Annotated in this window: 210 protein-coding genes, 1 tRNA gene, 27 pseudogenes and 1 riboswitch (2 of these 239 running past the window's edge); of the genes and pseudogenes, 136 read left to right on the forward strand and 102 right to left on the reverse strand. The window is 70.0% G+C overall.

The genetic code is table 11. The features are described 5' to 3' along the window. The 3 genes from EES41_RS35060 to EES41_RS35070 form a co-directional block, all read left to right on the forward strand. Positions 1-434, forward strand: the 3' portion of a protein-coding gene (locus EES41_RS35060; protein ID WP_123081904.1) for a hypothetical protein. It extends 97 nt beyond the left edge of the window; only the last 434 of its 531 coding nucleotides appear in the window; its start codon lies beyond the left edge, outside the window; it ends in the stop codon at positions 432-434. A 107-nt stretch (positions 435-541) separates the two neighbouring features. Beyond that, positions 542-1,648 carry a sensor histidine kinase gene (locus EES41_RS35065; RefSeq protein WP_254211824.1) on the forward strand — a complete coding sequence of 369 codons (1,107 nt, stop codon included), beginning with the start codon at positions 542-544 and terminating at the stop codon, positions 1,646-1,648. Then, entirely contained in the window at positions 1,645-2,310 is a 666-nt protein-coding gene (locus EES41_RS35070) for a response regulator (RefSeq protein WP_123081906.1), read from the forward strand. Before EES41_RS35065 ends, EES41_RS35070 begins: the two co-directional genes overlap by 4 nt. 467 nt (positions 2,311-2,777) lie before the next feature. On the opposite strand, the gene EES41_RS35080 is transcribed toward EES41_RS35070, so the two are convergent. Then, positions 2,778-3,101 (reverse strand): monooxygenase, encoded by a 324-nt coding sequence (locus tag EES41_RS35080; RefSeq protein ID WP_123081907.1) that lies wholly within the window; start codon positions 3,099-3,101, stop codon positions 2,778-2,780. Between the two features lie 400 nt (positions 3,102-3,501). Beyond that, positions 3,502-3,912 (reverse strand): hypothetical protein, encoded by a 411-nt coding sequence (locus tag EES41_RS35085; protein ID WP_123081908.1) that lies wholly within the window; start codon positions 3,910-3,912, stop codon positions 3,502-3,504. A 424-nt stretch (positions 3,913-4,336) separates the two neighbouring features. Between EES41_RS35085 and EES41_RS35090 the strand changes: the two genes are divergently transcribed. Next, positions 4,337-4,687, forward strand: coding sequence for a hypothetical protein (locus EES41_RS35090; protein WP_164496032.1), 351 nt, complete (start codon positions 4,337-4,339; stop codon positions 4,685-4,687). A 406-nt stretch (positions 4,688-5,093) separates the two neighbouring features. Here the strand turns inward: EES41_RS35090 and EES41_RS35095 are convergent, their stop codons facing one another. Beyond that, the gene (locus EES41_RS35095; RefSeq protein WP_123081910.1) at positions 5,094-5,777 is read right to left on the reverse strand and encodes a TetR/AcrR family transcriptional regulator; all 684 of its coding nucleotides are present in this window, start codon (positions 5,775-5,777) and stop codon (positions 5,094-5,096) included. Positions 5,778-5,834: 57 nt separating this feature from the next. Between EES41_RS35095 and EES41_RS35100 the strand changes: the two genes are divergently transcribed. From EES41_RS35100 to EES41_RS35115, 4 genes are all read left to right on the forward strand, one after another. Further along, entirely contained in the window at positions 5,835-7,304 is a 1,470-nt protein-coding gene (locus tag EES41_RS35100) for an MFS transporter (RefSeq protein ID WP_123081911.1), read from the forward strand. Then, the gene (locus tag EES41_RS35105; RefSeq protein WP_123081912.1) at positions 7,301-7,696 is read left to right on the forward strand and encodes a cupin; all 396 of its coding nucleotides are present in this window, start codon (positions 7,301-7,303) and stop codon (positions 7,694-7,696) included. The genes EES41_RS35100 and EES41_RS35105 overlap by 4 nt, the downstream gene beginning before the upstream one ends. Positions 7,697-8,007: 311 nt before the next feature. Then, positions 8,008-8,823 carry an MEDS domain-containing protein gene (locus EES41_RS35110; protein ID WP_123081913.1) on the forward strand — a complete coding sequence of 272 codons (816 nt, stop codon included), beginning with the start codon at positions 8,008-8,010 and terminating at the stop codon, positions 8,821-8,823. After that, the gene (locus EES41_RS35115) at positions 8,820-9,782 is read left to right on the forward strand and encodes a sensor histidine kinase (protein WP_123081914.1); all 963 of its coding nucleotides are present in this window, start codon (positions 8,820-8,822) and stop codon (positions 9,780-9,782) included. Before EES41_RS35110 ends, EES41_RS35115 begins: the two co-directional genes overlap by 4 nt. A 124-nt stretch (positions 9,783-9,906) precedes the next feature. Here the strand turns inward: EES41_RS35115 and EES41_RS35120 are convergent, their stop codons facing one another. Next, on the reverse strand, positions 9,907-10,743 hold the full coding sequence (locus EES41_RS35120) for a class II glutamine amidotransferase (RefSeq protein WP_123081915.1): 837 nt from the start codon (positions 10,741-10,743) through the stop codon (positions 9,907-9,909). A 630-nt stretch (positions 10,744-11,373) separates the two neighbouring features. On the opposite strand from EES41_RS35120, the gene EES41_RS35125 reads away from it, so the two are divergent. Together EES41_RS35125 and EES41_RS35135 are read left to right on the forward strand one after the other, a co-directional pair. Then, on the forward strand, positions 11,374-11,742 hold the full coding sequence (locus EES41_RS35125) for a hypothetical protein (RefSeq protein ID WP_123081916.1): 369 nt from the start codon (positions 11,374-11,376) through the stop codon (positions 11,740-11,742). Between the two features lie 509 nt (positions 11,743-12,251). Next, on the forward strand, positions 12,252-12,464 hold the full coding sequence (locus tag EES41_RS35135; protein WP_123081918.1) for a DUF4287 domain-containing protein: 213 nt from the start codon (positions 12,252-12,254) through the stop codon (positions 12,462-12,464). Positions 12,465-12,470: 6 nt separating this feature from the next. On the opposite strand, the gene EES41_RS35140 is transcribed toward EES41_RS35135, so the two are convergent. Further along, positions 12,471-13,454, reverse strand: coding sequence for a sigma-70 family RNA polymerase sigma factor (locus tag EES41_RS35140; protein ID WP_123081919.1), 984 nt, complete (start codon positions 13,452-13,454; stop codon positions 12,471-12,473). 155 nt (positions 13,455-13,609) lie between these two features. Between EES41_RS35140 and EES41_RS35145 the strand changes: the two genes are divergently transcribed. Beyond that, entirely contained in the window at positions 13,610-14,458 is an 849-nt protein-coding gene (locus EES41_RS35145; protein ID WP_123081920.1) for an alpha/beta fold hydrolase, read from the forward strand. Between the two features lie 252 nt (positions 14,459-14,710). Here the strand turns inward: EES41_RS35145 and EES41_RS35150 are convergent, their stop codons facing one another. Further along, entirely contained in the window at positions 14,711-15,973 is a 1,263-nt protein-coding gene (locus tag EES41_RS35150; protein WP_123081921.1) for a beta-ketoacyl synthase, read from the reverse strand. A 66-nt stretch (positions 15,974-16,039) separates the two neighbouring features. Between EES41_RS35150 and EES41_RS35155 the strand changes: the two genes are divergently transcribed. Together EES41_RS35155 and EES41_RS35160 are read left to right on the forward strand one after the other, a co-directional pair. Continuing rightward, a complete protein-coding gene (locus EES41_RS35155) occupies positions 16,040-16,666 on the forward strand; it encodes a TetR/AcrR family transcriptional regulator C-terminal domain-containing protein (protein WP_123081922.1) in 627 nt (208 codons plus the stop codon). Between the two features lie 296 nt (positions 16,667-16,962). Next, a complete protein-coding gene (locus EES41_RS35160) occupies positions 16,963-17,331 on the forward strand; it encodes a hypothetical protein (RefSeq protein WP_123081923.1) in 369 nt (122 codons plus the stop codon). 389 nt (positions 17,332-17,720) lie between these two features. On the opposite strand, the gene EES41_RS35165 is transcribed toward EES41_RS35160, so the two are convergent. Further along, complete coding sequence (locus EES41_RS35165) at positions 17,721-18,038, reverse strand: immunity 53 family protein (protein ID WP_123081924.1); 318 nt, start codon at positions 18,036-18,038, stop codon at positions 17,721-17,723. Between the two features lie 72 nt (positions 18,039-18,110). On the opposite strand from EES41_RS35165, the gene EES41_RS35170 reads away from it, so the two are divergent. After that, positions 18,111-19,238 (forward strand): IS630 family transposase, encoded by a 1,128-nt coding sequence (locus tag EES41_RS35170; RefSeq protein WP_123081925.1) that lies wholly within the window; start codon positions 18,111-18,113, stop codon positions 19,236-19,238. 155 nt (positions 19,239-19,393) lie between these two features. Here the strand turns inward: EES41_RS35170 and EES41_RS35175 are convergent, their stop codons facing one another. From EES41_RS35175 to EES41_RS43355, 3 genes are all read right to left on the reverse strand, one after another. Next, complete coding sequence (locus tag EES41_RS35175; protein WP_254211690.1) at positions 19,394-19,852, reverse strand: DUF6228 family protein; 459 nt, start codon at positions 19,850-19,852, stop codon at positions 19,394-19,396. Positions 19,853-19,903: 51 nt separating this feature from the next. Continuing rightward, on the reverse strand, positions 19,904-20,257 hold the full coding sequence (locus EES41_RS43350; RefSeq protein ID WP_254211691.1) for a transposase: 354 nt from the start codon (positions 20,255-20,257) through the stop codon (positions 19,904-19,906). Positions 20,258-20,332: 75 nt separating this feature from the next. After that, positions 20,333-20,734, reverse strand: a complete 402-nt coding sequence (locus EES41_RS43355; RefSeq protein ID WP_254211825.1) for a transposase — start codon at positions 20,732-20,734, stop codon at positions 20,333-20,335. A 109-nt stretch (positions 20,735-20,843) separates the two neighbouring features. Between EES41_RS43355 and EES41_RS35185 the strand changes: the two genes are divergently transcribed. Beyond that, positions 20,844-21,284: a hypothetical protein gene (locus EES41_RS35185; RefSeq protein WP_100580635.1), complete on the forward strand. Its 441-nt coding sequence runs from the start codon at positions 20,844-20,846 to the stop codon at positions 21,282-21,284. Positions 21,285-21,619: 335 nt separating this feature from the next. Here EES41_RS35185 and EES41_RS35190 read toward each other — a convergent pair whose 3' ends face one another. Then, positions 21,620-21,922: a hypothetical protein gene (locus tag EES41_RS35190; RefSeq protein ID WP_123081927.1), complete on the reverse strand. Its 303-nt coding sequence runs from the start codon at positions 21,920-21,922 to the stop codon at positions 21,620-21,622. Positions 21,923-22,863: 941 nt separating this feature from the next. Continuing rightward, on the reverse strand, positions 22,864-23,625 hold the full coding sequence (locus tag EES41_RS35195; protein ID WP_216827283.1) for an ABC transporter permease: 762 nt from the start codon (positions 23,623-23,625) through the stop codon (positions 22,864-22,866). Between the two features lie 348 nt (positions 23,626-23,973). Here EES41_RS35195 and EES41_RS41735 point away from each other — a divergent pair. Both EES41_RS41735 and EES41_RS35205 read left to right on the forward strand, forming a co-directional pair. Then, positions 23,974-24,092: transfer RNA gene (locus EES41_RS41735), tRNA-OTHER, on the forward strand. A gap of 724 nt (positions 24,093-24,816) precedes the next feature. Beyond that, positions 24,817-26,067 carry an MFS transporter gene (locus tag EES41_RS35205; RefSeq protein ID WP_123081928.1) on the forward strand — a complete coding sequence of 417 codons (1,251 nt, stop codon included), beginning with the start codon at positions 24,817-24,819 and terminating at the stop codon, positions 26,065-26,067. Between the two features lie 268 nt (positions 26,068-26,335). Here the strand turns inward: EES41_RS35205 and EES41_RS35210 are convergent, their stop codons facing one another. The 4 genes from EES41_RS35210 to EES41_RS35240 form a co-directional block, all read right to left on the reverse strand. Further along, complete coding sequence (locus tag EES41_RS35210; RefSeq protein WP_123081929.1) at positions 26,336-27,169, reverse strand: PIG-L family deacetylase; 834 nt, start codon at positions 27,167-27,169, stop codon at positions 26,336-26,338. 436 nt (positions 27,170-27,605) lie between these two features. After that, positions 27,606-29,201: an MFS transporter gene (locus tag EES41_RS35220; RefSeq protein WP_254211692.1), complete on the reverse strand. Its 1,596-nt coding sequence runs from the start codon at positions 29,199-29,201 to the stop codon at positions 27,606-27,608. Positions 29,202-30,883: 1,682 nt separating this feature from the next. After that, entirely contained in the window at positions 30,884-31,285 is a 402-nt protein-coding gene (locus EES41_RS42445; protein WP_216827284.1) for a hypothetical protein, read from the reverse strand. Between the two features lie 53 nt (positions 31,286-31,338). Further along, on the reverse strand, positions 31,339-31,956 hold the full coding sequence (locus EES41_RS35240; RefSeq protein ID WP_123081933.1) for a TetR-like C-terminal domain-containing protein: 618 nt from the start codon (positions 31,954-31,956) through the stop codon (positions 31,339-31,341). A 68-nt stretch (positions 31,957-32,024) separates the two neighbouring features. Here EES41_RS35240 and EES41_RS35245 point away from each other — a divergent pair, with 68 nt between their 5' ends. Further along, entirely contained in the window at positions 32,025-33,359 is a 1,335-nt protein-coding gene (locus EES41_RS35245; RefSeq protein ID WP_123081934.1) for an alpha/beta hydrolase, read from the forward strand. 65 nt (positions 33,360-33,424) lie between these two features. Here the strand turns inward: EES41_RS35245 and EES41_RS35250 are convergent. Next, positions 33,425-34,464: pseudogene (locus EES41_RS35250) on the reverse strand (mobilization protein); the annotation flags it as partial. Positions 34,465-34,681: 217 nt separating this feature from the next. Here EES41_RS35250 and EES41_RS35255 point away from each other — a divergent pair. Then, complete coding sequence (locus tag EES41_RS35255; protein WP_164496033.1) at positions 34,682-35,506, forward strand: hypothetical protein; 825 nt, start codon at positions 34,682-34,684, stop codon at positions 35,504-35,506. Between the two features lie 153 nt (positions 35,507-35,659). On the opposite strand, the gene EES41_RS35260 is transcribed toward EES41_RS35255, so the two are convergent. Then, complete coding sequence (locus EES41_RS35260; protein WP_123081936.1) at positions 35,660-38,035, reverse strand: phosphoketolase; 2,376 nt, start codon at positions 38,033-38,035, stop codon at positions 35,660-35,662. Between the two features lie 247 nt (positions 38,036-38,282). Between EES41_RS35260 and EES41_RS35265 the strand changes: the two genes are divergently transcribed. Continuing rightward, a complete protein-coding gene (locus EES41_RS35265) occupies positions 38,283-39,158 on the forward strand; it encodes a universal stress protein (RefSeq protein ID WP_123081937.1) in 876 nt (291 codons plus the stop codon). A gap of 82 nt (positions 39,159-39,240) precedes the next feature. Here EES41_RS35265 and EES41_RS35270 read toward each other — a convergent pair whose 3' ends face one another. Beyond that, complete coding sequence (locus tag EES41_RS35270) at positions 39,241-39,960, reverse strand: response regulator transcription factor (RefSeq protein WP_123081938.1); 720 nt, start codon at positions 39,958-39,960, stop codon at positions 39,241-39,243. A gap of 262 nt (positions 39,961-40,222) precedes the next feature. On the opposite strand from EES41_RS35270, the gene EES41_RS35275 reads away from it, so the two are divergent. Together EES41_RS35275 and EES41_RS35280 are read left to right on the forward strand one after the other, a co-directional pair. After that, positions 40,223-40,549 carry an STAS domain-containing protein gene (locus EES41_RS35275; RefSeq protein WP_123081939.1) on the forward strand — a complete coding sequence of 109 codons (327 nt, stop codon included), beginning with the start codon at positions 40,223-40,225 and terminating at the stop codon, positions 40,547-40,549. Positions 40,550-40,604: 55 nt separating this feature from the next. Next, positions 40,605-41,054 carry a pyridoxamine 5'-phosphate oxidase family protein gene (locus tag EES41_RS35280; RefSeq protein ID WP_164496149.1) on the forward strand — a complete coding sequence of 150 codons (450 nt, stop codon included), beginning with the start codon at positions 40,605-40,607 and terminating at the stop codon, positions 41,052-41,054. Between the two features lie 32 nt (positions 41,055-41,086). Here EES41_RS35280 and EES41_RS35285 read toward each other — a convergent pair whose 3' ends face one another. Next, complete coding sequence (locus EES41_RS35285) at positions 41,087-42,778, reverse strand: GAF domain-containing sensor histidine kinase (RefSeq protein ID WP_164496150.1); 1,692 nt, start codon at positions 42,776-42,778, stop codon at positions 41,087-41,089. Positions 42,779-42,958: 180 nt separating this feature from the next. Here EES41_RS35285 and ppk2 point away from each other — a divergent pair, with 180 nt between their 5' ends. Then, positions 42,959-43,753 carry a polyphosphate kinase 2 gene (gene ppk2, locus EES41_RS35290; RefSeq protein ID WP_123081941.1) on the forward strand — a complete coding sequence of 265 codons (795 nt, stop codon included), beginning with the start codon at positions 42,959-42,961 and terminating at the stop codon, positions 43,751-43,753. Positions 43,754-43,807: 54 nt separating this feature from the next. After that, complete coding sequence (locus tag EES41_RS35295; RefSeq protein WP_250568585.1) at positions 43,808-45,508, forward strand: SulP family inorganic anion transporter; 1,701 nt, start codon at positions 43,808-43,810, stop codon at positions 45,506-45,508. A 100-nt stretch (positions 45,509-45,608) separates the two neighbouring features. On the opposite strand, the gene EES41_RS35300 is transcribed toward EES41_RS35295, so the two are convergent. Beyond that, positions 45,609-46,016: an arsenate reductase ArsC gene (locus EES41_RS35300; protein ID WP_123081942.1), complete on the reverse strand. Its 408-nt coding sequence runs from the start codon at positions 46,014-46,016 to the stop codon at positions 45,609-45,611. 94 nt (positions 46,017-46,110) lie between these two features. Between EES41_RS35300 and EES41_RS35305 the strand changes: the two genes are divergently transcribed. The 3 genes and pseudogenes from EES41_RS35305 to EES41_RS42450 form a co-directional block, all read left to right on the forward strand. Then, positions 46,111-46,425 (forward strand): helix-turn-helix transcriptional regulator, encoded by a 315-nt coding sequence (locus EES41_RS35305; RefSeq protein ID WP_123081943.1) that lies wholly within the window; start codon positions 46,111-46,113, stop codon positions 46,423-46,425. A 73-nt stretch (positions 46,426-46,498) separates the two neighbouring features. Beyond that, entirely contained in the window at positions 46,499-47,248 is a 750-nt protein-coding gene (locus EES41_RS35310; RefSeq protein ID WP_254211826.1) for an MIP/aquaporin family protein, read from the forward strand. Between the two features lie 19 nt (positions 47,249-47,267). Continuing rightward, positions 47,268-47,393: pseudogene (locus EES41_RS42450) on the forward strand (NAD(P)-binding protein); the annotation flags it as partial. A 62-nt stretch (positions 47,394-47,455) separates the two neighbouring features. On the opposite strand, the gene EES41_RS35320 reads toward EES41_RS42450, so the two are convergent. Continuing rightward, positions 47,456-47,950 (reverse strand): GNAT family N-acetyltransferase, encoded by a 495-nt coding sequence (locus EES41_RS35320; protein WP_123081946.1) that lies wholly within the window; start codon positions 47,948-47,950, stop codon positions 47,456-47,458. Continuing rightward, entirely contained in the window at positions 47,947-48,309 is a 363-nt protein-coding gene (locus EES41_RS35325; protein ID WP_123081947.1) for a helix-turn-helix transcriptional regulator, read from the reverse strand. The genes EES41_RS35320 and EES41_RS35325 overlap by 4 nt, the downstream gene beginning before the upstream one ends. 112 nt (positions 48,310-48,421) lie before the next feature. Here EES41_RS35325 and EES41_RS35330 point away from each other — a divergent pair, with 112 nt between their 5' ends. Further along, a complete protein-coding gene (locus EES41_RS35330; protein WP_123081948.1) occupies positions 48,422-49,783 on the forward strand; it encodes an NAD(P)-binding domain-containing protein in 1,362 nt (453 codons plus the stop codon). Between the two features lie 113 nt (positions 49,784-49,896). Here EES41_RS35330 and EES41_RS43360 read toward each other — a convergent pair. Both EES41_RS43360 and EES41_RS35340 read right to left on the reverse strand, forming a co-directional pair. Further along, positions 49,897-50,305: pseudogene (locus EES41_RS43360) on the reverse strand (transposase); the annotation flags it as partial. A gap of 592 nt (positions 50,306-50,897) precedes the next feature. Continuing rightward, positions 50,898-51,706 (reverse strand): IS5 family transposase gene (locus EES41_RS35340; protein ID WP_254211827.1). Its coding sequence is split into 2 segments (ribosomal slippage): positions 50,898-51,359 and positions 51,362-51,706, totalling 807 coding nucleotides; the frame shifts between segments, so codons are not numbered across the junction. A gap of 526 nt (positions 51,707-52,232) precedes the next feature. Here EES41_RS35340 and EES41_RS35345 point away from each other — a divergent pair. Beyond that, a pseudogene (locus EES41_RS35345) lies at positions 52,233-52,331 on the forward strand (HNH endonuclease); the annotation flags it as partial. Between the two features lie 124 nt (positions 52,332-52,455). Here the strand turns inward: EES41_RS35345 and EES41_RS35350 are convergent. Beyond that, on the reverse strand, positions 52,456-54,405 hold the full coding sequence (locus EES41_RS35350) for a hypothetical protein (protein ID WP_123081949.1): 1,950 nt from the start codon (positions 54,403-54,405) through the stop codon (positions 52,456-52,458). 769 nt (positions 54,406-55,174) lie between these two features. Here EES41_RS35350 and EES41_RS35360 point away from each other — a divergent pair. Further along, the gene (locus EES41_RS35360; RefSeq protein ID WP_123081950.1) at positions 55,175-55,438 is read left to right on the forward strand and encodes a hypothetical protein; all 264 of its coding nucleotides are present in this window, start codon (positions 55,175-55,177) and stop codon (positions 55,436-55,438) included. A gap of 283 nt (positions 55,439-55,721) precedes the next feature. Here EES41_RS35360 and EES41_RS35365 read toward each other — a convergent pair whose 3' ends face one another. Both EES41_RS35365 and EES41_RS35375 read right to left on the reverse strand, forming a co-directional pair. After that, a complete protein-coding gene (locus EES41_RS35365; protein ID WP_123081951.1) occupies positions 55,722-56,117 on the reverse strand; it encodes a hypothetical protein in 396 nt (131 codons plus the stop codon). Positions 56,118-56,569: 452 nt separating this feature from the next. Beyond that, on the reverse strand, positions 56,570-57,127 hold the full coding sequence (locus EES41_RS35375) for a YceI family protein (protein ID WP_123081952.1): 558 nt from the start codon (positions 57,125-57,127) through the stop codon (positions 56,570-56,572). Positions 57,128-57,277: 150 nt separating this feature from the next. Here EES41_RS35375 and EES41_RS43365 point away from each other — a divergent pair, with 150 nt between their 5' ends. Next, complete coding sequence (locus tag EES41_RS43365) at positions 57,278-57,421, forward strand: hypothetical protein (RefSeq protein ID WP_254211693.1); 144 nt, start codon at positions 57,278-57,280, stop codon at positions 57,419-57,421. A gap of 504 nt (positions 57,422-57,925) precedes the next feature. Continuing rightward, positions 57,926-58,093, forward strand: a complete 168-nt coding sequence (locus EES41_RS41740; protein WP_164496035.1) for a hypothetical protein — start codon at positions 57,926-57,928, stop codon at positions 58,091-58,093. 178 nt (positions 58,094-58,271) lie between these two features. On the opposite strand, the gene EES41_RS35385 is transcribed toward EES41_RS41740, so the two are convergent. After that, complete coding sequence (locus EES41_RS35385) at positions 58,272-58,655, reverse strand: hypothetical protein (protein WP_123081953.1); 384 nt, start codon at positions 58,653-58,655, stop codon at positions 58,272-58,274. A gap of 98 nt (positions 58,656-58,753) precedes the next feature. On the opposite strand from EES41_RS35385, the gene EES41_RS35390 reads away from it, so the two are divergent. Together EES41_RS35390 and EES41_RS35395 are read left to right on the forward strand one after the other, a co-directional pair. Then, positions 58,754-58,915 (forward strand): hypothetical protein, encoded by a 162-nt coding sequence (locus tag EES41_RS35390; RefSeq protein ID WP_037789996.1) that lies wholly within the window; start codon positions 58,754-58,756, stop codon positions 58,913-58,915. A 384-nt stretch (positions 58,916-59,299) separates the two neighbouring features. After that, positions 59,300-59,668, forward strand: coding sequence for a PRC-barrel domain-containing protein (locus EES41_RS35395; protein WP_123081954.1), 369 nt, complete (start codon positions 59,300-59,302; stop codon positions 59,666-59,668). A 66-nt stretch (positions 59,669-59,734) separates the two neighbouring features. On the opposite strand, the gene EES41_RS35400 is transcribed toward EES41_RS35395, so the two are convergent. Next, positions 59,735-61,015, reverse strand: a complete 1,281-nt coding sequence (locus EES41_RS35400; protein WP_123081955.1) for a peptide ligase PGM1-related protein — start codon at positions 61,013-61,015, stop codon at positions 59,735-59,737. A 785-nt stretch (positions 61,016-61,800) separates the two neighbouring features. On the opposite strand from EES41_RS35400, the pseudogene EES41_RS41745 reads away from it, so the two are divergent. Next, positions 61,801-62,063: pseudogene (locus EES41_RS41745) on the forward strand (SUMF1/EgtB/PvdO family nonheme iron enzyme); the annotation flags it as partial. A gap of 88 nt (positions 62,064-62,151) precedes the next feature. Then, positions 62,152-62,320 (forward strand): annotated as a pseudogene (locus tag EES41_RS43370) (aminoglycoside phosphotransferase); the annotation flags it as partial. A 221-nt stretch (positions 62,321-62,541) separates the two neighbouring features. Here EES41_RS43370 and EES41_RS35420 read toward each other — a convergent pair. Further along, positions 62,542-62,715, reverse strand: coding sequence for a CsbD family protein (locus EES41_RS35420; protein ID WP_123081957.1), 174 nt, complete (start codon positions 62,713-62,715; stop codon positions 62,542-62,544). A gap of 249 nt (positions 62,716-62,964) precedes the next feature. Here EES41_RS35420 and EES41_RS35425 point away from each other — a divergent pair, with 249 nt between their 5' ends. Next, the gene (locus tag EES41_RS35425; protein WP_069924257.1) at positions 62,965-63,126 is read left to right on the forward strand and encodes a hydrophobic protein; all 162 of its coding nucleotides are present in this window, start codon (positions 62,965-62,967) and stop codon (positions 63,124-63,126) included. A 113-nt stretch (positions 63,127-63,239) separates the two neighbouring features. On the opposite strand, the gene EES41_RS35430 is transcribed toward EES41_RS35425, so the two are convergent. Further along, positions 63,240-63,419 carry a hypothetical protein gene (locus tag EES41_RS35430; RefSeq protein ID WP_123081958.1) on the reverse strand — a complete coding sequence of 60 codons (180 nt, stop codon included), beginning with the start codon at positions 63,417-63,419 and terminating at the stop codon, positions 63,240-63,242. A 491-nt stretch (positions 63,420-63,910) separates the two neighbouring features. Between EES41_RS35430 and EES41_RS35435 the strand changes: the two genes are divergently transcribed. The 6 genes from EES41_RS35435 (at position 63,911) to EES41_RS35465 (ending at position 70,664) form a co-directional block, all read left to right on the forward strand. Next, a complete protein-coding gene (locus EES41_RS35435) occupies positions 63,911-64,672 on the forward strand; it encodes an isocitrate lyase/phosphoenolpyruvate mutase family protein (protein WP_123081959.1) in 762 nt (253 codons plus the stop codon). 654 nt (positions 64,673-65,326) lie between these two features. Further along, complete coding sequence (locus EES41_RS35440; RefSeq protein ID WP_123081960.1) at positions 65,327-66,064, forward strand: alpha/beta fold hydrolase; 738 nt, start codon at positions 65,327-65,329, stop codon at positions 66,062-66,064. A 982-nt stretch (positions 66,065-67,046) separates the two neighbouring features. Further along, a complete protein-coding gene (locus tag EES41_RS35450; protein WP_123081962.1) occupies positions 67,047-67,883 on the forward strand; it encodes an SAM hydroxide adenosyltransferase in 837 nt (278 codons plus the stop codon). Positions 67,884-68,093: 210 nt separating this feature from the next. Continuing rightward, on the forward strand, positions 68,094-68,969 hold the full coding sequence (locus tag EES41_RS35455; protein ID WP_123081963.1) for an ABC transporter substrate-binding protein: 876 nt from the start codon (positions 68,094-68,096) through the stop codon (positions 68,967-68,969). 10 nt (positions 68,970-68,979) lie between these two features. Further along, complete coding sequence (locus EES41_RS35460) at positions 68,980-69,924, forward strand: amino acid ABC transporter permease (RefSeq protein WP_174261780.1); 945 nt, start codon at positions 68,980-68,982, stop codon at positions 69,922-69,924. Further along, positions 69,921-70,664, forward strand: a complete 744-nt coding sequence (locus EES41_RS35465; protein WP_123081964.1) for an amino acid ABC transporter ATP-binding protein — start codon at positions 69,921-69,923, stop codon at positions 70,662-70,664. The genes EES41_RS35460 and EES41_RS35465 overlap by 4 nt, the downstream gene beginning before the upstream one ends. A gap of 69 nt (positions 70,665-70,733) precedes the next feature. On the opposite strand, the gene EES41_RS43375 is transcribed toward EES41_RS35465, so the two are convergent. Continuing rightward, a complete protein-coding gene (locus EES41_RS43375; protein WP_174261781.1) occupies positions 70,734-71,276 on the reverse strand; it encodes a TetR-like C-terminal domain-containing protein in 543 nt (180 codons plus the stop codon). Here EES41_RS43375 and EES41_RS43380 point away from each other — a divergent pair. From EES41_RS43380 to EES41_RS35485, 3 genes and pseudogenes are all read left to right on the forward strand, one after another. Further along, a pseudogene (locus EES41_RS43380) lies at positions 71,158-71,412 on the forward strand (SDR family oxidoreductase); the annotation flags it as partial. The gene EES41_RS43375 and the pseudogene EES41_RS43380 overlap by 119 nt on opposite strands. A 454-nt stretch (positions 71,413-71,866) precedes the next feature. Next, the gene (locus EES41_RS35480) at positions 71,867-72,439 is read left to right on the forward strand and encodes a winged helix-turn-helix domain-containing protein (RefSeq protein ID WP_302186193.1); all 573 of its coding nucleotides are present in this window, start codon (positions 71,867-71,869) and stop codon (positions 72,437-72,439) included. After that, positions 72,415-72,921, forward strand: a pseudogene (locus EES41_RS35485) (transposase); the annotation flags it as partial. The gene EES41_RS35480 and the pseudogene EES41_RS35485, both read left to right, overlap by 25 nt. On the opposite strand, the gene EES41_RS35490 reads toward EES41_RS35485, so the two are convergent. Further along, complete coding sequence (locus EES41_RS35490) at positions 72,913-73,056, reverse strand: CsbD family protein (protein WP_123081966.1); 144 nt, start codon at positions 73,054-73,056, stop codon at positions 72,913-72,915. The pseudogene EES41_RS35485 and the gene EES41_RS35490 overlap by 9 nt on opposite strands. A 125-nt stretch (positions 73,057-73,181) precedes the next feature. Beyond that, positions 73,182-73,574: an ATP-binding protein gene (locus EES41_RS35495; protein ID WP_123081967.1), complete on the reverse strand. Its 393-nt coding sequence runs from the start codon at positions 73,572-73,574 to the stop codon at positions 73,182-73,184. An 870-nt stretch (positions 73,575-74,444) separates the two neighbouring features. Here EES41_RS35495 and EES41_RS35500 point away from each other — a divergent pair. Both EES41_RS35500 and EES41_RS42205 read left to right on the forward strand, forming a co-directional pair. Then, entirely contained in the window at positions 74,445-74,780 is a 336-nt protein-coding gene (locus tag EES41_RS35500; protein ID WP_123081968.1) for a MerR family transcriptional regulator, read from the forward strand. Continuing rightward, a pseudogene (locus EES41_RS42205) lies at positions 74,777-74,896 on the forward strand (IS5/IS1182 family transposase); the annotation flags it as partial. The gene EES41_RS35500 and the pseudogene EES41_RS42205, both read left to right, overlap by 4 nt. A gap of 93 nt (positions 74,897-74,989) precedes the next feature. On the opposite strand, the pseudogene EES41_RS35510 reads toward EES41_RS42205, so the two are convergent. Beyond that, a pseudogene (locus tag EES41_RS35510) lies at positions 74,990-75,231 on the reverse strand (transposase family protein); the annotation flags it as partial. Between the two features lie 160 nt (positions 75,232-75,391). Here EES41_RS35510 and EES41_RS35515 point away from each other — a divergent pair. The 18 genes and pseudogenes from EES41_RS35515 to EES41_RS35600 form a co-directional block, all read left to right on the forward strand. Continuing rightward, a pseudogene (locus tag EES41_RS35515) lies at positions 75,392-75,544 on the forward strand (hydrolase); the annotation flags it as partial. Between the two features lie 309 nt (positions 75,545-75,853). Continuing rightward, positions 75,854-76,657 (forward strand): hypothetical protein, encoded by an 804-nt coding sequence (locus EES41_RS35520; RefSeq protein WP_123081969.1) that lies wholly within the window; start codon positions 75,854-75,856, stop codon positions 76,655-76,657. Positions 76,658-76,740: 83 nt separating this feature from the next. Further along, entirely contained in the window at positions 76,741-77,874 is a 1,134-nt protein-coding gene (locus EES41_RS35525; RefSeq protein ID WP_216827285.1) for a hypothetical protein, read from the forward strand. A gap of 12 nt (positions 77,875-77,886) precedes the next feature. Continuing rightward, positions 77,887-78,279 carry a hypothetical protein gene (locus tag EES41_RS35530; RefSeq protein WP_123081970.1) on the forward strand — a complete coding sequence of 131 codons (393 nt, stop codon included), beginning with the start codon at positions 77,887-77,889 and terminating at the stop codon, positions 78,277-78,279. A gap of 2 nt (positions 78,280-78,281) precedes the next feature. Beyond that, complete coding sequence (locus tag EES41_RS35535; protein ID WP_055645541.1) at positions 78,282-78,551, forward strand: hypothetical protein; 270 nt, start codon at positions 78,282-78,284, stop codon at positions 78,549-78,551. 3 nt (positions 78,552-78,554) lie between these two features. After that, positions 78,555-79,055, forward strand: a complete 501-nt coding sequence (locus tag EES41_RS35540) for a hypothetical protein (protein ID WP_123081971.1) — start codon at positions 78,555-78,557, stop codon at positions 79,053-79,055. Between the two features lie 124 nt (positions 79,056-79,179). Further along, a complete protein-coding gene (locus EES41_RS35545; protein WP_123081972.1) occupies positions 79,180-79,545 on the forward strand; it encodes a hypothetical protein in 366 nt (121 codons plus the stop codon). Then, positions 79,542-81,239, forward strand: a complete 1,698-nt coding sequence (locus EES41_RS35550) for a hypothetical protein (RefSeq protein WP_123081973.1) — start codon at positions 79,542-79,544, stop codon at positions 81,237-81,239. Before EES41_RS35545 ends, EES41_RS35550 begins: the two co-directional genes overlap by 4 nt. Further along, complete coding sequence (locus tag EES41_RS35555; protein ID WP_123081974.1) at positions 81,239-81,583, forward strand: hypothetical protein; 345 nt, start codon at positions 81,239-81,241, stop codon at positions 81,581-81,583. Before EES41_RS35550 ends, EES41_RS35555 begins: the two co-directional genes overlap by 1 nt. A gap of 14 nt (positions 81,584-81,597) precedes the next feature. Continuing rightward, positions 81,598-81,996: a hypothetical protein gene (locus EES41_RS35560; protein WP_123081975.1), complete on the forward strand. Its 399-nt coding sequence runs from the start codon at positions 81,598-81,600 to the stop codon at positions 81,994-81,996. Positions 81,997-81,999: 3 nt separating this feature from the next. Further along, positions 82,000-83,310 (forward strand): baseplate J/gp47 family protein, encoded by a 1,311-nt coding sequence (locus tag EES41_RS35565; protein ID WP_123081976.1) that lies wholly within the window; start codon positions 82,000-82,002, stop codon positions 83,308-83,310. Continuing rightward, positions 83,307-85,505, forward strand: a complete 2,199-nt coding sequence (locus EES41_RS35570; protein WP_123081977.1) for a hypothetical protein — start codon at positions 83,307-83,309, stop codon at positions 85,503-85,505. The genes EES41_RS35565 and EES41_RS35570 overlap by 4 nt, the downstream gene beginning before the upstream one ends. Beyond that, positions 85,502-86,119: a hypothetical protein gene (locus EES41_RS35575; RefSeq protein ID WP_123081978.1), complete on the forward strand. Its 618-nt coding sequence runs from the start codon at positions 85,502-85,504 to the stop codon at positions 86,117-86,119. Before EES41_RS35570 ends, EES41_RS35575 begins: the two co-directional genes overlap by 4 nt. Positions 86,120-86,130: 11 nt before the next feature. Continuing rightward, positions 86,131-87,096, forward strand: a complete 966-nt coding sequence (locus EES41_RS35580; RefSeq protein WP_123081979.1) for a hypothetical protein — start codon at positions 86,131-86,133, stop codon at positions 87,094-87,096. A 40-nt stretch (positions 87,097-87,136) separates the two neighbouring features. Then, a complete protein-coding gene (locus tag EES41_RS35585; RefSeq protein WP_164496037.1) occupies positions 87,137-90,664 on the forward strand; it encodes a hypothetical protein in 3,528 nt (1,175 codons plus the stop codon). Then, positions 90,661-93,027, forward strand: coding sequence for a hypothetical protein (locus EES41_RS35590; RefSeq protein WP_123081981.1), 2,367 nt, complete (start codon positions 90,661-90,663; stop codon positions 93,025-93,027). Before EES41_RS35585 ends, EES41_RS35590 begins: the two co-directional genes overlap by 4 nt. A 213-nt stretch (positions 93,028-93,240) precedes the next feature. Beyond that, positions 93,241-94,140, forward strand: a complete 900-nt coding sequence (locus tag EES41_RS35595; RefSeq protein ID WP_123081982.1) for a hypothetical protein — start codon at positions 93,241-93,243, stop codon at positions 94,138-94,140. A gap of 252 nt (positions 94,141-94,392) precedes the next feature. After that, positions 94,393-94,779 carry a hypothetical protein gene (locus EES41_RS35600; RefSeq protein WP_123081983.1) on the forward strand — a complete coding sequence of 129 codons (387 nt, stop codon included), beginning with the start codon at positions 94,393-94,395 and terminating at the stop codon, positions 94,777-94,779. Here the strand turns inward: EES41_RS35600 and EES41_RS35605 are convergent. Beyond that, a complete protein-coding gene (locus tag EES41_RS35605) occupies positions 94,776-94,985 on the reverse strand; it encodes a nitroreductase/quinone reductase family protein (RefSeq protein ID WP_164496038.1) in 210 nt (69 codons plus the stop codon). The two genes, EES41_RS35600 and EES41_RS35605, sit on opposite strands and share 4 nt — an antisense overlap. Here EES41_RS35605 and EES41_RS35610 point away from each other — a divergent pair. From EES41_RS35610 to EES41_RS35630, 5 genes are all read left to right on the forward strand, one after another. After that, on the forward strand, positions 94,957-95,388 hold the full coding sequence (locus EES41_RS35610; protein ID WP_164496039.1) for a hypothetical protein: 432 nt from the start codon (positions 94,957-94,959) through the stop codon (positions 95,386-95,388). The genes EES41_RS35605 and EES41_RS35610 overlap by 29 nt on opposite strands. A 181-nt stretch (positions 95,389-95,569) precedes the next feature. Beyond that, positions 95,570-96,301 (forward strand): alpha/beta hydrolase, encoded by a 732-nt coding sequence (locus EES41_RS35615; protein WP_216827286.1) that lies wholly within the window; start codon positions 95,570-95,572, stop codon positions 96,299-96,301. Next, positions 96,298-96,435 carry a heme-binding protein gene (locus EES41_RS35620; RefSeq protein WP_216827287.1) on the forward strand — a complete coding sequence of 46 codons (138 nt, stop codon included), beginning with the start codon at positions 96,298-96,300 and terminating at the stop codon, positions 96,433-96,435. Before EES41_RS35615 ends, EES41_RS35620 begins: the two co-directional genes overlap by 4 nt. Then, positions 96,432-96,680 (forward strand): alpha/beta fold hydrolase, encoded by a 249-nt coding sequence (locus tag EES41_RS35625; protein ID WP_123081987.1) that lies wholly within the window; start codon positions 96,432-96,434, stop codon positions 96,678-96,680. The genes EES41_RS35620 and EES41_RS35625 overlap by 4 nt, the downstream gene beginning before the upstream one ends. After that, positions 96,677-97,282, forward strand: coding sequence for an alpha/beta fold hydrolase (locus EES41_RS35630; RefSeq protein ID WP_123081988.1), 606 nt, complete (start codon positions 96,677-96,679; stop codon positions 97,280-97,282). The genes EES41_RS35625 and EES41_RS35630 overlap by 4 nt, the downstream gene beginning before the upstream one ends. A gap of 87 nt (positions 97,283-97,369) precedes the next feature. Here EES41_RS35630 and EES41_RS35635 read toward each other — a convergent pair whose 3' ends face one another. Beyond that, positions 97,370-98,308 (reverse strand): NADP-dependent oxidoreductase, encoded by a 939-nt coding sequence (locus EES41_RS35635; RefSeq protein WP_123081989.1) that lies wholly within the window; start codon positions 98,306-98,308, stop codon positions 97,370-97,372. Positions 98,309-98,576: 268 nt separating this feature from the next. Beyond that, positions 98,577-99,137: a TetR/AcrR family transcriptional regulator gene (locus tag EES41_RS35640; RefSeq protein ID WP_123081990.1), complete on the reverse strand. Its 561-nt coding sequence runs from the start codon at positions 99,135-99,137 to the stop codon at positions 98,577-98,579. 125 nt (positions 99,138-99,262) lie between these two features. On the opposite strand from EES41_RS35640, the gene EES41_RS35645 reads away from it, so the two are divergent. The 4 genes and pseudogenes from EES41_RS35645 (at position 99,263) to EES41_RS35660 (ending at position 104,487) form a co-directional block, all read left to right on the forward strand. Continuing rightward, positions 99,263-99,949 (forward strand): SDR family oxidoreductase, encoded by a 687-nt coding sequence (locus EES41_RS35645; RefSeq protein ID WP_123081991.1) that lies wholly within the window; start codon positions 99,263-99,265, stop codon positions 99,947-99,949. 978 nt (positions 99,950-100,927) lie between these two features. After that, on the forward strand, positions 100,928-102,556 hold the full coding sequence (locus tag EES41_RS35650; RefSeq protein ID WP_123081992.1) for an endonuclease/exonuclease/phosphatase family protein: 1,629 nt from the start codon (positions 100,928-100,930) through the stop codon (positions 102,554-102,556). A gap of 172 nt (positions 102,557-102,728) precedes the next feature. Further along, positions 102,729-103,275, forward strand: a pseudogene (locus EES41_RS43950) (response regulator); the annotation flags it as partial. A 219-nt stretch (positions 103,276-103,494) separates the two neighbouring features. Then, complete coding sequence (locus EES41_RS35660) at positions 103,495-104,487, forward strand: DUF4344 domain-containing metallopeptidase (protein ID WP_123081993.1); 993 nt, start codon at positions 103,495-103,497, stop codon at positions 104,485-104,487. Positions 104,488-104,663: 176 nt separating this feature from the next. On the opposite strand, the gene EES41_RS35665 is transcribed toward EES41_RS35660, so the two are convergent. Next, positions 104,664-105,254: a TetR/AcrR family transcriptional regulator C-terminal domain-containing protein gene (locus EES41_RS35665; protein ID WP_164496040.1), complete on the reverse strand. Its 591-nt coding sequence runs from the start codon at positions 105,252-105,254 to the stop codon at positions 104,664-104,666. Between the two features lie 65 nt (positions 105,255-105,319). Here EES41_RS35665 and EES41_RS35670 point away from each other — a divergent pair, with 65 nt between their 5' ends. Then, positions 105,320-105,715, forward strand: a complete 396-nt coding sequence (locus EES41_RS35670; protein WP_123081995.1) for a DUF4440 domain-containing protein — start codon at positions 105,320-105,322, stop codon at positions 105,713-105,715. A gap of 555 nt (positions 105,716-106,270) precedes the next feature. On the opposite strand, the gene EES41_RS35675 is transcribed toward EES41_RS35670, so the two are convergent. Beyond that, on the reverse strand, positions 106,271-107,140 hold the full coding sequence (locus tag EES41_RS35675) for a PhzF family phenazine biosynthesis protein (RefSeq protein ID WP_123081996.1): 870 nt from the start codon (positions 107,138-107,140) through the stop codon (positions 106,271-106,273). Between the two features lie 109 nt (positions 107,141-107,249). Next, positions 107,250-107,561, reverse strand: a complete 312-nt coding sequence (locus tag EES41_RS35680) for an EthD family reductase (RefSeq protein WP_123081997.1) — start codon at positions 107,559-107,561, stop codon at positions 107,250-107,252. Positions 107,562-107,932: 371 nt separating this feature from the next. On the opposite strand from EES41_RS35680, the gene EES41_RS35685 reads away from it, so the two are divergent. Continuing rightward, positions 107,933-108,835 carry a LysR family transcriptional regulator gene (locus tag EES41_RS35685; RefSeq protein WP_123081998.1) on the forward strand — a complete coding sequence of 301 codons (903 nt, stop codon included), beginning with the start codon at positions 107,933-107,935 and terminating at the stop codon, positions 108,833-108,835. A 455-nt stretch (positions 108,836-109,290) separates the two neighbouring features. On the opposite strand, the gene EES41_RS35690 is transcribed toward EES41_RS35685, so the two are convergent. Beyond that, positions 109,291-109,968 carry a hypothetical protein gene (locus EES41_RS35690; protein ID WP_123081999.1) on the reverse strand — a complete coding sequence of 226 codons (678 nt, stop codon included), beginning with the start codon at positions 109,966-109,968 and terminating at the stop codon, positions 109,291-109,293. 60 nt (positions 109,969-110,028) lie between these two features. Between EES41_RS35690 and EES41_RS35695 the strand changes: the two are divergent. Together EES41_RS35695 and EES41_RS35700 are read left to right on the forward strand one after the other, a co-directional pair. Next, positions 110,029-110,388, forward strand: a pseudogene (locus tag EES41_RS35695) (PHP domain-containing protein); the annotation flags it as partial. A 95-nt stretch (positions 110,389-110,483) separates the two neighbouring features. After that, positions 110,484-112,109: an ISL3 family transposase gene (locus EES41_RS35700; protein ID WP_164496041.1), complete on the forward strand. Its 1,626-nt coding sequence runs from the start codon at positions 110,484-110,486 to the stop codon at positions 112,107-112,109. A gap of 4 nt (positions 112,110-112,113) precedes the next feature. On the opposite strand, the gene EES41_RS43395 is transcribed toward EES41_RS35700, so the two are convergent. Further along, positions 112,114-112,902, reverse strand: coding sequence for an SMI1/KNR4 family protein (locus EES41_RS43395; protein WP_254211695.1), 789 nt, complete (start codon positions 112,900-112,902; stop codon positions 112,114-112,116). 156 nt (positions 112,903-113,058) lie between these two features. Here EES41_RS43395 and EES41_RS35710 point away from each other — a divergent pair, with 156 nt between their 5' ends. From EES41_RS35710 to EES41_RS44265, 3 genes are all read left to right on the forward strand, one after another. Further along, a complete protein-coding gene (locus EES41_RS35710) occupies positions 113,059-114,009 on the forward strand; it encodes an ISL3 family transposase (RefSeq protein WP_123082001.1) in 951 nt (316 codons plus the stop codon). A 34-nt stretch (positions 114,010-114,043) separates the two neighbouring features. Then, on the forward strand, positions 114,044-114,571 hold the full coding sequence (locus EES41_RS35715; protein ID WP_123082002.1) for a hypothetical protein: 528 nt from the start codon (positions 114,044-114,046) through the stop codon (positions 114,569-114,571). 427 nt (positions 114,572-114,998) lie between these two features. Further along, entirely contained in the window at positions 114,999-115,754 is a 756-nt protein-coding gene (locus EES41_RS44265) for an ASCH domain-containing protein (RefSeq protein WP_216827288.1), read from the forward strand. 27 nt (positions 115,755-115,781) lie between these two features. On the opposite strand, the gene EES41_RS35725 is transcribed toward EES41_RS44265, so the two are convergent. Further along, positions 115,782-117,353, reverse strand: coding sequence for an alpha/beta hydrolase (locus EES41_RS35725; protein ID WP_123082003.1), 1,572 nt, complete (start codon positions 117,351-117,353; stop codon positions 115,782-115,784). A 270-nt stretch (positions 117,354-117,623) separates the two neighbouring features. Here EES41_RS35725 and EES41_RS35730 point away from each other — a divergent pair, with 270 nt between their 5' ends. Continuing rightward, positions 117,624-118,079: a DUF3592 domain-containing protein gene (locus EES41_RS35730; protein WP_164496042.1), complete on the forward strand. Its 456-nt coding sequence runs from the start codon at positions 117,624-117,626 to the stop codon at positions 118,077-118,079. Between the two features lie 52 nt (positions 118,080-118,131). Here EES41_RS35730 and EES41_RS35735 read toward each other — a convergent pair whose 3' ends face one another. Beyond that, positions 118,132-118,371, reverse strand: a complete 240-nt coding sequence (locus EES41_RS35735; RefSeq protein ID WP_216827289.1) for a hypothetical protein — start codon at positions 118,369-118,371, stop codon at positions 118,132-118,134. Positions 118,372-118,611: 240 nt separating this feature from the next. Then, positions 118,612-119,535, reverse strand: a complete 924-nt coding sequence (locus EES41_RS35740) for a LysR family transcriptional regulator (protein ID WP_123082005.1) — start codon at positions 119,533-119,535, stop codon at positions 118,612-118,614. A gap of 79 nt (positions 119,536-119,614) precedes the next feature. Here EES41_RS35740 and EES41_RS35745 point away from each other — a divergent pair, with 79 nt between their 5' ends. Then, positions 119,615-120,343: a hypothetical protein gene (locus EES41_RS35745; protein WP_164496043.1), complete on the forward strand. Its 729-nt coding sequence runs from the start codon at positions 119,615-119,617 to the stop codon at positions 120,341-120,343. Between the two features lie 96 nt (positions 120,344-120,439). Here EES41_RS35745 and EES41_RS35750 read toward each other — a convergent pair whose 3' ends face one another. From EES41_RS35750 to EES41_RS35785, 8 genes are all read right to left on the reverse strand, one after another. Continuing rightward, entirely contained in the window at positions 120,440-121,963 is a 1,524-nt protein-coding gene (locus EES41_RS35750; protein ID WP_123082007.1) for an FAD-dependent oxidoreductase, read from the reverse strand. 55 nt (positions 121,964-122,018) lie between these two features. Then, positions 122,019-122,711 carry a TetR/AcrR family transcriptional regulator gene (locus EES41_RS35755; RefSeq protein WP_164496044.1) on the reverse strand — a complete coding sequence of 231 codons (693 nt, stop codon included), beginning with the start codon at positions 122,709-122,711 and terminating at the stop codon, positions 122,019-122,021. Positions 122,712-122,925: 214 nt separating this feature from the next. Next, complete coding sequence (locus EES41_RS35760) at positions 122,926-123,915, reverse strand: aldo/keto reductase (protein ID WP_123082904.1); 990 nt, start codon at positions 123,913-123,915, stop codon at positions 122,926-122,928. Positions 123,916-124,301: 386 nt separating this feature from the next. Continuing rightward, positions 124,302-125,516: a cytochrome P450 gene (locus EES41_RS35765; protein ID WP_123082009.1), complete on the reverse strand. Its 1,215-nt coding sequence runs from the start codon at positions 125,514-125,516 to the stop codon at positions 124,302-124,304. Positions 125,517-125,549: 33 nt separating this feature from the next. Continuing rightward, positions 125,550-126,284, reverse strand: coding sequence for a class I SAM-dependent methyltransferase (locus EES41_RS35770; RefSeq protein WP_123082010.1), 735 nt, complete (start codon positions 126,282-126,284; stop codon positions 125,550-125,552). A 7-nt stretch (positions 126,285-126,291) separates the two neighbouring features. Beyond that, positions 126,292-127,437 (reverse strand): YcaO-like family protein, encoded by a 1,146-nt coding sequence (locus EES41_RS35775; RefSeq protein ID WP_123082011.1) that lies wholly within the window; start codon positions 127,435-127,437, stop codon positions 126,292-126,294. Then, positions 127,434-128,384, reverse strand: coding sequence for an HEXXH motif-containing putative peptide modification protein (locus EES41_RS35780; RefSeq protein ID WP_123082012.1), 951 nt, complete (start codon positions 128,382-128,384; stop codon positions 127,434-127,436). The genes EES41_RS35775 and EES41_RS35780 overlap by 4 nt, the downstream gene beginning before the upstream one ends. A 488-nt stretch (positions 128,385-128,872) precedes the next feature. Then, positions 128,873-129,925, reverse strand: a complete 1,053-nt coding sequence (locus tag EES41_RS35785) for an NAD(P)-dependent oxidoreductase (protein ID WP_164496045.1) — start codon at positions 129,923-129,925, stop codon at positions 128,873-128,875. Between the two features lie 154 nt (positions 129,926-130,079). Between EES41_RS35785 and EES41_RS43410 the strand changes: the two genes are divergently transcribed. Beyond that, positions 130,080-130,370 (forward strand): hypothetical protein, encoded by a 291-nt coding sequence (locus EES41_RS43410; RefSeq protein ID WP_254211696.1) that lies wholly within the window; start codon positions 130,080-130,082, stop codon positions 130,368-130,370. Positions 130,371-130,399: 29 nt separating this feature from the next. Here EES41_RS43410 and EES41_RS41750 read toward each other — a convergent pair whose 3' ends face one another. After that, on the reverse strand, positions 130,400-130,642 hold the full coding sequence (locus EES41_RS41750) for a hypothetical protein (RefSeq protein WP_164495646.1): 243 nt from the start codon (positions 130,640-130,642) through the stop codon (positions 130,400-130,402). On the opposite strand from EES41_RS41750, the gene EES41_RS43415 reads away from it, so the two are divergent. After that, entirely contained in the window at positions 130,586-130,948 is a 363-nt protein-coding gene (locus tag EES41_RS43415; protein WP_254211829.1) for a DUF6193 family natural product biosynthesis protein, read from the forward strand. The two genes, EES41_RS41750 and EES41_RS43415, sit on opposite strands and share 57 nt — an antisense overlap. 225 nt (positions 130,949-131,173) lie before the next feature. Then, on the forward strand, positions 131,174-131,332 hold the full coding sequence (locus tag EES41_RS41760; protein WP_216827290.1) for a hypothetical protein: 159 nt from the start codon (positions 131,174-131,176) through the stop codon (positions 131,330-131,332). Between the two features lie 180 nt (positions 131,333-131,512). Here EES41_RS41760 and EES41_RS35800 read toward each other — a convergent pair whose 3' ends face one another. Then, positions 131,513-132,208 (reverse strand): TetR/AcrR family transcriptional regulator, encoded by a 696-nt coding sequence (locus tag EES41_RS35800; protein WP_123082014.1) that lies wholly within the window; start codon positions 132,206-132,208, stop codon positions 131,513-131,515. Between the two features lie 172 nt (positions 132,209-132,380). On the opposite strand from EES41_RS35800, the gene EES41_RS35805 reads away from it, so the two are divergent. Next, positions 132,381-133,220, forward strand: coding sequence for an MBL fold metallo-hydrolase (locus EES41_RS35805; RefSeq protein WP_254211697.1), 840 nt, complete (start codon positions 132,381-132,383; stop codon positions 133,218-133,220). Between the two features lie 526 nt (positions 133,221-133,746). Next, positions 133,747-134,232: a hypothetical protein gene (locus EES41_RS35815; RefSeq protein WP_254211698.1), complete on the forward strand. Its 486-nt coding sequence runs from the start codon at positions 133,747-133,749 to the stop codon at positions 134,230-134,232. 337 nt (positions 134,233-134,569) lie between these two features. Here EES41_RS35815 and EES41_RS35820 read toward each other — a convergent pair whose 3' ends face one another. Beyond that, positions 134,570-135,001, reverse strand: a complete 432-nt coding sequence (locus EES41_RS35820) for a helix-turn-helix domain-containing protein (RefSeq protein ID WP_123082017.1) — start codon at positions 134,999-135,001, stop codon at positions 134,570-134,572. Positions 135,002-135,096: 95 nt separating this feature from the next. Between EES41_RS35820 and EES41_RS35825 the strand changes: the two genes are divergently transcribed. From EES41_RS35825 to EES41_RS35840, 5 genes and pseudogenes are all read left to right on the forward strand, one after another. Next, positions 135,097-135,447, forward strand: a complete 351-nt coding sequence (locus EES41_RS35825) for a DoxX family protein (RefSeq protein WP_123082018.1) — start codon at positions 135,097-135,099, stop codon at positions 135,445-135,447. 169 nt (positions 135,448-135,616) lie between these two features. After that, positions 135,617-135,919 (forward strand): annotated as a pseudogene (locus EES41_RS35830) (transposase); the annotation flags it as partial. Positions 135,920-136,362: 443 nt separating this feature from the next. Next, positions 136,363-136,959, forward strand: coding sequence for a hypothetical protein (locus EES41_RS41765; RefSeq protein WP_164496047.1), 597 nt, complete (start codon positions 136,363-136,365; stop codon positions 136,957-136,959). Between the two features lie 378 nt (positions 136,960-137,337). Continuing rightward, a complete protein-coding gene (locus EES41_RS35835) occupies positions 137,338-138,063 on the forward strand; it encodes a peptidylprolyl isomerase (protein WP_123082019.1) in 726 nt (241 codons plus the stop codon). 526 nt (positions 138,064-138,589) lie between these two features. After that, positions 138,590-138,838 (forward strand): hypothetical protein, encoded by a 249-nt coding sequence (locus EES41_RS35840; RefSeq protein WP_123082020.1) that lies wholly within the window; start codon positions 138,590-138,592, stop codon positions 138,836-138,838. 13 nt (positions 138,839-138,851) lie between these two features. On the opposite strand, the gene EES41_RS35845 is transcribed toward EES41_RS35840, so the two are convergent. The 3 genes from EES41_RS35845 to EES41_RS35855 all read right to left on the reverse strand — a co-directional run bounded on the left by EES41_RS35845 (position 138,852) and on the right by EES41_RS35855 (position 143,668). Beyond that, positions 138,852-139,376: a VOC family protein gene (locus tag EES41_RS35845; protein ID WP_123082021.1), complete on the reverse strand. Its 525-nt coding sequence runs from the start codon at positions 139,374-139,376 to the stop codon at positions 138,852-138,854. Positions 139,377-139,691: 315 nt separating this feature from the next. Continuing rightward, positions 139,692-142,448, reverse strand: a complete 2,757-nt coding sequence (locus EES41_RS35850; protein WP_216827291.1) for an AAA family ATPase — start codon at positions 142,446-142,448, stop codon at positions 139,692-139,694. Positions 142,449-142,654: 206 nt separating this feature from the next. Further along, positions 142,655-143,668: a helix-turn-helix domain-containing protein gene (locus EES41_RS35855; protein WP_164496049.1), complete on the reverse strand. Its 1,014-nt coding sequence runs from the start codon at positions 143,666-143,668 to the stop codon at positions 142,655-142,657. 316 nt (positions 143,669-143,984) lie between these two features. Between EES41_RS35855 and EES41_RS35860 the strand changes: the two genes are divergently transcribed. After that, positions 143,985-144,806 carry an alpha/beta fold hydrolase gene (locus EES41_RS35860; protein ID WP_123082024.1) on the forward strand — a complete coding sequence of 274 codons (822 nt, stop codon included), beginning with the start codon at positions 143,985-143,987 and terminating at the stop codon, positions 144,804-144,806. Between the two features lie 111 nt (positions 144,807-144,917). Here EES41_RS35860 and EES41_RS35865 read toward each other — a convergent pair. Then, a pseudogene (locus tag EES41_RS35865) lies at positions 144,918-145,895 on the reverse strand (IS110 family transposase); the annotation flags it as partial. Positions 145,896-145,982: 87 nt separating this feature from the next. On the opposite strand from EES41_RS35865, the gene EES41_RS35870 reads away from it, so the two are divergent. The 4 genes from EES41_RS35870 (at position 145,983) to EES41_RS35885 (ending at position 149,126) form a co-directional block, all read left to right on the forward strand. Further along, positions 145,983-146,840, forward strand: a complete 858-nt coding sequence (locus EES41_RS35870) for an alpha/beta hydrolase (RefSeq protein ID WP_123082025.1) — start codon at positions 145,983-145,985, stop codon at positions 146,838-146,840. A gap of 41 nt (positions 146,841-146,881) precedes the next feature. Then, positions 146,882-147,721: an alpha/beta fold hydrolase gene (locus EES41_RS35875; RefSeq protein WP_123082026.1), complete on the forward strand. Its 840-nt coding sequence runs from the start codon at positions 146,882-146,884 to the stop codon at positions 147,719-147,721. 86 nt (positions 147,722-147,807) lie between these two features. Then, positions 147,808-148,284 (forward strand): Dps family protein, encoded by a 477-nt coding sequence (locus EES41_RS35880; protein ID WP_123082027.1) that lies wholly within the window; start codon positions 147,808-147,810, stop codon positions 148,282-148,284. Positions 148,285-148,361: 77 nt separating this feature from the next. Next, positions 148,362-149,126 (forward strand): MBL fold metallo-hydrolase, encoded by a 765-nt coding sequence (locus EES41_RS35885; protein ID WP_123082028.1) that lies wholly within the window; start codon positions 148,362-148,364, stop codon positions 149,124-149,126. Between the two features lie 371 nt (positions 149,127-149,497). On the opposite strand, the gene EES41_RS35890 is transcribed toward EES41_RS35885, so the two are convergent. From EES41_RS35890 to EES41_RS35910, 7 genes and pseudogenes are all read right to left on the reverse strand, one after another. Further along, complete coding sequence (locus EES41_RS35890; RefSeq protein ID WP_123082029.1) at positions 149,498-149,800, reverse strand: DUF6087 family protein; 303 nt, start codon at positions 149,798-149,800, stop codon at positions 149,498-149,500. A 33-nt stretch (positions 149,801-149,833) separates the two neighbouring features. After that, complete coding sequence (locus tag EES41_RS41770) at positions 149,834-150,418, reverse strand: hypothetical protein (RefSeq protein ID WP_254211831.1); 585 nt, start codon at positions 150,416-150,418, stop codon at positions 149,834-149,836. Positions 150,419-150,421: 3 nt separating this feature from the next. Beyond that, positions 150,422-150,926 (reverse strand): annotated as a pseudogene (locus EES41_RS41775) (IS5 family transposase); the annotation flags it as partial. Between the two features lie 389 nt (positions 150,927-151,315). After that, the gene (locus tag EES41_RS41780; protein ID WP_164495648.1) at positions 151,316-151,486 is read right to left on the reverse strand and encodes a hypothetical protein; all 171 of its coding nucleotides are present in this window, start codon (positions 151,484-151,486) and stop codon (positions 151,316-151,318) included. Positions 151,487-151,879: 393 nt separating this feature from the next. Further along, complete coding sequence (locus EES41_RS35900; protein WP_164496052.1) at positions 151,880-152,230, reverse strand: hypothetical protein; 351 nt, start codon at positions 152,228-152,230, stop codon at positions 151,880-151,882. A gap of 20 nt (positions 152,231-152,250) precedes the next feature. Continuing rightward, complete coding sequence (locus tag EES41_RS41785; protein WP_164496053.1) at positions 152,251-152,610, reverse strand: hypothetical protein; 360 nt, start codon at positions 152,608-152,610, stop codon at positions 152,251-152,253. A gap of 89 nt (positions 152,611-152,699) precedes the next feature. Further along, a complete protein-coding gene (locus tag EES41_RS35910) occupies positions 152,700-153,719 on the reverse strand; it encodes a helix-turn-helix domain-containing protein (protein ID WP_123082032.1) in 1,020 nt (339 codons plus the stop codon). Between the two features lie 241 nt (positions 153,720-153,960). On the opposite strand from EES41_RS35910, the gene EES41_RS35915 reads away from it, so the two are divergent. The 5 genes from EES41_RS35915 to EES41_RS35935 all read left to right on the forward strand — a co-directional run bounded on the left by EES41_RS35915 (position 153,961) and on the right by EES41_RS35935 (position 158,327). Continuing rightward, a complete protein-coding gene (locus tag EES41_RS35915; protein WP_367995801.1) occupies positions 153,961-154,182 on the forward strand; it encodes a hypothetical protein in 222 nt (73 codons plus the stop codon). 100 nt (positions 154,183-154,282) lie between these two features. Then, positions 154,283-155,152, forward strand: a complete 870-nt coding sequence (locus EES41_RS35920) for an NmrA/HSCARG family protein (RefSeq protein WP_123082033.1) — start codon at positions 154,283-154,285, stop codon at positions 155,150-155,152. A 173-nt stretch (positions 155,153-155,325) separates the two neighbouring features. Further along, positions 155,326-155,865, forward strand: coding sequence for a winged helix-turn-helix domain-containing protein (locus EES41_RS35925; RefSeq protein WP_123082034.1), 540 nt, complete (start codon positions 155,326-155,328; stop codon positions 155,863-155,865). Continuing rightward, on the forward strand, positions 155,862-156,410 hold the full coding sequence (locus EES41_RS35930; protein WP_254211832.1) for a transposase: 549 nt from the start codon (positions 155,862-155,864) through the stop codon (positions 156,408-156,410). The genes EES41_RS35925 and EES41_RS35930 overlap by 4 nt, the downstream gene beginning before the upstream one ends. Before the next feature lie 327 nt (positions 156,411-156,737). Next, positions 156,738-158,327 (forward strand): PQQ-binding-like beta-propeller repeat protein, encoded by a 1,590-nt coding sequence (locus tag EES41_RS35935; protein WP_123082036.1) that lies wholly within the window; start codon positions 156,738-156,740, stop codon positions 158,325-158,327. Between the two features lie 769 nt (positions 158,328-159,096). Here EES41_RS35935 and EES41_RS35945 read toward each other — a convergent pair. Next, a pseudogene (locus EES41_RS35945) lies at positions 159,097-159,657 on the reverse strand (alpha/beta fold hydrolase); the annotation flags it as partial. Positions 159,658-160,878: 1,221 nt separating this feature from the next. Here EES41_RS35945 and EES41_RS35950 point away from each other — a divergent pair. Both EES41_RS35950 and EES41_RS44270 read left to right on the forward strand, forming a co-directional pair. Further along, positions 160,879-161,421 (forward strand): NUDIX domain-containing protein, encoded by a 543-nt coding sequence (locus EES41_RS35950; RefSeq protein ID WP_123082905.1) that lies wholly within the window; start codon positions 160,879-160,881, stop codon positions 161,419-161,421. 1,306 nt (positions 161,422-162,727) lie between these two features. After that, positions 162,728-162,865 (forward strand): annotated as a pseudogene (locus EES41_RS44270) (GntR family transcriptional regulator); the annotation flags it as partial. Positions 162,866-162,955: 90 nt separating this feature from the next. On the opposite strand, the pseudogene EES41_RS35970 reads toward EES41_RS44270, so the two are convergent. Then, positions 162,956-163,354: pseudogene (locus EES41_RS35970) on the reverse strand (helicase); the annotation flags it as partial. A gap of 119 nt (positions 163,355-163,473) precedes the next feature. On the opposite strand from EES41_RS35970, the gene EES41_RS35975 reads away from it, so the two are divergent. The 8 genes and pseudogenes from EES41_RS35975 to EES41_RS36010 all read left to right on the forward strand — a co-directional run bounded on the left by EES41_RS35975 (position 163,474) and on the right by EES41_RS36010 (position 181,423). Then, positions 163,474-164,094 carry a hypothetical protein gene (locus EES41_RS35975; protein ID WP_216827292.1) on the forward strand — a complete coding sequence of 207 codons (621 nt, stop codon included), beginning with the start codon at positions 163,474-163,476 and terminating at the stop codon, positions 164,092-164,094. 204 nt (positions 164,095-164,298) lie between these two features. Next, positions 164,299-164,577: pseudogene (locus EES41_RS35980) on the forward strand (transposase); the annotation flags it as partial. A gap of 17 nt (positions 164,578-164,594) precedes the next feature. Next, positions 164,595-165,467 (forward strand): IS3 family transposase, encoded by an 873-nt coding sequence (locus tag EES41_RS35985; RefSeq protein WP_123082039.1) that lies wholly within the window; start codon positions 164,595-164,597, stop codon positions 165,465-165,467. A 109-nt stretch (positions 165,468-165,576) separates the two neighbouring features. Beyond that, positions 165,577-165,744 (forward strand): annotated as a pseudogene (locus EES41_RS35990) (transposase); the annotation flags it as partial. A 206-nt stretch (positions 165,745-165,950) separates the two neighbouring features. After that, positions 165,951-167,171 carry an IS701 family transposase gene (locus tag EES41_RS35995; RefSeq protein ID WP_123082218.1) on the forward strand — a complete coding sequence of 407 codons (1,221 nt, stop codon included), beginning with the start codon at positions 165,951-165,953 and terminating at the stop codon, positions 167,169-167,171. A gap of 528 nt (positions 167,172-167,699) precedes the next feature. Next, positions 167,700-178,274, forward strand: a complete 10,575-nt coding sequence (locus EES41_RS36000; protein ID WP_123082041.1) for a LamG-like jellyroll fold domain-containing protein — start codon at positions 167,700-167,702, stop codon at positions 178,272-178,274. 17 nt (positions 178,275-178,291) lie between these two features. Further along, complete coding sequence (locus EES41_RS36005; RefSeq protein WP_100584009.1) at positions 178,292-178,903, forward strand: hypothetical protein; 612 nt, start codon at positions 178,292-178,294, stop codon at positions 178,901-178,903. A 1,797-nt stretch (positions 178,904-180,700) separates the two neighbouring features. Next, positions 180,701-181,423 (forward strand): hypothetical protein, encoded by a 723-nt coding sequence (locus EES41_RS36010; RefSeq protein WP_164495649.1) that lies wholly within the window; start codon positions 180,701-180,703, stop codon positions 181,421-181,423. 37 nt (positions 181,424-181,460) lie between these two features. Here the strand turns inward: EES41_RS36010 and EES41_RS36015 are convergent, their stop codons facing one another. From EES41_RS36015 to EES41_RS36055, 9 genes are all read right to left on the reverse strand, one after another. Next, positions 181,461-181,739: an STAS domain-containing protein gene (locus EES41_RS36015; protein WP_254211699.1), complete on the reverse strand. Its 279-nt coding sequence runs from the start codon at positions 181,737-181,739 to the stop codon at positions 181,461-181,463. Next, complete coding sequence (locus EES41_RS36020) at positions 181,736-182,404, reverse strand: hypothetical protein (protein ID WP_164496056.1); 669 nt, start codon at positions 182,402-182,404, stop codon at positions 181,736-181,738. Before EES41_RS36020 ends, EES41_RS36015 begins: the two co-directional genes overlap by 4 nt. Positions 182,405-182,843: 439 nt before the next feature. Further along, a complete protein-coding gene (locus EES41_RS36025) occupies positions 182,844-184,826 on the reverse strand; it encodes an amino acid transporter (protein ID WP_123082906.1) in 1,983 nt (660 codons plus the stop codon). A gap of 183 nt (positions 184,827-185,009) precedes the next feature. After that, positions 185,010-185,738: a DUF1775 domain-containing protein gene (locus EES41_RS36030; protein ID WP_254211700.1), complete on the reverse strand. Its 729-nt coding sequence runs from the start codon at positions 185,736-185,738 to the stop codon at positions 185,010-185,012. 56 nt (positions 185,739-185,794) lie between these two features. Beyond that, positions 185,795-186,457 (reverse strand): hypothetical protein, encoded by a 663-nt coding sequence (locus EES41_RS36035; RefSeq protein WP_164496057.1) that lies wholly within the window; start codon positions 186,455-186,457, stop codon positions 185,795-185,797. An 89-nt stretch (positions 186,458-186,546) separates the two neighbouring features. After that, the gene (locus tag EES41_RS36040) at positions 186,547-187,917 is read right to left on the reverse strand and encodes an MFS transporter (protein ID WP_123082046.1); all 1,371 of its coding nucleotides are present in this window, start codon (positions 187,915-187,917) and stop codon (positions 186,547-186,549) included. A 109-nt stretch (positions 187,918-188,026) separates the two neighbouring features. Further along, positions 188,027-188,377, reverse strand: coding sequence for a helix-turn-helix transcriptional regulator (locus EES41_RS36045; RefSeq protein WP_123082047.1), 351 nt, complete (start codon positions 188,375-188,377; stop codon positions 188,027-188,029). Positions 188,378-188,472: 95 nt separating this feature from the next. Beyond that, positions 188,473-188,877, reverse strand: coding sequence for a (2Fe-2S) ferredoxin domain-containing protein (locus tag EES41_RS36050; RefSeq protein WP_123082048.1), 405 nt, complete (start codon positions 188,875-188,877; stop codon positions 188,473-188,475). After that, positions 188,874-190,868 (reverse strand): heavy metal translocating P-type ATPase, encoded by a 1,995-nt coding sequence (locus tag EES41_RS36055; protein ID WP_123082049.1) that lies wholly within the window; start codon positions 190,866-190,868, stop codon positions 188,874-188,876. The genes EES41_RS36050 and EES41_RS36055 overlap by 4 nt, the downstream gene beginning before the upstream one ends. A 92-nt stretch (positions 190,869-190,960) precedes the next feature. Between EES41_RS36055 and EES41_RS36060 the strand changes: the two genes are divergently transcribed. The 6 genes from EES41_RS36060 (at position 190,961) to EES41_RS36080 (ending at position 194,839) form a co-directional block, all read left to right on the forward strand. After that, a complete protein-coding gene (locus tag EES41_RS36060) occupies positions 190,961-191,335 on the forward strand; it encodes a metalloregulator ArsR/SmtB family transcription factor (protein ID WP_123082050.1) in 375 nt (124 codons plus the stop codon). 63 nt (positions 191,336-191,398) lie between these two features. Beyond that, positions 191,399-191,557 carry a hypothetical protein gene (locus EES41_RS43420; protein ID WP_254211701.1) on the forward strand — a complete coding sequence of 53 codons (159 nt, stop codon included), beginning with the start codon at positions 191,399-191,401 and terminating at the stop codon, positions 191,555-191,557. Between the two features lie 18 nt (positions 191,558-191,575). Beyond that, on the forward strand, positions 191,576-191,773 hold the full coding sequence (locus EES41_RS43425; protein ID WP_254211702.1) for a hypothetical protein: 198 nt from the start codon (positions 191,576-191,578) through the stop codon (positions 191,771-191,773). A 179-nt stretch (positions 191,774-191,952) separates the two neighbouring features. Continuing rightward, a complete protein-coding gene (locus EES41_RS36070) occupies positions 191,953-192,327 on the forward strand; it encodes a hypothetical protein (RefSeq protein ID WP_123082051.1) in 375 nt (124 codons plus the stop codon). Between the two features lie 122 nt (positions 192,328-192,449). Then, positions 192,450-193,547, forward strand: coding sequence for a PLP-dependent cysteine synthase family protein (locus tag EES41_RS36075; protein ID WP_123082052.1), 1,098 nt, complete (start codon positions 192,450-192,452; stop codon positions 193,545-193,547). Further along, positions 193,544-194,839: an MFS transporter gene (locus EES41_RS36080; RefSeq protein ID WP_123082053.1), complete on the forward strand. Its 1,296-nt coding sequence runs from the start codon at positions 193,544-193,546 to the stop codon at positions 194,837-194,839. Before EES41_RS36075 ends, EES41_RS36080 begins: the two co-directional genes overlap by 4 nt. Before the next feature lie 346 nt (positions 194,840-195,185). Here EES41_RS36080 and EES41_RS36085 read toward each other — a convergent pair. The 4 genes and pseudogenes from EES41_RS36085 to EES41_RS36100 form a co-directional block, all read right to left on the reverse strand. Continuing rightward, positions 195,186-195,453 (reverse strand): annotated as a pseudogene (locus tag EES41_RS36085) (GlsB/YeaQ/YmgE family stress response membrane protein). Positions 195,454-195,488: 35 nt separating this feature from the next. Further along, positions 195,489-195,743: a Sec-independent protein translocase subunit TatA gene (gene tatA, locus EES41_RS36090; RefSeq protein WP_123082054.1), complete on the reverse strand. Its 255-nt coding sequence runs from the start codon at positions 195,741-195,743 to the stop codon at positions 195,489-195,491. A gap of 111 nt (positions 195,744-195,854) precedes the next feature. Continuing rightward, on the reverse strand, positions 195,855-196,436 hold the full coding sequence (locus tag EES41_RS36095; protein WP_123082055.1) for a TerD family protein: 582 nt from the start codon (positions 196,434-196,436) through the stop codon (positions 195,855-195,857). A gap of 184 nt (positions 196,437-196,620) precedes the next feature. Next, positions 196,621-197,196, reverse strand: a complete 576-nt coding sequence (locus tag EES41_RS36100) for a TerD family protein (RefSeq protein ID WP_123082056.1) — start codon at positions 197,194-197,196, stop codon at positions 196,621-196,623. Between the two features lie 158 nt (positions 197,197-197,354). Here EES41_RS36100 and EES41_RS36105 point away from each other — a divergent pair, with 158 nt between their 5' ends. Then, positions 197,355-197,591, forward strand: a complete 237-nt coding sequence (locus EES41_RS36105) for a hypothetical protein (RefSeq protein ID WP_123082908.1) — start codon at positions 197,355-197,357, stop codon at positions 197,589-197,591. Positions 197,592-197,628: 37 nt separating this feature from the next. On the opposite strand, the gene EES41_RS36110 is transcribed toward EES41_RS36105, so the two are convergent. Together EES41_RS36110 and EES41_RS36115 are read right to left on the reverse strand one after the other, a co-directional pair. Beyond that, positions 197,629-197,991, reverse strand: coding sequence for a metalloregulator ArsR/SmtB family transcription factor (locus tag EES41_RS36110; protein ID WP_123082057.1), 363 nt, complete (start codon positions 197,989-197,991; stop codon positions 197,629-197,631). A 90-nt stretch (positions 197,992-198,081) separates the two neighbouring features. Beyond that, positions 198,082-199,377 (reverse strand): LCP family protein, encoded by a 1,296-nt coding sequence (locus EES41_RS36115; protein WP_123082058.1) that lies wholly within the window; start codon positions 199,375-199,377, stop codon positions 198,082-198,084. A 371-nt stretch (positions 199,378-199,748) separates the two neighbouring features. Between EES41_RS36115 and EES41_RS36120 the strand changes: the two genes are divergently transcribed. Both EES41_RS36120 and EES41_RS36125 read left to right on the forward strand, forming a co-directional pair. After that, positions 199,749-200,150, forward strand: a complete 402-nt coding sequence (locus EES41_RS36120; protein ID WP_123082059.1) for a BlaI/MecI/CopY family transcriptional regulator — start codon at positions 199,749-199,751, stop codon at positions 200,148-200,150. A gap of 6 nt (positions 200,151-200,156) precedes the next feature. Next, positions 200,157-201,083 (forward strand): M56 family metallopeptidase, encoded by a 927-nt coding sequence (locus tag EES41_RS36125; RefSeq protein ID WP_123082060.1) that lies wholly within the window; start codon positions 200,157-200,159, stop codon positions 201,081-201,083. Between the two features lie 43 nt (positions 201,084-201,126). On the opposite strand, the gene EES41_RS36130 is transcribed toward EES41_RS36125, so the two are convergent. The 3 genes from EES41_RS36130 to EES41_RS36140 form a co-directional block, all read right to left on the reverse strand. Next, the gene (locus EES41_RS36130) at positions 201,127-201,390 is read right to left on the reverse strand and encodes a GlsB/YeaQ/YmgE family stress response membrane protein (RefSeq protein WP_123082061.1); all 264 of its coding nucleotides are present in this window, start codon (positions 201,388-201,390) and stop codon (positions 201,127-201,129) included. Between the two features lie 30 nt (positions 201,391-201,420). Next, the gene (locus tag EES41_RS36135; RefSeq protein ID WP_123075477.1) at positions 201,421-201,876 is read right to left on the reverse strand and encodes a tellurite resistance TerB family protein; all 456 of its coding nucleotides are present in this window, start codon (positions 201,874-201,876) and stop codon (positions 201,421-201,423) included. A gap of 322 nt (positions 201,877-202,198) precedes the next feature. Further along, complete coding sequence (locus tag EES41_RS36140) at positions 202,199-203,209, reverse strand: sporulation protein (protein WP_123082062.1); 1,011 nt, start codon at positions 203,207-203,209, stop codon at positions 202,199-202,201. A gap of 559 nt (positions 203,210-203,768) precedes the next feature. Between EES41_RS36140 and EES41_RS36145 the strand changes: the two genes are divergently transcribed. Both EES41_RS36145 and EES41_RS36150 read left to right on the forward strand, forming a co-directional pair. Then, a complete protein-coding gene (locus tag EES41_RS36145; protein ID WP_123082063.1) occupies positions 203,769-205,100 on the forward strand; it encodes a hemolysin family protein in 1,332 nt (443 codons plus the stop codon). Next, the gene (locus EES41_RS36150) at positions 205,097-206,125 is read left to right on the forward strand and encodes a hemolysin family protein (protein ID WP_123082064.1); all 1,029 of its coding nucleotides are present in this window, start codon (positions 205,097-205,099) and stop codon (positions 206,123-206,125) included. Before EES41_RS36145 ends, EES41_RS36150 begins: the two co-directional genes overlap by 4 nt. A 58-nt stretch (positions 206,126-206,183) precedes the next feature. On the opposite strand, the gene EES41_RS36155 is transcribed toward EES41_RS36150, so the two are convergent. Together EES41_RS36155 and EES41_RS36160 are read right to left on the reverse strand one after the other, a co-directional pair. Then, positions 206,184-207,044, reverse strand: a complete 861-nt coding sequence (locus EES41_RS36155; RefSeq protein WP_164496058.1) for a metallophosphoesterase — start codon at positions 207,042-207,044, stop codon at positions 206,184-206,186. Between the two features lie 242 nt (positions 207,045-207,286). After that, positions 207,287-207,967 (reverse strand): hypothetical protein, encoded by a 681-nt coding sequence (locus EES41_RS36160; RefSeq protein ID WP_123082066.1) that lies wholly within the window; start codon positions 207,965-207,967, stop codon positions 207,287-207,289. A 364-nt stretch (positions 207,968-208,331) separates the two neighbouring features. Between EES41_RS36160 and EES41_RS43430 the strand changes: the two genes are divergently transcribed. The 3 genes from EES41_RS43430 (at position 208,332) to EES41_RS36175 (ending at position 210,153) form a co-directional block, all read left to right on the forward strand. After that, positions 208,332-208,832, forward strand: a complete 501-nt coding sequence (locus EES41_RS43430) for an AAA family ATPase (RefSeq protein WP_367995802.1) — start codon at positions 208,332-208,334, stop codon at positions 208,830-208,832. A gap of 101 nt (positions 208,833-208,933) precedes the next feature. After that, positions 208,934-209,830, forward strand: a complete 897-nt coding sequence (locus tag EES41_RS36170; RefSeq protein ID WP_123082067.1) for a RimK family alpha-L-glutamate ligase — start codon at positions 208,934-208,936, stop codon at positions 209,828-209,830. 119 nt (positions 209,831-209,949) lie between these two features. Beyond that, the gene (locus EES41_RS36175; protein ID WP_123082068.1) at positions 209,950-210,153 is read left to right on the forward strand and encodes a hypothetical protein; all 204 of its coding nucleotides are present in this window, start codon (positions 209,950-209,952) and stop codon (positions 210,151-210,153) included. Positions 210,154-210,185: 32 nt separating this feature from the next. Here EES41_RS36175 and EES41_RS36180 read toward each other — a convergent pair whose 3' ends face one another. The 5 genes from EES41_RS36180 to EES41_RS42470 form a co-directional block, all read right to left on the reverse strand. Further along, the gene (locus EES41_RS36180) at positions 210,186-210,578 is read right to left on the reverse strand and encodes a DUF3592 domain-containing protein (protein ID WP_123082069.1); all 393 of its coding nucleotides are present in this window, start codon (positions 210,576-210,578) and stop codon (positions 210,186-210,188) included. Positions 210,579-210,733: 155 nt separating this feature from the next. Next, the gene (locus EES41_RS36185; RefSeq protein ID WP_123082070.1) at positions 210,734-211,573 is read right to left on the reverse strand and encodes a CbtA family protein; all 840 of its coding nucleotides are present in this window, start codon (positions 211,571-211,573) and stop codon (positions 210,734-210,736) included. Positions 211,574-211,585: 12 nt separating this feature from the next. Continuing rightward, on the reverse strand, positions 211,586-211,813 hold the full coding sequence (locus EES41_RS36190) for a CbtB-domain containing protein (RefSeq protein ID WP_123082071.1): 228 nt from the start codon (positions 211,811-211,813) through the stop codon (positions 211,586-211,588). A 59-nt stretch (positions 211,814-211,872) separates the two neighbouring features. Continuing rightward, positions 211,873-211,956, reverse strand: a riboswitch (cobalamin riboswitch). 130 nt (positions 211,957-212,086) lie between these two features. Next, positions 212,087-212,752 (reverse strand): chromate transporter, encoded by a 666-nt coding sequence (locus EES41_RS42465; protein ID WP_216827293.1) that lies wholly within the window; start codon positions 212,750-212,752, stop codon positions 212,087-212,089. A 109-nt stretch (positions 212,753-212,861) separates the two neighbouring features. After that, positions 212,862-213,518, reverse strand: coding sequence for a chromate transporter (locus tag EES41_RS42470; RefSeq protein WP_216827294.1), 657 nt, complete (start codon positions 213,516-213,518; stop codon positions 212,862-212,864). 300 nt (positions 213,519-213,818) lie between these two features. Between EES41_RS42470 and EES41_RS36200 the strand changes: the two genes are divergently transcribed. From EES41_RS36200 to EES41_RS36210, 3 genes are read left to right on the forward strand one after another with little or no spacing between them, the layout of a single operon-like run. Further along, positions 213,819-214,277: a Chromate resistance protein ChrB gene (locus tag EES41_RS36200; protein ID WP_254211704.1), complete on the forward strand. Its 459-nt coding sequence runs from the start codon at positions 213,819-213,821 to the stop codon at positions 214,275-214,277. After that, entirely contained in the window at positions 214,274-214,705 is a 432-nt protein-coding gene (locus tag EES41_RS36205; RefSeq protein WP_123082073.1) for a chromate resistance protein ChrB domain-containing protein, read from the forward strand. Before EES41_RS36200 ends, EES41_RS36205 begins: the two co-directional genes overlap by 4 nt. Before the next feature lie 59 nt (positions 214,706-214,764). Beyond that, entirely contained in the window at positions 214,765-215,130 is a 366-nt protein-coding gene (locus EES41_RS36210; protein ID WP_123082074.1) for a hypothetical protein, read from the forward strand. 341 nt (positions 215,131-215,471) lie between these two features. Here EES41_RS36210 and EES41_RS36215 read toward each other — a convergent pair. From EES41_RS36215 to EES41_RS41790, 4 genes and pseudogenes are all read right to left on the reverse strand, one after another. After that, a pseudogene (locus tag EES41_RS36215) lies at positions 215,472-215,825 on the reverse strand (transposase); the annotation flags it as partial. A 15-nt stretch (positions 215,826-215,840) separates the two neighbouring features. After that, positions 215,841-217,050 (reverse strand): annotated as a pseudogene (locus EES41_RS36220) (IS110 family transposase). A 379-nt stretch (positions 217,051-217,429) separates the two neighbouring features. Beyond that, positions 217,430-217,969 carry a winged helix-turn-helix domain-containing protein gene (locus tag EES41_RS36230; protein WP_123082075.1) on the reverse strand — a complete coding sequence of 180 codons (540 nt, stop codon included), beginning with the start codon at positions 217,967-217,969 and terminating at the stop codon, positions 217,430-217,432. A 1,150-nt stretch (positions 217,970-219,119) separates the two neighbouring features. Beyond that, complete coding sequence (locus EES41_RS41790; protein ID WP_164496059.1) at positions 219,120-219,272, reverse strand: hypothetical protein; 153 nt, start codon at positions 219,270-219,272, stop codon at positions 219,120-219,122. A gap of 457 nt (positions 219,273-219,729) precedes the next feature. Here EES41_RS41790 and EES41_RS41795 point away from each other — a divergent pair, with 457 nt between their 5' ends. The 3 genes from EES41_RS41795 to EES41_RS36240 all read left to right on the forward strand — a co-directional run bounded on the left by EES41_RS41795 (position 219,730) and on the right by EES41_RS36240 (position 221,592). Continuing rightward, the gene (locus EES41_RS41795) at positions 219,730-219,870 is read left to right on the forward strand and encodes a hypothetical protein (protein ID WP_164496060.1); all 141 of its coding nucleotides are present in this window, start codon (positions 219,730-219,732) and stop codon (positions 219,868-219,870) included. 72 nt (positions 219,871-219,942) lie between these two features. After that, positions 219,943-220,527 (forward strand): TetR/AcrR family transcriptional regulator, encoded by a 585-nt coding sequence (locus EES41_RS36235; protein ID WP_164496061.1) that lies wholly within the window; start codon positions 219,943-219,945, stop codon positions 220,525-220,527. An 84-nt stretch (positions 220,528-220,611) separates the two neighbouring features. Beyond that, positions 220,612-221,592, forward strand: a complete 981-nt coding sequence (locus EES41_RS36240) for a zinc-binding dehydrogenase (protein ID WP_123082077.1) — start codon at positions 220,612-220,614, stop codon at positions 221,590-221,592. A 111-nt stretch (positions 221,593-221,703) separates the two neighbouring features. Here the strand turns inward: EES41_RS36240 and EES41_RS36245 are convergent, their stop codons facing one another. After that, a complete protein-coding gene (locus EES41_RS36245; protein ID WP_123082910.1) occupies positions 221,704-222,363 on the reverse strand; it encodes a bifunctional 2-polyprenyl-6-hydroxyphenol methylase/3-demethylubiquinol 3-O-methyltransferase UbiG in 660 nt (219 codons plus the stop codon). Then, positions 222,360-222,527 (reverse strand): annotated as a pseudogene (locus EES41_RS36250) (glycosyltransferase); the annotation flags it as partial. The pseudogene EES41_RS36250 and the gene EES41_RS36245, both read right to left, overlap by 4 nt. A gap of 538 nt (positions 222,528-223,065) precedes the next feature. Between EES41_RS36250 and EES41_RS44275 the strand changes: the two are divergent. Both EES41_RS44275 and EES41_RS36260 read left to right on the forward strand, forming a co-directional pair. After that, positions 223,066-223,218, forward strand: a pseudogene (locus tag EES41_RS44275) (transposase family protein); the annotation flags it as partial. Between the two features lie 22 nt (positions 223,219-223,240). Beyond that, positions 223,241-224,289 (forward strand): annotated as a pseudogene (locus EES41_RS36260) (ISL3 family transposase) (its annotated part continues 211 nt past the right edge of the window); the annotation flags it as partial.

Genomic DNA, 224,289 nt, shown 5'->3' on the forward strand with positions numbered 1-224,289 from the left:
CGCTGGGGATCGTGGCCTTCGTGGCGTACACGTACCTGGACTCCGTCCCCACCGAGGGCAACGACCTCGTCCTGATCGCGGCCCTGACCGCCGTGGGCGCCGCACTCGGCGTCGCCGGGGGTGTCTACACCCGCATCCGCGCCCTCGACGGCCACCTCCTGATCAAGGCGGGAGCCGTATCGGCGGTCCTGTGGATCGTGGGCATGGGAGCGCGGATGGGCTTCCAGACGTGGGTCGAGCACGGTGGTGGCGCCGAGCCCGTGGCCCGGTTCAGCCTCGCGCACCACATCACCAGCCAGCAGGCATGGGTCACGGCCTTCGTGCTGATGGCCCTCACCGAAGTCGTCACCCGGGTGGCCACGATCTTCATCCGCAGTCGCGGCCACAGGCTCGCCGGGGCCCGCCCTGCCGCCGCCCTCGGCCGTACGGCCTGACCGTGCCGTATCTTCGGCCCGTGCCCGCAGACCAGAGCGCCCCGTCCCCCGGGACGGACACCGGACAGGCGACGGGAGAGCGTCCCGTCCCCGAGCAGGACCCGCGCGTGCAGTGGGCGGCGACGCTCGCGGTCATCGTCGCGGGAGCCCTGACGATCCGGCCCATGGGTCTCAGTGGCCAGGGTCTGGCCGTGGCCGTGCTCTTCGTGGTCAACGCCGCGTCCCTCCTGGCCCGCCGGCTGCCCGAGCACAGGGTCCCGCCGCGCCTCGCCCTCGTCTGGCTCACGCTCGGCGTCGTCGCGGCGGCCGCCCTGATCGGCGTCAGCAACAGCGGAACGAGCTACCTCTTCGCCTTCTTCCTCGCCGGCCACATCGGATACCGCCTGGAGACCAGGCCGGCCCTGGTCCTCGCCGGGGTGTGCAGCCTGCTCTGCGGCGCCGTCCTCTACCTGCGTCTCGGGCCGGAGCAGGACCCGCTGGCGTGGACGCTGGGGCTCGCCACCGGCATCCCGGTCCTGATCGGCATCGTCAACCGGACGCAGCGCCGGGCCGTGCGGGCGGCGATCGAGGCGGCGGAGTCGGCCGAACGCGCCGCCCGAGCCGAGGCCCGCACTGCCGTACTGACCGAGCGCGGCCGGATCGCCCGGGACGTGCACGACGTACTGGCGCACTCGCTCGCCGGGATCAACATGCAGCTGGAACTGGCGGACGCGCTGATCGCCGCCGGTGACATGAACAAGGTGCGAGAGGCGCATGAGAAGGCCCACGACCTGGTCAAGGAGAGCCTGAAGCAGGCGCAGTGGACCGTGCACGCGCTCCGCGAGGACACCCTGCCGCTGCCGGAGAGCCTGGCGGCGATGCTCGCGTCCTCGGGCCACCGGGACGCGCTCACCGTCACCGGGACCGAACGCGACCTGCCGGCGAAGGCGGTCCAGAACCTGCTGCGGATCGCTCAGGAGGCCTTGACCAACGCCGCCCGGCACGCGCCCGGGGGAGCCGTCGACGTGGAGCTGACCTTCGCCGCGGCATCGACCACACTGAGGATCAGGAACCGTCCCGCCACCGGTGAGGTGGGCGCGGGCGCCGGCAGTGGGATGGGGCTGATCGGTATGCGCGAACGCGTCGCCCTGCTGGGCGGAACGCTCACCGCGGGCCCGGTCGCCGAGGGCCCGCACCGGGGGGACTGGCAAGTGGAGGTAGTGATTCCGCAATGACCGAACCAGCAGCAGAGTCAAAGCGGTTGAGGGTGGTCGTCGCAGACGACCAGGCCGCCGTCCGGGAGCCCCTCGCCGCGGTGCTCGCCCTGACCGAGGATCTCGACATCGTCGCGGCCGCCGCCGACGGTACCGAGGTGCTGGCCGCCGTCGCGGCCGGCCCCGTGGACGTGGTGCTGATGGACCTGAGGATGCCGGTGATGGACGGCACCGAGACGACGCGCCGACTGGCCGAGGAGCACCCGGAGGTGGCGGTGGTCGTCCTGACCACCTTCGCCGACGACGACTCCATCCTGGGCGCCCTGGGCGCGGGAGCCCGCGGCTACCTGACCAAGAACGCGGGACGCCAGGACATCGCCCGCGCGATCCGGGCCGCGGCCGCCGGCCAGTCCGTCCTGGACCGCGAGGTCCAAGACCGCCTGCTCGCCACCGTCAGGACCACGGCGCCCGCGCCTGCCCGACCCCTGCCCGAGGACCTCACACCCCGCGAACGCGAGGTCCTCGCACTGATCGGCCAGGGCCTGCCCAACCGGGCCATCGCCCAACGGCTCTTCGTCAGCGAGGCCACGGTCAAGACGCACATCAACAACCTGTTCGCCAAGGCGGGGATCCGCGACCGCGCGGACGCCGTCCGCCGCGCCATCGCCGCGGGCCTCGCCTGACCCCCGCCCTGCCCCCGCCGTCCAGCCCAGGCCGGCCCTACTCTCAGGCGCGTACCCGCCCGCTGTCCGCCGGCCGCGAAGGGCCCGCCTCCCGGGGCCAGCCCGGGGGGCCGGCTCACGCTTGTCGACCAGGCAGCGGATCGCGTCCGGCATCCCGCGGTGTCAGTACGCCTCCGGCTGCCCTCCCCGCCCCCGAAGCCAGCCCGGCACCGGAAGCAGCCGCCGCACCACCGCCCACTCCGCGTCCGACACATCCGTCGGAGCGCGGAGCTCGCGCACCCCGTGGTCAAGAGGGACCAAGGCAACTCCATCCGCGTGATGCCGTAGAACTGCGTCAACAGGGCCTCCTGAAAGCTCGCTGGCGTAGACACCTCTTGAGCTACCAAGAAGCGCCCTACTCTCAGGCGCGTACCGCCTGAGAGGTCATCGGGCCGCAGCCGACCCGGATCCCGCTGCCGCGCCGGCTATCAGGCGGTGGTGGGGGTGAGCGGAGCCCTGTTGATCGCCGAAAGCGGTCCGTTCACGGCAAAGATCCGGCCACGGATATATGTGATGCCCCAGGACTGCAGCCGTTCGGTGTGCTTGGCCAGGTACTTCTCCGCAGTGGCCTCGGAATCGAAGAGATAGATGCCGCCCGCTTCGCCGGCTTCGCTGTTCTCGGTCCAGATCTTCCAGATCATCCCCGGCTCGTGGTTGATGCTCTCGGCCAGTTGCCGGTACTCAGTCGCCATCTGTTCTCCGAAGTGGCCGTTGCTCGGGAAGTCGACCTGGAGGAGGTACGTCGTCGTCATGTCCGTTCCTTCGTGCCGTGTCGTGCTTGTGTTCGTCAGGGCGGAGCGCCGACGCGGTGCGAACAACCGTGGGGTTGCGGACGAAATTCCGACGTCACCCGTGTGCAACGGGCTGATGAGAGCGTCACTTTTGCGGAGATGGTTAAGCTCCTGACTTGCCGAGGTCCACCCCCGTAGTCAGCGCCGAAGGACCGGATCGGCCCTCCTCGGACGGCTGCCGCACGGTTCTCGTAGCAGCCTGCAGCCGAGCAGCGTACGAGCAGCCGGTGCGCGCCGGTGATGGCGACCTGCAGCGCGTCGGAACGACAACAGTCACTCACCCTCGAAACCTCAGCCTCGCCTTGAAACTTCGAAGTCTGCGCGAGATCCACCACGCCATTCCGAGGCGCAGCCGTGCGGTTCAGCGCCAGTGGTTGGTGTCCACGATCTTGCCCGTCTCCAGGTCGATGCGCCCCTGGAAGTCGCCAGCGTTGCGCGTGACCATGATCAGAAGCGGCCGACCGCCCTCCGGGAACGCGTCGTAGAAGCCGTGCACATCGCTCGGCTCCGGCAGCAGGCCGCGCGGCGGGTGCAGCCGGAACTGCTCCGTGCCGTCGGACCGGTAGACCACCGCGTTGTCCGACGGCGTGAAGGGGGTGCCGTTGACCGCTTCCACCACCAGCACCAGCACTTCGTCGTACTCCCGCCACGCCACGACGGACTGCGGCGGCTGCTCGTACTGCTTCTCGACGCCGCCGGCGGGGCTGCTCCACCGGACGGTGGTCTCGCCCCGGGTCCAGGCGATCTGGACGCCGGGAACTTCTTCGGTCACGTGGGAATCTCCGTGGACGGGCCAACTGGAAGCAATCGGGCTCAGCCTGATCGTTTCATGATCTCGGTGACCGCCCTGTCTGCACGGCCGCCGACGCGAGGGACTCAGGTCTGCTGGCGGCCGCGGGACCCCCTGCTGGCCAAAACGGGTGTGCGGGTTCTCCCGGTGGGCGTCTAGAGTCTGCGGGTCAATCAGGGGGGAACCTTCATACAGGTCAGGTATGTCAGACGGGCGGCTGCCGTAGTGGTGTGTGGCGCGCTCGCGGTGGCGGCGGCCGGCTGCGGGCGTGGGCCGGCGGCGTCGTCACAGCACAGTGCCGCGCCGCGCCCGTTCCGTACGCGGGGATCACGGAGCTGCCTGAGGCGCTGGCTTCGGACGGTACGAGATCACGGTGGGGGATCCGCAGGCGAAGACGGTCGTCCGCGTGTACGAGGAACCGCGGTGCCCGGTGGTCGCGGAGTTCGAGGCGACCGGTGCCAAGGCGATCCGCGCTGGCGCCCCCGCCATCACCATCGACGCCAAGATGGTCAGTGAGAAGATCTACGGACCGAGGCTGGGAGCGGGGGCTTTCCGTGTTCCCGTACCCTGCGGCGTCCGGATGCGGGATGCTGCCTTTATGGAGGAGAGGCCTTGCCGGCCGTGCGGTGGTCTTCGGGTCACTGAGCACACGGAGCATGCCGTCGAGACGGACGAAAGCGGCAACCAGCGGTCCGTGATCCGCCAGTGGACGGGGCCGTGTGGCGCGTGCGGCGGGAGCGGTGTCACTTACCAGTAGGAGGAGAGTATGCGGACGGTCTTTGTCTGTCTGGGGTGTGCCGTGCAGTATCTGCCGCCGGAGTCGATGACGTATCCGGAGGCGGCTGTTGAGGCTAGTGAGGTGCACTGCTCACTGCCGGCCTGCCGGAGCAGCGCGCAGGAGTCGGTGCGGGTGATGGGCGTGCCCCAGGAGGTCGCCGCCCAGTGGGCCCGGCGCGCGGCGGGGCTGGACGGTCCGGTGCGGCGTCCTCGGCCCGGCCGCCGGGCGCGGGGAGGCCGGGCGGCATCGGCACCCGCCGCAGCCCGCAACCGACTCGGATAGCCCAGTCATGACCTCATCAACGTGACGGAAGCCTGACCGAGTTGAGGCGTCCGCGCCTGACGCTCGTCGGCCCCTTCGAGGTCCGGCGCCGGGCGGTGGGCCGTCAGTGGGCGGCGAGGAGGCCGGTCACCAGCGCTCGGAGCCCGTCCAGGTAGGTGTCCTCGCCGGTAAGAGGCGTCCAGCGGTCCGCCACCTGCGCCAACCGGGGGACTTCGGCCGGGTCGAGATTGCCGAAGACCTGCTCCCGGTAGGTCGTACGGTCGTCGTCCGCCCGCCGCCGGGCCGCTGTCGCGCGTACGACGATCTCTCCAGCGGTGTAGTACCAGATCGCGCGGTAACCGTGCACGGCCCGCTCGGGGGACAGCCCGCATTCCACCAGGCCGTCGACGATCTGCTCGACGAACCACAGCGCCGACGCTGACATCAGGTCATCGGCGGTCAGCACCTCCACGATCCAGGGACAGGCCGCGAGCGCTTCGTGGATCGCGGCGGCGGCGGCGACGATTCGCTCGCGAGGATGGGCGGCCGGTTCGGGTCGGCGCAGCGCCCGCGCGGCGTAGTCGTCCAGCAGCAGGACGAGCAGTTCTTCCTTGTTGCGGACGTGGTGGTAGAGCGCCATCGGCGTGCTGCCGACCTCCGCGGCCAGCCGCCGCATCGTCAGCCGGTCCACACCTTCCTCGGTCACGATCCGGCGGGCCGTCCCGATGACCTCCTCGCGGGAGATGCGGGGAGGTCGGCCGGGGGACTTGCGCGGTGCGGACGGCTGCGGTGCGGACGGCTGGGGCATGGCCCCCATCATTCCCCAGGTATCGACATCGGTGATCCCTGACGCTAGTTTCTATACATGTATAGAAACTTAGCCGGGCGACCCGGAGCGGTGCTGGCGGCCGCCGCCGTCGCCCAGTTCGTCTTCGCCCTGGACATGTCGGTGGTCAACGTCGCACTGCCCGCGATCCGCACCGCGTTGGGATTCGCACCGCTCGATCTGTCGTGGGTCGTGCACATCTACGCGCTCACCTTCGGCGGACTCCTGCTACTGGGCGGCCGCGCTTGCGACCTGTACGGTCACCGCCGCCTGCTCGTGGGCGGCCTGGCCGTCTTCGGGCTGTGCTCGCTGGCTGGCGGGCTGGCCCAGGCACCCTGGCAACTGATCGCGGCCCGTGCCGGCCAGGGGCTGGGCGCAGCCGCGGCCGCCCCAGCCGCACTCGGGATGCTCACGACCGCCTTCCCCGAGGGCCCTCGGCGTGTCAGGGCGCTCGGGGTGTGGAGCGCGGTGAACGCCGCAGGAGGAGCACTGGGGGTGATGGCAGGCGGCCTGCTGACCGAGTACGTCGATTGGCGCTGGGTGATGCTCGTCAACCTGCCCATCGTGGCGGCGGCCCTCGCGCTGGTTCTGGCAGGCGTGCCGGCCGGAGGGCCGCCCGACCGGCGCGAGAGGCCGGACGTGCTCGGCGCGGTCCTGGCGACCGGGGGAGTCGGGCTGCTGGTGTTCGGCGTCGTCCGCACCGACACCCGGGGATGGGGATCCCCGGCCACGGTGGCGACCCTCGCCGCGGCGGCCGCGCTCCTGGCCGCCTTCACCTACGCCGAATCCAGGGCCTCCGCGCCACTGCTGCGCCTCGGCCTGCTGCGCAGTCGCTGGGTGGCGGGCGCCAACGTGCTGGTGTTCCTGGCCGCGGCCGGGCAGTTCGCGGCGTTCTACTTCGTGTCCCTGTACATGCAGCAGGTCCTGGGCATGGGTGCCGCGGCGACCGGTACCGCCTTCCTGCCGTTCTCCGTGAGCCTGGTCGCGGGCACCGTCATCGCGACCCGCGTCACCGCGACACGGACCCCCCGAGCGGCCCTGGTGCCCGGCGCTCTGCTGGCCGCCGCGGGCCTGGCCTGGTGCGCCTGCATCAGCCCTCATGGCGGCTTCCTCACCGACGTGCTCGGCCCCTGCGCCCTCACCGGCGTCGGCGTCGGGCTGGTGATCGCCCCGGTCGCCGCCGCCGCGACCACCGGCGTCGCTTCCCGCGAGGCCGGCACGGCCTCCGGCCTCTTCAACAGCTCCCGTCAACTCGGCGGCTGCGTCGGCCTGGCCGCCCTGGCCACCGTCGCCGCACTCCGCACCGGCCCGGCCACCGACCCCGCCGCGCTCAACGCCGGCTATGCCCTGAGCCTCGCCGTCGCCGCCGGCCTCTTCGTCATCGCGGCAGTGGTGGCGATCGTCGTACTGCCACGCCATCGTGCCGCCGCCCTGCCTGCCCTGCCTGCCCCGCGACCCGCTGCACCCGCCGCACCCGCAAAGAACCGACTGGAAGGAACACCGTCATGACGACGCCCGTCATCGACCTCTTCGCCTCAGCGCTGCAGTTCCGCCCCGACGGCGATGTCCGAGTCGCCGAACGACGGATGACGAGCAGCGACTCCGGCGCCTGGCAGATCGCGACGTTCCACGTGGAGACCGACACCGAGGTGCACGCGGACCACTGGGAGATGCACCCGGAGGCGGAAGAGGCGGTGTGCTGCCTGACCGGTGGCGTCCGCCTCTACTTCCGTCCCACCACGCCCGGCGGCGCCGAGGACATGGTGCAGCTGAGCGCGGGAACTGCCGTGATCGTCCCGCGCGGCCGCTGGCACCGCCTGGAGCTGAACGCCCCCAGCGACCTGATGTCGATCACCCTTCGCCACGGCACCCGCCTCGAAAGGCGCACCCGCACCCACTGAACGGAGGAGGCCGGAGGCAGCGGCGCTCCGGAGGGGCGGCCCCTGCCCGGGAGGAGATGCCGTCACCGGTCGCCGGGTGCTGCCATCGCCGCCGCACGGGGCACGCCCGGCCCGCTGTCCGGGCCCCCGCCGATCGGGCTCGAACTGATCGGGCCACCGCCGATTGGGCCCCCGTTGATCGGGCAATGGCACCCTGTCCGCAGCCCCGCGGTCCGGTCAGTCGGTCCGCCTCCACGGGTCCCGGGCCCGAGTCCGCGGTGTGCTCGGGCGGGTAAGCTGGTCGAGGGGCCGGAAGGCCGGAAGGGGGCGAGGTGAGAGCCGCACGCGCGTTGGCGACACTGGACGAGGTCGAGCTCGGTGACCACGTCTGCTGGCGGATGGACCCGTCCGGGACCTTCCTCGCGGACGCGCGCGCGTACGTGGCCGACGGGGCCCTCTACGGGGACAAGCTCGTGTTCGTCGCCCCCACCCGCAACGCCTCCGGTCTGCCGCGGGCCGTGCCCGAGGGCCTGCCCCCGGCCTCGGTGGTTCTGGACCTGCCGGATTCCGCGAACACCGAATCGGTCCTGGCCGCCGTGCGCCGGGAAGCCCGTACCGCCGCCCGCCAGGGCTTCCGTTCGGTCCGCGTGCTCACCGAGCGGATCCCCGCGACCGCGCCCGGCGAGGCCGAGGAACTGCTGGCCCAGGAACTGAAACTCGACGAGTTCGCCTCGGAGAGCGGCGCCATCGTGGTGTGCGCCTTCCGGCCGTCGCTGTGGGACGCGCCGACGCTTGAGCGGGCGGCATGTATGCATCCGCAGGAAACGGGCACGAGGGCACCACGTCCGGCCTTTCGGATGTTCAGTACCGGCACTGACAGGTGGAGCGTTGACGGAGTGATCGACTCGGAGTGCGCCTCGGCGTTCAACGCGGCTCTACGGGCCGCCATGGGCCACGCCGCCAAGGTGCGGCTGCGGTTCGACACCCTGGAGATGATCGACGCCGCCGGTATGCACGCGCTCGTCGACGCCGCCCGTCACCTGCCCGATCGTCGGATCCACATCGAGGGAGCCAACGACACCGTCCGCCTGTGCTGGGAACTCGCGGGCTACGCGAACGACGGCGTACCGGTGGTGATGGCCGCATGACCGAGACCGTGCCCTCGAAGGCACCCGGCGGGCCCGAGAGCCCCTTCCGCCACGAGCTGTACCCCTACCGGGGCGACGCGCAGTTCCTGTCCGGGACGCTGGGCTTCATCCAGGAGGCCCTGGAGGGCGGCGAGGCGGTGGTCGTCGCCGTGCCCTCGGACAAGACCTCGCTGCTGCGCGCCGAACTCTCCGACGAGCCCGCGGTCGCCTTCGTCGACTTGACGACGGCGGGCCCGAACCCCGGCCGGCTCGTCGCCGCGTGGTCGGCCTGGATGAAGGAGCGGGGCGAGGGCGACCGCCCTGTACGCGGTATCGGCGAAACCGCCTGGCGCCAGGCGCGCAGCGCCGCCCACCTCTCCGAACTGCGTTACCACGAATGGCTGTTGAACCGGGCCTTCGCCCACAGCCCCACCTGGTCGATGCTGTGCCCCTACGACGCGGCCGATGAGGACCAGGACGCTCTGCGGTCGCTGTCGCGCTGCCACCCCCTGATCCGCCGGGACGGGCAGCACGCGACCAACGAGGAGTACCTCGGCGGGAACGAGTACGCCTTCGACGCCCTGTCCGCCCCCTGTGACCCGTTCCAGGAACTGAGCTTCACGCAAGGCGACCTGGCCGCGATCCGCGCGAAGGTCTCCCAGTGCGCCTCCGACGCGGGCGTCCCCGAGACCAAGTTGCCGAGGCTCGCCGTCGCCGTCACGGAGATCGCGACGAACAGCATCCGGCACGCCGGGGGCCAAGGCACTCTGCGCACCTGGACCCAGGACGCGACGTTCCTGTGTGAGTTCCGCGACTCGGGGTTCATCGCCGACGCGATGGCGGGCCGTAGCCGCCCCGACACCCACCAGATCGGCGGCCGGGGCCTCTGGCTCGCGCACCAGCTCTGCGACCTCGTCGAGATCCGTTCCACCCGCGACCAGGGAACGACGGTCCGCCTGCACATGGACGTACCCCGCTAGCCAAAGCCACACCGGGCGCGTCGTGTTCGTCGTCGTGTTCGGAGTTCGGCTCCCGGCGCCCCGAGACGCCGCGCGCCACCAGCGTCGTCGTCCTCTACAACACCCGCAGCCGTCACGGGCCGCGTCATGCCGCTTCCGGGGTGAAGGGACACAACGCGTCGGCCCCGGCACGCACCACGCCGTAGCTGCTCTCGGGCACCTCGTGCCAGGCACCCGGCAGATCGCCGAGGGGTTCGGACACCACCAGGCGGGTTTCGTCCGACACCTCCTGGAGGAAGAGCACATCGGGGTGCAGCTTGCGCAGCGAGTCCACCCGGCTGCTGTAGAAGAGCGACCGTGAGGTGCCCTGGCTGGAATACCGGAAGGCCCACAGGGTCGTCCCGTCGGTGACGGCGACCGTCATCTGCATCGGGTACTCCACGCCGTGCTCGCGGCCGACGCGCTCCACCAACCCCACCATCCTCGCGACCGCGGCCGGCGGGTCCTCCTCCAGGCCGAAGGTGAGCGCGAGGTAGAACATGACCTCCGAGTCAGTCGTCCCCTCGATCTCGGAGTACAGCGCGGGGTCCACGAGCATCGTGAGGTCCCGCCGCATGGGGTGGAAGCCGGAGATGGCGCCGTTGTGCATCCACATCCAGCGGCCGTGCCGGAACGGATGACAGTTCGTCTGCTGCACCGCCGTACCCGTCGACGCCCGGATGTGGGCGAAGAACAGCGGAGAGGTCACGTGGTCCGCGAGCTCCCTCAGGTTGCGGTTGTTCCAGGCTGGGCCGACGTCCCGCATGAGCGCGGGGGTGCCGTCACTGCCCTCCGGGTACCACCCGACACCGAACCCGTCGCCGTTCGTCGTCTCGACACCCAACTTGGAGTGCAGGCTCTGATCGATCAGCGAGTGGGCCGGTTTGTAGAGGATGGTGTCGAGCAGCAGGGGCGTTCCCGAGTAAGCGAGCCATCGGCACATGAGCGATCACCTGTGTTCCTGCCTGCACCCGCAGGGATCCCGCGGTGCCCCCTCGCCCCGGCTGCAATGAGAGCGCCGAGGGCGGAGGGCAGAGCGCCGCTTCGAGCGCGTGGTGACGACGCGGTGTCCGCTGCTCGGGTGCTCTCATCCGGCCAGTCTCATTTTCGCCGCCCTCGCCGTGCATCGCCATGCGGGCGCCCACCGTCTCGATGGCACCGCTGTGGCGCGGGGCAATGGAGCCGACCGAGCGTTCCGCTCCGTAGCGGCCCGCACCCGGATGGTCACGACGGGTTCGAGCTAGAGGTCGAAGAGGAGTGTTTGCTGGTGGATCCGGCAACATGTCCGTCTCATCCAGCGCCGCGGCGAAGCCGCCACCGAGGCAGCCGCCCCGCACGGGCCCGGGCCGAGCGCGCCCAGCGGTCCGGGGCGGCGGTCTTGTTTCCGCCTGGCTCCTCAGTAGCGACTCGGGAGCGGCCGACCGGCGGCGATCCGGCGTGGACGGCTTCCATGCTGTCCCGCCCGGGCCAGGCAGTCGCCGGTTGTCGGCTCTTACGGCAGGGGGAGGTTCTCTCATGCCGAATACGAGCCCTTCAAGCGGGCCCGGCCCGCGCCCCGTGTAAGGATGGCCCCATGGCTGCATCGACCGTGTTGTCGCTCCTCCGGAACCGCACCGACGGATCGTTCCTCTCGCTCTGGTCGAAGGATTCGGTCCTGTCCATCGGATCGGTCGGCTCCGTGCTGTCCATCGGTTCCGTCGGCTCGGCCCTCTCCATCGGCTCGGTCGGCAGTGTCCTGTCGGCCGCCTCGATCGGGTCGTCCCTCTCGCTCGTCTCGGCCGGCTCCTGGCTGAGCACGGGCTCGGTTCTGTCCGCCCAGTCCCGCTGGTCCGTACTCTCCTGGCGGTCCCGCGGCGGCTTCATGGCCGTCGGGGCCCTGACCGTGACCGCCGGCGCGGCAGCCGTCCTCGTACACGACCGCCTCACCCACACGCGGCCTTAGCCGTCTGCCTGGTCCTCCAGGAGGTGCTCCAGGAGGACCCCCCGCTGGGGCCCGCCGCCCGCCGCCCGCCGCCCGCCGCCCGCCGACCTGGCGGACGGCTCTGAGCGGCCGGCCGCCGGGTCGACCGTGATGCAGCTCACCCTGCCCGGAGCGATGACTTTGCCGGTTGCCGTCGGTCGGATGAGTGATGACATCCACGCGAGGAAGGCCCGGTCATGTCCGACGTACTCAACGCGCCCACTCACGCCGCCTCTGCCGCGCCGGCTTCGTGCCTTGCCGCGCGGTTGGCTCTGGTCTGCGGTATGACGGCGGGCCCGCTGTTCCTCGGGGCCGGCACGGTCCAGGCCGTTACGCGCGACCGCGGGGGGCGGGTCTCGGCTTGCTCTGGCTGACCGCCGTGATGGTCCGCCTGGCCACCACCTCGACGAGCCGCTAATCCGTGGACGTCAGGTGCCCCGAGGGGCGCCATTGGCGACATCAAGATCATCTACATGGAAACAGAGGAACCCATGGCAACTGCAGTGAACGGTCCTGCCAGCTACTTCCCCTCCATCGAGAAGAAGTACGGCCGCCCGATCGCCGAGTGGAAGGAGCTCATCCGCACCTCCTCCCTCACCAAACACATGGAGCTCGTCAGCTGGCTCAAGTCCGAGCACGGCCTGGGCCACGGCCACGCCAACGCCCTCGTCGCCCATACCCTCGCCGAGAAAGCCGACGGGTAGTCAGACTCAAGCGCCGAGTCGGTCGTCCTCGCCCACATGATCCGGCAGGCCGAAGAGCGGGAAGAGGCGCTCGGTGTCACGAAAGGCCGTGATGCCGGTGATCCGGTCGCCGGAGAAATCGATGACTTGAAGAGCCCAGGGCAGATAGCCGGTGCCGTCCGGGTCGGGGCGGTACTGGCCGAAGGCCGCGGTGCCGTTCGCCAGGGTCGGAATCAGTCGGGAGCCGCGGCAGCCGACGGCCGGGCCGGTCAGCCACGCTCGGATGTCGCCGACACCACGCATCCACTTCAAGTACGGCGGCAGGCACAGGGTGGCGTCGACGTGGAGCAGCATGTTCAGCTCCTCCATGTCGTAGCGGGAAAAGGCGGTGGCGTACCGCTCGGCCAGCACTCGGCGGGTCGCTTCGCTCTGCGGGGAGACCCGCTCCGCGCCGTTCTCGCGACGGCCGGCCAACGTGGTCCGGGCTCGCTGCAGGGCGCTGTTGGCGGAGGCGACGGTGGTGCCGTGCAGGTCGGAGACTTCCCTGGCCGTAAAGCCCAGGACGTCGCGGAGGATCAGCGTGGCCCGCTGTTTGGGCGGCAAATGCTGGAGCACGGCGACGAAGGCGAGGCGCACGGACTCGCCGGCCGTCGCACTCCCCTCCGGGTCCCCGCTAGGGCAGGGCTCCACCCACAGGGAGCCGTCCAGCGGAGCCCCCGGCGCCGTGCCACCCTCGCTCGGAGCGGCAAGGTCCATCGGCAGCGCCCGCCGCTTGCCCGCGGCAAGGGCATCCAGGCACACGTTGGTGGCGATGCGGTACAGCCACGTCCGCATCGCAGACCTGCCCTCGAACCGCTCGATGTTCCGCCAGGCCCGCACCAGGGTCTCCTGCACGGCGTCCTCGGCCTCCGCGTACGACCCCAGCATCCGATAGCAGTAGCCGGTCAGCTCCCCCCGATACAGCTCCAACCCCTCCACCACCACGCCGCACTGCCCCTTCCAACGACTCATCTCACGCCTGTGGCCTGCGGCTTCACTCTAGGCGAGGTGCATGCGCGCACCGTCATCGCCGAGACAGCCCCGTCTTGCTCACGCCTACCTCGTACCGATTCCCAAGGGACGTTTCGTACTCGACCCTCGACCCTCGACCCACGAAGGAGCACCATATGACCTGGTCCGAGCGCACAGTGCTGCGCGACGGGGTGAGACTCTCCTGCCGCGACTGGGGCGGGTCGGGGCCGCCCGTCGTACTGCTGCACGGCCTCGCCGGCCACGCGGGCGAATGGGACGCAACAGCCCAGTACCTGAGCGGGCGCTACCGGGTCGTTGCTGTCGATCAGCGCGGCCACGGCGGCAGCGAACGCCGCCCGTACGACCTCTCCCGCGCCGCCTACGTGGCCGACGTCGTCGCCGTACTCGACCATCTCGAACTGCGCCGGCCCGTCCTGGTGGGCCAGTCGATGGGCGGCGCCACGGCCATGCTCACGGCTGCCGCGCACCCCGAACTGATACGTGCCCTCGTGCTCGTCGAGGCCGCTCCCGGCCATCCGAATCCGAACGCCCCCGCGGAGATCGGGGCATGGCTCGATTCCTGGCCCATGTCCTTCCCCTCACGGCAGGCCGCCGTACGATTCTTCGGCGGCGGCCGGGTTGGCGAAGGCTGGGCGGCCGGTCTGGAGAAGCGCGACGGCGCCTTGTGGCCCCGCTTCGACCGTGACGTGATGGTCGGCTCGCTGTCCGAGAACGCCCGCCACGGCTCCTGGGACGAGTGGGCGAGGATCAGTTGCCCGACGCTGTCAGTCCTCGGCCAGTCCAGCATCATCCCTCCACACGAAGCCGACGGCATGCTCCAAAGACGACCCGACACGATGGCCGTGAGCATCCCGGGTACCGGACACGACCTCCACCTGGAACGACCCGACGTCTTGCACCACCTGCTGACCGAGTTTCTCGACGGAATTCAAGGCAGCGCCCCGACAGGCGAACTGGCTTCCGAATCCGTCAACGGTCAGTGAGTGACAGGCAGACACTGAAACCAGCAACCCATCCCTACTGGAGCCGCCGCCTACCAGTCCACCCGCTCGTCCTGGCAGTGAACCGGGGGCACTACTTGGCGAGACGAGGCAAGGGCGGGACGCCCTCTTCGCGGCGCCGGGCTTCGATCAACCCAAGTCTCCGCCCGGCGGGATGCGCGATCGTCGGAGGAGTCTTGCAACGCCCGATCAATCGGCGGCGACCCTCCACGGACCATGGTGCGTTCGTTTGGGTCATGGTGTGGCCGACACCGTACGGGACGCCTGGTGCCGCGCGCCGGTGACGATGAGTGAGACGTTCTGCCCGCCGAAGCCGAAGGAGTTGCTGAGCACGGCTTCCTGGGGGACGTCTCGTCGCTCTGCGACGACGTCGAGGTCGATGTCGGGACCGACGCCGGCCGCGGTGAGGTTGCGGGTCGGCGGGATGGCGCCGTGCTTGACGCTGAGGACGGCGATGAGCGCCTCGATTGCTCCGGCGGCGCCAAAGAGATGGCCGAGCGCCGCCTTGGGGGCTGTCACGGTGGCGCGGCCGAAGACCTCTCCGATCGCGTGTGCCTCGGCGACGTCGCCGGCCCGGGTTCCGGTGGCGTGGGCGTTGATGTGGCTGATCTGCTCGGGAGCCAAGCCGGCTTGTGCGAGGGCCTTGCGCATGGCCGAGATCTGACCGGAGCCGTCGGGAGCGGGCGCCGTGATGTGGTGAGCGTCGGCGGCGATCCCGGCGCCCGCGAGTACCGCGTGGACACGCGCGCCTCGGGCGCTGGCGTGTTCGGCACTTTCGAGCACTACGACAGCCGCGCCTTCACTGAGGACGAATCCGCTGCGGTCCGCGGCGAACGGCCGGGAGGCCGAGGCGGGTTCGGCGGTGTATCGCGACAGTGCTTGCGCCTGGGCGAAGCCGGCGACGGTGATCGGGGTGATCGCGGCCTCCGTTCCACCCGCGATCACCACGTCCGCCTCGCCGGCACGGATGAGCCTGGCTCCCAGGGCGATCGCCTCGGCTCCGGAAGAGCACGCCGAGACGGGCGTGTAGGCCCCGGCCCGCGCACCGTATTCGATGCTGATCAGCGCTGCCGCCGCATTGGGCATGAGCATCGGGACCGTGCGGGGCGAGACGCGCCGTGTCCCGGCCGCCTCCAGCGTGTCGTCTTCCTTCAGGAGCGTCCGTATGCCTCCGATGCCCGTGCCGATCGCCGATGCGAGCCGGTCCGGGTCCACCTGCGGGGCGCCGGCATCGGCCCAGGCTTCGGCCGCCGCCGTCAAGGCTGCCTGCTGTGAGCGGTCGAGCCGCCTGGCCTGTACCGGCAGCAGCGACTCGGCGGGGTCGATCGCCATGGTCCCCGCGACGATGTCGGGAAGGCCGGCGTCCTCGTGGCCGGGCAGGACGCCGCCGCGGATGCCGGACTTGCCGGCGAGCAGGGCGTCCCAGGTGGACTCCACATCTCCACCGAGTGGGGTGATCGCGCCGAGTCCGGTCACGACGACTTCAGTCCGGTGCATGTCCTTGGACCTTTCTTGTATGCGATACAAGTGAACGAGCTTTGTTGTATCACATACAATTCGCGTGTGGAGAAGAAGCGAACCGAAGCTCGATCGACGTCGCCCCGGTCGCGTGACCGCGGTCGCGCGACGAGGCGCCGGCTTATTGAGGAAACCGCCCGGCTCTGCAAGGAGCGGCCCGGCGCTGAGGTGAGCGTCGCGGAGATCGCGAACGCGGCAGGCGTCTTCCCCAATCAGGTCACCTACCACTTCGGCTCCAAGGACTCACTGCTCGTGCACGCCGCCTTTCTCGGCTTGCTGCACGACGCCCGACGGATCGAGCGCATCGGTCGCCAAGCCCCCGATGCGGCGGCATTTCGCCGTAACATCGCCCGCGCCGTACTGGCCATGCCCTCGCTCCCGTCGGTCGCGCGAGCACTCGCCGCCGGGATCTCCAAGCCCGAACTCGCCCCCGTGGTCGATCGGCACCTCCAGTTGCTGTTCCGGCAATCCGAGCGCTTCGTGGGCCGGCTCATCGACAGGCGTGGCTGGAAGACCCGTCGACCGCTCAGCGTGGAGACAAGGACGTTCTGGAGCACCGCGCTCGGCGCAGTGCTGCTCGTCCGCGCCGGGGCGCACGGCACTGTCGCCGACCTCGACCTCGCCGGAGCGTTGACCATCCATGACGACTCCGCCGCAGGCCCGTTCGACTGAGCTGGCCACGCTCGGGTTCGGTTCGGGCGTCGACGGAGCCGCCGTCGCTGATCACTGGAAACGGCCTTCAAGGAGCTGTGCGGAGTGTTGCATCTGATGCGCCAGGTGGGCGGATGCGGCTGTGATGACGGCGGCCCACAGCTGGTGTCCGAGGGCTACGAGGGCGGCCGGGAAGACGCGCTCGTCGTCGGCGGGCCCTCCGATGCCGGTGCACACCGCCGGAGGCGAAGAATTTCTGAGACTGGCAGGGCAGGCGACTCATACGTCTCCACCACCTCGATCGCGGGAGGACCGCAGTGAACGGCGACGAGCCATCAGGCGACAGCCTGATCTTCACCCGTGTGACCACTTTGTGGGCAGCTCACAGGGGCGAGCCTTTCCCCGACGGGCTGCGCTGGATCGACGCACCCAGCGGCGATCCAGTTCCCGCCCTCGACTTCTACGCGGCCGGCTGCGTCAACGCCTACCTCGCCGGACAGGGCGTACTCGATCCGCGGCGCCATCTCATCCTGACCGAGTGCGCTACGGACCTCGAAGCCATCCTTCCCGCACTGACCGGCCGCGACGCCACATACGTCGCCAGGCTGATCCGCATGGCTGAGCTGATCACCCAGCCCCCACCGTGCCCGGGGACGATCTCGCTGAGCGCGGACCCGCTCGCCTGACGCCCTCTCACCGACCCACCCGGATCGTCGGCGGCCATGTGACCGCCGGGTGAAGCGGGGCGGGTTCGCCGATTTCGGGCCGGGAGTTGAAGGGCGCGTTCGAACGGCACCAGGGCGGATACAGCGGGCGGGCGCCCGATGCCGTCCTGGGTGAGATACGTGAGGACCTGGCGCTCCTCGCCGCCGCCCTGCGTCGGCCACACCCAACGCGCGACCGCACCGACCTGGCACGCGCGGATCTCCGGCTGGTGGCGATCGGCCAGCACGAACGGAAGCGCTCAGCCACAGGAGCACGGCCGCGCGCTCGGGCGGGTCGCTAGCGCTCTGACCGCATAGGTTCACCGGCTTGGGGCGGCGTCCGGAGCTGGAGGTATCGGGTTGGGGCCGTCTTACCGTTCGTTGGGGGTGTTCTCCATCGCCCACCTGCGGAAGAGGACGAGTACCTCGGTGAGGTTGCCTGGTCCACAGGCGGCATCGAAGGTCATGTCGGAGGTCCGGGCCATGACCCAGTCATTCTTGCTGCGTTTGAGGTCTTGGCGGGGGAAGTCGTGTCCCTCCAGGTCGGTGTCCTCCAGGTCGATGCGGACGGACCAGCCGGGGTTGTCGAGCGTCTCGATCTTGACACCCCACTCGTGCTCCCAGTCCTCGTTGCACTGTGCGGAGTACCAGGCCTGCAGCCACTCCAAGACGTTCTCGGCTTCGTTCATGGCACGAGATGCTAGGTCAGCCGCGAGTCCAGGGTAGGACCGCGGATGGCACAACTTGCCCTGGGGGTCGCGATGGCCGAGCCAGTACGCGTGCGAAGACTGACCGATCAGGAGGGGCAGCGGCTGCAGCAGATCGTGCGGCGGGACAGCACCAGTTCGGTGCGCTACCGGCGCGTGATGCTGCTGGCCTCCGCCGGCGGCAACCGCGTGCCGGTCATCGCCCAACTCGTGCAGGCGGACGAGGACACGGTGCGCGACGTCATCCACCGCTTCAACGAGATCGGCCTGGCCGCACTGGCCCCTCAGCGGGCGGGAGGCCGTCCCCGCCTACTCAGCCCTGACGACGAGGACTTCGTCATCAAGACGGCCACCACCCGCCCCGCCATGCTCGGCCAGCCCTTCATCCGCTGGTCGCTGCGCAAACTCGCCGCCTACCTGCGGAAAGTCCACGGCCGAGTCGTCCGCATCGGCCGCGAGGCCCTGCGCTGCCTGCTCGCCCGACGCAGCGTCACCTTCCAACGCGCCAGGACGTGGAAGGAGTCCTCCGACCCTCAATGCGAAGCCAAGCTGGACCGGATCGAACACGTGCTGGAGCACTTCCCCGACCGGGTGTTCGCCTTCGATGAATTCGGCCCGCTGGGAATCCGCCCCACCGCAGGCTCCTGCTGGGCTGCCCAGACCAAGCCCGACCGCATCCCGGCGACCTACCACCGCACCCACGGCGTCACCTACTTCCACGGCTGCTACTCCATCGGCGACGACACTCTGTGGGGCGTCAACCGCCGTCACAAAGGCTCTGCCCAGTCCCTGGCCGCGCTGAGATCGATCCGTGCGGCCCGACCCGACGGCGCACCCATCTACGTGATCATGGACAACCTGTCCGCCCACAAGGGGGTGAAGGCCCGCGCCTGGGCCAGGAAGAACCGGGTCGAACTGTGCTTTACCTCGACCAACGCCTCCTGGGCGAACCCGATCGAAGCACACTTCGGACCCCTGCGGCAGTTCACCCTGGCCAACTCGAACCACCCCAACCACACCGTCCAGACCCGTGAACTGCACCGCTTCCTGCGCTGGCGCAACGCCAACGCCCGTCATCGTGATGTCCTCGCCGCCGAACGCAAGGAACGCGCCCGCATCCGCAGCGCGAAAGCCATCCGCTGGGGCGGACGCCCCCTCACCGACGCAGCCCCAAACCGGTGAACCTATGCGGTCAGAGCACTAGGTAGGTAGTTCGAACACGTAATGGAGTGTAGCTATCCGCACATGAGGAGCAGCGCCGTAACTGCCCCCGCCCCCGCCCCGGCCCCCGCATCCAGACCGCAGGTCGCCACTTGGTCCTGGTCATCTCCCCGGAATCAGCTGACCTGGCCTTCGAGGAAGTGACGGATATCGGCGGCAAAGGATGCCATCTGCTCGCCGGCTTCCAGTCGCGTGGTCACCGAAGCACTCCAACCGCCTGCGGCCGTCCGCCAAGGGCGCAGTGTCCAGGTCAAACGGACGTATCCACCGGGCCGGAAGACTGCGGACACGGCGAAGTCGTGGTCGTCGGTCTCCCAGCACTGCTCGCCGTCCCAGCCGGTGAAGTCCCCGGCAAGCTTCTCCAGGAACGGGGCAAGACCGCTGCTGTTCCCGATCCAAGCCACGGCCTCGTCGAGGCGAGCGGTCAGCCCGGGCGCCTGAACCTCGACCGAGTAGTGCACACAGTAATCGTCGGAGCTGTGTCGGTCACGGAAGCTGACTCCTACGGACACGTTGTCCTGGCAGCTGATGGTCACGCACGGCTGCTCATCGAGATCGTCGACTGGGGAGTTCACCAGACAACCCTAGGCCAGCGCAGAAGCCGCCTTGCCACGGGTGCGCGGAAGTTACACCTCCACATGCCGGTACGGGGTCGGGGCTAGGTAGGCCGTTTCCTTCGGATCACTTCGCTGACCAGATGAAGGTGGCGGCGAGGAGGAGTCCGGCGAGGGAACTGGTGCGGTCTTGTCGTAGCGGGTGGCCAGGCCGCGCCACTGCTTGTGCTTGTTGATCCACTGCTCGACGGTGTTCCGTTGGCGGTAGCCCTCGCGGTCGAAGCCCGGCGGACGGCCGCCGAGCCGCCCGAGCCGCTTGTGGTTGGCGGTCTGGTCGGCCGGCTGCGGGATCACCGCCCGCATCCCGCCCCGCCGCAGATGACAGCGGATCGCCCGGGACGAGTGCGCCTTGTCGGCCAGGCCCACGTCCGGTGTGACTCTGGGCGGCCGACCCGCAGGGGCACCCGTGACCGGGCCATGATCTGGGTGAACGCCGGTGTGTCACCGGCGTGGCCGGGCGTGAGCACGAACTCCAGCGGGCGGCAACGGCCGTCCGCGGCGGGGTGGATCGTGGTGGTCGGCCCGCTGCGGGACCGTCCGAGGGTCATGGTCGGCCGGCTCGCCGGCCAGGCTCCCTTTGACGGGCCCCGGCGAAACTCCCTCCCAGGCGCCGTCGGCGGCCCACATCCGCAGCCGGTTGTGGGCGCCCGTCCGACGAACCGAAGTGCTCGGGCAGGTCCATCCACGGCGTCCGGTGCGGTACTTGAACGCGATCGCGTCGAGCACCTGCCGGTGATCACGCCGCCGCCCGCCCCGCCGAGGTGTCCGCTCCGGCAAGAGCGGCTCGATCCTCGCCCACTGGGCATCAGTCAAGGACGCACACCAGACCAACGATCCGATGATCCGAAGGAAACGGCCTGGTCGGCCAGGCGGCGCAGCGCTGTTGGCCGGTGTGGAGACGTTGCCGGGACCCTGGTGCGCGGGTGGTGGCCGGGCAGGCTAGTTTGCTTGGATGAGTCTCCTTGATGATGTGGCCGAGCGTGACGGCTGGCGCTGCTGGGTGTGTGATGAACCGGTCGACCCCGACGAGTCGGTGAACGACCCGCGGGGGCCCAGCGTCGACAGCCGGACCGCCGACCGGAAAGCCAAGGTCGCCGAGCGGCTCGCGCACCGCGGGTGCAACACCCGCAAGGGCGCGGTCAAGGTGGTCATCGCCTGGCCGGAGCACCTGTACGTAGTCGAACCCGCGCCGCTGATCGCCGTTGCCGACAGGCTGGAGCGCAAGGGGGGGCGCGAGATGGTGGGCCGTTGTCCGACGAAGCGGGACGCCCAAGAGGCGGCGGATTGGCTGGTGGACCGGTTCTCCCGACTGGTGCCGGGGCTGCCGGTGACCGCCGACATCCAGGCGGGCGGCGGCCAGTTCCTTGTCCTCCTGGCCGCAGGCCGCCGCTGATCTGGGATCACCCGCGCAGATGCGCTGGACGTGTGACCCCTCAAAGCATCGACTGTTCCCTTTGCCCAGGTCAGCTGCCGCAGGCAAGCCCCTTCCGGAAAATGGAACCTCTTCCCACGCAGTAGCCGTGGGAAGAGGTTCCCCCCGATGAGGGCGGCTGCGGCGTACGTCACGCCGGCCCGCCCTGGAGCCTGATGCGGTAGGGCCCTCTGGCCGAGTTCACGAAGAACGCTCACCTCTGCGGGGAGAGCTGTCGGTGCCAGGTTTTGCGGCGCCGGTGAAGGAGGCCATCCCGAGCGGCTCTGTCTGCTCCCTTCGAGCCCTGGACACAACGATCAGGTCAAAGCTGTGCTCGGTGAGGGTGCGGCGCTCGACGGCCTGCGCCTGAGGCAGACGGTTGTCGGCCAGCCAGCCAGCCAGCGTGCGTCGTCGGGCAGGGCGCCGAGCTCGGCGACAGCGGGGCGGTGCCCGGTGTTGCAGGACTCGGCGACTGCGTAGAACACGTGCAGGGTGACGGCCTGGTGCAGCTCGTCGACGGCGGGCTGCGAGGCGCGGCGTATGGCCTGGACGGCGGCGAGCTGATCGGCCCGGCTGGGCGGGTCCAGGCCTGCGGTGAGCTGCCGGGCCGCGATGTCCAAGAGGCTGTTCTCGGCGGCGGCGGCGTGCAGGTCGCGGGTGCTCGGCGAGGGGCTCGACCACGCCCGGGTGAATTGCCATGTCCCCCGGTTCGAACCGGGTCGGCCGGGGATGCGTCAAGCGGAACGGCAAACTTCCACACGTATTGAGTAAGCGTCCTTGCGAGATGAAGGGCGGGGACGCTACACCGCCGCTCCCCGGCCACAGAAGACCTGAATCCAATATGCCACTCGGTCGGGTGAACGCTCCCTTCAGTTGTCGGGAGCTGTCGGTAGCGTCGATCAGGACAGGTGATGGAGGTAATTCCGGACTACTAGGACAGGCGTTGACATGCATGAAAATTACATAGTACGAGTGCCTAAAATGGGGCGGGCGGGTGCGATCGTGATCAGCCTGGCAGGTCTGGGACCGATCGTGGGTGGCCTCGTTCAGGGAACAGTGCCGATCGTCGCGGTTGTTGCGATCGTCGCCCTCACTCTTGCGTGGGACGGCTTCCGCGCCTACTTCCTCCGCCCGGCCGCTCTCCCGTGCCCGTGTGCTGCGGACGACGACAACACTCCTCGCGGCGGCAGCGAGGCGACCGTCGCCGGTGCTGAACGTCAGCCCACGCCCATCGGAAGCAGGCGACACGCGCACTGACCCACCGCACGGTGGACTCGGCACCTGGGGCCGAGCCTGTCGTGCAGTAGATCAGGCAGCGACGGGATCGATGGGGGTACCGAACTGGGCGCGGTCGCACAGCAGCATGACGTGCAGCGCAGCGTGTCGCAGGTGATGATCTGGCCGCCGCCCGCCTTGTCCGGCAGTCGGAGCGCGCGTCTCGGTCAGGCTGATCCTGACGGCCCCGGCGTATCGGCGACGACAGCACCGCAGAGCCGACCGTCAACTGCTTCCCGGTGCGGTCGGCCCTCCTGCCGCCCGGGCAGTTGGCCGACCGGCCCTCTCACTGGTCGCGGCGTTGCGCGCTGGTGACGGCGAGCACGGCTGTGGTGAGCGCCCACACCGCGTAGACGGTCCAGGCTCCGCCGGTCGTCCACGGAAAGCCGGTCTGGGGTGAGCCGACCTCCACGAGCCGTGACCCGGCCCGGTAGAGCGTGCATGCCCGGCGACCGCCGACCAGTGGCCGCCGTCGGTGAAGACGATGGGCAGCACGAGGATGACCACCACCGAGGCGATCATGCTGGCCGAGGTCTGCCTGATGACGGAGCCGATGGCCGTGCCGGCGACCGTGCACACGTGTCGCAAGGAGGGCGGACGCCACTACGACGCGCAGCGCGCCCGGGTAGCTGATCGATACGCCCGCGTCCCTGCCGTCGAGGATCGCCGTCAGCCCGAACGAGGTCCCCGCGACGATCGCGCCGAAGACTGTGGTGACCGCCGTGACGACCACCGTCTTGGCGGCCATCACCGAACGGCGGGCCGGAACGGCCGCGAACCTCGTACGGATGGTGCCCGTGCTGTACTCGCCGCTGATTGCGACGGCGCCGATGGCACCGAGGGCGAGCATTATGACCATGGCGGCGTTCGCCATGAACGCCTCCTGCAGCGGAATTCCGGCCCGGACGAAGCCGGCCCGGTCCGCCGCGCTCCGCTCCGGCCAGGAGCCGTAGGTGTCGTAGGCGGTGCCCGCGTTAAACGCGATGACGGCCAGTGCGGTGGCCCCGTACGCGATCCAGGTTGAGCGCAGCGACCGAAGCCCCGCCAACGACCTGACGCCGCACGCCTGAGGGGACCTGCAGCATGGTGGTCAATCGGCCAACCCCAAACCTGCTTCGGGAACGGTGTCGCGGAGCGTAAGCGCCTTGCGGTCGATGCCGAGGGCGGAGCAGCCGTCGCGATCGCTCCGAGGCTGGGCTCCGTTTGATCGCCATCGGGGTCAGCTGCAAGCCCGCACGTGGCCCGGGTGCGGTCGCGCTGACGCGTCCACGCTCAACGATTCGATTTCCGTGTGCCCGTGTCAGCGGTTGCCGGTGTCTCGGATAAGGGTTGGTCCGCGGGGAACGAAGTCTCTACCCTGAGTCGGAGCGGGAGGGCGCGCCTTCCCGTAGGTTGTGGTGCCGTGGCAGAGCGGTCCATTGCGATCGTTGTGGGCGAGGTCCTTCCCACGACGACTGACGGGGACGGAGCGGACCTGCTCCCATCTGTCCGCGGGTTCGAATCCCGTCGGCACCGCAGCCGAACTGGAGTTGGTCCAGGGCACGGACACCGCGTCGCGCCAGGTCCGGGTGGGGGAGACCACGGGTGGGACGGTGACGCGGCACATACGCACCTGCCCTGAACATCGACCGGGCCGACGGCGTCGACCTGCTGTGGGTCGTCGACCAGAGGGTCACCCGCCCGGGTCCCACCCCGCCGCCGCGCAAGCTCCACCTGATCTACCGCCTCCACATCACCCGAGGCGCCGCGCCAGCCTCGCCGAGCAGGAGCTGGATGAACTACCCGACGGCAGCCACGAAGTCGGGGTCATCGAGTGGATCGACCACCGGAAGACGGCCGGGCTGCCGAATCGGCGGTTGCGTAGAGCCTTCACGCGCATCCAGTCCGCAGCCTCCTCGGTGAGTCCGAACGACTCCGCGGTGAGACCGGCGATGTCGGGCATCTCGTCGAAAGCGGCGGCATGCGGGTATTGCTTCCAGGTCCGCCAAATCCCGGGAGAGCCTTGAGTGCGGCCCGGATGGTCCTCTGCTCGGGGGCGAGCGCACCATCGCTCGACTGCCGGGCCTTGCGTTCGGAGCGGCGGTGAAGCCGACGGCACCCAGCTCGCCAGGACATGGTGCTCTCAACCACTCACCGGTGACGGCCGAGTCGCTGCGATGAGTCGACGCCCTTGCGGGCGATTCGGTGACAGATGGTGCGGGCTGCGGCGGGTTCTGCGACCGCTGTTAGCCTGCCGTCCATGATCAAGGGCCGTCAGGCAGGCCGAATAGGCAGCATGGTGGGGGACAGCAGGCCGGAGCGCGTGCTGATCGCCGCCAGTTTCGTCAACCGGATCGGCAACGGTCTGTTCAACGCGGCGTCGGCGCTCTATTTCACCTTGGTCGTGGGCCTGCCCGCGGTGCAGATCGGCGCCGCGCTCACCATCGCCGGAGTGATCGGCCTGTGCGCCGGGATCCCCGGCGGGCACCTCGCCGACCGGCGTGGGGCGCGCATGATCATGATGCTGGCCCTCGCGGTCCAGGCGATGGCGATGGCCGCCCTCGTCCTCGTCGAGAGCTGGGCCGCGCTTACGATCATCGCGACGGTCGACCAGATCGCCGCAGCGGCCGGTGGCGCGGCCTGGGGCGCCTTGGTGGTCCGGGTCGGGGGTGATCGCCCGGCCCGCTTCCGGGCGAAGTTGCGCACCTTCGTCAACCTGGGCGTCATTTTCGGAACGGTGGGTGCCGGGCTGGCGCTGGCCGCTAGCACCCGTGGCGCCTATGTCGCGCTGATCCTCGGCAACGCGGCGAGCTTCGCCCTGTGCGCGCTGCTCCTGCTCCTGCTGCCCCGCTATCCGGTGCTGGCAGCACCGCCGCAGCAGAGTCGCTGGCTCGCTTTCGCGGACCGCCCGTTCCTGACGTTCACCGCCCTCTACGGGGCCATGGGACTTCAGTACCCGGTGGTCTCCCTGCTCCTGCCGATCTGGATCTCCGAACACACCGAAGCGCCGCGCTGGACGGTGGCCGCGCTGTTCGCCGTCAACGCCGCCTTCTGCGTACTGCTGCAGACCAGGATCGGGTCCCGTATCGAAACCCCGCACGACGGCGGCAGGGCGTTTCGCACCGCTGGGCTGCTCTTCCTCGTCAGTTGCCCGATGATGGCGCTGGCGGCGTACACCCCGGTCTGGGTGGCGGCGGGACTGGTCCTGGCAGCGATCTTCGTCCATAGCCTGGCAGAGGTCTGGGAGTCCTCGGCGGGCTTCGCCCTGGGCTTCGGTCTTGCCCCCGACCATGCCCAGGGCCAGTACCAAGGTCTGCTCGGCCTCGGCTTCAGCACGGGCCAGGCACTTGCCCCCGCGATCCTCACCACGGTGGTGCTCGGCCTCGGTACGGCGGGCTGGCTGCTACTGGCGGGGTTCTTCGCGGCGCTGGGCGCCGCCGGGCCGTCTCTCGCCCGCTGGGGCATGCGGACCCGGCCGCAGCCGGGCATTGCCGCGGAAGCGACGGGATGAGCAAGGCGGAGGTGTGTCACGCCGCCTGGCCGTAGGCGGGAGGTGGGGCCCGGTGCCGAACGTCCTGGCACCGGGCCCCACCCGCGCACGCCATATCGGCGCAGGGTGCCGCCGACTCAGCACTGGCTGCCGGCCACTACTACTATTTTCCCCACCTGGGGTCGCCCTGTCCGGCTCCGGCTTCCCGCCCATGGCCGCACCTGCGGGCAGCGGGCCGACCACCCCGGCGGGCCGATGAACCTTCCCGGGTACCGGTCGGACAAGCGGATCAGCGCAGTCCGGCGAACAGATCGTTCTCGGGCACGGCCGCGCCGGTGGCGTCCTTGACACGTACGAAGGTCTCCATGCCCATCAACTCGCCGAACCTCTCCTTGCCCATCTTGAGGAAGAAGATGTTCTCGCCCTGACTGGCGTGCGCGGCCAGCGCATCGAACTTCTGGCCGCTGAACGGGGTGGTGTCCACCCACGTGGTGATCTCATCGTCGGGGAGGCCGATCTCGGCCATCGCGGCGGCCTCGGCGGGATCCGGCTCGGGCATGTCCTCATGGAACTCGCGCAGGATCTCCCCGAACCGCCGCATCGCCGAACGGGGCATCGTCGTCCAGTACACCTTCGGTGTCAGCGCGGTCATCTCCAGCGCCGCCATCGTGATCCGGTGGGCCTGGATGTGGTCGGGGTGGCCGTAGAAGCCGTTCTCGTCATAGGTGACGACCACATCGGGTCGGTAGTGCCGCATGAGCTCCGCAAGTCGGGCGGCGCCTTCCTCCACGGAGGTCCGCCAGAAGGATCCAGGCGTGTCGTTGCTCGGCCAGCCCATCATCCCGGAGTCGGCATAGTCCAGCATTTCCAGATCGCTGATCTTGAGGACGTCACAGCTCGCTTCGAGTTCTTGACGGCGCATCAAGGCGACGGCCGCCGGATCGTGCCCGGGATCGCCCGGCTTGACACCCTCCGGTCCGTCACCGCAACGGCCGTCGGTACACGTCACGAGAACCGTGCGGATGCCTTCCGCCGCGTACCGCGCGAGGACCCCTCCGGTTCCGGTGGCCTCGTCGTCGGGGTGGGCGTGTACTGCCATGAGCGTCAAGCGACGGTCAGTCATGAAACAGTCCTCCTGCAGAAATACGTCTTGGTCCAAGTGTGCGGCGGGCGTACCGCGATCCTGGGGACCGATCCCGGGACCGATCCTGGTGGTACGGACGACCTTGTGGTCTCCGTGTTCCCCACCCGTACGGCGCGGGTCCCCCAGTCGATGCAACCGCGCCGGCCCAACCAGCTGTTCCCGGCACGGCCGATTGGCCTTCAGGGATGCGGCGCAGCACTTCGCCGCCCCCGTTGGGGCGTAGGCCGGAGCCTTGACGTTCGCGGAGAGGCCAAGGTGTGCCGGCGCCGGCCGATGGCGTGGTCGTCGGCGTAGACGCGGGAGGACACTCCGGCGCGGCGGAGAAGGGTCTCGCCCGCCGGAGTGGTGTAGTCGACGTCCACCTCGGCCAGTTGGCCACTGATCAGGTGACGAGCACGGCGACCTGCTGCTCAGGTCACGGCGTTCTGAGCTGCTGCCCCGAAGTCCCAGAGGGCGACGGGCCGCCGCTTGCGTCCTGCGCGGCTGCTCTCGGTCCCATCCGGGCGGGCGGCCGCCATTGGGGCCCCGCCTGCGCTCGGGTCCCTTCCAGCGGCGACTTCCCGAACCACTCGGCCCGGGCGCGCGCGGCCCGTTGCTCCTGGCCTCGCGTCGCAGCGAGCCACTCTTCCTGTGCGGCGGCTGACGCGTAAGCCGGGGCCCCGTTCCGCACCGCCTGGTGGCCGGGGCTGCCAACAACGGGCACGTAGGTGTCTCTTTCGTGCGGAGGGAGGTTTGAGCGGTGGTTCCCGTGGTTCCCGTGGTTCGGGTGCTGTCGGGGGCGCCGGTGGCGGCCGCGGGGACTGGTGGTTCCAAGGTCGCGGCGGGCGAGAGCGAGGATGGTCAGCGCGGTGGCGGCGCCGGCGGCGGGGAGCGCGGCGAGCACGTAGAGGCGCGTGGCGAGGGCTGCGGCGAGCGCGGTTCCGGCGGCCTGACCGGTGCCGACGGACAGGATCAGCCAGGCGTACGCCTCGGTGGTACGAGAAGGGGGAGCGAGAACGTCCACGGTGTGGAAGCCGTTGGTAATGATCAGGGTGTAGAACAGCCCCGGGACCGCTGTGAAGACGATGGCCGTACGGGGGCCGGGCTGGGTCAGCAGGGGCATCCAGCCCAGGAGGAACAGGGCGCTGGTGGTGATGAGCTGGGTGGCGGGCGGGCCGGGCCGCGCTCGGCGGGCGTAGATCAGGCTGCCCAGGAAGCTGCCGGTGGAGAACGCGGCGGGGAGTACTCCGGAGAACATGGCCAGCCCGTGGGTGCCGGCCATGCCCGCAGCCCACACGTTCATCGCTCCGAACGCGAACCCCGTTCCCGCCAGCGCGGTGAACAGCTGGATCAGACCGGCGCTCATCAGCCGTCCACGGCCGGCCGCCCCGTCGGCGGCGGGGGGACGCCAGGTCTGCGACGGTGCGGCGGTCAGGACGACCGCCGTGCCCACGAGTCCGAGGGCGGCGGTCGTGGTCAACGCGGTGTCGGGCCCGTGCGCGGTCGCAAGCCACGAGGCGAGCAGGGGGCCGACGATGTAGAGGAGTCCCTGCGAGCCGGTGTCGAGGGCCTGGACGACTCGGCGCCGCCCGAGGTCGGGCAGGACCGTCGGCCAGAGCGCTCGTAGTCCTGCCTCCAGTGGCGGTGTGACCAGACCCGCGAATCCCACCACCGCGGTCACCACCGTCGGCTGGCCGCCCGCCCCGATCAGGGGGAGCGCGGCAAGGCAACCGGCGTTGAGCAGCACCGCCGGCGCCGACACACGGGCCTGGCCATGGCGGTCCATCAGCCTGCCCTTGACCGGCTGGGAGAGCCCGGACGCCAGCCCGTACAGCGCTGCGAGCATTCCGGCGAAGGCGAGCGACCCTCCGCCGCCGGTGATCCACAGGACGAGCCCCACGGGAACCATGCTGTTGGGCAGGCGCCCGGTCAGGGTGCCGGCGAGCAGGCGGGCAACGTGTCGGCTGCCCAGTACGGCGCCGTATGTGGCGGTCGGCGGGGCGGTGGCGGGCGGGTGATCGGCCAGGGTCAACAGGGCGGGGCTTTCCGTCAGTGGGCGTGCGAGGTGGGGTTGGGGCTGGGCCGGCCGCTATCCGCGTTGCGTGAACGCGGCGTTGGCCGGAGATGCCGGGGCCACGGGCAGGGTCCGACGGCAGAGGGGCGAGGCGCGGGCAGGTGGTCAGGGGGTGGGTGTGGTGCGGCGGCGGCGCCGCGAGGGCTTCCTCCAGTTGCCCGTCCATCTGTGCGAGGTCTTGGACCTGGTGGCTGGTGTGTACGGAGAGCACCCGCAGGCGGGCGGCGATCTTGGGCAGACCCGGGTGTCCACCGTGATTGCCTTGAGTGGCGCGGGTGTTGAGGGATCCGGAGCAGGGAGCGTAACCCGGAGCGGCCCGGCCACCGCAGAACTTGTGATCTTCCGACAAGACTGCGGGAACGGCCGCCGCTGCGGACTCGACAGGGTGTCGCGCGGGCGGCGACCCCACTGGGTCTGCCGGTCCCGTCGCAGGCGGAGAGCAGGAGGATCCCGGCGGTCGAGAGGGCGGTGAGCGAAGTGGCAGGAATGGTACGTAACATCAGAACTCCCCCTGACGGTGGTGCGGTTGGCCGCTCCGGCTCGTCCGGGGCGATGGAGTCCAGGGGGGCGCGTACCGAGCCTTACCGGACCGCGACCATAAGCCACCGGGCCGGCGCGGCCGCCTCGGCGACTCGGTGCCGTTCCTGGACTGGCACGGCGACGGACGCGGCTCGCGCTCGGGTGGTTCGCAGGGCCGCGGGCGAAAGACGTCCGCGTGTTCCTCGGCCGGCCATGCGATGGAATGGGGCCCGCAGTGATCGAACAATGCGAACGCCAGCCGAGCCAAGGGGAGCCAAGCATCCACAACACGGCGACACGGCCGGCGCGGCCGAGGACCCGCGGGCAGTCGAGCGCCTGCCACGTCAGTCCCGCGCCGGCGGTCTGCGCAACAGACTCGCGCAGCGAGGCGGCGGTTGCGCTGCTCTCGGCAGTGCGGATCGACCTGGTGCCGCTTGCGGACTGCACGGCGGCTGGCGTGTGGCCCCTGCATGAAGTCTTCTCTTGGCGGAACTGCCGACGGCCAGCTGGAGTATGGGCGACGCCGCGCACAGCACGCGCGCCGGGTTCCTCCGAGGGGGGGATGGTATCGGGCCCGCTCTGGCCGACCCGGCGCCTGTGCGCGCAGGCGGGCGTAAGCGGCAATGGGTGCTGCGGTCCGACAGGCGACGAAGGACTCAACCGAGCCTGCCCCTGCGGCGCTCCGGTCGCGACCCTCGCAGCGGACTGCTTCGGGCCCTACGAACTGCACCTCGACCCCGTCCGGACATACGCGTTCTCCTAGCAGGACCGTGGGACGATCCGGGTCTGCCCGAAGCCGTTGGGCAGCCCATCGCCGCAGATGACAGGCTCCGCCTCGGTGGAGTTATTTGACGTCCTGGCGGGACTCGCCCGGTCGGGATATCTTGGGCCTGTTGAGAACGGCGCGGCCTGGGGCCAGGGCACCGCGGCGCTCGGTGACCCCTGGGAAGTAGCCGTCGGGAAGCGCCGGTCCTGGCCGTGCTAGTTCGCTTACGGCGACCGTGCCGGTTGCGCCTGGCAGACTTACACACCCCTCACCTTCGACAACCAATGCGCTATCCAGGCCACGTCCTCCGGCGTCGTCTTCGTCTTCGAATTCCTGGACGGAGAAGGCCCGATCCTCAACGTCGTGGGACCCCCACCCCATCAGCATGAGTGCTCCGCGACCCACGCGACACCGTGAGGATGAAGCCGACGTCGTGAACGCTACATCGCCGATATTGGCTCGTCGCCCTCATGCACATCTTCAGGGCGAACTCAGCGCCGAGCTGGGTTGCTTCGATAAGTGCATCCGTTGACCGGTCCTCCAGATGGATCCTCGCGAGCGGCCCCGCCTCCTGGAGATCATCCAGAACCTCCGCGAGCGCATCCGCGAGGCCCGCGCCAACGGCTGGCTCGGCGAGGTCGAAGGACTTCAAGTCAGCTCTGACGCTGCGATGGCCAAGCTCAACAGCCTCAAACGGGCTCCGGCCGATGGCCGGCCGCAGCTGGTTGACCTTGGCGTGCCGGCCTTCACCGACCACGCGCCACTGCTTCAGCCAGGGTCGGGAGAGCCCGGAATCCGGCCCTGATCCGGTCACCGGGCGAGTTCGGCTTGGCGAAGACTGCGGAACACCTCCGGGGTCGTCCATCCGCGCAGTGTGGCGTGAATCGTCGAGCGGAATGCAGCCTCGGCCGTGGTGGCGTCGAGGGCGCCGGTGAGTTCGAGAGTCACGAGCCCGTGCAGGGCAGCCCAGATCGACAGAGCGATCGACGTTGCTTCGCCGGCGAGGACGGACGCCGTCAAGGCGCGATCGATCGCCGCGAGGAGCGGACGGATCGGGTCACTGGCACCGGCCTCTCCCGACGGGTCGAAGGACTGCACACCACCGAACAGCACCGTGTAGAGGTGGCTGTGTCCGCGCCCCCAACGACGGTAGGCGGCGGCCAGTGCGTAGAGGTCGGCGAGAGGGTCCGCGGAGGTCTGTACCGCCGAAAGGTCCTGGAACAGGCCGGCGACGGCTCTGTCGCGCACCGCACCGATCAGCCCGTCCTTACCGCCGAACAAGGAGTACACCGCCGTCGTCGACGCCTCGGCGGCAGCGGCCACGGCGCGGACCGTGACGGACTCCCGCGGACGGGTGGCGAGCATCTCGGTCGCGCACTCCACAAGCCGCTCTTTGACGGCCTCGTCGTTTGTTCTGGGCCTACCCACGATCAGCAGCCTACCCTCTCTGATAACGTCGTTTTGAAACAGTGTTCTGAAACTGTCGGAGGTCCGCCGTGCCCACGTCCGCCATACGTCTCGTCCGCTTCACCGGACGCTTACTGCCGGCCCTGGCCGCCGTCGCGGCGCTGGTCGTCGTCTTCCTCGCACTGATCGCCCTCACGGACGGGGCAGGTTCGGGGCTCGCCGCGTGGTTGACGACCCTCGGGACCGGGACTGTCCTCGCGCTGTGGCGGGGCCGGCGCCGCACCTGGCCGGCGCGGCTCGTGCCGTTCCTGCCGGTGATCGTCGCGGCGGCGTTGACGGCGACGGTCTGCATCCCGACCGTGCCGACGGCCCGGCGGCACCCGCCCGCGCTGCCGTTCGTGTCCACTCAGCACTGGAACCTGGCCACGGGCAGCCAGGTCGCGGTGTATCACTACCCGCCCGCGAACCCCGGCCCCCAGCATTCCGTCCCGTTCGTGTACCTCCACGGAGGACCCATCCGCGGCATCTCGGTGCAAGACCACCGGTTCCTGGGACTTCTCGCCCGCCAGGGCTACGACGTCTACGCCTACGAACAGGCCGGCGGCGGACGAAGCGACCTGCTCCCCATGGACCAGTACACGATCTCCAGGTCGGTCCGTGACCTCGCCGCCTTCGTCGACCGCCTGGACAAGGGCAAGGTTGACATCCTCGGATTCTCCGGAGGCGCAGTCGTGCTCACCCGAGCCCTGGCCGACCCTGGCGTCGCCGCACGCCTGCACCGGGCGATCATCGCCGAGCCCGGGCCCTTGGACGGCCCCACCGCGCACATCACCGGGAACAAGGGCCGAGCATCCGCACGAGGCCTCGCGCCCGCCCCGACCGGACCGCGATCGACACACGTCCCCCGGTACGCCGTGGCATTCGGCCTCATGCGACTCGGACTCCTCACCCCCGACACCGGACTGATCGGACAGGCCGAAGGCGACAACGCCTTCACCGCCGCAGACCTCGGCAGCGACACCGCATCCGCCTACTGCGCGCGCGACGCGCACCGCATCCCCACCGAGGACACCGCACAGAACTTCACCTTCAGCCCCGCCGCCAGCCTCCGCGTCCAGCAGACAGTTAAGGACTCGCCCTCCATCGCACCGCTGCTGAGGCAGTCCCGGACCCCCGCGATGCTCATGATCGCCGAGTGCTCCTCCCAGGTCCGTCAATGGGCGACCGCCATCCTTGCCGATGACCCCGCCATCCAGCGCACGCAGTACATGCCCGGAGTCGGACACCACATGTGGAACGGCCTCGACGACAACAACGACCGGGCCGTCGCCGTCATCACTGCGTTCCTTCAGGACAAGCCGGCCCCCCTGCCGAACTACCCGACCCGCGACGAGATCCCTACCTTCATGCGCGACCACAAATGAAGTTGTTGCGGCCCGGCACCGGCAAAGACTGGCGAAACCGCGAAGCCGCCTGGGCCCTGCGCGAACTACAGCCAAGGACGAGTTCTCAGTCCGGAAAGGGGGCCGTCCGCGTGCGAACGCGACGGCTGGGCGGTGGAACTCCTGTGGAGCGGCATTGCAGACGCGTCGGCGGGCAGCCCGGCCAGACGGCGCAGCCGCCACACCAGGACGTCACTGACGGAGGACGCAGTGTCCAACTCCCGTCGCCCGAATGCCTGAACGAGAAGTCCGGCGGGATCTCGGCCGGCCGCTTCGGCGTCGGCGAGGGTGGAGGCGAGCGCAGGCCACCCGGCCTCGGCCAGGACCTGCTCGGCGAGCTCGGGCATCGCTCTGCGCAGGACGGCGGCATGTCGCCGGTGGAGCGCCGGGGGCAGGAGGCGGGCCCCGCTCGCGGAGTACGGCCATGGGATGGCCGGCTGCGGCCTGGTAGGCGGCGCGCAGGTGTTCGGCGGCCTGGAGGGCAGCGGCGGCCTGCTGGGCGTGCTCCTTCCGTTAGTGCCAGGCTGGCGCAGCGGTGACGAGGAAGAACGCCATGTCGATCAGCATCGCGGTGCTTGCCCCGTCCTCCCCACGGCCGAGCGCCGGTCCGCCGTGGACGAGGTCGCGGGCGGCCCGACGCAGGGCGCGGTCGTGTCCGCGAACGGCCCGCACGTGGGAGCGCGAGGCGCGCTCGAACGCGGCTGCTGCCTCACCGAGTTGCTTGCGGGTGTGGGCGGCGGAGGTCTTGGCGAGGGCGTCGAGCACTTCCCCGGCCGCCGCGACGTGCGCGGCGATGATGCCGTCGTCAACGCCGTCGAGCACCAAGACCGCCTGCCAGGCGGCGGTGGTCGCGGCCCGCCGTGCGGAAGCGGGCCCGGGCACAGCCCGCAGCGGAGCGTCATCCGTGGCGGTTTCGGCCACCGGGTCGGACGGGGTCGCGGAGGTCCAGCGTTCTCGGATGCGGGGCAGGGACAGGTCCGGGGCGAGCCGCGCGCCGGGGTAGAAGACCGGCTCGTCGTCCTTGTTGCGGGCAGGGGGCGACCTTGTACCCGAGGAGGTCACCGGATGGGTCTTCGAGTCTCTGGACTGAAGAGCGTCGAGGACGGTCATCGTGACGGCGAGAGCAGAGGTTTGTCGGGTGGCCGTCGTCGCGGCCGTGCTGACCCGGTAGAGGGAACAGCGATGATGAGTGCGGGCGCAGCATCGACGTCTGGTGGTTTCTCGGGGGTGGGGCAGTGATCGAGGTCATGCGGCAGGGCGCGTTCAGCGTGAACGGCGTCGGATCGGAGTGTCGGCCGTTCCCGTTGAGCTTCAGCCTCCGCGAGGTCGAAGGGGCGTGGAAGGTGGCCGCGGGCGCGGCCCGGGCGCGCGAGTTGGCCGACCTGCTCGTGGCCGTGGCGAACGATGCGGTCGCGGTGGTGTCGCTGGAGACCAACTCCTACCTGGACGAGGAGTGGCGGACGCTGCAGCCGTCGCTGATCGCTGCCGAGCTCGGCGTGCCGTGCAGGGTTCACCCCCTCGGATCCTGGGCGTCCGGAACCTACGCCCTCGGGGAGGAACTCGTGGTGATGGACCGCGACCAGCTGCACCGTCTCCTCGACGACACCTGGTCACCGTACGAGCTGACGCTCATCGACGTGCCCTCCGACGTGACCCCGGAGCAGCTCGACGAACTCGCTCTCGTACTTGGCACGACTGGTTTCGACGATCCGATCCTGAACCGCCTGGAAGGCTCCGAGGTCTGGTTCTCGGGTCACGACGACTGCTACGTGCTGCTGGAGACCCGAGACCCCGCACTGCCTGCCGCAGTCCTGGCGCGGCTGCTGGCCCTGCTGGCAGGCTCCGCCCTCGGCGAACTCACCGAGGCACCCCCCTCCCGCGTTCCCGAGCCCGGGTCGTGGCTGCCCGAGCGGCTGATCGCCACAGCACCTCACTGGATCGGCGTCCTGGGCGGGGCCGGCGAGGAGTTGGTGACCATCGAGCTGGCGGCCTTGCCAGAGCCGTGGCAGCTGGGCGTCCCCTTCCCGAAGCAGGCCGACCTGACGGCGACTCTCGCCGTACGCCATGGCACCTGGCGAATCGCTCCCGCGGGGCGAAGGCGGAACCCCGATGCGCAGGAGCAGCCGTGAGGCGGTGATGGCCGCTGTCGTGGCTCGCGTCGTACCGGCGGCGCACGCTACCGGCCGCCCTGGTCGTCGCGGCTGTCGCCGTGGACGTGTGTGTCGGCAGGGTCCCCGCGGGCGGTCAACGCGGGGACCGGCCGGGCCCGGCCCGGCGCGTGCTCAGTACGGCCAGGACCAGTCCGCCACTTCCGGCAGGTCGGTGCCGTGCTCGCGGATCCAGTCGTGGTGGCGGATGCGCTGGTCGGCCATGGCCTGGCGCAAGCCCTCGGCGCGGCTCGCGAGGCCGGGAACGCGGTCGATGACGTCCATGACGAGCCGGTAGCGGTCCATGTCGTTGCGCACGACCATGTCGAACGGGGTGGTCGTGGTGCCGGACTCCTTGTAGCCGCGGACGTGCAGCTGGGAGTGGCCGGTCCGGCGGTAGGCGAGGCGGTGGATGAGCCACGGGTAGCCGTGGTAAGCGAAGATGACCGGCGTGTCGGTGGTGAAGAGCGCGTCGTACTCGGCCTTCGTCATGCCGTGCGGGTGTTCGTCGTGGGGCATCAGCCGGGCGATGTCGACGACGTTGACGACGCGGACGGCCAGCGAGGGGAGGTGCTCGCGGAGCAGGGCCGCGGCGGCCAGCACCTCCATGGTGGGTACGTCGCCGGCGCAGGCGAGCACGACGTCCGGTTCGCGGGAGCCGTAGCCGTGGTCGGTGCCCGCCCACTCCCAGATGCCGGCGCCGCGCGTCACGTGGGTGCGGGCCTCGTCGATCGGCAGCCAGTCGAAGCAGGGCTGTTTGCCGGCGACGATCACATTGACCTGGTCGCGGCTGCGCAGGGCGTGATCGGCCACGGCGAGCAGGGTGTTGGCGTCCGGCGGCAGGTAGACCCGTACGACCTCGGGGCTCTTGTTGAGGACGTGGTCGACGAATCCGGGGTCCTGGTGGGAGAAGCCGTTGTTGTCCTGGCGCCAGACGTGTGAGGTGAGCAGGTAGTTGAGGGAGGCGATCGGCGCCCGCCAGGACAGCTCGCGCGAGGTCTTCAGCCACTTGATGTGCTGGCCCACCATGGAGTCCACGATGTGCGCGAAGGCCTCGTAGGTGGAGAAGAGGCCGTGGCGGCCGGTGAGGAGATATCCCTCCAGCCAGCCCTGGCAGATGTGTTCGGACAGGATCTCCATGACCCGGCCGTCGCGCGCCAGGTTGCGGTCCGTGGCTTCCGTGATGCCCTGCCAGGCCTTGCCGGTGGCCTGGTACAGGTCGTCCAGCCGGTTGGAAGCGGTCTCGTCCGGTCCGACGACCCTGAAGTCCCGCCGGCCGGCCGTCTCCCGCATGATCTGGGTGAGGAAGTGCCCCAGGACACGGGTCGGTTCGTGGAGGGTGCGGCCGGGCTTGTCGACGGGGACGGCATGCGCGTCGAGCGCGGGCAGTGGCAGAGGCCTCAGCAGTCGCCCTCCGTTCGCGTACGGCACCGCGCCCAGGCGGCGCTCGCCTTCCGGGACGCAGGCCAGGACCCGCGCCGTCGGGCGGCCGTCGGCATCGAAGAGCTCCTCCGGCCGGTACGAGCGCAGCCAGTCCTCCAACTGCCTCAGGTGCGCGGGATTCTCGCGCACCCCCGCGAGCGGGACCTGGTGGGCGCGCCACGTGCCCTCGACCGGCTCGCCGTCGACGGTCGCCGGGCCGGTCCAGCCCTTGGGCGTGCGCAGGACGATCATCGGCCAGCGTGCGCATTCCCGGCCCGGGTCAGTGCCCGCCTTCCGTGCCTCCTGCTGGATCAGGGAGATCCGGTCCAGCGCGTGGTCCAGCGCGCGGGCCATGGCGTGATGGACCTGGGCGGGGTCGCTGCCGGTCACGTACAGCGGGTCGTGCCCGTAGCCGCGCAGCAGCGCGTCGAGCTCGGCCTCGGGGATCCGGGACAGCACCGTCGGGTTGGCGATCTTGTAGCCGTTCAGGTGCAGGATCGGCAGGACCGCGCCGTCGTGGACCGGGTCGAGGAACTTGTTCGAATGCCAGGAAGCGGCCAGCGGTCCGGTCTCCGCCTCGCCGTCGCCGATGACGCAGGCGACCAGCAGGCCGGGATGGTCGAAGGCGGCTCCGTAGGCGTGGGCGAGGGCGTATCCCAGCTCCCCGCCTTCGTGGACGGAACCGGGGGTCTCCGGCGCCACGTGGCTCGGCACTCCGCCGGGGAAGGAGAACTGCCGGAACAGTTCGGCCATGCCGTCGGCGTCGCGGCTCACGTCCGGGTAGGTCTCGCTGTACGTGCCCTCCAGCCAGGAGTTGGCGAGGACGGCGGGGCCGCCGTGGCCCGGGCCCCAGATGCACAGGGCCTCCAGCGAGCGTTCCCTGATCACGCGGTTGAGGTGCGTGTACACCAGGTTCAGGCCGGGCGAGGTGCCCCAGTGGCCGAGCAGCCGCGGCTTGATGTGCTCCGGCCGAAGCGGCTCGGCGAGCAGGGGATTGCCCATGAGGTAGATCTGGCCGGCCGCCAGGTAGTTGGCGGCGCGCCAGTGGGCGTCCAGCTCCGAGATCGAATACGCGGTCAACGCGGTCATGTCCGCTCCTGCGTGCGTGCGAGGGTCCGGGACGTTCGTCGACTGAGCCGATGCCGACATCCTGCGCTCTGCCAGGGCGTGGCCGACAGGGGAGGACCGGCCCTCGGGGAGGGACGGTCGGCCCTGTTCCGCACCTGCCCGGCCCGGGGAAGGTGAATCCCGGTGGCGCCCGGCCCTCCCTCGGCCGGCGCCGCCCATCCCCGCCGGCGACCCCGATGCCTCGCGCATCATTACGGAGGACAGACCTGTGAAGCGCACCCTCGTCGTCGGAGTGGACGGTTCCCCCGAGAGCCGGGCCGCTGCCGACTGGGCCGCGCGGGAAGCCGTGCGCCGCGACATGCACGTGCACGTGGTCCATGCCTGGCCGTGGCAGCCGCTCGCCGGCGCGGTCGTCCAGGACCGAGGCACCGAGGACCGCCGGGCCCGGGAGATCCTGGAGGAGACGGAGGCCGAGCTCGGCCACCGCCACCCTCAGCTCTCGCTGTCCGTGGAAGTGGTGGCGGACGTCCCCGTGCCGGCCCTGCTGCGCGCCGCCAAGGACGCGGAGATGCTGGTGCTCGGCACCCGCGGGCACGGCGCGCTGGCAGGCTTCCTGCTGGGCTCGTACGGGCAGCGGCTGATCGCCTCCGCCGAGTGCCCCGTCGTCTCCGTCCGGGCCAGGGGCGGCAAGCCGGTGCTCGGGGGCGCCGAGGGCGAGGTCGTCGTCGGGCAGCAGGGCGGTGTGGAGGAGTCCGCCGGGGTACTGGGCTTCGCCTTCGAGGCGGCCGCCGCGCGCGGGGTCCCGCTCCGGGCGGTCCGCGCCTGGAGCCTGCCCCCGGTCTACGGCTACAGCCCCGGCTCGATGTGGATCGCCGAGCAGTTCGGCGGGCTGGAGCCGTTCGAGAAGGCGGCGCTGGATCAGGCGCTGGAGCCGTGGCGGCCGAGGTTCCCCGAGGTGGAGGTCGTCGCGCACGTGGAGCGGGGCAGCGCCGGCCACGTACTGCTGTCGGAAGCATCGGACGCCCAGTTGGTCGTCGTCGGACGCCGGGTCAGTGACTCGCCGGTGGGCACGCGGATCGGGTCGGTGGCCCATGCCGTGCTCCACCACTCGGCCTGCCCCGTCGCCGTCGTCCCGCACCAGTGACCACCGAGGCGACGACGGGCGAACGATGAAGCCGGGCACGCGGTCGTACGGAGTGCTGCCCGGCCCTTCCCGCGCGCGACTCCTATTCCGCCGCTGCGGTCGGGGCCGTGGCCGGGTGTCGGCCGGGCGGGGTCAGCGCGTGGCTGGCGATCACCGCGGCCTGGACGCGCCGCTCCACGCCGAGCTTGACGAAGAGCCGCGAGATGATGTTCTTGACGGTCTTCTCCGCGAGGTGCAGCCGCTTGCCGATCTCCCGGTTGGTGAGACCCTCGCTGACCATGAGGAGGATCTCCTTCTCCCGGTCCGTGAAGCCGGGAAGCCCCGGAACCTGTTCCTCCTTGGGTACGTCGCCGCGCATGCGGGCCATCAGCCGCGTGGTGGCGCCGGGGTCGAGCATCGACTGGCCGGCGGCCACCGTCCGGACGGCGGTCACCAGGTCGGTGCCGGTGATCTGCTTCAGGACGTAGCCGGAGGCCCCGGCCATCACGGCGTCCAGCAGCGCCTCCTCGTCGTCGAACGACGTGAGCATCAGGCAGGCCAGCCCGGGCATCCGCGCGCGCAGCTCCCGGCACACGCTCACCCCGTCGCCGTCCTGGAGCCGTACGTCCAGGATCGCGACCCGGGGGCGCAGTGCGGGGATGCGGATCAGCGCCTGTTCCGCCGTGCCCGCTTCACCGACCACGGTCAGGTCGGGCTCGGCGTCCAGCAGGTCGTGCACCCCGCGGCGCACGACTTCGTGGTCGTCGAGCAGGAAGACGCTGATGGGCTCCGCCACGGGGGAGGGGGCACTGCTGCCGGTCATGACGCGACTCCTTCGCCTGGGGTCGTTCGGGGCGCACGGACACCGGCATCCTGCCTTCTTCACGGGCCGAACGGACAGGGCCGGTCGGCCCTCATCGGTGGGCCCCCCGCGCGGCGGGCACCGGCCGGGCCCCGGGAAAGGGACCTTCGGCCCTGTCCGGAGGGCCTGCCGGGCCTTTCCGAGTGCACTCGGAACCGGATGAACTGATGGCGCACGGGGAACGGCGCGACTCGACGGAGCCGCACGCAGCGCGGAGGACGTCATGAAGACCGCCTTGATCGACCTGAAGACCGTGGCCCGGGACGCTCGTGGCCTGAGAGTCTCCTTGGCCGGGGAGCTCGACCTCTACACGGCGGAGCAAGTGGGGCCGCGCCTGCGCGAACTCGCCGGATTCGGCCACCGGAACATCGTCCTGGACCTGTGCGGTCTCTCCTTCTGCGACAGCGCGGGCATCGATCTCTTCATCCGTCTGCACCGCCGTTGTCGTGCGGAGGGAACCCGGCTCCTGCTCTGCGATGTGCCGCCCCTGGTGGCCAAGTCCATGCGGGTGCTCGCCGCAGACCGCGACCTGCAGTTCGTCGTTTCGTGAGGTGAACACCATGGATCAGGAAGCCGCACGGCGACCCGCCGGCCGGTCCGGTGGGATGACGACCGCCCGGCACATGCGGGATCTGGACCGGTCCGAGGCCCTGCGGCTGCTCTCGACGGTGTCCCTGGGGCGCATCGTCTTCACACGGCACGCCCTGCCCGCCGTCCGCCCGGTGAACCATCTCGTCGTGGGCGAGGACGTCATCGTCCGGATCCATGAGGACGGGGCACTGGGCTCTCTGGTGGCGCCCTGCGACGTCCCCGGCGTGGTGGTGGCCTACGAAGCGGACGTCATCGATCCCGTCACGCACCTCGGCTGGAGCGTTGTCGTCACCGGTTACGCCAGGGTGGTGGCCGACACCGACGAGGTGGACCGGTACGCGTCCTTCCTGCGCCCCTGGGTGGCACGCCCGATGACCGGCGCGTTGCGGATCCGCCCTGATCTCGTCACCGGGTTCCGGCTGGAGGCGGACCCGCCCCGGCCCCTGCCGGCGGTCCGGAGCTGACGGGTCCGGAACTGACGCCCTTGCCCCGGTCCTCAGCTCCCGGTAGGGAGGGGCGCCCGCCAGACGAGCCTGGTGCCGCCCTCGTCGGGCCTCTCGTGGGTGAAGGACCCGCCCAGGCCCTGCGCCCGCTCGGCGAGGTTGCGCAGACCGCTTCTGCGCCCCTGTGCCCCCTGTGCCGCAATGCCCTTCCCGTCGTCCGAGACGGTCAGTACGACCTCGCCACGGCCGGCCTTGAGGGACACGCCGACCCGGGTCGCCTGCGCGTGGCGGGCGGCGTTGCTGAGGAGTTCGCCCAGTACCGCCATCACGTGGTCGGCGATCTGCGGCGGTACGTCGGTGTCGAGCAGGCCCTCCATGCTCAGGCGCGGCGGGTGGCCGAGGGTGGTGGCCGCGTCGCCGACGGCACGGGAGGCGCGTGCCCGCAGACCAGGTCCGCTCTCGCGGTCCTTGGTGCGCAGCCCGAAGATCGTCGACCGGATGATCTTGATCGTTTCGTCCAGGTCGTCGACCGCCCGCCCGACCCTTTCGGCGGCCCCTTCGTGCTCGACGAGCCGAGCGGCACTCTGCAAGGTCATGCCGGTGGCGAAGAGCCGCTGAATGGCCAGGTCGTGCAGGTCACGGGCGATCCGGTCGCGCTCCTCCAGCAGTGCTATCTGCTCGGCGTCCCGGCGCCGCTCCGCCAGCTCCAGGGCGAGTGTGGCCTGACCGGCGAAGGCAACGAGGGGCTCCAACTCTCCCTCGCCGAACGCTGGTTCTCCCGCCGCGCGCGCGAGCAGCAGGACGCCCCTGCTCTCCCCGCCCGAGGTGCCCAACGGGACGGCCACGGCGGGCCCCAGCCCGTCCTGCACCTGGGCCTCGGCCGGGTAGCGTTCGCCGGCCGAGCCCGGCACGGCCGTCACGGGCTTGCCGGCCCGGTGCGCGGCTCCGGAGAGCGTGCCGGAGAAGGGGACGACGAGGCCTTGCCGCGCGCGTGCGTCCGGACCGACCGAGAACTCCACGACCAGGCCGTCGACACCGGCCACGGGCATGGCGATGTCCGCGAGGCGGGCCGTGGTGATCTCTCGTGCGCGGCGGGCGATGAGCTCCAGCACCGCCGGGCGCGACGCGCCGGACAGCAGGCTTTCGGTGATCTCCGCATTGGCCTTGAGCCATCGCTGCTGGCGCTGAGAGCCCTCGTAGAGCCGCGCGTTGTCGATCGCCACACCCGCCGCCACGGAGAGGGTGGAGATCACCGTCTCGTCCTCGGTGTCGAAGTCGATTCCGCCGCGCTTGTCGGTGAGGTAGAGGTTGCCGAACACCTCCTCGCGGACCCGGATCGGCACGCCGAGGAAGGTGCGCATGGGCGGGTGATGGGCCGGAAAACCGTGGGAGGAGGAGTGCGCGCCGAGGTCGGTCAGGCGCAGGGGTTCCGGGTGGCGGATGACCTCCCCGAGCAGGCCGTGGCCGGCCGGCAGGGGACCGATCTCGGTGATCTCCTCATCCGTGAGTCCCACGGTCAGGAACTGCGAGAGCGTGCGGCCGTCGGGGCCGATCACTCCCAGCGCGCCGTATTCCGCGTCGACGAGCAGGGCGCCCGCCTCCACGATCCGCCGGAGCACCTGGGCGAGATCCAGCTCCCGCCCCACCGACACCACGGCCTCCAGGAGGCTGTGCACCCGGTCGCGAGTGCCGCGCACTTCGTCGATGCGCACCTGGAGCTCGTCCAGCAACTCGTCCAGCCGCATCCGCGGTACCCGGGTCAACGGATCCCCCACACCCACGCGCTTCCCCTCCGACGGCCCGCTCGGTTGCCCGACCCACGGTCAGCGTATCGACACGCCCGGGCCCGATGTGCGTCGTTGCGCGCGGATGCCCGCCGTGACTGACTTGATCGAAGCGCCGGACGACGACGGGGAGGATGGGCCATGGCTCTGAAGAAGGCGGTCTACGAGGACGAGCTGCTGCGGCTCCAGACGGAGCTGATCAAACTCCAGGAGTGGGTGCGCACGGAGGGCGCCCGGCTCGTGATCGTCTTCGAGGGCCGCGACGCCGCGGGCAAGGGCGGCACGATCAAGCGTGTCACGGAGCACCTCAACCCCCGTGTCGCACGCATCGCCGCCCTGCCCACGCCGACGGAACGGGAGCGCACCCAGTGGTACTTCCAGCGCTACGTCGAGCACCTGCCCGCCGCCGGCGAGATCGTCCTGTTCGACCGCAGCTGGTACAACCGCGCCGGGGTCGAGCACGTCATGGGCTTCTGCACACCGGCGGAACACCGGCTCTTCCTGCGCCAGTGCCCCGTCTTCGAGCGCATGCTCGTCGAAGACGGGATCCTGCTGCGCAAATACTGGTTCTCCGTCAGCGACGCGGTGCAGGAGGAGCGGTTCCGCGCCCGAGCGCAGGACCCGCTGCGGCGCTGGAAGCTCTCCCCGATGGACCTGGAGTCGCTCACGCGCTGGGAGGCGTACTCCCGGGCCAAGGACGAAATGCTCGTCCACACCGACACCGAGGACACCCCTTGGTACGTGGTCGAGAGCGACGACAAGCGCAGCGCGAGACTCAACATGATCGCCCACCTGCTGTCCTCGCTTCCCTACGCGGACGTCGCCCTGCCTTCGCTCACCCTGCCGCCCCGTCCTCCTTCGACGGGATACCAGCGACCTCCCAAGGACCTCCAGAACGCCGTCCCCGACCATGCGTCCACGCTCGGGAACCACTGAAGCGGGGCGGATGCCGGCGCGGAGTTGCCGAGTGCACCGTCAGCGAGGAGCGCGATGTCCGCACGTGGAAGGTCGTCCCTGCTGCCTCTCGGCCTCCGGAGGTACCGCCGGTCGTGGCTCGGTCGTGACGCCTTGGCCGGAATCACCGTCGCCGCGTATCTGGTGCCGCAGGTCATGGCCTATGCGGGGGTGGCTGGGCTGCCCCCGGTCGTGGGGCTCTGGGCCGTGCTGCCGGCCATGGTGCTCTACGCCTTGACCGGTTCCTCACGGCTGCTGTCGGTGGGACCCGAGTCGACCACCGCGCTGATGACGGCTGTCGCCGTGGGGCCGCTCGCAGGAGGGGACCCGGGCCGGTACGCGGTGCTCGCGGCGGCCCTCGCCGTCGTCGTCGGCCTCGCGTCGCTGGCGGCCTGGGCCGTGCGCCTCGGGTTCCTCGCCGACCTGCTCTCACGGCCCGTGCTCGTCGGCTACCTCGCGGGTGTTGCCCTGATCATGATCGTCGACCAGCTGCCCCGGCTCACCGGAGTACGGGCCACCGGCTCCGGCTTCTTCTCACAGCTGTACACCTTCGCCCTCAACGTCTCGCACGTCCACTGGCCGACCGCCGTCCTGGCCGCCGCGGTGCTCGTCCTGCTCCTGGTGGCACCGAGCTACTGGCGTCTGGTTCCGCGTCCGCTGCTCGCCCTCGTCGTCGCCACAGCCGCGGTGGCGGCATTCGGGTTGGACGAGCGGTACGGGATCGCCGTGATCGGATCCGTACCCTCCGGGCTGCCGGTGCCCGCGCTGCCGTCCCCCGGTGACCTTCCGCAGCTGGTGATCCCCGCGCTGGGCGTGCTTCTCGTCGGCTACTCGGACGTGATCCTCACCGCCCGGGCCTTCGCCGACCGCGGTGATCCGCTCCCGCTGGACCCCAATCGCGAGCTGCTCGCCCTGGGGACGGCGAACCTGGGGGCGGGCTTCATGCACGGGTTCCCCGTCAGCAGCAGCGCCAGCCGCACCGCGTTGGCCCAGTCCGCGAAAGCGCGGAGCCAGGCCTACTCCCTGGTCGCCGCCCTCGCGGTGCTGATGGTCCTCCTCTTCCTGGGGCCACTCCTGGCCCACACCCCGAGCGCCGTCCTCGGCGCCATCGTCGTCTACGCAGCCGTCCGCCTCGTCGAAGTCGGCGAGTTCCGGCGCCTCGCGGCCTTCCGCCGACGCGAACTGCTTCTGGCGCTCGGATGCCTCCTGGGCGTTCTGGTCCTCGGCATCCTGCACGGCGTCCTCGTCGCCGTGGCCCTGTCCGTGGTCGAGTTGCTGGCCCGTGTGGCCCGCCCGCACGACGCCGTGGAAGGCATGGTGCCCGGGCTCGCCGGCATGCACGACGTGGACGACTACCCGACGGCGCGGACGGTTCCGGGGCTGGTGATCTACCGCTACGACTCGCCGCTGTTCTTCGCCAACGCGGAGAACTTCCGCCGTCGTGCCCTGGCGGCGGTCGACGAGCAGAGCTCTCCGACGCAGTGGTTCGTCCTCAACACCGAGGCGAACGTGGAGGTGGACATCACGGCGCTGGACGCCGTGGAGGCACTGCGCCAGGAACTCGCGGACCGTGGCATCGTCCTCGCACTGGCCAGGGTCAAGCAGGAACTCCGCGAGGACCTGGACGCTTACGGCCTGACCGCCTCGGTGGGAGCCAACCGCGTCTACCCGACCCTGCCCACAGCCCTGGAGGCCTACCGGGCATGGAGCCGCGAGGCAGGGTTCGAGGCGGAATGAGCAGGACCCGCACGCGACTTCGCCCCCGGGCGGCAACCAGGTTCCGATCATCGCGACTCGGGAGTCAGCCGGGGGAGGGAAGGAGCCAGCCGGGAAGGAGTCAGCCGGGGAGGAGTTCGTTGACGAGGCCGCGGACGCGGGTCTCGATCTCATCGCGGATCGGGCGTACGGCGTCGATGCCCTGGCCTGCGGGGTCCTCCAGCTGCCAGTCGAGGTAGCGCTTACCGGGGAAGACGGGGCAGGTGTCACCGCAGCCCATGGTGATGCACACGTCCGACGCCTGGACCGCCTCGACGGTCAGGACCTTCGGGGTCTGGGCGGACATGTCGATGCCGACCTCGAGCATCGCTTCGACCGCGGCCGGGTTGATGCCGCCCGCAGGTGCGGAGCCCGCGGAGCGGACCTCCACGCGGTCGCCTGCGAGGTGGGTGAGCCAGGCTGCGGCCATTTGGGAGCGGCCGGCGTTGTGGACGCAGACGAACAGCACGGACGGCTTGGCGTCAGACATGGGGTCTCTTCTCGGGCGGGCAGGAATGCAACGGCGCGGCGCCGACGTCAGCGGAAGCTGGTGTCAGTGGCTGCTGATGTGAAAGTATCAGCCCATGATGACGTCAGTCGACACTGATCTGATCCGGGTTCTGGCCGACCCGCTCAGGCTCCGGATCGTGAGCCTCCTCGCCAGTGAGACGCTCTGCACCACCCACCTCGTGGAGGAGACCGGTGCCAAGCAGACCAACCTCTCCAACCACATGAAGGTGCTCAGGGAGGCCGGGATCGTGGAGACGGAGCCCTGCGGCCGCTACATCTACTACCGGCTGCGCCCGGAAGTCATCGAAGCCCTCGCCGGTCAGTTCACCGACCTCGCCCAGAGAGCGCGTGCCACTGCCGAAGCGAACCTCAAGCGGTCCTGCCCGTAGCCTTCCGAGCCCTGCCTCACCTGCCCGAGGAGAACCTGCCTTGACCACCGCAGAGCCCACCGTGAGCGAGGTCATGGCCGTCGCCACGGCGTCGCAGCCCGCGCCCGGCGCGACCCCGCCCCGCGCCCCGCTGATCGCCCGCACGGCAGCCGAGCTGGTCGGCACCGCCGCCCTGGTCGCGGTCGTGGTCGGCTCCGGCATCCAGGCCACCGCGCTCACCGACGACGTCGCCCTGCAACTGCTGGCCAACTCCACCGCCACCGTCTTCGGCCTCGGCGTCCTGATCACGCTCCTCGGACCGGTCTCCGGCGCCCACTTCAACCCGGCCGTGACCCTGGCCGAGTGGTGGACCGCCCGCCGCGGCGGGCCCGGCGTCACCGCCCGCGAGCTCGCCGTCTACGTGCCCTCGCAGATCGCCGGCGCCATGGGCGGCGCGATCCTGGCGGACGCGATGTTCGGCCGGCCGCTGGTGAAGTGGTCGCAGCACGACCGCTCCGCCGGCAATCTCCTGCTCGGCGAGGCCGTCGCCACCGCGGGCCTGATCCTGCTGATCTTCGGCCTGGCCCGCATCGACCGCCTCCGCTTCGCACCCGTCGCGGTCGCCTCCTACATCGGCGCCGCGTACTGGTTCACCTCCTCCACCTCCTTCGCCAACCCCGCGGTCACCATCGGCCGCGCGTTCACGGACACCTTCGCGGGCATCGCCCCGGCCTCTGTGCCCGGCTTCATCGCCGCGCAGCTCGTCGGCGCCGTGGTGGGCCTGGCGCTGGTGGCCGTCATCTTCACGCGCGGCAAGACGGACTCCGGGACACCCTCGGCATGACGCGGCGCACGGGCGTGTGGTGATCGACGGTGGCCAAACAGGGCTCGTCGCCGGCTACCACCTGCGCCGCCCGGGCGTCGAGCACGTCATCCTCGACGCCCGGACGGCACCCGGTCTCCGAGGCCGGTCGCGACGGCGCCTTCCTGCGGGCGCAGACGGGTTGCCGCGGCTGGGCCGGCCCGGCCGCCGCCTCTGGAGGCGTTCGGTTCAGCTGATGCGGGGGCTGCGGCGCTCCAGCAGTACGACGTCGCGCCACACCCCGTGGTGGCGGCCGATGCGCTCGCGGGTGCCGATCACGCGGAAACCGGCCCGCGCGTGGACCGCGAGGCTGGCGGCGTTCTCGGGGAAGATCCCGGACTGGATCATCCAGATCCCCGCGGCCTCGGTCGACTCGATCAGGGCTGCCAGGAGCCGGCCGGCGACTCCGCGACCGCGGGCGGCGGGGTGGACGTAGACGGAGTGCTCGACGACGCCCGCGTACGCGCGGCGGTCGGAGACCTTGGCGGCCGCGATCCATCCCAGCGGCTCGCCGTCGGTGTCGAGCGCCGCGAAGCGGTGGGCGGGCAGCTTCGCGGCGTCGAACTCCGCCCAGGTGGGGGCGGTGGTCTCGAAGGTGGCGTTGCCCTCGTCGATCCCGGCCTGGTAGATCGCCAGGACCTCATCCGCGTGCGCCCCGGTCAGAGGCGTGATGGTGACGGTCATGCGGTGGCCGCGCGGATGAGGAGCCGGCCCATGGCGGCAAGCACGGACGGCTCGACCCTGTAGTACACCCAGGTGCCGCGCCGCTCCGAGGACAGCAGGCCGGCCTCGCGGAGCTTCTTCAGGTGGTGGGAGACGGTGGGCTGGGAGACGCCGACGTCGGAGATGTCGCACACGCACGCCTCCCCGCCCTCGTGGGACGCGACCAGGGAGAACAGACGCAGTCGCACCGGGTCGCCGAGGGCCTTGAACATGGCCGCGGTCCGCTCGGCCTCCTCGGCCGTCAGCGGTCGTTCCGACAGTGGCGGGCAGCAAGGCGCCACGGTCTCTGGTTCCAGCAGCGGCAACACCTTCGTGGTCATGCCCCCATCCTCCCGGTAACTTCGATAAATGTCTATATTGACGAACGTCGATGTGAGGTGCACTCTGAAACCCAGGACATCGACAACTGTCGAATCAATGAGGGAGCCCGTCGTGAACGCATCCACCACAGCCCTTCCCGTCGTCGTGATCGGTGCCGGCCCCATCGGCCTGGCGGCCGCCGCCCGCCTCATCGAGCGGGACATCCAGCCCTTGGTGCTGGAGGCCGGACCCACCGCGGCGACGGCGGTGCGTGCCTGGTCGCACGTGCGGCTGTTCTCCCCCTGGTCCGAGGTCGTAGACCCGGCCGCCGAGAAGCTCCTGGCCCCCACCGGCTGGGTCCGGCCCGACGGCTCCGCCTACCCGTCCGGGGCCGACTGGGCCGGCCTCTATCTCCAGCCGCTGGCCGACGTCCTGGGCGAGAAGGTCCGCTACAACACCACCGTCACCGGCGTCTCCCGCACCGGCCGCGACCGCATCGTCGACGCCGACCGCGACACCCAGCCCTTCGTCATCCACTCCACCGGCCCGGACGGCACGGAGGAGCGGATCTACGCCCGCGCCGTGATCGACGCCTCCGGCACGTGGTCCACCCCCAGCCCGGCCGGCGGCAGCGGCCTGCCCGCACTCGGCGAGAAGGCCGCGGCCGACCGGATCTCCTACCGGATCCCGGACCTCAAGAACCCGGCCGTCCGCGCCCGGTACGCCGGGAGGCGCACCGCCGTCATCGGTTCCGGCGCCTCCGCCTTCACCGCGCTCGCCTACCTGGCCGACCTCGCCAAGTCCGACGACGGCGCCGGCACGCACGCGACGTGGATCCTGCGCCGGGGGATCTCCGGCTCGACCTTCGGCGGCGGCGAGGCCGACCAGCTGCCTGCCCGCGGCGCCCTCGGCCTTGCGGCGAAGGCCGCCGTCGACGACGGCTACGCCGACGCGATCACCGGCTTCCGCACCGACGCCGTCGAACGCGACGGAGACGGCCGCCTGGTCCTGATCGGTGAGGACGGCCGCCGCCTCGATGCGGTCGACGAGGTCGTCGTCCTCACCGGCCTGCGCCCCGACCTCACCTTCCTCGATGAGCTCCGCCTCGGCCTCGACGAGCGCCTCCAGGCCCCCACCGCGCTCGCGCCGCTGATCGACCCCAACCAGCACTCGTGCGGCACCGTCTACCCGCACGGCGCGGGCGAGCTGTCCCACCCCGAGAAGGGCCTCTACCTCGTCGGGATGAAGTCGTACGGCCGGGCCCCGACCTTCCTCGCCATGACCGGCTACGAGCAGGTCCGCTCCATCGCCGCCCACCTCGCCGGCGACCACGAGGCCGCCGAACGCGTCGAACTCACGCTCCCGGAGACCGGTGTCTGCGGCGGCGCGGGCCTCTTCGACCAGCCTGCCGCCGAGGAGTCCGGCGCGGGAGGCTGCTGCGCTGCCCCGGCCACGCTGACCATCGGGGCTACTCCCACACCCGGAGGCTGCTGACCGCGGTCGCGCATCGCGGGGCCACATGGGCTGGGCCTGGACCAGGGGTCCGGATCCGGCACGCACCAACTCGGCCACGACAGCCGTCCGACGTGACCGTCCTTCTTGTATCGCAGGCTCTCTGGGCGTTTGGCGGTCTTGCCTACTTCGTAGCGGGTGGCGGGCTGCTTGTTCTTCGAGCCGAGTGGCCGGCCTGATCCAGGCCGCGACGGTTTCGGCGCACGGGCCGGACGGGGCAAGTGAACCCGGAGGTTCCCAAGCCCCCGCCGAACGGGAGCGGGGGGTGAGTCGGCTGGGCTCTGCCGGTCGCTCCCAGGGCCGGCGAAGGTCCTGGGCAAGGGGACGGGCCAGACGGAGTTGGGTGTTCGCGGTGATGACCAGCCACGTCCAGCGGTGCACGGCCTCGGCCTCAGGAGTCCGGATCTTCGGCCGGGTCCAGCCGGGAGTTCGCTTCATCATCCGGAACGTACGCTCCAGATCGAACCCGCGCAGGAACGCCTGCCGGCACAGGTCCACGTCGGCGCCGACCATTCCGGTGCCGCGGTCTCGAACAGTTCGCGCCGGTTCTTCGGCGCCTCCTTCAGGCTGCTGCCGACGACCTGCTCAACGTGTCACGGCAGGTCATGAAGCACACATGGTGCGGCGCGTCGTCCTCTGACTCGCAGCAACGCATGCCATATACATCGACTCTGGCTGAATGTGCCTCTGGCTCATGCCGGATGGAGACGGAAGCATCCACGCTGTCGGTTGAACGTCCACGAGACAGGAGTGACCCGTGTTTGCTCGTACGTCACGCATCGCCGTTGCAGCAGCTGCCACCGTCCTCGCCCTGGGTACGGCCGCCGCCACCGCGAACGCAGCGCCCGCCCCGAAGAACTGCGTGCTCAACATCGATTCAGGCAGCATGCAGTGCTATGACACGTTCCAGGAGGCCGTCACCGCTTCCACCAACGGACGGATCACAGACGCGCCGCTGTCGGCGAAGCACATCGACGAGAAGCTGGCCAACCGTCTCAAGGGCTCTTCGGGCACCACCCAGGCGGACGCCGTGCAACTCGGCGTCATCTACACGGACTCGAACTACGGCGGCTCCGCCCTGGTCTTAGAAGTCATCTCATTTGGTCAGTCTGCGGTAGCAGATGAGGGTGCAGGCGATGCTGGTGAAGGCAAGGAAATGCTCGGCCTTGCGTTCGTAGCGACGGTGGAGGCGGCGGCAGCCGGCAAGCCAGGACACGGTCCTTTCAACGACCCATCTGTGGCGACCGAGCCGCTGTGAGGACTCGACGCCTCGGCGGGCGATGCGGTGCTTGATGCCGCGTTCGCGTAACCATCTCCGCAGGTGGGCGTAGTCGTAGCCCTTGTCCGCGTGGAGCTTGCCGGGCCGGCGCCGTCGGCGTCCACGGCGGGATCGGATGGGCGGTATGCCGCGAACGAGGGGCTCAAGGGCCTGGCTGTCATGCAGATTCGCGCCCGAGATGCCGACGGACAGGGGCAGACCGGTCCGTTCGGTGATCAAATGGATCTTCGACCCGAACTTGCCCCGGTCGACAGGATTCGGGCCTGTCAGGTCCCCTTTTTCAAGGCCCGCATGTTCACCGAATCGATCGCGCAGCGGGACCAGTCCAGCTCGCCGCGGGCACCGAGTTCATCGAGGACCAGACGGTGGAGTTTCGCCCACACCCGGGCCTTGCTCCACTCCGAGAAACGACGGTGAGCTGTCGCCCCGGACGGGCCGAACGAAGCCGTGGGTAGCTGCTGCCAGGTACAACCCGACGTGGTCACGAACACGATCGCGGCAAGCACCTCCCGGTCACCGTGCCGGCGCCGCCCACCGCCCTGAGGCCGCGACGGCGCCTCCGGAACCACCCGCTGGAACAGCTCCCACAACTCATCCGGCACCAGCCGTTCAACGATCCCCACCATGTCCGAAAGCCTACCCGCCGAGGCCAAATGAGATGACTTCTTAACCGGCGGCAGCGGCTGCCAGAGCGGCAATGGCCGGGACGCCCAGATCAACCTCGAAGGGACCTGGAACAACTCCGTCAGCTCGCTGACCACGCTGTCTTGCTGGCTGGAGCTGTGGGATGCACCCAACGCCTCCGGTGTCCACCAGGAGTACCAGCAGTCGACCTCGTACATCGGGGACGCGATGAACGACCGGGCGAGTTCGATCGCCCTGCTGTAGGACACCCGGCACGCAGCGGCCCCGCCCCGCGATCCGCGAGGGCGGGGCACCGCTGCGTGCCGGTGCGCGCGGGTGCGATCCGGCTGGTCCGCGCGGGCAACGCGCCCGCTCTGGACCCGGAGCCCGCCATGTTCGACGCCATGCTGCGGGGATGGCAGGACCAGCGGCGGAGCAGGCTGCCGGGGAGGAAGACGATCGTGGACCGGTTGAGCCTGGTGCGCCGGTTCGCCCAGTTCACGGCACGCATCCGTGGGACTGCACGCCCGGTCCAAGGCCGACAAGGACCCGGCGCAGTGGCTTCCGCCGGTCGGCGGCTACCGCTGCGAGTACGCCGCCCAGTGGACCGCGACGAAGCTGCGCTGGGCCTCGCGGTCGACGATGCCGAGCGCCCGGGCCGGGGCCGGTCTCCAACTCCGACCCGTTCCCGCCCGCCGGGGCGAGCCCCGCAGGCGGGAACGGGCAGGCTGTGCCTGGGCCTGAAGCCCGGCTATGTGGTGCTCGGCGCGGAGGCGGCGGTGAGCGAGTCCGTGCGGTACATGACGTAGAGCCGCCCGTCTTGTGCGGCGCAGGAGACTTCGTCCATGGGGCGGATGCGCTTGCCGCCGGGGAAGTTGCCGCCGTGCCACATGTTCTGGGACGGGAGCCAGTGCATCTGGTAGAGCTCGCCTCGTTGGTGGAGGAAGACCTCCAACCCGCCGCTGTGGGAAAGCAGGGTCGGGCCTTGGGTGTAGTTGGGGTGGCCGATGCCGTCGAGGAGGTTCCAGGTCACGTTGCTCCCGGAGGTGGTGGCGTTGCTGGCGTGGAACCCGTTGTCCGTGCCGCGGGCGACGCGCCACAGCTTTCCGCTGTTGCTGGCCATGCTGACCGGGCTGTCCAGCTTCCAGCCCAGGTTGTCACGCCGGGGTTGGGTCCAGGTGTTGCCTTCGTAGCAGTTGGTGTGGGGATCACCAGCCCCGCCGATGTGGGTGAGCCACAGCCGGTTGTCGTGGACGGTCAGCGCCGGGGCGATGCGGGACCCGAACCCGAAGATCTGGGCACGGCGGGACCAGGAGCTGCCGTCGAAGGTGAAGTAGCCAACCGTGTCGTCGGTGCCGGTGTGGACGCACCAGAGTTTGTTCTGGAAGACGGCGAGGGCGGGTGCGATGTCGGAGTATTCCTGGTTGATCTGGCGCGGGGCGCTCCAGACGCCGTCGGCGTGGCTGGTCCACATCAGCGCCTTGTCGCTGGGGCGGTTGAACAGGACGTGGAGCCGGCTGCCGTAGAAGGCAATGGCGGGGGGTGTGATCGACTGCCAGGGCAGTTGGAGGGGAGCGGCCCAGCGGTCACCCTGTTCCCGGACGAGGTACTGGAGGGTGCCGGCGGGGAAGGGGACCTTCTCGGGGCTGGCGTACTTGAGCTTCAAGACGTGGTGGCCGTCGCCGTTGAAGTGCAGGTCCACGCTGCCTCGCTCGGACAGCAGCGCGAGGTCGTAGCGGTCGAGGTAGATCGCGCGTGCGCAGGACAGGTCGTCGTCGTTGCGTAAATGGCTCATCAGGATGACGCCCAGGGTGTTGATGTCGGCCAGGATGCCGGCGATGCCGCCACCGGGCAGGTTGCTGCCGATCTGGAACCAGGGACTGTCGAAGATGTCCTGGGACAGCTGCCGCAGGCGGGCGTGGAGGGCGTCGTACCACTCGCTGGAGCTCTGGTCGGCTTCGAAGCAGAAGATCTGCAGGATCAGATGGCCTGCGACCTGCCCGTCGAAGACGACACGGTTGGAGCCGAAGGTGCGGGTGTGACCTGTTTGGACGCCGCCGAACTCCTCCGACCGGTAGGCGGGGCCGGCTGCCTTGTCGCTGCCGGAGGACGCGCACCAGTAGGTTTCGTCCTTGCCGCCGCCCTGGTCACCTTGGGCCCGCAGTACGTGGAAGCTCTCCATTTCCAGACGCACCCGGACAGGATCGAACGCGCGCACCCCCGCCGCCGAGGCCTCGGCCGCCTGAGCGCCTTCGACGCCGGGAGCGACGGGATCGCCGTCCGGCGAGACCGCGAGCGTGTCGGGGGAGATGACAACGGCTCCGGGCATGGCCGAGGTACCGGTCCGCCAGGTACGCAGAGCCTCGACGAACTCAGGCCCGTCCACCCCCTCTCCCAGGGCGAAACCTTCCCGGCTGACCACCGCGGTGTTCGGCTGGGCCATCGTCTCGCGCGCCATCGCCTGCCAGTCCTGCTGGTACTGCGCCCAGTCGTAGGTCTGCCCGAGGGGCCGGCCGGTGACGGACACCGGGAACGGCAGGCCGGTGCCGTACGTCACCAGGAACAGGTACAGCTTCCCCAGACCGATGAGGTCCGCTTGCGGCATCGCGGTGAGCATGGCCTGGACCAGGCTGTTCTCAAGCTCTCCGAGCTGATGCCCCTGCTCCGTGCGGGCAGCGGCGCGCAGCGCCACGGCGAGCATCAGGTTCGCTCGCTCCCGTCGCGACCTTGGGGCCGCACCAACGGGGACGGGTGCCCACCGGTCAGGATCTGCCGCAACCTCTCCAATCGCGGATCGTCCAGGACGCCTTCCGGGTTTTCGGCCGCCGTGCTCTCGTCCACTGCCACAGCTTCTCCTTCGCTCGCGTGGGCGGATATCGCTGTCCGCACCACTGCGGCGACGGTATGTTCCGGCCCGACACCTTCCGGGGGAATGCGCGTGCACAGCTGAAAACCGTCTGAGAATGGCCAGGCACACCCGTGACAACCACGCGCCGGTGACGGAAGGCAGAGCTTCGGGCGGTACGGATGCGGGGATCACCCGGCGCGAACCGGAGGCGCTGCGGAGCGAATGCCGCAGGTTTCGAATGACGCTCCCCGCCAGCGGAGCGGACCCGTGGTCGGCGGCCAGTCGCGAGGCGTACGCGAACGACCAGGCGTCCCCGGACCCCCTGATCGCGGTCCCGGCGGTCTCGGCGCGGCCTCCAACCGGTCCAAGGCCGACAAGGATCCGGCGGAGTGGCTGCCCTCGGACGGTTCCTAGCACCGCACCTACGCGGCGACCTGGGCGGGCACGAAGCTGCGCTGGGAACACCGCCACCGGCCAGACCTCCTCCCTGGCTGACCACGACCTGGCGTGGGCGTGGACCTACGGGGACGTCGTCCACGACGACCCCAAAAGGCGTCGTGAGGCCGACCCGTTCGGCCTGGCCGAACGCTTCCGTGCCGCCGTTCCGCTCATCACGTGGGCCATGGTCGCCGCGATCGAGCTCCTCAACCACATCCGAGCCCTGCACCACGACGCAATGCTCGGCCTGAGCTCGGAAATATTCGACCAAGAGGTCGTGCTGAGTTCCACGACATGGGAGCAAGTGGGGCAGGCGTTCACCGCGACGCCGGGCACCCCCGCACCCGAGCACGCACTCTCACCCTTCCCGCACGGCTGGACCAGCCTCCAAGATGCGGCCGCCGCACCAGTGCTGGACCAGTGTTGTTCGACTGGTGATGACCAGTAACCAGCCCGGCGGACTGATGTACAGATGGCTCTGTCCCCAGGGTTCACCGCTGCTCCTGGGAACACATCCCGACGGCCTCACCCGCGGATGACCTCCAGATAGTCGAAGACGTTGACCTCGACTGGAAGAAGACCTCGGGGACCGACTGCCCAGCCACCTCGGCGACGCCACTTTCACCACCCCGCCCTCCGCTCGGGGCGGGGGAGTGGCGGGCGGTCTCTCCGGCGGCCGCCAGGCTTCGGGCGGTGGTCATGGCCCGTATCCCCGGCCCGGCCCCACTGTCCTACGGGGCTGTCGGGCGGCCGGTGGCGATTATGCGGCGCAGGGATGCACAGACGCGCTGGTAGCCGGGGTTGGGTCCGAGCCAGCCGGCCCAGTTGAGTTCGAAGTACAGGTGGCTCTGCATTTCCCGGAGCGCCGTGTCCTTCGCCGCGGCCACGCGCTGTCGGCCCTCTTGGCTGTCGGTGGCGGTGGTGAGGGCCTCACGGAGGTCTCTTTCCCAGCGGTGCACCCAGTCCGCTTCCCCCATCCAGTTGTGGCTGCCCAGGTGGTCGCCCACGATCAGCTGCTGTGATTGCTCATGCGTCAGCTCTCCCGCGAGGACCCAGGAAACAGCGACTTCGGCCGCTTCCTGCGTCAGCTTCTCGTCTGCAGGGCCAAGAGCACTGATCTCATCCATGATCATGATCCTACGGAGACCGGGTCGCGGGCTCGGAGCGGGCGAAGGCGGACCGGGAGCGGTCTGTGCGGCTGCTGAAGACGATCGGCGAAGCCGGCGTCGACGTCGTTCGGATCCTCACCGACGCCCACCAAGCTGGTGTCGGTTTGGACCGGCCCGTCGCCGCCGTCACCGCAGCCGCCGCCAAGACCCCCGCACCCGCCCCGGCGGCAGCTGGGGAGGGGAGAAGGCCCTCGAAGGCCAGGTCACCGCCGCGTCCGAGGGCAACCGCGGCGGGCGACCGAAGGTCATCGACGACGACATGCTCACCTTCGCCATCGCGCTGCAGAACAAGGGTGACCCCGTCCCGGAGATCTTTGACCGGAGCGCGGACGCTCCGTGACGTCGGCGGACCGATGTCACGGAGCGCCTTCCTCGGACCGGCCGTTCCGGACGGCTTCCGGATACCGGCTTTAGCCCTGCTTGATCGCGGAGATGTCGAATTCCAGGACGACCTTGTCGCCGACCAGGACTCCGCCGCCTTCCAGGGCGGCGTTCCAGGTCACGCCGTACTCCTTGCGGGAGATGGTCACCGATCCTTCCAGGCCGACCCGCAGGTTGCCGTAGGGGTCGACGGCATTGCCGGTGTACTCGAAGTCGATGGTGACCGGCCGGGTGGTGTCCTTGATGGTCAGGTCGCCGGTGACGCGGTACTCGGTGTCGGAGTGCGGCTCGACCGAGGTGGTGCGGAAGGTGATGTCGGGGAAGTTGGGAGCGTCCAGGAAGTCGTTGGCGCGCAGATGTTGGTCGCGCTGTTCGACACCGGTGTCGATGCTCTCAGCCTTCATCACCACTTGGGCGGTGGATCGGGCCGGATCGGCTCCGTCCAGATGGGCGGTGCCCTCGAACTGGTGGAACGCGCCGCGGACCTTGGTGACCATGGCGTGGCGGGCGATGAATCCGATCCTGGTGTGGGCGGGGTCGAGGACGTAGTCCCCGGTGAGCTCGGTAATGGCGGGCGACGTGGTCAAGGTGCCTCCGTAGGTCCTGGGTCCCGGCGGTGGTCCGCCCGGATCGGTTCCGGAGCCACGCTAGGACGTGACCGGCTCCGGCCCGGCCAGACGCACGGGGCGGCCGCGGAGTACACCTGATCGCAGACATAGGCTGGGGCGCTGGGACGCATGGACAGGTATGAGGAGTTGCTGCATGGTCGGCTCCACGGAACGCACCAAGACGGCCTGAACCCCGACGGCGCGCTCGACGGCCTGCTGCTCGACATCACCGGCTGGACAGCGGACGAGGTCCAGACCGGTGTCGCGCGATGACCGAGATCTGGCAGTTCGGCCTCGGCGGCCGGCCCCCGTACCCGAGGGTTGTGCCGACGGTCGCCTGCCGGCGGGCGACCGCCGACACCTGACCCGTCGTACTGGCAGGCCGCGGGCGGATCGGGTGGGATGGGGCAAGGCGAGGAGCCCACCTGGCGCGCCGGTGGCCTCCTCCCCGGGGGTGCTGTCGGCTGGGCATCGGCCGCCGTCACACGTTGCCGTCACCTGCTGCGGCCGACAGCACTCGCTTGCCCGTCCGCTGGCGTCCTGCCCCCGGCAGCCTGACTGTCGACGACTCGGCCGCCGCCGTCATGGGCAAGGAGCCCGTCTGTGTCGGCTGGGAGCTGCCGGGCCGCCCGGCATGACGGGCACGGTGGATCTGTCCGAGGGCTGTGCCGGGCCAAGGACACCCTTTTGGCGGGTCCTGGGTGCGCGCCTACTGCTCGTTGGCCTGGTCAGGGATTGATCGGTTTGTATCGGTTTGTATCGGTGAAGACTCTCCGCATGCCCGAGGACCCGGACGAGCTTGTCGATGCGATTGCTGTCGCTGTGCGGGCGGGAGATGACCGCCGTATCGGCCTTCTCCTCGACCGGTTCAAGGAGGTGGCGGGCCCTTCCCACCTGATACGGCTGCGTAACCGGCTGTGCGGTGTGAGCGTGCTGCGGGGGTGAGGGGCGCCGGTGGTCAGGCCGGCACTGGGTGGACCGTGACCAGGATCCGGTGAGGGCGGCGGATGAGCACGGACGCGACGGGGCGGGACGGCGAGCCGCTCGGCGCGAAGGGAGCCGGCCCGGGATACGTATACGGCGGCGTGCGGCTGCTCGCCACGCACCCGCGGCTCGGCATCTCTCAGCGGTCGACGCCCGCGACATCGAGCAGCTGGTGCGTGAGTTCGGCGGGGAGTGCGGGGTTGTTGCGGGCTGCCGCTCGCGGCATCCCGTGCTCGCCGAGCAGTTCGACGAGCCTTGGGCGGGGCAGGCGCGGGTCGGCCGCTGCATGGTGGCGCACCAGGCGGTTCGTGTCGTGGGAGAGCCGTTCAACGAGTTCCGGTTCGGCCTGCGGGTCGAAGAGGGCCGCATAGCGCAGCCGGTAGTTCGGTTCGTCCGCGAATCGGGCCAGACCGCGGCGCGCGAAGCTGCGGCGGTACGCCAGCGTGCCCCAGCTCAGTCCGTTCCAGTCGGGCGAACATCTCCACCAGCAGCTCGTGCGGGGCATGTCGTTCTCGCAGAGCATCAGCCTCTTCTGCCCAGCCGCCAGGATAAGAAGCAAGTGAGAATCGAATGCATGCCTTGAATGCGGTAGGGCACACGGTGCTTCGGAGGTTGATAAATATGGTTCCCCTGCTTCTCGTTCTTCTGCTGGTCCTTCTCCTCTTCGGCGCGGGTTTCGCGGTGAAGATTCTTTGGTGGGTGGCTATCGCAGTCCTGATCCTGTGGCTGATCGGTTTCGTCGCCCGACCCAAGGGCGGTAGCGGCCGCTGGTATCGCTGGTAGCCGTACGGCAAAGCGCAGTTCTGACACTGCATGGCGGTGGCCGGTCACCCCTCCTTAGGGGTGACCGGCCACCGCCATTTCGTTGTCGGCGGGCCCCCACCAAACACGGAACGGATAAAGGCGCGGATAGAGGCGCATCCCGGGGGCATCCGGAGGGTAGCCGGGGTGGTCGCCGTGACGCAGCAGGGGACCTGCTCACCTCCAATGATCGACGGCCGCCCCGGTCCCGCATTTCGATCCGGGTGCGTGAAGTCGTAAAGGCGGGGCAGGTGAAGTCCAGGCGGAACGCAGCACTACCGCCGAGCACGACGTACGGAATAGGGAGGATCGGTGGAGAATTCATTCTTCCGCCGTCCCCCGTTGACCGGAGGAGTTGTTTTTCGCGTGACTGAGCATGTGTGGAGTTACCAGCCGACCGCGGGCCACCTGGCCGGTACGGACCTGACCGGCTACAAGGTCGAGGCGACCGACGGCAGCATCGGCAAGGTCGACAAGCACTCCGACGAGGTCGGTGACGCCTACCTGGTCGTGGACACCGGAGTATGGATCTTCGGCAAGGAGGTCCTGCTGCCGGCCAGCACCGTCGTCAGGATCGACCCGGAGGACAAGAAGGTCTTCGTCGACCGCACCAAGGAACAGATCAAGAACGCCCCCGAGTTCCACCGGGACAAGCACCTCGGCGACGCCGGGTATCGGGAAGAGCTGGGCACCTACTACGGCACCGGCGCCCCCTTCGGCGGTCGACCCGCCTGATCGCGTTCCCGTAGGACGACGCCGGTCCCGGCACCCAGGAGGGTGTCGGGACCGGCGTCGTGGGGGTCACCCGCCCTCGAACTCGAAGACCTCGGCCAACGCGTATTCCTGCTCCTCCACGTCGCCGGCGCTCCCCGCAATCACCGCGTACCGCCAGGAACGGCCGTCGGGCGGCGCGTCCGCGTAGAGAACCACGCCCTCGCCGCGATCCGGGTCGAACGCGAGGCGGGATGCGTGCAGCCGGGCGAGGGCTCCGTCGAAGTCCATGGGGCTCCGCGTCCAGCCCTTCGCCACCGACCAGGCGGGGTGGGGTTCGGCCGATCCTGCGGTCAGCCGGGAAACCATGGTGTGCGGTGTGGTGGTGGCAGTACGGCGGATGTTGCTCTCACTCGCGTACGCGACCCCGTCCGCGTCGACCAGCCCGTCGAGCCCGAAGGGCCCGGCGTAGCCGTGGCCGGCCAGATGCCGGCCCAGAGCCGCCCCCCACTCTTCCAGCTCATCGGCCACGTGCGCGCTGGACGGCGGCAGCGGAGAGGCGTATCCAGTGAAGGCGCCCTGAACCGTGCGCATCGCACCGCTGAAGAGCGCGCGCGTTCCGGAGGCGGCCACTTCCAGCTGGATACTGACCGACTCGGCCACGTCGAGGCGTTCCTCCACCACCCACAGGCCGTCAGGCCCACCGACCGTGTCGAGCGGCATGCTCGCCCCGCCCCTCAGGTCGTCGCGGGACACGAAGCGCATTCCGTGCCCTCCCGCCGAACGGTCAGGCTTCACCACGACGCACTCGTGGTCCCGCAGGAGCTCGCGCGCCACGCCTTCGGCCTCTGTGCGTCGGCACATCCGCCCCGCAGGCAGCCGCATGCCCAACTGCTCGGCCGTCTCGCGGAACCCGGTCTTCGTGTTGAGCAGCATGGTCATCTGCAGCGCGGCCTCGGCAGCCTCGACCGTGGGGTACGGATGGACGGCGACACCGACGTCCCGGGCGAACGCGATCGCCGACGCGTCCAGCGCCGTCGGCAACAGCGCCGCACCCCGGTCACCGGCGAGAGCCCGGACGTGCTCGACGAGGCCGGCCTCGCGCACCGCCCGAGCCAGCGGAACAGAGCCGGCGGGTGGCACCTCGATGACAGCCACCGATTCCGCGGGCACCCCGGTCAGGTCGTACACGTACCGCAAGAACTCCCGGCTCAGCGGCACGGGAGTGACGAACATGTCCCCGGGGCGGAGCAGCCACGCCTTCCGCGGCGCCTGCTGGGCCCACTGCGTCAGGATCTGCCCTTCGTTGAGATCCACCGCCAAGTCCGAGAGGAAGTTCGCGAACACGACGATCGGGCCCGTCTCAGTCACCGCTCTGCTCCTCCGGTCGCCGTACGGCCGTCTACGGTCAGCGTGGGATCACCCGCTCAGCCCCCGCCGGGCGCGGCCGGACGTAGAGCGGGAGCCGCGTTCCCCGGCGCGTCCGGGCAGGACTCCCCGGTGCTCCCGCCCCGCTCCCGCCAGAGGCCCCACGAGACGTCGCCACCTGAACGTGGAAGCACGTCAGAGAAACGGTTCCCACGCCTCGGGGCCGACCCCCGCCGCTCCACGAAGTCGGGGCCACTGAGACCGATGTCCTCGGCGTCCTGCATCCCGCCAGCGGCGAGGAGGGCTCGGCCCTGCTGGTTGGGCGGATGGATGATCAGCTTGGCGGCCATGGGCCCAGCCTCAGCCGCACCCAGCGCATTGGCACCCCTTCGCGTCCGAAGGGGTGAACTCCACCGGGCAGCTGTCGCCCCGGGCACCGCCCACGGCCAGTTCACGCCATACCGTCCGCCCTCAGGCTGGAGCGCGCCCACGAACCACACGCATCCCCCCCCGCAGACGGTCGAGCTGAACCGAGGGACCGCTCGGAGGCGAGGGCTGCTCGGGCGGGCGTCTTTGTCCGGGACGGCACGGACGGTAGCCCCGACGACGGGGCCAGCTCCGTACGGTCTTCCCCACGCCGAAGCCGTGAGAAAGACGCTGACCTGTCGCTTCGGGCGCGAGGCGTGAATGCGGAGCGTGTCGGTCACCGGGACGCTATGACTGGTCGTTCCTCCTCGCCGGGATTCTGCCGCCCGGGTTTACCCACACCAGCGCGGTTGCCGAGGCCTCCCTGGTGGCGGCAGGTACACGGGGCATGCTGACGACACCCGAGGCGAGGGCCCCGAGTCCGATGTGAGCGAGCGCGCCAAGCACCCGGTTGTCCACGTCTCGTGGAACGACGCCGCCTCCTACGCCACCTGGGCGGGGGAAGCGGCTGCCGCCCGAGGCGGAGTGGGAGTACGCCGCCCGGGGCGGCCTCGAACGGTGCGTGTTCCCGTGGGGCGACGAACTGGAGCCCGGGAACGAGCACCGGATGAACGTGTGGCAGGGCAGCTTGAGCCGGCCCCGGGGCGCCGGGGAGAGGAACCGGCTCGGCCGCCCGAGCCGCTGCAGGTGGAGAACGCCGTGCTCCTTCCCGCGGGGCGGTATCACGGTTCTTCGATGCGTACGGGAACGCGGACGAGGCGATGATCCGGCGCGCACGAGGGTTGGCTGCCGCGAGGAGCCTCTTCCTCATCCTCGTGGGGCAAGCCGGGATGGGGACCAGCAGGCCGGGCAGCGCTTGACCGCGTTCTGGCATCCGCTTAGGAGGGGGAGGGAGAGGGGCAGGTGCGGGGCGACGGCGGTGCCACACGTGTTGCCCACGATATGTCGACTAGACCGGCGCTGAGCTGCACAAAGTAGTCTCCGCTCGCCTCGCACCACACGGTCACCCCCGGAGAAGGCCTTCGCCGCTGGACATGGCTGAGCCCCGACCCAGGGGGACGAGGTCGGGGCTCAGCAGGGAGGACGTGAACGCGTCCGAACGCCTAGTGGCGGAAGGTGTCCTTGATGTCTTCCTTGGCGTGGCGGGCGTTGCCCTTGGCCTGGTCGGCGCGGCCCTCGGCGGTCATCCGCTCGTTGCCGGCCATGCGGCCCATGGCCTCCTTGGCCTTGCCCTTGGCCTGCTCGACGTGCGCCTTGCTCTTCTCCGTGCCCGACATCGGGACCTCCTCGTGTTGTACCGGATTGGTCGTGACCGCTCGCCTGCTCTCTATCTCTGCTCGTAAACCTGCAACTGCCTGCCGGACCTGGCGGGCGGTCTTGTGCGCGCACCGGGGCGGCCGCGCGAGGTGCCGATCAGCGCATGGAGGGCGGATACGGCTGCCCGTCGGCGTGCATAAGAAACCCGTAAAAGTCATGCACATGGTTGGGGCGTGCTCGGGCATGCGGTGCTTCGGAGGTTGATAACTATGGTTCCCCTGCTTCTTGTTCTTCTGCTCGCTCTGATCCTGTTCGGTGCCGGTTTCGCGGTGAAGATCCTCTGGTGGGTCGCCATTGCGGTGCTGGTGCTGTGGCTGATCGGGTTCGTCGCCCGTCCGAAGGGCAGCAGCGGCCGCTGGTACCGCTGGTAGCGGCACGAGGCATCACGCATAGGAAGCGTCGCTGGTCCGCCCCACCTTGTGGTGGGGCGGACCAGCGACGCTTCGCTGTATCACGTCGCGAGACAGCGCGCAGGCGGGACGTGTCAGATGCGGCGGTCGTCGAGGAGGAAGCACAGGTGGTCGTGGGGCTCGGGTGCAGCCCGGAAGTTCATCACCAGAGGCAGGACGGCGTCGGGGTCGGGTTCCGCCGCGGTGCTCGTCGGTGTGCGTGAAGTCAGTGAATAGCGGCGCCGTTCGGTGGCGGAGACCGTGCTCGCCGCCACGCGCACGTTTCCGTCGGCGCCCTCCAGGTCGCGGTCGCACTCTTGCTCGCCGCCTAGTGCTCGGCCCAAGACGAACCGACGCGACCGTCGCAGTGCTGCTCAATCCCATCGACGGCACCTGCGCACCGGAATTGCCCACACCGCGAACCGTGCCCATGTCCAGGCCGAGGCCTGCGGCGGGGGAGTGGCCCAGCGGCATGGAGCCGGGGTAGCCCGGTCGTGCCAGCCCCGCGCGACGTGGCTGGCCGACGTGATCGGACTTACCGGCGCCGGGAGCAGGAGCAGGAGCAGGAGCGGGCGCGGTGTCCGCAGAGCCGGACGTGCCCGCGCACCGACAGTCATCGATGCGATGGCCGGGAAGCGGGTCGCTGCCCCACACCGCAGGCAGTCGAGCGCCCCGGCCGGGCAGGGAACCGGGCTGCACCTTTCCGTCTCTGGGAGGCGCCCCGCCTGCACGTTGTTCGTGGCGATCCGGGGGTAGCGTCCTTGACATGGACTTTCGCACCACAGTTGAGCGCGCTCAACGCCTCAAGCAGCTGCACGCCGAGTACAAGCCGCTCGTGCTGCCGACCGTCTGGGACGTCTGGTCCGCGCGGACGGCAGCCGACGCCGGTTTCCCCGCGCTGACGATCGGCAGTCACCCGCTCGCCGAGTCCCGGGGGGCCGACGACAACGAGGGCCAGACCTTCGAGGAGGTGCTCGCCGCCGTCCGGCCGATCATCGCGGCGGTCGACGTCCCCGTGTCCGTGGACCTGGAGGCCGGGTACGGACAGCAGCCCGCGGATCTCATCGCCGGACTCATCGAGGCCGGCGGCGTCGGCCTCAACATCGAGGACACCGTTCACTCGGACGGCGGACGCGTGCGCGGCACGCAGGAGCACGCGGACTACATCGCGGGCCTGCGCGCGGCCGCCGACGACGCGGGTCTCCCGCTCTGGATCAACGGGCGCACCGACCTCTTCCTGCACGCGGAGGACGCCGTCGGCGTCCTCGACGAGGCGATCGAGCGACTGCGGGCCCTGGAGCGGGCCGGCGCCGACAGCCTCTACCCGGTGGGCATTCAGGACAACGACGATCTGCTCACGGCGGTGATCGGCGCCGTCGCCATTCCCGTGAACTCCACGGCTCATCCCGTCAAGCACGATCTTGAACGCTTCCGCCGCCTCGGCGTCGGCAGGATCACCTACGGCCCGCTGCTGCAGTTCGCGATGACGGATGCGATGAAGGACATGCTCGTGCCATGGGCGCCCTGACGGGTTGATCGGGCGACGGGGCTGGGCGCCTTCGGGGGAGGGCGCCCCATGCTCCGGTGGCAGCGAACACGAACTCGCCCGAACTGACTCCGGCGTCAATCGAGCTGCCGCGCCTGCCCTGTTGGCAGTGCGCAGGCGGGTCAGGAGGGCGTGGCCGAGGGCCTCCTCCTGGGCGGAGGCATCCGCGCACGGCTCGTCGTCGATCCGGCCGGGCGGCGCGGTCACCGGGAGGACGATCAGCTCGGGGCGTCCACGAGCAGGACCTGCATCCGGGTTTCGCCGCGACGAACGCGGCGGGGCACAGGGCCCGCTCAGCGTGGCTGTCCGCTTGGTGGCATCGCGTACGTGGTCGACGCAGCCCTCCACGCTGTCGCCGAGCCCGGAGGGCCCGTGCGCTACGGGGACATCGGACGCGCACTGGTGGACAACTCCTCCGCGCACGACGGACTTACGGTGACACGACCACCTGCGCCGGAGTGCCCTGCACACCGATCCGGGCGATCGCCGCAACGACCGCCGTAGCCGAGGAATTCCCAGGAGAGTTCCCCGCGTCCGACCCCGCGCGGCCCGAGGCCGCCATCACGATGGCCGTCCGCACCCCGCACCCCGCGCGTGGCCCCGCATACCGCCTGAGACCGAGGAGACAGCACAGACATGACCACGTCCGCTCCCACTTCCACTTCCACTCCCACGGTGCTTCTCGTCCACGGCGCGTTCGCCGACGCGGCCAGCTGGTCCGGGGTCATCGCGGAACTGCAGAGTCACGGCATCCCCGTGATCGCCCCGCCCAACCCGCTCCGTGGCCTGGCGACCGACGCGGCGTACGTCGCCTCCGTGGCCGTCCAGATCGACGGTCCGGTCGTGCTGGTCGGCCACTCGTACGGCGGTGCGCTGATCACCGTGGCCGGTGTGACGGAGAACGTCGTCGGGCTCGTCTACGTGGCCGCCTACGTCCTGGAGGAGGGGGAGAGCCTCGGCGAGCTGCAGGGCCGCTTCCCCGCGTCACCGCTGGTGAGCAACCTCAAGCAGTGGACGTACCCCGTCGCGGGTGGTGACCCCGCGGTCGAGGTCACCATCGCGGAGGATGCCTTCCCGTCGGTCTTCGCCGCCGACGTGCCCGCGGAGGTCACGAGGGTCCTCGCCGCGGCGCAGCGACCGCTGGCCGCCGCGGCTTTCGAGGAGACGGCTGCGGCCGCCGCGTGGAAGACCAAGCCGTCCTGGGCACTGGTGGCCGGCGCGGACAACGCGATCAACCCGGAGGTGGAGCGCTTCGCCGCGAAGCGGGCGGGGGCGACCGTCGTCGAGGCCGAGGGCGCGTCGCACGCGGTCGCCGTCTCGCGGCCGAAGGAGGTTGCCGACCTGATCCGCGAAGCGGTACGCGCGACGAGCTGACCGGCAGTACGGCCGGCCGCGCGGCCGGACTCCCCGCACCACGTCCGCGCGGCCCCGCCAAAGGCCCCGAATCCCCGAAAGTCCCGGACCGGTGCGTCGGGGCGCGTTCACGGAAGAGAAAGCCGATCCGCCTCCGGTCGCCCGGCGAGCCTTGTGACGGCGATGCTTGCCGGATTCGCCCTGGGACTCGGTGCGGCAGCCTCACCCGCGGGTGCCGATGATGCCGCCTTCACGCAGCACGTGCTGGTCATGAAGCGGACCCGGGCCATGAGGTCGGCCGGTTCGGCGTCCCGCTCGATCCGGACCGGGTGGTCCGCCTCCTTGACGGTGATGACCGGGCCGCCGGACTCGCCGTGAGCGCTGGCCGCCACGCTCCACGGGGTGGGTGAGCAGGCGCTCGTGGTGGGCGGTGTCCAGGACCGCCGTACCGCCCAGCACCAGGCGGGCCACCGTCCTGGGCGAGCCGCCGGGACGATGCCAGGCTCCGTCTCTGTCCGCCCTTGACGGGCGTGCCTCACGAGGTAGCGGAACCCATGCCGGGCAAGGCGACTTCCTGCACGGTGATGTCCGCGGCTTGAGTCATGACGCCCCCCGTACAGCCAGCGGGCCGGGACGACGACGCCGGTGACGGCGGCCGGGCAGGCTGGTCGGTTGCCCACTCTGTGGACAGACCTCCGCGGCGCGCGCCCGCGGTGCTAACGTCGCCCCCATGCAGCACACCGCCACGCTCGCCATGATGCGAATGATGCCCCGACCCTCGGAGGCCCTTCGCTAGCGAAGTCGTGCGCGCACAGGATGCGACGGACCCTCCGATATCGGAGGGTCCTTTTTTGTTGCGCCGGCACCGCCCACCACCGGCCCCAGCCGCCCCGGCCCCGAGCCGTCGCCGGGCCCAGCCGCTGCCGGACCTGAGTCACCACCGCATCCGGCAGTCCCGAGTTCCGATCGTCAGCAGACCCCGACAGAAGGCCAAGATCCCGCCATGACCCCCCTCCCGGTTGTTTCCCTCACCGACTGCGCGGACCCCAACGCGCTCGCCCGGCAGTCCGCACGGATCGCCACTCTCTTCGGCGCCACACCCACCGTCGTGCCGCTGTCCGGGCCGGACCCGGAGGGTGCCGCTGCCCTCACCCTTCTCGACCTGCTTCGCTCCACGGACCTGATCGGCGGCCCGGCCCAGCCCTTGCTGGTACTGGTCAACATCGCTCCGCGGGACGGGCACTGGCCCAACGGTGTGCCGTTCTGCTACTTCCGCCACGGGGAGCACCTGGTCGTCAGCACGGTCAACCCCCGGGTCCTCGCCCCGCTGGCGAGCTACCTGGGCCTGGCGGAGGTTCAGGTCACCGATGTCCGCGAGGTGCTGGAGGCCGCTGCCGCCGGATGGGCCGACCTGACGCCGGCCCAGGTCGAGGAAGTGGTGCGGACCCAGTTCCGCAGCCTCTGGTACGTGCCCCTGCTGGCCCGCTGGCTGACGGACGGCCGCCCGGTCCCCGCGCAGCCGATGGCGGTACACCCTCCCGTCGAGCGACACGTACGGGTTGCTGTTGTGGACAACTTCGGCAACTGCAAACTGGATCGGCCCGCCGTCGACCTGCCCGGATATGACAGCGCGCGGAGTCTGGCCGTCCACAACCGACGTGAGGGCCGCCGCGTCCGGGTCCGCTGTTACGACAGGCTCCCGGACGTCCCGCTGGGCGAGCCCGGAATCACGGTCGGAAGTTCCGGGATCGGCTTCGCCGAACTGGTGGTCCGTGGTGGCTCCGCAGCCGAACTGTTCGGCCTGCGCCAGGGTGACCAGGTACTCCATCTCACCAGCTGACATGTTATCAACGCGTTACCCCACGGCGGCCGTCGGGATTGACACCGGTCTCCACGACGCGGAATGCTGAACGCATGTTCGGGATTCTCCTGCTGGTACGCCGCCGACACGTGGACAACGTGCGCTGCGCCGCCGATCTGTGTTGCTGAACGCACAGCGTCGGCCTGTTTTCGTACCCCTTTCCCGGATTCTCTTTCGAAGGACCCTTTGATGTCCCGCACCCGCACCCGCATAGCCATCGCGGTCTCCGCCGCCGCCGTGCTGACCGCAGCCGCCGCCTGCGCACCCCAGCCGGAAAACACCGCCGAGAGCGCCGCCTCCGGCAGCCCCGACTGCGCCGCCAACAGCCCCGCCCTGCATCGGCGAGGAGAGCTGACGGTCGCGACCGATTCCCCGGCCTATGCGCCGTGGTTCGAAGACAACAATCCGTCCAACGGAAAGGGCTTCGAGAGCGCGGTTGCCTATGCGGTGGCCGGCAAGCTGGGCTTCGGCCGGGATCAGGTGAAGTGGGTCGTCGAACCATTCGCCCATTCCTACGCGCCCGGCGCGAAGAACTTCGACTTCGATGTCAACCAGATATCCATCACCCCGCAGCGCGCGCAGGCCGTCGATTTCTCCACCAGCTATTACAAGGCCAACCAGGCCATCCTGACTCTGGACAACTCGGCATTCGCGAAAGCAACGTCCCTGGAGGCCTTCAAGGGCGCCAGGATCGGCGTACAGGTCGCCACCACCAGCTACCAGGCCGTGCTCGACCAGCTCAAGCCCGCACAGCGGCCGAGCGTCTTCAACACCACCAACGACGAGGTCAACGCCCTGAAGAACGGTCAGATCGACGCGATCGTCACCGACCTGCCGACCGTGTTCTACCTGGCCGGCTCCGAGATCAACCAGGCGAAGATCGTCGGGCAGTTCGGCTACGCGGGTGGCACACCTGAGGAGTTCGGCCTGCTCCTGCCGAACGGCAGCGGCTACACCTCCTGCGTCAACAAGGCCCTGGACGCCCTCAAGGCCGACGGCACACTGGCCGAGCTCACCTCGAAGTGGCTGTCCGCGTCGGCGAACGTCCCCGAGCTGAAGCAGTAGAGGGCCGGCCGTGGACCTAGGGAAGACGACGGCGGACACCGCGAAGGCGACGGTGGACACCGCAAAGGCGGCCACGCCGCCCCCACCGACGCACACCTCGTCGGACGACATCCACCGTCCCAGCGACCACGAGCAGGCGCGCAGGCGGTTCCGCCGCTCCCGCAAACGGCGCCACACCTGGATCTCCTCCCTGTGCACCCTGCTCGGCCTGGTGGTGCTCGGCGCGGCCGCGGTCGCCTCGCCGGGCTGGGAGCGCGTGGACAGCCTGTTCCTGGACGGCGCCGAGTTCCGGGCCGCGCTCCCCGAACTCCTGCGGGCCTTCTGGCTCAACATCCAGATGTTCCTGATCGCCGAAGTGCTGATCCTCGTACTGGGGTTGCTGATCGCCCTGGTGCGCGTGACCCGCGCGCCCGGCCTGCAGCCGCTGCGGCTGGCCGCGACCGTCTACGTGGACGTCTTCCGCGGCGTGCCGACCCTGCTCCTGGTCTTCCTGGTCGGATTCGGGCTGCCGGCCCTGCGGTTGCAAGGCACTCCGTCCCAGCCCTGGGTTCTCGGAGTCATCGCCCTGGTCCTTTCGTACGCCGCCTACGTCGGTGAGGTGCTGCGCGCGGGCCTGAACTCCGTACACCCGGCGCAGCGCAACGCCGCACGGGCGCTGGGGCTCGGCGAACGGCAGACCTTGCGCTACGTGGTGCTGCCACAAGCCGTACGCAACGTCCTGCCCCCTCTGCTCAACGACTTCATCGCACTTCAGAAGGACACGGCGCTCGTGGCCGTTCTCGGCCCGCTGGAGGCGCTGCGGGCCGCGCAGATCAAGGCGGACTACGACTTCAACTACACCCCCTACCTGGGAGCCGCTCTCTTGTTCATCGCCGTGACCATCCCGTTGACCCGCTTCGCCGACCGGCTCCAGCGGCGGGCGGCGCAGCGCACCTGGGCGGAGCCGGGCCGATGAACCAGCCCCTGCTGCGCATGCGCGGCGTCCGCAAACAGTACGGCTCGCGCGTGGTCCTGCGCTCGATCGACCTCGACGTCTCCGAGCACCAGGTCGTGTGCCTCATCGGCGGCTCCGGCTCAGGCAAGTCCACCCTGCTGCGCTGCGTGGACCTGCTGGAGGTCGTCGACGACGGCACCATCCACCTGGGCGACAGCGAACTGACCGACCCCCGCCTGGACCCCGACACCGCCCGCAGGCGGATCGGCATCGTCTTCCAGGCCTACAACCTGTTCCCGCACCTGAGCGTCCTGGACAACATCACGCTCGCGCCGCGCCGGGCCCACGGTGTTCCACGCAAACGGGCCGAGGAGGAGGCCCGGGAACTGCTGTCCCGGTTCGGGCTCGCCGACAAGGCGAAGGAACACCCCGACCGGCTGTCCGGCGGACAACAGCAGCGGGCTGCGATCGCCCGCGCACTGGCCACCCGACCGGAACTGCTGCTCTTCGACGAGATCACCTCTGCCCTCGACCCCGAACTGGTGGGCGAGGTCCTGGACGTCGTCGAGGACCTCAAGCAGCGCGGCCTGACCATTCTGATGGCCACCCACGAGATGGGCTTCGCCCGGCAGGTCGCGGACCAGGTGTGTTTCCTGGAGAACGGCGTGATCGTGGAACAGGGAAGCGCGCAGGACGTGCTCACCGCGCCACGGGAACAGGCCACCCAGCGCTTCCTCGCGCGGGTACTGGAGCGCTCCTAGCCACGAGGTCCTCCCTGGCGAGGGCCTGAACCGCCATCCGTCCACTTCGGCCAGGTCGGGTCCGGCCCGTCAGGCGGAAGGCCGGACTCCGTGCATGAGGTTCGTCACCAGGTTCCCCGCGAACTCCTCGGTGAGGGGCGGGGTGGGCATCAGGAGGCGGTGGTAGCAGGCGCCCCAGAGCTGGTCGACGAGGACCTCGGGGTCGATGCCGGCGCGCAGTTGGCCGCGCGTCTGCGCCGTTCGCAGGCCCCGGCACGGGCGGGAGTAGCGTGCCAGGAGGGCGGCCGACAAGTCGGGGTCGGTCTGTGCCTGGCCGATGAGTTCGGCGATCACTCGTCCGGCGGGGGTACGGGTGACGAGGTGGACGAACGCGCGCAGTTGCGCCGTCAGGTCCGCTTCGATGTCGTCGCTGTCGGGGAAGGTCAGTGTGCACTCGACGGCGTGGAAGAAGCCGTCGAGTGCGAGCGTGCCTTTGGACGGCCGCCACTTGTACAAGGCCATGCCCCTGGTCCTGGCCCGCGAGATGGGCGGCCGCGACATTCCCGTGAACAGCGTCGCGCCCGGCCCCACCGCCACCCCTATGATTCTGAACGGCAAGGACCAGGAGAGCATCGACCACCTCGCGGCGCAGTCCCCGCTGGAACGGCTCGGCACGCCGGCCGACATCGCCGAGGCCGTGGCGTTCCTCGCCGGCCCGGGCCGGTGGATCAACGGACAGACCCTCTTCGCCAACGGTGGCCTCGCCTGAGCGGCGGCCCGCGGACGGCAGGCAGCAGGCAGCAGCACATGAGCCGCCAGCGACGATGCGATGTCGCGCGCCGGCGCGCTCGACCCGGGCGGCTCCCTAACGCGGCAGCGTGCCGTACGCGAGACCATGCTCACGGCACACCCCGTACCTGGCGATGTGCGGCCGACACCCGGGACACGGGGCGGGCGCGGTTCCGGTGGTCGGCATCGACGTCGAGGGAGAGTAGACCGGGGAGGTGATCCTCTGCTTCCACGGCGTGGCGTACGCCACGGACTCGGCGGCGGCCTCGGCGGGCCACCCGGCCGCGCCCCGGTCCGCCGGATCGACGGCCCCTCGCCTGGCGGGCGTTGCCCTTACTGACTTGAGCTCGTTGGGGTGAATCGTTGCGAAGTTCCTGATGGGTGTGGGTGGGTGACTGTATTCGTGGTGTGTGAGATATGCGGATGGGGGCGGGCTGACTCCGACAGGACGTCAGCGGCGCGAGGCGGTACGGCTGCAGGCGGCTGAACTGTTCGAGCAGAAGGTCAAGCCGTCGGAGGTTGCAGGGCGGCTGCGGGTGAGCGTGAAGTCGGCTTATCAGTGGCACCAGTTGTGGCGGGACGGCGGTGTTCAGGCTCTGGCCTCTCGCGGTCCGAGCGGGTCGCGGTGCCGTCTGTCCTCGCGGTGTCTGGAGAAGCTGGCCGTGTATCTGGAGGAGGGGCCGGCCGCGCACGGCTGGGTCGAGGACCAGGTGTGGACCGCATCGAGGGTGGTCACGCTGATCGGCAGGAAGTTCCACATCTCCTACAGCGTCTCGGGTGCCACCCGGTTGATGCACCGGCTCGGGTTCTCCCCGCAGGTGCCCGCGCGGCGGGTCGCCGAACGCGACGAGCAGGCCGTGAGCACGTGGCGGGAGGCGACCTGGGCGGAGGTAAAAGGGCCCGGGCGGCCTGCGGGGGCTACGTCTGCTTCGAGGACGAAGCCGGCTTCACCCGACGGCCGCCCCGGGGACGGACCTGGGGCCGGCGCGGCATCACCCCGGTCGTGACGGTCAGCGGGCGCCGCTCGGGACGGCTGTCGGTGGCCGGCCTGATCGCGATGCGGCCAGGCTCCCGGACTCGGCTGTGTCACCGCCTGCGGACCCACCCCGCCGGCAAAGGAACACGTCGCAGTATGGGCGAGCGGGACTTCATCGCTCTGCTCGACGGTGTCCATCAGCTGGTCAGGGCGCCGATCGTGCTGGTCTGGGACCGGCTCAACACCCACGTCTCCCGCAGGATGCAGGAATTCGTGGCAGAGCGTGAGTGGCTGACGGTCTTCCTGCTGCCCGCCTACTCACCCGACCTGAACCCCGTTGAATGGGTGTGGGCACACGTCAAACGCAGCCTCGCCAACCTCGCCGTCATGGCACTCGACCGCCTCGAAGCACTCGTCCGCAACCGGCTCAAACGCCTTCAATACCGGCCCCACACCCTCGACGGCTTCATAGCCGGCACCGGCCTCACCCTCGACGCACCAGCCTCACCTTGAAAAGCCGAAGTCAGTAGCGTGCTCCACGCGGCCCTCGGCGGTCAGCCGCTCGTTGCCGGTCAGGCGGCCAGCGGTCTCCTTGAGCTTGCCCTTGGCCTGCTCGCCCTTTGTCTCGGCCTTCTGCCCGCCAGACACAGCTGATCAACTCCCTGGGCGGCAACGCCTTACGGAACTCCATGTGGCCGCTGGGAGGTCTCGTGAACAGGCCGGCTGCAACCGTCCTGCCCGGGTTCACCAGGGCCGCGGTACGGCCCAGCGCGCTACCGGGGGAGGAAGGCGCAGACGGTCTTGCCGCCTTCGGGTCCGGGCGTGACGACGACGTGGTGGGCGAGGTCGTTGACCATGTGCCAGCCGAATCCACCTGTCCCGTCGACGAGGTCGGGGGTCCGCATCCGCGGCGGCCGCGGGCTGGGATCCTCGACGGCGACCTCGATCGTGCCGGGGTGGGCGGCGAGGCGGAGGGTATAGGCGCCACCGCCGTGGCGCAGGGCGTTCGTCACGAGCTCGGAGACGACCAGGACGACCGTGTCGGCCTGGTCTGGACTGATGGCCGGCTGCCCGAGGGCTTCGAGGAACGCCCGGGCGGCCTGGCGCGCCTGGGCAACGGCGGACAGAGAACGAAGGGCTGTGCGCTCGGCGCTCATCGTGGTCATCGCGCGCTCCGGGTTCTGTTGTCGGTGTCCGGCCCTGCCTGCCCGGTCGTTGTGCCCCCGCCCGCAGCCGTTCAACCCGACAACACCGGATTACCTCAGGGGTACGCACGCGAAAATCTATGTTGGCCAGAGTAGACATTGGATGGTCGAGCAGTTATGGTTTCTCTCGTAGCCCAGTGAAGAAGGGCTTGGCAGAGACGAACTGCCGGGCAGCAGTACCCGTAGTCGCTGTTGTTGGACGGTGCGGTGGTGGAGTTCCGAAGCCAGAGCGGTTGCAGGACGGCGACGGGACTGACGGCCGGACCGGGTGGCCCGCAGTCATCAGGGGCCGCCGCAGGCAGTACCGCAGTGGCAGTACCCGTAAGTGCGGTCCGCAGTACCCAGCAGTGAAGTCAGTGAGCAGCACCTCGGTGAAGGCGTCGGCTGCGGGCGCGCGCACCGGGAAGTTCGGCAGTGGGGTTCTAAGCCAAAGCAGATGCAGGACGGGCGACGGGGCTGGCTGCCGGAGCGTGGCGCTTGGTCAGGCCACGAGCAGTAGAGAAGTACGCAGTACCGAGTGGAGCAGTACACGCAGTTCGCAATTCCCCGCTTGGCAAGCAGTTGATCATCCGAGGGATGAACGGAGGAATTGGGTGCCATCAGGATCGCCCGGGCGGAAGTCATGAGCCTGGGTACCGCAGGACATCGTTAGTGAGGTGGTCTCCGGTCAAGCAACCGCGATCCCCGCATCCCCGACTGCGTCTCCGTCGGGTCAGCGGAACATAGAAGGCCGGCGCAGTATCGGGGCCGGCAGATGGTGTAACAGTTCCTTCGGGGCCCTGGTGCCATAGGCGCCAGGGCCCCTCCACGCGTTTTCATGAAAGAGGTGCGATGACAGCAGAGAACCCGATCGGCCCGCTCGGCGGCCACCTGGACGACGACGACTTCCCCGCCTACACCATGGGCCGGGCCGCCGAGATGCTCGGCACCACCCAGGGCTTCCTCCGCGCCATCGGCGAAGCCCGCCTCATCACCCCCCTGCGCTCCGAGGGTGGACACCGCCGCTACTCCCGTTACCAGCTGCGGATCGCCGCCCGCGCACGGGAACTCGTCGACCGCGGTACCCCGATCGAGGCCGCCTGCCGCATCGTCATCCTCGAAGACCAGCTCGAAGAAGCCCAGCGCATCAACGCCGAGTACCGACGCCAGGCCGAGGCGTCCGGATGACCGGCTTCGGCCGACCCAACCACCGCCACGAACGCCATCCCCGCAACCACCCGGCATTCCTCGGCCTCGCAGCCGCCCTCTGCTGCTACAAACGGCTCGTCCGCCTCACCAGATAGGGCACGGTCTACAGAGCCGTCCCATAAATGATCTTTGAGTGGGTGCGGAAGTGGAAGCGGACGCGGACGTGCGGTGTGCGACCTGCTCGCCCATCCGGCCAGGACGAGGTTGTGCAGGCGGGCGATGCCTCGCACGGCGTCATGGACGCCGTCTCCCTTGAGACGGCAGTCGCGCAGCATCTTCCAGGTCTTCATGCGGGCGAAGACGTGCTCGACGCGGGCGCGGACCTGCTTGTGTGGAGTGTTGTGCGCCTGCTTCCAGTCGGGAAGCCTTCGCCCCGGCGGCGGTGGTGGGGCATGACGAGTCCGGTGCCCGGGTAGCCGCCGTCGGCGAGATGTTTTTGGTGGGTGGGGTGTTTGTCGCCCTGTGGGTGGGTTTGGCGGAACGCTGGGTGGGGGCGGGTCGTGTCTGGCTACGCTCGGTGGATGCCGTTGCTTGCGGGTGATCCGCATCATGAGCGTCTTGTCGCCGCCTCGGTGCGTTCGGCGCTGCGCGGCGACGACCGCAACGCCGACGGCGGCGCGCCGGCACTCGGCGTCCGGGTCCACTTCCCCTCACACCTTCCCGTCGACCGGCGGCCGGGCGGTCTGCGCCCGGTCTTCGGGCTGCTGGGTGACACCTGCCGCGCCCGAGGGGACTCGCGTTGACGGCGGGACGGCGTCGAATGCAGGTGAGGTGGCGTCAGGACCCTTGCGGGAACTGGGAAATGGCGACGGACCAACCGTACGCGCGCCCCGGCGCACAACCCCCCACCGGGCTCGCGCGCTCGCTCGAAGGGGCAGGCGAGGGCGGCGAAAACGCCGATCGGGGCGCAATCGCCCGATCGGTGTGTCTTCTCCTCCGCAGGGAGTACAAGGCCTTGTCGCGCCGTGTGCCGACGTGCGTCCCTATGTCCTGCCGCACGCCGGAGCAGCGCTTTCGCTCCGCGGTCCGCCGCGGCGCGAAAGGACGCGTGCATGGGTGTCATCCAGGACCGGGCCATGGCCCGGCTCGCCGACCCGGTCTTACTCGGCGCGCTGCTCCGACCCCGGGCCCGGTTCCTCGTCGAGCGCACCCATGAGCTGGAGTACGAGCGGATCGAATCGGTGGCGGCGCTGCGGGTCCGGAAGGTCGCGGCCCAGTGGCCGGTCTTCCCGCTCGACGCCCGCCGGGGCACCTGGAGTCAGGTCGTCCCGGGCACGACCCTGTCCGACTTCCGCTGGGAGGGCGAGACGGCCGAGCCGGTGTGGATCGACGTCCTCGCCGAGCTGGAGATCGACGTCGTCGCCGAGACCGACCCGGGCGGCCTCGACTCCCTCGTGGTCAAGGCCGTCGACGCGTACGACACCCTGGACGGGTTCCGCGACCAGTTCCGCTTCCTGGACCTGGACGCGTTCATGCACAGCCATGGCCTCGTCACCGTGGAGGACCTGCGCGAGTCCGGCGAGTACCTCCGTACCGAGGTGAAGCTGCGCCTGCCGCCCGTCTTCGACCCGGGGCACCCCGCCAACCGGCGGACCGTCGCCGTGGACGCCGCCGTGGTCGTCGGCGCCACCGACGACGTCGCGGGGGCGGTACGGGCGGCCCGTCTGGTCGCCGCAGCGGCCCGCGGCCGTCCGCTGTCGCCGGGGTCCTTCGGGGTGCGCGTCGCGCCGTACGCGCTCGTCGCCGCGTTCCCCGCCCCCGTCCCGCTGCCGCCGCCCGCCGAGCCGGGGCTCACCCAGGCGCAGATCGAGAGCCTGCTGGAGGGCGCCGGCATGGCGGCGGTGTTCCTGACCTGATGCGATCGCCGCCCGCAGGCCTGTCCGGGCCACCGGTCGGCGAGCCCCGAAGACCGCCCCCGTTCCGGAAGGAAGCAGGTCCCATGCCCGACAGTCCCGTCCGCTACGTCCGCGTCAAGACCGAGGGCGTCCCCTTCGCCCCCGCCGTCCGTGCCTTCGGCAACGTCGGCATCATCGGCGTCGCGACCCCGCCGGCCAATCCGCCCACGGACTTCCTCCCGCCCAACACCCCCCGGCTGTTCACCGACGTCAACGAGGCACGCAGGATCGCCACCGGCGCCCTCGGCGAGGCCATCGCGACGGCCCTCGTCCAAGAGCCGGGCCCCAGCGAGGTATGGGGCGTACGGCTCGCCCAGCCCAACGCCTACGACGACGCGCTCGCCAAGATGGGCACGGTCAACGTGCAACTGGTCCTCTTCGCCGGCACCGCACTGGCTCTCAGTACCCCGACGGGCGGCCAGCCGACGCCCACCCCCGCCATCGTGAAGCTGGCCGAGCACGTCGTCGCCCCCGTGGCCGACGGCATGGAGCGCATCGGCGTCGCGATGCTCGCCAAGGGAGCCTCCGACCCCGCCGTGGTGGTCGGCAGCCTCGTCAGCGAGCGCATGGTGTACGTGGCGCACAAGAGCGACGACGACGTCGCCGCGGCCGTCGCCGGCACCATCGCGGGCCACGAGCCGCACGTCTCGCTGCTCCTGAAGAAGGTCAAGGTGAGTTCCGAGGCGTTCTCCGCCCAGGAACTCATCAGGCTGAACGACTCCGAGGGCGCAAACACCGGCGGCCCGGCCGGCAAGGGCGTCAACTGGCTGGTCGACCCGCCGCTCATCCCGGGCGCCGGGGTCCATCTCGGCGAGGGCTACACGGGCAACCCCGGCGGCAAGAAGTACATCGACATCGTCCGCACCGTCGATGACATCACCTTCCGGCTCAAGGCCCGGCTCATCGGCAGCATCGGCAACCTCCGGATCAGCCGCTCCGGCCTGCGCGGACTCGTCGCCGAGATGGAGACCGTCCTCGAACCCCTGCGCAGGGCCGAGGTCATCGAGGAGTACGAGATCGTCGTCCCCATCCTCGCCCTGCTCGACAAGCCGCAGCGCACCCCGCTTGAGGACTCCCTCGTCCAGGCCGCCCAGACCGATCGGGCCGCCGATGCCATGGTGCGGGTCGACTACGCGGGAGCGATCCACCGCATCAACATCACGCTCAAGTTCGACTAAGGAGCCGTCCCCATGTCCGACTGGAACACCCGGCTGGAAGTGAAACTCGCCGGCCGGACGATCTCGCCGATCACCAACTTCTCCCCGTCGTTCAACGTGCCGCACACGGTGATCCACAGCCTGGAGGCGGACGGCGTCGGCTATGTGCGCCAGCCCTTCACCTTCACCTTCACGCTGACCATCCCCGCCATCGCCTCGGCGGTCGCCGACCTCACCGAGCTCGCGGTCAACGGCGGCGAGTTCGCCATCGCGGTCGCCGAGAAGAAGGGGACCGACTGGGCGTTCTCCTCGCTCAAGTTCGGCCGCTGCGTGGTCAGCGCCGCCCAGCCCAGCAACATCACCGTCGACGGCGTCCCCCAGGCCACCTTCACCTGCATGGCCCTCAACGTCGGCGTGGAGGACTGACCATGACGTCCGATGACGACCACGCCCTGCCGTCCGCCGCCGGCGACCGGGTCGAGCGCACCGGGATCGCCCTCGTCCACGAGGGCGAGTACATCGTGCCCGCCCCCGGCAGCGAGGCCGTGGTGTCCCACCGGAGCGACGCCGGCCAGGTCGTGCACTACCACTTCCCCGTGGAGGTGGAGGTGGTCGGCGCCCTCCAGGAGCACCACGTACGGCGGATCGCCGCGCACGTCTTCGAGGAACTCGACCGCGAACTCGGCAGCCGGGGGTAGCCGGTGGCGGACAAGGTGCTCGTCGGCACGATCCCCCTGCTGTACGTGCAGAGCATCACCATGACCGAGGGGTACCGGGTCGAGCGGATCCTGGGCAGCAGGTTCTCCCAGGCCACCCAGCCGTCCACGAAGACCCTGTCCATCGAGGCGGTGCTGCTCGGCCCGGACCGGTTCGCGACGAAGAAGGCCCTGGAGGTGCTGGCGCTCACCTCCCGGGCGCTGCTCTCCGCCGCGGGCCCGGCCCTCGCCGCCACCGGCATCCCCGTCGTCTGCGGGCTCACGCTCAGCCTCGACATGCAGATCACCGACCTGCGCTTCGCGCAGAGCGTGCAGAAACGGGAGGCCTTCGACCTTTCCATGACCCTCCAGTACGTGCCCCGCTCCAGTCTGAGCGCCCTGGCCGGCGAGATCGCCGACATGGCGCTCGCCGCCGGGAGCGCCGGCGTCCCCTCCGTACCCGCCCCCGGAGCCGTACCCCGCTCACCCGGCCCGCCGCTCTTCTGAGCCCGGGCACCCCGATGAGCCCAGGCACGCCGGAAAACCCCGGAACCCCGGAAACCCCGGAACCCCGGAAACCCTTGAAAGCCCCGGAAAACGCCGTCCCCGCCCCGTCCCGAGAGGAGGCCCGATGCAGGCGAGTCTGCCCGTCGACGCCGACGAAGGCTTTCCACAGTCCTTCCGGCTGCGCTTCGGCGAGCACGTCTACCGGATCGAGCTGTACGTCAACGCGGCCGAGGAGACGGTCGAGAAGACGGCGGCCGCGGGCGGCGTCCTCGACCTGCTCGGCGGCGGCGGCCCGTTCCTCGTGGTCGCCGTGGCCCGCGAGGAGCCCGGCGGACTCGTCCCGCTGCTGCGCCGCAAGGCCGTCCGCGACCTGCCCTGCCCGGCAGGCGAGCTCCGGCTCGTCTTCCGGGAGGCCCGGGTCGACGTCCGCAACCTCAACGGCACGGGCAGCTACGGCTCGAAGGTCCTCGCGGGGGTGTCCGCCCCATGAGCTTCGCCATCCGCTACAGCCTCACGCTCGCCGAGGAGGAGACCTCCGGCGGGCCCGCGGGCCTCCTCGGGACGGTCGCCGCCGAGGCGGGCCCCCTCGTGGGACTCGCGGGCCTCACCACCCTGCCGCTGAACGTCTCCAACGACGTCTTCGGCGGCTCCCTCGTCCTCGACGCCGACATCACCGTCACCATGGGCGAAGGGGCCGTTGCGAGCACCTTCGAGGCCGTCCTGGTCAACCTGCCCGCCGAAACGGTCAAGGCGCTGCGCGCCGCCCTCGCCCGCCGGCCGCTCTCGGCCACCGTCCGGCTCGGCTACTTCGACGACCGGAGCGTCGGCCGTCACCCCGTCATGGCCGGCCGCGTCGTCAAACTCGCCTCCTGGGTCGCCGAGGACGGCCTCAGCCGGGTCCGGCTCACAGGCCAGGACGCGGGTGGCTACGCCCTGCGCATGACCCCCGCGGGCGTCCACCGCGCCGAGGCCACCACCGCCCTGGAGTTCGCCGACAAGGTCGTGACGGCCGCCGGGCTCACCCTCGCCAAGGGCTCCGCGCTGACCACGAAGCTCACCGACCACACCGTGCGCAACCCCACCGCCCTCGACGCGCTGCGCGAGCTCGCCGACACCGCCCACGCCCCCGTCGTCATCCGCGACCGGCTCGTCCTCATCGGCCCCGCCGTCGGCACCGACGACCCCGCCCCGGTCGTCTTCGACCCGGACGTCAACCTCGTCTCGTACGGCGACGCGCAGGGCGAGGAGACCCTCGTGGTGGCGCCGGGCGAGGAGCGCCCGCCGACCCGCAACTCGGTGAACCTGACCGTCCTCGGCCACCCCGATCTGCGCGTCGGCCAGGTCGCCACGCTCCGCGGAATCGACGACGCCCCCGCCGGACCGCTGCGCGTGAACCGGCTCGTGCACCGCTTCGGCGTCCGCACCGGTTACGTGTGCGAGGTCCAGCTCGTCGCCGCGGCCGCCGGGGAGTTCGTCGAGGCCGTCGACGGGGTCCGGGCAGTCACCGACCGGCTGGACGCCGGCGCCGAGCGCGCCCTGCTCGCCCGCCCCTCCGTCGACGTCGGCGAGGTCAGCTCCTACCGGGCCGCGGGCCACCAGGTCTCCCTCCGCTACGGGCAGTCCCCGCCGCCCTCCGTGAGCATGCCCAGCGTCACCGGCCCGGTCGGCGACGACGTCCTGCTCGACAAACCCGTCGCCGCGCCGTTCGCGTTCGGGCCGTGCGGGCTCATGACCCCCGTCTACCCCGGCATGCGGGCCCTGCTCGCCCACAACCGCAACCTCGTCAACGACGCCGCCGTCGTCGGCTGGCTCTGGCCGCGCACCCCCGGCGCCCGGGCGCCCGCGCCCGAACCCGGCGACTACTGGCTCGCCCTCCCCACCGGCACCGGCTCCGACGGGCAGCCCACCGGCCCCGGCGTCAACGACCTCACCGACGCGAAGGGCGGCCGGGTCATCCAGGCCAGCGGCCTGCACATCCTCGTCGGCACGCCGAAGCTCCCGCAGGTCGGCGCCCGGCCCACCCCGCCCGACGACGACTCGGTCACCATCGAGCACCACACCGGCACCACCATCGAGATCGACCCCGAGGGTGCCGTCACCGTCCGCACGAAGGGAAGCGGGATCAAGCTGACCAACGGGGCCGTGAGCCTGTCCCTCGACGGCGCCTCGGTACAGGTGACGTGATGCCCGAAGTCCTCACCACCGCCTCCGTCCTCACGTGCGCCCACGGCGCCACCGTCCTCACCACCGCCTCGCAGAGCGCGCTCACCGTCGACGGCGCCCCCGCCCTGCTCGTCACCGATCTGCTCGCCGCGACCGTCCCCGCCTGCCCCAACACCGACGTCAGCAAGGGGCAGGCGCCCTGCGTCAAGGTCACCGCGGTCAGCGTCGGAGCCAGCCGCCTGCTGAAGATCAGCGGCACACCCGTCGCCCTCGCCACCGCGAAGGGCACCACCCAGGCCACCCCCGTCCTCCCCTTCGCCTGGCAGGTCGAGGACCCGGGCCAGACCCTGCTCCGTACGGACTGAGGAGCCGCCCGCCCATGCAGCCCCCCGCACCGCCCGAACCCCTCGGCCACAGCCTGCTCCTCGCCGACGGCGACCTCGTCGTCCGCGGCACCGGCCTCGCCGAGGTCCGCGGCCTCGCCAACCTCGTCCAGGCACTGACCCTGCGCCTGCTCACCCCGTTCGGCAGCGACCGCTGCGACCACCGCTACGGGCTCAGCGCCGGGGCCGCCTTCACCCACCCCGGCGGCACCCGCGTCCTCAAGGACCTGCTGCGCCTGGAGATCGTCCGCACCCTGGCAGCCGACCCACGGGTGCGGGAGGTAGCCGAGGTCACGTTCACCGAGGACCCCGCCGTCCGGGTCCTGACCGTCCGGGTCCTCGTCGAGGCCCTCGACGGCCGGACCACCGCCCTGAGCGCCGAAGTGGAGGTGTGAACCATGGCGTACGGCGTGACTCCCGACGGCTTCGTCCTCAAGGGCCTCGACGTGATCCTCGCCGAGAGCAAGGCCCGCACCAGGGCCGCCCTCGGTGCCGATGTCGACCTGTCGCCCACCAGCCCCCTCGGCAAGATCCTGGAAGTGGTCGCCCAGGAGGACGCCGAACTGTGGAAGCGGATGGAGGCCCTCTACTACGGGCAGTTCACCGCCACCGCCGACGGCGCCGCCCTCGAACTCCTCGGCGACGACGCGGGACTCGCCCGCCACGCCGCCCGCCGCGCGGGAACCGTCGCGCTCACCCTGACCGGCGGCGTCCCCGGCCGGACCTACGTGGTGCCCGAGGCGACCGTCCTGCTCGGCGCCGGCGACCCCGCCCGGGCCTTCGCCACCACCGCCCCCGTCGAACTGACCGCCGCCGCCCCCGCCCGTACCGTACGGGTCCTCGCCGTCGACCCCGGGGAGGCCCCGGTCGCCGCCGGAACCGTCGACGACGTGCACCCGGCGCACCGCGCCCAGTACCTCGCCGACTGGCCGCCCGCCGCCCTCGTCGTCACCAACCCGGCACCCTTCGCCGAGCTGCTCCCCGAGGACGACGACGCCTACCGGGCCAGGATCATCGCCCTCCCGCGCGCCCTGTGGACCGTGGAGAGCGTCCGCCAGGCCGCCCTGGGCGTGCCCGACGTCCTCGACGCCCGCGTCACCGACCCGCTCGGCGGCATCGACGTCTCCCAGGCCTACTTCGGCGGCTTCGACTTCGGCGGCCGCACCTTCAGCGACGAACGCCGGGTCGGCGAACCCTACTTCGCCGAGGTCGCCGTCGCCCACCGGGGCCTGCGCCCCTGGCGCACCCTGCCCGCCCCCGGCTCCGTGACCGGCGTGTACGAGCTCGTCGAGACGGCCGTGGACCGCGTCCGGCCCATCGGCGTGCACGTCAACATCCTGGAGGCGGACCACATCGACATCGCCGTCCGCGCCGAGATCGTCCTCGCCGCCGGCTTCGACGGCCCCACCGTCATCGCCCGCATCCGGGCCCGCCTCACCGCAGACATCGGCCGGCTCCGGCTCGGCGACGACGTCCTCTACGCCCGCGTGATGTGCGCCCTCGCCGAACAGCCGGGCGTCGACGACGTCCGCAGGCTCCATCTGCGGCGCTGCCCACCCGCCTTCGGCCGCTTCGGCTTCGGCGGCGTCGCCTACCAGCTCGGCACCGTCGAGGCCGCCGTCGGCGAGTCCCTCGCCATGGGCCCCACCGAGATGGCCGTCTTCGCCGCCGACGCCGCCCTCAGCAGCATCGAGGTGGTCGGCGGATGAGCACCCCCACCGCGCAGGCCGTCGCGCCCGACCCGCCCCGGCTCGCCGCCGCCGACATGGCCGCGCGGCTCACCGCGCCCTTCGCCCGCGGCGCAGACCGGCTGCCGCTCGTGGTGGTGGGCACGGCCGTCGCCCCGTACGACTTCCAGCTGCACACCGCCCAGTTCGGCGTCGCGCCCCGGCCGCTGTACATCCTCCAGGCCCGCCACGACGTCCCCGCCGGGACAACCGTCACCTTCGGCGTACGGGGCGGCCCGGCGCTCTCGCTGCCGCTGCCCGACGGGCTCACCGCGGGCACCTCCGTCCCGCTGCCCGACGGCACCGGCATCCTGACGGGCATCCAGTCCGGACTCGCCGGCGGCCAGGAGGAGTGGTGGCGGCTCACCGCTCTCCTCGGCACCATGGGCCGACTGCTGTGGGCCGTCGGCTGGGAACGCGACCACCTGCGCCGACAGCTCGCCCGCACCGCCGCCCAGCGTTCCCTCGCCCACGCCCAGGGCGCCCACCTCGACCGCAACGGCGCGGGCCTCGGCGTCGTCCGCGCCCCCGGCGAGACGGACGAGGCCTACCGCCGCCGCCTGACCGTCGCCCGCCGCTGGACCCTGCCCACCCCCGCCGGCCTCACCGCCGCCCTCAACGACGCGGTCGGCCCCATCGACGGCGTCGCCGACCCCCTCGTCCTCGACGACACCAACGCCGAACTACGCCGCGGCCTGCTGCCGCTGCGGGTCGCCCCCCTCGACCTGCTGCCCGGACAGAGCGTCGACGTGCTCGGCACCCTCGGCGCCGACCTGCGCCGGCCCCCCGGCGAGGAGATCTTCCATCCCGGCTTCCTGGTCGCCCTGTCTCCCTTCGCCGCGGACTCCCGCCCCCTCCCCGGTACCCCCCAACCCCTTCTCGTCCAGCCCGTCGTCGCCGCGGCCATCGCCCGGCTCAACCTCTTCACCTCACGGTCCGTCGTGCACGCCGGATACGACCCGAGCGCCGCGGACGCCCGCGCCACCGGCCGCGCCGTCCTCCTCAGTCACGACACCGTCCCCTCCTCACGGATCGCCGCCCTCGCCCACTGGTCCGGATTCGACCTGGTCACCCACCGCACGGACGGACTCGTCTATGCCGAGTGCGCCCCCGGCGAACTCCTCGGCATGGACACCGCAGGCGGCACCCTCCCCGTCGACGGGACGATCACCCTCTCCGTCCGGCCCCTCGTGCCGCCCCCCGGCTCCCTCGTCCGCTGGTACGTGCTGCGCTGCGGCGCGGGCCGCGGTGAACTCGCCGGACCCACCGAAGGCACCTCCGTCGTCCTCCGCGGCAAGGCCGCCGGCCGGGTCGTCGTCGTGGCCGAACTCCGTCTCGCCGACCTCACACTCTCCGCCACCCGCGAGATCGTCGTGCGTCCCGTCACCGTCGCCGACAACACTGCGATCGGCGCCGACGGCACCCTCGACCCGGACCCGCCACCGCCCATGCCGCCCGGCGAGGGCCTCCATCCCGCCTTCCTCGTGCGCCACGACGACCCCGCCCACGCCGAGTACGGAACCGACGCGGAGACCCATCGGATGCGCCGCGAGGTCGCCGAACACCTCGACGGGCTGATCGCCCTCGTGCCTGCGGCGACCACCGGCAAACTGGTCGTCCGCAGAGACCTGAGCGCGACGGCGGGCCAACTCGCCAAGGAGGCACGCGAACTGCGCCTCAGCCACCCGGGCCTGCCCCTGGGGACGCTCGGCGCGCTCGCCCACCGGGCCGGCTTCACCTACGTCCGCGTCGCCGGGGGAGTCGTGACGGTCGCCCAGGAGCACCAGGACCCGGTCAGGGTCACCGCCCCCGGGCTCTTCCGCGACATCCTGCCGACCGGCACCACCGTGCCCCTGACCGTGACTCCCTCACCCGCCGAGATCGGCGCCGCCGGCCTGCTCGGCTGGTCCACCGGCGACGGAGCGGCCGCCCTCCTGACCACCGCTCCCGCCGCGATGTCCGTACGCGGCGAACACGGCGGCCCCGCCTGGGTGCAGGCCTCCTATCGGGTGGGCGACAAGCCCGGCGCGTACCAGTTCACGGTCCGGCTGCGCCCCGAACTCACGGGCCACACCCTGCCGCCCGCCACCCGATCCCTGATCGTCAGCCTCCTCGACGGCCTGCGCCCCCTGGGCGTCGAGGTCGTCACCCGTCTCCTGCCCGGAGGGAATCCGTGACCGACATCAGCTTCAGCCCCACGTTCAAACACGTGGCGTGGGTGGACAACCGCGACCGCGTGGCGGCGAGCGGCCAGAACGGCTTCAACGTGCGCTTCGACGCGATCCAGAAGGACCTGGAGAACCTGTCGAAGGTGGTGGGGCAGATCGACACGGGCTTGAAGGCGGTGGGGCAGCGGCCGACGGTGAAGCGGCTGCTGTCGCTGGCGCCGACGTTCTCACCCGTGGAGAACAGAGTGGCCTGGGTGCTCGACGCGGAGGGCGTGGCGAGCCGGTCGAGCGCGACCGACACGAGCCTTTCCGGGATCCTCACCGTCGCGCCCCCCGACGGCGTCCAACTGCTCACCCTCCGGGCCACCGGCCAGAACACCGGCAACGGCAGCCTGAACGTGACCCTGTTCCGTACCTCGCTCGTCACCATTGGCCGGCCTGAGCCGATCGCTCAGGTGAAATGCTCCGGCGGCGCCTTCGGTGAAGCACAGCCGATCCCGTCCGGCAAGGACCGGGTCGACATGGCCCGGTTCAGCTACTTCGTCGACGCGAGCCTCGCCGACGCCACCGCCGGCGGCAGCGTCTACATCACCAGCGTCCAGCTCTCCTACAACGTCGACTGAACGGAGCTCCCATGCCTGGGAACGACCTCTACATCCCCATCGACGACTCGGCCGACGGCGGCACGGAGCGGCCGTACCCCACCGACCGGGCCACGAAGCCATGGGAGAACGCCAACATCCGGATCCAGCCTGAAGGGGGGACGGAGTCCACTTCGGCACACGCCGGCAGGAAGAACACCGTCATCGTGCGCGTGAAGAACAAGGGACAGGAGGTGATGACGGGCGTCCAGGCCCAGGCGTGGGTGTTCGACCCGGGCATCGGCGAGATGACCAAGGAGAACGCGTACGACTGGTTCGACAACGCCGGAAACGCGCAGACGATCAAGCCGGGCGAGAAGGCCACGTTCCGCATGACACCTTGGAATGCGCCGAGCTTCGGCGACGGTGTGACCGAGAAGCACTTCTGCCTCAGGGCCAACACCTACCAGGTGGACGGGGAGGGCGAGAGGGTGACGAGGACGGCGGGCACCCTGAAGCCCGACACCGACGCGCATCAAGGCCAGTGCAACATCACGCTGGTGACCGCCCCGCAGGGTCAGGGCACGAGCCAGAAGGTACCCACGACGACCTTCCCGCCCCCGGGCGGGGATCCGGTGTACATGCTCCGTGCCGACCACGTCACGACGAAGCCCGATGTCGGCGAGCTCGCCGTCCTCAAGGCCCACGGGGGCATCGTGCCGAACGGCGGCGAGACGTCCGTGGGGGGCCTGAGCCTGATGACCTCCCGGGGGCCCGTCCCCATCACGCTCAGCAGCGTGGCGCCCGGATTCGACGTGCGGTCCGAATTCATCCCCGGATTCGACACGCCCTTCACCTTCGCGGAGGGCCGGCCCGACAAGATCCCCACCGACATCGTGGTCCACATCCCCGAGGACGCCGCCATCGGCAGCCTGCACGTCTTCGACGTCGGCCTCTGGACCGAACGGGGCGACATGGTCGGCTCCGGGCTGCGCGTCCTGACGCTGGTCACCGAGTAGCCGCGGCCGCATCCCCTTGGAGATCCACGTCCATGTGCCGGTGAGGATCACCCTCACCGGCGAGCCCGGCCCCGACGAGCTGGCCGAGCTCACCCGGCGGCTCACCGCGCTCGTCGCCGGGCGGCTCGCCCAGGCCGAGCGGGAGGTCGGGCGGGTGCGTCCGGCGGCGTGGGCGGACGGGGCCCCGGCTCGGGAGGTCCACGAGCCGGGGCGGGACGTGGTGGGCGGCTACGCGGTGCCCTCGTACGGTGATGCCGGGCGCCCCGCCAAGGTTCCGGTGCGCGGCAAGGAGCCCTGGACCGTCGTCGGCACCGCGCGGCCGCGGATCGAGGTCGGGTGGTTCCTCAGGTACGTGGAGGAGATGCTGGGGCAGCCGTTCCCGGAGGCAGTGCTGTACCGCTCGCTCGGCGGCACGGTCCGTGACGTGGACGTCTGGCTGGTGCGGCTCAACAAGGCCTACGTACCGTACACGTTGGGGGAGGAGCTGGTGGTCCGGAGCTCCGTGCGGGAGAAGGGGAGGCAGACCGTGCCGGCCTGGGCGGTCGCCGGGGCGGACGCCTCGCTGCACCGCCTCACCGCGGCCGACGAGAGCGGGACGATCGCCGCCCGCGTCCCGCGCGTGCCCCCGGGACACATCGTCTTCGCCGCCATGCGGCTGCCGCGCGTCGGCATCGGCGACGTCGCCGCGCTCGGTCCCGGTCTCCTGGTCGGCATGACCGTGCGCGAGGCCGGATTCTGTGTCGACGAGGCGGTGTTCGAGCGGGCCACCGGCATCCCCTGGAGCCGGTACGCCGAGGAGTACGCGCGCGAGATCGTCACCGTCTGGCTCCAGCCGGCCGTCCTGCGCCCCGCCTCGAACCCGGTGCGCACCCCGGCCGGCATCGACCGCGACGCCCTCTTCCTGCTGCTCGACCGGCACGCGGGTGACCACCCGGCGCGCCACGAGCCCGCCGCCCGGCTCTTCGTCGCCGAGGGGGACGTCTTTCCCGGCGTGCCCGGAGTGGCGCTGCGGCACCTCGAATGGCCCGCGGAGGAGGGCGAGCGGGTGCTCTATTGCCGGGCCTCGTTCGACCTTGCCCCGGAGCTCCTCGACGCCGCGTACTTCCGGCCGACGGCCCGGCGGATGGCCGCCGGCCTCGTGCCGCTGATCGGCGAGGACGGCTTCGCCGCAGCCCTCGGCGCGCTGCTCGACGAGAGCGGGCAGCACGTGCGCGGACGGTTCGGCAGCCTCTTCGGGTACGTGCTGGAAAGCGTCGAACGACACGGGAAACTGGCGGAGTTCTTCGACGCCGCCGACGCCACCCGTCGGTTCGCCCTGCGCCTTCGCCTGCTCCAGCAGTGCGAGAGCAGCCCGTACGCGCAGCACGAGCGGGTCCGCGCCCTGCGCGCCGCCCTCGCCCGGGAGCGCGCGGCCACCTCTGCACACGCCTACGCGGTCGGGGGCCTCGGGCAGGGGGCCGTGCGGCTCGACCGGCGGCCGGACGGGACCGTGCTCGCCGGAGAGGTCCTCGGTCGCGTCGACTTCCTCTACGAGAAGAGCAGCACCGTCATGCGCCCCAAACCGGGCAGAGCCGAGGCGTTGCGCGCCGAACTCCTCGCCCAGCGGGAGCGGCTGGTCGAGGACATCCTCTCCGGGCGCGATCAACGCGTCTACAGCGAGAAGGAGTTCGCCGCGACGGCCGTCGAGCGGGCCGCGCGGGCCGGCCGGATCACCGCCGACGACTTCGAGGAGGTAGAGGTCGAGTTCGGCATCCGGCTCCTGGAGGTGCTCGCCACCCAGGAGCAGGGACTGCCCTCGTACGCGGTGCGGTTCGAGATCGTCTCGCGCGTCGCGGGCCGCGGCGAGCAGTGGGGGCGCGCCGCGGGACCCCTGCTCGAACCGGTCGGCGAGTTCGAGGCCCGGCTCGTCCAGTGGCGGCTCGGCCGGGCCGGGGAGGGCTACCGGATCGCCGGTTTCGCCGTGCTCGCCATCGGCGGCCTCGCCCTCGCCTGGGAGGCGGGCGTCGTCGCCTCCCTCATCCGACTGGGCGGCGGAATCGGCGCGGTGGGCTTCGGCGTCGGGGTCTCGGAGGGCATCCACCTGGTCAAGGTCCTTCTCCACGAGGAGGAGGCCACCGCCGGCGGCTTCGTCATGGCCGCCGTCGACGGCTATCTCGGTGCCGTCGGCTACAAGATCGGCGGCGGACTCGGCGGCCTGGTCGGGGGCCGCATCGGCACCGCCTCCCTGCGCGCCCGGATCGCCTCTGTGATCGCGGGCAAGCTCGTCACCGGCGTGGTGGGCGGCTCCACCGCGGCGGCCCTGGCGACCTTTGCCCACGACGTCGTCGGTGCACGGTGGTCGGGCATCGACGCGTACGTGCAGAAGATGGAGTTCGGCGTGGTCGTCGGCGTCGTCGGCGCCTTCACCGTCGAGCCGTTCCTGCACGGGCTCCTCACCCGTGCCGGGCCGACCCTGGTCAAGGCCGCCCTGCTCACCCGCCTCCTCAGCGGCGAGGGCGTCACGGCCGAACGCTGGGCCGAGGCCATGGCCCTGACCCGGCGGCAGATGGAACGGACCCTGGGTCAGAGCCTTCCGGCGGCGGAGGCGAGGGCCTGGACCCGGGCGCTCGGCGAGCGCGTCGACGAGGCGGCGGAAGGACTCGCCCACGCGCAGGTGCGCCCGAGGGGCACCGCGTCGCGCGTCCCCGCGCGCACCGAGCAGGGGCACGAGACCCCCGCCCCCGCGCGTGCCCCCGTGCGAGCCGTCGAAGCCGCGCGGCCCGGTCCGGCCTCCGCGTGGCCGAGCTGGGCGCAGCTGAAGCGGGCCTCGCTCACCGACCGGGAAGCGGCCCTGGACCGGCGGTGGTACGAGACGGCGCGCCCCGAGGAGCTACGTGCCCGCGAGGCCCACGACCCGGTGGCCAAGGAGTTCCTGGACGAACAGTGGGGCGGCCCCAAGCGCCCCTACCAGCCCGAGCGTCCCGCCGACCCCGCCGTACAGCAGCAGCTGCGCCAGGACCTGGGGGCGGCGCGCGCCGCCGTCGAGGCCGAGCGGCGGCGCCTGGAGGCGGCCGGGCTGCGCGAACCGTCCTCCCGTGAGCCCTCCGGATTCGAGGAGCGCGCCACCTTGGCGGGCGGGCAGGACGTGCCGCCGACCGCGAAGGCCGCCGCCGGGTACGAGGGCACGGTCGCCGTCGCCCGCTCCGACATCCCCGCCCTCGCCGGGGAGCTGTTCACCGGCGGCTCGCCGCGCGCCCTCGGCTCGTACGATCCCGCCCACGACATCAGGCCGCCGGACAACGTGGTCGTCCCGCAGGCCCACGGGCATGCCGAGCAGGACCTCGGCCAGCAGCTCGACGCCCGGCTGGCCCGCCTGACCGAGGCCGAACGGGCCGCCGCGCACGGCCGTACCGTCTACATCCGGGTCGACCAGGAGGTCTGTTCCATCTGCGCCGCCGCGCTCGGCGGCGGGCCGCGCGCCGGGGTGCTCTCCCGGCTCAGCGCCCGCCACCCCGACATCGTCTTCGAGGTCACCGCCGACGACGTCAGCACGGTCTACCGGGTAATCGCCGGAAGGAGGGTGCGGTGAACACCGGCCGCCCCGAGTGCCAATTCCACCCGCCCGAGACCATCGCCCGGCCCGAGGGGCTCGCCCCGGAGACCGCCCGGCTCCTGGAGGCCGCCGTCCGCCAGGCCCTCGCGGACGCGGTACGGGCGGCCGGCGGCCGGTTCGCGGGAGCGCCCCCGCCAGCGGCGCACGACGGGGCCCGCCGGGAGGGGGAGGAGCCGTCCGAGGACGGCTACCGGGTGCCCAGCTACGACGCCGCGGGCCGCCCGGTCACCGTGCGCCTCCGCCGCGACCGCGGCGGCGCCCCGCCCTTCGGACGGCCTGCGGGCGGCCTCGGCCTCGGGGCGGGCGCCGGTACCGGCGGGCGCAATCTGGGCAGCGGCGCCCGCACCGCGCCGGTCCGGAGCACCGCCGCGGCGCCGCCCGCGCGCGAGCGGCCCTGGACGCCCGAACGGCTCGCGGCCCTGCGGACCCGCATGGGCCACGAGTACCGGCACGCGCTGCTCGGCCGGATCTCCGTCGACAGTCTCGTGGTCGGCTCCGGCAGCGTCCGGCTCGTCCCGGCCCTCGGCGGCACCGACCACGAGCGGACCATCGCCGTGCGGCTCGGCGCCGGGGCCTTCTACCTCGATCCGATCGCCCGCGAACGGGTCGGCCTGGTCGCCGCGGCGGTGCCCGGCGCGGGCTACGCCGTGCACCGCGTCGGCGCGGACGGGCACCGCCACGACACCGGGCTCCGCGTCATCACCCGGGACGCCGCATCCGTGCCGGCCGGCGTCCTCGCGTACACCGGTGACCTCACGACGATCCGCGAGGTCACCGTCGTCGGCCGCCGGCCGCGCGACCCGCGCGCCGTGGCCGCCCGCATCGCCGACGTCCTGCACCACCTCACCCAGGCCCCCGGCTCGGTCGCGACGGCCACCCTCAAGGGATTCCTCCGTGACCTCGACGACGACGAAGTCATGGCCTGCTTCGAGGAGTTGCGCAAGCTGGGCCGCCTCGGCGAGACCCTGGTCCTGGTCCGCGTCCGCGCCTTCCGTGCCTACCTCCAGGAACGGCACGTGCCGTGGTCGTACGTCATCGGCAACTGGGAGCCCAACCTGGCCGACGGCGCCGCCGTGTTCAGCGGCGTGCTGTGGGGAGCGGGCGAGAGCATCAGCGACGTCCTGGACATGATCGGCGCGCTCGCCGGCTCCGCCGACGCGCGCCACGAGATCTGGAAAGCGGCCGTCACCGCCGTCCAGCACCCGCTGATCACCGGGCAGGAAGGGTTGCGGGCACTGCGCGACACCTTCTGGGAACACCTTGAGCGGCTGGAGTTCTTCGACGCGGGCCGCTTCCTCGGCCAGCTGGTCGTGGCGGTCATGACGCTGCCCGAGGCCGTCCGCGCGCTGCCCAAACTGGCCGGGAGCGTCGTCGGCGTCGTCGCCGCCTTCAACCGGATCGGGGTGGCCGTCCTCGACCGGATCGGGCTCACCCTGAGGGACGTGGTCCGCTTCCTGCTCACGGAGCACCGCGTCAAGGTCACCGACACCGGGATCGCCCTGATCATGAGCGGCGACGACATCCTCGTCTCGGGACCGAAGGTGAAGGGCACAGCGGCGATCGCGCATGGCGAGATCCTCCAGGCGATCAAGGACAGCACCTTGGCCGCCCCCCACGTCTTCTCCGACGCCGAGGTCGACGCCTGGCTGAAGCAGGCCCGAGAACTCCTCAAGGAGCCGCCGGTGAAGCCCGGCGCCGCCACCGGGGCGACCGCTGCCGGCGAGGCCGTGCTGACCGTGGAAGCCCTTGAGGATCTCGTCGGCGCGGCCATCGCGGAGCTCGGCGAGGCTCCCGGCAGCCCCACCCTGACGAACAGCGTGCGCGGCACCAAGCTGCACCACATCTTCAGCCGCCTGGTCCAGGAGCAGTTCCCGCACAGCGGCCTGCACCTCGTCAGCGAGACCAGTCTCCGCGCCTTCGCCAGGCTGCCCGCCGAGGTCCTCGACCTGCCGATCGAGGCTTACGTCCAGCGGACCCCGGGCCTGATGGTCTACGAGCGCGAACTGCGCCCGCTGTTCAAGAGCCCCAAGACCGGCGAGACCCGGCTGATCGGCGACCTCCGCCCCGATCTCGTGGTCCGCGCCCCGGGCCAGCTGGTGGTGTTCGACCTGACCAGCATCGAGGTGGGCAAGCACATGGCCAAGGACATCCTCTACACCTACCTGCTGCGCGAGTCCGGAGAGATCGCCCGGGTCGGCGAGACGTACTGGCGCCACATGGGCAAGACCACGGCCGAGATCGAGCAGCTCTACCCGAAGGAGGTGCGGGCCGCCCGCAAGCGGGCCCTACTCGCGCAGGAGATCAAGGCCGTGCACGACGCCAAGAAGGGCACCCGGTGACTGGTCAAACCCAGTTGACCTTCGCCTGAGTTCACGGATCTGTCCCATGCGGCGGGCGAGCCCTGGTCCGGCAAGGGGGTTGGGGGGTGCGGTGGGCGTCTGGTCGCCGGGCTCGCGCCTCCTGGCCGGGGTTGCGACTCCGCGATAGCTCCTTTCGGCTGAAGATCACGGAAGACGCCTGGCGGACTGCGCTCGGGCGCCGATACTGCGGCCATGTCAACGTTTCCCGACGGTAACTTCACGATCGTCAACAACGAGACCGGCCGCTGTGTCCGCGTACGGCTGGGCAGGACCAAGGACGCCAGTGACTGGAAGGCGGGCACCAAGTACCTCCAGTCCGTCACCGAAAAGCCGACTCTGGAGCTGGGAGAGCCGGACGGTAGTCCGGCGACCGCCTGGTGGTTCAGCACCAGCGACGACGCGGCAGAGCGCCGGCCGTTCAACCAGATCGTCAGCCACGCCGTCGGCGAGTACCAGAACATCGGGGACCACTGCGTATGGCTCGACCTCCAGTCACACCCCACGGCCGAGGACCGCAGGCGCGCAGCCGACCAGTTCCGGCACAAGCTCAACGACATGCCCGGCGACCTCAAGGGAAAACTCGCGGTACTGCTGCCCGCAGCGTTCCTGGCGGAGGCGGAAACCGAACTGGGAGCCGACGCCGGCCTGTCCGAGGTCCTGGACCTCTGGCACCGCTACTGCGCCTCCCTCACGTTCCCCGAACACCACGTCGAGGAGGACCCGGAAGGCGCCGAAGCCGCACAGTCCTACCTGGACGCGGCAGCGGAGGAAGGGATCCGCCCACCGGCAGTCGAGTCCGACAGGACGTCGACGAGGATGTACGGATGCGGCGCGAGCCGCGGCAAGAACAGCACCTACCGGTGGGCGTACGACGGCACCCGCATCTACGGCGCGGACAGCAAGACCGTGCCGACCGAGCGGACCTACTGGACCGACGACGGCGGATACCTGGTCGGCAAGAGCAAGGGCGGCCCCGGCCAGACCTGGACCCTCACCGGCTGGAAGCCCGCCGCCGAGACCCAGCCCGACCCGGTGAGGGCCATCGCGCTCACCGGCCTGTTCGGACCCATCGCCGGCCTCCTCGGCGGCTGACACCGCGACAACACCCACCCCCGGCAACGGAGCCGCCGGGCACCGGCCGATGCCCGGCAGCTCCGCCCGCACCCGAGATCGAGAGGCGGCCGGTCCACCGCTCCGGCGGATTGGCCTGGACGGGTGGTGACGCGGGGACGCGCCGCGTCCGCGGATCGAGGCGGATCGATTCGCCTGGCGGCGCCCTCCTAGGGTCGGCCCCGCAGTGATCCCGTGATCATCTCAGTCACCTCCGGAAGGGACCACCCCCGCATGAAGCTCCGCAACGCCCTCGGCGCCGCCCTCGGCGCCCTCACCCTGACCCTCGCGATGTCCGGCTCGGCGCTGGCCGCCACCGGCGACTTCCACTACAAGTTCCGCGACGGCGATGACCGGGAGGTGAGCGTCACCCTGCCCGAACCGCGCAGCGGCGAGTGCATCAACCTCTATGCCGTCGACTCCTACAAGTACGGTCCCGGCTACGCCCCGCACAACGAGACCGATGCCTGGGCGACCGTCTACACGGACACCAACTGCGACGGCGACCAGTGGCGGCTCAAGCCCCACGGCCGGCAGGCCTCCGACCGCCTCCTCGTCCGCTCGGTCCGCTTCGACCGGCCCGCCGAGGACCAGCAGGCGGCCGGCCCGGACGCCCGCTAGCCCTCGATGATCACCAGCGGGACCTCCCACGGCCGTGCCGTGGCCTGGTAGTCGTCGAAGAGCGGCCACAGCGCCGTCATCGCCTCCCCGTACGTCTCCCGCTCCGCCGGGGTCGCCGCGCGCACCTGGGCCGCGAGGACGTCGGGGCCCACTTGGAGGCCGGCCTCCAGGTGGGCGGTGAGGTTCCCGTACCAGGCGCGTGGCACGGACCTCCCGAGCTGGCGGCCACGACACGCCCGGTTCCTCACCGAGCACGGCTACGGCGCCGACAAGACCGACCCGGTGTGGGAGGCGATCGCCCTGCACACCTCGGACGGCATCGCCGAACGCCGTGGCGTGCTGGCCTACCTCACCCGTCGGGGCATCGGAGTCGACATCGGCTTCGGAACCGAGTTCGTCAGCGACGCCCAGGGCGAGGCGCTGCACGGCCGCTACCCGCGGCTGGACATGGCCACCGGACTGGTCGACGACGTCGTGCGGCAGGCAGCCCGCTCCCCGCAGGCCGGCGCCCGCTACACCGTCCCGGGCGAATTCCTCCGCGAGCGCGGCGAACCCGGCGCCGTCACCGCCCTCGAACTCGCGGCGCGGGCCTCCCGCTGGGGCTGCTGACGCCGACGCCGCGCCGCAGGGCCGAGCGTCTGCACCGGCACTGCCCGACGGCCGCCGTGCACCAGATCTGCGCGCGGACGTCTTCGCGTGGTGTCGGGGCGTCCGGCTGGCCGATGACCTGGGTACGGTCTCACGGGAGCAGGCCGGCGACGCCGTCCACGTACGCATACGGAGGTGAGTGGTGAGCAGTCAGCACGAACCGACGCGGTCGCGCCCCGCTGACGTCGGCGCGGCCCGGGCTGCGGCGATCCATATGATCGTTCTCCCCGGCGGCGGGTACGCGGCGCACGCGGAACACGAAGCGGAGCCGGTCGCCGACTGGCTCGGTGGGCTCGGCATCCCGGCGAGCGTGTTCCGGTACCCGCTCCATGCGCGCCATCCCGAGCCCCTGCTGGCGCTGCGATCCGAGATCCGGCGCCGCCGCGAACAGGGCGCCGAGCGCATCGGTCTGATCGGGTTCTCCGCAGGAGGACACCTGGCCGGGCACGCCGCGCTCGCACCGACGGCCGACCCGCACGAGTCGGTCCAGTTCGCCGTACTCGGCTACGCGATCACGTCGATGGAGACCGAGACCTACCGGCCCTCGCGGATCATCCTGCTCGGCGAGGACGCCTCACCGGACCTGCGGCGTGAGACATCGCTGGACAAGCTCGTGACCGCCCAGTCACCACCGTTCTTCCTGTGGCACACCGCCGAGGACGGCTACGTCCCTCCGGAACACACCTACCGCCTCGCCGCGGCCTTGGCCGCAGGCGACGTCCCGCACACCGTCCATGTCTTCGCGCACGGCCCCCACAGTCTCGGGCTCGCCCGAGGGGCCGGCGACGCGGCGGCCTGGACCACGTTCGCAGCCTCCTGGATCGCCGAACAGACCGACGCTCCCGCCGAAAGCACCACCAACGCGACGCCATGAGCATCAACCTGGACACGGTCCAGACCATGGCCGGGAGGGCCCGCGCCCGCGCGGTGGCGATCGGCGTCCCGATGAACATCGCCGTCGACGACGGCGGACACCTGCCGGCGTTCGGCCGAATGGAGAGGTCATGACCAGCTCACCGCTCACCGCGAGTGCCTTGCGGACGCGAACCGTAGACGGCCTGGCGATCCGCCACATGGATACCGGCGAACAGCCGGGACCGACGCTCCTCATGACGAGCCCGTGGCCGGAGAGCCTCCTCGCGTTCCGCCGCATCTGGCCGCGCCTGGCGCCACTGGGCCGACTGGTGGCCGTCGACCTGCCCGGATTCGGCCACTCGCAGGGGCGCACCGAGCTCTTCGCCCCTCGGCGATGAGCGAGTTCCTGTACGCCTTGATCCGCGAATGGGGCCTGGGCACTCCGCATGTGCTGGGCCCGGACGTCGGCACCGGCGCGGCGCTGTTCCTGGCCGCCCGCCACCCGGAGTCGGTGGCATCGGTCATGGTCGGCAGCGGCGGAGCGGCGTATCCGCTCGACGTGTCCGGCGCGCTCGCGGACATGATCGCCGCGCCGGACCTCGGCTTCCTCCAAGACTTCGACGCCCGCGCGTCGGTCGGCGCGGCGGTGGAAGCGGGGGCACCCAAGGGCGGGGAGCCCGAAGTGTGGGAGGACTACGTGTCCGCGTACGAGGACGGACGCTTCGCCGAGTCGGCGCGTTACGTCCGCGCGTACCCTGCGGAACTCCCGCTCCTCGGGGACCTGTTGCCGTCGATCACGACACCGGTGCTGGTGATGAACGCCGAGCACGACGAACTGGTACCGCCGTCCAACGGCGTCTACCTGCACGACCGGCTCCCGAACAGCCGCCTCGTCTCCTTCGACTCCGGCCACTTCCCCTGGGAGCAGGCCGCCGCCGCATACGGCGCGACCGTCGCCCGGTGGCTGAGCGGGGAGCACGCCAAGGTGGCGGACGAATGAAGGACCGACAGGCAATGGACTCGGACCGAGGAACCGCGGGACGTCACTGTCACACGGCAATGGGCTCATCGCACCAGGACGTCGGGACTACGGCACGAGGACGATCTTGCCTTGGACCCGGCCGGTTTCGCTGAGCTCGTGGGCCTTCGCGGCCTCGGCGAGCGGGAGGGTCTCAGAGATCGTGGGACGTACGCCGTGGGTGTCGACGAGTTCGGCGAAGGCGGTCAGCACGGCGGGGGTGGGTTCCAGGAAGAACTCCACGAACCGCACGCCGAGTTCGGCGGCTCGGGCTGTCACCTCGGTGCGGTCCACGCCGACGCCGACGACGTCGATCAGGATGCCGCCCGGCTTGAGGGTGGGCAGGGAACGGGGGCCGTAGTCGTTGCTGACGGTGTCCAGCACCGCGTCGATGCCGCGCAGGGCCGAGAAGTCCTCCACCGTGTAGTCGATCAGCTCGTCGGCCCCGAGTTCGCGCAGGTAGTCGTGCTTGGCGGCGCGGGCCGTGCCGATGACGTACGCGCCCCGGGCCTTGGCGATCTGCACGGCGAGGTGGCCGACGCCACCGGCCGCGCCGTGGATCAGCACCCGCTGGCCGGACCGTACGTCGGAGAGGGTGACCAGGGCCTGGTAGGCAGTGAAGCCGGAGATCGGCAGCGCGGCGGAGCCGACGTGGTCGAGGGTGCGCGGCTTGGGCGCGATCCGGTCTTCGGCCACCACAACGTGGTCGGCGTGGCTGCCGTGCGGCGGGACGGTCCAGCCGTAGACCTCCTCGCCCAGCGCGAAGCGGCCCACGCCCTCGCCGATGCCTTCCACGGTGCCGCTGAACTCGTGGCCGAGCACGAACGGCGGAGGGCCGAAGAAGTCCACCTTGCCGATGCGGACCTTCCAGTCCGCAGGGTTCATACCGGTGGCCCGTACGCGCACCAGGACCTCGCCGGGGCCCGGCGAGGGAAGGGGTATCTCGGCGAGTTCCAGCACGTCGGAGCCGCCGATGGCCTGCTGTGTGATCACCCGTGTCGTCGTCATCCGAACATTCTGCGCTTGATGATCATGAGAGTGAAGCAGTTTCGCCCCCGGCCCGACACGAAAGACACCGCCCAGTGCGGCGATGTCTGTGAATGGGTGCCCGAGTGGCAGCCGGTCATCTCCCAAGAGGCGCCTCGCGCGCGAGGCGCTGGGGCAGCCCCAGGGGAGGCGGGGCTCCAGGTTCGACGCGAAACGGCTCAGCGCGGCGGCGTCCGCGCACGGGTCCCACTGGGTACGACGGCGCCGCGATGCCGGCCGTGCGCGGCAGTCAAGGCGTGGGGGTCAGTGAGGCCCGGGCGGCGTCAAGGATCTCATCGGAGAGAGGGCTGTCCTTGGTGGCGCGGGCCAGGACGACCGCGCCGAGCATCGTGCACAGCCGGACGATGCCGTCCTGGTCGTCGGTGTCGAGCCAGTCAGCGAAGTCGGACACGCCGTCGGCGTAGGTGTGGTGCGCCCCGAGGGCGCCGGGGTCGCGGGCCATGTCGCTGGCCAGCGCGGCGGCGGGGCAGCCGGCGGCGGGGGAGTCCCGGTGGCGGGCGGACAGGTAGCTGGCGATCATCGCCTGCTGGGCCGCGGTGCGCTCGCCACCGTTGTCCTCCAGTGTGGTGGCGCGCCGTTCGGCCAGCTCGTGGAAGGCGTGCGTGACGGCCTCGTCGATGAGCGCCTCCTTCGAGGCGAACTGCTTGTAGAAGCCGCCGTGGGTCAGCCCGGCCGCCTTCATCAGATCGGCGACGCTCACGCTCGTGCCCTGTTCGCGGAAGAGCTGCGAAGCCATCTCCACGACCCGCTTGCGGTTCTCCTGCGCCTGCGCCTGCGATACGCGGCCCATGGGACCTCCTCGTTTGGATGACGACTGGCATCTATCCTACTCCGGGTATAGATTGCATGCGTAATCTAAATGGTTCGGTTGAGCGTGAGTGCCCCGGTCTGCCGCCCCACCCCTCAGGAGATGTCATGGAACTCAAGCACGCCGTCGCCGTGGTCACCGGAGCCAACCGGGGCCTGGGCCGCCATCTCGCCGCCCAGCTCGTCGAGCGTGGGGCCAAGGTCTACGCCGCCGCCCGCCGGCCCGAGTCGGTGGACCTGCCCGGCGTCGTACCCCTGCACCTGGACCTGGCCGACCCGCGATCGGTGCGGGAGGCAGCCCGCATCGCCTCGGACGCCACCTTGCTCGTCAACAACGCCGGGATCATGACAGGCACCCCGCTGGTCGCGGGCGACTGGGACGCGGTGCGGCTGGAGATGGACACGAACTTCTTCGGCCCCCTGGCCACCACCCGAGCGTTCGCCCCGGTCATCGAGAGCAACCAGGGCGGGGCCGTCCTCAACGTCCTGTCTATCCTGTCCTGGTTTCACCCGGCCGGAGTCGGGGCCTACGCCGCCGCCAAGGCCGCCGGCTGGGCGATGACCGACGCGATCCGGGAGGAACTGGCCCCGCGAGGCATCGCGGTCACCGCACTCCACGTCGCCTACATGGACACCGACATGGCCGCCCGGATTCCGGCCGGTCAGAAGACCGACCCCGCCCTCGTCGCCGCCCTCGCCCTTGACGGCCTGGCCGCCGGGGCGCAGGAAGTCCTCGCCGACGAGCTCACCCGCAGTGTCAGGCAGGGCCTCGGCGGAGTCTCGTCCGCCGCCTGACTCCCCCCAGCCCCTCCGCCTCCGCGTCCGCGTTTGGTGGCCGGCGCCTCCCGGTTGGCGGGTCCGTCGGCTGGGGGATGCCGGTCCGGGTCGGGTGCGACGGTCGGTTTGCGCCGGGTGGGCCGGGGCCCGCCCGGCGGTGTGGAGGCGGTAGGCCGCGCGGGGTCTTCGGCTCGCTGATGTTGAAGAGCAGGCCGCGCAGCGGCTCCTCTCACGGCAGGTCGGTACGTCCCACCCATGGCGGTTTCACCGGCACGCCGACCGTCACGCTCCACCACCGGCAACACCGCTCACGCGAAGTCAGCGGTCGAACGGCAGGCCCTCGGCCTGGGGCCCGGGCGACGAGTTCGTTCAGGACATGAGTTCGCGCAAGTGGCCTCGTCGTCCGGTGCGGGGACGCCAACGTGGAGGCAGCGCCCGCATTTCGGACAGAATTCCGTGGTCCGGACCGTCGTCGGCTCGCGGCTCGACCGTCACGCACACGGAGTCGGAAAGGCGCCCTGGCCAGGAATCTCCCGACGCAGTGCGGACGTCAGGGACGCCAAGTCGCGGGGAAGCGGGGCCCGCTACTCACCTTCGCTGTCCGGATTTCCCTCTGCCTCTCTTGTCGTGCGCGAAAAGGCAGCGGATGATTCGCTGTCTCCCGACCGTCGGACGGGATTCTTTCCACGGCGCTCACCGCGTGACGCACGACGTGATTCCCAAGCCCGTCGGTATTTCCTGCCGACGGAGTCAAGAGCAGCGCAGGTTCGGAAATCTCCTGGGCGGGGCCAGCGGGCGAACCCATTTCGTGGGTTCATACCTCGATGCTCCGCCGCGGGGCATCCCTGCTTGCACGGAGATACCCGTCCGGGAAAACCGGATCCGGACAGGGAAGATTCACCGACCTGGAGAGGGGTTTAAGTGCCGGATCAATCGACTGGTACCCCGCCGCGCGCGATCAGACCGTGGAGGAGTTCAAGCAGAGCACTGGTTTTGATGATCTCGATGATGGCGGCGTGGCTCGCCATACCGGTCGCGCCCGCTGAGGCAGCGGTGCGGGACCACATCGCCGTGACCTGGAACATGCAGGGTGCCACGAGTGGCGGGCAGAGCAACTGGGCCGACCAGGTCAGGGCGATGTTCACCGTACAAGGGGCCGATGTAGTGGCCCTTCAGGAAGCAGGCGCCGTCCCCGGAAGCGCGGCAGACAACCCGCTGCGCACGTTCCCATACCAAGCACCCGCCGGGGTTTACCAGGTTCGTGAATACCTTTGGCGCGGAAGCAGCAGCCGTGGCACGAATTACTACGTCTACCACATGCGGACCGACCCCAATGGGAACCGGGTCAACCTCGCCATCGTGACGCGCCAGCGGGCCAGCAGCGTTCACATCCTGCCGCCCGTGGGCAGCCGAGCGATGTTCGGCGTCGAACTGGGCGACGGCTCGGTGTTCTGGACAGCACACGCAGGGGCCCATGTCGGAAATGACGCGGCGAGGATCGTAGCTGCGGTCAGGACGGAAATGGTCCGGCTCAACCGCCCTTCGTGGGCTCTGCTCGCCGACTTCAACCGGTCACCCAGCCAACTGGTTGCCGACCCCGCATGGCCGGGAAACACCGTTCGTGTGGTGAGCTCGGGCAGTCAGACACAGCGGAGTGGCGGCGAGTTGGACTACATGGTGACCAGCGATTTCACCGCAGCGTACCGTGCTGCGCAATTGGGCGGGCCGTTGTCCGACCACCATCCGGTCACGTTCGGAAGGAACCTGCGGGCGGCTGCCGATGTTCCGGAAATGCTGACGAGCGGGCGGTGGAAGCAGCAGATTCTGTGCGCGAGCGCCTCCGACGACTCGGTGTGGCTTCGCGATCTGAAGGGTGAGAACGGGTACTGCCAGTGGTTGCAGTACCCCGTGGGCAATGATCACTTCCTGCTGTACAACCTCGGCAAGGACAAGGTCATGGCCTACGAGGGTGGTGACGGTGGCCCCGTGGTGATGGAGGACTACGATCCCTCGGCCCCCCACCAGCAGTACTTCTCGTGGGGCGGCAAGGAGGAATGGGATGCCTACGCCCTGCAGTCCTACTACGACAGCGGGCAGAACGTCGACGCCAAGGCCACGGGTAGTGACACCCCTCGCACCGGCCCGATCCACACCCGTGGCTGGCGCCATGGCGATCAGATGGAACTCACCTGGAACAAGAGGGCGGAGGAACACGTCGTGAGCAGCCCGTTCCCGGACCACAACCTCTGCGCCAGTGATGCGAACAACCTTGTTTGGCTCAAGGACCAGGCAAGCTCCGATGCGGACTGCCAGTGGTTCCAGGTGGGCGGCGATGACAAATTCACCCTCTACAACCCGGCCAACGGCAAGGTCATGGCTTACGAGGGTGGTGACGGCGGTTCTGTGGTGATGGAGGACTACAGCGACGCGGGCCGCAACCAGCAGAACTTCTCGTGGGGCGGCAAGGAGGAATGGGATGCCTACGCCCTGCAGTCCTACTACGACAGCGGGCAGAACGTCGACGCCAAAGCCACGGGTAGCGACACCCCCCGCACGGATGCCGTGCACACCCGCGACTGGCGCCATGGCTTCCAGCGGGAACTGACCTGGAAGACCGCGCAATAGGCCGGCCCTCGGAGCGGACGTGGCGTCGCCCTGACGCGGCCACCGGCAGCACTGTGCTCCACCCGTGTGGGTGACGAACCGTCGCACACACGGGTGGGTCTGATGTCCCGGGCCCTCAAAATTTCCTTCGCTGTCGGTCAGAAGGCTCGGCGCACGGGACGCGGAGCGGCGCAACGAGGCCCTCGCGCTCACCCGCCGACACCGGCCGGACGTGGTCCTGCTGGACATCCAGATGCCAGGCCTCGACGGGCTGACGGCGGTAGCCCGGCTTCGCCAAGAACCGACAACCGTCGGTGTGATCATGCTGACGACCTTCGGCCAGGACGAGTACATCACCCGAGCACTCGAGGAAGGCGCCGACGGTTTCCTGCTCAAAGGCGGACGACCCCCGAGAACTCCTCAACGGCGTACGGGCGGTCGGCGCCGGCGGCGCCTACCTCTCCCCCCGAGTTGCGAGCCGGGTCATCGCCGGAATGCGCGCCCACCGCACGGCGCACCCCCACCGCTCCCTGGACAGGCTCACGCAACGGGAGCGCGACGTCCTGGCCGGCCTCGCCGCAGGGCTGTCCAACGCGGAGATCGCGGCCCGGCTGCACCTCGTGGAGGGCACCGTGAAAGCACACGTCAGTGCCGTCCTGACGAAACTGGGCGCCCGCAACCGAGTGGAGGCGGCCGTCGCCGCCCACGAGGCGGGCCTGACTCCGCCGCGCCGCGGCTGACCTGGGCTCTCCAGGGTCTGGCCGCAACTGTTCCGACAGTAATCCACCGCCCTGGCGCCCGACGGTGTGGAAGCCGTCCGGGCGGCCGGCCTGCATGTTCGGATCCTCGTCTTCGTCGGCACCGTGGCGGACGGTCCCCCGTACGGGCGGCTCGACGTGCGCCCGGCGCCGGACGGCCGGAGGATCAGTGCGGGAACACGCGACGGGAGCCGACCAAGGATGCCGAACACCGCCGGTCGCCCGAAGCGGGCGCGCATCGTCCTGTCAGGCGTGCTGGTCCTCGCCGGATTCGTCGTGACCGGGTGCGGCGGCGAGGTCCGCGACGCCGGGCAGGGACCCGGCGCAGGGCCTCGCCCCCAGACGGCGCGCTCCGGCAGGGTCACCGTCGTCTACGAGGCCCAGACGGTCAAACCGCAGGACCGGCAGGCCGTGGCACTGATCCGGAAGTCCCGTGTGCTGGAGCGGACGGCCGACTGGGTGAACAGAACTCTGACCCTCCCGCACGACATGGTCGTGAAGGTCACCGCCGACGTGCCGCCCGGCGTCACCGACGCCGTCACCCAGCCCGACGGCAGGACGATCTTCATCCCGCCGTCGTTCCTGACGGCCATCGAGAAGGCCCTCGCCGACGTGGTGAAGACCGTCGAACGGCCTGCCCCCCTCCCCGCGTCCGAGTACAACACCGACGATCTGACCGTGCTGTCGACCGAGTTCGTCTTCGGCCACGAGATGGGCCACGCCCTGCAACGCCAGCTCCTCCTGGCCAACCTCGGCCTCGAAGAGGACGCGGCTGACGGCTTCGCGTCCTTCTACACCGTCAACGAGGTCGGGCCGGGCCCGTCCCTGGCCGCCGCGGTCCTCTTCGACGAACTCGCCCGCAAGGAAGGCCAGCCGACCCTGGAAGGCCTGGCGAGCGACCATCCCGTCACCCAGCAACGAGCCTTCAACTTCCTGTGCTACCTGGAGGGCAGCGACCCGAAGAAGTACCAGAAGTCCCTGGTCGACAGCGGCTATCTCCCCAAAACCCGCGCCCCCCTGTGCCCACAGGCGTGGGCGATGCTGGACTACGGCTGGTGGACCCAGCTCCAACCCCACTTCAGCGCGGCGTTCAGGGCCAAGGGCGATGAGGAGCAGAAGAAGGCGCATGCGCGGCTGATCGCGGAGACGCAGGCCCTGGCACGGCGCATCGACGAGATCCGCGGCAGTCAATGAGGCCGTCCGGCACGGGCCCGGGAGACCGACCCCGCAGGCGGAACGTGGCAAAGCCATTCAGTCGGCAGCTCAACGGCTGAGCGGTCGCCGTTTCTGCACGTCGCAGATCCCTAAGGGGGCGAGCGCGTAAGTTCTTCAGGGGTTATGCGACCTGGTCGAGTACGGCAGGCGTGTACTCACTGGTTGCCGATGATCAGGGACAGGCCCGCGTCGAAGACGTCGCTGGCGGTCAGGCCGACGCGGCGGCCCTCGTTCATGACGCGAGCCACGGTCGGATAGGCCAGCTCGAACTCCTCGGTGGGCTGGGCTTCGGCGGAGTCCTGCTCCTCGATGACGTGGCCGAAGGTGTAGTGGACGGCGGTGTAGATGACGGTGGCCGCCTGCGGGAGGGACAGTCCGCCGTCTTCCAGTGCGCGCAGCCCGTATTCGGGGATGCGGGCGAGCGTGGGCGTGTTCGGCGGCCGAGCGCCGGCAACGACCCGGGCGCCGTCGGGGTAGGCGAGCATGGCGCGGCGCAGGCGGCGCAGCACCTCGTGTAGCCACGGCCGCCAGTCCTGGCCGGGCGGCATCGGCGCCAGTTCGCCGAACTCCTCCCGCAGCATCGCCTCGGCCATGGCCTCCAGCAGCTCGCGCTTGTCCTTGAACCGCCAGTAGATGGCCGGCGCTGTGACATGGAGGCTGGTGGTGAGCTTGCGGAAGGTCACACCGGCCAGCCCTTCCTGCCTCAGCAGTTCCAGGCTCTGGCTGACGATCCTCTCTGCGTCCATGGACACCATCCTATAGCGGTGTTACATTCACCTCGATATAACGCCGTTATAGAGAGAGGTGCGTCATGGATCAGGCACTTGTGGACGGCATGTGGACTTACCTCAAGGCCGGACTGGCCATGGACGTGGATGCGCTGGACCGGCTGTACGATCCCGAGTTTCAGAACGTGCGGGTCGACCAGGCAGGGCGGACGATCACCCTGACCAAGGACCAGTTCATGGCCCGCTTCCGGGCGCTGCGCGAGCAAGGGCAGAAGGTGGGTGAGTCCGTCGATGACGTGACCTTCCCGGCCACCACCGACCTTGGCGACCAGGCCGCGATCATGATGCGGCGGGTCCAGGGCGGCGAGCCGGTGCTCTACACCTTCATCTGGCGGATGACGGACGGGCGTCCGACCACGATCCTGCGCGAGCTCACCTTCGACCGGGACATCAGCTACCTGCTGGGGCTGACCCACTAGCCGGCCCCGCCGGGAGTCCCTCGCAACCTCGGCGAGTCCCAGTGAAGATCCTCCCGGAGAGTCCCCTCGATTGCCCGTGTGTCACGCCCGCCTGCCGCTCTCCGTCCAGGCCCCACCGACGCCACGACCGCCCCCTGCCCGGAGGGCTGGTCCACACGCAGCACGTCGAGGCCGATCCGGAGGGCCGGCACACCAAGAACTACTTCATCGAAGACCAAGGGCTGCCGGATCGCCTCATGCGGGGACCGAGCCGGTCCCGCGGCCGAACTCGGCCTCCAGGAGGTCGGTGAAGATGCCGACGGGGTCCTTCCAAGGCCCTGTCGCCCAGTCGGCGTTGATGTTCAGTTGCCCGTCCGCGTTTCACGATCCGGTCTTCCGTGCCCCGTGGCCCCCGAACCGGCGGCGCCGCCAAGCTGCGCGTCTCCCGATGGACGCTCAGCCGCGTCCTCGACACCGCGTCCCGCTGACGCCCGCCACCGGGTGCCAACGCTCGACCGCAGCGGACAGCCCCAGCCCCATGCGCGGATCGCAGAAGAGGACGGTCTGGTCGTCGCCTCAGTGTCCGTCGCGGACCACCGCCAACCCGCCGACCCGGGTCGTGATGCCCGCCGGCCCGCGTCGGGCCGAAGCGAGCACGCTGGCCGGTCGACCGAGGGTGTCGCCCTGCTCCACCTCGATCGCGACCGTCTGCGCCCCTGTCGTGTCGAGCAGGTGGGCGGCGAGGCAGCCGGTGCTGTTGGCGTTGGCGATGTCCTCGTCGACACCGATCGCCGGCGCGAACATCCGCGCCGCACCCGGTCGGTCGCCCACCGGCGGTACGTACACGAAACAGCCGAGGAGCCCGTACCGCTGGCACGCCGCTGTCAGCCTGCCGAGGTGTGGGTGGACTCGGAGCAGCGCTGACCGGTCGCTGACCGGTACCAGCATGCGTGGTGCGCCGGGCGCGGCGATCCGTGGCGCGTCGGTCGGATGCAGGTCGTCCGCGGTGAGCCCGAGCGCGGCGACGAGCGCGGCGCGCTCGTCCGGTGCCGGGTGACGCAGCGCGACGAGGCCCTGGTCGAACCACACCTCGATGCCGGCGGGGCGGCGGATCGCGACGGTGTCGAACGTGCGCCCGCCGGTGTGTTGGCGGTCGTTCAGCTCGCCCAGCGCGGTGCGGGTCAACCGGACGGCCTGCGCGGCAACGGTGCCGTGGCCGCAGCCGGACAGTTCGGCGGTGGCGGTGAAGAACCGGACAGGCCAGCCACCGTCCGGCGTCCGCACCGGGCCGAGGAACGCCGCGTGCGAGGTGCCGGCTGCAGCAGCGACCGCACGCCGGTCCGCGTCCGTCGCCGCCGGGTCGTCGTCGGTGACGGACGTGGGGCTACCGCCCCGGCCGTCGCGCCGCACGCACGCATCAACCACCGTCACATCCGGCCAGGACATCGGCCCACCTTTGACGCTCAACGAACCGGCAACCGCGAACGGCGTCCGCCGATGGCCGGACCTGGCCGCAACGGCCGACCGAACGCGTCCCGGAGCGTACCGGCCTGCCTCAGCCGGTGCCGTCCTGCACCGGATAGTGGATGACGACCGCACCGCCGGTGGCGTAGTTGGCGACATCGGCGGCCAACCGCTGGCCTTGCGGCGACGCCTGCGCCGCGGCCATGGCGGCGGCGTCAGCGAAGTCGCCTTCGAAGACCGCGAAATACGGCGCTTCTCCCTTGGTCGCCGCCACGTCGAGGCTGTAGCGCCACGCAAGCAGGCCCGGCCAATTCATGACCAGCGGAAGGTGGTTGGTCACGTAATAGTCGCGGAAGTGGTCTGGGTCGGCGGGCTTGGGATACAGGACCACCAACTTATGCATGACGACCTCCGTCCAGAGACGAGACCGTCACACTCCGGGTGACCTGGGAGCTCCTGCTAAGAACTGCCGCCGACCTCGCTAGGCGCGGAGCATCGGGATCCGGGTGAGGACGGAGGCTACGACATCGGGGAGGGCCCGGGTGGGTCGGGTCGCGCCAGAATTCATGGTCGAGCACACCGGGCTCGGTGGCCGCGGCCTTCGCGAGAGCCGTGAGGGCGGACTCGAAATCGGCGGTGTGCGTGAGTGCGACGTCCAGAACTGCGGTCAGTTGAATCGTCATATGCGCAGGTTAGAGCTTGATGTGCGGTCGAGGGAAAGACCGGTACGGGATAGGCTCAGAACGGATCGTTATCAATCGGCAGGGAGGGCACGTGGCGCCGGATACGGTGAGCCTGCGGTACTTCCTGGTGCTGGCGCAGGAGTTGAATTTCACCCGCGCGGCCGCACGGATCGGTATCGCACAGCCCGCACTCAGCGCCCGGATCCGCCGATTGGAGGCCGAACTCGGTACGGCCCTGCTGGTCCGCAACACGCGTAGCGTCGTATTGACCACGGCCGGTGTGGCTTTGGCGGAGTCCGCGCCGCCCGCGCTGGCGGCGCTGGACCGGGCATGGGACACCGCCCGGAGCGCGGCGGCCGGTGAACTGGGCACGCTGCGCATCGGATACAGCCTCAGCGCCGGGGCCGAGACGGCACCGGCTCTGGTGGACAGGCTGATTCGCGGCAACAGCGGACTTGAGGTCGGCGCGGTCCCGATGGCGACACCGGAGATCTCCCCTGCGGTTGCCGACGGCCGCATCGATGCCGGGATCACCCGCGGTGAACAGCCGGGCCGTGGCGTGCGCCGGTTCCTGCTGCGGCGTGAGCGCATCGGGGTCCAGCTGGCGCAGCACCATCCGCTGGCCGAACACCCGGAGATCGAGATCGCCGACGCGGCCGCGTATCCGCTGCGGCTTCCGGACCGTGCGGCCAACCCCGTGATCCACAATCAGCTGTCCGCAGTGTTCCGAGACACCCGACCACACCCCCGATTCCACACGCCCGCAGTCTCTTTCGACATGTCTCAGCGCGACCTGCGCGACGGGGTCACCCTCGCCCCGGCCGGAGAAGCCGCGGTCACGGCATCACCGGCCGGTCTCACCTGGCGACCGCTGCGGGGCGCGCCCAGCCTGACGATCCACCTGGTCCTCCCACACGAGCAGTCGCCACTACACGGCCGCATCCGTGCCGTCGCCGAAACCCTGGCGCACGAGCTGCACTGGCTGCCGGACTGACGCGCAAGAGGCCGAGCGAGACGGACGTCTGCGGTGGCGAGACCGAAGACCTTGCGCCGAGCGGCCGTAGCGACGACGAACTCGTGTTCGGTCGGCGCGAATCGGGCCACCGCGTCGACCTCGCGCGCCACGGTCGCCGGATTGTGCGGGCGCCCGGTGGTCCGCAGGACCTCGCGGGTGTCGTTGTAGATCGTGATGAGCACGCCTCTGGCGCACGTCAGCTGGTCCTCCTCCAGGTCCGCGAGGTGCTCGACGATCGCGGTGGGGTCGCGTGCGAGGTAGGCGCGCGTCAGGTCGAGGGCGCGCCACGCGGCCTCGTTCATCCGGGGGTCGGTGCGGTCGGCGAAGTCCCTCATCGTGGCTCCACGGTCGATCGAGCGGTGGCGGGAGTGCCTGCCTCACCCACTGGCACCTGGGGCGGCGGGCCGCGCTGTTTCGGGTGGGGCGCGGCCGGGTCAGCCGATGGTGAAGGTGGCGGTGTGTTTCTGGAGCACGACTCGGTCCTTGCCGGTGCGGGTTCTGCCGTCGCTTGTGCGTCTGCCCTTGGTTTTGGTTCCGGTGATCTCGACCTGGTAGGTGCCGGGCTGCAGGTTGGTGTAGGTGCGTGTGACGGTGCACAGGTAGGAGACGGATCCCACGCCGGCGTGGAAGACGTGGCTCTGCAGGACGTTCTGGCCCTGGCTGAGGGTGATCGTCCCGTCGATGACCGGTTTGAACTCCTCGGCCAGGTATTCTCCCTCGCGATGCCACATGATGGCGTCCCAGAACCAGCACTCCGCGTCGTAGCGGACGGTGGCTTCCTGGAATTCCTGTCCCCAGGACACGTCCACGGTCAGGACGGCGCTGACGCTGGAGATGTTGCCGTTGTCGCCCTGTGAGTCCAGGGTTCCGCTCTTCGGGGATCGAACGGTGGTGGTGACCGCGGGCTCCCGGGACTCGATCCAGTCCACCTGTCCGAGGGCGCCCTCCTGGCATGTGGTCACGTACCGGCCGTCGCGCTGGCTGCGTCGGCGGGTGCCCTTGGGCCGCTGCGATCCGTCGTTGGCCACGCAGTGGTCGATCGCGCCTGCACCGGGGAGTCTGATCGGCTGGGGAGGCGTCCACAGGGTGAATCGCTCCTGATCGTCTGTCATGAGGGAATCTTCACCGCACATGGCGGGAAGCAAGCCCCGCCGCTCGTGATACCACCCCGTAAGACGATCTGGGCGGCGACCGCCACCGGCTTGCACAACCTCTTCCGACTGTCCTCCGACGCGTACGACGAGGGCTGGCTCACCAAGTGGCCGCCGCATGGACAAGGCGACGATCTCCCAGTGCTTGGAGGGCCTGATCGCCTCCACCGGCTGCCCGTCCGGCGAGGCCGTGCAGGCCGCCTCCGACTACACGGACATCTTCGGCGAGGTCCGCTACTTCCTGGAGCTGATGGACCACGGCACGAGATCGAGCGCCGGGTCCGCGACGGGCTGCTGGAGATCGGCAAGAAGCTCGGCATCCCGCCGCTGGTCACGAACGACTCCCACTACACCTACGCGAGCGAGGCCGGCGCCCACGATGATTGGGCTCCTTGAAAATGGCTGTGGCGGATATTTCGTGACGGGTCCTAAACATCCGCCACGACCCGTGATGTCCGTTGTCCAGCATGGTGTCCGTGGGGGATGAACGCTTCTGGGATCTGGTGTGGCCTGATGTCGAGGGATTGGCCGTCGATGGGGTGGAAGTCGGCGGGGATGTGGTGTGGATCGATTTGCATGCCCGGCAGCAGACGGTCACGTGCCCGTCGTGCGGCATGTTGGCGGCGCGCGTGCACAGCACGTACATGCGGCGGCTGGCCGATCGTCCGCTGGGCGGCCGACGGATGCTGCTGCGCCTGAAGATCCGCCGGTTCTTCTGCGACAACGACCTGTGCTCCCGTCGGACCATGGCGGAGCAGGTGCCGTGCTTGACCACGCCCTACCGGCGCCGCACCCTGGCGGCCGCCCGGATAGTGCAGGCGATCGGGCTGGCCGTGGGCGGTCGGGCCGGCGCCCGGCTCGCCGGCTACCTGCCGGTGCGGGCGAGCCGAGACGTGATCGTGCGAGAGGTCCGGCGGCTCCCGGACCCGCTGTCCGGCCAAGTCACGGTCCTCGGGATCGACGAGTCCGCGTTCCGCAGGGGCGCCACCTACGGTACCGTGCTCATCGATGTCGAGACCCGACGGCCCATCGACCTCCTGCTCGACCGCACCGCGGACTCGGTGGCCGCCTGGCTCACCGCACACCCTGGCATCAAGGTCATCTGCCGGGATCGATGCAGCGCGTTCAGCCAGGCCGCCACCCGTGCCGCACCCGACGCGATCCAGGTCGCAGACCGCTGGCATCTGCTTCACTCGCTGGCCCGCGCTGTCGAAAAAACCGCCCACCAGCACCGCGCCTGTCTACGCAAAGACGCTGAAGTCGACGATCTCGACCCGCGCCAGGCGCCGCCATCCTCTGCGGCCTTGGCGGCGCTGATCGGGCCGCCGGAACCCGACGACCCGCCGGACAACCAGCTCCTGGCCCGCGTCCGTCAGTGGCACACCGACATTCACCACCTGCGCGAACGCGGCTGGACGATCAGGGCAATCGCCCGCCATCTGGGCCGGGACCGCAAGACCATCCGCCACTACCTGACCACCGACCTCGACCAGATCCTCGCATCCGCACGCGAACGCCGCCCCAACGGTCACATCAACCGTTTCAAGCCCTACCTGCAACAACGCTTCCGCGAAGGCGCGACCAACGCCGCCGCCCTCTTCCGTGAGATCCGTGAACGCGGCTACCGGGGCAGCCGCGTCGTGGTCACCAAGTACATCGCGACCCTCCGCGCCGGCACCGCCGCCCCCGAACCACGCCAGCCGATACCCAGCCCCCGCCGCATCACAACCTGGATCATGCGTCGCCCCGACTCCCTGACCGACACCCAGCGCGAACAGCTCAACCGAATCCTGGATGCATGCCTGGACCTGGCCACCGCCCGTGACCTCGCGCACGAGTTCAGCGCCATCGCCCGCGAATGCCGAGGGCACGACCTCACTCACTGGATGGCCCGCGCACTTGAGCAAGGACCACAACCGCTCCAAGGCTTCGCGGCCTTTCTCCAGAACGACTGGGCGGCCGTCGTGAACGGCCTGACACTGAACTGGAGCTCAGGGGCGGTCGAGGGCCAGGTCACGCGAATCAAGCTGATCAAGCGCCGGTCGTACGGACGAGCTTCGTTTGGTCTCTTGAGGACCCTCGTCCTTGCTCAGCCGCCATGAAGTCTCAGAAGGGCGGCTCGACGTCGTAACCGTCGGTGGGGACCGTCAGCGCAAGCGAGGCGGCAGGCCACTCGCCGGGAATTGCTTCGAGAGCGCGTTGAAGATCAGCCTCTGTCCTTCCGATCACGACCAGGTCCATGCCCACGAGTCCGGGTTCGAGCCGGAGCACCAGGCCAGGCGAGGAGAACCACCGCACGGGCGGTCCCATCGGCTCGAACCATGCCGGATGCGGCGGCAGCGGAACCGGTGCGAACTCCGCCTCCACGAAGGCAACCACCTCACTTGATGCCCGACACGCTGGTCCTTCTGGCCCACCTGACCTGGCCATAACGGCTTCACTCAGAACCATCTCCACACAGGCCAGCGAGACACGGTCCAGAAACGAGCACGTCGTGAGCTGCGGCAGATGATCGGAGAACAGAGCTACTGGCGGGTCTTCCCTCGACAGGTCGGTTAGACGCACCCCCCAGCCCGCACCACCCTGGTTCTCGCTCCGGAAGAGAAGAAGCTGACCAGAAGGATCGAGAAGCAGCTCACCCGGCTCAAGGAGGGGATCCTGCCACGCAACGAGGTCACCGCGTCGGCCGAACAACCCGTACGCCTCCCGCAGAGCAACTGGCAGCCGCAGATCCAGCCGCTCCTCCGCCTCCTGCACCTCACCGGCGGAGAACCCATCAGACGAGGTCAAAGGGGTGGCCCAGGACGCTGCGAACTCTCTGACGAACTCCCAGGCCCCCGCTCGGTCTGGGTAACCCCCGGCCAGTGCCTGCGCCACGTCGAACCTGTCATCCATCCGGCCGACCCTACGCGGCCATAGGGACACCAACATCCACCGGCACCAACGTGGCCATCACGAAATATCCGCCACAGCCGAAACTTGGCTGTGGCGGATATTTCGTGATGGCCAGTTCTAAACATCCGTCATGACCGGCAATGTCCGTTCCTCGGCATGGTGTTCGTGGGGGACGAACAGTTCTGGGATCTGGTGTGGCCCGACGTTGAGGGGCTGGTCATCGATGCGGTGAGCGTCGTCGGGGATGCTGTGTGCATTACCTTGCCCGCTCGGCAGCGGACCGTGACGTGCCCTTCGTGCGGCGCGACCGCTTCACGCGTACACAGCACGTACATGCGGCGCCTGGCGGACCGCCCGCTGGGCGGGCGCCGGGTGCTGTTTCGGCTGCGGGTCCACCGGTTTTTCTGCGACAACGGCCCGTGCTCACGCCGGACCATGGCCGAGCAGGTGCCGAGCCTGACCGGGCGGTACCGCCGCCGGACCACGGCGCTTGCCCGTATGGTGCAGGCGATCGGGCTGGCCGTCGGTGGTCGGGCCGGCGCCCGGCTCGCGGGACACCTGCCGGTGAGGACGAGCCGGGACGTGATCCTGGGTGAACTCCGTCGGCTGCCGGACCCGCCGTCTGCCCAGGGCACGGTGCTGGGGATCGACGAGTTCGCGTTCCGAGGGGGCGCCACCTACGGCACCGTGCTCATCGACGTCGAGGCACGACGGCCGATCGATCTCCCGCCCGACCGCACCGCTGGCACGGCGGCTGCCTGGCTCGCCGATCACCCCGAAAGCAAGGTCATCTGCCGGGACCGGTGCAGCACTTTCAGCCAGGCCGCCTCCCGCGCGGCACCCGACGCGATCCAGGTGGCAGACAGGTGGCACTTGCTGCACTCACTTGCCCGCGCTGTCGAACGAACCGCCCACCAGCACCGCGTCTGCCTGCGCAAAGACGCCGAGACCGGGGAGACGGACCAGCGCCAGCAGCCCTCTGACCCCGCCCCTCTGACCCCGCCCCTCTGGCCGCGTAGATCGGGCCGCCGGAGCCGAGCGACCCACCCGACGGGCAGCTCCGGCCCAGGTCCGGCAGTGGCACGGCGACATCCACCAGCTGAGTGAACGCGGCTGGACGATCAGCGCGATCGCAGCCCGCTTGGATCGGGACCGCAAGACCGTCCGCCACTACCCGACCACCGACCTCGACCAGATCCTCGCCTCCGACCGCGAACGCCTGCCCAACGGCCACATCAACCGCTTCAAGCCCTACCTGCAACAACGCTTCCTCGGCGGCGCCACCAACGCCGCGGCCCTGTTCCGTGAGATCCGCGAACGCGGCTACCGCGGCAGCCGCATCGTGGTCACCAAGTACGTAGCGACCCTCCGCGCCGGCATCACCACCGTCGAACCACCGCAGCCGGTCCCCAGCCCCCGCCGGATCACGACCTGGCTCATGCGACACCCCGACACCCTTGCCGACAGCCAGCGCGACCAGCTCGATCGCATCCTGGACGCCTGCCCCGACCTAGCCGCCGCCCGCGACCTCGCGCACGAGTTCAGCGCCATCACCCGCGAGCGCCGCGGCCACGACCTCACCGCCTGGATGACCGCGCCCTCGATCACGGGCCCTCACCGGTCCAGGGCTTCGCCGCCTTCCTTCAGAACGACTGGGACGCCGTCGTGAACGGCCTCGCCCTGCCCTGGAACTCCGGCACAGCCGTTTTGAAGGAGTCTCATCAGCAGGTGGCAGCCCTGGCACCTTGCACCGCCCGGGCCCTCGCGCCTGCCCGCCCCATCCGCCGCCAGTGCCGCGAACGGCACACCGACGTGCAGAACACCGCCGCCGTCTTCACCGTCGGCATCAATGGTCCAGTACCGCCACGGCAGAGCCGCGGCCCGGGATCGTCGTCCGTGACCACGACCAGCCTCAGCCAGGCCGCTCCCTCCCGTCCACGGGACCACCGTAGGGGCCAGTCAAGGCAAGCCGAAATCCCGTGGAACCCTCCTCCGTGGCGTGGAATGATCTTCGGCGACTGCTGACGAAAGGGAAGGCTGAAAACGTGTACGTACCGTCATCTGCACGAGCTCTCGATAGTGACGAGCGTGAGCTCGTGGAGCTGGCATGCCGCACCATAGACGCGCATACCGACGCCGGGCCCGATGAAGACGGGATCCACACCATGGGCGCCGCGGTCATGGCCGCCGACTACCGGATGTTCGCTGGCGTGAACCTCTACCACTTCACCGGCGGGCCCTGCGCCGAACTCGTGGCTCTGGGAGCCGCACGAGCCCAGGGCGCCCGTCAGATGCGTTGCATCGTTGCCGTGGGAAACCACGGGCGGGGGGTCATCGGCCCGTGCGGGCGCGATCGGCAGGTCTTCGTGGACTACTACCCCACCATGCGCGTCATCGTGCCCACGCCCGCGGGGCCCAGGTCCGTTCTCGCAGCCGACCTGATGCCGCTGACTCAGCGATGGACCCCGGAAGGCATGAACGGGCTCGACCCGTCGCTCTACCAAGACCCCGAGACGGCCGGTCCCCCGATCATCCGGTTCAACCCCCGCTACCTTGAAGACATCCGCTCTGGCGCCAAGACCAAGACCACCCGCTTCCGGGACCCGGCCCAGCTCGGGCCGGCACGGCTGGTGTTTGAAAGCGACCCCGAAGTCGTCCTGCCGGCAGAGGTGACCGGCATCAGGCACTGCCTGGTCAGCGACCTCACCAACCAGGACGCCCAAGCCGAGGGGCTGACGACCGCAACCGAACTCCGGGAAGGCCTCAAGGGCCACTACCCAGATCTCGCGGGAACCGACGAAGTCGACGTAATCACCTTCCGGATCAACGACAAGACAGGCGCTGCTTACTGATCGTTTCAAAACGTGAACCGCGGGCTGCTACCCCGCCTGCTTGACGCAGGTCCGGTCCCTCGCCGGCAGCTTGCCGGTGGCCAGGTACCGGTTGACCTGGTCGTCCACGCACGCGTTGCCGTAGCGCCCGAAGAGGGCGTGCCGGTTGGCGCCCTCAAGGGTGACCAGCCTGGAGCTCGGCAGCTGCTTGTGCAGCTCGACGCTTCCCTCGTACGTCGTACGCGGGTCACCGGTGGCGGCGACGATCAGTGCAGGGGCATCGCGCCGCACCCGGGTGGGCTCTTCGCGCGGCGAGTCCCAGAAGGCGCACGGGTTGATGTTGTTGGTCAGAGCGCCGAACAGCGGGTGCGCGGTGCGGTTGCGCTCGATGTCCCGCCAGTAGAGCTCGGGATCGCGCGCGGCGGCCACGTCCCCGCAGATGACGGCGGACTGCGCGCCGGTGGGCTCGCCCTCACCGCGCAGCACGTACCGGAGCTCCGGGACGAGCATCGGCGGCACCGTCGTCGGCCGGCCCTCCGCGGCTTTGGCCAGTACGGAAAGCAGCTCGCCGAACGACGCCCGCGCCGGGGTGGTGTCGTCCGCTATGCCCGAGAAGAGGAGGAGCGGTACCTGGCTGTCGTCGATCCGGAAGGCATCGGCGCCGGCGCCGATGGTCAGCGGACCGCGCGCGGCCGCCGCGACGATGCGGTCGACGGCGGCGAGCACCTCGGCGCGGCTGCGGCCGAGGCCGTAGGTGTCGTGGTGCTCCGCGGCCCAGGCGGCCCAGTCGGACAGCGCCTTCTCGTTCTGGCGCTCGGTGCCCTTCAGCAGCCGGGGGCGGTAGTCGCTCGGGTTGATCGCCCCGTCCAGCACCATCCGGTCGTGGCGGCCGGGGAACATCTGCGTGTAGACCGTGCCCAGGTAGGTGCCGTACGAGTAGCCCAGGAAGGAGATCTTCCGCTCGCCGAGCGTGCCGCGGATGACGTCCATGTCGCGGGCCGTGTTGCGGGTGGTGATGTGCGGGAGCACCGCGGCGTCGGTGGCCCGGCACTTGTCGGCCAGGCTCTTCTGCAGGGCGACCTGGCGGTCGAAGCCCGCTCGGCCGGTGCCGGCGGACAGCCAGGTCATGCCGACGGGCAAGCCGCAGTCCAGCGCGGTGCTGCGCCCGATGAAGCGCGGGTCGAAGCCGACGATGTCGTAGCGCGCGCCGACCTCCTTCATCGACGCACGGGCCTGCGGCGGGGACTGGAGCGCGGGACCGCCCGGACCGCCGTTGTTGAGGAGGATCGCGCCGATGCGGTGGCGGGTGTCGGTGGCCTTGAGCCGGGAGATCGCCACGGTGATCGTGCGCCCCCGGGGGTCGGCGTAGTCCAGGGGCACGGTCACGTCCGCGCACTGCACGCCTGCCTGATCCAGATCGCGGCCCGTGGTGTCGTCGGGGCCCTTGACGCAGCTGCCCCAGCCGAGGTGCTGGCGGTAGTACCGGTCCAGTCCGGCCCCGGAGCTGTCCTGGGCGGGGGTCTCGGCGGCCGTGGCCAGGACGGGGGAGGACGTGAGGCAGGCGGCGAGGGTGAGGCCCACGGCCAAGGCGCGGCGTGCGGCGGGGCTGACAGTGGTCACGGGGTCTCCTTGAGCATCGTCCGCTTCGTGTGATCGCATGCCCCGAGGCTAGGAACCCGCCCTGGTACGGCACATCGCCCAAGGGCACGAGGACCCCGGTCCTGTCCACCCCTGGTCCTGGACCTGCGGCCCGGTCCGGTCTCCTCCTCTGGGAGGAGACGGTCGGCGGGTCCGCGCTGAGTGCCGTCCCGGCCAGGGCCTGCCGTAAGGGGAGATCGCCGCACTGGCATGCTGTCAGGAGTTCTTCGGCTCCAGAATCGAGACGCCCCTGTGTCTGCTTCCCACATCCTCTTGCTCCTCGCATCGGTCTTCACCACCGCGGGGTCGGTCATCGGTGTCGTCGCCTCCCTCAAGATCCGACGGGTCCGGTTCCTGCTGAGGGAGGGCAGTACTGCGCGGGGCGTGGTGACCCGTCTTGAGGAGACCCGGATCGCGCCGGGCTCGGATACCGGCAGCACCAGCCGGAGCGTCGGAACCACCGTGTACTACCCGGTCATCACTTGGAGCACGGGCGACGGCCGCGCAATGGAAACCAGGACGAGCATCGCTCGGCCCAAGGACAGGACCCTTCCCGTCGGTGCCCGCGTCGAGGTCCGGTACGACCAGGCGGACCCGTCACGCTGGACCCTCCCGGCCGAGGGCACCGCCTTCTGGTGGCTGTTCAGCGCACTGGGCGCGTTGTTCGTCGTGATGGGGCTGGGGTTCGCCCTGGGGGGCCTGTCGTAAGGGGCCTGACGTGCGAAACGTTCGCGAAACACCCGGGTCCGTACACCTGGAGTCATGAAGAGGAATCGATCGCCACGGCGGCGTTGTCGAGGATGGACGCGGAACGCTCGTCGAAGCCGAGGAGGACCAGGTCGAAGCCGGCCTCGCGCAGCTTGGTGACGAAGGGGTAGTCGCCGTTCTCCAGGGCGTTCCACAGCGCGTCGGGGTCGCTCCTCCCGGCGGAGAAGCCGTCGGAGAGGATCACCGGCTTCCTGACCCGGCCCTGGCCCGGATCCGCTGGCAGCGGATCCACACCACGTCACCCTTTCGATCTGACGCCCTCTCTGTGCAGGTCACAGGGCTGACAGGGAAGAAACGATGATGCGGCCCCGAGGCCCGGGAGCATTCGGCCGGGCGTGAAGTACGGCGGAGGGACGGCCGCGAGCGCCCCCCGGTATTACGGGCATAGGTGCTACTGGTCAGCCGTGTGCCTCGACCAGAAGAAGGTGGCAGCGCCCGTGTGGTGGCGCTCGTGCTTGTGGGAAGCGGTGGGTCACTCCTGGACTGGCGGTAGGCAGGCGGTCTGCCCTTCCTGGGCGGCTGTGTGCAGCGCAGCGATGACGGCAGTGGTCGTCGGGTTCGCGTGTTCGGTGTGGCGGGTCGCAGCGAACAGGAGGCGTTGAATCGGGTGGTCCGCGATGGAGGTCGCGCGGATTCCGAGTGTGGTCGGGTCGATGGCCGTGCGCGGGACGAGCGCGGTGGCCAGGCCGGCTCGTGCGAGGCCGAGCTGGGCGGCGATGTCGGCGGTGACGTAGCGGGGTGTGGGTGTGAAGCCGGCCCGCTGGCAGCCTTGCAGGATGGCTTGTCCGCAGTCCGTGGTCGCCGGGGGTACGGCGAGATCGTGCGCGGCGAGGTCCTGCAACATGACGGGCCGGTCGTCGCCCTGGTCGGCTGCGGTGACGACGAGCAGCGGATCGTCCAGCAGGGGTGAGACGTTGATGCCGCGGGGCGTCGCGTCCGGCAGGTGGTGATAGCGCTGTCCCAGCACCACATCGACGGTGCCCAGTGCGAGTTCGCTTAGCTGTGCCTGGTCGGTGATGAGGCAGGTCACTGCGAGCTGCGGGTGGCATGAGCCGAGTGCGGTAAGAGCGGGGGCCACGATCCTGGTGACGGTGGACGGCAGCGCGGCGAGCGTGGCGGTGGCGCCGACCGCGCCCGTGACCGCCGCGACGGCGCTTTCGGCCTCCTCCATGGCGGCGAGGATCCGGTCCGCGTGTTCGAGGAGGACACGGCCGGCCTCCGTCAGTGCGACGGTTCGCCCGTCGGGACGCAGCAGGTCGGCTCCCACGTCGTTTCTCAGAGCGGCCAATTGCTGGGACACGGCACCGGCGGTCAGTGCCAGGGAGCGGGCGGCCGCAGTGATGGAGCCCCGGGCGGCGACGGTCTTGAGCATGTACAGGCGACGGACATCGAGCATGACTCGATAGATTAGCTAAAGGAATCCCTCAGAAGAACACCTCTTGACCTGATGAGTTGTGGTCGGCGACCTTCAGGACATGGAAATCTCTCAGTGCATCTCGGCTGTGGCCCGCCCCATCCACGACTTCGGTGACGAGTTCATGTCCGACGGGGCGACTGCCGGGATCGGCCTGCGTGCCGGGTTCGCCCCCGGTCGCGGCTTCTACTGCCGCGGACGCTTCGGAGTGCTCGGCGAGGCACCGACCGCGGTGGTCCAAGCGGTACAGGGCTTCCTCGGCCCCCGGCTGGTGACGAGGGGCTGGCTGGCGGGACAGCCCGTGATGCCGGCGCAAGAGGCCGCCGCCTGCTACGCGCAGGCTGTCCGCGAGTGGGGGCGCGCGCACATCCCCGCCGACGCCGACGTGGAGCACTTCAACCACCTGGCACGACAGCTGATCGATGCTGCCGACGCCGACGCGCTGCCCCTCTTCGCCGGCTGGCGCGCGCAACCGTGCCCCGACGACGACCCGGCCGGCGCAGCCATGCAGCGCATCCACGTACTGCGCGAACACCGGGGCGCCTGCCATCTGGCGGCGGTGCGCATGTGCGGGCTGAACGCCCAAGCCGCCATGGTCATCAACCTCGGAGCCGAGCAGGCAGCCCACTACGGCTGGCAGGACCCGCAGCCCGTCGACACGGCCCGGATCCCCCGACTGCAACGTGCCGAGCGGATCACCGACGAGATGCAGATGCCGCTCTACGCCCATCTGACCAACCGGCAGCGCACCGAGTTCGCTCGGCTCATCGATGAGCTGACCGCCCGCTGACGAGCGGGCCGGCATCGCCATCGGCGGCGCGCGCCGCCGCCCGGCCGGGTGCTTGGGTCAGGCAAGCTCATCAGCGCCCTGACGGCCAGGACCAGTCTAGTTCCGCGCGCTGGCGAACCAGTGGGCGGCGACCTGCTCGAACGTGCCGGGGTCCAGGGACTCTCCACTGGCCCAGGCCACGACGCCGTCGGGGCGTACGAGCACGGCAGTGAAGCCGAGGTCGTTGCGTGGCCGGCCGGCCACGTACTGGATCCGGCCCTCCCAGCTCCTGGCCGCACGCTGCAGTGCGTCGTCGGCGCCGAAGTCGAGCAGGACGCCCTGGCCTTGGCGCAGCAGGTCGCCGAGGCGGACGCCGTCCTCGAAGTGGAAGTCGGGGGCGGTGCTGCCGACCAACGGATGGGCGTTGCCCAGGTCGTAGCGGTTGAACAGACCGGACGTTCTGCGGTAGGCGAACGTCGTGCCGTCCGTGGTGCTCAGCAGTTCGTGGACCAGCTTGCGCAGTGCGGGGGCATTGGGGCCCGGCTTCATCGTCGCCACCTGGGCGCGCGACCAGTCGAGCACCGCGGCTCCCACAGGGTGGCGCTCGCTCGTGTAGGTGTCGAGCAGGCCCTCGGGCGCGGTGCCGCGCACGGTCGCGGCCAGCTTCCAGCCGAGGTTGACGGCATCGCCGATGCCGAGGTTGAGGCCCTGGCCGCCGAGAGGGGAGTGGATGTGGGCAGCGTCGCCGGCCAGCAGGACGCGCCCCTCGCGGTACGTCGTCGCCTGCATGGCACGGTCGGTGAAGCTCGACGCCCGATGCACATCGGTCAGCGTCACGTCGGTCCCGGTGATGCGGCGCAGGACCTCCTGGAGGTGCTCGCGGGTCAGCGGCCGGGACCGGTCGAAGGTGCCGCCGTCGAAGTCCATCATGCCCACGTGCCCCTCGAAGGGCGTACGGAGGTACATGCCGTTCGGCGTCAGATTGAAGCCGGGCGACAGCTGGTCGGGATCGGCGAAGGTGACCTGGGCGACGTAGCCGGTGAACAGCGGATCCGTACCGGCGAAGCCGAAGCCCGCCAGGCCCCGCACCGTGCTGCGCCCGCCGTCGCAGCCGACCAGGTAGCGCGCCTGGAACTCCTGGCCGCCGGCCGTGACGGTGACGTGCTCGTCGTCCTGCGTGAGTGCCGTGACGGGCCTGCCGCGCAGGATCTCCACGCCGAGCGCGGTGGCGCGCTCGGCCATGACCGCGGTGACCGCTTCCAGGCTGGTCATGAAGCCTTCCATCGCCGGGCTGGGCAGCCGTAACGGGAGCGAGACGACGTCGATGTCGGCGGCGTCCAGGCCCATGCCCGCGAAGTGGCTCACGGCCCGGGGATCCGGCGCCTCGATGGCCTCGGGGGCTGCGCCGACCTTGGCCGGATCGGCATGCGAGGCGCTGATCACGGCATCGAGCAGGCCACGGCGGTAGAACGTCTCGGCCGACCCGGCGCTCAGACCGCGCAGCCCGAGCGGGAGTGCCTTCCATGGCGAGGTGGCCTCCTCGTCCCGCTCCAGAACAAGGACGGAGGCGCCGCCCAGGGCGAGTTCCGCGGCCAGGAACAGGCCGACCGGACCGCCGCCTGCAACCACTACGTCACGCATGAGGGATTCCCTTCTGGAACACACGCTTGAAACGGGCTGGCCTGAGCGGGACGGGTCAACCGAGCCGGGTAAGGCCGTCGATGACGACGGCGATGCCGGTGAGGAACTGCTCGCGGTCGTCGTGATCGTTCATCTGGCCGATGACGGCGTGCATGAACGGGTAGTCCTCGGGGTCGAGGTCCTCCCAGGCCGCAGCGGTCGCGTCGAGGAACTCGGTGCGGTCAGGTGCCACCGTGGAGGTGTCACCCTCGATGCGGGCGTTCTGGCTGACGGCCCCGAGGATGAAATGCACCAGCGTCGAGGCGGCGTCGAACCAGGACGCCTGCGGCACGCCCAGCGCGCCCACCTGGCGACCGATCCGCTCGAAGATTCCCACCGTCACCGGGCCGAACGGCTTCCGGACGACCTGCAGTGTCAGCCGCGTCGCAAGCCACTGATGCTCGGCGATCGCATCGAACAGGGCCAGCGCCACGGTGCGGATCTCATCCTCGGGCGAGGCCGAGACCTGTACGGGCTCGGCTGCCAGGGCGGCGGTGACGATCGTCTCCGTCGCCGTGGCCAGCAACTCCTCCCGGCTGCCCAGCCGGTAGTAGATCGCCCCCGCCCCGGTGGACAGGCGCTCGGTGAGGGCTCGCGTGGTCATGGCGCCCTCGCCACCCGCATCGAGCAGCTCGATCGCAGTCTCGATGATCCGCTCCGTGGAGAGCACCTGGTTACGCCGTTCAGGGCGGGGGGTTCTCGTTGCCATGCCTCCACTATGACATATTTGGAACGCAGAACTAATTTAGCGCAGTGCTCCAAATGTGCCGAGGTAGTGCAGTTCGGCCCCGCCACCCAGACACAGGTCCAGCTCTTTCAGCGGGATCACAACACCGACGGCGACGGAACCGTCGGTGCCGAGACCCGTTTCTGTGGGAAGGCGGCGCAGGACAGTGGCAGGGCTGTGGTGCACCGCGGGCGGTTCAGTTGTTGACGAACGTGAGGCTGGTCGCGTCGTAGCGGGTGCCCGCGATCTGCTCGGACGGGGCGGCGGCCTCGATGGCGGCCAGGTCCTCGGGGGACAGCTCGACGGTCAGGGCCGCGAGGTTCTCCTCCAGGTACTGCCGGCGCCGGGTGCCGGGGATCGGCACCACGTCGTCGCCCCGGTGCTGCACCCAGGCCAGGGCGAGCTGGCCGGTGGTGATGCCCTTGGCCGCGGCCAGCTCGTCGAGCCGCGCGACGATCGCCAGGTTCCGTTCGAGGTTGCCGTCGGCGAAGCGCGGCTGGCCGCGCCGCACGTCGGTCTCGGCCAGCCCGTCGACCGAGCTGTACCGGCCGGTGAGGAAGCCGCGTCCGAGCGGGGAGAACGGGACCAGGCCGATGCCGAGCTCGCGGCAGACCGGGGCGATCTCGGCCTCCAGATCGCGGGTCCACAGCGACCACTCGCTCTGCAGCGCGGCGATCGGGTGCACCGCGTGCGCCCGCCGGATGGTGCTCGCGCCGGCCTCGGAGAGCCCGAGGTGGCGGACCTTCCCGGCCTGCACCAGTTCGGCCATGGCGCCGACGGTCTCCTCGATCGGAACCTGCGGATCGACGCGGTGCTGGTAGTAGAGGTCGATGTGGTCGACTCCGAGCCGGCGCAGCGACGCCTCGCAGGCCTGCCGTACGTAGGCGGCGTCGCCGCGGACCAGGGTGGGCTCCCCGAGGCGGTTGGCGAAGCCGAACTTGGTGGCCAGCACCACCTCGTCGCGGCGCCCGGCGACGGCCCGTCCGATCAGCTCCTCGTTGTGCCCGGTGCCGTAGAAGTCGGCGGTGTCGAGGAGGGTCACCCCGCAGTCGAGGGCGTGGTGCAGGGTCGCGATCGACTGCGCGTCGTCGCTGGCGCCGTAGCCGTGGCTCATGCCCATGCACCCCAGGCCCTGCGCGGAGACCGCCAGGCTGCCGAGGTGCCGGGTGGGGACGTTGGTGGTCATGCTGTTGCCTCCCGGCGTCGAGATCATCTGTCCAGGACGCTAGGTGTTGGAGCGCACTCCATGTCAACTGGCTTCCTCCGCCCTGGAGAAGCGCTGTTCGGGGCGCCACCCGGCAGGGGGGGCGACGCTTTCGCGGGGTGGCCTCCAGCCCGGAAGCCGATCTTTCGCCGCACCGCGCGAACGAGGGTGGCAGGCCCCTGCCCGCCAAGGCGCTGGCCCGGCGGTACCCCCGCGTGACGGTCGTACCCGAGGATCTGTACTTCGACCGGCACAGACATCGGGGCAGCGGGACCAGCGGGATCGGCGCCGCTGTCAGGCCAATCGTGTTGACGGACATGTGCCTACCGTCTGCGATCTCCATCGCGAGGCGTCGTCCCGAGTGAGTGTCACCAGGTGACGGGCAGCGTGCGGGGGGCACGTGAGGTTCGCCCGGTCTTCCACTGGGCGGGTCCGGCGGCGCGCAGGCCCGGCCGTAGGCGGGCGAGGGCCCTGAGGGCCTCCTGGAGCTGGACGCGGGCTAGCTGCGCGCCGACGCAGAAGTGGGCGCCGTGGCCGAAGGCGAGGTGCAAGGGGGCGGCGCGGGTGAGGTCGAGGAGGTCGGGCGCGGGGTACACGCTCTCGTCGTGGTTGGCGGAGGAGGTGAGTGCGAGGACGGCGTCGCCCTGGGCGACCGTGATCCCGCCCAGGGCGACGTCCTCGGTTGCCACGCGGATGTTCGCTCCCACGCTGGCCTGCGCATAGCGAAGGAGCTCTTCGACCGCGTTCGGGATCCGGTCGGGTTCATCGCGCAGGAGCGTGTACCGGTCGGGTTGTTCGAGCAGGAGGTGGACCAGTCCGGCGAGCCGGTCCGCCGTGGTGCCGTAACCACCCGCGAGGAGGACCACGCAGAAGGAGATGAGTTCGCCCTCGCTGAGCCGGTCGCCCTCGTCCCGGGCCGCGATGAGCACGCTGAGCATGTCGTCGCCGGGGTGGGATCGTTTGGCGGCAACCAGGCCGGCGAGATAGCAGGTCATCTCCTCGACGGCCCCGCTCACTTCCGCGTTCGTGGCCGTGACGCTGCGCATCACTTCGTCCCAGGCATCGAGCCGGTCGGCATCCACCCGCGATGTGCCGAGCAGGTCGCAGATGACGGTCAGGGGCAGTGGGCGGGTGAAGTGGGTGACGAGGTCCGCGGGACGCTCGGCCGGTTCCATGGCTCCGAGCAGGTCGTGGGTGAGAGCGGCAATGTCCTGGCGCATGGCTTCGGTTCGGCGGACCGTCAGGGCCGGAGAGATCAGCCTGCGCAGGCGCGAGTGGTCGGGCGGATCGCTGGCGAGGATCGAGTCGGGCAGGACCGTGGCGCGGCGCCCCGCTGTCCGCGGCCCGGAGGCAGGAACGCGCTCGGCCTCCTGTTTCCGGGGGGCACGGGTGCGGCTGAACCGCGGATCGGCCAGTACCTTGCGCACGTCGGCGTTCCGTGTGACCAGCCAGGCCGTACTGCCATTGGGCAGGCCAACCTTGACGACGGGCCGGTTCCGTCGCAGATCGGCCAGCTCGGGGAGTGGGGCGAGGCCGTCGGTGTGCGGGAAGGGGAACGGCAACCGGCCGTCGGGGCGGCTCATGTGATGCTCCGTCCGTGCGGTGAAGCGGGGCGGTCAGGGTCGTTCGTAGAGGGAGACGTGGTAGGCACTGTCCTTGGTGAAGGGCGCGCCCGCCCAGTTGCCCCAGCGCTCGCGCAGACGAAGACCAGCCTGTCCTGCCATCAGGTCCAGTTCGCCGTGGCCCGCGTAGCGGAACTCGACCCGCAGGTGGCGGGTGCGGCCGTCCTCGTGGATGACGTAGTGGGAGCGGTAGCGCTGGGCGGAGGGATCGACGCGCCGGTGGCAGAGGACGAGATGGTCCTCGTCCTCGGAGACGACTTCCGATCCGCCGGCGGCCCGGGCGAGGGCCTCCGGGACGTGGGAGTCGAAGACGAAGAGGCCACCCGGGGAGAGCCGGCGGGCCACGTTCGCGAAACACCGGGCCTGGCTCTCCTGGTCCCGCAGTTCGAAGAAGGTCCCCGCCGCCAGGTACACGAGGCTGAAGCTGCCGGTGACCGGGACCCGGGAGAAGTCCCCGAGGGTGACGGGGACCTCGACCCCTGCGGGTTTGGCACGGAGCCGGTCGAGCATGGCTTCGGAACCGTCGATGCCGTGCACGTCGATACCGCGGGCGCGAAGCGGCAGGGCGATCCTTCCGGTGCCGATGCCCAGTTCCAGTACGGGCCCGGTCCCGGCGAGCGCGGCGAGGGCGTCCACCGTGGTGCCGCTGATTCCGGGCTTGCCGAAGAAACGGTCGTAGTCGTCCGCGAACTCGGTGGCGTAGTCGGGCCGGGAGGGCTGGGGCGCCATGGGGCTCCTATCCGAAGGGATGGGGGTGGGCGTGGCCGGAGGCGGGTTCGAAACCCGCAGGCGGAGGGCCGGACGGCAGCGGCAGTGCTCCAGGCGCCAGGACGCGGACCACGCTCACTCCGGCGTCGCGGGCCGGTGTTCCGTCCGTCTCCACGAGGACCACATCGCGGCCTGTGTGCCTGGCCAGAACGTCGAAGGGGTCGACCGGCGAAGCGGCCTGGACGGGGGCCGTGGCGACACTGGTGGCTCCGGCCACCTTCCACAGGCTCAGACTGTCCTGCCGGTGGTACGCCCACAGAGCGTGCTGCACAGCGGTTCGCGGAGGGCCATCGCCCCGCCACCGCTCCCAGGTGGCGCGGGCCACGGGGCTGTCCATGCTCCACCGCACCATGAGGGCTTCGTACGCTGCCCTCCCGACGAGCGACTCGACCGTGCCCGGCGGCCCGCAGCGCGCCCCGAACGTCTGGCCCGTGCCGTCCGGCCGGTGCAGGCACACGACCACGCACTCGGCGCCGGGCGGTGCGGGCACAGCGAACGCGGTGGCCACCAGGCCCTGGGCCTCGAAGAGATCGCCGAGCGGCCCGTCGGGGGCCGCGGCCAGTGCCCGGGGAGGCCGGCCGGCGAGTCCGTACCAGCTGCGCCGGATCAGATCCCGCTCCAGGACCTCCCAGGCGGCATGGCGGGCAGCGGACCGCCGGTCGGTGTGCGAGGCGAGTCCGGTGGAGCCGGCCGGAGGCAGTGCCTCGCAGCCGGGCGGTGGACGGTGCTGAAGGAAGACGGTGCCCGCCGCGACATACACCGGCCTGCCCGAAACCGTACGTCCGCGCACCCATAAGCACCGGCTGTCCGGCCGGGCCGGTGGCGCCAGGACGGCCTGCGCCGTGGCCCCCAGCTCGGCGCGGGTCGCCACGACCCCGCCGCCCGCCTCGGCCGCCCGCCCGGCCATCACGTTCCCGATCCGCTCCAGGAGTTCCCCGCGCGCACCGCGCATGACCTGCTCCCGGTCGTGCCCGGCGGCGCTGCCGACGATCACACGGTCCCCGTCAGCTGCACTGGTCCCCTCGAAGGCCGCAGAGCGGGCGGCGACGCGTGCCAGCAGGACGTCCGGATGGCCGGGATACGGAGCGAAGACCTGCGGCGTCCAGGCGTTCACCCATGCCCTCCCAGCACGCTCGCACACTCCTCCAGTACCCGCCGACCGCGCGGGGTGAGGCCGTCCGCATGCGCGTCCAGGGTGCGGACGGCCATCGCACCGCCCTCCGCCAGCTTCGCGTGCCGCTCTGCCGCCGCCGCACCCGCCACGGCAAGCCGCCGGTAGAACAGCACGCTGCGGGCCAGCACGACGGCCTGCTGGAAGAGCCCGCTCAACGGGCGAGGATCGGCCCGCAGCGGTGTGGCCACCAGCGGTCCGCCCGATCCGCCCGGGCGCTGCCCGCCGCCGGCGGCTCCCGGGTCGGGCAGCAGGAACGGCTCCAGCGAGGCGGCCGCATTGCACCGGGTGTGCGCGCCCTCGTGGACCAAGGCCTCGGCGCAACGCACCGGCCCCGGCAGTCCGTTCGCTCCCTCCCGCAGCCGGGTCCGGTTGACGAGGACGGCGCCGTGGACGGTGAAGTCGGTGAATCCCTCGATGGCGTGGCCGTCGAGCAGGGCGACCTCGGCAACCGTCTCCCTCATCTCCTCGGCGCCCTGTGGCCAGAGCTCCTCCAGCAGGCTCAGCGCCTCCTCCAGCACGCGTCGCTCGCCGGCCTGCCAGCCGGCGACCGTCGAGGCGGCGGGCTGCCCTCGGGCGTCGGCACGTACCGGCACGGAGCGCAGGGCACGAGCCACGCTGCGGCTGAGGTGGCCCTGCGGGTCCACAGGCGCGCACATCGGCGCGGGGCCCAGGACCAGGCGCGTCTGCAGTTCCCGCAGCCGGTCCGGGCCGAGAGGGCCCGACCGCAGATCCCGCTGCACGGTGTGGACCACTTCGACGACGGCGGGCCGGTGCAGCGCCTGCGCCGGGGGCAGCGGCAGCGCGGCCCGTTCGAGCACCAGGCCCATGCGCCGGGTCAGTTCACCCCGGTCAGCGGCGGCCTGCCGGGCGTCCGGCTCCACCTGCATGCCGTGCTCCTTCCTGTACAGGGTGGGACGTGCAGGTGCGACGGGCCGCCAGGCCCGCCGCACCTGCACGGGATCGCGCGCCGACTGCTACTCCGGAAGGTCGACCATCAGGGCGAGCTCGGGAAGCTCCTCTGCCTCGACCTCTTCGATGTGCTGGATCTCCTCGTTCATGACGGAATCCCTTCATCTCACCGACCCCACCGCTTCTCGGCAGGCATCCACCGGCAGCCCCATCGTTGGCGAGAGAAAGGTCACTGCCAATGACGGCCCGCGCCCAGACGTGGATACCGGCCCAGGTCGGGCAGGGCCTGATATCGGCTTGCGTCGACTCCGAGACGAGGTCCTTGTCGACAATCCGAGCCGTCGGCGCAGATGGGAACGGGGGGCCTCAACCCGGCCACCAACGCACGACTCATGGCAACACCGCCCATTCAGCCCGGTCATTCCCCGGCACCCCCACCAGATTGTCCGGAAAACCGAATGACCCCTCAGTTCCGCCGGTCCCGGTCGACTGCTATGAGCGGCACCCCGCTCACATGCCCGGCCGCCACCGCCCGGTCCTCGGCCGCGTAGTCGAAGGCCGACCGCCCCCAGCGTGCCGCGAGACGAGGAAAGACCTCCCGCCAGTCCCGGCCCCCGGTCGCCTCCATCAGCCACGCCACGGTCTCAGGCAGCGATCCGGCATAGTCGTGCACGGGTCGATGGCCGAGCTCCCGCTCCGCCCTGGCCGTATCGAGCACCAGCGGGTGGGCGAGCGACCACGGCGTCATGCCCAGACCGGGCTCACCGGGCCCCTCCAACAGATACTCCACGGGCCGCTGCCCGAGCAGCGCGTCGAATGCGCTGGCCATCTCCCGTACGCTCGGAGGCCGAGGATCCCCGGCGTTCAACACCCGCCGTCCCGGCCGCGCCGCCGCCGCGAGGACCAGCGCGGCCAGATTGCGGGTGCCCGTCGGGTGGCAGATGCCCGCACCACCATGAGCCAGTAGCCGTACCGGCCGTCGGTCCAGCGCCCGCTTCACGAAGTACCACTCGCGGGGGGTCGAGGAGTACGGGCCGTGGACCATCCCCGCCCGCAGAACCGTCACCGGATACGGCGCGCGCTCCCAAAGAACCAGCTCCACCGCGGCCTTGCCGCCCGCGTACGTACTGTCATCCGCTGCGATGACGGGCTGTGCCTCGGTCACGGGCAAGGGCCACCGGGGAGCGCCGATCCCTGCGGCAGCGTCCTGCCGGTAGACCATGCAGGTCGAGATCACCACGGCCGAGCCCACCCGGCCTCCCAGCGCGGCCAGCTGGTCGGCGTGCCGGGAGGTGTAGGCCACGCAATCCACCAACAGATCGCAGCCTCCGCCCACCACCCGTCCGAGCGCGCCCTCCTTGTCGCGGTCCAGGCACAGCGTGCGTACGCCCCATTCCGGCGGCCACCCGGCACGTCCCACCTCGCGTGCGCCGCCGCGGCTGACGGCCCGCACCCGCCAGCCGGCACCGACGAGCCGCTCCACCACCGCCGTCCCGATCTGCCCAGTGGCCCCCACCACGACCGCACTCCTGCCCATGTCGGCCCCCTACTCGTACGAGTGCTCCCGCGCACGGACTCTACGGTCGGCACCGGTCTCCGGCCCATGGCCGACCGGGGGGAGCCATGAACCGGGTGAACCACCCCACCGACTCACAGTCAGGAGCCCATGGCTCGTGAGACATGCGCACCACGAAGGACACCTGCACGTCCGCATCGTGCCCCGCGAGGAGAACGACGGCCTTCCCCTGCCCTGGACCCTTACAGCATGCCGCCCGTGCCGCTACGACGCAGAACGGAGCCACTTCGTGAACAGCGTCAACCTGGTCATGGCCCGCGAGCCCATCCCGGCCGGCCCGTCCGTCTTCCTCGCCGGCCCCACCCCGGACAAGGCGCCCCCGTCCCGTCCTGGAGGTCCGAGGCCGCCGACGCCCTGGCCGCTCAGTGGCCCGGCGAGCAGCCGCTGACCGTCCTGAGCCCCGCATCCCGAGGGATGTCAGAGGCCGAGCGTCTTCGGCTGGACCCCGCACTGGTGGCCATCTCCAGGAATCCCGAGATGCGTTCGGGGCGGAAGAATGAGCGCATGGGATCGATAGATGCGCCGAGTGCTTCCGATGGTGCTGAGCCTGGTCAGGATGATGTCGTGGAGGTTGCCTGGCAGCGGCTGCTCCATCGCGAGGACATGGACTTCGAGCTGGTGCGAGCCGCGCATGCTGAGCCGCTTCTCCGGCAGCTCCATCCCTCAAGCAGCCACCAGAACCTGCACTTCAGCAGGTGCACTGGTGACTGGTCTTGGGATGTTCCGTTCGTCATACATCTTCCTGGCGGGCGCTACCTCGTCGTTGGGCCGTCCCGTTCCCAGATCGTCGGGGAGGCGGACACCGCCGAGGAAGCCATTGCTCTGGTCGTCGGTGGTCTGCCACCAGGCTGCGGCCCTGCGATCGTCGGGCGCCGGGAGGAACTCGACCGGCTCGACACGGTCCCGCCGAACCAGATCCTTGGAGACGACGAGCGGCGTTCTCACGCATTGGACCAAACCGACTGAGAAATCGAAGGTCCGCCCGTCTCAATCGATCTGGTCGCCGCAGCTCACAGCCCTGGGTTCGAACCAGATCTTTTGAGACGGGACACCCACCTCTGGAGGCCCCGACACCGGTTCACCGCGAGCGGGCCGACGCCCGAAGCGGCCTTCGCAGCGTTTGCCGCCAAGGGCGGCGAGAAGCCGCACGACCCGTTCTGGCCTCGCGCGGACCTGTCGCGGGTGACCGAGGTGACGGTCGCCGCTGACCGGGACCGGCTGCGCGCCGACGGCTGCTTCGACGGCGTGGACGGCGGGCCGCTGTGCGAGGACGACGCCGACTGGCTCGCCGACCGACTGATCGAGGAGTACGACCCGATCGTCAGATCCGGCGCCACCGCACTGCTGTAGGAGCTCGTCGTGGCCGGGATGGCGGACTTCGAGCTGGTCCTCGTCCATGAACACGATGACGCGCCGACCTGCCCCCGCTGCGGCAGCCCCACCAACGGAGGAGGAGGGCGGCATCGCCACCATCCCACCTGCGTGAGCTCCCGGATCCGCCCGGGCCATCAGAGCCCTTCCGCGGGTCCTTCAGGGCGAGGACGAGGGCGAGTGCGGTGCGAGGCTGGGGGCCGGGCTCTGGGTGAGGCGTCGCGTGTGCGTGGTGGTGGGCGTGGGCCGGTCCGGCTCAGGGGCGGTTTCCCGAGCCAGGCCGTTGAAGGTGGCAAAGACCAGACGTTCGGTATGGCGTTCGATGCCTTCCCGGTCGTCGATGTGTACGAGGCCGTCGATGAGCAGGATGGCCAGGCCGTGGATGGCGGCCCAGACCACGAATTCGGCGCCCGGGCGGGCTCCCGGGGGCAGGTGACCCGACTCGGTCAAGCGGTCGAGTTCGGTCGTGAGCACATCGTGCGGGTGGGGTGAGATGGTGGACTGCGCCGTTGTGGCGCCGCCGCGGAAGACGAGCCGCGCGACGGCCGGGTCCTCGACGGCCCAGGTGACATAGGCGCGCCCGCATGCGGCGAGACGTTCGGGACCCTGTTCCGGCGCCGCCTCCATGGCGTCGCGCAGGCGATTCCCCAGCCGGGCCAGCACGACCTCGGACAGGGCGGATACCAGTGCGTCACGCGAGCCGAAGTGGTGGTAGGCGGCGCTGGGGCTGACACCGACCCGCGCCGATGCCTCACGCAGCGACCAGCCGTCGGCCCCCCGCTCCCGTGCGAGGGTCTCTGCCGCGTCGAGCAACGCGCCGCGCAGGTCCCCGTGGTGATATCGCTCCTTCGCCATGGCTCCATCTTAGCTCTGTTCAGATTGGGTGTTACAGTCGGTCCACAATCTCAACACTGTTCAGATTTGGAGTTGTGCCATGTGCGCCACCGACCCCGCGCCTCTCGCTTCCGACGGCGCGCCGGATGTCCTGCACGGCCCCCCGCCCGTCGTAACGGGACCTCCCGTCGAAGTGTCCGAGGGCGTTTTCGTCATCCCGGACCACCGCGTCGAGTTGGTCCCTAACATCGGCATCGTGCTCGGGGAGAAGGCCGCGCTGGTCATCGACACCGGCATCGGCCCCCGCAACGGTGCACTGGTGCTGGAGCAGGCCCGGCGCCTGGCCGGCGACCGCCGCCTGTACCTGACCCTCACCCACTTCCATCCTGAGCACGGCTTCGGCGCGCAGGCGTTCAAGGGCGCCGCCACGATCGTCTACAACCGCGGTCAGCGCGCCGAACTGCGGCGCAAGGGAGCCGGCTACCTCGACATGTTCAAAGGCCTGAGCCCCGCGGTCGCCGCCGAACTCGAAGGAGTCGAACTGGTTGACCCCGATCTGATCTACGAGGGCGAGGCCGAGATCGACCTCGGCGGCCGTACCGTGCTGCTGCGCGAGGTCGGTCCCGCGCACACCCGATCCGACCAGATCGTCCTCGTGGACGGCCGGGTGCTGTTCGCCGGGGATCTGCTGGAGACCCGCATCTTCCCGATCGCCCCGTACTTCCCGCCCCACGACACCGATGTGGACGGCGAGGGCTGGATCGGCGTGCTCGACCAGCTCGCCGCACTCGCCCCGCAGACCGTCGTTCCCGGCCACGGCGAGGTCACCGACGCCTCGCTCATCCACGACGTCCGCGACTACCTCGCCTACGTCCGCGACGAGGCCCTGCGGCTGCGCGAGCGCGGCGTCACCGCCGACGAGACGGCCGCCACCATCGACGAGAACGCCCGTACACGCTGGCCTTCCTGGGAACGCCCCGAATGGATCGGCCTCGCCGCCCGCGCCTTCTACGACACCAGCGCACCGGCCTGAACCCCGCCACCAGCGAACAACACCACCCAGGCCCTGGGCCCCAGTGCCGATGACCCGGCGCCACCATCACGACCCACCGGACTCCGGATCGGGCGCGCGGGAATCGCACGGAGAGACCCCGCGGCGACCGCGTACGTTCATCCCCTTGGTCCCGCAACCCCGCCGATTCCGCGCGGCGCGCTCGGCCGCGCCGCGCGGGCAGGAACCCGATCCACTTCCACGAGAGGACGTCACTGGATGTCCGGCCTTCTCCCATGTTCTGAGAACCTCCTGGTTACGGCCCTTTTCCTCAGACCGTGTCCTATGTGGTGAGGCGGACGAGCCGTTTGTAGCAGCAGATGGCTGCGGCGAGTCCGAGAAGGGCCGGGTAGTTGCGGCTTCTCGGCGTACTCGGGGGGCGATCCCGATCCCGTTGTCGGTGACCGCGAAGCGCCACACCTCACCCTCGCGCTCGGCTGAGATGTGAATCTTGGGGGACTGGTGGCCCGAGGGCAAGGATGTGTTTCAGCTCCTTTGGTGCCCCAATGTGCACTGGGATCCGCCTGCTCCGCAGGCCGATGTCAGCCCGGTCGCCGAGATTCGCTGGCGGAACAGCGCCGACGTCACGCGCATACTCGGGTCGCCTCCGTTGCTCTTACGGCGGGAGGATCCGGGCTACGGCTACACCCCGGTGCGGTGCACGCTCGCCCCGGTGCCCCTCCTCGATTTCCCCTACCCCCAGGGCCTGCCGGACGCGGAGTTCGTCGAGTCAGTGCTGGAGTACGTGGAGGCGACGGGAGACGGAGACGACGTCATCACGTGCGTGGCGGGGATCAAGTTCGGCGGGTGGCCCACCTGGCGCCTGACCGACCCGGATGACGTCCCGCGCCTTACCTGTGGCGCCCCGTGCCGTTTGCTGTTCACCGTGGGCAGTGACCTCACCACCAAGATCACGGTTGGCAGATGGGGCGACTTTCGGGTCTTTGCCTGTCCAGCCGAGGAGGGGCACGGCTACGTCTTTGACCAGCACTGACCTGCCTAATACTCCAGCTGTAGTTCTTGATCACTGTTGCGGAGCGACCTGTCGTTGCCGCCGCCCGTCGTCGATCGTGGGTGGCCTCATCTGTTCCGCTGCGCCGGGCGGACTGGAAGGCTGAGCTCATGGCTTCGAGCATCGTCGTCCAGTACAACCGAGTATCTGCGGACGGGTACGAGCGCCCTCTGGGTTCGGTTGCGGGAGCTCCTTCAGGACCAGGGGCTTGACCCTGAGGTGACGGTCGTCGTTGGCCTCTTGCAGGAGGGCCCCGATCACGAGGATGGCCAAGCCTCCGGCGACGGCAGGATCTTACAGGTTCAGCCTCTTCTATTGATCAGAAACGGCTCGGGTTCTCATCAACAGGAGGGGTCTTCACCGGGGTCGCCTGATCCGCCTCGATGGTCCTGGCCGCCTCGGCTGCTTCCCGGAAGTTGACGACCGCCTCGCCGTTCTCCCGCGCCCATGCGGTGAGCATCCTGATGGGCTTCTCCAGGGTTCGCCCGAGATCGGTCAGGCCGTACTCCACGCGCGGCGGCGCCTCGGCGTACGCGTGCCGCTCGACGAGCCCGTTGGCTTGGAGCCGGCGCAACGTCTGGGTCAGTACCTTGCGCGAAATGCCACCGCTCAGCTCGACCAGCTCGCCGTGGCGCAACGGGCCGTCGGTCAGCGCGAAGAGCGTGACCATGGACCACTTGCTGGCGATGATCTCCATGGCCAGGAGAGCGGGACAGTCGGCGAGGAAGGCAATTCCGGGTCGCAGGCTCATGCCCCGAAGGTTACCTGGAGGTACCTGGTGGCCGCCTATCGTCGTCGAGGTGCGCACGCCCCTTACTCGCATCTCGCATGATTGAGGTTTCAGCCATGTTCGTCTCCCTTGCCGTCGTCACCGTGTTCATGTCGGCGCTTCTCCTGGTATCGGCTGGGGCCAAGTCTCTGCGGACGCGGCACATCACCGAGCAGATGTCCACCCTCGGAGTGCCGCAGAGCATGATGGCTTTCCTGATCGGCGCTCAGATCGCGGGCGCGGCCGGTGCGATCGCCGGACTCTGGTGGGGACCCATCGGAATCGCCGCCGCGATCGGCCTGACGCTCTATTTCGCCGGGGCGGTCGCCTTCCACCTGCGCGTCGGCGACCGCAAGGGCGCGTCTCCGGCGGTGGTCCTCACCATGGCCTCCGTCGCCCTGATCGTGCTGCGTGCTGCCACCCTCTGACAGCGGACAGCCGGTCTGACGCTGGCCTTGATCGTGCTGAGTGAGGTCGGTCTCCTCTGAGGGCAGCCATCGTTGATCATCGTGAGTTGTGTCGACAAACGAAGATCAGCCGGTGGCCGTGGGCCACAGCGTAAACCTTGCCCGGTGGCAATCTGTATTCGATGGCCTGATGGGCAAGGTGGCGGGCCGGTTCGCCCGGGTGGAACCGCGCCGCCGGGCGAGGGCGTTCGTGCTGGGGCTGCTCGCGGACCTGCCGAGGAAGAACTGCTGGACGATCGCCGAGCACGCCGGTGACGCCAGTCCGGCCGGCATGCAGCACTTTCTCAGCCGGGCCCGCTGGGATGCCGACGAAGTCCGCGACGACATACGGGACTTCGTAGTCGAGCACCTCGGCGACGAGGACGCCGTACTGGTTGTTGACGAGACCGGGGACCTGAAGAAGGGCACCGCGAGCGTCGGGGTCCAAATGAGATCCGACGACTGTTCGCAGCCCTGCTTGCGCCGGCCCGCGACCTTGCTCACCGCCTGCGCTGGTCTGCATGGCGCCGCCTGCACCAAGCACGCTCGCGCACCAGCCACTACCAGCGACAAGCCGCCCAACAACCATGAAGATCACGTTCTACAGCCGGAGTACTAACCGGCTGTCGCTGGTCCCCAACTGCGATCTCTCGGTTTGGTGACAGTGGTGTGAGAGACAGTGGGCCCTGGTGTGTTGTTGCTGGTCCGCGTGAGTTTCGGGCCGTGTAGCCATTGTCATGGATGTGAGAGATCGGGGGCTGTCCACTGTCGTTGAGTGAGAGCTGCTCAGGTCGCGTACTGACGTGAAAGCGAGAGATCTCACCGATGCACCGCGCTTGCGCGGCGAAAGGCAAATGCGAGCGTCTCGGACCCCGTCTGACTTGCGGGGAACAAACCGTGGTGGCTGACCCGTCGGGGATGGCCACCTGCGGTGCGGCGTCGCTGGGTCAGGCAGCCACAGTGCGGCGCGCAGTTCTCCCCATTTCCCGTGGCTCGCATATGTGCGAGCAGTACGAGGTCGGGCTTGTTGGCTGGAAAGAGCTGGTTGACCATCAGGCACGCGCAAGTGAAGGTGAGTTCATGAACAAGCTGTCATCTGTACGCAACAAGCCGATGAAAGCACTCGGTGTTCTGCTTTTTGCCGGTGCGGCAGCCCTCATGGTTGCCGGCCCGGCTTCGGCCAGCACCGACTGGCAGGTTGTCACTACCGATTCTGGGGCCCCAGGCGGAATCGCTCAGTGGGAAGGCCCGGACACGTTCAGGGTCTGCGACAACCAGGCTGACGGACTTCGCGCTTGGGGTCGAGCCTCGTGGACCGACAGCGGGGGCACGCACTACGTGTCCATCGAGGACGCGAACGGGGCCGGTACGTGCACCACGGGTCACACGATCTCCTTCAGCGGGAGCACTACCGTCCACCTGGACATCTGTCTTCGATCCGGTCCCACCGGGGCGATCCGGTACTGCCGCAACGGAAGCGGGCCGGCCAACTGATGTGAGTGGGTGAGTTGGTGGCACTGGTTGGGCGTCAGCCGGGACGGGATTAGTACTTCCGGCTCAGGCCGGGCAGGCGTAGTGATCTCGGCTGTCATCAGGTGACCAGGCTGCTGCCATGGGGTGGCTAGCAGCAGGGCGGGTGGCTGTCATGGGTTTGCCCGTTCCTGCGTGCGGCCGGCCAGGGCCGGGCTGTGCTGGCGGGTATGGGCGAGGACGTCCGGTTGGCGGGCTGCGTCGAGCAGGGACGTCAGCTGGAGGGCGAGGACTTCGGGGTCGGCCGGGCCGGCCTCCTGCCGTTGACTATTCCCGCGGACCAACCCACGCCCTAGACTGCGACCGCTTCAGGACTTGGCGATCATCGGGAGGGCGTGCGAGATGAAACGGGTACTGATCAGCGCATTCGCGGCCGTGGCGTTAGTCGTGTCCGGGGGGAGTGTCGCCACCGCTTCCGAGGGTGCTCCGCCGCGCACGACGCACGGCCCTTGCCAGTACACGCAGACCCCGGACGAGCCGCCGGCGCGCTCTGTTCCGCTGCCGCCTGATCCGCGGCGCACCCCCAGTCGTGGCACGGTTGACATGGCTGTTCCGACCAGCCAGGGTCCGCTCCCGCTGCACTTGGACCGGGCCAAGGCGCCGTGTACGGTCCAGAGTTTCCTGCACCTGGCACGGCATGGGTTCTACGACCGTACGGTGTGCCACCGTCTGACGGCGTACCCGACGCTGAAGGTCCTGCAGTGCGGCGACCCGACCGGTACCGGTGAGGGCGGGCCCGGGTACAAGTACAAGGACGAGCTGCCGGTGGACCTGCCGCCGGCATCGACCGATCCGACCGGCGCGCGCCGCCTCTATGGGCGCGGCCTGCTGGCGATGGCCAACGCCGGTCCGGATACGAATGGTTCACAGTTCTTCGTCGTTTACGGCGATTCCGCGCTGCGGCCGAACTACACGGTGTTCGGAACGGTCGGCGCCGACGGCCTGACGACACTCGACAAAGTCGCCGCCGGAGGCATCGAACCGACCGCGGAGGACCCGGCACCGGTCGACGGCACACCCGTGCTGCGGACCGAGCTGCTCCGCGTCCGGCCGTCCTGCCAGTATTGACGCACCGCAGCGTGGCCAGGGGCTCGATGAGCGTGCCTGGCGCCTGTGGCCGGCCCGGGCGGACCGGCCCGGGCGGACTACGCCGGCCGGGTGAAGCGTCTGGGTGCGGAAGCGGAGGGCTCCTGACCTTGTGCCCGGACTACGCGAAGCGCCCAGGGCGCAACCAGTGGACTCCGTATGGTGCTGCCCATGGACATCGCACCCATTGCGACATCGTGGGTGGTTGTCCAGCAAGCCGCAGCCGGTGTCTTCCGGGCGGTGTTCGGTTTTGGGCTGGTCAGGCCAGCGAGGGGCAGTTCGCGGGGACAGTCTGGAGCGGTGTAGGTGGTGTCACTGGGATGAGTTGAGCTGGACGGGGAGACGCGGTGTCGCAATTGAGTGTTGCGCAGTTGCAGCGATCCGCGACAACCACCCAGAGGGAGCAGTCGGCGCACTGGGGGTCCGGTGGGGGAGCGAAGTAGACCCGCCCAACGGGCCGGGCCCAGACCCTGTGAAGCAGGGTCATTCAGGCCCGCAAGCGGGCCGTTTGGCTAGAGCGAAGCGCAAGCCGAACGAGGTCCGCAGCGAAGCGCAGGACCCCGGCCCCAAGGGCCGGCTCCGGCTCAGCTTCTGGATGCTGTTGGCGATCTTCACCGAAGGGGGTGAGGGTACCGCCCACCCCGCGCTCGGGGTGGAACAGACCTGCTCACCCAAGTTCCCCAACCCCCTTGGCGCTGGCCTGCGGGCGGGCGCCACGGGGGAGGAGCTCAGGCCTGGGCGGACGCCGCTGGCCTGATCAAGTTGACCTCTCAGTGGGCGGGGCGCTGCGGGGTGCTGGCCACCCCTGCTTCCCGGCCGCTGAGCGAGGCGTCCAGGGTCTCCTGGGCCGTGCGCATCGCCTCGGCGTACTTCGGCTCGGACATTCGCTGCCAGGCCAGGTCGGGTGCGATGTGCTCGACCCGGCTCATCACCCACCAGATGTTGCCGAACGGGTCCCGCACTCTGCCGCCGCGATCCCCCCACGCACTGTCGGCAGCCTCGGTGATCACTAGTGCTCCGTGCGCAACAGCAGTGGCCATGGCGGCGTCCGCGTCCGGGACATAGACCCGCAGCAGTGAGGGCATCACCGGCCAGTCGGGCCGTCGGTCGAAGGCCAGCACGACCGTGTCGCCGACTCGGATCTCGCCGTGACCGATGGTGCCGTCCTCGACCGGCACCCGTGCAATCTCTTCGCCGCCGAACGCGGCGGTGATGAAGTCGAGCAGTGCGCCGGTGTCGTCGGTGACCACCCACGGTGCAACGCTTGTGTAGCCCTCGGGTGCAGTCTGACTCATCGGTATCGTCCCCTCCCGTGGCTCCTCGTGACGTCACGACTCTAGGGATCATCTAGGACAGTTTTCTTCCTAGATGAGCCAGGAATCAGCGCGACTTTCGTCAGCACCCTGGTCATTGCTGTCCTCCTTCTGGAACCTCGTGCTGAGGATGAGACGGGCTCAATCTCGGCGGGGGCGGAGATGCGCTCCACGGCCAGGGCAACCACGCTGCCGTCTGCGTCCCACCCCAGGCGCCCTCTTCTCACGTCGCCACCAGCCGTCTTCATTGCAGTCCCGGTGTGAGCACGGCGCTTTGCCAGGGCCGGGGAAGCCTGCTCAGGTGGGCGTGTCCGTGGCGAGTGCGTGGGCCAGTTGGGTTCGGGTGGTGATGCCGAGCTTGGGGAAGATGCGGTAGAGGTGGGAGCCGATGGTGCGGTGGGAGAGGTAGAGGCGTTGGCTGATCTGGCGGTTGGTCAGGCCGGTGGCAGCGAGTGTGGCGATCTGGAGCTCCTGGGGGCTGAGCCGGTCGCGTGCGGCCGGTGTTCGCTGGATGCTGCTCTCGCCCGCGGATCTGAGCAGTTGGCGGGTGTGGTCGCTCCAGTGGGGGGCGCCGAGGGTGTCGAAGATGTCCCGGGCTTCGCGCAGCGGTCCACGGGCTTCGACGGTGCGGCGCTTGCGGCGCAGCCAGTGGCTGTGGGCGAGGAGGAGCCGTGCGCGGTGGGGCGGCCAGTGGCTGGGGCTGCCGGACAAGGCTTCCTCGTAGTGGGGTTCGGCGTTGTCGTCGTCGGCGAGGACGGCTCGGGTGTAGCGCAGACACATCTGGATCATGGGTGAGGGGAGGCGGTCGGCGAGGGCGTCGAAGCCGGCCAGGATGGTGCGGGCCTCTTCCTGGCGGCCTGTGTGGGCGGCGGCGTCGGCGAGGTCGGGGGCCACCCACCAGCGCATCTCGTGGAAGGTGGGTTCGGTGGGTTCGAAGAGGCGGCGCAGGAGGTCGAATGCCTCCTCGTAGCGGCCGGCTCCGATCGCGGCGACGGCGCGTACCTGCTGGATGCTGTTGAGGAGGAAGCGCACTCCGCTCACGTTCAGAACTTCTTCGGCCTTGCGGGCGAGGGCCTGGGCGACTTCGTGTTCTCCTCGGAGGGCGGCGAGCATGGCGAGGTTGGTGGTGGCGGAGACGGCCCAGAAGCTTTCGCCGGTCTCTTCCGCGAGTGCGGCGGCTTCCTGGCTCTCGGTCTGGGCGCGGTCCCATTCGCCGGTCCAGATCCTGCCCCAGCTTCCGGCGCCGAGGGTTCGGGCGAGGAGTGCGAGGCGGCCTTGGGAGCGGCAGGTGTCGGCGGCGGTGGCCATGTATGAGGACGCGGTGTGGAAGTCTCCGAGGATCAGGGCGGCGCTGCCGAGGTAGCGCATCACGTCGGGGTCGGAACGGTCGGGAGTCAGGGCAGCCATGCGGGCGATCACCTGGGTGCCGTGCGATTCCGGCAGGGCGTAGGCGAGGATCGCCAGCGCGAGCGGGTCGTCGCCGGGCCGGTCGAGCGGGTCGACGGCGCGGGCGACGCTCTCGCGCAGGGGGGTGGGCAGGTTGCCCCACCAGCAGCGGGAGGCCGCGCGCCACAGTAGTTGGGCGGCCAGGTCGGGGTGGGGTTCGGCGGTGTCCGCAGCGGCTCGCAGCAAGGCGCGCACCCGCGCCTGGTCGCGCATCTCGCCCGGGGCGATGATCTCCTGGACCACGGCGAGGCGACCGCGGTCCTCGGGGCCCATCAGGGCGGGGTCGGAGCGGTCGGCGAGTTCGGCGGCGGCGGTGCGCTGTCCGAGTTCGCTGGCCAGTTCGGCAGCTCGCAGCAGGAGCGCGGTGCGGCGTTCGGGGGCGGCGGTCAGGTCAGAACCGCGTTCGAGGGCCGTGACGGCGATGGTGACGGCGCCACGGGGTCGGGCCCGGGCGGCGAACGCCTCCAGTTCACCAACGACGTTCTCGTCCGTGCCGAGAGTGGCCGCGGCACGGTGCCAGACTCGCCGGTCCGGGTCGGCTTCCAGGACGTCGGCGAAGGCCGCGTGGACTGAGAGCCGCTCGGCGACCGTGGCGCGGGCGTAGATCGCGGAACGGATGAGCGGGTGGTGGAACCGCAGCCGTACGGTGTCGGGGTGGATCAGGCCGCTGTCGACGGCGGGCTGGAGCGCGTGCGCGCCCACACGGATCCCGGCGGTGATGCCTGCGGCGCGCAGGAGCTGGGTGAGTCCGCAGGCGGCGTCGGCCGCCGCGGCCAGGAGCAGGGCTTGGGTGTCCGGGGGGAGGTCGGTGTAGCGGAGGCCGAAGGCGCGCTCCAGGCGTTCGTTGACCGGGACGAGGTCGGCCGGCTGCCCGGCTGCTCCGGCGGCGGGGCCGGTGGGGGAGAGGGTCCTGGGAAGTTCGACCAGGGCCAGCGGGTTGCCGGCCGACTGACTGAGGATCAGGGATCGGTGGCCGGGGCCCAGGTGGGGGGCGGCGCGCTCCAGGAGCGCGATCGCTGCCGCGGGTCCCAGGGGCTGCACGGGCATCTCGCGCAGGCCGGTGCCGCTCAGCGGATCACGATGGCCGGTGCGCGCGGCGGTGAGGATCAGGACGGGCTCGGCGGACACCCGGCGTGCCACGAAGGCCAGGACTTCGGCACTGGGGGGATCGAGCCACTGAGTGTCGTCGATGACGGCGAGCAGGGGGTTCTGTGCGGCGGATTCGGTCAGGAGTTCCAGGGTCGCCAGCGCGACGCTGAACAGGTCGGGGACGGAGCCCTGGGAGCCGAACGCCGTTCGCAGGGCCCTGCGCTGGCCCGGCTCCAGCCGGTGGGCCTGTGGTCTGAGCGGGAGCAGGAGCTGGTGCAGTGCGGCGAAGGGCATGCGGCTCTCGGGCTCGACGCCGACGGCGCCCAGGACGGTCATGGACCGCCGTTCGGCGCTGCGGCAGGCCCGGGCGAGCAGGGCCGATTTTCCGACGCCGGCGCCGCCGCCGAGTACCAGGGCGTCTCCCTGGCCGGTTTGTGCCTGGTCGAGCAGCCGCTCGACCAGGGCGAGTTCGTCCTCACGGCCGAAGAGGTCCGCCGGGTCGTCAGCGGACAGGGACATGGAAAGGGGACTGCTCACGTGGTGCTCACCGCCGGGGCGTAAACGTGGTCGACAAGGGGGGCCGTCGGACGTTCGTCGCCTCGCGCGTCGCCGGACCAGGTGGAGCGTAGGCCGGGGCTGCGGAGGCCCGTACAGCTCGGCCGGATTTGCGGCAATGGCCGTCACGTTGGTCCTGCTTTCCGGCCGTGGTGGCACGGTGGTGCAAGTCAGCGCGGGCTGCTCGGGCTCTGGTCGTCCGCGTGGGCGCCTGCTGCGGCTTGCGGTTGCTCCTCGGCGACGAGATGGCGCCATTCGCGAGGAGTGAGGCCGTAGGTGGCGCGGAAGCGGCGGGTGAAGTGTGAGGGGTCGCGAAAGCCCCAGGAGCGGGCGATGTCCGTGATGGAACGCTGGCGCTCCTGTTGCGCGGCGAGGTCGCTGCGGGCGCCGGCCAGGCGCCTGGCGAGGATCCACTGTTCGAGGGTGCTCTGCGGGGGCTGGACGAGCCGGTAGAGCTGGCGCAGCGAGATGTGGTGGGCGGCGGCGATCCGCGCGGGCCGCAGTTCGGGGTCGCGCAGGTGATGGTCGATGTAGGCGTTGATCTGGGCGGGCAGGGTGTCGGCCAGAGCGGCGGCCGCGTGCCTGTCCTCGCGGGCGGCGGAGGCGACCAGGGCGCGGACCAGGGTGATGCTGGCCTCGCCCAGTGCGGGCGCCTGGGTGTCCTGGCTGACCGCGTCGGCTTGGCTGGTGAGGCCGGCGAGGTGGTCGCGGACCAGTGGGAGGAGTCTGCTGGCCTGAACTCTCGGTGCGGCTCGGCGTACCAGGTCGACCGGCAGGCCGAGCCGGTCGTAGGGGATGGAGAAGGCCGCAGCGCATCCCAGGCCGGTCCACGCGTAGTCGTAGGGGGCGGTGAGGTCGGACAGCAGGAGGTCACCGCGGCCGAGTGTCAGGGTGTGGTCGGCCTGGGTGCGTCTGGCGTGGCCGTACTCCTGCAGGGCGATGGCGAGGATCTCGGGTGCGTCGCGGCGGATGTGGGCCGGGGTGCGGGTCATCCGCATCCCGGTGCCCTCGTGCCGCCACAGGAAGGCGGCGCCGAAGTGCCACAGGTCGATGCGTGCGCGCGGGGGGCTGTCGGGGTCCTGGTGCACGAGCCGGCAGGCCGGGGTGGCGGTCAGCATCGCGGCGCGGACGGCCTCGGCCCGGTCGCGCGCGGGTATTTCGCCGGTGTCGAGGACCAGCACCATGCGTCGTCCGTCCTTCCCCGGCTGCCGTCCGGACCTGCACGTATTAGGTCTCTCTCCAGCCAGGCGGCCCATCGTAGCGACCGGCCGCAGCGCTTCCCCGGGCATGCGTGACTCAACGCCGGGCGCCCGGATCGTGTGGTGACTCAATCCGGGCCGGGAGTCGGACGACTCAATCCTCGGACCGCTCCGGCAGGGGATGTTGGTGACGACAGGAACGGCGGGCCTGCCGGTGACAGCACCGGCCGGCCCGCCGAGACCGACCACATCGCGACGGGCCCGCACGGCCCGGCTCGCTTCTACCTTCCGGAGGACCACCATGCCCACGATCACCACCCGCGACGGCGCCCAGATCTTCTTCAAGGACTGGGGTGCTGGTCGTCCGGTCGTCTTCAGCCACGGCTGGCCGCTGAACGCCGACGCCTGGGACAACCAGGCACACCTGGTTGCCTCCCACGGCTTCCGGGCGATCGCCCACGACCGCCGCGGACACGGACGCTCCTCCCAGACCTGGGACGGCAACCACATGGACCAGTACGCCGACGACCTCGCCGAACTGATTGAACAGCTCGACCTGACCGACGCCGTCCTGGTCGGCCACTCCACCGGCGGCGGCGAGGTCACCCACTACCTGGGCCGCCACGGCACCGCCCGGGTTTCCAAGGCCGTACTGCTGGGCGCCGTCCCGCCGCTGATGCTGAAGACCGCCGCCAACCCCGAGGGCTCCCCGATCGACGTCTTCGACGGCATCCGGGCCGGCGTCACCGCCGACCGCTCGCAGTTCTACCAGGACCTCAGCACCCCGTTCTACGGCGCCAACCGTGACGGCGCCACGGTCTCCCAGGGCCTGCGCGACGCGTTCTGGCTGATGAGTATGCAGGTCGGCGTCAAGGGCGCCCTCGACTGCATCAAGGCGTTCTCCGAGACCGACTTCACCGAGGACCTCAAGAGCATCGACATCCCCGTCCTGATCGCCCACGGCGACGACGACCAGATCGTGCCCATCGGGGCCGCCGCCCTGCAGGCCGCCAAGCTCGTCAAGAACGCCCAGCTCAAGGTCTACCCCGGCGCCCCGCACGGCCTCGTCGGCGACTTCGAGAAGGCGTTCAACGCCGACCTCCTCGCCTTCCTCGCCAGCTGAACTGCCCCCGCCCGTACCCCCGCACCCCCGAGCCCCGGGGCGCCGCGCGACCGTCCCCGACCACGGACAGCACCGGCGCCCCGCCCAGTACCAGGAGTCTCAATGGTGAAGTCATGCCGCCTGCGTGACCGGTTGGGCGGGGGTGAAGACTCGTCCGTCACGCAGCAAGGCCCACAACGCGCTCGCCGGCGGGCCAGGGCGATGACGGCCTGGACGTGCTGGCAGCCCTCGCCGCGCTTCTTTAGGTGGAAATCCCGGTTCGGCCCGTCGCGGATGATGCTGGTCTGGGCGGACATGTAGAACATCCGGCGCGGACGGCGGCTGTAGCGCTTGGGGCGGTGCAGGTCGCCGGTGCGTCGGCCGCAGTCGCGGGGGATGGGCACCAGGCCGGCCGCCGAGGCCAGGTGACCGGCGTCCGCACAGGCCGTGAGGTCGCCCGCCGCGACGACGAACTCGGCGCCGGGTATCGGGCCCAGGCCGGGCAAGGACCCGATGATCTCGGCCTGCGGGTGACTGCGGAGTGTCTCGCGGATCTGCTTGTCGAGACGCTTCAGCCGGTCGTCCGGCGCCAGGATCTGCGCCGCCAGATCAGCCACGAGCTGCGCGGCAACCTCCTCACCAGGCAGGGAAGTCTGCTGGGCCTGAGCGGCCTGCAGGGAGGTGGCCGCGACCGTGTCGGCGCCCCGGACGCCGCGGTTGGCCAGCCACGCCGTGAGCCGGGCCCGACCGCGGCGCCGGATGGCAGCCTGGCTCTGGTATCCGGTGAGCAGGATCAGCGCGCCCTTCTGCGAGCTGTGGTCGAAGGCCCGTTCCAGAGCGGGGAAGACGCCGGTCAGTACGTCGCGGAGGCGGTTGATCATCCGCACCCGGTCGGCCACCAGATCCGACCGGTGGGCGGTCAGCAGCGCCAGGTCGGCGGCCGGCTGAGCCGGCACATCGATGGTGGAGAAGTCCCTTCGCTGGCGGGAGGTTTCAGCGATGACGGCGTCACGGGCATCGGTCTTCGCCTCGCCCCGACAGGCGCCCGACATGCGGTTGGCGGTGCGGCCGCCGGACGTAGACGGCTTGCTGGCCGTGGGCAGAGAGCAGGCCAGCAGCAGCGCTAGCCACTGAAGGCAAGACCCCATCAGCCACACCCGGCCCTCCCAGGCCGACCAACAACTTACGGAGAACCCCATGTCCCACGACGAACCGCAGATCCCGGCCACGACCCTGGCCCAGATCGAGACCGCCAACGCCTCCGGCCGCACCCCCGTGATCTTCATCCACGGCCTGTGGCTGCTGCCCAGCAGCTGGGACCGCTGGGCGACCCTGTTCGAGGCCGCCGGCTACGCCCCGCTCTCCCCGGGCTGGCCCGACGACCCCGACACCGTCGAGGAAGCCGCCGCCCACCCGGAGGTCTTCGCCAACAAGACCGTCCGCCAGGTCGCCGACCACTACGCGGCCGTCATCGCCCGACTCGAACGCCGGCCCGCCGTCATCGGCCACTCCTTCGGCGGCCTGCTCGCCCAGATCGTCGCCGGCCGCGGCCTGGCAGCAGCCACCGTCGCCATCGACGCCGCCCCGTTCCGCGGCGTCCTGCCCCTGCCGGTCTCCGCGCTTCGCTCCTCCCTCCCGGTGCTCGGCAACCCCGCCAACCGCCACCGCGCCGTCCCCCTGACCTACGAGCAGTTCCGCTACGCCTTCGCCAACGCCGTCGACGAGGACGAGGCCCGCCGCCTCCACGACACCTACGCCGTCCCCGCCCCGGGCGCCCCGCTGTTCCAGGCCGCCACCGCGAACTTCAACCCCTGGACCGAAGCCAAGGTCGACATCGACAACCCCGACCGGGGCCCTCTCCTGATCGTCTCGGGCGAGCAGGACCACACCGTCCCGCACGCCATCTCCGCTGCCGCGTACAAGCGCCAGCTCAAGAACCCCGGCCTCACCGAGTTCACCGAGATCCCCGGCCGCGGGCACTCGCTGACCATCGACCACGGCTGGAGCGAGGTCGCCGAGACCACCCTCGCTTTCGTCCGGCGGTTCACCAAGTAGCGCTCCGTCCCATCCATACCCCGCCTCACCTGGAGAATCCGATGCCCGCCCTGCCCCGCACCACCCGACGGCTCCCGCGCGCCGTCGGCCCCGCCGCCCTGGCAGCACTGCTCACCATGGGACTGACCCTCACTCCCGCCGCTGCCTCCAGCGCCGCGAGCCCCGAGGCCAAGCGCCCCAAGCCCACCATCGTCCTGGAGCACGGCGCGTTCGCCGACGCCTCCGGCTGGAACGACGTCATCCACACCCTGCAGAGGCGCGGCTACACCGTCTACGCGCCGGCCAACCCGCTGCGCTCGCTGACCGGCGACACCGAGTACCTGAAGTCGTTCCTGGCCACCCTCAGCGGCCCGGTCGTCCTGGTCGGCCACTCCTACGGCGGTGCGGTCATCACCGGCGCCGCCACCGGCAACCCCGCGGTCAAGGCCCTCGTGTACATCGCCGCCTACGCACCCGAGCAGGGCGAGAGCGTCGGCCAGGCCACCGCCCTCGGTGGCGGCAGCACCGAACTGCTCCAGCACATCGTGGCCCGGCCGTTCCCCGGCGCGGCCACCGGCGACGCCGACGCTTCCATCGACCCCGCCTACTTCCGCCAGCTCTTCGCCCAGGACCTGCCTGCCGCCCAGGCAGCGCAGATGGCCGCCGCCCAGCGGCCCGCCGCCTTCGCCACCCTCGCCCAGCCCGCCGGCGCACCCGGCTGGAAGACCATCCCCTCCTGGTACCTCGTCGCCCGCGACGACCACACCATCCCGCCCGCGGCCGAACGGGCCATGGCCAAGCGGGCCGGCGCCCGCACCGTCGAGATCAACAGCTCCCACGCCGCCATGGCTAGCCACCCCCGCGCCGTCAGCGACCTCATCCTCAACGCCGCCACCAGCTGACAGCCCCCGCACGGCCCCGGTGCCCGGCACGGTCCAGCGGACCCGCCGGGCCCCGGGGCCGGACCACCGACAGGAGCACACCCGCCATGCCCGCCACCATCACCGGCCCCCTGGCACAGGCCGACCAGGACACCACCGCCCGCGCCCTGCAGGGAGCCCTGGTCGACCTCCTCGACCTCTCCCTGACCGCCAAGCAGGCCCACTGGGCCCTGCTCGGACCTCGCTTCCGCTCCCTGCACCAGCACCTGGACGAACTGGTCACCACCGCCCGCGACTTCGCCGACACCCTCGCCGAGCGCGCCGCAACCATCGGCACCCCACCCGACGGACGCAGCGCCACCATCACCGCCACCAGCGCCCTGACCCCCTTCCCCGCCGGCTGGGTCAAGGACACCGACGCCCTCGACCTGATCACCACCACCCTGAGCGACCTCATCCGCCGCACCCGCCGCCGCATCGAGGACACCGCCGGCACCGACCCCGTCTCCCAGGACCTCCTCATCGCCCTCGCCGGCGAACTGGAGAAACAGCACTGGATGCTCCAGGCCGCACACCAGCACTGACCCCCGGTCCCCTTTTCCTCCGGACCGTCCGAAGCAGTCCAGCACCAACCGCTCAGCCAACCTCCGAGGAGCCCACCATGAAGACCACCCTCACCCACATCGGCACCGCCACCGTCCTGATAGAGATCGGCGGCCTGCGCCTGCTCACCGACCCCGTCTTCGATCCGGCACCCGCCCAGTACCAGTTCGGCCCCATCACCCTGCACAGCACCGCCGGACCCGCCCTCACCCCCGACCAGCTGCCCGCCATCGACGCGATCCTCCTCAGCCACGACGAACACCCCGACAACCTCGACACCTCGGGCCGCGCCCTGCTCGCCGACCACCTGGTCCTCACCACCGAGAGCGGCGCACAGCGCCTGGGCGCGGGCGCCGTCCCACTGGCTCCCTGGACGAGCCACGAGATCAGCCGCGACGGCGAGACCCTACGGGTCACCGCCACCCCCGCACGCCACGCCGGCGACGTCATCGGCTTCGTCGTGGAGCAGCCCGGCGCGAGCGAAGCGCTCTACATCTCGGGCGACACCGTCTACTTCGCGGAACTCGACGAAATCGCGCGTCGCTTCACCATCGGCGCCGCCATCCTGCACTTCGGCGCCGCCCAGGTCGACGAACTCGGCGAACTCCCCATCACCCTCAACGGCGAGCAGGGCCTCAAGCTCACCCGCTCGCTGCGGGCCCGGACCGTTGTCCCCATCCACTACAGCTCCTGGGCGCACTTCTCCCAGGGCCGCGACGCCGTCGCCGCGGCCTTCGAGGACGCCGGTCTCACCGACCACCTCCACTGGCTTACCCCGGGCATCGCCACTGACCTTCCCTGCTCCCCGCGCATGCGGGGTTGACTCGATCACTCGGGCACCTGCGCGTCCTCGGCATCCGCTCCGCGCCCGTGGGGATGAACCCGGCGGTGCGGCCGTACAGCTCGAAGCCGCGAACTGCTCCCCGCGTCTGCGGGGATCAACCCGACTTCGACATCGACCCCAGGCCCAAGCTGCTCTCCTCCCCGCGCCGGGCGGGGAGGAATCGCCGCCACGAGGTCGTTGATGCAGCGTGTACCCGTGTCCGCCCCAGCGGTGGGCCCGTGATCTTGGTCGAGGGGTTCAGTGGCTGCCCCGGGCACGGGAGTGGGTCGCCACGCCGTGAACGCGGTTGGGGCCCGCCGCGGGCGTTTCCGCGTCATTGGTGGTGGGGGAGGGGAGAAGGTCCGTGTCCCTTATTCGTCGGCGCGGGGTTTGCGGTGCCTTCCTGTTCCCGCGGCCATGCGGGACCGGGCGGGAGGTGTCGGCAGTGCGTCGTCGGCCGCTTGTGGGTTGAGGAAGCGGCGGGCTGCCGCGAGGTCGGCGACCGTGGCCAGTGTTGTCCATTGGTAGCCGTCCCATTCCAGGATGAGGCGGGGGGCGTCGGGGTGGACGTGGGCTCCGTGTGCCCCGGGTACGAGGGTGACGGCCTTGCGTTCGCCGACGGGGCGGAGTCGCTTCGCGCGGCGGGCCGCCCATCGGTCCAGGGGTTCGTCCATGGTTGGTCTCCTCCGTCCGGCAAGGGCAGCACCCTACCGGCCGGAGACGGTGAACCGGTCGAGTTCCGGGGCGCCGTGCTCGCGCCAGCGGTTGACGTGGTCCTCGATGGCGTCCCAGATGCGGTCGGGGCCGCCCTGCCGGACGGTCCAGGCTCCGTCGGTCTCGGTGAGGGCGGCCCACGAGCCGGCGTTCACGTCGATCAGGACGTGTTCGGTGCGGCCGTCGCGGTCGAGGGTGATCCGCTGGGTTCGGGGTGCGGCGAGCTGGGCGACGAAGCGGGTGTTCCAGTCGTTCAGGGCGTCGGCGCCGAGGAGGGCCGGGTGCTCGTCGCCCTGGTCGAGGTCGGGGAGGACGCCCAGCCGCGGTGGCTGCTGGGGGCGGGCGAGCATGAAGGAGATCGGTCCGCCGAGGAAGCGCCCGGACGCCGTGCCGTCCTCGTGGACGGTGAGGCGGGCGAGCTCGGAGGAGTACATCCAGCCGCCGAGGGTGGCGAGGATGACGCCGCCGGGACGGGTCTGCTCGATCCATGACGGCGGCAGGTCGACGATTCCGCAGGTGGCGACGGTGCGGTCGTACGGAGCGCCGGCCGCGTGTCCGGCCAGGCCGTCGCCGACGATCCGGCCGCGGACGAGGGGCTCGAGGGCCTGGCTTCGTCGTGCAAGTTCGCGCCCGAGATTGCGACGGACAGGGGTAGACCGGTGCACTCGGTGATCAAGTGGACCTTCGAGCCGAACTTGCCCCGATCGACAGGATTCGGACCCGTCAGATCCCCCTTCTCAAGGCCCTCATGTTCACCGAGGCGATCGCGCAGCGGGACCAGTCGAGCTCGCCGCGAGCGCCGAGTTCGTCGAGGACCAAGCGGTGGAGCTTGGCCCACACCCGGGCCTTGCTCCACTCGGAGTACCGTCGGTGGGCTGTCGCCCCCGAGGGGCCGAACGATGCCGTGGGTAACTGCTGCCAGGTACGACCCGACGTCGTGACGAACACGATCGCGGCCAGTGCCTCACGGTCACCGTGCCGGCGCCGTCCACCGCCTTGGCGCCGCGACGGCGCCTTCGGCACCACCCGTTGGAACAGCTCCCACAGCTCGTCCGGCACCAGCCGTTCAACGAGCCCCACCATGATCGACAGCCTACCCACGAGGGCCAGATGAGATGACGTTCAAGGAACCGATCTGCTGGCGAACCGTCTCTGGACGAAGGACCAGAGGCAGTTCAGGCCCTGGGGAAGCGTAGGACGTTGTCGGGCAGCCGGGCCGCCTCCTCGGCCTGGCGCGACCGGTCGGCCAGGACCGCGCCCGCGAGAGCGAGGTGGTTAACCTGGTCCTTCAGTTCGCCCGCGTCTCCAGTCGCTACGGGACCCGGGCTCGCCGCGGCATGCACGGACGGGCGTGGGCCGTGCAGCGGGCCCAGACTGCGGGCCGCTACGAACGTCTTCCGGTGATGTGGCTGGTCACGAGGGTGACCAGCTTGCTGCCTTCGTGACCCTCGGACACCAGCCGTGGGCCGCCGTCATCAAACCTGTCGGGCGGCGGGGCCGGAGACCTTCTCTCCGGCAGCGATGCGATCGCGCAGGCGGGCTGCGGTGTCGGCGGTGGCCAAGGCGGTCTCGACGTCAAGAACGTCGGCGTCGCGGGAGGCGAGGGCGCCGGGGGCGTGGCAGCAGCGGCGGAAGCGTCGGATCATCGGTCCGTCTCTTGCTCGCCGTTGGCAGTGCGGGGGCCGGCGGGCGCCCTGAGGACGCGCGGCAGATGGACGTGCAGGTGCTCGACCACGACCTCGTGGCCGCCACCAGCCCTGCGTACCGGGACCAGGTCGCTGAACTGTTGATGGCCCCGTAGCCCCGGCAGACCTGCTGAAATTCGTCAGAACGCAAAAGAGCTGCCCCTTGCCGCCGGCATTCCGGGTAGCAAGGGGCCGCATCGTGTCAGTCCGCCGGGGTCTAGGGGCCGGGACCCCGGCCGCAGTGGCGGAGGTGTGCCGTCACGGGCGCGGGTCCCGGCGGCGCGGCGCCGCCCGTGGGCGGTAGCGGAGCGGGGCAGCGGCCCCGCCCCCGGAACGGCGCCGCAGGCCGCGTGGTCAGCAGGAGATGTAGTCGAGCACCGCCGAGGTCGCAGTTCCGGAGTGGTAGCCGCTGAAGTTCACGGCCTTACCGTTACCCCCGGCCCACGGCGACTCCCACCAGCCGCCGTCGCTGAAGAAGATGCGCATGTAGGGGCAGCGGCCATCAGCCTTGGTGTCGTGGACGGTGCCGGTGATGTTCCCGTCGCACACCCGGGCATCGCCGTACCCCTCCGGGCGAGAGCCGGGACCGCCTGTGTCGACGACCTTGCAGGTGAGCACCGCGTCGGCGGACGCTGCCTGAGCTATGGGGGCCGTTGTCAGGACGAGGCAGCAGAAGGCCCCCAGCAGGCTGGCCGCTGCGGCCATTTGCCCCGGCCTCATCCTTTTCAGCATGAGATGTACCTGATCTCCGCGCCCGTGTACTCGCCGTCGTGGTAGCCGCCGAAGTTGACGGCCTTGCCCTTGCCTCCTGCCCAGGGAGACTCCCACGGGTCACCGACCGTGAAGAAGATGCGTATGTAGGGGCAGCGGCCATCGGCCTTGTCGTCGTGGATGGTGCCGGTGATGTTCCCGTCGCACACTCGGCCGTCGCCATGCCCCTCGGCGGTCGGCTTCGGGGCGATGACCCGACAAGTCGAAGCCGCTGGCGTGGATGCCTGGGCGGAAGGGGCCGATACGAGGCCGAGAGCAGGGACGGTGATCAGCATCGCTGTGACGAACGTTCGGAACTTGATGCTCTTGTTCATGATTCCCCTCTTCGTAAGCGTGTTGCGATGGACCGGCGACGAGCTGGTCCGGCCCCTCGCGCTCTTGACGAGTCTGGTCGCGGGCCTGTCTATCCGTCATTGGCCTGCGACGCATGAAGGGTTGTCTCTGAGCGCACGGCGAGTGCTGTACGACGGTGCTCGCCAGGTGGTACGCCGTAAGCGGTGCGGAACGAGCGGCTGAACGACTCGGGATTAGTCAGGCCCCATCGCGCGCCGATCGCGTGCACGGGAACCGCCAGTAGTCGCGGGTCGGTCAGGTCCCTGCTGCAGTGCTCCAGACGACGCCGACGGATCGCGGTCGACACCGTCTCGCCCCTGGAGCGAAAGAGCTGGTGCAGGAGCCTCACGGAGATGTGATGGTGGGCCGCGATGGCCTCGGGGCCGAGCTGGGGATCGGCCAGGTAGTCCTGAATGAACACGTCGATGCGGGCTAGCAGCACCTGGTGTCGCGTCTCGGGGGAGATGCGGTCCTGTGCGTCAGCCCGGACCGCGAGCAGCCCGGCGGCCAGGTCCAGGCTCGCCATGCCGAGCCGCTCACACTCCGCGTCGTCCAGTCCGGGCGCCTCCCGGGCTACCGAAATCAGGTGGTCAGCGAGGATCCGCCCGATCCCTGATCGGGCGGGCAGGGTGTGGGCGAGCAGCGGATCAAGCCTGGCCTCGGGCACTGGGACGAGCGTCCTGGGCAGGTGCAGGATGACAGCTCGGGCGGCCCCGGTCCCGGGCGTACTCGCGGCCCTGCCGCGGTAGGGCCGCGAGGACGTCCAGAGGGCGAAGTCGCCAGCGCGGAGAGCGGCATCGTTGCGGCCCTGGGACACTGCCATGGATCCGCCCAGGATCAGCGTCAGTTCGTAAGTCTCCGGGTCCCCGCGACGGACGAGCTCTGCGGTACGTTCCGAGCGCAACTCGGGGAAGGCCAACGTCGTCAGTTGAAGAGGCCCGAGACCTAGCGAACTCAGGCTCGCCGTGAAGTCCGATGCCTTGTCACTGGTGATCCGGATGGGAGCCACGCCCTGTCCGATGGCTTCGCACCACCACTCGAAGCGCTGCTCCCTGGGTAACGCCGTCGTGTCGAACTCAGTGAACGCCATCGCCCCTCCACTTGGATAGCCTGCTTCTGCCTGCTCAACATGGCCAGGTGGCTTTCTGCAGCGCAATGCACGCCAGTCATATGGCCGAGCCGGCGCCGGAGATGGCCGGGAGCCGTCCGCCGGGTATCCAGGGCCACTGGTTCATGAGGGCGCCGGCTCGTGGCCAGGGAACGGGCCGGCACGCCTGGCTTGGGCCTTCGGCCCGATACGCGCTCACCCCCGCGAGGGCATCGGCCAAGACGTGGCAGGCGTCGTCCGACTCGCGGGGGCCGATGCCCTCAGCCGCTACGACCTCGGCGTACTCATCGCTTGCCGCGACGGCATCGCCCCGTCCCTGCTCCCCGCCGGCCGCCGAGCGGACACCCAACTCCGGGGGGGCTTGGACGTGCGTCTGGACAGCGGCGCCACGCAACGCCAGCTGGACATCAGGCTGCGCGGTGAGCCACTGCGCGGCCTGGTTTAGGCAACCGGCAGACGGTGGTACCGATGGGCCGTTGCCGCCGCTGGCTGGGGTTCCGGTACGAGGCGAGCGGTCGCTCCGGGTGTATCGAAAGGTGGTTCCGATGACGTCTGCCGCGGACGATCCGCGCCCTGCGGTGCTGGTGGTCGGTGCCACGGGCCAGCAGGGCGGAGCGGTGGCGCGGCATCTCCTCGCGGCGGGCCGGCCGGTGCGGGCGCTCACCCGTGACCCGGACAAGCCCGCCGCTCGCGCCTTGGCCGAGCTGGGTGCGCAGGTGGTGGCCGGGAATCTGGAGGACGCGGACTCGCTGCGGCAGGCACTGGCGGGTGCGGAGGCGGTGTTCTGCGTCACCCAGTTCTTCGAGGCCGGCTACGACGGCGAAGTGGCGCAGGGCAAGCGCATGGTGGACCTGGCGGCGCAGGCCGGTATCGGGCACTTCGTGTTCAGTTCGGTAGGCAGCGCGGACAGGAACACGGGCATTCCGCATTTCGACAGCAAGTACGAAATCGAACGGTACCTGGCGGACAGTCCGGTTCCCTTCACCGTGCTGCGGCCGGTGTTCCTGATGGAGAACTGGGAGGGCCGCCGGCAGGAGATCGCGGACGGCTTCCTGGAGACCCCGCTGTCACCCGAGCGGCCGGTGCAGCAGGTCAGCGTCGAGGACATCGGCGCCTTCACCCTGCTGGCCCTGAGCCGGCCCGGCCGGTGGAAGGGGCGATCGGTGGACCTGGCCGGCGACGAGCTGTCCATGGCGCAGGCGGCCGACGTCTTCGCCCGGGTCCTGCGACGAGCCGTGGACGTGCGACAGATCTCCTGGGACGACTTCCGCGCACAGCAGGGCGAGGAGATGCACGTGATGAACCGCTGGTTCGAGACCGTCGGCTACGCGGCCGACCTGGATCTCCTGCGCGCGGAACACCCCGGGATGCTCACGCTGGAGGACTACCTGAACCGGCACGCCTGGCAGGCGTGACCGCGGAGTGTACGTACAGAGCAACGCGGTTCGTGGTGGTCCGGGTAGCGGTCGACGCGCCCAGCACGGCGCGGGGGCTTCGGCGGTATCCGTCTGCTGGCGCCCGTTACTGACCTTGAAGCCGTCTTGTCATAGGGGCTGACGGTTGGTGATCGTCGCGGTATGCCGGTTGTATGAGGTATCCGCAGGGTGGGGGTCTGACCGCGGAGCGACAAGCATTCCGCGAGCGGGTCCGGATGGAAGCGGTCGCGATGTTCGCCGATGGGCGGGGCAGTACCGAGGTCGCGAAGGAGTTACGGGTCAGCGTCCGGTCGGTCCAGCGGTGGCGGAGAGCCTGGCGGGAAGCCGGCCAGGACGCGGTCCGCTCCCGCGGCCCAGCCTCACGTCCGAAGCTGAGTGATGGGCTGTTCGCCGTGCTCGAGGAGGAGTTGGCCAAGGGCCCGGTCGCGCACGGCTGGCCAGATCAGCGGTGGACGCTGGCCAGGATCAAGACGCTGATCGGCCGACGGTTCCACAAGAGCATGACATTGTCGGGCATCTCCCAGATGCTGCGGAGACACGGTTGGAGCCACCAGGTTCCGGCCCGTCGTGCCGTCGAGCGCGATGAGGCAGCCGTGGCCGGCTGGGTGAAGGAAGTATGGTCGCGCCTGGAACCACCGCGGCGGCGCTCGGGGCCTGGATCGTCTTCGAGGACGAGGCCGGATTCTCGATGACGCCGCCGACCTCACGCACCTGGAGCAAACGCGGCAGCACACCGGTCATCCGGGTGAAGGGCCGTTCCCAGCGCCGCTTCTCCATAGCCGCCCTGTGCTGCTACAAAGCTGGCGAACGCTCCCGCCTGATCTACCGGCCCAAACGGCATACCGATCACAAGAGCGGCGGCCGCAAGAGCTTCGCCTGGACCGAATACCGCGACCTCCTCATCGCCGCCCACCAACAGCTCGACGGACCCATCGTCCTCATATGGGACAACTTGAACGTCCACAAAGACCGCCGCATGCGAGCCTTCATCGACGCACACGACTGGGTTACGGCCTGCCACCTGCCGTCCTACGCACCCGACCTCAACCCCGTCGAAGGCATCTGGTCGATTCTCCGCCGAACCACCCAGGCCAACACCGCCTTCACAGACCCAGACCACCTCATCCGCCGACTGCGAAACGGTCTCCGCCAGATCCAGTACCGCAGCGACCTCATCGACGGATGCCTCGCCGGGACAGGACTCGCACTGACGACACCACGCCTACAACCTCAGTAGCGGGTGCACTGCTCCATGGTTCCGTTCTGCACGGTGGCGGCGCGGGCGGCGTGCCGCGGGGCTCAGGGCAGGGCCAGACCGTCGCTGGCCGGGCGGGGCACCATATGGGCGTGGAGGTGCTCTTCGTGATTTGTGTGTCTCGCGAGACAGGGGGATTGCGATGCCGTCAGCTCGTCACGTTCACCCAGATGGGCACGGGCTGTACGGTCAGCGCCTTGCCCGGATGAAATCCATTGGTGCACCCCGCCGCCCGACGGGATCATGAGCTGCCGCCGTGCCGCGCCCGGGACGGCGGTCGTTCATGTGCCGCCCTGGGAGGAACCCTGTATGACCCTCGTGCCGATAGTCCGACGCGTGCTCGGCGACGGCTCATTCGCCGAGATCGGAGAACCCGCTCTGGCCGTCGTTGACGAGCGGTCGCGGACGGTCGCTGTGGGTGGGGACCTCGGACATGTCCAGTGGAGTGGCAGTGGCACTGCGGACTCCCGATGGACGGGGCACCGGATCGGTGTCTATGAGCAGGACGGGCTGCGGTGTCGGCACGTGGCGCGGTCTTGGTACCCCGTTCGGGCTCTCGCCTTCCACCCCGTTCTCCCCCTGTTGGCCGTTGGTACGGGGCGCTACGACGGCGGCTACTCGTTCGAAGGTGAGCTGCTGCTGATCCACCTGAACTCCGGCGACGTGGTGTCCGCCCTGCAGTACCCGCGGGAGGTGCTCGGCGTGGAATGGCGCAGCGAGACGGCGCTTCGTCTGGTCTTGGCGCCGTGTGACGACTGGGAGAACCCGCAGGCACACGAGCAGGGTCATGCGGTCGATGTGGCTCGCTCAGACTGGGGTGCCGTCGGGCGGGGGGAGATCGGTGCCGAGGAGCTGGCCGCCCCTGCGGAACCGGTTGCCCAGCCGGATCACAGCGTTGAGGCCCGCCGAATCCTCGCGGACCTCGCGGCCTCGGCCGGTCGGCAGTGGTCCGTACGCCGACGGGTGTGGGCTGTCGAAGGTATGGAGGACGGCCGCGTGCTGGCCGCTCTGGACGGGGTCCTGGCGGAGTCGTGGCTGCCATCAGGAGACCTGCAGTGGGCGGTCGATGACGAGGAAGGCGGCCGACAGCTGGTGCTGGCCTCCGACGGCACATCAGTCTGGACCAACGCCGAACGCCGCAGTCGCCGCAAGGCAAGGCGCTGGGAGACGTCCGCACCCCGAGTCGCCCGGGTCGCCGTCGACACAGGGCAGGTGCTGGAGACCCTGAGCCCGGGCGTGTTCACGGTTCTCGTCGCAGGCGGCCAGAGGACGATCCTCAGGCCGTTGGACGGCCGCCGCAAGAATCCCGAACGGTTGATGATGTTCGACCTCGACGGTCCGGTGGACGGTCCGGAGGTCGGTCACTTCGACCTGTTCAACCACCCATTCGCCGTCCGTCGCGCGAGCCGCCCGTACGTCCTTGTAGGTACTGACCCGGACGAGCCGCACAGGGACAAGTGGGTCATCGCCGTGGGCGCCGATAGGACTTTGCGGCGGCTCTTCCCACACTCCTGGGTACCGGAGGAGCATCATTTCGGGGGTCCCGCGGTCGAAATCGGGCAGTCCCTGGTCTATGCCGGTGCCGTCCACAACGGTCGCGGACTCCAACTCGGTGGCGCCTACGTCGTGCGGCGGTCCCTAAGCGGCTCAGTGCAGTGGCAGCATCGCACCGATCATCCTGCCACTGCCCTCGACGTAGACGGGGACACCGTCTACGTGGCCTACAACTCCGGCGCCCTGACAGCACTGGACGCTGCCGACGGCTCGGTACGGTGGCACACCGGGCTTGAGGTCGACGGAGCACCGACCACCGCACTGTCCCTGGCTGTGGCACCCCAAGGGCACTTGCTCATTGGGACCGTCGACGGCCGGATCCTGGAGTGCTGGCCTCGGCCGTGACCCAGAGGAAGCCTTGTTCTTCGTGTTTCGCATGTCTCATGAGGCAAGACCTCCTCTTCGTGGTGGGGGTGTGGTTCACCCGCTTCGGGGCGGAGTGGAGCGACGCGGCCACCAGAGGCGCATGCGAGTTCCTGGCGGAGTTGGGCGTTGTCGTGGTGGAGGGCAGCGATGGCCGTGGCCGCGGGCCGCTGCGTCCAGACGCCTGTTGACAAGCGTGCACTCGCGGGTCTTCTCGGTGAGCATCCGACGAAGTCGTGTGGTCTCCTCGTCCCGCCGGGCCTCGCTGGGTGTGCCGGCGCCGTGTTCGGCGAGGTGGCTCTCCCATTCGATGAGGACGGCCACGCCCCAGTTCATGGTGGCCCGACTGACCTGGGCTTCTCGCCAGAGGTTCTCCTTGGTGAGGCGCCCATCGGTGTGCTGGGGCTTGCCCTCGAAGAGGCGGCGCATCGCGGTCCGTAGGGCTTCGGCTGTCTTCGCGGAGACGCCGTCCGCAGTGAGGGCCCGGCAGGCTGACGTGGAAGCCCTCGTCGGCGCCCTGCACCAGGCCGCCACCGAGAACCAGCTCCTGCGCCAGCAACAGGCTGGGCACACAGCCGTGGTCCGCCCCTTGCCCCCACAACTCGGAACGAGAAGCCCCGTCATGCCGCCGGGCGGGCCCTGGTAGGGCTCCTGAGCGCGGCCACGAGGATCTCCCCACGTACGGCCAGTTGCGGATGTGACGTTCCGTGACCACCATCGGGTGGGCGTCGACCCGCGTGCTGATACGTGGTTAGGCTCGGAATGCCTTCAGCAGGAGCTCGCCGAACTCGGCGGGGTGCGTGGTCAGACCGGTATGCCCGCCGGGGAAGCGCCGCAGTTCCGTACCGAGATGCTCGGCCAGGAAGGCGGCCGGACGGCAGGGCAGCTCGCCACGTGACTCCTGGCCGCAGGCGAGCACCAATCGGTCCGACAGCGCCTCCAATCGGTGGATGTCCGGAGCGTAGGACATGAAGCTGGGCACGATGTGCCCGAGGGAGTAGGGCAGGTTGGCCATTGTCCGCTCGGCTCGGGCCGCCGCCTGCGGTGGCAGCTTGACTTCGGCCTCCGGCTCGGTGGTGTCGCCGTCCTTCTTCATGCCGGCGGCGAACACGGCCATCGCCGGTATGAGCCCCTCGGAGCGAAAGGTCTCCTGGACGCGCGCGATGAGCGCGCGATGTTCGGGGGCGTCCGGCAGGATCTCCACCAGCGGTGGTTCGTGTGCCACGAGGCGCTCGACACGTTCGGGGTGGGCGGTGAGCAGGTGCACGGCGGTGATCGCGCCCGAGCTGGAGCCGAACACCCGGGCGGGCTCACCGTGCGCCTGGCGCTCGGCGTGCATTGCCACCTGGGATCCGCCATGCCGATCACCCACCGCGACAATCGCGGCCAGATAGTTCTTCGCTAAGTGGCCGTCAGCGGAGAATCAGAAATGGCCACTGACACGGACCTCTGCGAGTGTGGGCCGGGGTGCGGTGCGGCCGGGGTGCGGGACGCGTAAGACGACTTACGCACCTCGGGGGTGTGAGACGGCCAGGGGTGCGTGTCAGGGCCGGCCCCTGGCGGGGCTGGCTCTGACACATGTGGCACTCGTACCGCAAGCATGTGCTGCGGTTGTCCTCCTTTTCGAGATGTCATCAGCATCCCGGGTCCGCACGATGCCAGGTCGGTTCTGTATCCGCGGTGTTCTGCGCGGTACGCGAGAGGCACGCGTGGTTTGGACGGCCAGGGACCCGGATTACCCCGCCAGTTGCCGTGGGCACGGTTCAGGGCAGTGCGAGTGCGGTACTGCTGTTGGTGTTCCAGACGGGCTTTCCCGCGACGGTCGGCCGCAGTGGGGGCTGGGTGCGGAGCTGTCCGCGAGCAGGAGAGCGAGGAGGATTCCGGCTGAGTGCTGGCTGAGGGTATGAGCGGCTTGCGTGAGTCGCTGGTGCTGGTGGGCAGGGACAGCGCGATGCATGCCGCCCGGGTGGGAATGGTCAGGGGGAACGCCGCGCAGATCTCGCGGTCGGAGTATTCCAGGAGGTCGAACTGGCAGGCCTGGGGGCCGTGCCCGTCGAGCGCTTCGAACAGCCGAGTGGGTTCGGTGATGGTCCGGTCGGTGAGCGCGAGGGCTCGCAGCGGGAGAGGCGATCCATGCGGCCGCGGAAGTCGAGTTGGGCCAGCAGGCTTTCCCCGACGGCGCTGGTGTGCGCGACGTGCGGGAACGGCACGCGATCGTTGACCAGCGGCGCCGCGGGCCCGGACGCTGAGGTCACCACGAGTACCTCACCGTCGATGTACTGCGAGTAGTAGACGGCGCCCCCCAGACGCCGGCACAGGCCGTCGAGCGTGACCCGCACCAGCTTCTCCTCCCCGCCGGGGGCGCGGGCAACGTCCAGGCGGGGCCCGGATCGGCGCTCCCCGGCGATGTTGTCGATGGGTCCGGTCCGGATGCCACGCCGGAGGCTGTGCATGGTCCAGGTCGCCTCGGGAGGGCTATGCGGCTGGACGTCGTCCTACGGTGCGCTCACGGCAGGCTGTGATACTGGCCGTCATGACAAGCCCTCCCGAGAAGCCGGTGGCCTCGTTCTCACGGATCAAGATCCGTACCGGGGCCCTGGTGTTCTGCGGCGACGACGTCGCCCTCATCCGCCGCGACCGCGCCGACTCCACCCACTACACCCCGCCGGGCGGCAACGTCGAGGACGGCGAAGACCTCCACCAGGCCTTGGGCCGGGAACTGGCGGAGGAACTCGACCTGAACATTGACCAGGCCGAAGGCGTCGAACTGCTGTGGGTCGTCGACCAGCGGGTAACCCGCCCGGGCCCCACCCCGCCGCCGCGCAAGCTCCACCTCATCTACCGCCTCCACATCACCCCCGAGCTCCGCGCCAGCCTCGCCGAGCAGGAGCTGGACGAACTGCCCGACGGCAGCCACGAGGTCGGGGTCATCGAATGGATCGACTACCGGAAGACAGCAGAGCTCCCGATCTTCCCGCCCATCGGACCCGCCCTCGCAGCCCTCGCAGATCCCCACGCCGCCGTCACCGACGCCGCGCTGGACGCCGTCACCGACGAGAACTACACCTGGGTCTGACCGCCGTGAGCCGGCACGAGAAGCGGACGACCTACCCCGAAGCCGTCAACGCCACACGCACCCGCGTGAGGCGTACGCGAACGGCCGGAACAGCCCCGACGCCCTGATCGCGGTCTCCGCCGCCTCCAACCGCTCCCAGAGCGACAAGGATCCGGCGGAGTCGCTGCCCTTGGACGGCTCGACCACTGCGCTTACGCGGCTGGGGCTTGGCGGCGGCGATCCCGAGCGGCAGGCCTGCTCGGGATCGCGGAGGACTGCCCCACCGCCGACTGTCGTGCACGAGCCAGCGCCGTGCCCCCTGTCGACACCGCCATCTCGTCCGCTGCCCGGCGGATGTCCTCGGGCTGCTCGGCGTCATCGAGGAGCCCGAGGAGGAGCATCAACGCCCGTCTGATCAGTTTCAGGCGTGGCTCGCCTACCCCGTTGACGGGGGTGTCGGGGGAGGGCCAGGGTCTTGTCCTTGCCGGGATCAACGCTGACCGCGCTGGTAGGTCACGTTGGCCAGCTGGGACCGTCCCGTTGCCAGGCCGCCGGTCCGCGCGGGGTGCCGGCCTCGGCAACTCGGGTTCATCCAGCGCGATGGGCCAAGGACTCCAGCAGGCCATCGCGGGTCATGTGGGAGCGGCGAGGGATTCCCGCTCGGGTGGCCCTCTGTACCGCTCCGCCTTGTTCAGCAACTGAAGCGACCAAGTTTTCGAGGCGGGCCGCCGGGAGCTGCCGCAGACGATCAAGGTGTCAGAGGGGAGTGTCGCCCTCCTCGGTATCGTCCTCGACTCTGGAGGGGGGCGCCAGGAAGAGTCCCTGGTACTGGGGTTGCGGCACAGTAGGCAGCCCCGTCGGTTCCTCGACCAGCGCAAGGTGGAACGGTTGGGCCTGAGAGGTAGTCATGTGTTTCCCCTTCATGTCTCACGCTCCGAGGCGCGGACTTGGAAGCCTGCCTGCGCCATGTTCGACTAGCAGCAGCTGAGCAGGCATCGCGATCATATGTTCACCAGGCGCAATCTCGCGTCTCCAGCACCGGGCGGGGTGCTGTGGCCAGCGATGAGCGGACCGGTGAGACGCTGGGACTCTATGCGCCGGCCGTCGGGCAGCTCGACTACCAGGTACTGGGGTGGTGCAGGAGGGGCTGGTGTAGCCGATCACAGGGGTGTCGCCTGCGTCGGAGTGTCTGATCTTCGCGCCTGAGCTTATGTCCCTCCTCATCTCCGCATTGAATCCCGACTGCCTGAACCTGGTCGAGGAGTACGAAGAGAGCTGACTCCCCTTGGCGTCACCGCTATGACCGGTCATTGAGGGGTGGGCAGGGATGCCGTCGCAGCAATGGCGTGAGTTGGCTGACCGGTTGACGGCGCGTATCGACTCGGGTGAGTTTCCCCCTGGGGCGAGGACGCCGACGCTTGAACTGATGGCTGAGGATGAGTCAAAGCCGTCTGTGAAGCGGGCTTACCGGGATGTGGTCGAGCGTGGTCTGGTGGTGCGGAAGCTGCGGGTGGGGACGGTGGTGCGCAGTCGCGCCCGTGTTCGTGCTCCCCTGAGCGCCGTCCTTGTTGAGGCGGAGCGCGCGGCCGATGTTCTGGACGATCTCGACCCGGGAGCCACGGGTGTCGGCGAAGCAGATCGCCTCCACACCACGCTCGCCGGTGATGTCGACGCCTTCACCGAGGACGCGTACGGAGGCGAGGAACGCCCGTCGCACGCGCCGGTTGTTGGCGTCGATGCCGCCTGCGAACTGCCTCGGGACCTCGCGCCGCCCGGTGACGAGGTGGTCCCCGCACAGCCACGCCGACCAGACGCGGTCCGGCGGGACGTGGCGGCCGGCCTCCAGCTCGTACAGCTCGGCGTCGATCGAGGATTTCGGCAGCTTCTCCGCGAAGACGGCTGCCTCCTCCACTTTCTGGTGGAAGGTCATAACCGTACGCAGGTTGTACGGGGAAGTTTGCGCGCCCTGGGCCGGTGCTCAGGGCGCGACGTTCGGTTTCGGACTCCCTCCCCGGAAGCCGGTCGGTTCTGGTGTGGGCGGGTTGTCGGGGTGGTCTGGCAGGGTGCGGGGTTGTGGATGAGTTGATAGGTGTTCAGAGGCCGGTTCGCAGGATTGTGGATGCGGATGAGGCGGTTGCGGTGTTGGAGTGTGCTGTGCCGGGGCTGGCGGATGTGCGTCGTGGGAAGCCGGCCGTGTTCGACTGGGTCGCGGCTGAGGAGGTGCTTGGTTCTGCTCTGCCGGCTGATTTCAAGCGTCTTTGTGAGTGGTACCCCACGTTTGTGCTGGATGACTTCATGAGCCCCGGTCTCCCCTGGCCCGGGGGGATGACGGGCTGGGCTCGGGGGTCGTGTCAGGAGCGGGAGGGGTGGGCGTCTGACCGCTTCCACGGCTTTTGCCCGCAGGAGGTGGACGCGGAAAGCCTGTTGTCCTGGGGGGAGTCGATGGAAGGGGATCAGTTCTTGTGGTCTTCCGTGACGGATGATCCCGAGCGCTGGCTGGTTACTGTCTCGTCGCGTAGCGGGGTGTGGTGGCATTACGAGGGCGGCATGGTCCAATTCCTGGCCGAGCTCTGTGACGGCACGCTGGAACGTTGGGGGCTTCCTCTTGTCCGGCCTGAGGTCACTGGTTGGTTCGACGAGCGGGGTGCCCTCGTCTGGGTTGGCAGGCACGGCGACGTCATCGAGGAAGAGTGAGCTGAGGGGGCATGGCTCGGGGTCAGACGCAGCGGGAGGTCGACCGGGAGCTGCGCCGTAGGGCACTGGCGGGGGAGTCGAATCTGGCGATGCTGAGGTGGTTGAAGGCTGATCTGGAGGCGCGGGGGTGGGCTTGATCCGCTTTGACGGACATCGGAGATCAGGGGTTTCGGCCCCGGAAGGATGATGTTCATCATGGAGAGCATGAGGAAGAAGAGGCCGCGCCCTCGCCGCTCGTTCACGCCGGAGTTCAAGGCCGAGATCGTCGAGCTGTGCCGGCGGGGCGACCGCTCGGTTGGCCAGGTCGCCAGGGATTTCGAGCTGACCGAGACCGCGGTGAGGAGCTGGGTGAGGCAGGCCGAGGTTGACGCCGGCGAACGGGACGGCCTGACCAGCGGCGAACGTGAGGAACTGGCCGCACTGCGGCGGGAGAACCGCAGGCTGCGGGAGGACGTCGAGGTCCTCAAGCGTGCGACGGCTTTCTTCGCGAAGGAGACCCGGTGAATGTGCATCCGTTCATCGAGGCGGAGAAAATCGCAGGTCACAACGTCAAACGGACGTGTGAACTCCTCAAGGTCTCCCGGACCGCCTACTACGCCCGCCGCACCGGCACCCCCGGCCCCCGGGCGGTGCGGGACGCCGAGCTGACCGAACAGATCACCGCTGTTCACCAGCAGTCCCGCGGCACTTACGGTGCCCCGCGCGTCCACGCCGTCCTCCGGCGCGAGGGCGCCGACTGCGGACGCCGCCGAGTCGCACGGCTGATGCGGCAGGCCGGCCTGACCGGCAAGCACCGACGACGCCGGCACCGCACCACCATCCCCGACCCGCACGCGGTCACCCGCCCTGACCTGGTACTTCGCAACTTCCAGCCCGGTTTCTCGGCTCTCGACACCCGCTGGTGCGGGGACATCACCTATGTCGCCACACGTGAGGGATGGCTCTACCTGGCCACCGTGATCGACATCGCCTCACGCCGCGTCGTTGGCTGGGCGACGGCCGACCACCTACGAACCGAGCTCGTCGCCGACGCCCTGCGGACCGCCTGCCGAACCCGGCGGCCGGCCGGTCCGGTGATCTTCCACTCCGACCGCGGCTGCCAATACACCAGCCGCGAACTCGCGCTTCTGGCAGACGAGTTCGGCATACGTCTGTCGGTCGGACGCACTGGGCAATGCTGGGACAACGCGCTCGCGGAATCGTTCTTCTCGACCCTGAAGAACGAGCTGGGCGACACCGACCCCTGGCCGAGCCGGGCTGCCGCACGCACCGCGATATTCGAGTGGATCGAGAGCTGGTACAACTTGCACCGGCTCCACAGCAGCCTCGGCTACCGCAGCCCGGCCGAATACGAGACCGCCCTGGCAGCCTGACCACCACACCAAAGGTGTCCGTCAAAGCGGAACAAGCTCAGGGGGTTGATGTCGGCGGGTGTGCGTTCTGCATGATTTCGACCTTCACGCACGTCTTCGCCCTCGGGCTGAGCCCTGGGCGCCTGATAGCGAGCGATACAAGAAACGCAACACCGTCGAACGCGCCATCAACCGTCTGAAGGGCTTCCGGGCCGTCGCCACACGCTACGAGAAACGTGCCTACATCTACCTCGGCACCGTCACCCTCGCAGCCCTCGCCGTCTGGCTCCGCACATGATCCAAGAAACAGTGCCTAGTACTCCAGCAGGATTTTGATGTCTGACCTGCGGGTTTCGCTGGGCGGCTGGAGTGTAGCGGGCTGCGGTGTGGTCAGGGACGGTCTTCGTCGGACGGTCCATCGATCGTGCGACAGCGCCGCAAGTAGTGGCAGTGGCGGGGCAGCTTCCCAAGGTGATCAGCGCGCGTGTTGGCGAGCAGTGGAACCTGGACCTAGACGACCTCTTCGTGACCATTGGCCATCGGTTCGGACGGGTGGAACTACGCCGTCGCATGCGCGACTACGTACGTGGCCTCCTCGCCCCGGTGGCCCGGAAGAACAGCTGGCAACTGGCCGAGCAGGCAGGCCACGCAACCCCCGACGGTCTGCAGCACCTACTCGCCGGAGCGAAGTGGAATCCCGACGACATCCGCGATGACCTGCAGGAATACGTCGCTGACAAGCTCGGCGAGAGCGATGGCGTCCTCATCATCGACGACACCGGGTTCATCAAGAAGGGCACCACATCCGCCGGGGTCCAGCGCCAATACTCCGGAACCGCCGGCCGCACCGAGAACTGCCAGATCGGCGTCTTCGCCGCCTACGCCACCACCTTGGGCCGGGCCCTGGTCGACCGTGAGCTCTACCTGCCCAAGAGCTGGACCGAGGACCGCGAACGCTGCCGGGCGGCCCGCGTTCCCGACGAGCGGGAGTTCGCCACCAAGGGTGAACTGGCCCGCCGCATCGTGCTGAGGTCTCTCGCCTCGCCGCTGCCCATCTCCTGGGTCACCGCGGACTCCGCCTATGGACAGGAGAGCCGCTTTCGCCGACTGCTGGAACAGTCCGGCGTCGGCTACGTGCTGGCCGTGCCCAAGTCCCAGTTCACCGTGGGCTGCCCCCGCATCGACGGCCTGTTCGCGCAGGCCCCGGCCGAGGCATGGGAGAAAATCTCGTGCGGTGACGGCGCGAAAGGTCCTCGCGTCTACCACTGGGCGGCGGTGCGGCTGCCGGCCGTCGAGGAGTTCGACTACCAGGGCGAGGCCCCCCACCGGATGCGGTGGGCACTGGCCCGCCGCAGCATCCGCAAGCCCGACGAGATCGCCTACTACCTCGCCTACGCGCCCTTGGAGACCACTGTTCAGGAGCTGGTGCGGATCGCCGGGACACGCTGGGCGATCGAGGAGTGCTTCCAGGCCGCGAAGAACGAGTGCGGCCTGGACCAGTACGAAGTCCGTCGCTACGTCGGCTGGTACCGGCACATCACCCTCGCCATGCTCGCCCACGCCTTCCTGGCCTCCACGGCGCGCGAGCTCCGGGAAAAGGGGGTGGCACCGATGAGGCAGCAGGGGCAATCGAGTTCACAGTGGCGGAGGTTCGGCGACTCCTGGCAGCTTGTCGGCCCCGGCCCCCACACCTCCGTGGCCACCGAGGACGACACCACGCGCTGAGCTGGTCGAAATGGCGCCGCCAGCGCCAAGCAGTCGCCCGCCACTGCCACTACTTGCGGCGCTGTCGCACGATCGATGGACCGTCCGACGAAGACCGTCCCTGACCACACCGCAGCCCGCTACACTCCAGCCGCCCAGCGAAACCCGCAGGTCAGACATCAAAATCCTGCTGGAGTACTAGATTTCAGCTACGAAAGGCAGTGCGTCTGAGCGCCGTGCGGGCACCCCTGCACGGTTGACCTGAGCGAGGCGATCAGCCCGGTGGGCTCGTGGACGGCACGCGCACGACCGCGGCAAACCCATCGATGCCGCAGGATCGGGGTGACCTTCGTCACGGGCCCGGCTGTCGTCGGTGGTGGGTTTGATGTATCCATCACGACTTGAGCGATTTGGTAACACCCTTGGCCTGCGATCCAGTTGGTCGGATCTCGGGCGGAGTTTGTGCATTTCCTGTGAGCCTGGATAGGACTGCCCCCACTGATCAATTCTGTGGGGGCCACAACGGTGCGTATCAACCGTCTACTCGTCATGTCCATGGCGATCACCATGACCGTGCTCGCGGGCACGGAACAAGCAGCGCAGGCCGTCGGCCTGTGGTCTGCTTCCAGATCCGGCCCGGGCGCCGGTCAAATACCCGGACAGGGCTGGGGGTCGGCCCGCGGGCGCGGCCACGCAGCCTCCGGCGACGCCACCGACGCGAACGCGTCCGGCGGCCGCACCGGCGCCCTGAAGGCGCGCGGCGAACTCGCCCCGGACTCCGGCACCACCCGGCTGAAGCTGGGCAAGGCACCCAAGACGCAGGTGCCGTCCTACCGCACGGTCCCGTCCCCGCGCCGGGCCGCGCCCAAGGGGTTCGACCCCAAGGCCAGTTCCGAGGTGACGGGCAAGCGCGCTGAGAAAGAGCGTACGTTCGCCAACGAGGACGGCACCTTCACGACCCGCTATTACAACGAGCAGGTCAACTTCCGGGACAACGAAGGCAAGTGGAAGGAGATCGACACCGGGCTGGCGAAGGCGGCTGCGGGTGTGCGGGCCGAGAACGCTCCGGGGCCCGGCTGGCAGGCCCGGTCGACCGAGGAGAAGGTCTACTTCTCCGAGTTCGCCGATGCTGCCACCCTCGTACGTCTCGGTATGGACGACACCACCGCGATCGGCTACTCGATCGAGGGTGCGGCCCGTGCACAAGGCCGCGTGAACGGCAGTGTGATCACGTACCCGGACGTCCGTCACGAGGCGGACGTGCAGTTGATAGCCGGAAGTGACTCCGTCAAGGAGACGCTGATCCTCAAGGACAAGAGCGCGCCGGCCGAATGGCGCTTCCCGCTGGCCCTCAAGGGGCTGACGGCCAAGCTCGACGGCCTCGGCGGTGTCGTCTTCAACGACGCGGCGGGCCACCAGCAGGGCTGGATGCCGGCCGGCTGGATGGAGGACTCGAAGAAGGCGCCGAACTCCGACGAGGGCGTCATCTCCTCCGGCGTCACCTACGACCTCGTGCAGGAGGGCTCCCGCCAGGTCCTGGTCGTGAAGCTGGACCCGAAGTGGCTGTCGGCCCCCGAGCGGGTGTTCCCCGTGAAGGTAGACCCCTCGGTGAACGGTCTGGAGGCGGCCTCCGGCACGTACGTCGAGTCGCCGTTCAACCAGAACTTCTCCAGCTCCACCGAGCTCAAGGTCGGAACGTATGACGGGGGCGGCCACAAGGCGGCCTCGTTCCTGAAGTTCAACGGTCTGGACACCACCCTCAAGAACGCGTTCGTGATCAATGCGAACCTGAGCCTCTTCAACACGTACTCGTACTCGTGCACCGCACGCCCGGTGACGGTCCACGAGATCACCTCGAACTGGTCCGAGGGCAGCACCAACAGCTACCCCGGCCCGGCGACCGGCGACGCTCTGGGCTCCAAGTCATTCGCGCATGCCTGGCGCCCGGACGGTTCGAGCAGCTGGCCCTGCGGCGCGGCGGCGTGGGAGTCGATCCCGCTCGGCGATTCGGGCCGCAAGCTGGTCGACGACTGGACTCACGGCCGCAAGGCCAACTACGGCCTGGCCGTGAAGGCGGCCACGGACGACTCCAGGACCTGGAAGAAGTTCGGCTCCGACAACTACCCGAGCGGCAAGCCCAGCCTCGACGTCACCTGGTCGAAGTACGGGGCCACGTACGAGCTGGGCGGCTTCGTCCAGCCCCCGACGGCCACCTCCGAGGGCAGTTTCAAGGTCACCGTCACCAACCAGGGGCAGCAGACCTGGGGAAAGACGAGCAACTTCGCACTGCGGTACGACCTGTTCGACGCCAACGGCAACAAGGTGGGCGGTGACTACTGGAGCAAGATCCGGTGGACGTCCATGCCCTACGACGTCGCACCCGGCGGCTCGGCCACCGTCGACGCCAAGATCGCGCCGCTGGCGCCAGGCACGTACACGCTCCAGTGGACCATGGACGAGTACCAGGTACGCAGCTTCGTCGACGACGGAGTACCCGGCCCGACGGTGCGGTTCGACGCGGTCAACGCGCCCCCCTACTTGACCGCCGTTGCTCCGCCGAGCGGCACGGTCGTCGACACCCTCACCCCGACGCTGTGGGCGACGGCCACCGACCAGGACAAGTCCCCGGGTGCGCTGACCTACCAGTTCGAGGTCTGCGAGGTCGAGGGCAAGGACGTCCGCAAGAACTGCCGCGGCAACACGCATGCGGCGTCCGAGAGCTGGACGGTTCCGTCGGACTGGCTGAAGTGGGCGAAGACGTACGCCTGGTACGCCTACGCGAACGACGGCAAGGACCAGTCGTCGCGGACCGAGCCGTCGATCCTGACCACGCAGGTCCCGCAGCCGGTCATCACCTCCCACCTGGGCGGCGCGGACAGCGGCCGGACGTTCGGTGAGCGGGCCGGCAACTACGCCACCGCCGCAACCGACGCCGCCGTGCCATCGGCCGGCCCGGAGCTGGCGGTCACGCGGACGTACAACTCGCAGGACCCGCGCCAGGCGAACGCCTTCGGCGCCGGCTGGGCCACCCGCTGGGACATGCGGGCGGTCGCCGAGCCAGACGGCAGCGTCGTCGTCACCCTCGACAGCGGCAGCCAGGTCCGTTTCGGCCGCAACGCCGACGGCACCTACAGCGCACCGGCCGGTTCCGTGGACGTCCTCACCGAGGTCGCGGGCGGGGGCTGGACGCTGCGCGACGTGGCGGCCACGGTCCACACCTTCGACGCGGGGGGCCGCCTGACGAAGGTCAAGGACGGCCACGGGCGTGAGCAGCTGCTCACGTACACGGCCGGGAAGTTGACGAAGGCCACGGACGCGCTGTCGAAGCGCGCGCTGACCTTCACGTGGTCGGGCGCGCACGTCGCGTCGGTGTCCACGGACGCGGTAGGTCCGAACGCTTCGGCGCTCACCTGGTCGTACACGTACGACGGCGACCGCTTGGTGAAGGTCTGTCCCCCCACGTCGACCACCGCGTGTTCCACGTACGAGTACACGGCGGGCTCGTCCTACCGGGGCCTGGTGCAGGACGCGGGTCCGATCGGGTACTGGCGGCTGAACGAGGCCGAGGGCGAGTCCGCGGCCAGCGAGGCGGTCTCCCGCACGGGCATGAACCCCGGCCACTACCGCGACGTCACCCTCGGGTCCGCGGGCGTGCTGGGCGCGACCGGCAACAAGGCGGCTTCGTTCAACGGCACCAACTCCGTCGTGGAGCTGCCGAGCACCTCCCTGTCCGCCTCGACCGTCCTCTCGGTCGAGCTGTGGTTCAAGACGGACAAGCCGGGGACGCTCGTCGGCTTCCAGGACAAGCAGCTGTCGGAAGGCCAGCCGAACCGGTGGAATCCGGTCCTGGGCATCAACCAGGCGGGCAAGCTGCACGGCGGGTTCGAGCTCAAGAGCATGGGGACCACCCCCGTCACCTCGGCCGCCGCGGTCACCGACAACGCGTGGCACCACGCCGTCCTGACCGCCACGGGCACCGAGCAGGTCCTCTACCTCGACGGTGCGCGCCTGGGTGCCATCCCCGGTGTGGTCGACCACTTCGGCAAAACCTTCACCTACCTGGGTGCCGGCTACTCCAACCCGAGCTGGGACGGCGGCCCCGCGGGGGTACGCCGCTTCACCGGTTCCATGGACGAGGTCGCGATCTACCACCGCGCCCTCGACGCCGGGGCGGTCAAGGCCCGTTTCGAAGCCCGTGCGGGGTCGTCGAAGCTGACCAGGTCCACCCTTCCGTCGGGCCGGGTGAGCGCACTGGTCGAGTACGACGGCGACACCGGTCGCGCGACGAAGGTCACCGACGAGAGCGGCGGCCTGTGGCAGATCTCCGAGCCCCGTTACGCGGCCGGCTCGCAGGCCTACAGCGACGCCGTCCGGGCATCGGGTCCGGTCAACTACTGGCGTCTCGGTGACAGCGGCGGCGCTTCGGCGGCGGACGAGATCTCCGGCGGCGGCAACGGCTCCTACCGTGACGGTGTCGGGCTCGGCGGCGTCGGGGCGTTCCTCGACGGCGACGACGGCGCGGTCACCCTCGACGGGGCCAAGGGCGTCGTCTCCGTCCCGTCCGAGTCGATCAGCGAGGCCTCTGCGCTCTCCGTGGAGCTGTGGTTCAGGACGGACAAGCCCAACGGCGTGCTGCTCGGCCTCCAGAACACCGAGGTCGGCACCACCCCGACGATGTGGAACGCGAGCCTGCTCGTCGACGGTGACGGCAAGCTGCGCGGCCACCTCTGGGACGGTCCGTCCGCGGGCTGGCCGGTCATGGGCGGGGCCAAGGTCACCGACAACAAGTGGCACCACGTCGTGATCACCGGCGGGCCCGCCGGTCAGTCGCTCTACCTCGACGGGTCGAAAGTCGGCTCCAAGAGCGGTGTGGTCAAGCCGGAGACCCTGGCCTCCGCCTACCTCGGCGGCGGCTACTCCAGCGAGGCTTGGGACGGACAGGCACGCGGCACCCGGTACTTCAGCGGCCAGCTCGACGAAGCCGCGTTCTACTCCAAGGAACTCGACGCGCAGAGCGTCGCGGACCACTTCAAGGCCCGCAACCGCCTGGTGTCGGGCAACGGAGACCAGTACGAGGGCGTCGTGATGGCGGACGCTCCGGCCGGCTACTGGCAGCTGAACGAGAGCGGCGGCACGACCGCCGTCAACAAGGTCGCCGCGGCCGGTGCCAACGGTACGTACACCAAGGCGAACCTCGGGGCCGCCGGCGTGTTCGGCCCCGGCGACGGCTCCGCGGTGCAGTTCAACGGCGACGGATTTGCCGAGCTGCCAGCGGTCGGGACCGCCTCCACTGACGTCGCCGCCAGCGTGTGGTTCCGGACCGACAAGCCGGGTGTCATCCTGAGCGACCAGTCGGCACCCATCGCGGGGGCGGCCGACGCAACCGGCACCTGGACCCCGGTCCTGTACGTCGGTGCCGACGGCAAGCTCCACGGCGAGTACTCCTCGGCCGGTGTGCACGCCTCGAACGCCTCACCGGGCACCGTGACGGACAACCAGTGGCACCATGCCGCCATCACGGCCAAGGGCGATACCCAGACGCTCTATCTGGATGGCGCGCAGGTCGCGACCAAGTCCGGCGCTCCGGTCACCCACCAGAGCAATAGCCGCACGTTCCTCGGCGCGGGCTTCGCCAAGTTCTGGCCGTCCGCCCCCGGCAACGTCAGCTACTTCACCGGCACGCTCGACGAGGCCGCGGTCTACCGCCACAGCCTCTCCGCCGACGATGTCGCGGCTCAGTACGAGGCCCGAACCTCCGCATCCGTTTCCTCGCTCACTTCGACGGTGACGGTCACGGACCCGACAGGTGCGAAGACGTCCAGCACCTTCGACGCGGTCCGCGGCCAGCGCCGTACGGCCACGACGAACGCGGACGGCGGTGTCACCACGTACACGTACGACACCGGCGGCTTCCTGCACACGGTCACCGACCCCAACGGTCACGCGACCGTCACCGGTCACGACGAGCGCGGCAACACCGTCTCGACCACGACCTGCCGGGACGCCAACTCCTGCTGGACCTCCTTCGCGGAGTACTACAACAACCCCGCGGACAAGCTGGACCTGCGCAACGGCAAGCAGACCGCGATCCTCGACGGCCGCTCCTCCGGCCCGGCGGACACCCGCTACCGGACGACGACGTCCTACACGGACCTCGGCCTGACCGACACGGTCACCTCGGTCGACGGCCGTACCGCGACGACCACCTACACCACGGGCACCGAGCCCGCGGTCGGCGGCGGAACGGCCCCTGCCGGCCTGGTCGCCACGAGGAAGAGCACTGGCGGCGTCAACGTCTCGTACGCGTACTTCGCGAGCGGTGACCTGGCCAAGTCGACGGCGCCGTCCGGCGTGGTCACGACGTACACCTACGACGGCATCGGCCGGAAGCTGACCGAGACACAGGTCTCCGACGCCACCCCCGCCGGTGTCACCACCTCGTACGCCTACAACGCCATGTCCCGCGTCGTCGCGGAGACCGGTCCGGGCGTCAAGAACGAGATCACCGGCGTCACCCACACCGCCAGGATCAGCCGCACGCACGACGAGGACGGCCACCTGCTCACCGAATCCACGGAGGACACCACCGGCGGCGACGCCACCCGCACCACCACCTACCGCTACAACGCGCGCGGCCTCAACGACAGAGTGACGGACGCGGCCGGAAACGAGTCGACGTACGCGCACGATGCCCTGGGCCGAGTGATCAGTGCGACGGACCCCGTGGGCAACGTCGTGACGACCTCGTACACCAAGCGTGGCCAGGTCGCCGAGTCGGTCCTGAAGAACTGGACCGGCGATCCGTCCGGCCAGACCCGTGACCTGGTCCTGGTCTCGAAGGCGTACGACCCGGCGGGCCGCCTGGCCTCGACCACCGACGCGATGGGCGCCACGACCGCCTTCACCTACTACGACGACGGCCTCAAGGCCACAACGACGGCCAAGCAGGTCACCCAGGCCAACGGCTCCAAGAAGGACATCCTCCTCGCGTCAACGGTGTACGACGGTGCGGGCAACCCGGTGTCGGCCATCGCGAGCGGCGGGGCCGAGACCGTGAACACGGTCGACGCCCTGGGCCGCACCACCCGCTCGGTCTTCGACCCGAACGGTCTGAACCGGGTCTCGACCTTCGCCTACGACGCGGAGGACCGGGTCACCGAGTCGACCCAGTCCATCGACGGCACCGGCAGGAAGGTCACCTCGACCACCGAGTTCGACGCGGTGGGCAACCCGACGAAGCAGACCGTCACCGACGGCACCACCACTCGGGCCTCGTCGGCCACCTTCGACCAGCGGGGCCTCCCGCTCACCCAGACCAGCGCGCGCGGCATCACCAGCACGGGCCGGTTCGACGCGCTGGGCCGCCTGGTCGAGACGAGCGCGCCGCAGGTGCAGGCCGAGGAGAACGGTGGTGCGGCCACGGCCGTCACCCCGAAGTCCCTCGTCGGCTACAACACCTTCGGTGAGGCCACCGAGTCGCGTGACCCGCGCGGCCTGGTGACGAAGAGCGAGACCGACAAGCTGGGCCGGACCGTCGCGGTCACACTGCCCGACTACACCCCGCCGGGCGCCACCGCGGCCATCACGGCCGTCTCGCGCACGACGTACGACAAGGTCGGCAACACGGCTTCCACGACCGACCCGCTGGGCCGCGCCACGTTCTACGGCTACGACCAGATGGGCCAGCTGGTCGGCAAGACCGACCCCGCCATCGCCGGCGCACAGGGTCTCCAAGCCCCCGGCACCGCGAAGTTCAACGGCACCTCCACCGCCCTGTCCGGCGGTGGCGTCTCCACCTACACCTGGACCCCGACCGGTCTGCCGCTGTCCGCGACCGACCCGACAGGAGCACGCTCCGAATCCACCTACGACGAACTGGGCCGCAAGCTCACCGCCACCACGGTCGAGCGCAAGCCCACCCTGCAGAACCTCGTCTCCCGCTTCACCTGGGACGACGCGGGCAACCAGGTCGCCTCGACCACGCCCGGCGGGCGGGTCACCAGCGCGACCTACGACAAGGCCGGCCAGACCCTGACGGTCACCAACCCGGCCGGCGGCGTCAGCACCGCCGTCTACGACGGCCTCGGCCGCCAGACCGAGAGCAAGGACGCGACCGGCCGCAAGACCGTCACCGCGTACGACTTCGAGGGCCGGCCGTTGTCCGAGACGGACTACGGCACGGGCACGAAGGCTCTGCGCACGTCCACCACCGAGTACGACGCCGACGGAAACGTCACCGCGTCGATCTCGCCCGGCGGCGCGCGCACCACGTACACCTACGACGCCCTCGGCCGGCTCACCAAGCAGGTCGAACCGGTCACGGCCACGGACTCGATCACGACGACCTTCGGCTACGACGCGGCGGGCAACCGCACGCGCCTGACCGACGGCCGCGGAAAGGCCACGTACTACACCTTCAACGCGTGGGGCCTGCCGGAAGCGACCATCGAGCCCAGCACCGCGCAGCACCCGATCCTGGAGAACCGCACCTGGGCCAACGTCTACGACGCGGCCGGACAACGCGTCACCGAGCTGCTCCCGGGCAACGTCAAGCGTCAGAAGACGTACGACGCCCTGGGCCGCCTCACCGCCGAGACCGGCTCCGGCACCGCCGTGGCCACCCGGCCCCGCTCGCTCTCCTACGACCTCGCCGGCCGTCTGACCGGCTCCGGCGCAGACGGGATCCTGGCGGGCAACACCTATACCTACAACGACCGCGGCCAGCTCCTGAGCGCCGACGGCCCTTCGGGCAAATCCGCCTACACGTATGACGTGGACGGTCAGATGACCTCCCGCACCGACCCGGCGGGCACTACCGCCTTCGCCTACGACACCGCCGGTCGCCTCAACACCACGACCGACCCGCTCACCGGCACCCAGGTGCGCAGCAGCTACGACGCGGCCGGGCGACCGACCGCCGACGAGTACGCCCGCCCCGGTGCCGGCGGCACGTTCACCATCAGTGCGAAGCGCTCGTACAGCTACGACGCTCTGGGCCGGCTCGCGGACGACAGCGTCAAGAACACCGGCACGGGCGCCGGGGTCCAGGGCTCGGCCTACGAGTACGACCTCGACAGCCGACTGGTCAAGAAGACCACCACGGGCACGGCGGGTGCGGGCGCGGAGACTTACGCCTACGACCTCGCCGGCCGCATGACCTCGGAGACCAGCGGGACAACCACCACCGCCTTCGAGTGGGACAAGTCCGGCAACCTGACCAAGAAGGGTGACGTCACCGCCACCTACGACTCCCGCAACCGCCTCCAGACCCGGGGCACGCAGACCTACGACTACTCCGCCCGCGGCACCCTTAAGTCGGTAACCGACGGCGGAACCAGCCGGGCCATCAGCACCGACGCCTTCGAGCGGACGGTCAGCAACGGCACCAGCACCTTCACCTACGACTCACTCGACCGCGTCCTCAACAACGGAAGTTCCGCCTTCAACTACGACGGCGGCTCCAACAACCCGGTCAAGGACGGCATGTCCACCTACAGCCGCACCCCCGGCGGCACGCTGCTCGCCAGCGCCACCACGGGGACGGCGGGCTCCGCCCGCCTCGCAGTCACCGACCAGCACACCGACGTGGTCGCCAGCCTCTCAGAGGACGGCACCACCGTCTCCTCGTCGCGTGCCTACGACGCGCTGGGCAACGTGACGGCGTCCTCGGGCGCCAACCCGTCGCTCGGCTACCAGTCCGGCTGGACGGATCCCTCCACTGGCGAGGTCAACATGGCCTCCCGCTGGTACCAGCCCGGCACCGGCGGCTTCACCAGCCGCGACACCTGGCAGCTCGACCCGAACCCCTCCGCCCAGGCCAACCGCTACACCTACGCCAACGCCAGCCCGATGAACGGCATCGATCCTTCGGGCCACAGTGCGCTGGACTGCTTCGACCCGCGCAAGGTGAAGAAGACGCTCTTCCTGAAGAGGGTGCTCGGCGGACCCGCCGGGTGCGTCTTCTGGGAGACCTACATCGCCGGGCACGACAGCATCAAGAACGACGACTGCCTGAGCAAGCCCAGCTGTGCCTCGATGCAGTACCACGACTACAGCCGCAGCGATCAGCACTGGGGAGGCCGGGACGAACTCCAGGCCGAGAAGCAATACATGCGCAATCAACGCGGTGGCAGTAGCAGCGGCAGTACCAGCAGCGGCAGCAATGACCGCGGCCACAACTACTCGGGCGGCGGACGGAGCCGTGGCGGCACCGCCACGCTGACCCGCCCGAAGCGCCCGACCGCACCTCCCAAGCCGAGGGTGCCGCAGAACCCCTACGCGGGCAAGAATCCGCCGCCGGCGCCGAAACACATCCCCAAGCCGGACTGGAACCCGACCACGGCCGTCTGGAGCGCCACCAAGGCCGTCGACATGGCCGTCAGCGGCGCCAACCTCCTCGCCATGCTGGCGGGCGGCGCCGCCACCGTCCTCAACCCCGACCAGGTCCCGGACACGCAGGGAGCGCCCGGCGCGGACCCGGGGACGGGCGCGGGCGGCGACGACGACGAAGAGACCGACTGCCGAAAGGACGGCGAGGGCTGGATCAACTACGGGGACGTGGACGAGGATCACGGAGGACGTGCCACGGGTGCCGAGGCGTGCCTCGACAGTGCCTACCTGGCAACCCACAAGGGTACGGACAGTAACTGGAAGAAGGTGGCTCCCCCCGGCTACAAGTGGGCCCGGACCAACGCCGGCTACCTCGGGAACCGGCCTCCGAGTTCATGGGTGAACGCCTGCCACCTCATAGGAGCACAATTTGGCGGTGACGGGTTGAACCTCAAAAACCTCTCGACCTGTTCCCGTTCTGCCAATGCGACCAGGGTCGCGCCGGACGATCCGGGAATGTCCGGTCACATGTACTCCCATGAGCTCAAGGTCAAGGCGGCCATCGACCGTGGAGAGCTCGTCCGCTACAGCGTCACTCCGGTGTACGCGGGCGAAAGGACCGTTCCCGTGGGGTACGTCATGAAGGCGACCTCTACCATTGACGGCAAGCCGGGAAAGCTCAAGCTGGACGAGGTCGTGCCAAACAGCATGTACAGCAACAAGTTCGGGACATGGCGCAACATAGGGCTCGTCAATCACCAGGGGGGCCCGGTCCCAGTCGGTGCCACGCCATGACGGAGAGTGAGTCGCACATGAATGACGAGTCGGCCAGGCTCTTCGAGATGGTCACGCCTCTGTACGAGGTGAGTGACGTGGTGGACTGGACCGCAGTGGAGGCGGACTACGGCCTTGCGTTTCCCGCCGACTATAAAGAGTTCATCGACCGGTTCGGTGCCGGAACGCTCGATGACGGAATCTTCGTCTCGGTTCCGCGCGTCGGTCAGCCCCCTGCCCCGCTGACGGTGGGCCGGTTGCCGGCGGACGCACTCCAGGAGGGGGGCATGCTGGCCTGGCAGGATGCCTCTCGCCCTGACCGCCCGGACCTGCAGGACATGTTGGTGTGGGGGCAGACCAACGGAGCCGACGTCCTGTGCTGGGTGGCTGATGGACCGCATCCGGACACCTGGCGAGTAGCCGTGTGGGCGCGTCACGGCGGCGGGTGGGCCATCTACGACTGCGGCATGGTCGAGTTCCTCGCCAAGGTCCTTACGGATGGCTTTCATGCCTTCCCTCTCAGTGATGCATCACTGAGAGGGGTGGAGTCGGCCCCTTTCCTGAATCTCGAAGCCGAGAACCGGCTGATGGACGAGGGCATCGACCCCTGGACGGGGAAGCCGGCGCCACAGATGTGGGATTTCGACTGACCGTGGTCTTGACGAGCGGACATGAGTCCCGAGTCGTCACCTGAAAACGCGAAGGCCGTCGGGGCGACCCGGCGGCCTTCGCCGTTCCCGGTGCGGCAGGGGCGCGCCCGCTGCACCCTACATCTGGCACAAGCGGCACGGTCCTGTCCGCGCTCGGCAGGAGGCTTTGGGGCCTGCCTTGGTGGACCGTCTAGTGGACGCGACCATTCGCTGACGGCCGCCCGCACCCGTTCCACCGCCACCATTACCGGGGCTGCGCCTGGCCGGCCGGCTCCGGCCGAAGCCGGCTGCAGTGCCGCGCGGCTCTACGGACAGGATCGACATGGTCAGACTCCTCAAGATCAGGACCGAGTGACGCCGACGGGCACGAGTTGCCCCGGCCAGCAGGACCGTCCACACGTTGGTGGCGGTGGCCAGTGCGCCAGCAGCGAGGGCGGGGAAGGGGGCGGCTGCCGGAGACGAGCCAGGTTGAGGTCTGCTGGGCGCGGGCCTGCAGCTCGGGGGGACAGATCTGCTGGCATACCGAGCGCTCGGTGGTTCCCGCGCAGACGGCCGCCGCGAGCTGGAGTCCGCCCGCGACCGCGAGGGCAAGCAGCCAGAACGGCCCGGGCCCGGGACAGGAGCGGCACGCTCATCAGCGGTTACATGGCGAACGCAGCGAGCAAGACCCGTCCGGGCTCGAACCGGCGGACGATCTTCGGTGCGGCGAGCGCCCCAGCCAGGCATTCGGCGCCGGACACCCCCTTGATCACCTCCGCGGCGATGCTTCGCCGCGTCCTAGTGGATGTCGGAGCGGGGCCGCACGGATCCGGGACGCGCACCATGCCGAGAGTAAGTAGGAGGCGGTGTCCAGGGCGAAGTATCGCCCGGGTCCGACCACGACAGCCCAGGTAGGTGCCGGCCGTGTCGGTGGCGCCGAACGCTGCCCGATCCGGGAGTTGGCCTGCTGGAGCAGCCCGGGCTCGACGAGCTGGGGAAGGATGGAGACGGCCGCGGTCTGGTGCAGCGCCGTCACGGCTCCCGGCGCCAAGGCCACGCCGTACAACACGGGCATGGACAGCGTCCCCAGGACCGCGGTGGCCGGGATCACCGCGACCACTGCGGCCGCCGCAAGATCGGTCAGGACCAGACCGTCTTCTTGTCGTGCCGGTCGATGACCGTCCCGGCCGGCAACGTCAGCACGAACGTGGGCAGCTGGACGAGGAAGGAAAGGCGTGCGATCTGCCCCGGGGGGCCTTGAGATGGAGGATCGCGAGCGCAGGCAGCGCTACGCCGTGCACGGCCGTCCCGACCAGGCTCGTGCTCTCGCGGGTCAGATAGGCGCTGAAGGACCGGCGGCCCAGCAGGGACACCTTGCCGGCCGGCGGGGTGACGGCCGGACCGGGACAGCCACGCCCCAACTGACTCCGCCCGCCGTGCTGGTGAAGGCGGCGGCCCGTGGTGAACACGCCCACGGGCGGTCCGCCGCAGTTGCGGCCGTACCCCGGCCAGCACCTGCCGTCGCCGCCTACCCCGACACCTAGGGTCCGTCTTCAAACTGATCTTGCCCAGAGCAGGAGTGATGCGAGTGTGACCGCTGCTTCGTAGGAGGTGACGGTCTTCTCGTAGCGGGCGGCAATGCCGCGGAAGGTGGAAATGTCGTGGATGAGGGGCCGGCCACCGCGGTGGGCGAGCCGGGACCGTTGGTCCACTGGGGGGATGTCGGCGGATCCGACGGGGCGGTCCTCGCATGGCTGCCCGCGGTGTCCTATGTACGGCATCTGGTCAGTGACCTGGTGTCAGATCTATCGTGAGGCAATGACGGCAGGCTGCGCGGGGGTGCCCGGTGGGGTGGAGCGGGGCGAGTCGGGGACGACGGACGTGGTGCTGCGGGCGGGCGGCGGCTCCTGGCGCACCGTGCCGCGCTCGCTGGGGAACGCCGCGCTGACCGCGCTCGGTACGGGCCTTCTCGGGCTTGCCCTCGTCTTGCCGGTGGCGGTGATCGTGCTCTTCTCCGGCGCCGGCTGGGCCATGGTGGGAGTGGTGGCCCTCTGGATGGTGTCGGCGGCCGTCGCGGCGGGCTTCGCGGGCGCACTGGCCGCGGCCTGCTTCCGGGTGTACCGGATCAGGTTCTCCGCCGCAGGCGATCCCCCCGGGGTGCGCCTGGTGCGCGGCCTGGGGAGCGGTCCGTGGCGGCTGGCGGAGGATCCGGACCGTCTGCGCCTGGAACTGGAGATCGAGGAGCCGTACGCCGGGGACCCCCTCCCCGCCACCCGCGTCCTCACGCTGCGCCTGATCCGGGACGACTCCGACGTCTGCCGGGCCGTACTCCCACTGGACATCGACGCCCGACAGTTCCTCACGACCTTGGAACAGGCCCTGGGACCGGCCGTCTTGCTCGAACTTCACGTCAAGCGGATCACCCGTCCCGCGCCCCGGCTGCGCCCCCGCCGGGGTGGGCCTTCCGGCATCGGTATCAGCGGCGCCGGGGGCTACAGCTGCGGAGGCGGCAGCGGATGCGGCGGTGGCGGGGGCGGCTGAGCGGGACGCTCCGTGGGAAGGGGGCTGTGTAGCGCCCTCAGTAGGTTTCCTGGGCGGGCCCGGGACTGAGGGCGAACAGGGAACGCGTACCGGTGATGTCCAGGACCTGCAGGGTCTGGTCGGAGGCGCCGCACAGTTTGAGGGTTCCGCCTTCGGCGTGGGCGCGGTGGCGGAGCCTGAGGAGCATGTTGAGGGCGGCGGAGTCCATGAACGTCACGGCCGACAGGTCTACCAGAAGGGTCTGGCCCTGTAGGGGGAGCGCGTCGGTGGTTTCGGTGACGCGCGGGCAGGTGTTGATATCGAGTTCACCGGTCACGAACACGACGAACCGGCCGGTTTGCCGCGTGACGCCCACGTCGAAGGAGCGCATGGTTGGATCTGCCGTTCGGGATCAAAGCCCATTACGGCCGGCTCCCCGAAATGTGGGGCGGACAAGGCCGTCAAGCGCCGGCGCAGGGGCCGGGCACAGCCGAGCGGGACCACCCGCACCACCCGCCGCTCACCTTCGGTGACCACACTGGAGCCCGGGGTCTCCCACCAGACCAGGCTGGGTTGCCCCTGGATCTCCTGTTCCAGGCGCAGGCGGTCCGGATCCTCCGCCAGCCGCCACGGACCGCTCCCCAGGCCGCGCACCAGGCGCACCCCGGGGGGATCGCCTGCGGCGGAGAACCTGATCCGGTACACCCGGAAGCAGGCTGCGGCCAGTGCGCCCGCGAAGCCCGCCGCGACGGCCGCCGACACCATCCAGAGGGCCACCACTCCCACGGTGGCCCAGCCGGCGCCGGAGAAGAGTACGATCACCGCCACCGGCAGGACGAGGGCGAGCCCGAGAAGGCCCGTACCGAGCGCGGTCAGCGAGGCGTTCCCCAGCGAGCGTCGCACAGTGAGCCAGGAGGCGCCGCCCGCCCGCAGCACCACGTCCGTCGTCCCCGACTCGCCCCGCTCCACCCCGCCGGGCACCCCCGCGCTGCCTGCCGTCATTGCCTCACGATAGATCTGACACCAGGTCACTGACCAGATGCCGTACATGGGACACCGCGGGCAGCGGTGCGACGCGGGGGCCGATCCGGCCGACTCCGGGTATCACGTCGGGGTCGACGTGGCGGGTTGTTGGCAACGGTCACGGCGCGGCCCACTTTGCCCGCGCTGCACCCCGAACTTGGACGTTCTTCACGTCCTCCCAGCCGCTGCGGGGCGGTCCTCCCGGCGGGCGGCTGACAGGGCGATCAGCCGCCCGGGGTGGTCCCGGCCGGGATGATGACGAGGGTGGCGGCGTCGCCCGGGGAAGGGACCGTACGGCAGTACGCGCAAACCGGCACCGTCTCGAACATGTGCGAAGTCTGGGCCTGTGGTGGCTGGGAAACCTACTCAAGACGGCATATGGGCAGGCCCGCCGGGCGACTTCGCGCGGTGGTGGAATTCAGCCTCCGACGTGGATGCCGGGGCGGCGGGCGGGGTCGGGTTCGTGTTTGCGGATGATCTCGCGGGTGACGGGGGCGGTGTCGCCGCGGCCGAGGAGGAAGTAGCGGAACATGTGGGTCAGGGGGCTGCCTTCCGCCCAGGCGAAGTAGCAGTGCGGCTGCACGCCGGTGGTGTCGCGCAGGGCGAGGAGGATCGCGGCGATTGCGTTCGGGGCAGCGGAGGCTTCGGCGCGCAGGATTCGGTACCCGTCGACCTCGATCCCGTGGACCGTGAGGGTTTCGCTGAAGTCCGAGGGGTCGACGACGTCGATCTCCACGAACATCACGTCGGCGGGACCGGGTACCGGGTTGTTACCGCGCTGTTCGCGTTCCTTGTCAGCGTACTCGGCGCCGTCGCCGGCCTGGCGGCGGTTGGCGATGATGCTGATCGCGTTGTCGTAGGCGAGGGTGTCGGTGATGAACTGCCGGGCCATCGGGTCGAAGACGATGCGGTCGGCGCGCAGTTCGGTCGTCCGGGCAACCCGGGAGATCAGGGAGATCACGATGATCCCGGCAATGAACAAGCCGGAGATGGTGATGCCGTCGGGCTTGTCGACGATGTTGGCCACCAGGGCGTAGAGCAGCACAGCTGTGAGCAGGGTGAAGCCGTAGGTGGTCGCGCGCTGGCGGCGGCGCAGGGCCGAGACCGTGACGGCGAAGGCGCCGGAGACCATCATGGCGAGGATTCCGGTGGCGTAGGCGCCGGCCTGGGCGTTGACGTCGGCGTCGAAGGCGAAGGTGATGGCGACGCAGACGGCTGTGTAGACCAGCACGACGGGGCGAACGGCGCGGCCCCACTCAGGGGCCATGCCGTAGTCGGGCAGGTAGCGCGGGACGATGTTGACCAGACCTGCCATCGCGGAGGCGCCCGCGAACCACAGGATGAGGATGGTGCTGATGTCGTAGACGGTGCCGAAGGCTTCTCCGACGTGCTCGTGAGCCAGGTAGGCCAGAGCGCGGCCGTTGGCCGCCCCGCCGGCCTCGAACGCCTTGTGCGGGATGAGGACCGTGGTGACGAAGCTGGCTGCGAGCAGGTAGACGCTCATGACGGCCGCAGCGGTGGTGAGCAGCTTTCGGGAGTTGCGGATGCGGGACTGCAGCCGCTGCTCGGCGTCCTCGCCGTCGGAGGCGATGAGCGGCATCATGCTCACCCCGGTCTCGAAGCCCGACAGTCCCAAGACCAGAAGCGGGAAGGCCAGCAGTGCGGGTCCGGCCAGCTCGCCGAGTCCGCCTCCGCCGTCCATGAGCGCGTCGGTCCACGCCGACCAGGCGCCCGGCGAGGTGACGACGTCGACCACGCCGACGGCGATGGTCACCGCGTTGAGCAGCAGGAAGACGGCGACCAGGGGGATCGCGACGCTGACCGCTTCACTGAACCCGAGCAGGAACACCCCGCCGAGCAGCAGCAGGAGCGCCACCGTGATGGCGACCTCGTGGCCGTGCAGGGCCCGCGGGAAGAACGGGTTCTCCACCACGTGCACGGAGGCGTCCGCCGCGGACAGTGTGATGGTGATGATCCACGAGGTGGCGACGAACCCGAGCAGCACCAGGACGAACACCTTGCCCCGCCAGAACGGCAGCAGGTCCTCGAGCATCGCCACCGACCCCGCACCGTGCGGGCTCTCGCGGGCGACGCGCCGGTACATCGGCAGCATCCCCAGCAGGGTCAGGGCCACGATCAGCAGGGTGGCGAGCGGTGAGACCGCACCCGCCGCGAGACCGGCGATCGCCGGGACGTAGGCGAGGCTGGAGAAGTAGTCCACTCCGGTCAGGCACATCACCTTCCACCAGGCGTGCGGCTCGCCGTGTCCCTCGCCGGCCGCAGGTCCGACCGGTTGTACGCGGTGGCGGAGCAGCCACTGCGCCAGACCGCCGGTCGGTGGTGCCTCCCGGGCAGGGCTCTCCACCACTTCTGGCACGGCCAGATCGTTCACGTCCGTCATGTCCCCCATCAACCCTTCCAACTCGCCCGGTCCACCGGTTCGATGGCCCGGCAACGATGACCGAGTATGGGGTCTGCCGATGTCGCCGCCCTCGGCGGGGTCCTGCCGTGCGGCTCCGCGTCCGTCCCGGCCGGGACGGACGCGGAGCCGCCGACTACTCACTGGAAGTGGGGGCGCCCGGTGTCAGGCGTTCTCGGAGCGGCGGCGCTTGAGGAACCACCAGGCACCGGCGATCACCACGATGACGAGGACTCCGATGCCGATCGGCAGCGCGGGAGAGGTGTCTTCCTTCTTCTCGGCTGCCGGAGCCGGAGTCGCGGAGGCTTCGGTCGGCGGCTGCGTGGACGGCGCGTTGGAGGGAGGAGCGGACGACGCCGCGGCGCTCGGGCTCGTGCCGGGGCTGACCGGCTTGGCGCCCGGCGCCGCTGCCTTCAGCTTGAGCACGGGGGCGGGGCTGGCCTCGCCGCCGGACTTGTCGGGCTCGATCCAGCGGTCCACCCGGTTGTCGCTGTAGGTCTGCAGCGTTTTGAAGGCCAGCGACGTGGCGTCCGGGAGCTGGCGGACGGTGACGGAGTACGCCGCGTCCTTGCCGGGAGCGAGGGCGGGTCCGGAGACGGCGTATCCCCGGTCTGTCGGGGCGAGCGTCCAGCCGTCCGGGCCCTTGCCGTACGTGACTTCCGTGGGCTTGATGCCCTCGGGCAGGACCACTTCCAGCTTGGTGATGCCCGCGGAGTCGGACTCGGACTCGGCGGTGAAGTCGAGGGTGACGTGTTCGGCGAGGGCGCTGGCGCCCTCCGCCTCGACTTCCACGTGGGCGGAAGCCGGCGAGGCGAGGGCGAGGCCGGCAGCGAGGGCGACTGCCGTCATCGCGGCGGAACGGCGCGCGGTGCGCGCGGAGGCGAAGCGGGGCACGGGTGACTCCCATGATGGTGTGGGCGAAGGCTGGCACGTGGAAACGCGCCTCGGGATCAGACGGCGAGAGCGAGCTCGGCAGTCGGAGGGCCCCTTCGCGCCACGGCGTACGCCAGCATCGAGGAGTGGCACGTGTGCCCTGTGGTCCGTGCCCGGAACGGTCGGACGACGTGCGGGATGAACGGGGCCGTTCCGGCCGGGACCAGTGCCCGGAACCACTGGGCTAGTGCCCCGTCGAGCCGATCGGCCACCGTGCGGCACGCGGAATCCGCGCGTTGCAGACACCAGGCCACCAGGAGAGCCGTCGCCACGTGCGCGGTGAGCATGAGCACCGCGCTGTGGTGGCCGGCGTGCCAGGTGTCGTGAGCGGTGGAGGGAGGGCCATGGACGTGGATCGCGTGGGGGTGCGGGGCCGTGTGCGAGTCCGTCCGGCTGAAGACCATGTGCAGTGCGACCTGCGCCGTTCCGGTCAGGGTCATGACCGAAGGCAGCGACCGTGCCCGTCGTATGAAGGGGAACGAGAGCAGGAAGAGCAGCCCGGACGCGAGGAGCGCCGTCTGCCAGGACGCGGAGTGCGCGGAGGCCACGTGGTGCCCGGCGAGCCCGAGTCCAGTGCCGGAGCCGGTGAAGGCCAGCGTGCGTGCGGCCGTGACCGGCACGCCGTCCACCGGTTCCGTGCCGGTACGGCATGCGGTGCGGGCGTCGGCTGTCCGTGGCATGGCGGCACCATCATGCGGCATGACCGGTCCGCCGCGTGGCCCGGATCGAGATCTCTCACGGTATGCGCAGGCGTGGTGCGAAATCGTCGTCAGCGCGATCCGGACGACGCGTGCTCGGCGCGATCGGGCCAGCGGCGGTGGTGCTGGTCGATGACGTAGTGGTGGCCGTGCTGCCAGCCGCCCGAGGCCGGGTGGGCGTCGGTGAGGTGGGGGTGGCCCGGGGGCAGGTCCGGGTGGACGTGTTCCAGCTCGGACGGGTCGCGGGCCGGCCAGATGAAGACCGCGGCGGTCGCGGAGGCCAGGGCTATGACGCCGAGGACCACGGCGGTGATGGGGAGCCCGGCGCCGGCGGCTAGCCAGCCGGCCAGCGGGTAGGTGAGCAGCCAGCAGCTGTGGGAGAGCGAGAACTGGGCGGCGAAGGCGGCGGGCAGGTCCGCATCGCCCGTGGAGCGGCGGATCACCCGGCCTCCCGGGGTCAGTACGGCGGAGCACGCGGCCCCGATCGCGGCCCAGGCGACCAGGACGACGAACCAGGACCACGAGCCGACCGCCGAAGCGGTGAGGCCGGCGACGGCGGCGAGGATCACTGGCAGGGCGAACGCGGCCGGGAGCATGACGGCGCGGTCGGTGAAGCGCCGCAACAGGCGCGGCAGCAGCAGAGCGGTGATCATCGAGCCGGCGCCGTACGCGCCGAGGGCGAGGGACACGGCGCTGGCGGTGCGCTCGAAGTGGTCCCGGACCATGACGACCGTGTTGACGAAGACGATGGCTCCGGCGGCGGCGACCGCGAGGTCAAGGGCGAGCAGGGCCCGCAGGCGCGGCGTCGCCCAGAACAGCCGGGTGCCGAACGCGGCCTTCGCGTACACGCCCCCGGTGCGTTCGATCGGGGCGGGCTTCGGCAGCACCGTGGCGACGACGAGGACCGCCGAGGCGGCGAAGCCGAAGGAGGTCCCGATGAACAGCCAGTTGTACGAGACTAGGGTCAGCAGGGCAGCGGCCAGGGCCGGACTGAACAGGCTCTCCAGGTCGTAGGCGAGCCGGGACATCGACAGGGCCTGGGTGTAGTCCCGCTCCGCGGGAAGGACCTCCGGGATCGTGGCCTGGAAGGTCGGTGTGAAGGCCGCCGACGCCGCCTGCAGCAGGAAGATCAGGACGTAGATCTGCCATACCTCGGTGACGAACGGGAGGGTCACGGCGACGCCGGCGCGGGTGAGGTCCATCGCCACCATCAAGGTGCGCCGGGGTATCCGGTCGGCGATCGCGCCGACAACCGGGGCAATGGCTACGTAGGCGATCATCTTGATCGCCAACGCGGTGCCGAGGACCGCGGAGGCGTTGTCCCCCGCGATGTCGTACGCGAGGAGGCTCAGGGCGACGGTCGCCAGTCCCGTACCGACCAGGGCGAAGACCTGGGCCGTGAACAGGCGGCGGTAGGTGCGGTTCCGCAGTACGTAGAGCATCGGGCCCGTCCCGGTCGGCGGCATGGGGAGACCACACCAGCATAACCAAGATGTGCATACGTGTGCACATATTGATTGCAGAGCCAGCGGACGGCGGCCGGGGGAGCGGTCAGTCGTGGGGCAGTAGGGAGCCGAGCTGGTGGTCGGCGACGTTCAGGGCCTCCTCCACCAGCCGTCGCAGGTGCCCGTGCCGCAGGGCGTAGACGACCCTGCGGCCGTCCTTGCGGGTGGTGACCAGCCCGGCCAGCCGGAGCTTGGCGAGGTGCTGACTGACGGACGGGCGGGCGGCGCCGCACGCTTCGGTGAGAGTCGTGACGTCGGCCTCGCCCCGGCCGAGCTCGTCCAGCAGCGCGAGACGGGTGGCATCCGCGAGCAGAGCCAGGACCGATACGGCTGTGGCCAGCCGTTCCGTCTGCTCCTGCGAAGGGTGTGCATCTGCCACGTGCGTGCTTGCGCTCATGCGCACATATTAGGGCGGCCCGATGTGAATGACCGCAGTCGTGGGTGGCCCTCTTGTGCGCGCGGAACCCCCTACCGCTCTTCGGCCCGCCCTCGTCAGTGATCCAGTTCGCGCTGGACTCGTCGTGACGGCCGGAAGGCGTACAGGTCGAGGATGTCGGGCTCCTCGGCGAGGCCGGGGCCTCCGGCCCGGACCCACGCGGTGATCTCGGAGACGGCATCGGGGTCGTTGACCTCACCGAGCCAGACCGGCCGACCGCCGGCCTCGCGGCCCTCGGCGGAGGGCTGGACGACGATGACGCTTGCGCGCTCACAGGCGTCCAGGCAGTCGGTGCGCCGGACCATGGCGATGCCGGCCAAGGAGCCCCGCAGATCCGCGAGCTGGTCCGCGTGGTCCAGGTGTGCGACCTTCGGGGTGCCGCAGCAGCAGCCGCGGCAGACGGTGATGGTCGGGCGGGCCGACTCCGGCTCGCGAACGGCTTTGGCGGGGCGGCGGCTCATCGAGTACTCCGGTCCGGGTCGGCGGCGCGGCGCCAAGCCGCCTCGCGCAGCAGACGCAGGCCGTTGAGGCCCACGATGACGGTCGATCCCTCGTGCCCGAGCACGCCCAGGGGCAGCGGCAGATGTCCCACGAGGTCCCAGACCACCAGACCGGAGATGAACACGCCGGCGATCACCAGGTTCTGCACGACGAGACGGCGGGCGGCGCGGGACAGGGCGATCACGGTCGGGACGGTCGCGAGTTCGTCGCGGACGATGACCGCGTCGGCCGTCTCCAGGGCGAGGTCGGATCCGGCGCGGCCCATGGCGAGCCCGGTGTGGGCGGCGGCCAGCGCCGGGGCGTCGTTGACGCCGTCGCCGACAATCATCACCTTGAGGCCTGCCGCCTCCTGCTCCCGGACGGCGGCGACCTTGTCCTCGGGCAGCAGGGCGGCGCGTACGTCGGGGATGCCGACCTCGTCGGCCAGACGGGAGGCGGCCCGGGGGTTGTCCCCGGTCAACAACATGGGCGCCGTAGCGGTCAGGCGGGTGAGCGAGGCGACGGTCGCGGCGGCATCCGCCCGCAGCCGGTCCGAGATGCCCAGCACGCCGACCGGGGAGCCGTCCCGTACGACGAGAACCGCGGTCCGGCCGCCGTCCTCCAACTCCTCGACGAGTAGGCCGGCGAGGGTCGGCAGCTCTCCGTGAGATCCATCGAGGAGTCGGGACGGTGCGCCGATCTCGACCTTCCTGCCGCCGACGGTGGCCGTGACCCCGATCCCGGGGGTGGAGGTGAAGTCTTCCGCGGTGGCGATCCGAAGGCTTCGTTCGCGGCCGGCTTCGACGATGGCCCGCGCGAGCGGGTGTTCGCTGGGGTGCTCGGCAGCCGCCGCGAGCGCGAGCACGTCGTCCTCGTCCATGCCGCTGCCGGGCAGTGCGCGCACCACCCTTACCTGCGGGGTGCCCACGGTCAGTGTGCCGGTCTTGTCGAGGGCGACCATGTCCACCTGGCCCAGCCGCTCTATGACCACCGCCGACTTCACCAGCACGCCGTGACGCCCGGCGTTCGCGATGGCGGACAGTAGCGGCGGCATGGTGGCCAGGACCACCGCACAAGGCGAGGCCACGATCATGAACGTCATGGCTCGCAGCAGCGAGTCGGTCAGCCCTGCACCGAACAGCAGCGGAACCCCGAACACCGCCAGCGTGGCCGCCACGATGCCGACCGAGTACCGCTGCTCGACCTTCTCGATGAACAGCTGCGTGGGCGCCTTTGTCTCGGAGGCTTCGGCGACCATCGCCACGATGCGCGCGATGACGGACTCCGAGGCGCCGCGCTCGACCCGCACGCGCAGCGCCCCCGTGCCGTTGACCGTACCGGCGAAAACCTCGTCGCCCGCCCGCTTCCCGACCGGCAGTGGCTCGCCGGTGATGGTGGCCTGGTCGACCTCGCTGGCCCCCTCCAGCACCTGCCCGTCGGCGCCGATCCGCTCGCCGGGGCGGACGAGGATCGTGTCGCCGACCCTCAGGCCCTCGGTGGCGACGGCTTCCTCGCCGCCGACCTCGCGCAGCCGGGTGGCCGTGGCGGGGGCGAGGTCGAGCAGACCGCGTACGGAATCCTGGGTGCGGGCCGTGGCGAGCGCCTCCAGGGCGCCGGAGGTGGCGAAGATGACGATCAGTAGCGCGCCGTCCATCACCTGACCGATCGATGCCGCCCCGATGGCGGCCGCGATCATCAGCAGGTCGACATCGAGCGTCTTGTCCTTGAGCGCCTGAAGTCCGGCCCACGCCGGTTCCCACCCGCCCGCGAGGTAGGCGAGCGCGTACAGGGGCCCCCACGCCCAGGCGGGTGCCCCGGCCAGCTGGAGGGGCAGGGCGAGCAGGAACAGTGCCAGCGCGGCACCAGCCCAGCGGGCTTCCGCCAACGCGAACACCCGCGTCTTGCGCACCGGCTGCCGCTCCGGAGCTGCAGCCGGTGCGCGGTCGGACGGCGTGGTCAGGAGGGAAGGCATGACGAAGAACCCTTCACGGGCAGGGGGCGGCTACTTCTCACCGTACAGGAATGAATGAACATGTCTTCATGTGTCTTCGGTAGGATGGCCCCATGGGTCACGGAGTCGACGACAAGAACACCGCGTCAGCTCGCGAGCGCCTGGACGCAGCGGGGGCCGGGGACGTCGCGGCCACGCTCCAGGCACTGGCGACCCCGTCGCGTCTCTACATCCTGGCTCGCCTACAGGAGGGCCCCTGCTCGGTGGGCGACCTCGCCGAGGCGGTCGGCATGGAGCAGTCGGCCTGCTCCCACCAGCTGCGCCTCCTGCGCAACCTCGGCCTGGTCACCGGAGAGCGCCGAGGCCGGTCCATCGTGTACGCCCTCTACGACCACCACGTCGCCGAACTCCTCGACCAAGCCCTGTTCCACGTCGAGCACCTGCGGCTCGGTATCCGCGACGCCCCCGCCGTCGAGGCGCTGCAGTAAGCAGGGTCGTTGGCCCGGTGGCTGCCCACCCAGCCGGTGATGTGGCCGAAGGAGGGGAGCGGCGTGATGGATATGGTCGGCATGGCCGCCGCCCTCGTCGCCACGCACGCCACCGCCGTCGGTTCGCTCGATTTGCCGGCACCGGTCCAGCTGGTGGCCGCAGTGGTGGCCGGGTTCGGTATCGGCCTCGTCGCCGCGATCATGGGCGTCGCGGGCGGTTAGCTCCTGATCCCCACGATCGTGCTGCTGTACGGAGCCGACATCAAGCCGGCGGGAAGTCTGTCCCTGCTGGTCTCCCTGCCCACCATGCTCGTCGCCTTCGCCCGCTACAGCCGCGACGGCAGCTTCGCCGTCGTCGGCGCCAACCTGTGTTTCGCCGCGCTCATGGCCACAGGCTCGATTTCCGGAGTTCTCCTCGGCGGACTCTCCTTGAGGTGATCCCCGGCCTCGTCCTCATCCCCGCACTCGCGATCATCCTCCTGGTCTCTGCGGTCAAGGTCACCGGCCACCGCTGATCGGATGAGATGCGTATGTCGGCCGGGGTGTGGCGGTTCGCCGGGTCGCTGGGCATCTGAACATCCACTAGTCTTGACTTTGTGTGCACGATTGGTCGCAGAGTGTTGACGGCGCTGGTGATGGCGCTGCTGACCGTTGCCTTCTGCACGGCGGCCGGGTCCCCCGCACACGTACACACCCTGTCTGGGGCCGAGGCTTCCGCCTTCGTCGTGGCCGAGCTGACCGGCGCCGCAGAGCTGTCCCACCCGGACGACCCGACCGCCCCGCACCAGCCGGGTGACCACTGCTCGCGTGAACGGACCGAGCCGTCCTGGACCGGGGCCGAGGGCCCGTTGCCCACTGGACGGGCGACCCTCGCCGGGGCCGATCCGGCACAGCCCCGTGACCCTTCCGGGCCCCATCTCGACATGGGCGGCGGACCGCCAGGTCTTGCCTGCACCAACACCCAGTCCTGCCTCTGTCTCTGGCGCATCTAGAAAACCGCCGAACGGACCGCCCTGACGCGGCGGTCCCTCACCCCCGCCTGCCCGTATGCCAAGGGTGCGGGTGAGTCGCCGCTGCCCGGCACCCGGCGCATCACGCACCAGAGAGCAGACCCATGCACGATTCCTTCACGGCCGTCGCGACATCCGACGGCGGCCACTCCCTCCAGGCCGCCGTCGGCAACACCCCGGTCGTCCGCGTCTCCGACCCCCTCACCCCCTCAGGACGAGGCTTCTGGGCCAAGCTCGAAGGCTTCAACCCCGGGGGTATCAAAGACCGCCCCGCGCTCCACATGGTGGCGCGGGCCCGCGCCCGGGGTGAACTGCGGCCCGGAGCCGAGATCATCGAGTCCACGAGCGGCACGCTCGGCCTGGGGCTCGCCCTCGCGGGACAGGTTTACGGACATCCCGTCACCGTCGTCACCGACCCAGGACTCGAGCCCGACGTGCAGCGCCTGCTGTGTGCCCAGGGTGCCCAGGTGGACATGGTGGAAACCGCGCACGCCAGCGGCGGCTGGCAGGAGGCCCGACGCCTGCGGGTGCGTGAACTCCTGGCCGAGCGCCCAGGATCCTGGTGCCCCGATCAGTACGCCAACCCCGACAACGTCGGTGCCTACGCGCCGCTCGCCCGGGAGCTCGTCGCCCAGCTCGGCCGGATCGACGTTCTGGTGGTCAGTGTCGGAACCGGAGGGCACTCCGCCGGCATCAGCCGGGTCCTGCGCGTGCACTCGCCCCGCCTCAAGGTCATCGGGGTGGACTCCACCGGCTCCACGATCTTCGGCCAGCCCGCGCGGCAGCGGCTGATGCGCGGCCTCGGCAGCAGCATCCACCCCCGCAACGTGGCCTACGGCCAGTTCAGCGAGGTCCACTGGGTGGCCCCCGGCGAGGCCGTCTGGGCGTGCCGCAGGCTCACGCGCTCCCACTACGTATCCGGCGGTTGGAGTGTCGGGGCGGTCGCGCTCGTGGCCGCCTGGGCCGCCCGTACCCACTCCGCGGACACCCGGATCGCGGCCGTCTTCCCGGACGGCCCCCACCGCTACCTCTCCACCGTCTACAACGACGACTACTGCCGTCGGCACGACCTCCTGGGCGTCGAACCGGCCGACGACCCCCTGGCTATCACCCACCCCACCGAACTCGAAGCCGTCACGTGGACCCGCTGCCGACGCGTTCTCGACCCGCTGGCCGTGCTCGGAGCGGAGGCCCGCCGATGAGCGCGGCCGTTCTCAGGCAGGTCCGCAGCTACGACCGCAGCGTTCAGCTGCTGCTGCTCAACCAGTTCACGATCAACCTGGGCTTCTACATGCTGATGCCGTACCTGGCGCAGCACCTGTCCGGGGACCTGGTCCTGTCCGCGTGGGTGATCGGGCTGATCCTGGGCGTACGCAACTTCAGCCAGCAGGGCATGTTTCTCCTCGGCGGCACCCTCGCCGACCGCTTCGGCTACAAGCCGCTCATCGTCGCCGGCTGCACCCTCCGTACGATCGGTTTCGCCGCGCTCGGCCTCGTCGACTCGTTGCCCGGCCTGCTGGCCGCATCCGCGGCCACAGGCTTCGCGGGAGCCCTCTTCAACCCGGCCGTGCGCGCCTACCTGGCCCGCGACGCCGGTGAACGGCGCATTGAGGCGTTCGCCCTGTTCAACGTCTTCTACCAGGCCGGGATCCTGGCCGGCCCGCTCATCGGGCTCGCCCTCACGCAGGTCGACTTCTCCCTGACCTGTCTCGTCTCGGCAGGTGTCTTCGCGGTTCTGACCGTCGTGCAACTGCGCTCCCTGCCGCAGGCGCGTGGCACCGACACCGGCCCGAGCGAGAGCGTCCTGCGCCAGTGGCGCACGGTCGTCGCCAACCGGCCGTTCCTGTACTTCGCCGCCGCGATGACCGGCTCGTACGTCCTGTCCTTCCAGGTCTACCTGGCCCTGCCGCTCGCCCTGCGCGAGTCCGCCCCGCCCGGCATCGCCACGACGGCCGCCACCAGCGCCCTCTTCGCGGTCTCCGGCCTGGCCACGATCTTCGGCCAGACCCGCATCACGGCCTGGTGCAAGGAGCGGTGGTCCTCCAGTCGTTCCCTCACGGTCGGGCTGGTCGTGATGGGGGCCGGGTTCCTGCCCATGCTCATCCCCGTACCGGAATCCGGCATCGGCCGCCTCGCCGGCGGCACCCTGCCCGCGGTACTCAGCGGACTGCTCCTCGCCCTGGCGACGATGATCGTCTATCCCTTCGAGATGGACACCATCGTCGCCCTCGCCGACAACCGGCTCGTGGCCACCCACTACGGCCTCTACAACACCATCTGCGGCATCGGGATCACCGCCGGAAACCTCCTCACCGGTGCCGCCCTCGACGCCGCCCGCCGCGCCGGAGTCCCGGCCCTGCCCTGGCTCTTCCTCACCGCCCTCGGCGTTGCCTGCGCCCTGTCCGTACGGGGCCTGGGGCACCGTACGAAGATCGCCGGCGCAGGCAGCGCCGAAGCGCGGCGCGAGCAGCGAGGCGCATCGAGCCCGCTGTGAGGTACACCCCCAGGGACCGATGCGCGCATCGGCCCCTGGGGGTGGCTGAGATCAGACCTTCAGGTCTGACTGGATCGCGCGACGCTCCCCGACCGGTGCGGACTATGCCGGAGCGTAGAGCGTGGCAAGCGGCTCGGGGCCGGCGTACCGGCGGCACGAACACTGCCGGCTCTCTTCTGAGGCAGGGTCCGCGGTCGGCACGGACGCGTAGCACAGCGCGTCCCGTGCGTCGTGGCAAGCAAGGTGGTGGGCACAGCCGCATATGCGTTTCCGGCCCGCTGAGGGCCCGCGCCTTCGCCTCACGCCGCCCGCTCGTCGCCTTCTTCAGCTCTGTGTCGGAGCGAGGTCAGTCTCGGGAGGAGCCGAACAGGATCCCGTACGCGACGAGCAGGACGAGGGGGTCCTTCGATGGCCGCGGCCCATGTGGTGAGGTCGAAGAAGTGCCGTTCGATCGGCCTGTCGAGTAGCACTTCGGACAGTCAGCCGTCGATCAGCGCCCCGACGATGCCGATGGCCGTGGTGCCGGCGACGCCGCCGGGGTCGCGACCGGGCATGAGGAGCGTGGCCAAGGTTCCCGCGAGGAGACCGAGGGTGATCCAGCTGATGATGCCCATCGTGGTGGCTGCTTGCGTACGGGTCTCAAAGGGGGTCAGTGCTGCGTGGTGCCGGGCGTGTCCTGGCCGGTGTGGGTCACGGTGCCCTTGATGACGGGCGAGTCGGGCGGGGTGCCAGGCTGCGCGACGGGCGCTTCGGAGGTTCCGGAGTCGCCCTTCATGGCCCGGGCTTCGCTCTTGAGGATTCGGGCCGACTTGCCCATGGACCGGGCGAGCTCCGGGAGCTTCTTGGCGCCGAAGACCAGGACGATGATGATCAGGATGATGGCGATCTCGCTGATGCCGAACACGGTGCGTCTCTCCTGGATGGCGGCCGACGTGGCCTGCTGTTTTGCGCGGGTGGAGGGTGTGTCGGCGGGGCGTGGACCACGGCGGTCCGTGGTGCCTCGGCGGCTGAGGTTCTACAGGTGTCCGGCGATCTTCGGGAGCAGGTCTTCGAAGGTTCGGCCGTTGGCCGGCTCTCCGATGGCGGACATGCGCCAGGTTCCGCTCGTGCGGTCGACCTTGGCCATGATCTGAGCCGTGTGCTTGCCGCCGCCAGAGAGCGTGTAGCGGGCCAGTTCCTCGCCGGTGCTCTCGTCCACGAGGCGGCAGAAGGCGTTGTCGACCTCTGTAAACGTCTGGCCTGTGAAGGAGTTGACGGTGAAGACCACTTGGTCGACGTGGACGGGTACGTGCTGGAGGTCGACGAGGATCGATTCGTCGTCGCCGCCCCGGCCCGCCCCGCCGGTGAGGTTGTCGCCCGTGTGCCGGACGGAGCCGTCGTTGCTCACGAGGTGCTGGAAGAACACGACGTCGATCACCTCCGTGCCGGCGAAGAGAACGGCCGAGGCGTCGAGGTCGACCTCGCGGGCGGTCAGCCGGCCGAAGAGACCCCGGCGCTGCGCTGCTTTCCAGCCCAAGCCCATGCGCACGACCCGGATCGGTCTGTTGCTGGCCTTGTCCAGGATGATCTCCTGGCCCTTGCTCAGGTTGATGCTCACGGCCTTCTCCTGGTGTTCGGATCGTTGAGGCGTCCTGTGAGGTGCCGCCGCGGCGCCTGAATCTACATGACTGTAGTAGCAGGTCAAGGGTGTCGTGCCGGGTCGTGGTGAAGGTGCTGTGTGGGCCTCGGGCAGGCGGTCGCCGCATGGCGACCGCCTGCCCGAAGGGTGAGGGCGTGGAGCTTCAGACGCCGACGCCGTAGTCGGCGGCGATGCCCGACAGGCCCGAGGCGTAACCCTGGCCGACGGCGCGGAACTTCCACTCCTCGCCGCTGCGGTAGAGCTCGCCGAAGACCATGGCGGTCTCGGTCGAGGCGTCCTCCGACAGGTCGTAGCGGGCGAGCTCGGCGCCGCCAGCCTGGTTCACGACGCGGATGAAGGCGTTGCGGACCTGACCGAAGCTCTGGCCGCGGTTCTCGGCGTCATGGATGGAGGCAGGAAAGACGATCTTCGTGATGTCCGTCGGCACCGTGGCGAGATTGACCTTGATGGCTTCGTCGTCGCCCTCACCCTCGCCGGTGAGGTTGTCGCCGGTGTGCTCGACCGAGCCGTCCGGGCTCTTCAGGTTGTTGTAGAACACGAAGTGCTGGTCGGAGGGGACCTTGCTCGAGTCCCCGACGAGAAGAGCGCTCGCGTCCAAGTCGTAGTCCGTGCCGGTGGTCGTGCGGACGTCCCAGCCCAGTCCGACCAGTACGGCGGTCAGGCCCGGCGCCTCCTTGCTCAGAGAGACATTGCCGCCCTTGCTGAGGCTCACACCCATGTCGACGTTCCTTCCGTGTGTCGGACCCCCGGCGTGGACGGCCGAGGTGCTTTGTCGTGCAGTCCGGAAATCTACATGAGTGTAGAAGTAGAGTGTGCGGTGAAATGCGCTGACACGGCTGGGTGTTGGCGATGTGGCGGGTGACCGTTGGGGGGCCCATGTCGGGTGAGGACTCGGTGAGCTGGGAGTCGGCGGTGCTGGTCGGTGGACCCGCCGAGGGTGTGCGTGTCCGGGTGGTCGGCCGACCGCCGGTGTTGCAGGTGACCTTCCCGTGCGAACTGGAGGCTGCCGCGGATGCCGTAAGGGTGGACGCCCTATACGTGTACCGCCGAGATGTGCGGCAGCCCGCCGACGGGGAGGAGCTGACGTACGGCTTCGACGGAGCCAGTCCCTGAGGGCGCTTCCAGTCGGAGAGGCGTGCGGCTCGTGAGCTCAGCCCTGTGGGAGGGCTGAGCCGGGTATCACTCCCTTGGAGACCTGCTCGATCATGAGCTGCACGACGGCCAGCACGTCGCGATCGCTCACGGAGTAGACGTTCCGACGTCCCTCCCGTCGGGCCCGGACGAGGCCGGCGGATCGGAGCTGGGCCAAGTGCTGGCTGACGGTGGGTAGCGCACGTCCCACGCGCGCGCCGAGGTCGGACACATCGCTGTCCCCTTCCGCCAGGACCCACATGATATGCAGCCGGGGGGAGGAGGCGAGCAGGGCGAACGCCGCGGCGGCATGGGTGAACACCTCGTCGGAAGGATTCCCGGACGGCTCGCTGCGGGCTGATTCGGCCGCCCCGTTGCTCATCGGACACTCTCTCTGTCGATCGGACACAGGTCTGCGAAGCCGGAGCTGCGTTGTTCCATCTCGTGTGCTGTGTGTCGCGCGGTCACAGGATCAACCGAACAAGCCGGAATAGTCGCTGCCGACCGTCAGCGTGATCACCCGGGGAGCCGCGCTGGTGTTCGTCTCGGGACTGACGGATGTCTTGAGCTGGGATGCGAGGGTCTCGGCGTGCACTGCAAGGCCGGTCGGTGGATGGGTCACACGGGTGAGTTCTGCGAACCGCGGTGCGTTTCCGGTACCTGTCACGGTGTAACCGGCCGAGCGAAGTTGGCAGGCGACGGCCGCGGCCATGCCCGGCCTCCCCGTTCCGTTCAGGACCAGAACCTGCACGCTACCTGCGGCGACGGACGGTGCGGACGCGAGCTTGGCCTTGCTGATCTCCTCGTCCCTGGCCAGGGCGCTGAAGAGGTCGTGCGTCTGCGGGTACTGCCAGGAGATGTTGGCCTTGTCGGTGGGGATGTCGACTTCCCGCGGGTAGTTGGGCACGGTGACGAAGGTGAGCCGGTCCTCGGGGATGTCCCGGATCTTGGACGCCAGCCCGTAGAGCGGCCGGATCCCGGCGAGTGCCTTGTCCGTGGTGACGGACTTGGTCGCGGAGTCCAGGAAGCCGTACACGTCGCCCGGGCTGGTCAGCTTCTGTTGGGCCTTGGTCACGAGAGCTTGCATGAACTCTTGCTGCCGTCCGATGCGTCCGATGTCGGAGCCGTCCCCGACGCTGTATCGGGTGCGGACGTAGCCGAGGGCCTGCTCGTCTTTGACGACCTGGCACCCTGCGCCGAGGTCGAGGTGTGCTTTGACGTCGTGGATCGCCTTCGGGCGGCAGACTTCGACGCCGCCGAGGGCGTTGACCATGCCCTTGAAGCCCTGGAAGTCGAGCGTGATGAAGTGGTCCATACGCAGGCCGGTGTTGTGTTCGATGGCCTTGATCGTGCAGGCGGCTGCGCTGCCCACGTCGCCCCTGGCGCCACCGACGGCGAACGCCGAGTTGATCTTGAAATGGCGCGGGGCGGACTGGCTCCCGTCTCCACGGTCGCAGGCCGGCACCTCCACCCAGGAATCCCTTGGGAGCGAGACGACGGCTCCCCACTTCCGATTGGCGGCAATGTGCAGCACCATCAGCGTGTCCGACTGCATGGTGGCCAGGTCCTTGCCATATTTGGCATTGGCTCCATCGCGGCTGTCCGATCCGACCAGGAGGATGTTCTTGGCGCCCGGGCTCAGGCTGGCCGGACGGTCGCCGCCGAGCATGTCGTCGACGTCGGAAGCGCTGATGTTGCCGTCCAGTCGCTGATAGAGCCAGCCGCTGGCGCCCCCTGCGAGCAGCACGAGGCCGGCCAGGATCCCCATGAACCACAAGGTCACGCGCCCCCGCCCGGTCAGCCGAGGCTTCTGATGTCGCCGATTGCCAGGCACCGGCTTGCGGCGCGAGCGCGTCGCGCAAGGCTCCCCGCCCACTGACTGCCGCCTTCCCTCCGCTGGCCCGTGGGCCTGTCATCGCCGTACGCCCCCGTGCCGACCGATGACGCAGGAGTCAAGAATCTACAACGATGTAGAACCTTGGTGGTAGCGGGGGGCACGGCGGGAGAGGCACCGGGCTGCGTGCTGCCGCACGCCCCGGCGCACGATGCGTTCGAGTGTGACGCTGGGCGGTTCTTGAGGTTAGTACGATGGACCCCACTTCGCGTGGAATCCGCGATCCCTGGACGGGAGGCTTGAGCATGACAGCCCGGCACAGCATGGGGGGCGCACTTTCCCCGCGACGAGGTCAGGGTGAGCTGGAGGCTCACGTCCTTGCCGTACTTGGTACTGCCCCGGGACCGGTGACCGCGTCCTGGGTGCAGGAGCGTCTCCCGGGAACTCTCGCCTACACCACGGTCATCACGATCCTGACCCGCCTGCACGCCAAGGGTGCAGTCGCCCGCGAACGTTCCGGCCGTTCCTTCGAGTGGGTTCAGGTGGCCGACGAAGCTGGGCTCGCCGCGCTGCGGATGCGCAAGGTCCTGGACGCCGAGGCGGACCGGGAGGCGGTGCTGACCAGCTTCGTCACCTCGCTCTCTCCGGGCGACGAGCAACTGCTGCGGGGCCTTCTCGCACAGGCTGATCAGGAAGGGGACGGCTGAACTCCCATGGGAGTCTTCGTCTTCCTGCCCCTCGTGCTGCCGTTCACGGCGTGGCCCATCGCGCGGCTGGCCGAGCACCACCTTCATCCGCGGACGGCAACCTGGCTGCTGTCCGCCATCGCCGCCGTGCTCGCGGTGTGCAGCACCCTCTGCCTGGCCCTTCTGATGGTGGTCGGCACCGCCCAGCTCCCCGGAAACCCGCTGCCCGACGGCTGGTCCGATCCGGAGGTACGGGATGCGGTGCCCTACGACGAAGTCGCGGGAAGAGTCGCCATCCCCGCCCTCCTGGCCGTTCTCGCCAGCTGCGCGGGCATCACCTGGCGCCACTTCCGCGTGAGACGTGAAGCCCTGCGCGCCCTCGCCGGGCTGCCCGACCGCAGTGTGGCCGTACTGCCCGACGACATGGCGTACGCCTACGCGCTCCCCGGAAGCCGGGACCGCATCGTGGTGACCGCCGGGATGCTCGCAGAACTCGACGGCCCCGAGCGCCGGGCCCTGTTCGCTCACGAACGAGCGCACCTGGCCTTGCGTCACCACCGCTTCCTGCTGGCCACGCAGCTGGCGGCGCGGGCCAACCCGTTCCTTCGCCCCCTGTGTACCTCGGTCGCCTACACGACCGAGCGGTGGGCCGACGAGGAGGCTGCGGCTGCGACGGGAAGTCGCCAGACCGTCGCCCGGGCCGTGGCCAAGGCTGCGTTGGTGACCCAGGGTGCCCCGTCAGTGACGCTCGCCCACTTCGCCGTGGGTCCTGTGCCGCGCCGGGTGGCTGCTCTCCTTGCTCCCGCCCCTGCCGCCCTGCGCTGGCCGCCTGTATTCACTCCGGCCGGCCTCGCCGCGTGGGGTGCCACGGCCGGCGCCGCGGCCTCCGCCCTGTCGTCTGCGAACGCCGCGTTCACCTTGTTCTTCATCCTGAAGGCGGCGACACCGTTGTAGGGGAGTGGCCGGTCCCCGACCCCGTGGGGGCCGGGGAGCAGGATCAGGCGCGGGCCTTGACCCGTTCGAAGGCTGCCACGCCCACGGCGGCCAGCCCGATCTGAATGGCCCACTCGATCCAGTCGATGCCCTTGGTGTCCGCGACGCCCAGGGCGGCGGCGATGACGGTGCCGACCAGTGCCGCCGCGATGCCGATCGCGATGGTCCACAGGAATCCGATGCGCTGACGGCCCGGCAGAACCAGTCGCCCCAGGACACCGATGATGATTCCGATGAAGATCGCGCTGATGAGCCCGGAGATTTCCACTCCCGCTCCCTTCTGACTCGTTGTCTGGTGCTAGAGGTCGAACTCGTGAGGAGGTAGGTCGAGGGTGTAGCAGGCCTCCCGGACGACGGCTTGCTCGGTCTTGTCGAAGTCGCCGTCCGCGCCACCGATGACGATGCCGATCTGGATGACCGCGCGCGCTTCGGCCGGCTTCTTCTTCGCCTTGGCGATCTCCTGGAGCACGGCGACCTTGCCGAAGTCGAAGTCGGCAGTCAGCTTGTTGAGGTTCTCGTCGAAGCGACGCTGGAGATCGGTGGCGTCGAAGTTCTGAAGCACCTCATTGGTGGAGATCAGCTGTGCCACCCGGCGCCGCTCGGACGGGTCGATCGTGCCGTCCGCTGCGGCGACCAGGGCACACATCGCCATGCTCGCGTCACGGAACGCGCCGCTCTTGAGGTCGTTCTTCTTCGCAACCAGCTGCGTCTGCATCGTCGATGCGGACTCCTTGATCCGGTCCCACAGGGCCATGCCAACTCCGTATTCGTCGGGTGCTGGTCCGGAATTCGCTACGGATCCGGACCATCAATTTCTACAACGTTGTAGAAGTTACCAGCAGGGGTGCCCCGACGGAGTCTGCTCCCGCTGCCCGCCCCTTTTCCGGCGCGAAGCGATGTCCACGGTGTGACGATCGGCCGCCGGAGTGCTCAGGCGGCGTCGGCGAGTGCGGCCAACTCGCGGCGCTCCGGTCCGGCATCGGCAACAGGGCCGAGTGGCTGCCCTGGCGGCAACCACTCGGCCCGAGTCACTCGGAGGCCCAACAATCCCCGGATGGAGTTCGGGGGAGGGGAGGTTAGTCCTCGTCCCCGCCGTCGTTCTCATCGTCTTCGAAGAAGTCGCCTACCTCGTCGATCACTTCGGCGGCCACCAGGCCGCCGACGACGCCGACGGCAAGGCCTGCCGCGCCGGCGGCGACGACCGTTCCCATGCCGGGTCCGGAGCGGTGCCCGTGGCCCTCACCGTGATGACCGCCGTGACCCTTGTCGGCGTACGGGGCGCTGTGTCCATAGGAGCCGTGCGAGGCGTAGGCGGCCCGGTGCTCCACGAGCTGCCGAATCCAGACGTCAACCTCAGCGTTCCAGTTCCGATGCGGCACATCCGCGTGGCTGATGGTGTACCGGCTGACCGCGTCGTGTCCCTCGGAGAAGAAGCCGCCGCGCTTGTCGGCCTCGATGACGACTTCCATGCCTGCCGGATTGGCGAGGAACGTCACCTCGATCTCTTTGACCTGGTGTGCGTACGCGGGAGCCGGTGTGAGTTCGATCTCCTGGTAGAAGGGCAGTTGCTGGCCGGTGCCGCGGATGTGGCCGTACTCCAAGTCGGCGGACTTGAAGCCGAAGCCGAGCTGGCCGAGGGCTTCCAGAACGGCTTCTTGCGCGGGAAGTGGACGGACGACTAGGGGGTCGAGGTCGCCCTTGTCCTTGGCTCCAGCAACCCCGAGCTCGGTGCGGACACCCAGGACGATGCCCAGCGGCTGGCCGTACAGCTCGGTGATGGGGGTCTCCCAGGGTAGCGTGACCGCGAAGGGGATGGCGCGGTGCTCGCCCTCGGCGAGACGGAAGCCGCCTCCGACGGTGAAGCGCTCGAAGGCGACCGAGCCCTCGGACTCGCCGTGTTCGTGCTCCGCCTCGACCCGGGCGATCAGCTCAAGGGTGATGTGGTCGATCGTGAAGTCGGCGTTGCCCCCCTTGAGGTGCACCTGGCCGCTGAGGGTGCTGCCCGGAACGGCAGCGATCGGGTCCAGGACCGTGTCCACGGCTGGGCCGCCCACGCCGAGCGAACCGAGCAGTCTCTTGAACACCATGGTGGCGTTCACTCCTTCTGATTGTGCGTGTGGTTCCAAATGGGCGGGGCGGTACGGCCGAGTCGTACCGCCCCGCAGGTCATGGCTACTTGACCGAGCTGTGCAGCGCCGCCAGTGCCTGTGCCCAGTAGGCGTACTTCAGGTCGATCGGGGCCACAGCGGTCCCTCCACAAGTCAACATCGGCAGGCGATAGCGCAGGCGTGCAGAGCCGCCGGCGCGACATCGCAGCCGCGACGGTATCCGGACACCCCTCGCCTTTTCTACACAGCTGTAGAAGCATAGGGGTAGTTAGGGTGGTGGTAGGCCGTATTCCGGCTGATTCCGGGAGGAAGGCCGGAAACCGCCCCCATGGAGGAAGAGGGGTGCCTGATGTGGCGCCTTTGCCTACCCTTTACGATTGTTGCGGGGACTCTCCCCGCCAGGCAACCCCTGCCGGGCCGTCGAACAGCGGTCCGCCGAGTGAAGAAGGAGCAGCAGACCCGCAATGGGTGAACCTCCCAGTCCACGCCGTGCCACGTCCTGCCCGCAGATGGTCGAGCCGGGAGCGGGGGTGGCACGGTGACCGAAGTCCTGCTGCTGCTTCTGGCCCTGGCGCTGACGCTGACGTGCGCGGTGTTCGTCGCGGCCGAGTTCTCGCTCACCACGGTGGAGCGCAGTGAGCTCGAACGCGCCGTCGAGGCGGGCGAGCGTGGCGCCGAAAGCGCCTTGAAGGCCGCCAAGCGCCTCACCTTCCAACTGTCCGGCGCCCAGCTGGGCATCACCGTGACCTCGCTGGTGATCGGCATGCTCGCCGAACCGTCCGTCTCCGCTCTCCTGCGCGGACCTCTGGAGGCCGTGGGCCTGCCGGCCGGGGCGGTGTCAACCACTGCGACCCTGCTCGGCGTCGCCCTGTCGACCGTCGTGCTCATGGTCGTCGGGGAGCTGGTGCCCAAGAACTGGGCGATCTCCCGACCGCTGGCCGTGGCCAAGGTCGTGGCCGGGCCGCAGCGCGGCTTCACGGCCGCCTTCGCGCCACTGATCCGGCACCTGAACAACACCGCCAACCGGCTCGTGCGCCGCTTCGGCCTGGAGCCCGCCGAGGAGCTGGCTTCGGCACGCACCCCCGAGGAGCTCGTTGCGCTGGCCCGGCACTCCGCCCGTGAAGGTGCGATAGAGGCCGACTCGGCCGAGCTGTTCGTCAAGACCCTGCACCTGGCCGACCTGACCGCGGAGAACGTCATGACGCCGCGCGTCGACGTCCAGGCCCTGGAGCTGCACGCGACCGCGGCCGACGCCGCGAACTTGACGCTGGCCACCGGCCTGTCCCGGTTCCCCGTCTACCGCGACAGCCTGGACGAGGTGGTCGGGACCATCCACGTCCGCGACGTCCTGGCCCTGGACGAGGACAAGCGCCCGGTGATCTCGGTTGCCGACCTGATGACCTCCGCCCTGATGGTGCCGCACTCCCTTCCCGTGGACACCCTCCTCGGCCGGCTGCGCACCTCACGCACCATGGCCGTGGTCATCGACGAGTACGGCGGCACCGCCGGCGTCGCCACCGTCGAGGACATCGTCGAGGAGGTCGTCGGCGAGGTCCGCGACGAGCACGACCCGATAGAGGTTCCCGATCTCATCGAGGCCCCGGAGCACGAGGGCCGCCGTGTATGGGAGGCCGACGGAAGCGTCCGGCTCGACGAGCTGGAAGAGATCGGCTTCGACGTTCCCGAGGGCCCCTACGAGACCCTCGCCGGGCTCATCGCCACGGAGTTGGAACGCATCCCCGCCGAGGGCGACTCCGTCGTCGTCGAAGGCTGGGAGCTGACCGTGTTGGACATAGACCACCACCGTGCCGACCGGGTGACGATCACCGCGCCCGCCGAACCCGCCACTACCGAGGAGCAGGGCCGATGACCGCGATCCAGCTGCTGATCGGCCTCCTCACCCTGATCACCAACGCCTTCTTCGTCGGCGCCGAGTTCGCCCTGATCTCCGTACGCCGCAGCCAGATCGAACCGGCGGCGGCCAAGGGCAACCTCCGGGCGAAGACCACCCTGTGGGGTCTCGAGAACATCTCCGCGATGATGGCCACCGCCCAGCTCGGAATCACCGTGTCCTCGCTGGTCCTGGGCGCGGTCGCCGAACCCGCGATCGCGCACCTGCTGGAACCCTCCTTCCACGCCATCGGCGTGCCGGAGGGGCTGATCCACCCGATCGCCTTCGTCATCGCGCTCACGGTGGCGACGTACCTGCACATGCTCGTCGGCGAAATGGTGCCGAAGAACATCGCGCTCGCCGCCCCGGCACCGACCGCGCTGCTGCTCGGCCCGCCGCTGGTCGCCCTGACGCGGGCGCTGCGCCCCTTCGTGTTCGGTATCAACGCCTTCGCCAACGCGCTGCTGCGCCTGTTGAAGGTCGAACCGAAGGACGAGGTCGGCTCGGTCTTCACCGACGACGAACTCGCCCGCCTGGTCAAGGACTCCAGTGCCGCAGGCCTCCTCGCCCCCGAGGGCGGGGAACGCCTCCAAGACGCCCTCGAACTCGGTAAGCGACCCGTTGGCGAGATCATGGCTCCCCTGGACCGCATCGTCACGGTCGGCCATGACATCACGCCCCGGGCTCTTGAGCGGACCGCGGCCCAGCACGGGTACTCCCGCCTTCCGGTCACCGGACCCGACGAGGAGATCCTGGGCTACCTGCACATCAAGGACGCCCTCGCCGCGCCCGACCGGACGGCGCCCTTCCCTCGCAGCGCCCTCCACCCGATCACCAAGGTCTCCCTCGACACCCCGCTGGACGACACGATGACCGCGATGCGGGCAGCGGGCACCCACCTGGCGGCCGTCACCGGGAACCAGGGCGCCGTGATCGGCTTCGTCACCATGGAGGACCTGCTCGAGGAACTCGTCGGCGCCGCCGCACACGACGGCGACGCCTGATCCTCCGCGGCCGGTGGCCGGCACCGTCCCCCACGGTGTCGGCCACCGGCTTCTTCGGTCAGCGGAGGGCGTGCGGGAAACTCACGTTCTGGAGCGTGAACTGGTTCTTCGCGTCGGTCAGGTTCTTGTTGAGGTACGGCGAGTAGGTCTGGACGCTGACCGTCTTCGCCGTAGGGTTGAACTCGAGGATCCGGAAGTAGCTGTTCGGGCCGAGCGTGCTGGGGTTCTGGTAGTCGGCCTGGATCTGGTGGACGGTGTTGCCGTTCACCCCCTTCTCCACGATCACCCCCTGGTTGACGTAATGGCCCGAGAACACCATCGCGACGTTCGGGTGCCGACTGACCATCTTGGTCCAGAGCTTCTGGCCGACGGAGTCCTTCGTCGTGCCGTTCTGGTAGGCGTGGGTCACGATCATGACCTGGCGGTCCGGGTGCTCGGTGATCACCCTGTTGCCCCAGGCGATCTCGTCGTCGGTGGGGGCGTACTTCAGCGCGAGGATCAGCCAGTTCGTGCCTCCGGCCGAGAACATGTGGAAGCTGTTGTCGTTCTGCCCGGCCGGGTAGGTGCCGCCGAACGACGGCAGGTTCGAGAAGCCGCTCCGCGGGAAGTTGCGGTTGAACGCCGCCGCGTCGCGCACCACGGCGGGGTTCTGGCCCTTGGGCATCGCGTCCATGTCGTGATTGCCCACCCCGAGGATGTACGGGGTCGTGCCGTTGAGCTGGCCGATCGCGCCGGTCGCGTTGGTCCACTGGTAGGGCTCGTCGGAGTCGTCGACGATGTCGCCCTCGTGGATCGCGTACTTGATGTTCCGGGCGATCGTGTTGTCCTTGATCCACTTCCCTTGGGCGTTGAATGCCTGCGGGAAGCTCTCCGCCGAGTACTGGGTATCGGGGAGGACCACGATGCTGAAGTTCTCCAACGCCTTTGCTCGCGGCGCGGACCGGTCGGCTGCTGTTGCGGGGAGCGCTACGAGGCTGACCGATAAGGCAGCCGCGACAACGCCGAGTACCCGTGCCCTGAAACGCGTCATCACCATCTCCGTAGACGTCGAACGGGCGGTCGCCTCACGGTGGCAAGTGCGTCCGGCCGCTCGGTGTCGAGCGGGAAGTCAGGGATGAACGGTTCACGGCGAGTCGGGGAGGGGCGCCCGATGGATGTCCGTCAGAGAGCGTGCCCGGAGCCGCGCCGGGCCGCGGTGTTCAGGAAGTGGTCGGCGTCCTTGGGCCCGGCGAGACGGCCGAGTTCGAGCCAGGAGCCGTCCGCGAAGCGCAGTCGGAAGGTCGCGAAGCCGCGCGGCTGGCCGGACTCCGCCTCGATGTGCGCCTCGTGCGAGGAGAACTCCGCTGTCAGTCGGAAGTCGGCGGCCTTGGTCGGGGACAGCCGCCGGCCGGGGGATGCGGCCAGGCAGATCCGGTCGCGGGTGAGCAGTACCAGACGCTTCGGGTTGGGGGAGCGCCCGTACCAGCCCAGCAGGAGCCGCCCCGCAGTCAAGTCCCAGTCACCATCGAAGATTTCAGGGGCCCGCCGATTGCTCATCGCAGCGGATGTTCCGGGGCCGCGACGCGAGGTCCGCTCCGGCGAGGTCCCCGCCCCAAGGTCTGAGTCGATCTTCTTGCTCAATTGGTCGAGCAGGAACATGGGGATGAAGACGAAGAAGAAGACCACCACGCCCACGTAGAACAGCCAGTGGTGTCCCGGTGAAAGCCTTCCCTTGCCTGCTGCCCTGTGGACCTCCTTCGGCGGCTTGGGAATGGTCCGGGGTATCTCGCACCAGACCAGGGCGACGGGCTCCTCGCCGAGGATCTTCTTTGCCCGCCGCCGTTGAACACTGCGCTTCGCCATATGGGGCATCCTAAAGCGGCAGCAGGAGGTCTTTGTGCCTGGTCGTCCCACCCCCATCCGTTACGGCTGATCAACCTGAGAGCCGATCGCGGAGCCTGCTCCATCAGTTGCGAAGAGTGAGCCACCCATCACCATCAACCCGATAGAATTGCAGTCGGACACTCGACGGGCCCCGAACCGGACCGGTTCCGACCTGCTGCAGGAGCCGCCAAACGCATGCCCGCCGCGTGCGAAGGGGAAGAAGACTCCAGTACACCGCGAGCGACCAGATGCAGAGCCCATCCACCCGCAGGGAATTGTCGATCTGCGAGGGCGAGGGCACTCGGACGTCCTCCTGTCTTACCCACAGAACGCGGTCGTCATCGTGGCCGGGCTTCCCGGCAGTGGGAAAAGCACCCTGCTGCATGCGTGGCAATCCGCCGCCACCGTCGTCGACCCGCGCGCCACCCGCACCACGTATCAGGCACTGATGCCCGCCTGGCTTCCCTACGTGGCGTATCAGCCCTGGGCGCGACTGAAGCACATGCGCTGGATACGCGCCGAAATACGCCGGGGGCACCCGCTGTTCGTCCACGACTGCGGAAGTAGGGCGTGGATGCGCCGGTGGCTGGCCCGAAACGCGGATCGAGCCGGACGACCCCTGCACATGGTCCTGCTCGACGTCGGGTCCCACGAGGCGCTCTCCGGGCAGCGCGCCCGACGACGTCTGACCTCACGTCGAGTCTTCGCCACCCACCAGAGAGGCCTGGCGAGGCTGCTCTCCGCAGTCGAAGGCAGCGGCCTGGCAGCGCCGGACGGCCTCACCTCCATAGTCCTGTTCGACCGCGCCTCGCGGGACGCCGGCCCCCGGGCGCAGTTCGACTGACACGGGACTGACTACGCTGCCGAGTGACCACGAGGCCTCCTGGGCCGCACGGCTCGGGAGACAGGACCAACGAATGTCCGGGGAATATGAGGAATAGCCCGATGAGGCTCTGCTTCCTGGTGGAGGAGCAGTACCGCCACGACGGCATGCCGAACGAGGTGATTCGCCGACTGGCCGCGTGGGGGCATCATGTGGATGTCGTGCGGCCGGGGGGATCGCTGCTGCGCATGTCCGGCCTGATGGACGCCGGAGCGTACGACGCCTGGGTCCTCAAGACCGTCTCCGGCGGTCCGGGGTTGACCCTGCTCGAGGCAGCAGCGGGGTTCGGGATGACCACCGTGAACGATGCCCGGTCGATCCGCGGGGTACGGGACAAGGCGCTGGCCGCCGCCATCGGGCGGAACCGAGGGCTGCCGCTGCCGCCGACGTACGCGGTGGCGCGCGCCGAACTGCTGAGGGAGGTACCGGCGGCTGAGTACCCGCTCGTCGTCAAGCCCGCGGACGGGAGTTCCGGGCGGGCGGTACACCTGGTGTCCTCGCCGGAGGGATTGGAGCAGCTGCTACCGCTCCTCGCGGGTGAGGGCTTGCTCGTAGCCCAGCCGTACGTCCCCAACTCGGGTACCGACCTCAAGGTGTACGCGGTCGGAGGGGAGCTCTTCGCGACCGAGCGCTGCTCCCCGCTGCACCCCGATCCGTCTGTGCGGGAGCGGCAGGTGCCGTTGTCGGCGGAAGTGGCGGCGATCGCCGCGCAGGTAGGGGCTGTCTACGGGCTCGACCTGTACGGGGTGGACGTGCTGCTGGGCCCGGAGGGGCCGGTGGTCGTCGACGTGAACGACTTCCCCAGCTTCCGGCAGGTGCCCGACGCGGCGGCGCGGGTGGCGCGCGCGGTATTGGAGCTGGCACGGGCGGGTGCTGCGCCGTCGCCGGAGTCCATCCCGTACGCCCTGCCCCCCGCCAGGACGATGCCGGCGACGGCTGAGGAGGAGAGCGCCGTGTGAGGCATGCGGAAGACGGGTGAGGCTGTGGTCGTTGGCTGGTCGAGACGAGGTGTGGGAGTTTCGTCGGCCTTCTGGCCGACCGGTACACGCAGGCGGACAGAGCGCCGCATAATGATCTGGTGACAGACGAGGGCGGCAGGGACCAAGACGGCGGCACCATCTCCGTCATCGCGATTCCGGTCGGGCTGGTGGCGGGCGTCGTGGTGGGTATGTTCCTGGGCAACGTGGCGCTGGGGCTCGCCATCGGGCTCTGCGCCGGTGGAGCGGTCGGCGCACTCGGCTCCGCCCGACGCCGGCAACGCGGCGAGGGCAGCCGGGACTGAAGTCGCTCTCGGAGGGGCCGCCTTGGCCAGGCTCACCAGGTGTATGCCACTGCCACCGCCCCACAGGCTGCAACCGCCGCTCCGGATACCGCTATTGCGATGACCAGACGGCGAGTGCTTTTGGGTAGGCGCTCTGGGAGGCTCACCTCTTGCGGGCGCTTGGGGTCGTAGATCACCTCGATCCGGCCGCCGACCCTGACCGGGGGGAAGACAAACGGACCCACCGTGTACTGGCGTGCCGGCCCGCTCTGAGGGGTGTACTCGAGCAGCAGCATCGAGCCCTGCGCGACCTGCCCGACGTTCACACAGACGGCGGAGGTCCGAACGCCGCGCTTCAACAGCGGGCTCGAGTGGAAGTACACACCCGCTGAGATGCCGAGAACCAGCAGGCCGATCAGCAACGACAGCACAATCAACGTGACCACGAACGTCGCCCCCCGACAGGTCGAAAGCCCTGATCATGACTCACTCCGGAAGGTGACACAAGGCATGTGCTCTCCGGGGACGATGCGCGACGGCCCCGGCACCCCCTTGGGGAGCCGGGGCCGTCGCAGCGATTACGTGCGCGATGGCGCATCCCTCAGCCGAGGGCAGGCGCCTGCTGCCGCGCGGCCGCGTCGGCGTCGACCGTGCTCGGGCTGAGCAGCCGCTGGGCCAAGACGCCGAAGACGATGGCGAACACCGTCCACAGCACGACCTGGACGCCCAGTGAGGCGATCCTGAACTCCCACAGCAGAGCAGCCGGGAAGCTGGCCTTGACCGCGTCATCGTTCGACGGCAGGAACGCGAACGCGACGGCCATCACGACGATGAACCCGCCGGCCGCCGTCAGCGTGGCGTCCCAGTTCCCCAGACGCGGCGCCAGCCGTCGGCCCGCGATCACGGCGCCGAGCCCGAGCAGCACGCTGAGGAGGATCATCAGGAAGAACAGCGTCGTCCGCTGCCCGATGGTGTCGGGGTTGCCGACGGCCGGTGGGGTGGCGGGGTACTTGAGGAACGGCACCAGGTAGACGGTGGTAAAGGCTGCCGCCGCGGTCAGCGCCGCCGTCGCGCGCGGGCTGAACTTGCCCACGCGTCCCAGAGCGAAGGAGAAAGCCAGGGAGGCGATGCCTCCGAGCGCCACGCCGTAGACGAGGACGCCGGTGGCCAGCCCGAACGTCGACTGGACCGGGCGGCTGACGAGCTCTTCCTCCTCATCCGCTTCGGCCGGAGCGGCAGCGCCGTGTCCGGCATGCGGGTTCTGGGCCGCGGGGGCCGCAGCGGCGGGGGCGTCCTGCGCAGCCTGAGCCTCCTCCACCGCAATGGAGTCCCTCACCGAGGGCTCACCCACCACATAGGCGATGCCGAAGGCGAACAGGCCTGCGATCAGGCCCGCGAGCATGCCGCGGACCAACAGACCTCTGACAGTAGAGGCGTACACGTGCGTTGCCTCTCAGTGGCAGGGGAAGCCGAGCAGATGACGACCGTCGTGGACCCACTCGTGGACACCGGCGCCGGAGAACACGGACGTGGCGCCCTGCTCGGCCCCGACGAAGTAGAGGGCGACGAGCATCAGGAGGCCGACGAAGACAGCCCAGGGGAGTACCGCGCGCACGGGCAGCGGAGCCGACTGAGAGCCGGAAGTGGTGGGAATGGCAGCGGAGACGACAGCCTCGGCCATGGTGGAACCTCCTCGGGGAACACGCGTCCCATACGGTGGTGCAGGACGACGGTCCTCGGGTCTGACTCGCTGCGGCGTCACCCCTTCGGGATGCCGACGCAGCACACAGTGGCGCGACCATGCCGGATTCACACCGGACTTCCGTCTCGCCGTCGTCGCTCTATGGAAATGTCGCCGTGAGGCTACCGTGTACCGGGCTCCGGGCCAAGAGCGTGAGTCGCTGATCACAACCCGCGTACCTCTGGCGCTCGCCCAAGGCGGGGCGGTGAGCAGTCAGTTGAGCGCGGACAGCGGGGTCGAGGCGAGGCCGAGGAGCGTGCAGACGCCGAGGGTGCGCAACACGCTCCAGCGCAGCTTGAAGATCATGACGAGGGCGGCGAGGGTGATTGCGAGCCCACTCAGGCGCGGGCTGTCGAGGTGGGGGAGTGCCAGGTGTACGGGTCCCCAGTCGATGGGGCTCGTCGTGGCGAAGAGCGTGTGCAGCGCGAAGTAGAGGCCGAGGTTGGCGATGACACCGACCACGGCCGCTGTGATTCCGCTCAGTGCGGCGGAGAGGGAGCGGTTTCCGCGCAGCCGCTCGATGTAGGGAGCGCCGAGGAAGATGAAGAGGAAGCAGGGGACGAAGGTGACCCATGTGGTCAGCAGGGCTTCGAGCACTCCGGCCACCCAGGGGTTGAGCGCGCCGGGGTCGCGGTAGGCGCCGAGGAAGGCCACGAATTGGACGACCATGATCAGCGGGCCGGGTGTCGTCTCCGCCAGCCCCAGTCCGCGGACCATCTCGCCCGCAGTCAGCCATCCGTAGGTCTGTACGGCTTGCTGGGCGACGTAGGCGAGTACGGCGTAGGCGCCGCCGAAGGTGACCAGGGCGGTGCCGGAGAAGAACAGGCCCTGCGCGGTGAAGACGCTTCCGGTGCCGGTCAGCGCTGCGACAGCGGCCATCGGAGCGGCCCAGAGGAACAAGCCCGCGAGCAGGATGCGTACCGTGCGCCTGCGGCCGGGCGATTCCTGGTGCAGGTCGTCATCGGCGATCAGCGGGGCGGGTCCGTCGTCAGCTGTATGCCCGGCCGCAGGCTTGAGGGCGTGGGGAGCGAACCTGCCCAGTACCCAGCCCGCCCAGCGCTGCGGCCGCGATGACCGCGGGAAACGGTACGGCGAAGGCGGCGAGCGCGGCGAAGGCGGCCACCGCCACTACGACCAGTGCGGGGTGGGTGAGTGAGCGGCGCCCCACTCGCCACACGGCTTGGGCGACGATGGCCACGACCGCCGGAGCCAGGCCGGCGAACAGCCCGGCGGCCGCCGTGGTGGTGCCCCAGCCGACGTACAGGACGGACAGCCCCAGCAACGCGAGGATGCCGGGCAGGACGAACAGGGTTCCGGCGGCCAGACCGCCCCGGGTGCCGTTGAGCAACCAGCCGATGTAGATGGCGAGCTGCTGTGCCTCGGGTCCCGGCAGCAGCATGCAGTAGTTGAGGGCGTGGTTGAACCGCTGCTGACCGATCCAGCGCTTCTCCTCCACCAGGGTGCGCTGCATCACGGCGATCTGGCCGGCCGGCCCGCCGAACGTCTGCAGCGAGATGGAGAACCAGGTCTTCAGTGCCTGTCGGAAGGGAACCAGGTCCCGCTCCCCTCCGGGAGTGGCTCCGGTTCGCGGTTTGAACCGGGGGTGCGGGGGCCGGTGGTGGTCACGAGCGGGATCTCCGTCCACGAGGAACCGTCGGAAAGCCGACGGAGTGAAGGCGCTGGAATGGCGTCGCCCGTCATTCGATGTAACCATGGTTGCATTGGATGTGGAAAGGGGGTCTCGGCGGCGGACGAACAGCCGGAACACCACGTGATCCTCCGGGCCGTGTACTGGATAGGCCCGAGTTCCTCGCTGCCGAAGGAGAGCCCCGATGTGCCCCCGTGAAACGACGGACCCGAGTCACCGCCGGGCGGACGGCGAAGGCTCCCGATGACCGGTGGAGCCGAGCCTGCGCGCTCCGTTTCCGGAGTGCAGGAGGAGTGGGTGCTTCTGTCCTACCGAGTCCCCAGGGAGCCCTCGACCCCACGCATCACCGTCTGGCGCAAACTCAAGCGCCTCGGCGTCGCTCAGATCGGGGACGGTCTGGTCGGGCTGCCGGCCGACGCCCGCACCCGCGAGCACCTGGAATGGGTCGCACAGGAGGTCCATGAGGCCGGCGGGAGCGCCACCGTCTGGCTCGCCCACCACGCCGACCCTGCGCAGGAGCACGAGCTGGCCCGGACGATGGCGGCGGCTCGCGCTGCCGAGTACGAGGCGGTCCTCGGGCAGGCGCAGGAGGCGCACGGTCTTGATGATGATCAGAGGCTCCGGGCCATGGGTAAACTCCGCGCCGAGCTGCGTCGCATCCATCGCCGCGATTACTTCCCCCCGCCCCAGCGCCAGGCCGCCGAAGCCGCCGTCGATGCCCTGCATCCCGACCGAACCAGTGAGGACTCCGCATGAAGTGGGCCACCCGTGCGGGTATCCACATCGACCGGGCTGCGTGCGCGTGGCTGATCCGACGCTTCATCGATCCGGAGGCCGAATTCGCCTTCGTCGCGGACGCAGCCGACGTCCCCGCGGGCGCCACCGCGTTCGACATGCGGGGTGTCGAGCTCGGTCACCACCAGGGCGACTGCAGTTTCGAGACCGTCCTTCGGCGCTACGAGCTCACCGACCCCATCCTGAAGCGCATTGCCGAGATCGTTCACGAGGCGGACATCGACGACGAGCGATTCGACGCTCCGGAGGCGCCCGGCATCGACGTCGTCCTGCGCGGCCTCTCCATGACCGGTGACGATGACCAGACCCTCGCCGTCGTCCTGCCCGTCTTCGACGGCCTGTACGAGTACTACCGACGGGCCAACAAGTTGGGCCGCGATCCGGCCTGACATCCAAGGGGGCCGCCGACCGATGTTCCGGCCGGTGGCCTCTGCGAGAGGAGCGAGTTGTGATCAGCTGGGGCCAGATCTTCTACGGGGCTGCTCTGTCGGCCGCTTTCGCCCTTGTCCTGCTCGCTTTGCCGCGCGGCCGCCGGCCCGTGGTCTTGGCCGTCGGCGCGCTGGCCGCGGCGGCTGGTCCCATCGCCTGGAACGCCATCCTGCGGGCGGCCCACGGAGACCAGTTCTTCACCGATGCCCCTGTGGCCGTCTTCCCAGTCAGCTGGCAGGATACCGGCTCGGGCGTCTTCGCCCTGGCCGTCACCGCCCTAGCCCTGGGGCTCGGCCCCTTGGCGGCGGAGCCCGCCCGGCGTACCAGCGTGTACGCACTGTTGGCAGGCGCGGCCGCCCTACTGGTGGATGTCTACCTCTACTGACCCGGGTCATCACCACGTCTCAGGGCCTCGGAGTGTTTGCAGTAGACGACCACTCTGCCCTCCGCGCCATGATCAAGCTAGGTGTTGAGCAGGCGGCTACTCGATTGCCGGTGAGGCAGATGATGACTCCACCGCTCTCACCTGCTCAAGGACGCGTTCCCGGACGCGGTGATCCTTAGATGGCAAGCATCCTGGCCTGTACGGGCCGCCGCTGGTGCAGCGCATGGAGCGACGTACCGAAGACAGTGGTTCTGGAACTGGATCGGGCGTTCCAACGAGGAGATCGTACAGGCGCGCAAGGACTGGATAGAGGGCACCGCTACGGCGAGTTACTGAGGATTTCAGGGTGGGGTCGGTGGGTTGATGGTCAGACCGGTGGCTGTGAGACAGCCGTCGATGAGGTCGGGTCGGAGCTGGATTCTGCGCAACTCGCGGCGGAGTGTGCGGTCGAGGTCGCCGGGGGTGTCGAAGGCGGTGTTGGCCGTAGCTCTGCGCACGAGCGACCAGACGGCTTCGACCGGGTTCAGGTCTGGCGCGTATGCCGGGAGGCGGATGGTGGTGAGCCAGTCGTGCTCGGCCTCGTACCGTTTCGGCCCGGCGGCCAGGTGGGTGTTGAGATTGTCTCAAATCACCACGATGGGTCCGCCGAGCTGGATGTGTGCTCTCGCCAGTAGGTCGCGGTAGTCCTTCCAGGAGTCTCAATGACCGAATCAAGCCGCCTGCGCGACTGGGGCCATAGAGGTGAACGTCCGTCCGTCACGCAGCAGCGCCCAGAGCACACTCACGCGTCGACGAGCCAGGGCGATGACGGCTTGGACGTGCTTGCAACCTTCGGCGCGCTTCTTGGGGTAGAAGTCCCGGTTGCCGGTTGGGTCCCTCACGGACGATGCTGGTCTGCGCGGACATGTAGAACACGCGTCGCAGGCGGCGGCTGTAGCGCTTGGGTCGGTGCATGTTGCCGGTGCGTCGGCCGGAGTCGCGGGGAACGGGAACGAGTCCGGCCGCCGATGCTAGATGGCCGGCGTCGGCGTAGGCCGCAAGGTCACCGGCGGCGACGACGAACTCGGCCCCGAGTATCGAGCCGATGCCGGGCATAGACTCGATGATCCCCGCCTGCGGGTGGCTGCGGAACGTCTCGCTGATCTGCTTGTCGATCCGCTTCAGTCGGTCATCCAGGTTCAAGATCTGTGCGGCCAGGTCAGCCACGATCTGGGCCGCGGCTTCCTCTCCGGGCAGCGCGGTCTGCTGGGCTTGAGCAGCTTCCAAGGCGCCCGCGGCCACCGCGTCGGCGCCTCGGACGCCGCGGTTGGCCAGCCACGCCGTCATCCTTGCTTGACCGCGGCGGCGGATCGCGGCCGGGAGCTGGTAGCCGGTCAGCAGAACCAGCGCGCCCTTGTGACTGCTGTAGTCGAAAGCCCGCTCCAGTGCCGGGAAGACGCCGGTCAGGATGTCGCGCAGTCGATTGATCATCCTGACCCGGTCGGCCATCAGGTCGGACCGGTGAGCGGTCAACAGTGCGAGATCGGCGGCGAGTTGGGCAGGAACATCGATCGTTGCGAAGTCCCTGCGGTGACGGGATGTCTCCGCAATCACGTAGGCATCACGGGCGTCGGTCTTCGCTTCACCTCGGTAGGCGCCCGACATGCAGTTGACCGTGCGGCCAGGCACATAGACCGCCGACTGGCCGTGAGCTGCGAGGAGCGCCAGCAGCAGCGCAGACGCCGTGCCGGAGATGTCCACCGCCCAGTGAACCTTGTCCGCCAGGTCCAGGAGCTCGCCGAGCGCGGCCAGGATCGCTGCCTCGTCGTTCTCGACCTTCTTCGACCACAGCGTCGCGCCGGTCTCATCGACCGCTGCCGCCCAGTGGTGTCCCTTGCCCGCGTCAATACCGACCCAGGCCACAGTCTTCCGATCGCTCACTCGCCCTCCCCGGTCCGAACCGCATCACTGTCGGCCCGAGGAACACCCCGCTGTCATCTCCGTAAAAAGCGACCGAAGCGCACATCTCAATCAGCAGCCAGGGTGCCCCGAAGGGCCGGGCGGCCACTCCTGGCGAGCCACTGAAGGCAGAAGCTCTTGAGCCACACCCGGCCCTCCCGGGCCAGGAAACATCTTACGGAGAAGCTCTTGCGGGCGCCCTTGAGCAGGAGATGGTTGCGGGGCCGGTGGATGAGACGGCTCTTCTCCCCGGTTTTGTAGCAGCACAGCGCGGCGACCGAGGTCCGGCGGCGGGAGCGACCGCGGACGCGGATGACGGGGGTGTGTCCGCGCCGGCCCCAGGTGCGGGCGCGGGGCGGCGTCATGGAGAATCCGGCCTCGTCCTCGAAGACGAGCCAGCCCCCACACGCCGCCGCGAGCCTTTTACCCGCGGCCACACTTCCTTCTTCCACAGCTCCACCGCGTGCTCGTCGCGCTCGAGGGCTCTGCGGGCGGGTGCCTGCCAGGACCAGTCGTGCCGTTTCAGCAGCCGCCACACCGTCGCCACCGACAGGCTCACCCGCAGCCGGCGGCGGATCACCGTCTGGACCCGGACCAGGGTCCAGCGTTCATCCTCGAAGCCGTGCGCCGTCGGCCCCCTGCCTAATTCCGCCTCGAGTACGGCGAACTGGGCATCGGTGACGGTCGGGGAGTTCGCCGGACCCGTCGAGCGCAAGGCCGCCATGCCGCCCTCACGCCAGGCGCGACGCCAGCGTTCCACCGACCGCACACTCACCCGCAGGTCCTTCGCGATCACCGCGGTCTTCTCACCCGCCGCGAACCTCTCGCCGGCTTGAAGCCGGATCCCCTCACGAAAAGCCCGACGCTCAGCGGTCAGGCCCCCACCCTCCGGATAACGCATACCACCGGCATACCGCAAGGATCAAGAACCGTCACACCCGACGACAACCCGCAAAGCTCAGTAGTCAGCTCTGTGGAGTCCTGCTGCCTGGGAGGGAGTGGCGATCGAGACCTGACGCTGCTCGGTGTAACGGTCTGTAGCAAGGAGTGATCTCGCCGCGCCGGAGGAATCAGGCAGCGTCGCTTGCGATAGACGGGCGACTTCGCGATCCGAACGCTGAATCGGAGGGACGCCAGTGCGTCGTAGGCACGAGCAGGTGCGGCGCTCTCGAACCCGTGAGCGAGTGCTGCCCAGCATGTCCTGCCGTGAGGGCGTCGTTCGGGGCGTGGACGTCGAGGTTGTAAGCAGGTTCTTCGTCTGCTGTTGGTACACGCGTGACCTGCCCGCTGACCAGCAGAAATGATGCGCCTCGATGGTTCCCGCCCAGGTGGTGGTCCGGGAATGGTCCGGATCTTGGCAGGGCCCGCTCCGGAATGGCCAGGGCGGGAGGGGCCACGCCCAGTGCAGCCCCTCCCGAGCGGGCCCTCGGTGCTCGGGCGAGTGCGGCGGTCGGGCGCGGTTGAGCGGTGTCCCCGGTGTCACACGCGGTTCGCTGCTTCGGCAGAGGCGCGGGCGGACGAGAGAGGAAGGATCCCTGCGCTGCCTGTGCGTCCGCAGGTGCCGGTCGCGCTCGTGAAACCATCGTCGGTGCCAAGCCGAAGGCCGTGCGGGAACGGGAGTCTGACCCCGCCCCTCAGCGCCAAGTGCGCGGCCGCTGGTCCTGGTCTACCGATTCTGGAGTAAGACAGTAGTCCCCGGCGGACTCGTCTCCACAGCGTCGGCGAGCGGACCTTTCGGGTGGCCAGGGGACGGTGCCGGGGCGTTGTTGCCGGTCGCGGTGTTGGGAGCCGCCGCTACCTGCAACGAACGCGGGATCCCGCTCACCATCGCCGAACGCCTCGACCAGCTCAGGCATCGGTGGAACCGATGCTTTCGAGGTGGCGGCCACCATGACAGCGGGGGCGGACGCCGGCCTGCTCCACACTGCCGTCGTCGTTCTTTGCGTGGAACAGGGCCGCGACCACCGTTCTGGTCTTGATGGCGGTCGGCGGGGATCGTGTCGCCTGGACCTGAACCGGGCCGCCGGGAGCTGCCGCAGACGATCAAGGTGTCAGAGGGGAGAGCCGCTTTCCTCGGTCTCGTCCTCGACTCTGGAGGGGGGCTCCACGAAGAGTCCCTGGTACTGAGGTTGCGGCACAGTGGCCAGCGCCGTCGGTTCCTCGACCAGCGCAAGGTAGAACCGTTGGGCCTGAGAGGTAGTCATGTGTTTCCCCTTCATGTCTCACGCTCCGAGGCGCGGACTTGGCGGCCTGCCTGCGGCATGTTCGACTAGCAGTAGCTGAGCAGGCATCGCGATCATATGTTCACCAGGCGCAATCTCGCGTCTCCAGCACCTGGCGAGGTGCTGACGAGTGATGAGCGGCCTGGTGAGATGCTGGGACTGTATGCGCCGGCCGTCGGGCAGCTCGACTGCCGGGTGCTGGGGTGGGGCGGGAGGGCCGGTGTAGCCAACCACAGGGGTGGCGACTGCGTCGGAGTGCCTGATCTTTACGCCTGAGCCTATGTCCCTCCTCATCTCCGCACTGAATCCCGACTACCTGAACCTGGTCGAGGAGTACGAAGAGAACTGACTCCCCTTGGCGTGACCGCGGTGCCCAGGGGTTCTCTCTCTAACTGATCGTTCCGCGATCGCCCTTCCTCCGCTGCTGCGTCCGGGGGGCGTGGCCAACCCCACCGTCCTGCCGCTCGACTACCTGCGCAACTGGCTGCTCGCCCTGGCCGCCATCGTGCTGTTCACCCTCGCGTACGTCGGCGTGCGTGCCGTGGCACGCCGGATGGGCCGGGAGAGCAGTCGGGCCTGATCGGAGCGGGGCCGCGGAAAGGCGCCGGGTTCGAACGTTGTTCTTGAGTGATCGTTCATGTATTTTCTTCTCATGCCCAGACCGCGAGAGTTCGAGCCCGACGCCGTCCTGAACGTGGCCATGCTGCGGTTCTGGGAGCGCGGATATCGGGCGGTGTCCGTAGAGGATCTGGTGAAGGCGACCGGAGTCAAGCCCGGCAGCCTCTACAGCGCCTTCCCCGGCGGCAAGCGTGCGCTCTTCCTGAAATCGCTGGAGCGGTACTCGAAGCTGGTCGTCCCCCAGAAGCTGGGCGAGTTGGAGGCTCCGGGCGCCTCCGTGGGCGAGATCCGCGGGTACTTCGACGGGCTGGTGCGCGATCTGCTCAGCCCCGAGGGCCGGCAGGGCTGCCTGCTCGTCAACACGGCGATCGAGAACGCCGCCGAGGACGACGAGGCGGCGGCCGTCGTCCGTGGCCACCTGGCCCGGCTGGAGCGGTGCATGACCCACGCACTGGAGAACGCGGCCCGCAGGGGCCAGGTGCGCGCCTCGCTGGACCGTTCCGGGAGCGCAAAGCTGCTGGTCGCCACCTGTCAGGGGTTGATGGTCGTCGGGAAGGCGAACCCCGAAGAGGCGCTCCTGCGCGCGATCGTCGACAACGCCTTCGCCGCTCTCGCCTGACGGCGAGGCGTACGGGCCACCGTTCGCGGTGGCCCTTTTCTTCGCATCAATAGTTGAATGAGTGCTCAAGAATGGAGCTGGGACATGAAGGCCATAGTCATCTCCGCCCACGGCGGCCCCGAGGTCCTCACCCTCACGGAACTGCCCGACCCCGTGCCCGCTGGCGGTGAAGTGCTGGTCCGGGTCAAGGCGTTCGGCCTCAACCACGCGGAGGCCTACATGCGCAGCGGCGCCTGGGGGAAGGTCGCCGCCGTCCCCGGGATCGAGTGCGCCGGCGTGGTCGAGGCCGACCCGTCCGGTGAACTCGCCGTCGGCACCCGGGTCGTGGCGATCCTCGGCGGTATGGGGCGGACCCGCAACGGAAGCTACGCGGAGCTGGTGACCGTGCCGGCGACCAACGTGGTGGCCGTCCGCTCTTCGCTGGACTGGGCCGATCTCGCGGCGGTTCCCGAGGTGTACGCGACGGCGTGGAGCGGCCTGTTCGGCAATCTAGACCTGCGGCCCGGCGAGACCGTCCTGGTGAGGGGAGCGACCTCCTCGCTCGGCCAGGCTGCGGTCAACCTGGCGGTCGACCACGGCGCGACCGTCCTCGCCACGACCCGGGACCCGCTGCGGGCGCCCCTGCTGAAGGAACTCGGGGCTGCCGACGTACTCATCGACGACGGCGCGCTCGCCACCCAGGTCGCGGAGCGGGAGATCGGCGTCGACGCGGTGTTCGACGTCGTCGGCAACAGCGTCCTGCGCGACTCGCTGGCCCTGGTTCGGCCGCGCGGCCGGGTCTGCCAGCTCGGCTTCCTGGGCGGATTCGAGCCCGTACGCGACTTCGACCCGATCGCCGACCTTCCCAGCGGGGTCCGGCTCAGCTTCTTCGGGAGCGCCTTCGTCCTGGGCACGCCCGAATTCCCGCTCACCGACGTGCCGTTGGACGAGATATACGCCAAGGTCGAGGCCGGTGTCCTGCGGGCCGGTCCCGCCCGGGTCTTCCGGTTCGGCGAGATCGTGGAAGCTCATCGGGCCATGGAGGCCGGAGAAGCCCTCGGCAAGATGGTCGTCACCGTCGGCTGACCCCCCGACCTTCCGTCAGCCCGCCGAGGGGCGCCTGGTCGGAGGTTTGGGACTCCGGGTGGGGTCCGCACTGCTGCGGACCCCACCCGGCGGTTCACCGCTCGGCAACCGTCAGCGTGTGAGGTGTACGAAGTGCCGGCCTGCCGCCTGCCAGGTGTCGTACGGGGTCCAGCCCGCGGACCTCGCTGCGGCGCACAAGGCGCGGGTGCCGAGCCGGGCCCACCAGAAGGAGGCTCCGCGGCCGCCGGTGCCGTCCTCGACGTACACCTCGACGCGCTCGTCGACGTCGGCGGTGGCGACCTCGACCAGCAGGAAGCCGTTGGTGGCGGTCAGTTCGGCGGCCCGGCGCAGCAGGCCGGCGGGGTCCCCGCCGATGCCGATGTTGCCGTCAACGAGGAGGACCGTGCCCCAGCCGCCTTCGCGGGGAAGCGGGTCGAACACCGACCGGCACAGGGCGCTGCCGCCCGCCCGCTCGGTACGGGCCACGGCCTCGGGGGTGACGTCGACACCGAGCGCCGTATGGCCGAGCCCGGCGAGGGCGGCGACCAGTCGGCCCGGTCCGCAGCCGATGTCGAGGACGGGCCCGGTACATCGGGCCAGGACGGTGTCGTCGGCCGCGTCGGGCTCGGCGCGCCACCGCTCGACCTCCAGCGGCAGCAGCCAGCCGTCGCGTCGACGGAGCAACAGCGGCCCCTGCCCGGTGCGGAGGGCGACCGCGTACGGATCCGCCTGCCAGGTACGGGTGGCGGGCTCGGCGAGCCGGGCGGTCATCGGGTCACCGCGCACAGGCCGTGGTGCAGAGTGGCGAAGCGCGTCCGCGGGGCTGCGGCCGCGACCCGATCCGCGTCGGCGGGGGTGTCCACGTCGCACAGCTCGGGCAGGTCCCGTACGGAAAGCCCCGCATCGGTCAGGTGCTGCCGCTGGACCTCGCCGGTGTGTGCCGCGGACATGGCCTCTACGAGTCGCTCTGGGACATCGGCGTCGCCGATCGGCCCGCCGCCACCCGGCCATCGAGGACGTGTCACAGTCAAAGGATGAGCGCGGCTACGAGATGGCCGCCGAGCTGCGCCTGGGCATCGCCGTCAAGGCAGGAGGAGCGACGCACGATGACGCGTGAGACCGCCGGCGCAACCAGGAGCACCAGGCCCAGGGCCCAACCGCGCCCCTGAGGTTTGCAGCTCCTTGCCAAGTACCCTGGTGATGCCGGGGTAGGACGAACTCATCGGCTAGGTGGATGCCTTGCTGCAGGCGGCTCCGGGCAGGCGTACCAGACGTTGGATACGAGCATGGAGCGGAATACGGTGTCGGCGACGGGTGAAAAGTGGTTCTGGATCACTTTTGGTGCAGAGCCACGGAGCGTCACCGAAGCCGCGATCATGGACCCTCGTGACCGACGATCTTCTTCTCCAAGACCTCTGGTTCCACCACGCCGATGACGTCGTGCTCGACACCATCGCCGTCCGCGGCGAACTGGTGACCGTCCAGGCCGCTGCGAGGTCCGGCCGGGCCATATGTCCGGGCTGTGGAACCAGCTCGAATCGGGTGCACAGCCGGTACGTGCGCCGCCTGGACGATTCCGCGGCCGGCTGGCGCCGTGTGATTATCGAGTTACAGGTCCGCCGGTTCCGATGCCGCCAAGAGGAGTGCCCGCAGGCAGGTACCGGGCCTGACTTTCCGCCATGGACGACGGAGTCAGGGCTTACAGACGGCTCTGAGGCATGTGGCGCTCATGCTGGCCGGCCGTGCTGGCTCCCGGCTCGCCGATGCATTCGCCGTTCCTGTGAGCCGGTCCACGTTGTTACGGCTGATACGAGGCCTGCCCGAGGCCTCGCCGCCGACGCCTCGTGTGCTCGGCGTGGATGAGTTCGCTCTGCGCAAGGGCCACGTCTACGCCACGATCCTGGTGAACATCGAGACCCGCCGCCCCGTCGACCTGCTTCCCGACCGCAGGGTCGAGACCGTCGCCCGCTGGCTGGCTGATCATCCTGGCGTCGAAGTGATCTGCCGGGATCGCTCCGGCATGTATGCCGAGGCCGGGCGGCTCGGCGCCCCCGACGCGATCCACATGGCAGACCGGTGGCATCTCTGGAAGAACCTCGCCAAAGCGGTCGAGAAGACCGTCATTCACCACCGTGCCTTGCTGCCCGAGCCTCCGACCAGCACGCCGGCCCCGTCGCCAGCCCTGTTCCTGCCGCCGAACACTGCCGGACCGCGGCGCTCGGGGCGTTTGTCGGACCGCGTCCGGGAACAGCACGCCGCCGTCCATGGCCTCCTGGCTGAGGGCATCGCCCTGCGTGTCATAGCCCGGCCGCTGGGCCTGGCCCGCAACACCGTGCGGCGCCTGGCGCACGCGAAGGACCCCGACGAGCTCCTGGTCGGCCGCTGGAACGGACGGGCCAGCATCCTCGACCCCTACAAGCCCTACATCGACCAGCGGTATGCCGAAGGCCGCACCGTCGCCCGACGCCTCTTCGAAGAAATCCGTGAGCGCGGTCATGGCGGCCAGGAACAGATCGTCCGCAAGTACGTCCATCGCCTCCGCGAGGCCTTCCCGAACCAGGCCTCGCCCCGCCGCAAGACCTCCGTCAGGGACGTGACCAGTTGGATCACCCGCCACCCTGACAACCTGGACGAAGACCAGGCTCAAAGACTGAAGGACATACCGGAACGCTGCCCCGAACTCGACCGCACCGCCGA

The organism is Streptomyces sp. ADI95-16 (assembly GCF_003721495.1).
Classification (GTDB): Bacteria; Actinomycetota; Actinomycetes; order Streptomycetales; family Streptomycetaceae; genus Streptomyces; species Streptomyces goshikiensis.

What these genes read in the sequence shown, in the direction of transcription:
- EES41_RS36205 (WP_123082073.1), top strand. Translation starts at nt 214,274, where the DNA reads ATGAAGTGGGCCACCCGTGCGGGTATCCACATCGACCGGGCTGCGTGC.
- EES41_RS36150 (WP_123082064.1), top strand. Translation starts at nt 205,097, where the DNA reads ATGACCGCGATCCAGCTGCTGATCGGCCTCCTCACCCTGATCACCAAC.
- EES41_RS35135 (WP_123081918.1), top strand. Translation starts at nt 12,252, where the DNA reads ATGGCAACTGCAGTGAACGGTCCTGCCAGCTACTTCCCCTCCATCGAG.
- EES41_RS36190 (WP_123082071.1), bottom strand. Translation starts at nt 211,813, where the DNA reads ATGGCCGAGGCTGTCGTCTCCGCTGCCATTCCCACCACTTCCGGCTCT.
- EES41_RS35640 (WP_123081990.1), bottom strand. Translation starts at nt 99,137, where the DNA reads ATGGGCCGCGTATCGCAGGCGCAGGCGCAGGAGAACCGCAAGCGGGTC.
- EES41_RS35645 (WP_123081991.1), top strand. Translation starts at nt 99,263, where the DNA reads ATGGAACTCAAGCACGCCGTCGCCGTGGTCACCGGAGCCAACCGGGGC.
- EES41_RS35385 (WP_123081953.1), bottom strand. Translation starts at nt 58,655, where the DNA reads ATGCTCTGCGAGAACGACATGCCCCGCACGAGCTGCTGGTGGAGATGT.
- EES41_RS41750 (WP_164495646.1), bottom strand. Translation starts at nt 130,642, where the DNA reads ATGGAGCTGCCGGAGAAGCGGCTCAGCATGCGCGGCTCGCACCAGCTC.
- EES41_RS35570 (WP_123081977.1), top strand. Translation starts at nt 83,307, where the DNA reads ATGAGCACCCCCACCGCGCAGGCCGTCGCGCCCGACCCGCCCCGGCTC.
- EES41_RS36120 (WP_123082059.1), top strand. Translation starts at nt 199,749, where the DNA reads ATGACAGCCCGGCACAGCATGGGGGGCGCACTTTCCCCGCGACGAGGT.
- EES41_RS36245 (WP_123082910.1), bottom strand. Translation starts at nt 222,363, where the DNA reads ATGACCGCCCGGCTCGCCGAGCCCGCCACCCGTACCTGGCAGGCGGAT.
- EES41_RS35760 (WP_123082904.1), bottom strand. Translation starts at nt 123,915, where the DNA reads ATGACCACCAACGTCCCCACCCGGCACCTCGGCAGCCTGGCGGTCTCC.
- EES41_RS36020 (WP_164496056.1), bottom strand. Translation starts at nt 182,404, where the DNA reads ATGACGGCAGGCAGCGCGGGGGTGCCCGGCGGGGTGGAGCGGGGCGAG.
- EES41_RS36235 (WP_164496061.1), top strand. Translation starts at nt 219,943, where the DNA reads ATGCCCAGACCGCGAGAGTTCGAGCCCGACGCCGTCCTGAACGTGGCC.
- EES41_RS36140 (WP_123082062.1), bottom strand. Translation starts at nt 203,209, where the DNA reads ATGGTGTTCAAGAGACTGCTCGGTTCGCTCGGCGTGGGCGGCCCAGCC.
- EES41_RS35275 (WP_123081939.1), top strand. Translation starts at nt 40,223, where the DNA reads ATGAAGACCGCCTTGATCGACCTGAAGACCGTGGCCCGGGACGCTCGT.
- EES41_RS35205 (WP_123081928.1), top strand. Translation starts at nt 24,817, where the DNA reads ATGATCAAGGGCCGTCAGGCAGGCCGAATAGGCAGCATGGTGGGGGAC.
- EES41_RS35115 (WP_123081914.1), top strand. Translation starts at nt 8,820, where the DNA reads ATGACCGAGACCGTGCCCTCGAAGGCACCCGGCGGGCCCGAGAGCCCC.
- EES41_RS43415 (WP_254211829.1), top strand. Translation starts at nt 130,586, where the DNA reads ATGGACTTCGAGCTGGTGCGAGCCGCGCATGCTGAGCCGCTTCTCCGG.
- EES41_RS35825 (WP_123082018.1), top strand. Translation starts at nt 135,097, where the DNA reads ATGTTCGTCTCCCTTGCCGTCGTCACCGTGTTCATGTCGGCGCTTCTC.
- EES41_RS35465 (WP_123081964.1), top strand. Translation starts at nt 69,921, where the DNA reads ATGAACCAGCCCCTGCTGCGCATGCGCGGCGTCCGCAAACAGTACGGC.
- EES41_RS35820 (WP_123082017.1), bottom strand. Translation starts at nt 135,001, where the DNA reads ATGAGCCTGCGACCCGGAATTGCCTTCCTCGCCGACTGTCCCGCTCTC.
- EES41_RS35650 (WP_123081992.1), top strand. Translation starts at nt 100,928, where the DNA reads ATGATCTCGATGATGGCGGCGTGGCTCGCCATACCGGTCGCGCCCGCT.
- EES41_RS35880 (WP_123082027.1), top strand. Translation starts at nt 147,808, where the DNA reads ATGCCCGCCACCATCACCGGCCCCCTGGCACAGGCCGACCAGGACACC.
- EES41_RS43375 (WP_174261781.1), bottom strand. Translation starts at nt 71,276, where the DNA reads ATGCTCTCCTGGTCCTTGCCGTTCAGAATCATAGGGGTGGCGGTGGGG.
- EES41_RS36230 (WP_123082075.1), bottom strand. Translation starts at nt 217,969, where the DNA reads ATGCGTTATCCGGAGGGTGGGGGCCTGACCGCTGAGCGTCGGGCTTTT.
- EES41_RS35310 (WP_254211826.1), top strand. Translation starts at nt 46,499, where the DNA reads ATGGCCGTCGCCACGGCGTCGCAGCCCGCGCCCGGCGCGACCCCGCCC.
- EES41_RS35125 (WP_123081916.1), top strand. Translation starts at nt 11,374, where the DNA reads ATGGCTGCATCGACCGTGTTGTCGCTCCTCCGGAACCGCACCGACGGA.
- EES41_RS35875 (WP_123082026.1), top strand. Translation starts at nt 146,882, where the DNA reads ATGCCCGCCCTGCCCCGCACCACCCGACGGCTCCCGCGCGCCGTCGGC.
- EES41_RS35900 (WP_164496052.1), bottom strand. Translation starts at nt 152,230, where the DNA reads ATGGCCGCAGCGGCCAGCCTGCTGGGGGCCTTCTGCTGCCTCGTCCTG.
- EES41_RS35580 (WP_123081979.1), top strand. Translation starts at nt 86,131, where the DNA reads ATGCCTGGGAACGACCTCTACATCCCCATCGACGACTCGGCCGACGGC.
- EES41_RS35440 (WP_123081960.1), top strand. Translation starts at nt 65,327, where the DNA reads ATGACCACGTCCGCTCCCACTTCCACTTCCACTCCCACGGTGCTTCTC.
- EES41_RS35535 (WP_055645541.1), top strand. Translation starts at nt 78,282, where the DNA reads ATGACGTCCGATGACGACCACGCCCTGCCGTCCGCCGCCGGCGACCGG.
- EES41_RS35500 (WP_123081968.1), top strand. Translation starts at nt 74,445, where the DNA reads ATGACAGCAGAGAACCCGATCGGCCCGCTCGGCGGCCACCTGGACGAC.
- EES41_RS35860 (WP_123082024.1), top strand. Translation starts at nt 143,985, where the DNA reads ATGCCCACGATCACCACCCGCGACGGCGCCCAGATCTTCTTCAAGGAC.
- EES41_RS36040 (WP_123082046.1), bottom strand. Translation starts at nt 187,917, where the DNA reads ATGCTCTACGTACTGCGGAACCGCACCTACCGCCGCCTGTTCACGGCC.
- EES41_RS35770 (WP_123082010.1), bottom strand. Translation starts at nt 126,284, where the DNA reads ATGGCGCCCCAGCCCTCCCGGCCCGACTACGCCACCGAGTTCGCGGAC.
- EES41_RS36125 (WP_123082060.1), top strand. Translation starts at nt 200,157, where the DNA reads ATGGGAGTCTTCGTCTTCCTGCCCCTCGTGCTGCCGTTCACGGCGTGG.
- EES41_RS35780 (WP_123082012.1), bottom strand. Translation starts at nt 128,384, where the DNA reads ATGCAGGTGGAGCCGGACGCCCGGCAGGCCGCCGCTGACCGGGGTGAA.
- EES41_RS36075 (WP_123082052.1), top strand. Translation starts at nt 192,450, where the DNA reads ATGCACGATTCCTTCACGGCCGTCGCGACATCCGACGGCGGCCACTCC.
- EES41_RS35530 (WP_123081970.1), top strand. Translation starts at nt 77,887, where the DNA reads ATGTCCGACTGGAACACCCGGCTGGAAGTGAAACTCGCCGGCCGGACG.
- EES41_RS35675 (WP_123081996.1), bottom strand. Translation starts at nt 107,140, where the DNA reads ATGTCCTGGCCGGATGTGACGGTGGTTGATGCGTGCGTGCGGCGCGAC.
- EES41_RS35450 (WP_123081962.1), top strand. Translation starts at nt 67,047, where the DNA reads ATGACCCCCCTCCCGGTTGTTTCCCTCACCGACTGCGCGGACCCCAAC.
- EES41_RS35745 (WP_164496043.1), top strand. Translation starts at nt 119,615, where the DNA reads ATGGAAATCTCTCAGTGCATCTCGGCTGTGGCCCGCCCCATCCACGAC.
- EES41_RS35910 (WP_123082032.1), bottom strand. Translation starts at nt 153,719, where the DNA reads ATGGCGTTCACTGAGTTCGACACGACGGCGTTACCCAGGGAGCAGCGC.
- EES41_RS35150 (WP_123081921.1), bottom strand. Translation starts at nt 15,973, where the DNA reads ATGCACCGGACTGAAGTCGTCGTGACCGGACTCGGCGCGATCACCCCA.
- EES41_RS35690 (WP_123081999.1), bottom strand. Translation starts at nt 109,968, where the DNA reads ATGACAGACGATCAGGAGCGATTCACCCTGTGGACGCCTCCCCAGCCG.
- EES41_RS35520 (WP_123081969.1), top strand. Translation starts at nt 75,854, where the DNA reads ATGGGTGTCATCCAGGACCGGGCCATGGCCCGGCTCGCCGACCCGGTC.
- EES41_RS35660 (WP_123081993.1), top strand. Translation starts at nt 103,495, where the DNA reads ATGCCGAACACCGCCGGTCGCCCGAAGCGGGCGCGCATCGTCCTGTCA.
- EES41_RS35425 (WP_069924257.1), top strand. Translation starts at nt 62,965, where the DNA reads ATGGTTCCCCTGCTTCTTGTTCTTCTGCTCGCTCTGATCCTGTTCGGT.
- EES41_RS35170 (WP_123081925.1), top strand. Translation starts at nt 18,111, where the DNA reads ATGGCCGAGCCAGTACGCGTGCGAAGACTGACCGATCAGGAGGGGCAG.
- EES41_RS36170 (WP_123082067.1), top strand. Translation starts at nt 208,934, where the DNA reads ATGAGGCTCTGCTTCCTGGTGGAGGAGCAGTACCGCCACGACGGCATG.
- EES41_RS36050 (WP_123082048.1), bottom strand. Translation starts at nt 188,877, where the DNA reads ATGAGCCGCCGCCCCGCCAAAGCCGTTCGCGAGCCGGAGTCGGCCCGC.
- EES41_RS35625 (WP_123081987.1), top strand. Translation starts at nt 96,432, where the DNA reads ATGACCAGCTCACCGCTCACCGCGAGTGCCTTGCGGACGCGAACCGTA.
- EES41_RS35320 (WP_123081946.1), bottom strand. Translation starts at nt 47,950, where the DNA reads ATGACCGTCACCATCACGCCTCTGACCGGGGCGCACGCGGATGAGGTC.
- EES41_RS35295 (WP_250568585.1), top strand. Translation starts at nt 43,808, where the DNA reads ATGTCCGCACGTGGAAGGTCGTCCCTGCTGCCTCTCGGCCTCCGGAGG.
- EES41_RS35750 (WP_123082007.1), bottom strand. Translation starts at nt 121,963, where the DNA reads ATGCGTGACGTAGTGGTTGCAGGCGGCGGTCCGGTCGGCCTGTTCCTG.
- EES41_RS35080 (WP_123081907.1), bottom strand. Translation starts at nt 3,101, where the DNA reads ATGACGACGACGTACCTCCTCCAGGTCGACTTCCCGAGCAACGGCCAC.
- EES41_RS36045 (WP_123082047.1), bottom strand. Translation starts at nt 188,377, where the DNA reads ATGAGCGCAAGCACGCACGTGGCAGATGCACACCCTTCGCAGGAGCAG.
- EES41_RS35620 (WP_216827287.1), top strand. Translation starts at nt 96,298, where the DNA reads ATGAGCATCAACCTGGACACGGTCCAGACCATGGCCGGGAGGGCCCGC.
- EES41_RS35550 (WP_123081973.1), top strand. Translation starts at nt 79,542, where the DNA reads ATGAGCTTCGCCATCCGCTACAGCCTCACGCTCGCCGAGGAGGAGACC.
- EES41_RS35140 (WP_123081919.1), bottom strand. Translation starts at nt 13,454, where the DNA reads ATGAGTCGTTGGAAGGGGCAGTGCGGCGTGGTGGTGGAGGGGTTGGAG.
- EES41_RS35325 (WP_123081947.1), bottom strand. Translation starts at nt 48,309, where the DNA reads ATGACCACGAAGGTGTTGCCGCTGCTGGAACCAGAGACCGTGGCGCCT.
- EES41_RS36000 (WP_123082041.1), top strand. Translation starts at nt 167,700, where the DNA reads ATGTCCATGGCGATCACCATGACCGTGCTCGCGGGCACGGAACAAGCA.
- EES41_RS35665 (WP_164496040.1), bottom strand. Translation starts at nt 105,254, where the DNA reads ATGGACGCAGAGAGGATCGTCAGCCAGAGCCTGGAACTGCTGAGGCAG.
- EES41_RS35935 (WP_123082036.1), top strand. Translation starts at nt 156,738, where the DNA reads ATGACCCTCGTGCCGATAGTCCGACGCGTGCTCGGCGACGGCTCATTC.
- EES41_RS35120 (WP_123081915.1), bottom strand. Translation starts at nt 10,743, where the DNA reads ATGTGCCGATGGCTCGCTTACTCGGGAACGCCCCTGCTGCTCGACACC.
- EES41_RS35105 (WP_123081912.1), top strand. Translation starts at nt 7,301, where the DNA reads ATGACGACGCCCGTCATCGACCTCTTCGCCTCAGCGCTGCAGTTCCGC.
- EES41_RS36035 (WP_164496057.1), bottom strand. Translation starts at nt 186,457, where the DNA reads ATGCCACGGACAGCCGACGCCCGCACCGCATGCCGTACCGGCACGGAA.
- EES41_RS35670 (WP_123081995.1), top strand. Translation starts at nt 105,320, where the DNA reads ATGGATCAGGCACTTGTGGACGGCATGTGGACTTACCTCAAGGCCGGA.
- EES41_RS36005 (WP_100584009.1), top strand. Translation starts at nt 178,292, where the DNA reads ATGAATGACGAGTCGGCCAGGCTCTTCGAGATGGTCACGCCTCTGTAC.
- EES41_RS35755 (WP_164496044.1), bottom strand. Translation starts at nt 122,711, where the DNA reads ATGGCAACGAGAACCCCCCGCCCTGAACGGCGTAACCAGGTGCTCTCC.
- EES41_RS35635 (WP_123081989.1), bottom strand. Translation starts at nt 98,308, where the DNA reads ATGACGACGACACGGGTGATCACACAGCAGGCCATCGGCGGCTCCGAC.
- EES41_RS35420 (WP_123081957.1), bottom strand. Translation starts at nt 62,715, where the DNA reads ATGTCGGGCACGGAGAAGAGCAAGGCGCACGTCGAGCAGGCCAAGGGC.
- EES41_RS35925 (WP_123082034.1), top strand. Translation starts at nt 155,326, where the DNA reads ATGAGGTATCCGCAGGGTGGGGGTCTGACCGCGGAGCGACAAGCATTC.
- EES41_RS35560 (WP_123081975.1), top strand. Translation starts at nt 81,598, where the DNA reads ATGCAGCCCCCCGCACCGCCCGAACCCCTCGGCCACAGCCTGCTCCTC.
- EES41_RS35185 (WP_100580635.1), top strand. Translation starts at nt 20,844, where the DNA reads ATGAGTCTCCTTGATGATGTGGCCGAGCGTGACGGCTGGCGCTGCTGG.
- EES41_RS35285 (WP_164496150.1), bottom strand. Translation starts at nt 42,778, where the DNA reads ATGCGGCTGGACGAGTTGCTGGACGAGCTCCAGGTGCGCATCGACGAA.
- EES41_RS35300 (WP_123081942.1), bottom strand. Translation starts at nt 46,016, where the DNA reads ATGTCTGACGCCAAGCCGTCCGTGCTGTTCGTCTGCGTCCACAACGCC.
- EES41_RS35845 (WP_123082021.1), bottom strand. Translation starts at nt 139,376, where the DNA reads ATGAGTCAGACTGCACCCGAGGGCTACACAAGCGTTGCACCGTGGGTG.
- EES41_RS35565 (WP_123081976.1), top strand. Translation starts at nt 82,000, where the DNA reads ATGGCGTACGGCGTGACTCCCGACGGCTTCGTCCTCAAGGGCCTCGAC.
- EES41_RS35210 (WP_123081929.1), bottom strand. Translation starts at nt 27,169, where the DNA reads ATGACTGACCGTCGCTTGACGCTCATGGCAGTACACGCCCACCCCGAC.
- ppk2 (WP_123081941.1), top strand. Translation starts at nt 42,959, where the DNA reads ATGGCTCTGAAGAAGGCGGTCTACGAGGACGAGCTGCTGCGGCTCCAG.
- EES41_RS35835 (WP_123082019.1), top strand. Translation starts at nt 137,338, where the DNA reads ATGAAACGGGTACTGATCAGCGCATTCGCGGCCGTGGCGTTAGTCGTG.
- EES41_RS35165 (WP_123081924.1), bottom strand. Translation starts at nt 18,038, where the DNA reads ATGAACGAAGCCGAGAACGTCTTGGAGTGGCTGCAGGCCTGGTACTCC.
- EES41_RS35365 (WP_123081951.1), bottom strand. Translation starts at nt 56,117, where the DNA reads ATGGATGAGATCAGTGCTCTTGGCCCTGCAGACGAGAAGCTGACGCAG.
- EES41_RS35270 (WP_123081938.1), bottom strand. Translation starts at nt 39,960, where the DNA reads ATGACCGGCAGCAGTGCCCCCTCCCCCGTGGCGGAGCCCATCAGCGTC.
- EES41_RS35920 (WP_123082033.1), top strand. Translation starts at nt 154,283, where the DNA reads ATGACGTCTGCCGCGGACGATCCGCGCCCTGCGGTGCTGGTGGTCGGT.
- EES41_RS35260 (WP_123081936.1), bottom strand. Translation starts at nt 38,035, where the DNA reads ATGACCGCGTTGACCGCGTATTCGATCTCGGAGCTGGACGCCCACTGG.
- EES41_RS35305 (WP_123081943.1), top strand. Translation starts at nt 46,111, where the DNA reads ATGATGACGTCAGTCGACACTGATCTGATCCGGGTTCTGGCCGACCCG.
- EES41_RS36115 (WP_123082058.1), bottom strand. Translation starts at nt 199,377, where the DNA reads ATGGGGATCCTGGCCGGCCTCGTGCTGCTCGCAGGGGGCGCCAGCGGC.
- EES41_RS41785 (WP_164496053.1), bottom strand. Translation starts at nt 152,610, where the DNA reads ATGAACAAGAGCATCAAGTTCCGAACGTTCGTCACAGCGATGCTGATC.
- EES41_RS35890 (WP_123082029.1), bottom strand. Translation starts at nt 149,800, where the DNA reads ATGGACGAACCCCTGGACCGATGGGCGGCCCGCCGCGCGAAGCGACTC.
- EES41_RS43365 (WP_254211693.1), top strand. Translation starts at nt 57,278, where the DNA reads ATGGACAGGTATGAGGAGTTGCTGCATGGTCGGCTCCACGGAACGCAC.
- EES41_RS35280 (WP_164496149.1), top strand. Translation starts at nt 40,605, where the DNA reads ATGACGACCGCCCGGCACATGCGGGATCTGGACCGGTCCGAGGCCCTG.
- EES41_RS35390 (WP_037789996.1), top strand. Translation starts at nt 58,754, where the DNA reads ATGGTTCCCCTGCTTCTCGTTCTTCTGCTGGTCCTTCTCCTCTTCGGC.
- EES41_RS35525 (WP_216827285.1), top strand. Translation starts at nt 76,741, where the DNA reads ATGCCCGACAGTCCCGTCCGCTACGTCCGCGTCAAGACCGAGGGCGTC.
- EES41_RS36025 (WP_123082906.1), bottom strand. Translation starts at nt 184,826, where the DNA reads ATGACGGACGTGAACGATCTGGCCGTGCCAGAAGTGGTGGAGAGCCCT.
- EES41_RS36080 (WP_123082053.1), top strand. Translation starts at nt 193,544, where the DNA reads ATGAGCGCGGCCGTTCTCAGGCAGGTCCGCAGCTACGACCGCAGCGTT.
- EES41_RS36055 (WP_123082049.1), bottom strand. Translation starts at nt 190,868, where the DNA reads ATGCCTTCCCTCCTGACCACGCCGTCCGACCGCGCACCGGCTGCAGCT.
- EES41_RS35595 (WP_123081982.1), top strand. Translation starts at nt 93,241, where the DNA reads ATGTCAACGTTTCCCGACGGTAACTTCACGATCGTCAACAACGAGACC.
- EES41_RS36060 (WP_123082050.1), top strand. Translation starts at nt 190,961, where the DNA reads ATGGGTCACGGAGTCGACGACAAGAACACCGCGTCAGCTCGCGAGCGC.
- EES41_RS36160 (WP_123082066.1), bottom strand. Translation starts at nt 207,967, where the DNA reads ATGGCGAAGCGCAGTGTTCAACGGCGGCGGGCAAAGAAGATCCTCGGC.
- EES41_RS35885 (WP_123082028.1), top strand. Translation starts at nt 148,362, where the DNA reads ATGAAGACCACCCTCACCCACATCGGCACCGCCACCGTCCTGATAGAG.
- EES41_RS42465 (WP_216827293.1), bottom strand. Translation starts at nt 212,752, where the DNA reads ATGGCCGCTGTCGCAGCGCTGACCGGCACCGGAAGCGTCTTCACCGCG.
- EES41_RS35600 (WP_123081983.1), top strand. Translation starts at nt 94,393, where the DNA reads ATGAAGCTCCGCAACGCCCTCGGCGCCGCCCTCGGCGCCCTCACCCTG.
- EES41_RS35360 (WP_123081950.1), top strand. Translation starts at nt 55,175, where the DNA reads ATGGTCGCCGCGATCGAGCTCCTCAACCACATCCGAGCCCTGCACCAC.
- EES41_RS35930 (WP_254211832.1), top strand. Translation starts at nt 155,862, where the DNA reads ATGACGCCGCCGACCTCACGCACCTGGAGCAAACGCGGCAGCACACCG.
- EES41_RS35740 (WP_123082005.1), bottom strand. Translation starts at nt 119,535, where the DNA reads ATGCTCGATGTCCGTCGCCTGTACATGCTCAAGACCGTCGCCGCCCGG.
- EES41_RS35350 (WP_123081949.1), bottom strand. Translation starts at nt 54,405, where the DNA reads ATGCTCGCCGTGGCGCTGCGCGCCGCTGCCCGCACGGAGCAGGGGCAT.
- EES41_RS35950 (WP_123082905.1), top strand. Translation starts at nt 160,879, where the DNA reads ATGACAAGCCCTCCCGAGAAGCCGGTGGCCTCGTTCTCACGGATCAAG.
- EES41_RS36110 (WP_123082057.1), bottom strand. Translation starts at nt 197,991, where the DNA reads ATGAGCAACGGGGCGGCCGAATCAGCCCGCAGCGAGCCGTCCGGGAAT.
- EES41_RS35495 (WP_123081967.1), bottom strand. Translation starts at nt 73,574, where the DNA reads ATGACCACGATGAGCGCCGAGCGCACAGCCCTTCGTTCTCTGTCCGCC.
- EES41_RS41780 (WP_164495648.1), bottom strand. Translation starts at nt 151,486, where the DNA reads ATGATCCGACGCTTCCGCCGCTGCTGCCACGCCCCCGGCGCCCTCGCC.
- EES41_RS41790 (WP_164496059.1), bottom strand. Translation starts at nt 219,272, where the DNA reads ATGACTACCTCTCAGGCCCAACGGTTCTACCTTGCGCTGGTCGAGGAA.
- EES41_RS35855 (WP_164496049.1), bottom strand. Translation starts at nt 143,668, where the DNA reads ATGGTGCTGGTCCTCGACACCGGCGAAATACCCGCGCGCGACCGGGCC.
- EES41_RS35545 (WP_123081972.1), top strand. Translation starts at nt 79,180, where the DNA reads ATGCAGGCGAGTCTGCCCGTCGACGCCGACGAAGGCTTTCCACAGTCC.
- EES41_RS35555 (WP_123081974.1), top strand. Translation starts at nt 81,239, where the DNA reads ATGCCCGAAGTCCTCACCACCGCCTCCGTCCTCACGTGCGCCCACGGC.
- EES41_RS35680 (WP_123081997.1), bottom strand. Translation starts at nt 107,561, where the DNA reads ATGCATAAGTTGGTGGTCCTGTATCCCAAGCCCGCCGACCCAGACCAC.
- EES41_RS36100 (WP_123082056.1), bottom strand. Translation starts at nt 197,196, where the DNA reads ATGGGTGTGAGCCTCAGCAAGGGCGGCAATGTCTCTCTGAGCAAGGAG.
- EES41_RS35070 (WP_123081906.1), top strand. Translation starts at nt 1,645, where the DNA reads ATGACCGAACCAGCAGCAGAGTCAAAGCGGTTGAGGGTGGTCGTCGCA.
- EES41_RS35455 (WP_123081963.1), top strand. Translation starts at nt 68,094, where the DNA reads ATGTCCCGCACCCGCACCCGCATAGCCATCGCGGTCTCCGCCGCCGCC.
- EES41_RS35100 (WP_123081911.1), top strand. Translation starts at nt 5,835, where the DNA reads ATGTATAGAAACTTAGCCGGGCGACCCGGAGCGGTGCTGGCGGCCGCC.
- EES41_RS35435 (WP_123081959.1), top strand. Translation starts at nt 63,911, where the DNA reads ATGGACTTTCGCACCACAGTTGAGCGCGCTCAACGCCTCAAGCAGCTG.
- EES41_RS35870 (WP_123082025.1), top strand. Translation starts at nt 145,983, where the DNA reads ATGTCCCACGACGAACCGCAGATCCCGGCCACGACCCTGGCCCAGATC.
- EES41_RS35710 (WP_123082001.1), top strand. Translation starts at nt 113,059, where the DNA reads ATGGTGTTCGTGGGGGACGAACAGTTCTGGGATCTGGTGTGGCCCGAC.
- EES41_RS36010 (WP_164495649.1), top strand. Translation starts at nt 180,701, where the DNA reads ATGACGGCAGGCTGCGCGGGGGTGCCCGGTGGGGTGGAGCGGGGCGAG.
- EES41_RS35145 (WP_123081920.1), top strand. Translation starts at nt 13,610, where the DNA reads ATGACCTGGTCCGAGCGCACAGTGCTGCGCGACGGGGTGAGACTCTCC.
- EES41_RS35765 (WP_123082009.1), bottom strand. Translation starts at nt 125,516, where the DNA reads ATGAGCCGCCCCGACGGCCGGTTGCCGTTCCCCTTCCCGCACACCGAC.
- EES41_RS35095 (WP_123081910.1), bottom strand. Translation starts at nt 5,777, where the DNA reads ATGCCCCAGCCGTCCGCACCGCAGCCGTCCGCACCGCGCAAGTCCCCC.
- EES41_RS36240 (WP_123082077.1), top strand. Translation starts at nt 220,612, where the DNA reads ATGAAGGCCATAGTCATCTCCGCCCACGGCGGCCCCGAGGTCCTCACC.
- EES41_RS36135 (WP_123075477.1), bottom strand. Translation starts at nt 201,876, where the DNA reads ATGGCCCTGTGGGACCGGATCAAGGAGTCCGCATCGACGATGCAGACG.
- EES41_RS35630 (WP_123081988.1), top strand. Translation starts at nt 96,677, where the DNA reads ATGAGCGAGTTCCTGTACGCCTTGATCCGCGAATGGGGCCTGGGCACT.
- EES41_RS35800 (WP_123082014.1), bottom strand. Translation starts at nt 132,208, where the DNA reads ATGGCGAAGGAGCGATATCACCACGGGGACCTGCGCGGCGCGTTGCTC.
- EES41_RS41740 (WP_164496035.1), top strand. Translation starts at nt 57,926, where the DNA reads ATGCCCGAGGACCCGGACGAGCTTGTCGATGCGATTGCTGTCGCTGTG.
- EES41_RS36105 (WP_123082908.1), top strand. Translation starts at nt 197,355, where the DNA reads ATGTCGGGTGAGGACTCGGTGAGCTGGGAGTCGGCGGTGCTGGTCGGT.
- EES41_RS43395 (WP_254211695.1), bottom strand. Translation starts at nt 112,902, where the DNA reads ATGGATGACAGGTTCGACGTGGCGCAGGCACTGGCCGGGGGTTACCCA.
- EES41_RS35850 (WP_216827291.1), bottom strand. Translation starts at nt 142,448, where the DNA reads ATGTCCCTGTCCGCTGACGACCCGGCGGACCTCTTCGGCCGTGAGGAC.